Raw genomic sequence first — 230686 nt, forward strand, 5'->3', positions numbered from 1 at the left:
TATATTAATTTAAGGGCATAATAGCATTATGAAAAACATGAAAAAAATTGTCGTTGTTGGCGGCGGTTTTGCTGGGTTAGAACTTATAAAAGGGTTAGGAAATTCTGAAAATTATCAAATTATTTTAGTAGATAGTAATAACTATAATTTCTTTCCTCCTTTAATCTACCAAGTATCCACAGGTTTTATGGAACCTTCTGCAATTAGTTATCCATTCAGAAAAATTTTAAGAAAATTTAAAAATGCTCGTTTCCGTCTGGGTACTCTTGAAAAAGTTGTTCCAGAAGAAAATAAAATAGTGGTAAGTAATGGAGAAATAGCATATGATATCTTAGTAATGGCTACTGGTACAGAAAGTAATTTTTTCGGAAACAAAAACATTGAAAAGTACAGTTTACCAATGAAAACTATTAGTGACGCCTTGTCACTTAGAAATGTTATTTTAACTCGATTTGACCGTGCTACTAGAATTCACAATCCTGAAGAAAGAAAGAAGTGTTTAACTTTTGTTATCGCTGGTGCTGGTCCTACTGGGGTTGAACTTTCTGGTATTTTATCTGAAATTAAAACTTCAATTATCATAAAAGATTATCCAGAGTTAGATAAAAATGATTTTGGAGAAATTCATCTTATTGATGGTCAAAGCTCTGTATTAGCTCCAATGTCTAAAAGAGCACAAAAATATACCTCTAAAAAGTTAAGTGAACTCGGAGTAACATTAACGATGAACACCATGGTTAATGATTTTGATGGTGAAACTGTATATTTATCAAACGGAGAAGAAATACATACTAAAAACCTTATATGGGCTGCCGGTGTATCTGCTAAAACATTTGATGGTTTTTCAAAAGAAAGCTTTGGTGCTGGTAGAAGGTTAAAAACAAATCAGTTCAATCTAGTACATTCATATGATAATATTTATGCTTTAGGTGACTGTGCTTTGATTTTAGGAGATGAAAGCTATCCTAAAGGACATCCTCAATTAGCACAACCTGCATTACAACAAGCTAGAAACTTAGCTAAAAACCTTTCTAGAAAAGATACAAACTGGAAAACTTTTCAATATAATGATAAAGGTTCATTAGCTATTATTGGAAGAAATAAGGCTGTATTAGATTTCCCAGGACAAAAACAATCATTAAAAGGTTTTGTTGCATGGTTAATTTGGATTTTTGTACATATTATGGGGCTTGTAAACTTCAAAAACAAAGTAAGAACTCTATACAACTGGTTAGGCTATTACATATACAAAGACCAATATTTTAGAATGATTATTAAACCTACTCAAAGAGATACTAAATAAAATACGCATGAAAAATTTAAGCATTGTAGTAATACTACTTTTTACAATTATTACTGTTGGTTGTAATTCAGAAAAATCGAAAACCAATAAAAAAACAGAAGAAGTTGAACAAGTTGTATCTCCATCTGACACACTAACTAAACACCTAAAACCATTTAATCCTAATTTACCAACTATTGGACTTTTAATGTTTAATGGGGTTTTACAAGGAGAAGTTATAGCAACGTCAGATGTATTTGGAAAAGCAGATAAAGATGGCAAACAACTTTTTAATGTAGTAGCTATTGCTGAAACAGCTAAACCCATTACTACTGAAGAAGGAATGCATTTTGTTCCTGACTATACTTTTGAAAACTGTCCTAAACTAACGGCTTTGTTTGTACCAAGTGCTTACGACATGTATGCACAAGTACATAATAATAAAGTTGTAGATTTTATAAAAACAAAAAATCAAGAAACCCAATACACTGTTAGTAATTGTGCTGGAGCTAATTTAATTGGTAAATCTGGTATAGCAGATGGTCATAAAATTGTAACATGGATTGGCGGCGGTGAGCAACTACAAAAAGACTACCCAAATTTAAAAGTGCAAAACGACAGCTTGGTGACTTTTGTTAAAGACGGTAAGTTTTTATCTTCAAACGGAAATTTAGCAAGTTATATTTCAGCGTTAGAACTTCTCGAAATTATGACAAATACTGAACATAGAAAATTTGTTGAAAGCTATCTATACTTGGATCAACTTAAAAACTGGAAAAAATAAACATTAATTATAAATTTTCTTTTTCAAATATAAGCATCAATTTATTGGTGCTTTTTTTTATTACCAGTTCTAAAAAAATAATACATACATTTACCCCGATAAGTTCTTTACATACTTCATCAACCGAAAAGGTTTTACTTAACTGTAGATTAATAGGGAATCGTGTGCAAATCACGAACTGTCGCGCAACTGTAAGTAACACACCAAAAGTTTTTATCCTAGTATATCCACTGCCAAAAGCGGGAAGGATGATAAAAGCTGTTATAAGTCAGGAGACCTGCCTATTCGGATATTGACAATGCTTTCGCGATTTGAAGCTTTTGGGTCATACCGATGATATATTTTTAACGCACACTTTCTTTATGAAATGCTGTGCTTTTTTGGTATGTCATTATTTTTCCTCAAACATCTTATCGTTTTTAGCATTTCGAAGCATCTAAAAGAGCTTTTAAAATTAATGTTTAATTATAAAAGTTTAAAAGAAAATGCAAACGCACATTCTTGGCTATCCGCGTATTGGTAGCAACAGAGAACTCAAAAAAGCCTGCGAGCAATATTGGTCAGGCAAAACTAGTTTACAGGAACTTCTTGAAACAGGAAGAAATATCTGTCAACAAAATTGGAAAACACAACAAGAAGCAGGCATAGACCTTATTCCTTGTAATGATTTTTCTTATTATGATCAGGTGTTAGACATGACGCTTACTGTTGGAGCTATTCCTAAACGTTACAATGAAGTAATGTTAAAAACTTCAAATTCTGAACTTGACCTTTACTTTGCTATGGCAAGAGGATATCAAAAAGATGATCTTGATATCACTGCTATGGAAATGACTAAATGGTTTGACACCAATTACCATTATATCGTTCCTGAATTTTATAAAAATCAGGAATTCAAACTATTTTCTAACAAAATTGTTAATGAGTTTGTCGGAGCTAAACAAGCAGGGATTAATGCTAAGCCTGTAATTATTGGTTTGGTTAGCTACCTTCTTTTAGGTAAAGAAAAAGAAGAAGGTTTTGATAAATTAGATTTAGCCCCAAAACTACTCCCTGTGTATATTGAAATTCTCCAAGAACTTCAAACACAAGGTGCAGAATGGATTCAGTTTGACGAACCTTTTTTAGCATTAGATTTGAGTGAAAAAGCCAAAGAAACCTATCAATTTATCTATAATGAGATTAGAAAAAAGTTTCCTAAACTAAAGTTTATAGTTACTACTTATTTTGAAGGTTTAAAAGATAATCTTTCTTTAGCTAATACACTTCTTATAGACGCATTGCATATCGACTTAGTTCGTTGCGAAGAACAGCTAGATGATGTATTGAACACTCTTCCTAAAAATAGAATCTTATCGTTAGGTGTTGTAGATGGAAGAAACATTTGGAAAAATGACTTTGAAAAGTCATTACAGCTAATAAAAAAAGTCACTGATAAGTTAGGTTCTGAAAAAACCTTTATTGCTTCTTCTTGTTCTTTGTTGCATTCTCCTTGTGATTTAGATTTAGAGATCTCTCTTGACACTGACATTAAACAATGGCTTTCTTTTGCTAAACAAAAACTTACCGAAGTAAGCTTATTAAAAGAGTTATCTGAAAACACTAGTGATGAAAATATTTTAAATGCTTATGAAGAAAATAAAAAAGCTATTGCCAATAGAAAATCTTCAGCATTAATCCATCATAACGATGTAAAACTACGTGTTGATTCCATTAACGAAACAGATTCTAGAAGAAAAAATAGTTTTTTAATTCGTAAAGAAGCACAAGAAAAAGTATTGAATTTACCGCTATTCCCTACTACAACCATTGGTTCCTTCCCTCAAACTAAAGAAGTAAGAAGCTGGAGAGCTCAATTTAAAAAAGGTATCTTAAGTAGTGAAGATTACAAGTATTTGCTAAAAGAAGAAACTCAAAAAACCATTCAATGGCAAGAAAAAATAGGGTTAGATGTATTAGTTCATGGTGAGTATGAGCGAAACGATATGGTAGAGTATTTTGGTGAACAACTTGCTGGAGTTACATTTACTAAAAAAGGTTGGGTTCAAAGTTATGGTAGTCGTTGTGTAAAACCTCCTATTATTTATGGGGATGTATACAGACCACACCCAATGACTGTTTATTGGTCACAATACGCACAATCTTTAACTGACAAATGGGTTAAAGGAATGCTTACAGGCCCTGTTACTATTTTACAATGGTCGTTTGTGCGTGACGATCAACCTCGAAGCATTACTTGCCAACAAATTGCACTGGCTATACGTGATGAAGTTAGAGACCTAGAAAATGCTGGTATTAGAATTATTCAAATTGATGAGCCTGCTATAAGAGAAGGTTTACCATTACGAAAATCAGGGTGGAATGATTATCTAAAATGGGCTATTGAAGCTTTTAAAATTTCTTCTTGTGGTGTAAATGACGCTACACAAATACATACACATATGTGTTATTCAGAGTTTAACGACATTATTCAAAGCATTGCTGAGATGGATGCCGATGTAATTACTATTGAATGTTCTCGCTCTCAAATGGAGTTGTTAAACGCTTTTGCAGATTTCAAATATCCGAATGAAATTGGACCTGGGGTTTATGACATCCACTCACCAAGAGTTCCTTCAAAAGAAGAAATGGTTGAATTACTACAAAAAGCACAAAAAGTTATTCCAGCTTCTCGTCTTTGGGTAAATCCTGATTGTGGTCTTAAAACTAGACATTGGGATGAAACTGAAAAAGCTTTAATAGCTATGGTTTCAGCTTCAAAAGAAGCCTCTTTAAGCTATAATGCTAACACCTTAGAAACTGTAAATTAATAATAAAGTGCCTGAAAAGAATATTTCAGGCACTAATTATACTAACATATATAAAATGACCACAGAAGAAAAAATAACAAAGTCGGAAACACGTATTTTCAAAGCCGTATTTCCAAATACAACCAATCATTATGACACCCTTTTTGGAGGAACCGCTATGCAACTAATGGACGAAGTTGCTTTTATTACAGCAACACGATTCTGCAGGCAAAAAGTTGTAACCGTAAGTAGTGATAAAATTGATTTTAAAAAGCCTATCCCTGCTGGAACTATTATTGAATTAGTAGGAAAAGTAAGTTATATAGGTAACAAAAGTTTAAAAGTTACTGTTAAAATTTTTACTGAACAGATGTACTCTCAACATAGAGAAAAAGCCATTGAAGGTGAATTCACCTTTGTTGCTATTGATGAAAATAAAACCCCTATTGCTGTCATAAAAACTGGCACTAAAGAACTACATTACTCACAAGAACATAACTAAAACTAAACAGAAATTTTGAAAATACAACCTCACAAAAGATTACATCTTCAAATAAAAATCTTTCGTAAGGTTAATATAGGCATCAGTGTACTGGTGCCTTTTTGTTTCTATTATCAACTCTTCTTCTTGGATTGTAGTCTCTACAAAGGACATTTCTAATAAACTACGTTTGATTTCAGTAGTAGGAGCTCCTTTTACTCGACAAACTCTGTGTAGGTATAAATTATGATTTTTAGCTAGTTCTATAAAATTTTCTTCTTCTTTAAATGGTATAATAGTTGAAAACTTCCCATACTCGGACAATATTTCACTCACTCCTTTCAATAGCTCTTCAAAAGATAATGAACTCGTAAAGCGCGCTTTGTTTCGCGCTACATCCTCTGTTTCGTAGTTATCAGTATAAAATGGAGGATTGGATACAATTATATCATACTCTTCTTCATCTTCAGACATTTCTTCTGCAAATTCCACAAAAGAAGCATTGTAACAAAAGAGTCTATCTCCCCAATCAGACTGCTCAAAATTCTCAACCGTTTGCTCATAAGCGTTTGTATCAATCTCAACTGCATCAATAGTCATCGCATCACTTCGTTGTGCTAACATTAACGAAATGATTCCTGTACCAGAGCCAACATCTAATATTGTGTCTGGAAACTCTCCTAAATTACACCATGCTCCTAATAATACAGCATCAGTACCTATTTTCATCGCTGTTTTGTCTTGATGCACTGTAAACTCTTTAAATTTAAATGGTTTCATTTATAAAAATCTTCCAAGAATTTTTTCTGCATTGAAGAACAAATACAACACAACAATTAATAAAACTACTAAAAACAACCCTCTTTTAGGATTCCCTCTTTTTCGATTACCGAAACGTCTTTTAAACTCCATTTCTTTATTTTCTAATTTCTACATTAATCACGTAAAATATCACGTTATAATTTTTGTTCCTCGTAACATTTCTCTTTTACCTGGAGGCCCGGGTAAACGCTCAACATCAAAACCTACTGCTTGCATTGCTCGTCGTACACTTCCCTTTGCTGAATAAGTTACTAAAACACCCTCTGGTTTTAACGCAGCAAACATAATTCTAAAAATATCCTCAGTCCACAAATCGGGTTGTACTCTTGCTCCAAAAGCATCAAAATAAATCAAATCAAAACTATTCTCATCGGTAATTTCAGCAAAAAATTGTTTGCGTTTAGTTAATGAAAAATTGGGAGTAATGTTGTGTTTTTCTTCCCAAGAAACTTCGTGAATTTTTTCAAAAAATTCTCTTTTATCATCGGCGTCCAACTCCGCAACATAATTTAATTTTGCTACTTCTTCTTTAGCTACAGGATATGCCTCTACTCCAACATAATCAATCTCCTTTTTAGCTTCCAATAACGTGATAAAAGAATTAAGTCCTGTACCAAAGCCTATTTCTAGAATAGAAACATTTTTTGCATCTACATACTTTAATCCATTTCTAATGAATACATGATAGGCCTCTTGTATCGCTCCGTGTTTAGAATGATATTGTTCATTCCACTCTGGCAAATGAATGGTTGTGGAACCATCTGACGTTATGATAATTTCTCGTTTTATAACTAAACTATTTAATCAGTAATTTTTTAATCCTAGGTATTGGTCCAGTGCAAGTTGTTTTATGGCAGGCAATACAACTATTTACAGCTTTGTTGAAATTTTGCTTTATAGAATCTTTTGAACCCAAATATACTTGCTGTATATTTTGAATATATAATTTTGAAAAAGCTTCAAAACTTGCATTTCTATCTGCTGGGTCTGTTAAAACAGCACTATGAATATTCAAGTAAGTTTCAGGAAAGTCACCTATTGGCTCTCCTTCTAAAATCTTATTTTTAACGGTCATATTCCCTTCGTACATAGCATTCATTAAAGCTGCCATTTCAGAAGACTGATACATTATAAGTTCCTCTTTTGGTTGTTTCTTTTCCTCTTTGCAAGAAAAAAGCACCAAAGACATCAATAAAACAATAATTAATTGTTTCATTATTTTTTCATTAACACTCCATCTGCTTCAAAAGCATAGGTGTATTTTGGTTCTATAATTTTTGCTATTTCTTCTTCTGATTTTCCTGCATCTTTAGCATAATGTTGTAATTCATCAACAGAAATCTCAGTAACAAAAGCTTTACCGTTTACTACCACTTCTTTATTATCTGCATTTAAAGGCATGAAAAAACCATAATCTTTAAAACGCACCATTGACTCTTGTTCTTCCCCTAAATCTAACTTCATCCAACACCCTTTTTTCTTACACACTTCATTTATCGTTGAAGTAAATTTTATGTTTAGAGTATCCCCTTTTTTTAAGTTTTTGAATTTTATTCGCATTTCTTCAGCAGAAATAGCATTGCTATCTGTAATCTCATCTCCAAAAGACGCATAGGCAATCTTTTGTTCTTTAATACCATTCGCAGCAGGAGCTGCATCTTTCTTTTCAGTTTTACAAGCACTAAACATTACGCTTAAAAGCGTAGCAAAAACTAGTAGTCTTTTCATTTTCAAAAAATTAAAATTAACATATCAACAAATATACTCATATTTCTTCAAGCTGGTAGTTAACCTCAAAACATACCACTAGATTTCGTATCTTCGTAGCACTTCTAAAACAATCACATAATGAATATTGATATTGAGCTTATACAAGAGTCTAAAATAAATACGGTAGATTTTAACAACTTAGCGTTCGGTCGCACTTTTACTGACCATATGCTAGTTTGTGACTTTGCTAATGGAGAATGGAAAACACCTAAAATTTTACCTTATGGACCTTTAACTTTTGAGCCTTCTGCTAGGGTTTTTCATTACGGGCAAGCTGTTTTTGAAGGAATGAAGGCTTATAAAGATGAAAATAATGATGTCTTTTTATTCCGTCCAGATGAAAATTTTCATAGAATTAATAAATCTGGGGCTCGTTTAGCAATGCCTCCAGTTCCTGAAAATGTATTTTTTGAAGGGTTAAAAAAACTTCTTGAGATAGATGATGCATGGATTAAGAAAGGAATAGGAAACTCGTTATATATTCGTCCGTTTATTATTGCTTCAGAAGGAGCTATTGCTGCTTCACCTGCTGAAGAATATAAATTCATAATTATTTGCTCACCTGCTCAATCATATTATGCTGGTGAAGTTAGAGTACTATTTGCTGAAGAATATAGTCGTTCTGCTGACGGTGGTGTTGGTTTTGCCAAAGCCGCTGGTAACTATGCTGCGCAATTTTACCCTACTAGTTTAGCACATAAGGAAGGGTATCAACAAATTATTTGGACTGATGCAAACACCCACGAATACCTTGAAGAAGCAGGTACAATGAATATCTTTTTTAGAATAGGTAATAAACTTATAACTGCTCCTACTAATGATAGAATTTTAGATGGTGTTACTCGTAAATCAATTATTCAACTTGCAAAAGATTATAATATAGATATTGAAGTTAAAAGAGTTTCAGTTGCTGAAATTAAAGAAGCTGCTAGACAAGGTGAACTGTTGGAAATTTTTGGTTCTGGTACTGCTGCTGTTATAAATCCTATAAAAGGATTTAAACACCAAAACGAAACTTTTGAATTACCTGAAACAAATGATTCTTATGCCTCTTTCTTTAAAGAAAAACTACTCAACATTCAGTATAACAAATTAGAAGACAAGCACAACTGGAGAGTTAAAATTTAATCATTTCATTTAAAAAAGCTATATTAGTAAACGGAATTAAGTTATTTTAATAAAAAATTCTAAAGAAATGAGAAATATTATACCTGCTTTATTATCAATAGGAGTTGGTTTTGTTATTTCATTTTTTGGATTGGATTTCTATTCTAATTCATTAGAAAATGAAAATAATATCATAGCCCAAAGTAATAAAATTACTTCTTCTAAAGAAGACACTCCTGAAGAGCCCTTATCTGTTGATAATTCCTCAACAGGTTCTTTTTCCGTTGACATTGAAGACATTCAAAAGAACTTTGATAACTGGGAAGCTTATGCAAAGGGAAACATTGATTTAATGTCTACCTTTATTCCTTTAGATGATGAAGGTGCAGCTATGGAAAAAGGTATCTTTTTAACCTTACTACGCACAGGCGCTTATATTCCGATTAAATCGGAAAAAAAAGGTAAAGTACAATACCAGCTTACTGGTATTGATGCTTCTTCTGATGAAAAAATAAAAAAATCAATCGTTAGTAAGGCTTCAATAGCACATCAATATTTTAAGATGGAAGGCAAAAAACTTCCTGATTACAATTTTGTTGATTTAAATGGTAACGCTCACAATAAAGCGGATACAAAAGGAAAATTATTAGTGCTAAAGTGCTGGTTTATTACATGTAAGGTATGTGTAGAAGAGTTTCCTGAATTAAATGAACTGGTTGATAAATACAAGGATGATAAAATAGAATTTGTTAGTTTGGCTTTTGATAAAAAAGATGAATTGATTAAATTTTTAGAAACTAAAGAATTTAAATACCCTACTATTCCTGAACAAAAGGATTATATGGCTAAGAAACTAAAGGTTAAACAATATCCTACACATTTAATTGTAGATGCTAATGGTATTATTATTAAAATGGTTAATAATGTAAAAACATTAACATCAGAATTAGAAAGAATTATGGGTAAATAAATAGAAAAACAAAATGTAAAAAAGCTCCTTATTAAGGAGCTTTTTTATTTATCTAAAATTTCTTTAATGTTTGGTTTAAAGTAATTTGGTCCTTTCAGTACTTTACCATCTTCACGATAAATAGGTTTACCGTCTTCTCCTAACTTACTCATGTTACTTCGTTGTATTTCATTGAATACTTCTTCTATTTTATGTTGCATACCGTGTTCTATTATAGTTCCACATAAAATATACAACATATCGCCTAAAGCGTCTGCTACCTGAACCAAATCGTTATTTTGTGCAGCTTCTAAATACTCTTCATTTTCTTCTTTCATTAAATTATAGCGAAGTAAGTTTCGTTCTTCTCCAATGTTTGCTGTTGGTTCATTTTTTATTCCTAACCCGAAAGCTGAATGAAATTCGTGTACTGCTGCTATTCTTTTTTTCATTATAGTTATGATTTTAATTCAATAATTATTAGTCAATAATGTTTTTATTTATATCATCATTTGACACATTTTATGGTTTTACCATACTTTTTTTAGTTTTTTTATTCCTTTATATATTTTAAGTTATCTAACTTTAAGAAACTCAAAAAAAATAAATTATGTTAAAAGAGATTTCTAAATTAGGTTCAACCCTAAATAAAACTGAACAAAAATTAATAAACGGTGGTACAGGTCGACCTTTACCCTGTAGCTCTGCCCCAACTTATTACAATGGATATTGTTACTTATGTGGTGAACAATACGAGATAGGCTCTAGTTACTGTTAGAATTAATAGAAAAGCGGACTTGTTTCGCTTTTTTGTTTACACTTTAACTTATCTAAAGTATTATGTTGCCATTTTTAAAATTCTTGCTGGTACTATTTTTAGTACCCAAGCTATTAACCTCCATCTTTTTGAGATATAAGCTACTCGTTTTTTTCGTTTTATTGCTACATAAATTTGATTAACTGCTTTTTCTAGAGGAACCATCCAAAAAATACCATCACCTAAAGCCATTGCTGTATCAACAAACCCCGGACGGATATCTGTAATAAAAACTTTTTTTGTTTTAATAGATTTTGTTTTGATATACAAACTCTCTAAATACGCTTTTTGATATGCTTTAGAAGAGAAATAATCTGGTGCTGCTCTATTTCCACGTAGTGAAGCGATAGAAGAAATACCGACTAAATGACCAAAACCTTGTTTTTTAAACAATTTATAAGCTAATGCATATAGTTTTGTTACACCTAAAACATTCGTGTTTATAGTTTGCTCTTGTTTATCCCAGTCTAACTTTGGGTTTACAAATCCAACTCCTGAAGATTGTATCACCAAATGAACTTCTCCTAATTCATTTACTAACTCATTAAACACTTTTTCTACCTCATCTACTTGTTGGATATCATTTTGCTTAATAAGTATTTGGTTAGAATACCTCTTCTTTAACTCTTCCAATTTTTCGAGCCTTCTCCCGGTTACCGCTACGATATAATTTTCTTGTATTAGTTTTTCTACAAGTCCTTTTCCAATACCAGAAGTGCCTCCAAAAATAATTGCTGTTTTAGTTTTTTTCATTCTAAAATCATTCTTTAACTTTGCTAAAAATACAATTTTATGTTTATACTTATTGCTGCAAAAATGTTTACTACAGGTAGAATTATTTTTGCGAGTTTATTTGTTATAGCTTTTATTCTTTTAATGTATTTTAGTTATAAAAAAGATGCTAAAAACAATAAAAAGCATTATCAAAATGGAGCTTTATACGTTGCCATAGCAATAGCGGTAGTAATTGCGTTATTGTTTTTATCAAAATTATTAACTAAATAATAAAACTCTTAAGAGTTTCTTATAAAAGCAAAAAACCGATTCTTTTCAGAATCGGTTTTTTTATTCAAGCTTATAACTTTTTAATTTTTTATTGGTAAGAAGTTATAGTTTTTAGCGTAGAACTTCATTTGCTCTTCAAACGTTTCTGGTTGCTTAATCTTAATATCAGTAATATTTCCTTCAGTATCAGTTACTGGCTCTAATACTGGATTTACAAATCCGCTATAAGGAGCTGATGTAAATTGAGCATTACGATCTAAAACTTCTTTATGAATATCTTGATCTACTTTTACTCCATAACCTTCCACTAATGCTTTTGCCGCTTCAAAATCTCCTTCAGATTTAATTCTTTGTGTTTCTTTTAATAAACGTCCGAAAATTTCACGAAGCTTCTCATAATCGTTAATATTATAAAAAGTTTTTCCATCTCTGGTAACTTTTTCAATTACATTATCTTTCGCTCCTTGCTCAAAAGCCCAAGCTGAAACCCATTGACGGTTTACCATGTGATCTTCTTCAATATCGTCTCCTAAATTAATTCTAATTAACTGTGTCATTAATCCATTTCTGATATACCCGTCATAAGCAGCTTTTCCTACTTTTTGCCAATCATCAACTAATCCTAATTCTTGTAATTTAGGATCCATTAAGTAATAAAGTCCAACTAAATCTGCTCTACCCTCTTCCATTGTAGAAGCGTAGTTTTTCAAAGTTTCTTTTGGTTGACCAACTCCGTCGTTAATTACACCTGAAGCATGCCCAATTACCTCGTGTAATGCCGTGTGTAATTTATCTGCTAACTTCCCATATTTAATCTCTAAATCAATTTCTTCTTGATCGTTAGCAAACTCTGTTAAACGTCCAGTTCCTCCAGCATTATTATAAGATCCTATGATATTTCCTAACGATACCGATTTAGAACCATGTTGTTGACGAATCCAGTTATTGTTTGGCAAATTCACTCCAATTGGAGTACTTGGAGATGCATCTCCTGCTTCACCAGCGACATTTACTGTTTTATACGAAACCCCTACAACATCTTTCTTTTTGTGACTTGGATCTAACGGAGAATTATCTTCAAACCATTGTGCATTGTCTGATAATACTTTCATCTTTTTAGACATATCAAAGTCTTTGATTTGTACAATTGTTTCGTACGAACCTCTGTACCCTTTAGGGTCATTATAAACTTCAATAAAACCATTAATCCAATCAATATTTCCTTCTGTAGATTCAACCCAAGCAATTGCATATTCATCCCAAGTATGTAAATCTCCTGTTTTATAGTATTCGATTAATAACTCTAAGGTTTTTGCTTGCTTTTCATTTTCTGCTACTTCTTTAGCTTTTTCTAGCCAATAAATAATTTTATCGATTGCTTGTCCGTACATTCCACCAGACTTCCAAACTTTCTCCACTAGTTTTCCATTCTCACGAACTAGCTTCGAGTTTAATCCTGCCTCAATTGGTTGCCCTTCTGGTCCTTTATCAGCTTTCGCATAAAAGTCTTCTACATCTTTACTTGTAATATCTGCTCCGTAAAAATTTACTGCTGATGCTAATACATTATCCACTCCAGCTTTCTTATTTACTTTTTTAGCATCTTTATCATTAAAAATAACTTCTAATGCTTCCGTAGATAACTCAGTATTAGTTTCTTTTAACAACGTTTCTAAATACTCTTTAGAAAATGTAGGTTTTAACTTATCGTTAGAGTAATGATGATGGATTCCGTTAGAAAACCACACTCTTTTCAAATAGGTAGTGAATGCTTTAAAATCTTCACTTTCTTTATCTCCTTTGAAGCTATTGTTAATATTTTCTAAAGCTGCTCTAATTTCAAGATTATGACGGTAGTTTTGATCCCACATAATATCACGTCCAGATAAACCAGCTTGTGTTAAATAGTACACTAATTTTTTTTCTTTTAGTGTTAACTCATCAAACCCAGGAATTTGATAACGTAACACTTTTATATCAGCAAATTGCTCAACAACATATTCAAATTCTTTTGCCTTTTTTTCTACTACTTTAGGCTCTTTTTTTGCGTCTACACCACAAGAAGTTAACACTCCTGCTGCTGCAAACACAAAAAGCATTTGTTTTAGTTTCATTTATATATTTTTAAATTTATTTTTTGAACGCTAAAATTACGAAATTTAAACTTCATGATATCGGAAACAGTCGGTTGTATGGTCGTTAACCATTCCTGTCGCCTGCATATGTGCATAAATTACTGTTGAACCTACAAACTTAAATCCTCGTTTTTTTAAATCTTTTGAAATTGCATCGGAAAGCTCTGTTGTTGCCGGTACTTCTTCTCTCTTTTCAAACTTATTCACTATCGGTTGTCCATTAGTAAAAGCCCAAATATATTTTGAAAACGTACCAAACTCTTCTTGTACTTTCATAAAAGCCTGAGCATTGGTTATAGTCGCTTTTATCTTTAATTTATTTCTTATAATTCCAGCATCTTGAAGCAATTCTTCATATTTGTCTTCAGAGTATTTTGCTATTTTTTTATAGTCGAAATTATCAAATGCCTTTCTAAAGTTTTCTCTTTTCTTCAAAACTGTAATCCAACTCAAACCTGCTTGGAAAGTTTCTAATATTAAAAACTCAAACAGCTTATCGTCATCATATACAGGCACTCCCCATTCATTATCGTGATACTCAATATATAGTGGGTCATTACTAACCCAAAAACATCTTTTCTTCATTTTCTATTATTTAATGCTGAAAATTACTGTTAAACAAATTAAAAATCAATGAAAAATGGAATAATTTTTGCAACTTTATAATTACAAATCATACTGATTATGGAAACCTTACAACGCATTCTTTTTCTTAGTATTATTGGAATTATGATATGGGCTTGCAGTTCCCCGCCTATAAAAAATACTTCTAAAGAGGAACCAGTTGTAATTGCTAATGATAGTTTAGAATATGAAATTATAATTATAGACCCTGGTTTTACTACCTATTTAAACAGCATTGCTAAACCCGAAGGATTTTATTCACAACAATACCTCGAAAATAAAAACCGTTTGTATGTAAATACATGGAATTACCGAGCTAGGAATCCTATTCAATTTAATTCAAACATTTATGAAAACGTAATTGATTATAGCCCACACGTTGATTATGGTTATGAAGTAAACTATAAACTTTTTAATTACTTCGAATTCGCTCAACGAAAATACCGCATGAACTTGGGGGTAGGAATAAATCGCTGGAACTAGTAAAACCTTAGTAAAAGACGTCTTTCGAAAAACTGTATATTTGCTCAAAAAAATTAACCATACAACATGAAGTTTTTAAGAAATTTACTCGCCTCTATTCTAGGCTTTTTCATTGCCCTATTTTTACTGTTTGTATTCTTTTTTGCTATAGCTGCTATTGTAGGAGCTGAAGAAAAAATTGTTGTAAAATCAAACTCAGTTTTAGAATTAGACTTATCAACCCCTATTAAAGATTATGCTCCAAAAGAAGACAATCCTATTGCTGAAGCTCTAGAACTAACAGATGAAAAATTGGCTTTAAACAAAATTATCAACGCTATTGAAAATGCAAAAACTGATGATAAAATAAAAGGAATAAGTATTAAAACACCTTTTGTTAATGCTGGTATTGCCCAAACACAAGCCATACGAAACAAAATTGAAGAGTTTAAAGAAAGTGGTAAGTTTGTATATGCATATAATGACATTTATACTCAAAAAAATTACTACCTAAGCTCTGTTGCTGACAGTTTATTCTTAAACCCAGTTGGAGCTATTGACTTTAGAGGTTTATCTACCGAAATTTTATATTTCAAAGACTTTGAAGACAAATATGGTATTAAAATGGAGGTTATTCGTCACGGAAAATATAAAAGTGCAGTTGAACCTTTCTTGGAAAATGAAATGAGCGAAGCTAACCGCGAACAAACCACTTCATTTTTAAAATCAATTTGGTCAGAAATCACAGATGATATTAGTAAGAGTAGAAACATTTCTATTGAAAAACTAAACCTTATTGCTGATAATTCTAATGGAAGAAATATTACTGTAGCAAAAGAAAATAATTTAATAGATGCTTCTATTTATGAAGATGAATACGAAAAGAAGTTAGCTATGGGTTCTGATAAGAAAGTAAATACTATTTCTATTGAAGACTACATAAACTCTGGAAAAGGAAGAATTTCTTCTACTGCTAAAGATAAAATCGCCGTGATTTATGCACAAGGTGATATTGTGTATGGAGAAGGAAGCGAAGACTATATAGGACAAGGAATTATAAACAAAGCTATCAGAAAAGCCCGAAAAGATGATAATGTAAAAGCTATCGTACTTCGCGTAAATTCACCTGGAGGTAGTGCTTTAGCCTCTGAATTAATTTGGCGTGAACTAGAATTAACAAAAAAAGAAAAACCTTTAGTAGTTTCTATGGGTAACTATGCAGCTTCTGGAGGTTACTATATTGCTTGTAATGCTAACAAAATTATTGCAGAACCTACTACAATTACAGGATCTATTGGAGTTTTTGGAGCCATTCCTAACTTTAGTCAATTTACCGATAATATTGGTATCAATGCAGAACAAGTATCTACTAACAACAGTGCTTCTTATAGTGTTTTTGAGCCAATGAACCAGAAATTCTACGATGTAACTAAAGAAGGTGTTGAACAAATCTACACTACTTTTGTTAACCGTGTTTCTGCAGGGCGTAACATGACTTTTGAGCAAGTTAATGAAATAGCTCAAGGTAGGGTTTGGACTGGTAAAGAAGCTATTGAAAATGGCTTAGTAGATCAATTAGGAGGATTAAATGACGCCATTAAAGTTGCCGCTGAATTGGCAGAAGTTCAAAATTTTAGAGTTCGTAATTATCCTAATTACAAAACTGACTTAAAAGAGGCTCTAAAATTCTCTCCATTTATGAAAGCTTCAAAAGAAGAAATACTTAAAGAAACTTTAGGTGATGAAAATTACCAATTATACCATAATATTCACAAAATGAAAAACCTAAAAGGAATTCAAGCTAGAATACCCTTTGTATTTCAAGTGAAGTAAAAAAGAAAAGCCTCGACAATGTCGAGGCTTTTTTTATTATAATCTAGTTTATTCGTAACTATAAGTAGTATTTATAGCAATTGATTCTTCACCAGCAACAGCTACTCCTTTTCCTATTAAAGGGTACCCATCCGAATCATAAGTATAATCTACAGTTAAAGTACCTATAACGTTATCACCTCCGTCTTTATAGATAATCTTCGTTACGTTATTTAATGGCAATAATCTTCTAGCTTTAATTACTTCTGAAGCTTGAGGATTCACCCCAAAACTAACATCAACTCCATCTAAAACTTCTATAAGTCCTGCAGATTCTAAAGTAGAAAAATACATATTTGGCTTATTGTCATAAAATATTTCTGCTGTGTAATTTTCAACAACATTCATTTCAGTTTCCCAATCATAAGCCTCAACTTGAAATAAAACTTTACTAGGGTTTTTGTTAGAATCATATTCTAATGCCATTCCTGTTTCATAAATATTATATGGTGATTGATACAACTCTTCTATTGAAAGGCTTTCTGAAAGATCGCTGTCTTCTGTCACCTTAATAGTACTCCCGTCATTGCTATAGTTTATTAAAGTAGCGTCTGTTCCATTTGTTCCAGAAACACTTACCAATTCTTTTTCAGCATTATACATAAACTGAGTAGTAATTGTTTCATTTTCTTGATTTGTCGCTGCAACAGTTTTTAATCTTTTCTTTTTAGCTTCTCCGTTAACTTCATCAAAATCGTCTGAAGCAGAGCTACTACATGAGGTTAATAATGCTACTCCTAATCCAATAGCAAAAACATACTTTAATTTTTTCATTTTTTATGATTTTTAATGAACTCATTTTTATTGTTCAAGCAAAAACTAAGTATTTCCCCCTACATAAAATCTTTAAGACAATTAATAGAAATGAGTAAAAGAAGAGAACAGCAATTTTTAGCAATTTGAAAAATATAAAAAACAAGTTCGGTTTATATTGTTTTTAAATTTTATACAAAAATAGCTGTATAAAAAAATACCTGCAATAAAATTACAGGTATTTTTCACTATGTTTTTATTTCGTTTATTACAAACCGAAACTCTCTTTTACTTTAGACACATAATCTAATTTTTCCCAAGTAAACAATTCAACTTCCATTGTTTTACTTTCTCCATTAGGTTGTGTAAATGTTTTAGAAACTACTTCATTTTTTCTTCCCATATGCCCGTAAGCTGCTGTTTCACTATACATTGGATTACGTAACTTTAAACGATCTTCAATAGCGTGTGGACGCATGTCAAAAATTTCAGAAACTTTTTGAGCAATTTCTCCATCAGTTAAATCCACTTTTGAAGTTCCATAAGTATCTACAAAAATACCCATCGGTTCTACTACTCCAATAGCATACGATACTTGTACTAAGACCTCATCAGCCACTCCAGCAGCTACTAAATTCTTTGCTATATGACGTGTTGCATACGCTGCAGAACGGTCTACTTTACTCGGATCTTTTCCAGAAAATGCTCCACCACCATGCGCTCCTTTTCCTCCATAAGTATCAACAATAATCTTACGGCCTGTTAACCCTGTATCTCCATGAGGTCCACCAATTACAAACTTTCCTGTTGGATTAATATGATATTTAATATCATCATTAAATAGCGCTTGAATTTCTGGAGTTAACTGTGCTTTTACTCTAGGAATTAAAATCTCAACAATATCTTTTCTAATTTTAGCTAACATTGTTTCATCATCAGCAAAATCATCATGTTGTGTAGATACAACAATTGCTTCAATACGCTGTGGTACGTTATCGTCAGAATACTCAATAGTTACCTGACTTTTAGCATCTGGACGTAAATAAGTAATTTCCTTATTCTCTCTACGGATTGCTGCTAATTCCTTTAAAATTATATGTGATAAATCTAACGCTAACGGCATGTAATGCTCAGTTTCGTTTGTAGCATAACCAAACATCATTCCTTGATCACCTGCTCCTTGCTCTTCTTTTGAAGCTCTATCTACTCCACGGTTAATATCATCTGACTGTTCATGAATTGCTGATAACACTCCACAAGAATTACCGTCAAACATATACTCACCTTTGGTATATCCAATTTTATTAATTACCTCACGAGCAATTTTTTGAACATCTAAGTAAGTAGAAGACTTAACTTCTCCTGCTAATACTACTTGACCAGTTGTTACTAATGTTTCACATGCTACTTTTGAATTTGAATCAAAAGCTAAAAAATTATCTATTAGAGCATCAGATATTTGATCTGCTACTTTATCTGGATGTCCTTCAGAAACACTTTCTGAAGTAAAAAAATATGACATAAATACTTTTTTTTTAAATTTAACTAAAAGAAAAAATCTGAATTGCTAAGTCGCTAAAAGGAGTAGAAATTACTGCTTTAGCATTTTTATTTTGAATCATTGTTCAATGAGGTTGCAATCAGTCAAATTTTTCCTCAAAATATATTTGACAAAGTTATAGATTATTTTACATACACAAAAACAAACTTACACGTAAATAAATAGAAAGTATTGATATTATGATAATAAAAAGTAATTTTTGTAAAATTGTATTGGTAAAATATTTGTTTACATTTGTACGTAAATAAATAAGAAAATAACTTTAGATAAAACATAAATAAAATGGCATTAGAAATTACAGATGCTTCTTTCGAAGAAGTAGTATTAAAATCTGACAAACCAGTATTAGTAGATTTTTGGGCAGCTTGGTGTGGACCTTGTAGAATGGTATCTCCTATCGTTGATGAAATTAGTAATGAATACGATGGTAAGGCTGTAGTTGGAAAAGTAGATGTAGATGCAAACCAAGAATTTGCCGCTAAGTATGGTGTAAGAAACATACCAACTGTATTAATCTTCAAAAACGGAGAAGTTGTAGACAAACAAGTTGGTGCTGCTCCAAAAAAAGCATATACAGATAAAATTGATGCTGCTTTATAAGTAAAGATATTATTTGATATTATAAAAAAGGTTTGGCTATCGCCAAACCTTTTGTTATTTTCGGTAATCTATGATTGATTTAAATAGTACTGCTTCAAAAATTAACAACCTTGAGCTACTTGCTAAACAAGTGGTAGAAGGTTTTATTACAGGAATGCATAAAAGTCCATTTCACGGATTTTCAGTTGAATTTTCTGAACACAAACTCTACAACAAAGGAGAAAGTACTCGACATATAGATTGGAAGCTATTTGCCAAAACTGAAAAATTGTACACTAAAAAGTACGAAGAAGAAACGAATCTTAGGTGTCATATAATCATTGATAATTCTGCGTCGATGCATTATCCTCCAAGCAATAATGAATCAATAAATGATTTAAATAAGATTGGTTTCTCTGCAGTAGCAGCTGCCTCTTTAATGGATATCTTAAAGCGACAACGTGATGCTGTTGGTTTAAGTATTTACTCTGACACTTATGAATACTATGCTCCAGAAAAAGGTAGTGAACGTCATCGTAAAATGTTATTACATCAATTAGAGCATTTATTATCATCTAATTCTACTTCAAATACAAAAACCTATCAATACTTACATGAAATAGCAGAGAAGATTCATAGAAGGTCTTTAATTTTCTTATTTACCGATATGTTTCAAACTTCAAAGAATGAAGAAGAACTTTTTAATGCTTTAAGACATCTAAAATTTAATAAACATGAAGTAGTATTGTTTCATACATATGATAAAAAAACAGAATTTTTGTTTGATTTTGATAACTCACCAAAAAAATTTGTGGATGTTGAAACTGGAGAAGAAATAAATTTATACGCAGAAAATGTACAGCAAAAATATCAAGAATTGAGCTCCTTTTTTTTCAAGAACCTAAAAAACAAATGCTTACAATACAAAATAGATTACATTCCTGTAGATATTAGTGAAGGTTATGATAAAGTGCTTATAGCTTATCTTATCACTAGACAGAATTTTTTATAAATAACTCTTTTTTATTTAAAAAAAGATTATATATTTGCATCCGCTTAGAGCAACGGTCTGGTAGTTCAGCTGGTTAGAATACATGCCTGTCACGCATGGGGTCGCGGGTTCGAGTCCCGTCCAGACCGCTAAAGTTTCTCTAAAAACATATAACATATTGCTTAAAGCAACGGTCTGGTAGTTCAGCTGGTTAGAATACATGCCTGTCACGCATGGGGTCGCGGGTTCGAGTCCCGTCCAGACCGCGAAAAGCTTCTCAATTTTTGAGGAGCTTTTTTCTTTTTACAGGAATTTCTAGGACTCCACTCTATTTTACTTTATTTGAAGGTTGCTGAAAAATAATCACATTTTGGCACACCATCTTAAAAATTAGGTACACAAAAAGGATTACATAAAAATTTCTTTGGTACACCATTAGGTACACATTAGGGTACACCATCACTTCATACTAGGTACACCATATACAAAAAAACTCAAAACACATGAATAACAACAGGGTAACCATTCTATTCCTATTACAAAAGAATAGAATTAACAGTAAAAATAAGTGTCCTATTAGATGTAGGATAACTTATAACAAAAAAAGAAAAATATTCTCTACAGGTTTCTTTATAAATCCAGACTATTGGAATAGCAAAGAACAACTAGCTAAACCTCCTAGTAAAGACAATACTTTTATCAACACCCAATTAAGTCTGATTAAACAACAAATTAATCAGGCTTTTTTATTTTTACAGGTAAATGAAAAGGAGTTTGATGTTGAAGACATCTACTTACAACACAAAGGAAAAAGTATTAAATCTGAAAAAACATTTCTTGAAGTATTTGATTACCATAATTCAAAAGTTAAAAAAACTATTGGCATAGACTATGTAGAATCAACCTATAAAAAATTCGAAGAATGTAAAAGGCTAATGAAAAAATTCATAAGGCACAAATACAAGAAAAACGATTTGGTCCTTCAAAATATCAAATTTATTTTTTTAGAAGATTTAGATTATTATTTAAAAACTGAAAGAAGACAAAGTCAAAGCACTATTAACAAACACATTCAAAGAGTCCGTAAGATTATAAAACTAGCTATTCTAGAAGGTTTTATTGACAAAGACCCTTTTGTATTCTACAGACCTAAAAGAACTACTAAAGAGCTTATTTTCTTAACCTCGGAGGAATTAAAATTAATTGAAACACATCAATTAAGACAAAAAAAATTAGTTATAGTCAAAGATCTATTTATCTTTTGTTGTTATACAGGACTAGCATATGCAGATATGTCAGAACTAAACACTAAACATATTCAAGTTGGTTTTGATGGTAATGAGTGGATTGAAATGAATAGAAAGAAAACAAAATCAAAAATTTCAATTCCTTTATTACCTAAACCAAGAGACATCTTATTGAAATACAACAATAAATTACCTAAAATATCTAATCAAAAATTTAATTCTTATCTAAAAGAAATAGCAGATATAATAGGTATAAATAAAAATCTTACTCATCATGTTGGTAGAAAAACTTTTGCTTCTACAGTATTACTATATAATGGAGTACCTATGGAAGTAGTATCGGAGCTTCTAGGGCATTCTAAGATTACAATTACACAAGAGCATTATGCTAAAGTTGTAAAGAAGAAAATTAGTGATGAGGTTTCAAACCTAAAGAAGAAACTAGAATGATTAAATAATAAGAACATCAAAATGTTAGGAGAGTACAATTTTTAGTTAGACATAAAAGGATTGTATCAACAGAATTATATTAAAAAACCATATAGAAAAGCTACAAAATATGATAGATAAGTTTCATCCGTTGGGGTGATTAAATATTAAATGATTTACCTATTAGGAAATTATTTACCAATTTATTGATTTTAGTATTACTTTTGATAACTGTAATAGATTAGAATAATATGTTTTATAGAAGGAAGTTTGCATTAGCTTTGGTGCAGAAGTTTGGTGGGGAATTGGATAATTTAAAGTTCCAAAAGTTACTGTTTTTAGCTACTAGAAAACAGGATAAAAAGTCATTTGATTTTGTTCCGTATAAATTTGGATGCTTTTCATTTCAAGCTAACCAAGACATGATAACTTTAGTTAATAGAAACTTCTTGAGTAAGGATAATAATAACTGGATTGTTAAAGATGATGATAATTATTTTGCCTTATTAAATGAGGTGGATAAAAGAATAATAAATGTAGTACATAGTAAGTATTCAAATTATTCAGGAGATGAGTTAATTAAGGAAACTTATGTAAATTACCCTTTTTACGCATCCAAAAGTACAATAGCTAAGAAAGTTTTATCTGAGGATGAACTTAACAAAGTGGAAAAGCAGAAAAGGTCTTATGATGACGAAATGTTTTTTACTATTGGTTATGAAGGTGTTAGTTTAGAGACATATTTAAACAAACTAATCATTAATGATGTTAAAGTATTAGTTGATGTAAGAAAAAACTCTATTAGTATGAAATATGGTTTTTCTAAGAGTCAATTAAAAAATGCTTGTGAAAGTATTGGTATTAAGTTTATGCATATACCTGAGCTAGGTATTGAATCAGAAAAAAGACAAGAACTTAATAGCTTAAAAGACTACAAAAAACTATTTGATGTCTATAAGAAAACAACCTTAAAAGCTAATGATGAGTATCTTTTAAAATTAAAGGATATTAGTTATAAATATAAAAGGGTTGCTATAACATGTTTTGAAAAAGAAGTATGTATGTGTCATAGAGGTGTTGTAGCAGATGAGCTTAAAAACAAAAAAGATTGGAATATTAAACTCAAACATTTATAAAAAGAAGAATTGAAAAAGAAAGTATTAATCACAGTAAAAACCTACCCTACATTATCAAAAAAATATAACGAATTAGTCTGTACAGCTGGATTTTTAGAAGATGGCTCGTGGATAAGAATCTACCCTGTTGCTTTTAGGAAGAAGGCATATAATGACCAGTATAGAAAATATGATTGGGTTGAAGTAGACTTAGTAAAAAACACAAGTGATTTTAGAAAGGAAAGTTATAGACCAGTTGATTCTGAAACCTCATTTGTAAATGTGGGGCATATAGATACAAAGAATAATTGGGCTGAAAGAAAATCTATTATTCTACAGAATGTTTATACGGACATGGAAGGGTTAATCCAAGAAGCTCAAGATGAATCAATAGGTACATCTTTGGCTGTTTTTAAACCTACCAAAGTTTTAGACTTTATTTATGAGGAAGTTGAAAGAGAATGGGACGCCTCTAAACTAGCATCACTTAAACAGTTTAATTTATTTGAAACAGTTGATTCTGACAATGAGTTTGAAGTTGTTAAGAAACTACCTTTTAAGTTTTCATATGTATTTGAAGATATAAATGGGAAAAAATCTAAAATGATGATTGAAGATTGGGAGACTGGTCAATTATTCTGGAATTGTTTTGGAAGAACTGGTGATGAAAAGATTGCTTGTGAGCAGGTTAAACAGAAATATTTAGATGACTTTGCTAAGAAAAAAGACCTACATTTTTATTTAGGAACAACTAAGAAATATCATGGTTGGAGTCACAACCCTTTTGTTATAATAGGAACTTTTACCCCTAAGATAGAGTTACAAACAAAACTATTCTAAGTTCATTGAAATAAATTACTGAATCATCCTTTGAATTTGTATTAAACACATTACAATTCTTTATCCTCCCAAAGAGATAAGCAAAAAGTTAATAGTTGTTTTTTTTATAAAAACAATGTACCAAACACTGCTATAAAAGATAATTCATAGTAGTGAAGTAACATAATTAAAACAAGCAAGAAGACGGACTTAGGTTCGTCTTCTTGTTTTTTAAAGGAAAGTATTATTTTAGAGTTTTAAAATTGTTGAAATTGCGGATAAGGTAAGAATTGCAAAAATCCACTTTGTTATGTCAAGAGAATTATACCATTGGAAATACTTTACTAATAATAAGTTTGAAGTTAGTTCGGATATAGGTAGTACTATTAATAATTATAATATATCCCATGATATAACCATAGATACTCCTTTCTATGAGTTTTGCAAATCATTTACAATTGGGTATGCAAGCTTTGAAATACCTTCTGGTATAGAATCTAAATTAAATGAATTATTAGCTAAATACAATCAAGAAGACCTAAAACCACTACTTTTAATTACAGGAATAGCCCTGCAAAAAGCATACTCAGATAATTTTGAATTTGATAAAAAGGATGATTTGTTAAATGACTTTAATAATCAACATTTAGAATTTAGAGAGTTATTAGAAAAATTACAGCCTTACCTTTTCAATGACAATAAAAATAACTTGCCTGACATTTCCTTTAAACCTTTTACAGAACCTGCTATTACCTTAAAAAACTTCTTTGTTAAATTAGATATTTATGATGCTTTATGCAAAGGGTTTGGCTTAACAAAGGAAAATTTTGAACAGCGTAGCAATGAACTTCTAGAACTAAATAGGTCTAAGATTGATAAGTTTACTGAAAAAGTAAAGTTTGATTTTTTCCACATCCTTTATAGATATCTTACTAAGGAAAAGAACTTAAAAAGAGCTGATGCTCTGAGATTCATTGGAAACTATTTTCTATTCTTTCAAATCCGAATTAAAAGCAGTAGTACAGAAATTGAATTATATCAAGATATCAATGATAACTTAGAAGATAATGATATCAAAAACTTAAGTCATTACTTAACTCGCCCACCTAAATTCCATCATTTTTAATTGAAACAAAAAGCTTGTGTTTTTTGCTTTTTTGTGTTTCAAATTACCCCTCTATAAATTATAATATTTGCAAATGAAGACGGGATCCCCCCGTCTCATTTAACAATAATATTTTAAATTATGAACAAAGAAGTTCAAGAAAATGAGAAAGCAACTATAGAAGGTTCATCTTTAGTTGCTACAACCGTGAGTTCATCGAACTTTATACCTAACCAAGTATATGAGAACTTACCAGAACCATTAAATGAAATTGTAAATGAATTTCAAGGAAGAGAAAAGGATATAATCTTTCTATCCTTACTAGGCGTATTAAGTGCCTGTTTACCTAATGTAAAAGGAAACTATGACGGAAGATTTTTTGGAACCAATTTGTATGTTTTTATTATAGCACCACCAGCATCAGGTAAAGGAGTTATGGATTGGAGTAAATTATTAATCCAGCCTATTCATGAATCTAAAAAGGCAGAATACCAAAGAAAACTTCAGGAGTTTAGGAGGAGTCAAGAAGAAAATGTTAGTAAACCTGAATTAATAGCTAAAGTAATACCAGGTAATGTAAGTAGCTCCAAATGCTACCATCATCTTGAATACGCAGAGGATAGCTTATTGATGTTTGAAACGGAAGCAGATTCCTTATCCAATATGTTAAAACAGGATTGGGGAGATTTTTCAGATTTGATGAGGAAAGCCTTTCAACATGAAACCTGTAGTATTAGTAGGTCTGATAGATTATTTGAGGTTGATAACCCCAAATTATCCATTGTATTATCAGGAACGCCCAATCAAATTCAGCCTTTAATTTCTTCAAAAGAAAATGGGCTTTTTAGTAGATTCTTATTCTACTATTTTGATGAAGTTCAAGGTTGGAAAGATGTTTTTGCTAAATCCCATACTACCATTAAAGAAGAGCTATTCAAAGAAAAGGGAAATGAGATAAAAGAACTTTATGATAGGTTAATAAAAACAGAATCTATTGAAGTAGTAATGAATGAAGAGCAATGCGAATTATTTAATGAAATAATGAGTGATATTACAAACCTTTTTTTAGAAAACAAGAATGATTTTATTTCAGTAACCAAAAGACTCGGATTAATATGTTTTAGGATTGTAATGATATTGACGATTTTAAGAAATCAGGAGCAAATACAAGAAGAGTCTTTGGTTATTGAAGCCACGGATGAAGATGTTATAACCTCCTTAGAATTCATTAAACACTTAGTTGACCATAGCCTCCATGTTTTTGATATGTATGAAAAAAACACAGTAAAAATGACAGTTATTGAAAGACAACTTTATACAAATTTATCAGAAACCTTCACAAGAAAAAAAGGATTAGAAATAGCCACTGTATTAAATATTGCTCAAAGAACCTATGGTACAATTTTAAAGAAATGGGTAAATGATAAAATTTTATCCAAGATAAAACATGGAGTATACAAAAAGCTACCTATATAGAAATGGTAGATATTGCAAGCTTTGCAGAGTTTGCAACATGTACAATTAATAATTGAGAGCAGGCATAATAGCCTGCTTTTTTCATTTAAAGATATACAAACGTAAAGAAAAACATTAACCTTTTTAAACTTAAAAATTATGCAATTAGAACCAAGTAAAAGAGATGCTGTAAAGCTTAGAATTGGCTTATCAGGAGCAAGTGGATTTGGAAAAACCTACTCAGCTCTACTACTAGCTTATGGACTCACTAAGAACTGGAATAAAATAGCTGTAATTGACACAGAAAATAAGTCAGCTAGTTTATATACACATCTAGGAGACTTTCAAGTAATTAATTTAGGAGCGCCTTTCAGTCCTTCTAGGTACATAGAAGGAATTAAGTTATGTGAATCCAATAACAATATTGAAGTAATCATTTTAGACTCTATTAGTCACGAGTGGAATGGCTCAGGAGGATGCTTAGATATACATTCAAAACTTGGGGGAAGATTTCAGGATTGGGCAAAGGTTACTAAACTACATCAAACTTTTGTTGATACCATATTACAATCTTCATGTCATATTATTACTACCACTAGAAGAAAAACTCATTACTCATTAGATATTAAACCTAATGGAAAAACTAAGGTTACTAAGCTAGGAACTAAAGAGATTACACGTGAGGGTTGGGAATATGAACTAACAGTAAATTTTGAACTAATTAATCAAGAGCATAAAGCTATAATAAGTAAAGATAGAACAAGTTTGTTCTCTACTAGAAATGAATTTGTAATTACAGAAGAAGTTGGAGAAAAATTAGCTCAATGGTGTATTCCAAGACATCTTAAAATAGAAAAGATACTACAACAAATTGCAGAGGCTAAATCTATTCCAGAGTTAACTACAATTTATAAATCTAACCCTAAACACCAAGAAATTTTATTACCTGCTTTTAAAGAAAAGAAAGAGAAGCTAGATAAAGTTCCTGTGAATAAATAAGAGCATTATTATATTGATAGTTAATAAGCTACTTTTTTTTGAGCTATCCCCAATTCACTTAGTTGAGTTGGGGTTCTTCTAGAAAATAGTTGTTTTTTTCTAAAATATCTATGACAATTGTTTCAAACACTTTTTTAAATCTATTGAAAGAATCTTTAGAAAGTGTAGGTACAATATTATTTGCAAATGCCATTTTATCCCCTTTTACTTTACAAAAATACTGTTCTTCTAATTCACGTTCAACAATCTTGTTACCAAAAGTTTTTACCATTTTTTCTTTCTCTAGAATAATACCTTTATTGTTTTCATCTCTTAAATTGAGATATTCAATATCAAAGTAAAATTCAATTGGAAGGTTTTCTGCTTCGTAAAAATCATTCAACCCTTCTTGATTAGGTAAAATTAAACCAAATGAACGGTTGTTTTTATGCACTTTTACATATTTTAAGTCATTATGTATTTCGAAGTTTTTATCTAATTTAAAACCTTTAATTCCCTCTTTATCATAATCCCATAAAACAATTTTTATATTGTCGGTTTCTCTTACAGATTTAGCAAAATGGCTAAGAACACTAGCCCCAGCATTACCCCCATTATTTTCATTTTCAGGAGATGTATCACCAGGAATAATATCAAAAGGAATTTCTAAATCCTCATAAAGTTTCTTCCAAGCAGTTTTTAATATTATTGTATCTGTTTTTCCTTCAGTTATGAGTACAGGTTTAGTTAGTTTTTTTATATTTTCTTCTAGCGTTAAAAGTTTTTGGTTTTTTAAATCTAATTCGTTTTTTATATCAATCCATTTACTTGAAAGACTAACTAAAGGAGTTAAATTCATCATGTTTTCAAGTTCAACTCTGCTATTTTTGTCTTTAGGAATTAATTTAATTTCTGAATTATTATCAGATTCTTTCTTTACATAAAAAGTATTCACACTATGATTATCCTTATCCTCAAGAGTATAAAAAATTGGTGAATGAGTAGTTATAAATATTTGAATTCCTTCATCATGAGGGTGCAACAAGTCTTCTTTATGTCCAATTTTCTTACAATATTCTAAAAAAGCATTGGATAGCCTTTCGGCAGAATGAAATTCTAAATTATTTTCAGGTTCTTCAAAACCCCAAATTGTACTAGAACTAGGTTCTCTTTTTTTATCTTCTGTTAACTCTAATTCTGCTTCAGCTATATTTTGCAATATAATAGGAATATGACGTACTTTTATTCCATCTCCTCTTTGGTTAAGCATTAATTTCCCATCATTACTTCCAAATTCAAGTGTATTAAATAAATCACGAAAAGAACCTCTAAATTGCAGTATACTATCTAAGTTTAATCTCTTATTTATTTGATTAGTTATTGGTAGTGTTTTTTCCTTTACCTGTGTATTAAAGTCTGTTTCTAATTGATTAGTATCCTTTTGTAATACATCATATAAGTCAAACATTAAATTATCAAAATATTCTTTACTTTTTATGGCAGGAACATATCTAAACTTTATTTTTTTTAACCATTTATAATAGGAACTTTTGTAATTAGCTGTAAACTTTTGTCCATTTAAATATTCAAATTTTTCATCTGGTATTAATGAATTTTCATACCAGATTTTAGTCCATTTAACATCTCCATGGTTTAAAAAACTTTGCTTACTAGGAGGTGATATAATTAACTCAATTTCAATTCTACTTCTTTCTTTTTTCTTTTTATGTCTTTGAATTGAAAAGTCTTTCCAAAAATCAAAATCTTGATTAGTATCACATTTATTATTGAAAAATAAGTTTAAAGCTCTAAGATAGTTTGATTTCCCAGCATCATTTTCTCCAACAATTACGTTTATATCAGATGTTTTTATAGTAGTCCTTCCTCCTTTAACTGTATGTAATATTGAACGAAAATATTTTATTCTTATACTCTTTACTATTTTCATATTGTTATTTTTTTGATAGGCAATTTGTAAAATACAATTTTATAAAAAAAAATGAGACTACCTTTCTGTATATGTGAATGCCACTAACCTAAGCACCCCCACTTATTCTTGATTTTAAAACACCCCGCGTGTTTCTCAGCAGAAAATATTTTTTGAACCCTATATATAAAAGCAAGGTGATAGCTGTTTTTAAAGGAACTTATATTTTCTAGAATCAACTTATTTATCAACTCAAAAAAATAAAATTATGGTACAAATTGTAGGCTACAGAGAGTGTAGCAAAGAAGATGGTTCTAAATTCTATTTATTAGAACTACAAGGGGGTATAGAAATGGTAGTAAGCAAAACTACAGGTCAATTCTATGCTACAGCAAAAAAAGCAATGATAACTTCTACTTTTGATGAGGTTACTTGTAAAGCTTTAATAGGAACTCAAATGAAAGGAAGTATTGTTAAACAAGAAGTAGCTCCTTATGAATATGTCATTAAAGAAACAGGAGAAGAAATAATTTTAACTCACAAATGGGTTTATACTCCAGATGAAGCTCCTAATGTTAAAAAGCTTTTTAAAGCTGACCATAGTGTGTTTTCACAAAATGGTATAAACAAATTAGAGGAAGAATTAGTTTAATTTAATCTGTCCAAGTTTTGCATTTACTATAATAAGTAATTACGAATGCTGGACAGATTTATAATTTTAAATTTATGAAAGTAGCTGAAATAAAAATTTCCTATTCTAGTAGGAATATTAATAAGTTCAAAATACAAAATAGCGCAGATGCTTACAATCTAGTTGCTGAGAAATGGAATAAAGATTTAATTGAATTACAAGAAGAAATGAAAGTAATTTTACTTAATCGAGCCAATATGGTATTGGGTATATTTGAATTATCTAAAGGAGGAACAAATAGCACAGTTGTAGATGTCAAATTACTTGTAAGTGTAGCTTTAAAATCTAATGCACATAGTATAATTATGTGTCACAATCATCCTAGTGGAAATTTAAAAGCAAGTAAGGCTGATATTGAAATTACCAATAAAGTTAAAAAAGCATGTAGTTATTTTGATATGGTGCTTTTAGATCACTTAATAGTTACTAAGGATGAACATTTTAGTTTTGCAGATCAAGGGTTATTGTAATCTACCAAACTTGCAATATTTGCAATTTCTACAGTATTCACATGTATAAGTAGATGAATGAAATAACTCTAAGAAGAGGTTTTTATAAAAACGAATTAATTTGCAGATAATTAATAATAGCTTTTTTTATTATAAAATCCTTTTTTATTCCTACCAGAAACTATATAAATTAATGAAATAAAAGGTATAATAATTCTTTTAAGCAAGTTCTACTATAATAGCTTTTTCTTATTTTTCTTCTAAAGAAAAACCTACTAATTCAGTTAATGAAACTTCTAAAGCTTCACTAATTCTATATAAAGTGAAAAGAGTAGGATTTGTTCTACCAGATTCAATTCTAGAAATATTTGTAGTATCAAATCTACCAAGCATCTTACTAGCCAAATCTACTTGTGATAGACCTTTTTCTTCCCTAATATTCTGAATGTTATTACCTACTTTTTTCTGAATTGAAATTTGTAGCTGTTTTAAATCCTGACTCATTATAACTTGTCTAATTTGACAAGTCAAGAAAAGAGTTATATTTGTTTATGTTAATGCCATATATGGCAAACACTATTTATTATGTTTGAAGAAGATGAAATATTAATACTGGAGGCTTTAGGATATAAAATCTTTCAAGAAAATGCTATTTTGACTAGTGAGGGTAAATATGTTCCTAGGGTTCAGGTTGGAAATATTATTTATGAATCAATTTACGGAGATGATATTGAGGCTTTTGAGAGAGATTATGAATTATATCAAAAAGCTTTAAAACTAGGTTATATTTATCACCCCAGTTCAACTAATAGTGAGTCTTTACAAGTAGATAGTTTTCTTGCAAAAAAGTCTATTGAATTATTCGAAAAAGACCCAAAAAACAATTTATTAGACAATAATAACCCTTTGGTAAAACTTAATTTAGAAAAGGCTATTATAACTTCTGAAAATAAAATTACTGAACTTTTAAATACTAAATTTTTAGGTAATGAAGATTTTATTATTTCTAAAATCCCTGAATTAAAAAATCACAATAAAAGTATATTAAAATGGGGAAATGAGATTTCAGGTGTTTATGGGTTGAATGGTAATTCTTTTCAGAATAAAAAAGATTATTATTTAAAACTTGTAAGTATAAAGAAACAAATATTAAATGAACATAATAAAATAATACAAAAGCAAGAAAGAGAAGTGTTTATCAATGAAGTTAAAAATTATGGTGAAGTAATTATTGTTCTATTTCTAATCTTCTTTTTTGTAAAAAAAATAATTAAATAATGAACAAAATACTCTTTGATAGATTAAGATTATTAGCTTTAGGTTATAAAAGGCTACATATAATAATAAGTATTACTATACCATTAATTTTAGTATTACTAATACTATTTTTTAAGGATATAAAATTTATAAATCCATATAGACATTTAGCTCTTTACAGCTTTTTTTATTATTGGTTAATAATTAGAATTTATTTATGGGTTAAAGATGGTTTTTTTAATCCAAAGATTAATTCATGATTTGTGATTACATCATACATAATCTAGGAAGCTCATTTGAAGAAAACAATATTGATTTAATTCATTTAACAACCTTTTTAAATGGAGTAAAATACTACAGAAGTCATAAAACTTCGGAATTACACTTATCTAGCAAGACTTTACAAGTAGAAACTTATTTAAGCTTTTATGAAGACGAACTATTAGCTGTAACTTATAATACAAGTCAAAATAATCTTAATTACTTAATTGAATTTATAAATTCATTTGCTGGTAGTGAAGATGAGTTTTTATTTGAAGATGTATTGGGTGGCAATTCAGACTTGTTCTGCATCCAAAATGGCATAGCTATTCATCTAAACAACAGAACAGACAGTACTATAGATTTCAAAATAGCAGTACCAATAAATCAAAGAAAAAATAAAGTATTTGTGTAATGACTATTAAACTACCTTTCAGAATTGGCATGCAATATGAAAATTGGGAGTTTGATTTAGAATTGGTAGATACAAAAAAGAGTTATGAAGTATACAACTACACAAAAGGAGATATTAAAGTATTTAATGAAGAATTAATTGAATACATCCATTTATACTTTGAACTTGACATCTTACTCAAAATTAAAATCAAAACCCAACAGAATATATTTACTCTATTATAATAGTAAATTTTAAACAGTAATAATCAAAAATTAGTAATATGAAAAAAGTAATTTTATTTTTAATGACTACCTTAATTCTATCCTCATGCGGGGGAAGTGATGATAATTTACAATCAGGAATTATTGGAAAATGGAATAAGGTAAAAGAAACTAAAGAATACTCCATTGGAAGTATTGAAGAAGTAACCTTGTCAGCTTGTGATTTAAAGGAAACTTTAGAATTAAAATCTAATAAACAAGTTATCCTTACTAAGTACTCTGGAACAAATTGTGAGGATGCAAGAACATCTGAGGGGACTTATTCTTACAATGAATCAAATAATGAATTAACCCTACCAGGAAACAATAAACAAATTGTTGAGGTAAGTGAAAATAAAATGAATTTTAAATTCACAGTAACTGGTATTGAAAGTTATATTAAGACAGTATATTTTGTTCGTGTTAATTAAGAAAAAGGCACACTTTTAGGCATACATCAAAAATGTAATCCTTTGTAACTCCCAATAACACTAACAAAAGTAAAAAAATGGAGAGTCCCGTCCAGACCGCAAAAAGCTTCTCATTTTGAGAAGCTTTTTTCTTTTTTACACTTTTTTTAAAAAAAATTTGGTTTAGTTAAATTTATTTCTAAGATTTGTTCCGTACAAAAAACACAAATACAATGATGTTACAAAACGTATGGCAAGGTTTCTATTTTTACTTTTACTTTTTTAGTAAGAGACGAGACTTTGTATCATATTGTTAACCTAACAAAAAATATATACCCAATCAAAGTCTCGAATTTATCGAGGCTTTTTTTTTTGATGTAAAATGAAAAAAATAGCCATTCAAGGAATACAAGGAAGCAACCACCATATTGTTGCAAACAACTACTACGGAGAAAACATCGACTTACACGAGTGCTTATCTTTTGACGTATTGGTTGATAGCCTTATTAATTCAAGAAGTGAGCAAGCAATTATGGCTTTAGAAAACACCATAGCAGGCTCAATCATACCCAACTATGCCCTAATTGACAAGTACAATTTGCATATTTCTGGTGAGTATTACTTGTCTATACATCATCATTTAATGGCGTTACCTGACCAACGAATTGAAGACATCACTGAGGTTTGTTCGCATCCGATGGCATTACTACAATGTAAAGATTTTTTCAAACAACATAAGCACATCAAGTTAGTTGAAGATGTTGACACTTCTGCTGTTGCAAAAAGAATCGCGGATCAACAATTAAAAGGAATTGCAGCAATTGCACCTAAAACGGCTGCTGATATTTTTAAATTATCAGTTATTGAAGATGAAATTCAAACGATTAAAAACAACGCAACTCGTTTTGTATTTCTTCAAACAAGTCTTCCAAAAAATGGTAAAAGTGAAATCAATAAAGCTTCATTAAAATTTGAACTAGATCACAAAAGAGGAAGTTTAGCTACAGTACTAAATGTAATGAGCGACTGTAAATTAAACCTTACTAAAATACAATCGTTACCCAAAATCGAGACACCTTGGAAGTACTCTTTTTTCGTAGATGTAACTTTTGAAAAATATAAAGATTACGAAAAAGCAAAAGCCATCATACAAATTATGGCAGAAGAATTTAAAATATTAGGCGAATACAAAAACGGAAGATTATGATACAGTTTGCTAACAGACTACAAACCGTACAGGAATACTACTTCTCTAAAAAACTACAAGAAGTACGTCAATTAATTTCAGAAGGTAAACCAATTATAAATATTGGAATTGGAAGCCCTGATTTACAACCTCCAACATCGGTATTAAAAGCTATTCAAGATAGCCTACAAGATACTGGAGCACATAGTTATCAGAGTTATCAAGGTTTACCTGAATTTAGACAAGCTGTTTCAACTTTTTATCATAATAACTATAAGGTTAGCATTAATCCTGATAACGAAGTACTCCCTTTAATGGGAAGTAAAGAAGGAATTATGCATATTTCATTAGCTTTTTTAAATGAAGGCGATCAGGTATTAATTCCTAATCCAGGATACCCAACTTACAGTTCAGTAACCAATTTATTGGGAGGAAAACCAATTTTTTACAATTTGGAAGAAGCGAGCAACTGGCAACCTGATATTGAAGCTTTGGAAAAACTCGATACTTCAAAAATAAAGTTGATGTGGGTAAATTATCCACACATGCCAACAGGTGCTGATGCTACCAAAGAAACTTTTCAAAAGTTGATTGGCTTTGGAAAAAAACATAACATAGTTATTGTAAATGACAATCCGTATAGCTTTATATTGAATGAACACCCTCAAAGTATTTTACAAATTGAAGGCGCAAAAGATGTTGCTTTAGAATTAAACTCAGTAAGTAAATCTTTTAACATGGCTGGATGGCGTGTTGGAATGTTATTAGGTAAACCTGAATTCTTAACTGAAATTTTAAAAGTAAAAACTCAAATGGATTCAGGTATGTTTTATGGAATTCAGAAAGGAGCTACCAAAGCATTAGAACTAGATAAGGATTGGTTTACTCAACTAAACAACACCTATAAAAAAAGGCAAAAACTAGTGTTTGAGTTAGCAGAAAAATTAGGATGTACCTACGATAAAAACGCATCTGGAATGTTTGTTTGGTGCAAACTTCCTGATGGAAAAACATCTGAAGAAATGATTGATGATTTACTATATAATAAACACATCTTCGCTGCTCCAGGAACCATTTTTGGTAATCAAGGAGAAGGCTATATTCGTTTCTCATTATGCGTTCCAGAAGAAAAAATTAACGAAGCAATCAACAGAATATAATGAACGTATTTATCATAGGACTAGGATTAATCGGCGGAAGTTTTGCCTTAGATATTCAGCTAGGATTTAAAAATGCTACTATCTACGGAATAGATTCCAACGAAGAGCATGGAGACCTTGCTTTAGAGAAAAGGATTATCCATCAAAAAGCAACTTTTTCAGAGTTGAAAAATGCAGATATAGTCATTATTGCTATTCCTGTTGATGTTTCACGAGAGATTATTTTGAAAACATTGGATAATATCTCTGATACCTGTTTGGTTTTCGATGTAGGTTCGACTAAAGAACTAATTTGCGATGCTGTTAAAAATCATTCGAAACGAAGAAATTTTTTAGCAACACACCCTATTGCTGGAACTGAGTTTTCAGGACCCAATGCTGCATTGACAAACCTATTTAGAAATAAAACTAATATTATTTGTGAAGTAGAAAAAACAGCATTCAAATTACAGGAAAAAGCATTAGACATATTCTCAAAATTAGGGATGCGTATTCGATACATGGATCCAAAGTCACACGATAAGCATATAGCCTATGTATCACATTTATCACATATCAGCTCTTTCATGTTAGGTAAAACAGTTATTGAAAAAGAGAAAAACGAGCGTGATATTTTTGATATGGCTGGTAGTGGATTTGCTTCTACTGTGCGTTTAGCAAAAAGCTCACCAGCAATGTGGACACCTATTTTTGAGCAAAATAAAGAAAATGTTATTGAGTCTCTGAATGAATATATTCATAACTTACAACAATTCAAAACTTTATTAGAAAACAACGATTTTCCAGAAATCTATATAGAAATGGAAAACACCAATCATATAAAACAAATATTAAATGGAATTTTAGAGGGAATACCTCAACAATAAGAATATCAAAAATGGAGAATACAAAAGAGTTAAAAAAATGGTTAGATGCTTTCGGGTTAGGGCATCCACTAGTAATTGCAGGACCTTGTAGCGCCGAAACAGAAGAACAAGTACTACAAATTGCACACGAATTAAAAGATACAGATGCTACTGTTTTAAGAGCTGGAATTTGGAAACCTCGTACAAGACCAGGTAATTTTGAAGGTGTGGGTGCTTTAGGGCTAAAATGGTTACAAAAAGCAAAGCAAGAAACAGGAATGTTAATTGCTACTGAAGTAGCTAACAAAGACCACGTAAAACTTGCAATTGAGCACGACGTAGACATCTTATGGATTGGTGCTCGCACTACCGTAAGTCCTTTTATTGTTCAAGAAATAGCAGATGCTTTAGAGGGTACAGATAAAATTGTTTTAGTAAAAAACCCTGTAAACCCCGATTTACCATTGTGGTTAGGTGCCATAGAACGCTTGTACGCTAAAAACATTAAAAAACTAGGGGTTATTCATAGAGGATTCTCTACTTATGAAAAAACAAGGTACCGTAACAACCCTGAATGGCAAATTCCTATTGAATTGCAAAACCGTTTCCCTGATTTACCACTGATTTGTGATCCGTCACACATCGCTGGTCGTCGTGATATTATTTTCGATGTTTGTCAAACTGCATTAGACTTAAATTTTGATGGTTTAATGGTTGAAACTCATTACGATCCAGATAATGCATGGAGCGATGCAACTCAGCAAATTACTCCTAAATCATTAATTCAAATGATGATTGATTTAAAAGTTAGAAAAGCCACAGATACAGAAACTGAGTACAGAAATGCTTTAAATACGCTACGTACTCAAATTGACGTAGTAGATCATCAACTCATTGAAATGTTAGGAAAGCGTATGAAAATAGCAGACTCTATTGGTCAGTTAAAAAAAGAGAAAAACGTCGCTATTTTACAAACTAAACGGTGGAATGAGATACTAGGCAAAATGATTTTAGAAGGTGATGAACGTGGTTTAAGTGAAGAGTTTGTACTTAAAATGTTCAAAGCAATACATCAAGAAAGTATCAATCATCAAGAGAAAATAATTAATAAATAAAAAAAGCGCCATTTGGCGCTTTTTCTATTTCTTTAATCTTTTAAAGATATATCTTGTTATAAATAATCCATTTTTATCTCCTTTACCTCCATAACTTTCTACTCCTGTATTAACAAAAGCTAAGTCCCATCCTTCTTCTGTCATAGTGTTAATTTTCGAAGAAATAACAGCATCATTAGCTACAATGTTTTGGAACCTTATTCCTCCTAAGTTAAAGAAGTTTAATAATTTTGTTTCTTCAAAATTTTTAACTCTAATTTCTGAACGATCAGATTTGTTTCTTTTATCTTTTTCTTTATCATCAGATCTTGTTGAGGTGAAATCTTTAAAATCTCTACTTTCATTAGAAGATAATAACCTTGACCTCCCCATTCCATTTGGAACTGTTGACTCAACACTTGTAATCACTTTGTACTCATAAGACTGAGCTACAACCGAAAACGATGATACAGCAAAAGCAATTGCTAATAATAATTTTTTCATAATGTTTTTAAAATTTAAGCAACGAATATATTATATTTTTATGAATAATCCGCATCTTTGTTTTATGATAGGAACGGTTTATAAATCTACAGGAAGTTGGTATTGGGTAAAATCTGAAGACGAGCTATATAAGTGTCGCATTAAAGGAAAGTTTCGTATCAAAGGAATTAAAAGTACCAATCCCATCTCTGTAGGTGATATTGTTGATTTTTCGTTAGAAACTAAAAATGATGAAGAAACAGGATTGATTACTAATATTCACGAACGAGAAAACTATATCGTTCGCAAGTCTGTTAATCTTTCAAAACAAACTCATGTTATTGCTTCTAATATTGATCAGGTGTTTTTATTGATTACTATTGACAACCCTCCTACATTTACGACTTTCATTGATCGCTTTTTAGTTACTTCCGAAGCCTATTCAATTAAAACTATATTAGTTTTCAATAAAATTGATTCTTATGAAATTGAGCAGCGTGCCGAAATTTTGTATTTAAAAGATATTTATGAAGCCATCGGTTACGAATGCATTGAAGTTTCCGCGACTAAAAACATCAATATTGATAAAATAAAAGAGATGATGACAGACAAAGTAAGTATGTTTGCAGGTCATTCAGGAGTTGGAAAAACAACCTTAGTTAACGCTATTGAACCATCTTTAGACTTAAAAACGAAAGAAATTTCTGAACAACACAAACAAGGACAACACACTACTACGTTTGCTGAAATGTTCGATTTAAGTTTTAATGCTCGTATTATTGACACTCCCGGAATTAAAGGTTTTGGTGTAGTTGATATGGACAAAGATGAATTAGGCGATTATTTTCCTGAGTTTTTTGCTTTAAAACAAAACTGCAAATTCAACAATTGCATTCATATTAACGAACCACAGTGCGCAGTTAAAGAAGCCCTAGAAAATGAAGAAATAGCTTGGTCTCGTTATAAAAGTTATCTACAAATTTTAGAAGGCGAAGAAGAACACTACAGAACCGACATTTGGGAGTAATATAATTTTTTAGTCTAATCTCCACTAAGGTTCAAAACATTCAAATATTTAAAAATTCAACAATTTATATAAAATGAAAATTGTCATTCAACGTGTTTCAAAAGCTAGCGTTACTATTGAAGGTGAAAGAGTAGCTAAAATACAACAGGGGCTTTTAATTTTACTTGGAATTGTTACTGAAGATACACCTGATGATATTAAATGGCTCTCAAACAAAATAACAAACCTTCGTATTTTTAATGACGAAGAAGGTGTTATGAATAAATCGATTAAAGATATAAATGGAGATGCTATTATAGTAAGTCAATTTACTTTACACGCTTCTACCAAAAAAGGAAATCGTCCTAGTTATATTAAAGCTGCCAAACCTGATGTTGCTATTCCTTTATATGAAAAGTTTGTTCAACAAATTGAGGTTGATTTAGGAAAAAAAGTACAAACAGGTCAATTTGGTGCGGATATGAAGGTAGAGTTACTAAACGATGGACCTGTAACTATCATTATTGATTCCAAAGATAAAAAATAATTTCCATGGGAATTATTTTTAATTATATTTGTATCTGATTAAGTATCATTATTAAAAACACAAAAATGAAAAAAACAATTTTAGCTATTGCATTTGTTGCAATTGGAGCTGTTTCTTGTAAAACAGATAAAAACAAGGCTACTGTTAGTGACGAAATTAAAGAAGTTGCAAAAACAGAGAATGTTATTAATACTTATAAGACTAACATCGCTGAATCTTCTGTTGCTTGGAAAGGTAGCAAACCTACTGGTTCTCATAATGGTGTCGTAAGTTTAAGTAAAGGAACATTAGAAATCGAAAACGGAAACGTAAAATCTGGTGAGTTCATTATTGACATGACTACTATTTCTTGTGAAGACTTAAAAGCTGGAGACGGTAAAGAAGACTTAGAAAAACACTTAAAAAATGCTGATTTCTTTGATGTTGAAAAATTCCCTACTGCTAAATTTCAAGTAGCTACCTCTGAAGTAAAAGACGGAAAGGTACACGTTACAGGAAACTTAACTCTTAGAGACGTTACTAAAAGTGTTACTATACCAGCTACTATTACAGAAGCTGATGATATGGTAACTTTTAAAAGTGATACTTTTAGTATTGACAGAACTGACTTTGGTGTTACTTACAAGTCTAAAAAAATTGACGCTGCTTTAAAAGACAAATTCATCAATGATTTAATGGAAATTTCTTTTGAAATCAAAGCTAAAAAATAATTTTTAGTTCTAAAGCATAAAAAAAGGTTGACAATTGTCAACCTTTTTTTATGCTTTTATAAACTCTTCCACTTCAAACAGTTCTTTAAAATGTTTTATAATTTTCTCTTTTACCTCTTCTTCCGAGACCTTTCTACCTAATTCAACTTCCATTGAAGTAACAGCTTTTCCACGTATTCCACAAGGAATAATATTATCAAAATAGCCTAAGTTAGCATTCACATTTAAAGCAAAACCGTGCATAGTTACCCATCTACTGGCTCTAATTCCCATGGCACAAATTTTTCTAGCAAACGGCGTACCTACTCCAAGCCATACACCTGTTTCTCCTTCACTTCTTTCTCCTTCCAACCCATACTCTGCTATTGTTAAAATGATTGACTCCTCCAACAAACGTAAATATTTATGGATGTCTGTAAAAAAATTTTCTAAATCTAAAATTGGATAACCAACAATTTGTCCTGGTCCATGATAAGTTATATCCCCTCCTCTATTAATCTTATAAAAAGTTGCTTCTTTCTCTTTTAATTTTTCTTCATTCAACAAAAGATTTTTTATATCTCCTGATTTTCCTAAGGTGTACACATGCGGGTGCTCTACAAACAAAAAGTAATTAGGAGTTTCTATTTCACTATCTCCATTTCTTCTTTCTCTTTTTAATGATACTATTTCATCTAAAAGATTCGTTTGATAATCCCATGTTTCCTTGTAATCTTTTCTTCCTAGATCACTAATTCTTATTTTTTTATTCATAAATTGTGGCGCTAAACTACCCTACAAAGGTAGGGAAATTTAGAGTTTTACTGTTATAAACTAAACGTATATCAATAACAAAAATCATGTTTAAAAAAAGTACCCTTCCTTTTTTATTTGCTTTCTATTTATCAATAGCTAGCTTGTTTTCACAACAACTATGGACAAGGAGTCATAAAGACGCCATTACTCAACAAAAAAAAGAAATTTTTAATACAAATAATACTTTACCTAAAGAATACATTTTAATGAGTTTAAACTTAGAAGGCTTTAAAAATACATTGCCTAACTCATTATCTAAAAATACACCTAATTCAAAAATTATCCAGCTTCCTAATGCTAACGGACAACTAGAAAGATTTTCTATAAAAGAAACTTCTTATTTAGCTCCTTCCCTAGCTGAAAAATACCCTATGATTAAATCTTTTTCAGCTCAAGGAATTGACAATCCTTCTTCTTCGGCTAAGATAAGTATTGGAAAAGATGGAGTTCACGTAATTATTTCTTCAGCAAATGAAGGTACTTCCTACATAAATCCATACACCAAAGACTATAAAGAATATATTGTTTATAAGAAAAGTAGTCTACCTCCAAGCAAAGATGAATTTTCGTGTAAGGTAGAAGACACTGTACAAAAAAATAACATATCACCACATCAACGAAGAAATGCTGATGATGGCAATTTAAGAACCTATAGAATGGCCATTGCTTGTACAGGTGAATATGCTCAGTTTCACATAAACAACCAAAGAGTACCATCTACAGCTAGTGATGCAGAAAAAAAAGCAGCTGTACTATCTGCTATGAATACTACAATTACTCGTGTTAATGAGGTTTATGAAAGAGATTTAGCTGTAAGAATGGTTATTGTTGATAATAATGATTCTTTAATTTTCTTAGATGCTAATACTGATGGGTTAACCAATGATGATGCCAATACTTTAATTGACGAAAGTCAAGTAAAATGTGATGATGTTATTGGAAATGCTAATTATGATATTGGACATACATTTAGCACAGGAGCTGGTGGATTAGCTGAATTAAACTCTGTTTGTGCTACTAACTATAAAGCCAAAGGAGTTACTGGAAGAAGTAGACCTATAGGTGATACCTACGACATAGATTACGTAGCTCATGAAATAGGACATCAATTTGGTGCTACCCATACATTTAACAATTCTTGTGATGGTAACAGGAGTAACAGTACTGCCGTAGAACCTGGAAGTGGTTCTACAATTATGGGGTATGCTGGTATTTGCTCACCAGATGTACAAAGTGTAAGCGATGATTATTTTCATGCGGTTAGCATAGCTCAAATGTGGAGTCATGTGCAAGGAACAGGAAGTTGTGCTACCTCAACAAGTACAGGAAACAATGCTCCTACTGCTAATGCCGGAAATAATGTAAGCATTCCTAAATCTACTCCATTTATTTTAAAAGGACAAGCTACTGATGCTGACGGAACATCCTCTTTGACATATACTTGGGAGCAAATTAACAATGAAACAGCTACAATGTCTCCTTTACCTACAAACACTGGCGGACCTATGTTCAGATCATTATCTCCTTCTAAATCTCCAAATAGATACTTTCCCGCTCTTTCAACAGTTCTAAGCGGAAACACTTCTACAGAATGGGAGGTTTTACCATCAGTTGCTAGAGAATTAGACTTTGCTTTTACAGTAAGAGATAATCATGTTGGAGGCGGTAATTCTGCTAGAGATGATATAAAAATTAATATTATAGATACTCAACCTTTTATAATTAATAACCAACCTACTTGGGCACCTAATACAACAAGAGAAATTAAGTGGCTAGTTGGTGACACAAATACGGCTCCTATTAATTGTCAAAATGTAAACATTAAATTATCTACAAATGGAGGTACTTCTTTTGACGTTATTCTTATTGAAAACACTCCAAATGATGGAGCAGAAACTATAACTCTTCCGAATTTAGCAGCTACTAACAACGCTGTATTAATGATAGAAGCTGCTGATAATATTTTTTATAATATTACCTCTCAATTTAAAATAGATACAACCCCTGATTTTACTCTATCTAATTTAAGTGGTAACGCTTCTATTTGTGGAACTGCTTCAAACAATATTAAATTCGAATTGGACTATCTAACTTCTAACGGATTTAATGAAGATGTTACTTTTTCAGCTTCAGAAATTCCAGAAAACTCATCTATTTCCTTTGATAAAAAAACTGTTAACAGTGATTCTAGGATTATAGTCACCATTGATAACATAAACAATATTCCAACAGGAGATCATGTTATTACTATTACAGCATCTTCTAATTCACTAACAAAATCAATAAACCTTAATGTAAACAAGAATAATAATATTTGTAGATCATCTGGAACAACAGAATCTCAAATTAGTATTACTAATGTAACTTTTAACGACATTAACAATAATTCTTCTAAAACGACAGGATATTCTAATTTCACTGATAAGAATACATTAGTAGCTAGAGGTGTATCTTATGATTTGTCAACTACAATTAACAGTGATGGTAACAGTGATGGTAACAGCAATATTAAAACTTTTGCTTGGGTAGATTGGAATCAAAACTGTGTGTTTGACGCTAATGAAAGTTATGATTTAACTTCTAATACTCTTTCTATTACCGTTCCAGAAGATGCTTTATTAGGTTCTACAACTATGAGAATTTCTACAAAAGTAAATAGTAATCCTAATTCTTGTGGATTAAATTTTAATGGTGAGGTAGAAGACTATACTATTACCGTTGAAGAAAGCTTTGCTACAGACAATACGTTGTTTAATGATTTAAAAATAGGCCCAACACCCACGCTATTAAATAAAAAGCTAACAATAAACTTCAAGGTAAAAGATAAAAAATCAACAATTATTAGACTTTTTGATTTTAGGGGAAGATTACTTGAAACACAAAAATTTTCAACTATTTCTAGTCAGTTTAATGAAGAAATACAATTAACCAAAGCTGCAAGCGGACTTTATTTATTACAAGTTGAAAATGCGGGTAAACAAGTGACAAGAAAAATAGTTGTTAAGTAGGTTATAAACTATGTCAGAAAAGTAAAAAGCAAGCTAATTGGCTTGCTTTTTATTTTTATCTAATATTCATTTATTAAACTTGTTTCTTAATTCCTTTTTTTATGTAATTTTACCACCCCCTAATCTGGCTGTGCCAGCAATATTAAAAACATTTTTACACAAACAATTATGCACGTAGCAATTGCCGGAAACATAGGCGCGGGAAAAACCACTTTAACTAAATTATTAGCAAAACACTACGATTGGGAAGCTCATTTTGAATCGGTTGATGAAAATCCATACTTAGATGATTTTTATGGAGAAATGGAGCGTTGGTCTTTTAATTTGCAAGTATACTTTTTAAATAGCCGTTTTCGTCAAGTTTTAGAACTTCGTAAATCTGGTAAAAAAATAATTCAAGATAGAACTATTTATGAAGATGCTCATATTTTTGCTCCAAACCTACATGCAATGGGGCTTATGACCAATAGAGATTATAGTAACTATTCTTCATTATTTGAATTAATGGAAAACTTAGTAACCCCTCCTGATTTATTAATTTATTTACGTGCAGATATTTCTACACTCGTAGGTCAAATTCATAAACGTGGTAGAGAATATGAAAACTCTATCAGTATTGATTATTTAAGTAGGTTAAATGAACGCTATGAAGCTTGGATTAGTCAATACAATAAAGGTAAATTATTAATTATAGATGTTGATAATTTAGATTTTGTTGATAACCAAGAAGACTTAGGTTTTATTATCGATAGAATAGATGCTCAAATAAATGGATTATTTTAAGTTTTAAAGAATTTAAGCCTACAATAACAACCTCTTTGTTTTTTAGTAAAAACAAAGAGGTTTTCTTTTATCAATCTATATCTTTATAGCGTATTCGCTATCCTAAAAAATAAAATCTACCTTCAAACAGAAATCTTACTCTCAAATCTCTTCTCTTCAAAAACAAGTTAATTACCCCTCTAAAAGTGTGTTATAATTTTTAAATTATGCATCCATTTTTTATAAATAGTCACCTAGTCACCTTACTTTTTCATCTCAAATCATTAATATTTGTTGCAATTCATTTAAGAAACTTGTTTAAAAACAAGCCTATTAACTTCTATTAGTTTAATGATTTACAGGTAGCTGAAAATGTAATCTTTTAAACTTAAAAAGAAATAGAGTAAGCAATTAACTTAAAATTAATAATTATGAAGAAAACATTTTTTTTACCAAAGGGATTAGAAAAGTTCACAAACTTACAAGCTGACAATCTAGACCTTATTAAAGGAGGAGCTATTTATGTGGAAGAAGAAATTTATTACCCCACTAGTGGAGGAGGAAGAGTATGTCCTGACGGATTAGTTTGGAGTAACAAGCTACAAAAATGTGTGAAATTAATAGAAGTTGAAGCTGAAGAAGAGCACTTCAGATTATAACACAGAATTTTAAAATCTTCTCAAGGAAATTATACACTGTATAGTTTCCTTGTTTTAACCAACACCTTTTCTAATTATGAATTTTAATTCTTTAGCTATAAAAATTGCTAGTAGATGTAATCTTAATTGTTCATACTGTTTTATGTATAATCTTGGAGACACTACCTATAAAAACCAACCTAAATTCATGTCTTCAGAAGTTGTTGATAATATTATTGAAAAGACTAAAAATTATATAAAAAAGTATAATAAAAAAGAATTTTCCTTTATTTTCCATGGAGGCGAACCTCTACTCGCTTCTAAAGATTTTTATATTAATTTTATAAATAAAGTGCACAAAGTACAACAAGAACTAACCGATGTATCTTTTTCTTTTGACTTGCAAACAAACGGTGTTCTTTTAGATAAAAGTTGGATACAGCTATTCAAAAGCTTGAACATTTACCCTAGTGTAAGCGTTGACGGAACTAAAAAGGCACACGATATGTATAGAGTAGACCATAAAGGAAATGGCAGCTACGACACAGTTTTTGAAAGTGTCAAGTTATTAAAAAATGAAATGAATTTTGCTGACATAGCTTGTGTTATTAATATTGAAGAAAGCCCAAAAGAAATTTACGATAGTTTTAAAAAAATGAATGTTAGCTATGTAAACTTTTTAATTCCTGATTACACACATGACAATTTTCCCTTCGATAAAGACAAAACCTTAATGGCCGATTGGTTAATTAATTTATTTGATATTTGGATTAAAGATACAAAGCGATTTAAAATCCCATTATTTTTAGGCTTGTTAAACTCTCTAATGAGAATTAATGAAAAAGCAAAAAACGAATCAACCGTTTTGGTTATCGAAACAAATGGAGAAATCGAGGCTATTGATTCTCTTAAAGCTTGCGGTCACGGTTTTACTAAAACAGGTCTTAATATTAAAAAGAACAATTTTCAAGACATACAACATACCTCTTTAGGTAAATTATATTTTAATGATTTTAACACAAAGCTTTGTACACAATGCTTAGAATGTCCATTAAATGAAATTTGTAAAGGAGGTAGATTGGTTCATCGTTATAGCAAAAAAAATGGTTTCAATAACCCTTCTGTTTACTGTAATGATTTAATTAAGCTTATTGCTCACATACAAAAGTTCTTTATATCATGTTATCCAGAGCTACATAAAAAAGAGAACATCCAACCAATAAAACCTATAGAAATTACAAATTACCTTTCAACTTTTGCTCAAAGCACTTACACTCCTTACAAAAAAGAATTGGAAGCTTTCTCTAAGAAAAATAAAGCATTAGCTAATCAATCATATTAAATCAAGTTTCTTTTAAACTCACTTAATAATATAGCTGTAGCAGTGGCAACATTTAAACTCTCCGTTTTTTGTAAATCGCCAAACCTTGGGATGGTTACAGTGTTTTTTACAATATCAGCAACTTCAAGAGAAATTCCATTTGCCTCATTTCCCATTACTAAAACTGCTTTTTGAGGTAATGGAGTAGTATAAACATTATCACCATGCATATCTGCTGTATAAACAGGCAATGGAGTACTCTTTAAAAACTTAGGCAAATCAACATATGAAACCTGAACTCTAGTTAACGATCCCATGGTAGACTGTACCACTTTTTGATTATAACAATCAACCGTATTTTTAGAACATACCAACTCAGAAATCCCAAACCAATCACACAAACGAATAATTGTTCCTAGATTTCCTGGGTCATTAATACCATCTAAAGCAACTATAAAATTGCCCTTATTAACCTCTTTTTTGTTTGGAATTTTAAAAATTCCTAAAACTTTGTTTGGTGTTTTTAAAGTACTAATCTTTTTTAACTCGTTTTCAGAAATCAAAATAACCTCTACATTTTTTGAAGAAATAAATGACTCTTCTGTAGTATATAATTGTTCTACTACCAAAGAAGACGCTAGTAATTCATTAACCACCTTTACACCTTCTCCTACAAATAATTGATGCTTTTGTCTATACTTTTTTTGCTGTAAACTAGTTATTAACTTTATGTTGTTTTTAGATAAATTCATTAAATTATTTTTAACACTCTAAAACCACTAAAAAATAGTATTTTTGATTCTTAATACGAGGCGTAAAGTTAATGAAAAAACTTTCTTTCTTCTTTTTATTAGTAGGCTTATTCAGCTCATGTAGCACAATTAAATATGTTAAAAAAAATGAGTTATTACTAGCTAAAAACACAGTATATATTGATAGTGTAAAAAACTCTAGTGATAATATTGCTGAATTATTATTACAACGCCCTAACGCTAAGGCTTTGGGTATACCATTATCATTACATTTTTATAATTTAGGAAATCCCGAAGCTCCAAAAACACCTAGTGAATGGGCTAAAAAAAATCCAAAAACCTATAATTTTTACAAAGATGTATTTTCAGAAAAGCAAAGTATAGCTGTAGCTAAAACACTTATTGGTTTTAATAATTGGTTTTTAACTAGTGGGGAACCCCCAATTATTATTGACGATAAAAAAACAGATAAAACTGTAGATAACTTAAAAGCTTACTTTCAAACTGAAGGATATTTTAGAGCTAAAGTTTTCTCTAAAAAAGATACTATTGGTAAGAAAAAAGGAGAAATTAGCTACCATATTACCAAAGGGAATCCTTCTTATTTAGATAGTATTAAAACTTTTATTACATCTCCAGTTCTTGATTCTTTATATCAACTTACAAAAAAGAAAAGCTATCTAAAACCTGGAGATCATTATAAGAATGACAACTTTATAAAGGAAGCGAATCGACTTGTAAAACTTTTTAGGAATAAAGGAATATATCAATTTAATGAAAATTATATCTCCTTTGAAAATGACACTTTAAAAAATTATGAAAAAACCGATGTAGATATCAATATTTCTGATAAAACTATTCCTTTTCAAATTCAGAAATTAAGAAAAGTAAACGTTTATACCGACTATAATTATAGCACTAGAAACTCTAAGCATAAAGACAGTGTAAGTTATAATGGAATTAATTTTTACGCACTTCGAAAACTAAAATACAATCCTAAGTACTTATCTCAATCTTTATTCATAAAACCAAATACCGTTTATAGTGACTCACTAAGAAATTTAACACGTACACATTTAAGAGGGTTAAAAAACTTCAAAGCAACCTCTATTCGATATAATGAATTAAGCGAAAACGAACTGGAAGCCAATGTATATTTAACCCCTATAGAAAAATACACTTTAGGTTTTGAAACAGAATTATCACGTTCCAACATTCGTAACTTTGATGTTTCTTTAAAGTTTTCATTAACTAATAGAAATACATTTAAAGGTGCTGAGCTTTTTAAACTCTCTACTTTTGGTTCTTATTTTAACTCCAATAATGGACCCGGTTGGGAAATTGGTTCGGATATTTCACTAGAAGTTCCTCGATTTATGGCTCCTTTCGGATTGCATAAATTGGTTCCAAAAAGAATGTTTCCTAGAACTAAGTTTTACTCAGGAATAGGAATTCAAAAAAACATAGGATTGGATAAACAAAATATATCTATTGGTATAGATTACAAATGGGACTATAACAAAAGAAAATCCATTCAATTAGAACTATTAAATACTCAATATATTAGAAATCTAAATGTTGATAATTATTTTTCTATATATAATTCTGAATATCGAAAATTATCTGAAGTCGCTGAAATTTATGATCCTTCATATACGTTTCCAGACAATACCCCTAGTAACTCAGGTGAAATAATTAATTTCATTTCAGGCGTTCTTACCGATGCTAATTTTGCAGCATCAAACCCAATTGAGTTTCAAAACGTCTTAAACCTTGCTAACAGATATAATATTGTAACATCCGACTTTTTAATTCCAGAAATTGCCTATAGCTATACCTATAATAATCAAGAAAGTATTAAAGATGCTAGCTTTTCTTTTTTTAAGTTTAGAGTTGCTAACTCAGGAAATATTATGGGACTTTTATCAAATAAGACCAACAGTTCTGGACAAAAAACTGTTTTTAAAATTCCTATTGCTCAATATTTTAAAACAGATATTGAGTATAAAAAATATTGGGATTTAGGTGATAACAATGTTTTAGCGCACAGAACTTTTCTTGGAGCTATTTTTACTTATGATAATTCTGGCGTTCCTTTTTCTCGTAGTTATTTTGCAGGAGGTTCTAACGACATACGTGCATGGAGAACCTACGATTTGGGTCCTGGTACTAGAGCACCTCTTCTTGAATACAACATTGGTAGCTTAAAATTTTTAACTAGCTTTGAATACCGTTTTAACGTTTTTGGTTCTTTAAAGTCTGCTTTATTTATTGATGCAGGAAACATTTGGGATATAACCAACACAGAATTTGTTGATGATCCAGCTAAATTTAACGGTTTTAAATCGTTAAAAGATATGGCTGTTGGTGCTGGTTTCGGGCTTCGTTACGACTTTAAATTTTTAATTGCAAGATTGGATTTAGGATTCAAAGCACATGAACCATATTTAACTAATAATAAGTGGTTCCAAAACTTCAATTTCTCTAACTCTGTGCTAAATATAGGTATTAATTACCCCTTTTAACAAAGTACTTTCTAATAAAAATTTATCGCAACTTGTATAAAAAAGTGTAGATTTGTTCCTTAAACTAAGTAACACACTACTAAACAAAATAAAAAATGATTAAACCTGGAGTTGCCACCGGAAAAGAAGTTCAAGCAATTTTTAAATTAGCAAAACAAAAAGGTTTTGCTTTACCAGCTGTTAATGTTGTAGGATCAAACACTATTAATACGGTTTTAGAAACAGCTAAAGAACTTAACTCGCCTGTAATAATCCAGTTCTCTAATGGAGGTGCTCAATTCAATGCAGGTAAAGGCTTATCAAATGATAATGAAAAAGCTGCTATTGCTGGTGCAGTAGCTGGTGCTAAACATATACACTTATTAGCAGAGGCATATGGTATTCCTGTTATTTTACATACCGATCATGCTGCAAAAAAATTATTACCTTGGATTGATGGTTTACTAGATGCTAGTGAGCAATTTTATAAAGAAACAGGAAAACCTCTATACAGTTCTCACATGATTGATTTAAGTGAAGAACCAATAGAAGAAAATATTGAAATTTGTAAAGAATATCTTGCTCGTATGAGTAAAATGGGAATGACTTTAGAAATTGAATTAGGAATTACTGGAGGTGAAGAAGACGGGGTTGATAATACAGATGTTGATAGCTCTAAATTATACACACAACCAGAAGAAGTAGCCTATGCTTATGAAGAATTAATGAAAGTTAGTCCACAATTTACTATTGCTGCTGCCTTCGGAAATGTTCACGGAGTATATAAACCAGGAAACGTAAAATTAACTCCAAAAATTTTAAAGAACTCACAAGAACATATTTCAGAAAAATATAACGTTCCTCATAACACAATCGACTTTGTTTTCCACGGAGGATCTGGTTCTACTTTAGAAGAAATTCGTGAAGCAATTAGTTACGGAGTTATAAAAATGAATATCGATACTGATTTGCAATATGCATTTACCGAAGGTGTTCGTGATTATATGAAAGAAAAATCTGCATATTTGCAATCTCAAATCGGTAACCCTGAAGGAGATGATATTCCTAACAAAAAACATTATGACCCTCGTAAATGGTTACGTGAAGGAGAACAAACTTTTAAAGCTAGATTAAAGAAAGCTTTTGAAGACCTAAATAATGTAAACACATTATAAAATTCTTTGAAAAAAGAAAAACCAAACAACTAAAGATTAAAAAACTAAATTATGGCTTGGTTTAAACGTACAGACAAAGGGATTCAAACCCCAACAGAAGAAAAGAAAGACACACCAAAAGGCTTGTGGTATAAAACCCCAAGCGGAAAGATAATTGACACAGACGAACTTAAAAAAAATTTATACGTAAGTCCAGAAGATGGATATCATGTACGTATAGGGAGTAAAGAATATTTTGAAATATTTTTTGACGATAATAAGTTCACAGAACTTGATCCAAAATTATCTGCTAAAGACCCATTAAAATTTGAGGATACTAAAAAGTACCCTGAAAAACTAAAAGCTGCTCAGAAGAAAACAGGATTAAAAGATGCTGCTCGTGCTGCTGTTGGTAAATCAATGGGAAAAGATTTAGTAATTGCTTCAATGGATTTTGCTTTTATTGGTGGATCTATGGGAAGTGTTGTTGGTGAAAAAATAGCAAGAGCTATTGATTATTCTATCAAAAACAATATTCCTTTTTTAATGATTTCTAAATCAGGAGGAGCTCGTATGCAAGAGGCTTTACTTTCTTTAATGCAATTAGCTAAAACTTCTGCAAAGCTAGCGCAATTAGCAGAGGCTAAAATTCCATACATATCTTTATGTACCGATCCAACTACTGGAGGAACCACAGCTTCATTTGCCATGTTAGGAGACATAAACATTGCTGAACCAAATGCTTTAATTGGATTTGCAGGACCTCGTGTAGTAAAAGATACTACTGGTAAAGATTTACCAGAAGGCTTCCAACGTTCAGAATTTTTATTAGAACACGGTTTCTTAGATGGTATTTACGAACGAAAAGACTTAAAAAAACAGGTAAACTTGTATTTAGATTTAATACAAAATCAACCTGTAAGAGCATAACAAAAAAGCTAGCGATTGCTAGCTTTTTTGCTTTCTAACTTTTTCGTTACCATTCAAAAAAATAATCGTACATTTGCATCTTCAATGTAAATGCATTGAGTACATAATAATCATTTAAATAATATTGGCATGTATTTAACAAAAGAAGTTAAAGAACAAATCTTCGCAAAACACGGTAAAGGAGCAAATGATACTGGTACTGCAGAAGGTCAAATCGCGTTATTTACGCACAGAATTAACCACTTAACTGAGCACTTAAAGAAAAATCGTAAAGATTTTAACACAGAACGCTCGTTAGTACGTATGGTAGGTAAGCGTAGAAGCTTATTAGATTATCTAAAGAAAAAAGAGATTAATAGATATCGTGCGATTATTAAAGAATTAGGAATTAGAAAATAATTCTACAAGAAAAGAGGCTCTATAAACGTGCCTCTTTTTTATTTTTACATAAAGTTTATTTCTGACTAACAAACAGAAATTTATATATAAAAAGCTCAAAATTACTAACAACAATTTTGATTTTCCATTGGAGCAACAACAACACAACAACAAACAAAAACGAATTAAAATTTAGAAGAATTAATTTATGATTCCAAAAGTATTTAACCAAGTAATAGAACTTGGAGATGGAAGAACCATCACATTAGAAACAGGAAAATTAGCAAAACAAGCAGATGGTTCTGTTGTTGTAAGAATGGGAGATACAATGTTATTAGCAACAGTTGTATCAGCAAGAACTGCAAATCCAGGTATTGACTTTTTACCATTAACGGTAGATTACCGTGAAAAATTTGCAGCTGCAGGTCGTTACCCTGGTGGATTTATGAAGCGTGAAGCACGTCCTTCAAATGAGGAGATTTTAACAATGCGTTTAGTAGACCGTGTATTGCGTCCACTATTCCCAAAAGATTACCACGCAGAAACTCAGGTAATGATTCAATTAATGTCTCATGATGAAGAAGTAATGCCAGATGCCTTAGCTGGTTTAGCTGCCTCTGCGGCAATTCAATTATCAGACATCCCTTTTGAAGCACCAATTTCGGAAGTACGTGTTGCGCGTATTAATGGTGAATTCATTATCAACCCTAGTGCTACTCAATTAGCTGAAGCGGATATCGACTTAATGGTTGGAGCTTCTAATGACTTTGTTGCAATGGTTGAAGGAGAAATGGATGAAGTTTCTGAAGAAGAAATGGCAGAAGCAATCCGTGTGGCACACGAAGCTATTAAAGTACAATGTGATGCTCAGGTAGCATTGGCAGAAGCTTTTGGTAAAAAAGAAACTCGTGAGTATGAAGGAGAAGCTGAAGACGAAGAGTTAGCACAAAAAATTCATGATGCAGCTTACCAAAAATGTTATGACATTGCTAAAAAAGGAACTTCTAAACAAGAAAGAGGATTAGCTTTTTCTGAAGTTAAAGAAGAGGTTATTGCAATGTTCACCGAAGAAGAATTAGAAGAATACGGTGATTTAGTAGGAAAATATTTTAGTAAAGCACACAAAGCTGCTGTTAGAGATTTAACTTTAAATGAAGGTTTACGTTTAGACGGACGTACCACTACTGATATTAGACCTATTTGGTGTGAGGTAGATTACTTACCAAGAACTCATGGTTCATCAATCTTTACACGTGGAGAAACTCAAGCATTAGCTACAGTAACTTTAGGTACTTCTAGAGATGCAAACATGGTAGATTCTCCAACAATGCAAGGAGAAGAGAAATTCTACTTACACTATAACTTCCCTCCTTTTTCAACTGGAGAAGCACGCCCTTTAAGAGGAACTTCTCGCCGTGAAATTGGTCATGGTAACCTAGCTCAAAGAGCTTTAAAAGGAATGATTCCTGAAGATTGCCCTTATACAGTTCGTATAGTATCTGAAGTATTAGAATCTAATGGTTCTTCTTCAATGGCTACTGTTTGTTCGGGTACAATGGCACTGATGGACGCAGGGGTTCAAATGAAAAAACCAGTTTCTGGTATTGCAATGGGGTTAATTTCTGATGGTGATCGTTATGCTGTTTTATCTGATATTTTAGGAGATGAAGATCATTTGGGAGACATGGACTTTAAAGTAACTGGTACTGCTGATGGTATTACAGCTTGTCAAATGGATATTAAGATTAAAGGATTGTCATATGAAATCTTAGTAAAAGCTTTAAAACAAGCTCGTGATGGTCGTTTACATATCTTAGAAAAATTAACGGATACTATCGCTACTCCAAATGATGATGTTAAATCTCATGCACCTAAAATGGTAAATAGAGTAATTCCTAACGACTTAATTGGAGCATTTATTGGTCCGGGTGGAAAACATATCCAAGAGTTACAAAAAGAAACAGAAACTACGATTGTTATTAACGAAGACCCTGTTACTGAAGAAGGTATCGTTGAGATTTTAGGAACAAACCAAGAAGGAATTGATAAGGTTATCGCTCGCATCGATTCAATGATGTTTAAACCTGAAAAAGGTTCTGTATATGAAGTAAAAGTAGTGAAGTTATTAGATTTTGGTGCTGTTGTAGAATATACTGAAGCTCCAGGAAATGAAGTTTTACTACACGTTAGCGAATTAGCTTGGGAACGTACAAACAATGTAACTGACGTTGTTAATTTAGGAGATATTTTAGATGTAAAATACTTCGGAATTGACCCAAAAACACGTAAAGAAAAAGTATCTCGTAAAGCCTTATTACCTAAACCAGAAGGTTATGTAGCAAGACCACCTAGAGATAACAACAAAGGAAGAGATAATCGTAATCGCGATAATCGTCGTGACGATAGAAAACCTAGACAGGATAAAAAAGAATCATAAAATTCTTTAGATATAAAAAAGCAACCTTATAAGGTTGCTTTTTGTTTTTATACACCTCTTTAAATAAAGAAAGGCTGCTAAAATTAGCAGCCTTTAACTTTAGAGTTATTTCAGATCATTCCCCAATAATCATATAAAAATCTTACTCTATAAAGAAATCCATTACTACAACAGTTGAAAAATAAAATACCCTACTTTTTTTTTGAAAAATTTATTTAAATAAAAATCTTTTTTTAGCCTTTCTTTTTTTAGTTTTAGTTTTCTTTGCATCCCATTCATGAAAATACAACGAATCACATACATTTCTATAGGAACCAACCAAGGAGATAAGCTAGCTAACATTCAGAAAGCAATTAACTTAATTGCAGATAAAGTAGGTGCTGTGTTAAAAGTAGCATCTGTATACGAAACTGCTTCATGGGGATTTGACAGTAATAATTTTTACAACACTTGTATTAAAGTTTCAACATATTTACCTCCTGAACAATTAATACTTAGGTTACTCTCTATCGAGAAAGAGCTTGGAAGAACTAGAAAAAATGCTGAAGAATATTCTGACAGATTGATTGATTTGGATATTTTATTATTTGATGATGAAATTATATTTTCAAAAACCTTAATTGTTCCACATCCACGAATGTTAGATCGTAAATTTGCTTTAGTTCCTTTGGTTCAAATTGCTCGTAATGTTATTCATCCAATTGAAAAAAAGCATTTATACATTTGTTTAGAAAACTGCGCAGACACTTCTGAAATTATCAAGTTAGATGTAAAATTAGAAAGGCCAATTCCTATTACCGAAAAGTATAATTATATAGCTATTGAAGGTAATATTGGTGCCGGAAAAACATCATTAGCCAATATGATGTCTGATGAATTTAATGCAAAAATTGTCTTAGAACGTTTTGCGGACAATCCGTTTTTACCAAAGTTTTATAACGACAATGAACGCTATGCTTTTCCTTTAGAAATGAGTTTTTTAGCAGATCGTTACCAACAGCTTTCTGATGATTTAGCACAGTTCGATTTATTTAAAAATTTTATTGTTTCAGATTACTACATTTTTAAATCACTTATTTTTGCCCAAATTACTTTACATAGTGATGAGTATAAATTGTATAGAAAAATGTTTGATTTAATGTACAAAGAAATCACAAAGCCTGATTTGTATGTGTACTTATATCAAAATACAGAGCGTTTGTTAGAAAACATTAAAAAACGCGGGCGCGATTACGAACAAAATATAGAAGCAAGTTACTTACAAAAAATCCATGATGGTTACAGTAATTTCATTAAAACACAACCTGATTTAAATATTCTAATTGTTGATGTTTCTGATTTAGATTTTGTAAACAACTCTAATGATTATGAAACAATTATTAATAAGATAAAAAATTACAACGCATAAAAAAAAGCAGCTTTTAAAGCTGCTTTTTTTATTTCTGAATTAACTCTAGCTTTTCAGCAAAGTAGTCGCAAAAATCGCGCATGGTAGCACTCATTTTTTCATCATTTGTAGCTCTTTCAAAAGAGTTTGCCATAGACACTAAGGTTTGATGAAAAAACTGCTTCATTTCATCTACAGGCATATCTTTAGTCCATAAATCCATACGTAACGTATCTTTTTGTTTATGATCCCAAACAGATAGCATAATTGCTTTTGAAGCTTCATCTTTTATACCTCCGTCTTCTGCATTCCAAGTAATTTCTTCTGGAATTCTATTTTCGTCTAACCCTACTTTAAATGTTATTTTTGATGTATGCTCTATCGCCATTATCTTTTTGGTTTATATCTTGAGTTTTTGAAGATTTCCTCTTCACTTGTTTGTAATAATTGATGCAAAGATACATCATTCTTTTGCATGTACGAACGTACGATTTGCCAACCAATCCACTCTCCTATTCTTCCTGGAGATTGACTATCTTCTTCCATATAAAACTTAGAAAAAGGAGCTAAATCTAAAAAGCGTTTATCTACATCTTTACTAGTACTGTACAACAAATCTTTTTCTATAAAATACATCCATATTTGTTCTTCATTACTCTCTGCCCACTCTAGTTTTTTTTGTGAATACCCTATTTTTACAGCATCGGCTACGTTAGGTAAATAAGCATCTAGCAAATACATTTTTTTTCCTCGATAAATCATTTTATCTATGAAACTCCTTGCCATACTAGGTAGCATTTGTTTACCTACTATAGCCTTGGCAACGTCAACTACGATGTGCTTTTTAGTATTATTTTGTTTTACATAAGCTGGATAATCATTATAAAACTCATGTTTTTCACCTAAATAAGCATCTAAAGAAACCAACAACAAACTATCCGTATATACAATTCTGTTATTATAATCAATATTTGTTAGTATGGTAATCACTTTCGGACTAACAAACCTTGGATTATAATATTTTACATGTTTAAATAATGATATTAACTGCTCCTTTTCTTCTTCGACATCAGAAAAAACCTTTTGAGTTTCAACAAATAATTCTTGCTCATCTTTATTATTAATCTTATTTATCCAAACACTATCAGGTTGTGGAGGGAAAAGCATCGGGTACTTTTCTTTTGTCTTAGTAAGCTCGTTTGTTTTAGTTGTATAAAAGTCAACATCAAAACGTTCTAAATTGACATTTACACTAATATTAGATACATCAACATCTAACTTATTACTTTCTTCGTTTTTACATGAAAAACTTATAAAAACTAAGGCAACTAGTGCTAAAATTTTTCTCATGAACTTTAGTATATTTACATTCTAAATTACAACGTCGAAATTACTAAATTAGTTTTTACCTCTTAACTGTAAACTCTTAAAATATCACAAAAATGAATACTCCTAAGGTTGCTGAACACATTATAAATTGGTTAAAAGATTACGCTACTAATGCAAAAGTGAATGGTTTTGTTGTAGGAATTTCTGGTGGTATTGATAGTGCAGTTACCTCTACTTTGTGTGCTAAAACTGGTTTACCTACGTTGTGTGTTGAGTTACCTATTCATCAAGCTAAAAGTCAGGTAAACAGAGCTAATGAACACATAAAACAATTAAAAGAACGTTTTAGCAATGTGAGTGAAGCAGAGGTAAACTTAACCTCTACTTTTGAAGATTTTAAAACGGTGGTTCCTCCAATAGAGTCTTCTCCTAAAGTTGATTTAGCTTTAGCAAACACTCGTGCTCGTTTACGTATGACAACCTTATACTATTTTGCTGGGTTGCACGGTTTATTAGTTGCAGGAACTGGAAACAAAGTGGAGGATTTTGGTGTTGGGTTTTATACCAAATACGGTGATGGCGGTGTAGATTTAAGTCCTATTGCTGACTTAGTAAAATCAGAAGTATATGAATTGGCCGCATATTTAGATGTTCCTTCTTCTATTCAAAAAGCACAACCTACTGATGGTTTATTTGGTGATAGTAGAACAGACGAAGACCAAATAGGAGCTTCATACGACGAGTTAGAATGGGCAATGGAAATGCAAGATGCTGGTAAAACTGTGGATGACTTTTCTGGTAGAGAGTTAGAAGTATATAAAATTTATACACGTCTCAACCGAATTAATCAGCATAAAATGATTCCAATTCCTATATGTGAAATTCCTAAAGAATTTAAATAATAAAATAATTTTACTTTTCTATTAATTTTATTCTTAGTAAGTGATATTTAGATTACACGGTTTAATTTTTCAAAAAGACGTTTTTTCAACCCTGTATAATTACCTATTTCTTCTAGATTAGGCACTGCTTTTTGCTCTTGGCTTTCTTGTAGGATTTCTTTAATTTTTTCTTCAATTAAGACTCTACGCAAGTTTAAAATAGCATCAGTTACCAACTTTGGAAGAATTTTAACGGTTTCTGTTACAAAAACCTCTTTGCGTTCCCAATCACTTAGATTATATTTTTCTTCATCCATCAAAATATTAGTTACTAAACTAGATATTTGTGGATTTTCGTGCATTACCAAATGATCTACTTTAATTTTTTCATCTTGATTTAATTGATGAATTAACTCATAGTAGGTTAATCGAAATATTTCGTTGGTAAACTCTATTTCATCTTCTTGTAAGTTCAAGTACAACTCATTTGAAACCGTATTTTGATATTCTTCTTTTTCTAAAAATGGACGCCCTCTTTCATCAACTGCATCTACCCAGTTTACAAAATCAACAACTTCATTTCCGTATAACAACAATATTCTAATAACCTCTTTTTCAAGAATATTTAATTGGTTGATATTGTGTTGCAACTTCCCTTTTCCTCCTTTTATTGCTTCCATTGAAGCTTGTCCTTGCTCTTGAAAGTATTCTGAAGGTGGTTGGTTAGGGTCTTGCCCTGCACTACTCTTTCTCGTTGCTGTTGCTCCTTTTTTTAACAACTGGGCTAACTCACTAAATAATACTCTCTCGGAAATGTCCATAATACGTGCACACTCTTGCACATACACTTCCCGTTGAATACCATCAGGAATTTTAGAAATACTTGTAACTATATCTCGAATTAAACCTGCTTTTTTTACAGGATCATTCGCTGCTTCTTTCATTAATAAAGAAACTTTGAACTCTATAAAGTCTTGTGATTTTTCTTCTAAATATTGTTTTAATTCAGCATTCGAATGCGCTTTAGCAAAACTATCAGGGTCTTCACCTTCTGGAAAAGCTACTACCCTAACGTTCATTCCTTGCTCAAGAATTAAATCTATTCCTCGAATTGAGGCTCTAATTCCAGCTGCATCACCATCAAAAAGCACAGTTATATTCTGTGTTAATCGATTTACCAAACGAATTTGATCGGGTGTTAATGCTGTACCAGAAGAGGCTACGACATTTTCAATTCCTGATTGATGAAATGAAATTACATCAGTATATCCTTCTACTAAAAAGCAGTTATCTTCTTTCGCTATTTCTTTTTTAGCTTGGTATAGACCGTAAAGAATTTTACTTTTATGATAGATATCACTCTCAGGAGAATTGAGGTATTTTGCGGCCTTTTTATCGTTAGTAAGTATTCTACCTCCAAAACCTAAAATACGACCAGACATACTGTGAATAGGAAACATCACACGCCCTTTGAATCGGTCGAACTTTCTATCTTCTACTCCTCCTTCTTTTACAATCGTTAAACCTGTAGATTTTAGATATTTTAAATCATACCCTTTGTCCAATGCTGCTTTGGTAAAATTATCCCATTCGTCTTTACAATACCCTAAATCAAACTTTTCAATAGTATCTTCTCTAAATCCTCTCTCTTTGAAATAAGACAGCCCAATTGCTCTTCCGTTTTGTGTATTCATTAATACATCATGAAAGTAGTCTTTGGCAAATTTTGAAACCAGGAACATACTTTCTCGCTCATTCATCTGCTGTTTTTGTTCATCAGACTGCTCGGTTTCTTCAATTTCAATATTGTATTTTTTAGCTAACCACCTTATTGCTTCTGGATAGGTATAATGCTCGTGTTCCATTAAAAATGAAATTGCATTCCCTCCTTTTCCCGTACTAAAATCTTTCCATATTTGTTTTACAGGTGATACCATAAACGAAGGAGTACGTTCGTCTGTAAACGGACTTAACCCTTTAAAGTTACTTCCTGATTTTTTTAACTGAACGAATTCTCCTATCACCTCTTCTACTCGGGCGCTTTCAAAAACTTTATCAATGGTTTGTTGGGTTATCATATACTACAGAAATACAGCAAACAAATATACTACTAGTTTTAAAAGTTATTTTATTGTTACAAAACTCTAGGCAAATTTAATTTGCTAAAAACATATAATTACATAATTTTGGCAAAAATTTCCCCAAATACAAATAATGAAAATAATTACATCAACTTGTTTTGCAACCTTTTTGGCATTTAACATATACTCACAAGAAACAATTCGTATTCCTGATATTGGCTTAGAAGAATGTTTAATTAACTTAAAAATTGATTCTAACGGTTTAAATGGAAGTATTACCATTAGTGACGCTGAATATGTTACGAACTTAAACGTTAATGACCCTGTTACAAACAAAAATTTACCTAATGTATATTCTAAAATTAAAGACTTAACAGGTTTAGAAAGTTTTCCTAATTTAAGACGTTTAGATTGTTTTGGCAATGAAATTACTAAAATTGATTTATCACAAAGCTCTTCTATTAGTTTTTTAAACTGTAGTGAAAATAAAATTGAACGTTTAGATGTTAGCAAAAATCATAATTTAACTTACATAAGTTGTGATTATAACAAATTAACCTCTTTAATACTTGGTGAAAACCCAAACATTCAAAGTTTATATGCAAGTTACAATCAACTTACTACGTTAGACGTTTCAAACTGCCCTAATTTAGAAAGTATGGATGTTACTGGTAATAAAATTAAAACTATAATTGTTAGTGAAAAGCAATTAGCTAACATTCCTCAAGGATGGTATAAAGACGAAAAAACTACATATGCAACCAGTAATGGTACTGTTTCTGATAACAAGGTAGCAAAAAAAGAAGAGATTGTTGTAGAACAAGAAGAAAATAAAGTAGAAACTACTGAAAACAAGCCTAAGGAAATAAAAAAACCTGTACAAAAGTATGCCGAAAGCTTTATAAAATTGGTTGTTTCTGAATATGAAAAAAGCGTATTAAACGAAACATACTTAAAGCAGATAAAAGAAGATCTTATGTACAAATATGATATTAAAGACGAAGAGATTACTAAATGGATACAGCAATATAGTAAGCTTCATAAAACAGAATAACATATTTAGTTTCAAACGTACTAAAAAAGCCATCAAATTTGATGGCTTTTTTTATTTCTTTCAATTAATATTTTTAAGATGCTGCTCTTAATTTTTTTAATGCCGATTTTGTTAGTTTAGATTCAGCATATTCTTTTGTTACCTTAAATTCTTTTTCTTCAGAACTTGGCATATCGAACATCGCATCGGTTAAAATAGCTTCACATAACGAACGTAATCCTCGAGCTCCTAGTTTATACTCTACTGCTTTATCAACAATAAATTGCAATGCATCTTCAGTCATTTCAAACGTTACATCATCCATTGCAAACAGTTTTGTATACTGTTTGATTATTGAGTTCTTAGGCTCTGTTAAAATAGCTCTAAGTGTTTTTTCATCTAACGGATTCATATAACTCAATACTGGTAAACGACCAATGATTTCTGGTATTAAACCAAAAGACTTTAAATCTAGAGGTGTAATGTATTGCAATAAGTTATCGTGGTCAATTTTATCTTCTTCTACCGAAGCACTATAACCAACTGCTTGCATATTTAAACGCTTACTAATAAATCTATCAATTCCAGAAAATGCTCCTCCTGCAATAAATAAAATATCTTTAGTATTTACTTCAATAAACTTTTGTTCTGGATGCTTTCTTCCTCCTTTAGGAGCCACATTTACAACTGCTCCTTCTAATAACTTTAATAAAGCTTGCTGCACACCTTCTCCAGAAACATCTCGTGTAATTGATGGATTGTCTCCTTTACGAGCTATTTTATCTATCTCATCAATAAATACTATACCTCTTTCTGCTTTTTCAACATCGTAATCTGCTGCTTGTAACAAACGACTTAAAATACTTTCTACGTCTTCTCCTACATAACCTGCTTGTGTTAATACAGTTGCATCTACTATAGAAAATGGTACGTTTAGCATTTTAGCAATTGTACGAGCCACTAAGGTTTTTCCTGTTCCAGTTTCTCCTACTAAAACAATGTTCGATTTTTCTATCTCTACCTCATCTTCATCATCTCTAGTTTGTAACAATCTTTTATAATGATTGTATACAGCTACAGACATAGCTCTTTTGGTTTGATCTTGCCCTATAATATATTCATCTAAAAAAGCTTTGATTTCTCTTGGCTTTTTCAAGGTTAAATCTTTTGATAAATCGCTTGTTTTAGCTTCAGCTATTTCCTCTTCTACAATTCCATAGGCTTGCTCTATACATTTATCACATATATGTGCATCTAAACCAGCAATTAATAAATCGGTTTCTGGTTTTTTACGCCCGCAAAAGGAACATTGTAAATTTTCTTCTTTCGACATCTTATCAGCTTATTGCCAATAGCTCAGTGCTATTAGCTTGTTTATTATTTTCTAGTTAAAATTTCGTCTACCATACCGTATGCTTTTGCTTCGTCGGCCTTCATCCAATAATCTCTATCAGAATCTTTGTTTACTTTTTCTACTGTTTGACCTGAGTGCTTAGCTATGATTTCATACAACTCATCTTTTAATTTTAAAATTTCACGAGCTGTAATTTCAATATCAGATGCTTGTCCTTGTGCTCCACCTAGTGGCTGATGAATCATAATACGAGAGTGTGGTAATGCTGAACGCTTTCCTTTTTCTCCTGCACACATTAATACAGCTCCCATTGAAGCAGCCATACCTGTACAAATTGTTGCTACATCTGGTTTAATAAATTGCATAGTATCGTAAATACCCAAACCAGCATATACACCACCTCCTGGTGAATTAATATAGATTGAAATATCTTTTGATGCATCTACACTTTCTAAAAACAATAATTGTGCTTGAATTACATTGGCTACTTGGTCATTAATTCCAGTACCTAAAAAAATAATTCTATCCATCATTAAACGAGAAAAAACATCCATTTGAGTAATGTTCATTTGGCGTTCTTCCATAATATATGGAGTTAAGCTACTTGTTATTTTTCCTAAGTAATTACTATTTATTCCGTGGTGTTTTGTTGCGTATTTTTCGAACTCTTTTCCGTAATCCATTTTTAAAATGTTTTTGGGTTATAAAGATGTAAATATAAGAACTATTTCTTTAGTATTTTGTTACTGTTAATGGCTAAAAAAACCTGAATGTACATTCAGGTTTTTATTTATAATTTTAGTAATTAACTATTACTTGTATACTTCTTTAATGAAATCTTCGTAAGAAACTTCTTTTGTATCAAAGCTCATGTTTTCTTTATAAAAAGCTAATAATTTTTGGCTTATTAATTGAGATTGTAATTTTTGAGCTTCGTCTTGATTTTGTAAGATTCTTCCTGCGATATCATCTAACTCTTTTTCTTCTGGATTCATGTTTCCAAATTGAGCCATTTGAGCTCTAATAAATCCTTTTGCATAGTCTACTAACTCTGCATAGTCTAATTTGATGTCGTTATCTTTCATAATCTTTCCTTCGATTAATTGGTAACGTAATCCTTTTTCAGACTTGTTATATTCTTCAACAGCTTCTTCAGCAGTTAATTCTTTTTCTCCTGCAGTTTGTAACCACTTTTGTAAGAATTCAACTGGTAAATCAAACTTTGTGTTATCCACTAAGTTCTCGGTAATTGCGTTTAACAATTGTTGATCTGCTTGTTGTTGGAATTGCTTTTCTGCGTCTTCTTTAATTTTATCTTTTAATTCAGTTACAGTTTTTACACTTCCATCAGCAAATAACTTATCAAATAACTCTTGATCTAATTCTGCTGGTTCTATCTCAGTAATTTCTTCAATAGTAAATGTTACAGGAATATCTAAGTCATGAACCTCTTCGTGAGATACTCCTAAAGCCCCTTGTAACTTGTGCTCGTCTTCAAATAAGTTTTTAGTTTTTAATTCTAAAACGTCTCCAACTTTAGCACCTACAAACTTCTTTAAGTTTGTTTTTCCTTTAATATCTTTTACAGAAATTGTAGATTTTTTGTTGATTTCTTTCTCTTCGTTTACAAAAGTACCAGTTACATTAGTTTGTTCAGCAACTTCGTCTTTAGCAGACATTTTACCGTAACGAGATTGGATGTTTTCAACTTCTTTCTCGATTAACTCGTCTGTAGCAACAATGTTATATTGAGTTACTTTGTTTTTTGGTTGTAAGTTTACGTCGAACTCAGGAGCTAATCCTAATTCGAATTCAAAAGAGAATTTATCTGCATCCCAATTGAAATCTTCTTGAACTCTTGGTAATGGGTTACCTAAGATATCTAACTTCTCTTCAACTAAGAATTTGTTTAACGACTCTTGTAAAAGCTTGTTTACCTCATCAATCATTACTGATTTTCCGTACTGCTTCTTTACCATTCCCATTGGTACATGACCTTTTCTAAAACCAGGAATGTTAGCTGTTTTACGGTAATCGTTTAATACTTTTGTTACTTTATCTTGATAATCTTCTGCAACAATATCAACTTTTACAACTGCATTTAATGCATCTACGTTTTCTTTTGTTATATTCATCTTAAAAATCTGTTTCTTAAAAAATCGGGTGCAAAATTACTACTTTATTTATTGATAACCAAGACTTTTAGCTATAAGAATATTATCTTTTTTACCTCCCTTATTTTCTAGTTTTTAATGTTTTAGGTTACTTATTCGTCTCCTTCTTTTAATAGTGAAAACATTAACGATCTGAAAATTGACAGCAACACACTGAACAAGAGTGCTGTAAAAAATCCGCTAACTGCAAATCCTGACACTAATTTATCTGCCAATAATATAATCACTGCATTAATCACAAATAAGAATAACCCTAATGTAACGATGGTTGCTGGTAGTGTAAAAAACACTAACAACGGACGTACAAACAGGTTTAACAACGCAATTACTACTGCTACAATTACTGCAGTTGTATAACTAGCTACTGTTACTCCTGGTAAAATATTTGCCAATACTATTACTGCTAATGCCGTTAACAATACTTTTAAAAATGTTTTCATATTTCTTTTTTATTTAATTGGTTATGAATTATAAATTTACTCTTTTTCACTGAAACTATTAATTCGTAACACTTCATATACTTTACCATAACCATACCAAAACAGAAACCTGCTGTTTTGACAGGTTTAAAGCTTTGTTTTAATTTTTGATGGATTTTTATTTTAACTTCGTCTTATTTTTAATTAAAACAATAAAATGCTCAAAAAACACTTGGCCTCTTATAATATTCTTTACGAAGAAGAAATAGACAACTTTGTAAATTTAGTTAGATATAAAAAACTTAACAAAGGTGATTTTTTTATTCAAGAAGGTAACACTTGCAAAGAAGTAGCTTTTATAACTTCTGGTATTTTTAGGTCGTTTTATCATTCGTCTGACGAAAAAGAAGCTACTTATTGTTTTTTATCAGAAAACTCATTTGTTACTGCATATTCATCTTTTATTTCTCAAACAAAAACTAATGAAAATATTCAAGCGTTAACCAACGCTGAACTATACATCATTACCAAAGAACAATTTGTAGCACTAGAAAACTCAAGTACCAATTGGCTACGCCTTTTTAAAATATTTGCTGAACAAGAATATATAAATCTTGAAAACAGAATATTTGTTTTGCAAAATGAAAGCGCTGAAAACCGTTACAAAAAACTGTTAGAAACGCACCCAAACTACTTAAAAACCATCCCACTACAGTACCTAGCTTCATATTTAGGCATAACACAACGACATTTAAGCAGAATTAGAAAATCAGTTTTTTATTAGACAATTGTCCTTTTTAGGTTTGTAAAACCACCCGTACTTTGCTTCATAATCTTAACTATAGTATGAAGCATATTTTATTAATAAACGGACATCCTGATAAAGAAAGTTTTAATCACGCCTTAGCAACTTCTTATAAAAAAGGCGCTTTGGAAACCGATGCTATTATTGAAGAAATTACCATCGCTGACTTAAACTTCAATCCGAACCTTAAATTTGGTTACCGAAAAAGAACAGAACTTGAACCTGATTTACAAGAAGCTTTAACTAAAATTAAAAAAGCAGATCATATTGTATGGTTCTTTCCTGTTTGGTGGGCTGGTTACCCTGCTATAATGAAAGGTTTTATTGATAGAGCTTTTTTACCAGGAATAACTTTTCAACCTGTTGAAGGAAAACCTTTTCCTAAAAAACTTTTAAAAGGTAAAACTGCTCGACTTATCATTACTTCTGACACCCCAAGCTGGTATGATTATCTTTTTATGAAAAGACCCGCTATTAGACAGTTTAAAAAGGGAACCTTAGAATTTTGCGGTATAACTCCTGTAAAAACTACTTTCTTTTCAGTAATAAAAGATTCAACTCCTAAACAAAGAAACTTATGGTTACGTAAAGCATATACTTTAGGTAAAAACAAACAATAACTCAACTTTCTTTTTTTGGTTAAAAAAATACTAGTTTATGTTAAAATTTAAATAGCTATATACTAAAATTCTACAATTACTATTTATATATTTACATTCATATTTTTATGAGATTAGTAATATGAAAAAAGTTAAAGAAGATAAAACTCTTTTGAATAAAGACATTAAAAAACTACTTCCTACAATAAATTTTCATGACACATTCTCTACCACTAATCATACAAACACAATACAAGAAATTGTAAATTTAATTTTTAATAAACCTCCAGTTTGGGTAGACTTTTTATTTAAATTACGTAATAAAATTGCTGCTTTTTTTAATTTAAAAAACAACTACCCTGATGATTATAACGAGCGGTTTGATGTTGGCGGATATGTAAGTTTCTTTAAAATTTTTTCTATATCAAGTAATGAAGTTGTATTAGGTGCTAATGACACTCATTTAAATTTTAGAGCAATCGTACACAACAATCACGATCCTTTTTATAACATCAAAGTTATTACGTTAGTTGAATACAATAATAAAAAAGGTGAAGTATACATGAAGCTTATAAAACCTTTTCATAGGTTAGTTGTTAAGAGAATGGTTAAAAATGCTTATAAATTAAACAATTAACTTTTTGTACTTTTGAGCTATTAAAAAATAACTCTATTAAACCTATAACCTCAATAAAAGTAACCGATTTTAATCAAAACGAAGTTAACTTACTTGAAAAGTATGCTAACAAAATTCTATTATTGTTGTTTTACAACAATGCTTGTTTAGGTTGCACTGGTAGAGCCATTCCACTAGCCTATAAGTTTAAACAAACATACAAAGATATTGAAGTTATTGGTATTCATAGTAACTTTAGCAATAACAATGTTACCAGGGATGATATCTTGAGTATTTTTACTATAAACGAACTCCCGTTCCCTATTTATACAGATAACAACCACAAAATGTACGATTTTTTTAATTCGGAAGGAACGCCACAATGGGTACTAATGACCCCTAATGGTGAAGTGTATAGATCTATCTTTGGATCGCAAGATAATGCTCAAAATAGATTATATTACGCTTTAGAAAGTTTAACCAAAACAAGTAATTAGATTAGCTAGTTATTCTTTTAACACCTTCGCTACTTGACTGGCTATTGCCTCTTTAACTTCTTTATCTTCTTGTAACAAATACAACAAACTATCTTTTAAACGACTATTAATATCTTTGATTTTATATATTGAAGAAGGTTCGTTTGTTACTGACAAAAGCATTTCTTCTTTACCTGTTAATAACCAAGTTGGGTTTATTTCAGGAAAAGAATGTAGAATTTTGTTTAAAACATTACTTTTAAATGATGATTTTCTTCGTATTGCCGTTCCAATAGAGTTGTTAGAAACATCAATAATTTCTTCAAAAGACCTTATATTTAACCTTTTATAGTTAATCACCTCCTCTACCCTTTTATATGTTTCATCTACAAAGTCGCTCATTAAAAATAACTTTTTTCTAAAATTTATTTAATTTTGTTTTCGTGTTTAGATTTTTGTTTGTATTTTTACTTCGTAATAAGTACACAATACGTACAAATATAAATTAAAAAGTGCTATCAACTTCTAAAAAACAACTTGAGTTTTTATGATAACTGCTACACAACGAAAAGAATTAGAAAAAATTAAGCCACCTAAATACCGCGACAAGGTAAAAAACTACTTGAGTAAAAACGGTCATGATTTCTCTTTAGAAACCATACAAAAAGTATACTCAGGTAAAAGGAAAAACTTAATTGTTGAAAAAGCTATAGTAAATGTTTTTTACAACTACATGAAAAACCAACAAATAATTGATGACAATATCAACTATTTAATTGACGAGATAAACAGTGATTTCCCTTAATAATTTTTTTGTTTTTCGCCGGGGGGCGATTATTTTAAGCGAGGGACTAGGAATTAATAAATTCCTCCTCGCTTTTTATTTTAAAAAAGTTACAGCTTCTTTATAAAAATATTCTGGATTTTCAGCATGCAGCCAGTGTCCAGCATTGGGTATTGTTTTTATCACTGCTTCTGGAAAATGTGCCTGAATTAATGGCTCATCTTCTTTTGATATATATCCTGAATTCGATCCACGCAAAAACAACGTTTTTCCTTCAAAAACTGTAAAAGACGGCAACGCAACACCTACTTCACTATTATTTTCTGTTAACGACTTTAAATTAAAACGAAACCCTAATTCGTCTTTCGTTTTTCTGTACACATTCTTTGCTAAAAATTGACGGATTCCTTTTTCTGGAATTAACTCAGCTAATTTTTCATCTACTAACTTACGTGAAGTTTGCACCGAAAAATCTACGGAGTTTAACGCCGCTAAAATTTCGTGATGATGTGGCGGATACATTCTTGGAGAAATATCGGCTACAATTAGTTTATTTACTAACTCAGGGTATTCGGTTGCAAATAACATTACTGTTTTTCCTCCCATAGAATGCCCTAACAAATCTACTTTTTTAAGATTATGATCTTGAATGTAATTATACAAATCTCCTACCATTAACTCATAATCAAAAGCGTCCGAATGAAAACTTCGTCCATGATTACGCTGATCTATTAAGTGCACCTCAAAACCATCTTCTGCAAATTTATTGGCATGCGATTTCCAATTGTCTCCCATACCAAAGTATCCATGCAAAATAAGTAACGGGGATCCTTCTCCAATGATTTTTGAATGTAATACTTCCATAATTATTGCAAACGATGTAAATACATATTCACAACATTTTCTAAGCCTAAATATAAACTTTCAGATATTAACGCATGCCCTATAGACACTTCAGCCAAATGAGGAATATTTTGTTTAAAAAATTGAATATTATCTAAGCTTAAATCATGACCTGCATTAACACCTAAGCCTAATTCATTTGCTAAAACTGCAGCTTCTGCATATGGTCTTACCGCTTCTTTATTTCCTTTTTCGTACTGCGTGGCAAACTCCTCTGTATACAACTCAACTCTATCGGCTCCTGTTTTAGCAGCAGCTTCAATTAACTTTAAATTTGTATCAATAAAAATTGATGCTCTAATTCCTGCTTCTTTAAACTCAGCAATCACATCTTTTAAATACGATTGATGTGTTATAGTATCCCAACCAGCGTTAGATGTAAGTTGATCAACGCTATCAGGGACCAACGTTACTTGTGTTGGTTTAATTTCTAACACCATTTGTTTAAATTTATCAATTGGATTTCCTTCAATATTATATTCAGTTGTTACAATTGATTTTAAATCATAAGCATCTTGGTAACGAATATGACGTTCATCTGGCCTTGGATGAATTGTGATTCCTTCGGCCCCAAAACTTTGTATGTCAGTTGCTACTTTTAGTAAATTAGGCACGTTACCACCTCTAGAATTACGAAGTGTAGCTATTTTATTAATATTAACACTTAACTTTGTCATGTTGTAAAATTATAGGACAAAGGTAACGCATTCAAACATTTTAAACTATATTCGTAGTAATGAAAATCAATGATTTTATATTAAAAGAAATTAAAGCACTTACGCTAAACGACACAGTGAAAAGCGCTCAAAAGCTGTGTAATGATTTACCTATAACTCATATTCCTGTTGTTGAAAACGACAGATTAATAGGTTGTTTACCTGAAAGTGATATTCAAACTATTGAAAATAAAAATCGTACACTGAGTGAATACTCTTATTTACTAGATCATTTTTACACAAATGAAAATGCTACACTACTCGATTTAATTACTTTATTTGCTGATAACGACTCGAATTTAATTCCTGTTATAGATAAAAACCTGCATTATGTAGGCTATTATGAATTGAGTGATATTTTAGATGCTTTTGCTAACAGCCCTTTTTTACATAATGAAAGTGATACTTTAATTATTGACAAGAATAAAACAGATTATTCTATGGGGCAAGTAGCTCAAATAGTTGAAGCCAATAACGGTAAATTATTAGGTGCATATATTTCTTCAGAAAACATAAATAGCATTGAAGTAACCCTTAAAGTTGTTTCAGAAGAAATAAATGAAATCATTCAAACATTTCGCAGGTACGGTTACAACGTTATTACACAACACGAAGATGATTTTTATTTAGAAGAGCTTAAAGATAGAGCTGCTTATTTAAGAAAGTACTTGGATATGTAATTTTTTCAATAACCAACACAAAATTTTAACAGTGAAAAAAGTCGCTATTTACGGTCAAGCATATACTACACTTGCAGATAAAGAGGTTAAAATTCTTTTAACTATCTTAGAAAAACATAATATTGTTGTTTTTTTTGAACAACAATTCTATAATTTATTTCTTGAAAAGAATTCACTAAATAAAAAGTATCCTACCTACGCACATTTTAATGACTTATCAAACACTTTTGATGTAATGTTTACCATAGGTGGAGATGGTACTATTTTGAGAGCTGTAACCTACATTAGAGATTTAGATATTCCTATTATGGGTATTAATACGGGGCGTTTGGGTTTTTTGGCCACCATACAAAAAGATCAAATTGAAGAAGCAATTAACTTAATGCTTAAAAAAGAATATACACTTCAAGAACGATCTTTATTACAAATAGAAACTTCTCCTACAACAGAAGATTTTTCTGAACTTAACTTTGCTCTTAATGAGGTTACTATTGCTAGAAGAAACACAACTTCTATGATTGGAATTAAAACCTCATTGAACGAAGAATATTTAACAAATTATTGGGCTGATGGATTAATTATAGCAACACCAACAGGTTCTACAGGATATTCACTTAGTTGTGATGGTCCTGTTATTTTACCTAATTCAAAAAGCTTTGTTATTACTCCCATTGCACCACATAATTTAAATGCGCGTCCAATGGTTATTCCAGATGATACTGATATTCTTTTAGAAGTAAGTGCTAGAGAAAAAGATTTTTTAATCTCTCTAGATTCACGCATTACCACTGTTTCCTTAGGAACTGAAATAAAAATACAAAAAGCACCATTTACCATAAAAAGTATTTTACCAAAGAATCAATCTTATTTAAATACCTTGCGCGGAAAACTTTTATGGGGAGAAGACATACGAAATGAATCGTTATAACGATAATGATTACAATAAAACCATAAAAAAAAAGTTAATCAAAAAGACAGATTATTAACTTTTTAAAGCAAATTCAATTCCCTATATTTGCACGCTATTTTACAATGAGAGGACTTATTTTATTAATATTATTGGCTTGTGTAGTAACACCTTTACAATCACAAACACACGAAATTGGTTTCTTTGCCGGTGGTTCTAACTATGTTGGTGATATTGGTAGTACCAATTACATACACCCTAATGAGTTTGCTGGTGGTCTCATATACAAGTATAACCTAAACCCAAGAATTGCCTTAAGAGGAACATATACTTACATGCCTATTTCTGGTAATGATAACAATGCTGATAATGCTTTTCGCCAAAACAGAGGTATTAGCTTTTCAAACACCATTCATGAATTTGCAGCTGGAGTAGAATTTAATTTCTTTGATTATAACATCAGCGATTACAGAACTTCATTTACACCTTATATATTAGCTGAAATTGCTGCTTTTAATTACAAAAGTCCAGAACCAACTTCATCAAGTAATACAGTTCTCTTAAAAAACAAATTTTCATATACTATTCCTGTAGGTATTGGATTAAAAGGAAGATTAACCGATAATTTTGCCATTGCTTTTGAAACAGGTATACGATTCACATTCGTAGACGATTTAGACTTTACAACAGATAAAATAAACTCACTAGATTTTGGGGGTAATGGAAATGACTGGTATGTATTCTCAGGAGTTTCTATCGTATATACCTTTGGAAGACCACCTTGTTTTGGTGGAATAGCACAATAATTATGGAAGAAAAACTACAGCGTATTAATTTACAAAAAGTACCAAACCATATAGCCATTATTATGGATGGTAACGGTAGATGGGCAAAAGGTAAAGGTATGCAACGTGTTTTTGGACATAGAAATGCTTTAACAGCTATTAGAGAAACAGCTGATACTGCTTCTGAGCTTGGTGTTAAATTTTTAACCCTGTATGCCTTTTCAACCGAGAACTGGAATCGCCCAAAACTAGAAGTAGATGCTTTAATGAGTTTATTGGTAACTACTCTAAAAAAAGAACTCCCCGAATTTCAACGTAAAAATGTAAAAGTCAATGCTATTGGTAACTTAGCAAATTTACCAAGCAATGCCCAAAAAGTATTGAGTAAGGTTATTGATGCAACTAAAAACAATACTAAAATTACTTTAACCTTTGCTTTAAGCTACGGTTCAAGAGAGGAAATTGTTAATGCTATCAAAAACATATCAAAAAAAGTTGTTAATAACGAGATAGAAATTGAAAAAATTAACGAGAAAATTATAAATAATCATTTATATACGTTTAATTTGCCCGATGTTGATTTAATGATACGTACAAGTGGGGAACAAAGAATAAGCAATTATTTACTGTGGCAAATGGCTTATGCTGAGTTATATTTTACTGATGTACTATGGCCTGATTACAGAAAACAACATCTTTATAACGCAATAATTGATTATCAAAATAGAGAAAGAAGATTTGGAAAAACCAGTGAACAGATTGAAACAAATGAATAAATATTCGTATTTACTAGTATTTTTTATCACCCTATTTGTGGTGAGTACTCAAGCGCAAGACACAACTCCTAAAGACAGTACTGTCACAAATATTATTTCCTACGAAAAAGGAAAAGAGTATATTTTAGGAGGTATAACTGTAACTGGCTTACAAAAATTTAGCGAACAAACAGTAAGAGTATATACTGGTTTAGTTGAAGGACAACCAATTAAATTACCAGGAGACAAACTTACAAGTGCCATTAAAAAGCTATATGAAAGTAAACAATTTAGTGAAGTAGATGTTTATTTATCTAAACGCGATGGTGAAACAGTATATCTTCAATTTGATGTAACTGAGTTACCTCAATTAACTGGAGTTACCATTTCTGGGATAAAAAAATCACAAATTAAAGAGATAAAAAAAGAAACAGAATTAAAAAAAGGGGTAATGGTCACAGACAACCTTATTGTTACCACTCGCAACTTTATTAAAAAGAAATATACAGATAAAGGTTTCTTAAAAACAAAGGTTTCATTAGATACTAAAAAAGACACTTCTGATGTTAACACTGTTAGCATGTCTATTTTTATCGATAGGGGTAATCGTATAAAGATTAAAGAAATTAATTTTACTGGCAATAAAGCCATGTCTAACGCTACTTTGCGTGGTGCCATGAAAAACACCAAACGTAAAGTTTTTGGTCGTTTTTGGAAAGCTTCTAAATATATTTTAGATGATTATAAAGAAGATTTAAAAAGTATTCTTGAAAAATACAGCGAAAACGGATATCGTGATGCTAGGATTTTATCTGACAAAGTTGTTTGGAATGATGACAATACCATTAATCTTGAAATTGAAGTTGAAGAAGGCCGTCAATACCGTTTTGATGAAATTGTTTTTATTGGTAATAAACAATATACAGATGAACAGTTAAGTAACATCCTCCGAATAGACAAAGGAGATATTTACAATGGAAAGGTTTTAAAAGAGCGTATCTCTGGAGATGGTACACCTACTTCTCAAGACATACAAACTCTCTATCATAATAATGGTTTCTTATTCTCTCAAGTAAACGCTGTAGAAACTAAAGTAGAAAATGACTCCATTACCGTTGAAGTTCGTATTAGAGAAGATGAACCTGCAACAATAAAAAAGGTAACAGTAACGGGTAACGATAAAACAAACGACCATGTAATTTACAGAGAATTACGTGTTAAGCCGGGAGATTTATTTAGCCGTGAAAATATTATTAGGTCTATTCGTGAAATTGGGCAATTAGGTTTCTTCGACACTAATGTAACACCAGATGTTAAACCTGATTATCAGAATAAAACTGCTGATATTGATTTTTCTGTTGTTGAAAAAGGAGGAAGTCAAATTGAGTTACAAGGAGGTTATGGTGGTGGTTCCTTTATAGGTACATTAGGTCTTTCTTTTAACAATTTCTCAGTTAGAAACATCTTTAATAAAGATGCTTATAAGCCACTACCTATGGGAGATGGTCAAAAACTTTCTCTTCGTTTACAAGCAAGTAGAACTTACAACACCTATAGTTTTTCTTTTACAGAGCCATGGTTAGGCGGTAAAACACCTCAATCTTTATCTTTCTCTGTATATTTTTCAAATCAATATCGTTATGATTTTACTACGAACGATGTAAATAAAGATGAAAGTCTTAGTATAATTGGTGCATCTATAGGTTTAGGTAAACGTTTAAAATGGCCTGATGATTATTTTACTCTTTCTCAAAACATTAGTTATCAAAGAATAGAATTACAAAACTATGGTTATCGTGTAGGTTCTTCTAATAATATTCTTAGCCAAGGAGATTTAAACAACTTAGCATATACAGTAGCACTTAGCCGTAATTCTGCAGGTCCTAGTTTAATTTTCCCTACTTACGGTTCTGAATTTACTTTAAAAGCTAAAGCTACTTTCCCTTATTCATTAGTTAATGGAAAAGACTACACTGAGCCTACGAACCCAACTTCTGATGAAAGACAAGCTTATTTAGCTGATAAATACAGATGGTTAGAATACTATAAAATTTCTGCTAAAGGTAAGTGGTATACAGCCTTAGCTAACAAGTTAGTATTAATGTCTAATTTCGAAGTAGGTTATTTAGGTTCTTACAATGATGAATTAGGCTTAACGCCAGTTGAAAGATACTTTGTGGGAGGAGACGGTATTGCACAAGGTCAATTAGATGGTCGTGAAACAATTGGATTAAGAGGATATGAGAACAACCGTATATCTTCTATTGATGGTGGGGCTATTTATAACAAATTTCAATTAGAACTGCGTTATTCTATTACAGATAAGCCTACTGCATCGATTTACACTGTAGGCTTTTTAGAAGCAGGTAATTCTTATGACAATTTTAGCGAATTTAATCCGTTTAAGTTAAAGCGTTCAGCTGGAGTAGGTGTTCGTATATTTATGCCTGCATTTGGATTATTAGGTATTGATTTCGCTCATGGTTTTGATCCTTTACCTGGCTTAACCGAAAAATCTGGTTGGCAAACCCATTTTATAATTGGAAGACAGTTCTAAAATCATGCATTCATAATGCGTCTAGGTTTTGGCACGGTTTTTTCTAAACACATTATATCTAAGATGAAAAAAAGTATTTTATCAATCGTTCTTATACTTATAGCAAGTATAACCGCTGCCCAAAAAAATCAACGTATAGCTTACATTGATATGGAGTATATTCTTCAAAGTATCCCAGCATATTTAGAAGCACAAAACTCTTTAGATGCTAAAGTAGAAAAATGGAAATCTAAACTAGATAAAGAGGCTCGTGCTATTGAAGTTTTGAAAGTTGATTTAACTAACGAAAAAGCCATTTTAACTAAAGATTTAATTGAAGAGCGTGAAGAAGACATCACCATTAAACAAGAATCTTTAAGAAGGTTAGAGTCTTTATATTTTGGTCCAAACGGTGACATGTACAATTTAAGAAAGCAATTAGTAAAACCCGTGCAAGACCAAGTATACAATGCTATACAAACGATTGCTTCTAGAAAAAAATACGATTTTGTTTTTGATAAATCTAGCGATTTAGTTATGCTATATTCCAACAAAAAACACGATATTAGCGACCTTGTTGTACAAATGATTAATATCGATCAAAGAAGGCAAGCTAAAAAGGATAAAATTGAAGCTAAAAAGTCATTACTTAAAAATGATAATTTAAGTGACGAACAAAAAGAAAAAATAGCTAAAAGAGAAGAATTAAAAAAGAAAAAAGAAGCTGATAGACTTGCTAAAATTAAACAAATAGAAGAAAAAAGAAAACAACGTTTAGAAGAAAGAGCTAATAAAAGAAAACTTTTACAAGAAAAGAGGAAAGCCTTATTAAAAGCACAAGAAGAAGCTAGAAAGAAAAAAGAAGAGGAAACAAAACAGAACAAATAAATCAAGAATAAAATAACATTAATTAAATTAAACAAAGATGAAACATTTAAAAACGTTATTATTAGTTGCAATTTTTACGGTTGGATTAGGTGGTGTGGCGAATGCACAGAAAACTGCACATATTAACACTGATAAATTATTAGCTGAAATGCCTGCTACAAAAGCTATGAAAGCAGAACTAGAAAAGCTAAACAAAACATACCGTGATGACATTGAAACAATGTATAAGAAACTTGAGGCTAAAATGAAGAAATATGAAGCTGAAGGTAAAAGTCAAACACAAGAGGTAAACCAAAAAAGAGCTGTTGAAGTTCAACAAGAAAGATTAAGAATTAGCCAAGCTGAACAAGCTGCTGGTAAAGAAATGCAAAAGAAATATCAAGAAAAAACTATTCCTATTTTAAAGAAAGCTGAAGATGCTATTAAAGCTGTTGCTTCTGAAAAAGGAATTATATACGTTTTCGATGCTGCACCAGGTAAAGGTTTAATCGTTTACGACAAAGGAGAAGATATTTATGATGCTGTAAGAGCTAAATTAGGATTCTAAAAAGAATACATATATTTATATAAAAATCCTGCTGTTTAAACAGCAGGATTTTTATTTTTGTTATACGTATGAAAATGATTACACAACAACCTATTGGTATTTTTGATTCTGGTATTGGAGGTACATCTATTTGGAAAGAAATCCATCAGCTACTGCCAAAAGAAAACACTATTTATTTATCAGATAGTAAAAATGCTCCATATGGTCAAAAATCAACACAAGAAATAGTTAATTTATCAATAAAAAATACTGAATTTTTAATTGATAAAGGAGCCAAAATTATAGTTGTTGCTTGTAATACAGCTACTACTAATGCCATTGAATATCTAAGAGCTAATTATAAAATACCTTTTATTGGTATAGAACCTGCTATAAAACCAGCTTCATTACAAACTCAAACGGGTACTATTGGTATATTGGCTACTAAAGGAACCTTAAATAGTGCTTTGTTTGAAAAAACAACCTCAAGTTTAAATGATCAAATTAATATTATTGAACAAATAGGAGAAGGATTAGTTGAACTTATAGAAAATGGAAACATCTATTCTAATAAGATGACTTTATTATTAAAAAAGTACCTAACACCAATGCTAAATAAAAAATGTGACTATATTGTTTTAGGCTGTACTCACTATCCTTATTTATTACCTCAAATACAAAAAATTACGGGTAAAAATGTAAAGATTATTGACTCTGGCGAAGCTGTAGCCAGACAAGTTAAAAATGTTTTACTTCAACAAAATTTACTAAATAATAGTAATGAAGTTACCGAAAACACATTTTATATTAACAAAGAGGCTGATGTTTTAAAATCAATGTTGAAAGACTATAAAAATAGTACAATAAAATTCTTAAATTTTTAATACGTAAAACTTCCATTAATATTAGGACACGCAGCTGCTCTTCTTTTAGTACAGAATAGATTTACACCTAATGATAATTGATGAAAACCTCCATTTGAAAATACTACATCACCTGTTTGCTGTGTATAAGTATAAGCAAACATCCATTTTTTATAATTAACTCCAACTATTGGAGTTACGTATTGTGAATCTCCAAAGACATTTCCTCCAAAGCTCTTTCTATAAGATAAGGCAGCCCATATTTGAGTTGTATTTAGTGTTTTGTATACTTTAAAATTTATGTCTGCTATTTTTTCTTTAGTCTGTTCTTTGTATTGAAACATTAATGAGGGCTCAAATTGTAACTTTTCTTTATCACCAAAAAAGTATCCTCCTCCAAGAATATAATTTCTAAGATTATATGATTCAAAATCTGGGTTTAAATTGTTTTTTGCTGATAAGAAAATATTTTTTATGGTAAAATAAGATGACAGACCATTTTTATGATATGCCATTCCGAAATCAGCATTAAAATAAAAATCACTTTCTATAACCTGACTTACTGTAGGATCGTTTATAAAAGCCCTTTGATCTCTTTCATTCTGAACCACAGAAAAAGACAATCCAAAAGATAACTGATTAAAAAGGTTTTCATTTCCCATATCTATATGATAAGCATAGGTACCTTGAACTCCCTTTTGTGAATGATATCCATTTTTATCATTAAAAAGAATTACTCCAACTCCTGTGTTAGAGTATTCTCCTAACTTTGTATGAAAACTTGCTGTTTGTAAAGCAGGAGCATCATCTACCCCTAACCATTGTTGACGTGCTGTTAATCTTATTTTCCCACAATCTCCTATACCTGCAGCTGCAGGATGTAATAAATATACATTATCTGACAAATAATCAGCATAAATTGGTAATGTTTCCTGTGCTGAAACATTATAAACTAAATTTAATAATAAAAAAAAACCAGAAACAATTATCTTCTTCATAATTTTTTAAAAAACAAAAAGACAAATATAACTAAGAAATATTGCTTTTTTTGTTAAATTTTAAGAAACAAAATAACTATTATTCAAAAAACTATTTATATGTTTTTATGTCTAAAAATCGAAGGGCTTATTCCTTTAACTTCTTTGAATTTTCTATTAAAATTAGATAAATTATTGAATCCTGATTTATATGCTATTGAGCTAATTGGAAGGCTTTTGTCTGACACTAATAATTTACAAGCATTTTCAACACGCAATTCATTTAAAAAAGTAAAGTACGTTTTATTTGTTCTTTGTTTGAAATATCTGCAGAAAGCATTGGGAGTCATATTTGCTTTTTCTGCTATTTCATATAAATCTATATTTTTTTCAAAATTATTTATTGTAAAATCCATTACATCCCGCATTCTTTTTCCTTCATTATCTGTATATCTTTTAGGGTAGATAAAGCTAGCAAGCTCTATTGTATCAGAATCAACTAAAATTTTTAAAACTCTTAGTAAACCTATGAAACGATTAAGATTACTTGATTTTTGTAAACTTAATAAAATTCTTATAACTTTTTTTTTGTTATTTAAGAGTTTAAATCCTGATATAGATTTTTCAAAAAAAGGAATTAATTCTTTAAAGTCATCTAACTGGAAAAAACTCTTCCCAAAAGATTCTTTTGTAAAAAAAAGGGAAATCATAAAAGACTCTTTAATAACGGAAGCATCACTTTTAAAAACATGTGGTAAATTACCTCCTATAACTAAGACATCTCCAGATGAATATTTATTAACAGTATCACCAACAATTAAAGTTCCCTCTCCCTTCACTATTACACATAATTGTATTTCCTCATGCTGATGGAATTTATCATAAAAGAATTGTTCTTTATCCTCCTGATAGATCAAACCAATATTATGAGTTTTTGGTATTTTAAAGGGTAAAACTTTCATTAATAAAACTACTATTAGCATTCAAAAATATGCAAATACTACTAACAAATACTAATCAAAATAATTAATAAGGTAATATTATACCAGTATTAGGTAATTTGAAGCTAAGACAGTCACTTCTTCACTTATAACTTTGCCAAAAAAACAATACTAAAATGAGTATAAATTGGAACGGTGTAATGCCAGCAGTAACTACAAAGTTTACAAATGATGATGCCCTAGACTTAAACATGTTTGAAGTGAACATAAAAGCACAATTAGATGCTGGTGTACACGGCATAGTATTAGGCGGTACGCTAGGAGAAGCTAGTACTTTATCTGATGATGAAAAAAGGATATTAACCCAAACTACCGTAAAGCTTGTTAATAATAAAGTGCCTGTATTAATTAATATAGCTGAACAAACTACAAAAGCAGCCATAGAAGCAGCTCAAAAAGCTGAAGAAGATGGGGCAAAGGGTTTAATGATGCTTCCTCCCATGAGATACAAGTCTGGAGACAGAGAAACAGTAGAATACTTTAAAGCTGTAGCAAAAAACACTTCACTTCCAATTATGGTTTATAACAATCCTGTTGATTATAAGATTGAGGTTACACTAGATATGTTTGAAGAATTATTAAAACATGATAATATTGAAGCTGTAAAAGAGTCTACAAGAGACATTTCTAATGTAACTAGAATTAAGAACCGTTTTGGTAATCGATTAAAGATAATGACTGGTGTAGACACAATAGCTTTGGAAAGTTTATTAATGGGTGCTGATGGTTGGATTGCTGGTCTTGTTTGTGCTTTTCCTAAAGAAACAGTAGCTATTTATGAACTACAAAAAGCAGGGCGTATACAAGAGGCTTTAGAAATTTATCGTTGGTTTTTACCGTTGTTAGAATTAGATATAAACCCTAAATTAGTGCAAAACATTAAACTAGCAGAAGTAGCTACAGGTATCGGTACTGAAAACGTAAGAGCTCCAAGGCTACCATTAATTGGTGAAGAGCGTAAGCACGTTTTAAGCGTAATAGAAACAGGCTTAAAAAGCAGACCAACTTTACCCAATTATAAAACTTTAGCTACTCACTAATTAACTCTTTGTCAATTTAAATATGATTACAGGAAAAAACTATATAGGAAATCAGTTATCGAATTTAGGAAGTACAACTTACAAAACATTTAACCCTGAATTAAACCAGGAAAATGAATATATTTTTACCGAAGCGACTCCAGAAGAGATTAATAATGCTGTCGATTTAGCTACAACAGCGTTTAAAGAATACCAAACTATTTCTGGTAATAGAAAAGCTGAATTTTTAAATGCTATTGCTGATGAAATTTTAGCCTTAGGTACTAAATTGATACAAACATATTGTGCTGAATCTGGATTACCAGAAGGTCGTGCAAAAGGAGAACGAGGAAGAACTGTATTTCAATTACGCTCTTTCGCTGATTTAGTTGAAGAGGGCTCATGGGTAGAGGCTACTATCGATACTGCAATTCCTGATAGAGAACCAAGTCCTAAATCAGATTTACGTAAAATGAATATTCCTTTAGGTCCTGTAGTTGTTTTTGGCGCAAGTAATTTTCCTCTTGCCTATTCTACAGCAGGTGGAGATACTGCAGCTGCTTTAGCCGCTGGTTGTCCTGTGATAGTTAAGTCGCACCCAATGCATGCAGGTACGGGTGAACTTATAGCTTCAGCAATTATTAAAGCTGCTGAAAAAACTGAAATGCCTAACGGTGTTTTTTCTAACTTAAACTCTAGTGGTATTGAAGTAGGTCAGCAATTAGTAGCTCACCCTAAAGTAAAAGCTGTTGGCTTTACAGGTAGTATCCGCGGAGGAAGAGCTTTATTAGATTTAGCTGCAAAACGAGAGGAGCCGATTCCTGTATTTGCTGAAATGGGAAGTATTAACCCAGTTATTATGCTTCCAAAAGCTTTACAAAATAAAGCCAAAAGCATAGCAAGTACTTATGCCAATTCTATTACGTTAGGTACAGGACAATTTTGTACGAATCCTGGATTGATCTTAGGAATAGAAAGCGATAGTTTAGATAATTTTATTAATTCTTTAGCTAAAAAAATTGTAGAAATCAATCCAACTTGTATGCTACATCCAAACATTGTTGGAGCATACGAGAGTAACAAATCTAAAGCTATTGCTCAAGAAGGATTAACTGTAGTTACTAACTATAAAGAGGAAACACAAGCCAACTATGCTTCTCAAATAGTTACAACTGTTAAAGGAAAAACATTTTTAGACAATCCTACTTTACACCAAGAAGTATTTGGCCCATATTCTATTGTGGTTCAATGTAAAAACGAAAAACAGTTAGAAGAAATAATTTCGAGCTTAGAAGGGCAACTTACAGGAACAGTTATTTCAGATGATAATGAAGTAGCTAACTACCCTACTATAGTTTCAGCTTTACAAAACAGGGTTGGAAGAATTATTTTTAACGGTGTTCCTACTGGTGTAGAAGTTTGTCCATCAATGGTTCACGGAGGTCCATACCCAGCATCAACAGACAGCAGATTCACAGCAGTAGGAATCAACTCTATTAAACGTTGGGTACGTCCATTTAGCTATCAAGACTGGCCTAATTATCTGCTTCCTCAAGAACTAAAAAACGAAAACCCTTTATATATTTTACGTTCTGTTAACGGTACACTAACAAAAGAGAAAATAGTATAATAAAATTTAATAATTTCTTTAGAAAACCTGTAAGTTCAAAACCTTACTTTTGGAGCATCTAAAGAAATTGAAATAAAGCCAGCTTCGTCTTTCCAAAATAGAAAAATTTGAAGGGTTTTTTCTACTACAGAATACAAGCTGGCAATTCAATTTAAGATGAAAAAAACTTTTTTTTGTGTAGATGCACACACTTGTGGTAATCCTGTGAGAGTTGTTGCAGGAGGTGGTCCTAACTTAATAGGAGCCAACATGAGCGAAAAACGTCAACACTTCCTTAGAGAGTATGATTGGATTCGTAAAGGTTTAATGTTTGAACCTCGTGGTCATGATATGATGAGTGGCTCAATCTTGTTCCCTCCTCACAACCCTAAAAATGATTTTGCTATTTTATTTATTGAAACTTCTGGATGTTTACCCATGTGTGGTCACGGAACAATTGGAACAATCACTATAGCAATTGAAGAAGGCTTAGTTACACCTAAAGTTCCAGGAAAGATTAGAATGGAAGCTCCTGCTGGCTTAGTTGAAATTGAATATCAGCAAACCGGAAAAAAAGTAGATTGGGTTCGTTTGACAAATGTAAAAAGTTATTTAGCAGCTGAAGAACTCACAGTAGATTGTCCAGATTTAGGAGAAATTACTTTCGATGTAGCTTATGGTGGAAATTATTATGCAATTGTAGATCCTCAAAAAAACTTTTCGGGTGTACACAATTTTACAGCATCTAAAATTATTCAATACTCTCAAGTTGTTCGAAATCGAATAAATGAAAAATATCCTGACATGTTTATTCATCCAGAGAATAAAACTATTAGAGACGTTACACATATGCTATGGACAGGTGATCCAATAAACCCAAGCTCATCAGGAAGAAATGCTGTATTTTATGGTGATAAAGCAATTGACAGAAGCCCTTGTGGTACTGGTACATCTGCTAGATTAGCTCAATTATTTACAAAGGGAAAATTACAAATTGAAGAAGACTTTATACATGAGAGCTTTATAGGTAGTAAGTTTATTGGTCGTGTAGAAAAAGAAACAACTTTAAACGGTAAACCAGCTATTATTCCCAGTATACAAGGATGGGCAAAAGTATATGGGTATAATAACATTATAATAGATGATAAAGATGACCCATATGCTTATGGTTTTCAAGTTATTTAAATCATTAATTTTAGGTTATTGGTAAAAAACAATTAAAACGTTACATTATTGAAAGATTGTATTATAATTGGTGGAGGAATTATAGGTTTATCTACTGCGTATTTCCTTCAAAAAGAAGGTCATAAAGTAACTGTTATAGATAAATCTAACTTTTCTTCGGGTGCTTCCTATGTTAATGCAGGTATTATAACACCTAGTCATATTATTTCACTAGCCGCACCAGGCATTATTAATAAAGGTATTAAATGGATGTTTAGCTCTACAAGTCCTTTTTCTATTAAACCTCAGTTAGATTATGACTTTTTTCAATGGGCATGGTTATTTAAAAAATCTGCTACACATAAAAAAGTTGCAACTTCTATTCCTATTATCAAAAATATTAATGTATTTAGTAAAGAGCTTTATGAGGAAATTAAAACTTCTAATGATTTTGATTTTCATTATCAACATAAAGGTTTATTAATGCATTATAAAACTGATAAAATGGGGGAAGAAGAGTGGAATATAGGAAAATTAGGCATAAAAGAAGGGTTAAAAGTAGAACATTTAACTAAAGAACAAACTCAAAAATTAGAGCCTAATATTAAACTAAATATTAAAGGTTCTATCTACTATCATTCAGATGCTCACATGACACCTAATGAGTACATGAACCAGTTAAAGCTATATTTAACACAAAATAATGTAACTTTTTTAGCTAACGAACAGGTTACTGATTTTCATATCAAAAACAATAAAATACAATATATCAATACTCTTAATGATACAATTACTGCAGATGAATTTATATTAGCAACTGGCTCATGGACACAAAGAATAGCTAAAAAACTTGGTATTAATATTCCTATTCAAGCAGGTAAAGGCTATCGGGTTAATGTAAAAGAGAATACGGGTATTACAATTCCTGCAATATTAACTGAGGCAAAAGTAGCTGTAACACCTATGAATGGTTTTACTCGTTTTGGTGGTACCATGGAAATTGCTGGTATTAACAATAAAATAAACCTAAAAAGAGTACATACAATTACTCAAGCCGCTAAACAATATTACGACAATTTACAAATTACAAAAAAAGACATTGATAATGTAGAGAGCGGACTCAGACCTTGCTCTCCAGATGGGTTACCATATATTGGTAAACTCTCAAAAATTAAAAATGTGACAGTAGCTACTGGTCATGCGATGATGGGATGGAGTCTAGGTCCAGCAACGGGTAAATTAGTTTCTGAAATCATAAGTAATAAAAAAACAAGTTTAGATATAAAACCGTTTAACATTGAACGTTTTTCTTAAAAAAGCTATTATGGTTAATGAAAGATTAAAAGCTTTACGTGACTTCATGTCTATTCAAAAGATTGATGCCTTTATAATTCCATCAACTGACCCTCATCAATCGGAATATGTGGCTGATCATTGGAAGCTTCGTGAATACTTTTCTGGTTTTACAGGGTCTGCTGGAACTCTAATTGTCACAAAAGATAGAGCTGCTTTATGGACTGATTCTCGATATTTTTTACAGTTTGAAGAAGAGTGTAACACTTCTGAAGTACAACTACATAAACAATCTATTCCTCATGCTCCAGAACATGTAGCTTGGTTATGTAATTTACTGAATACAGAAACTTGTATTGGCTTAGACTTTAGGTTGTTTTCCATATCACAAATAAATTATTTAACATCACATACAACTTTAAAAAACATACAACTTAAAAATCAACCTAATTTTGCAAAAAATATATGGATAAATAGGCCTAGTTTACCTAATACACCTATTTACCATCATTCAATTAAATACAGTGGAGCTTCAACTTTATCAAAAATTAGAAAAATTCAGGAAAGGTTAAAAGATAAAAATGTAGATTTTTATTTCTTCTCATCATTAGATGAGATTGCCTGGTTATTTAACATTCGTTCTAGTGATGTTGACTATACCCCTTTGGTTACAGCTTATGCTCTTATAGGTAAACAAGATATTTATTTTTTTTGTGATAAAAAGAGATTTACACCCCAAGTTATTAATGATTTTGACGCTAATAATGTTTTTATAAAAAACTATGATGAAGTCATAACTTATCTGTCTGAAATAACTTATAATAAAAAAACCATAGTTGACTTTTCTACTTTAAATTATGAGTCTTTTGTTAATTTAAAAGGAACCCTTATTTCTGAAAAATCTTATGCTAAAACTCTTAAATCAGTTAAAAATATTACTGAGATTGAAGGTTCCAAAAAGTGTATGATTAAAGATGGAGTTGCTTTAACTAAGTTTTTTATTTGGCTTGAAAAAAAACTCTGTAAAAATGTTGTTTCTGAATATGAAATAGGACAAAAACTTAATTATTTTAGGCAACAACAAGATTTATATAAAGGTGAGTCATTTGCTACAATTGTAGGCTATAAAAAAAATGGAGCCATCATTCACTACACTGCTACTAAAGACAATTGTTTGCTTGTAAAAAATGAAAATATTTTATTGTTAGATAGTGGTGCCCAATATGAAGATGGAACTACTGATATTACCAGAACTATTTGGCTTGGAGGCACACCTTGTAAAAAAATAACAACAGCATACACAGCTGTTCTAAAAGGTTATATTGGACTTGAACAACTTGTTTTTCCTAGAGGAACAACAGGAGTACAATTAGATGCTTTTGCTAGAGCTCCATTATGGAAAAATGGATTAGATTACCCACATGGAACAGGACATGGTATTGGTAGTTTTGGTATGGTACACGAACCAGACCAAGGATTTGCTAGCACTACAGTAACTGAAAGAGGTACAAGTTCACATTTTGAAAACCAACTAACAACTATTGAACCAGGATTATATATTTCTGGAGAATTCGGTATTAGGATAGAAAATATAGTTCTTTCAAAAATACAAAAAACTTCTAGTTTTGGTATTTTTTTAGAGTTTGAACCACTAACACTATGCTATATTGATACCACATTAATTAATGCAAACTTACTTACTATTGATGAAAAAAACTGGTTAAATGCTTACCATAGTAAAGTTTACCAAACACTTTCTCCTTTCTTAACTAAAGAAGAAAATATTTGGCTAGCTAAAAAATGCACAAAAATTAATTAATATTTTGGGGTTTATCGAAGTATAAACCCTTTTTTCATTGGATCTTTTGGGTCTATTATAAAAGTTTGTACGGCTGTTATATATGCGGTTCCCTCAACTTGAGGAATTACAGCTTTAAATGCTCCATAATTTTCTTCGGAAATTACAGAACCTTTAAAAGTAGAACCTGTAATACTTTCAATACTCATTACTTGATTAAAATCTATTTCTTTTCTTGCTTTGTGAATTGCCATTCGCCCTGAAACACCTGATCCTGTAGGGCATCTATCTACTTCTCCTTCTGCAAAAACACATACATTTTTACTATCATTACCAGACATTTGTTTAGTATTATCAATAAATATAGTTCCGTATAAAAAGCTTAAATCATCCTCAAAAGGATGTAAAATTTCTTTGTCTTGCAACATTACTTCATTTTTAATAGCCATTCCTGCGTTTATTAAATTTCTATAGTTTCTTGCAGATAAATCAAAATCAAAATTATTTTTACACATGTCTACATATGCATAAAAAGCTCCACCATAAGCTAAATCATATGTAACTTCTCCTAGCCCTTTTACATTTACTGTACGGTCTAAGCCAACAACAAAACTAGGTACACAATGAAATTTTACACCTATTACTTCATTGTTTTTCACCTCTGTATAAGAAACAATTCTACCACAAGGGGCATCTATTTTCAATATATTCTCTCCTTCTACAACCTCTATCCATTTCATGTGTATTGCAAGAGTAGAGACTGCAATAATGGCATGACCACACATAGTTGAGTACCCTTCATTATGCAAAAAAATAATACCAAAATCTCCTTCATCATCATTTGGAGGCAATAAAATACATCCATACATATCTGCATGTCCTCTTGGTTCAAACATTAAAGCTGTTCGTAAATAATCATAATTTTCTTTACAAAATCGTCTATAATCTAAAACTGATTTCCCTTCTAAGTCTGGAAATCCTTTTATTATTACTCGTAACGGTTCTCCCCCAGTATGCATGTCGATAGTTTCTATCTGTATCCAATCTTTGGGAATAGTAAATGTTGTTTTTTGTATAATATTTTTATATGTTTTACTCCTATTCATTATATGTATTGTTTATAATAATAATTTGCCGCTATTAAATCTTCTAAAGCATGACCTACTGATTTAAAAAGTGTAATTTCTTCTTCTGATGTCCTAGCTAAAATGTTATTAGCACACAGCCTAAATAAATCTGCTTTAATATCTTTTTCTTCTATTATCCCTTGGTTTAATGGAATTACAATATCTCCACTCTCTTTAAGCCCTCCTTGAAAAGTATCCACAAAAACTGTTGATTTAAGTATAGCTGAGTTGTCAGCTTCTCTCATGTCTTTTTTGTAAGCTCCTACAAGATCTATATGTTGCCCTTTTTGTAATAAATCACCATTAATTAATGGCATTTTAGATAATGTTGCTGAAGATATAATCGCTACTTCCTTTATTTTTTCTTCTATTTTCTCTACTGGTACTACTTTTACAATATTACTATTACACTGCTTTGCTATTTTTTTCGCTTTTTCATAGTTTCTTCCCCAAACATATACCTTTTTTATTGGTCTAACTGTACAATGCGCTTTTATTAAATTAGTAGCTAAAGCTCCTGTACCTATCATTAATAATGAATCTGCGTTCTTTCTTGATAAAAAAGAAGATGCTAAAGCAGAAGCAGCCGCGGTTCTTTTTGCTGTTAAGCTTTTAGCATCTAAAACTGCTTTAATAGTTCCGTTTACAGAATTTAACAAAATATATGTTCCATGAATAGCTGGTAAGTTAAATTGATGATTCTCTGGACTAACGGTAACTATTTTTATTCCTGCTGTTTTTCCTGGGTTCCAAGCAGGCATTAAAAGTAAGGTTGAATCTTGAGTTGCTTTAGGATTTGTAAAATCATGATGGTGCCTTAAAGGTACTTGTACCTTGTTGTCCGAAAATGCTTTTTTAAGTTCATTTATTAACTCTTGAAAAGATGTATTACTTTCTATAAACTGATTATTAATTTGTACAATTTGTTCCATAGCTAAATGTACGTTTTTTAAAATCTTGCGATAGAATCTACCCTTAAACTACTTAATATTTGCACACTGTTAGATAAAATAGTATCAATTTAAAAAAATGAAAGCCTATAATTTTATACAAAATTATTTTATGAAGTTAATTCCTACTTTTCTTTTTACTTTTATTATTACTGTTTTACTTTCATGTAACACAAATAATAATAAATCTTTTAAAAGTAAACTACAAGAAGTTTTTCCTAATGCTAAAATTAATACTATAAAAACTGAAGATCATTTTATAGAGTCTTATCAAGTTATTTTAAATCAATTTTTGGATCATAAACATCCGGAAGAAGGTACTTTTAAGCAATATATTTACATATCACATAGTGACTATAATAACCCTACTATTTTGGTTACAGATGGGTATGCTTCCCATAATAGAACTACCGAATTAAGCAAGATTTTTAAGGGTAATCAAGTTATTGTAGAATACAGAATGTACGGAAAATCTAGACCTGATGAAATTCCTTGGAAATATCTAACAAATGATAATGCCACAAACGATTATCACTTTATTGTTGAGAAGTTAAAATCTTTGTACAAGAATAAATGGATTTCTACGGGTATTAGTAAAGGAGGAGAAACTGCATTAATTTATAAATATAATTTTCCTAATGATATTGATGTAACTGTGCCTTACGTAGCTCCTTTAATAAACGGTACAGAAGATATTAGAACTAACGATTTCATAAATACTATTAAGAATGAAACTTGTAGAGATAGAATTAAAACATTTCAACGTGCTATTTTACATAAAAGAAGCGATATAATTCCATTACTAAAAGAATATGCTACGACTAATGAGATTACTTTTAATGAAGTTCCTTTTAATGAAGTTTTAGAATATGCTGTATTAGAATTTCCTTTTTCTTTTTGGCAATGGGGAGATGGCAAGTGTGATAAAATACCTGAGAACAATGATGATATCAACGTATTATTTAACTTTTTAATAAAGAACTCTGATATTACTGTTTATAGTGATTGGGGATATAACTATTACCTTCCTTCCTTTTATCAACATATGACAGAATTAGGGTATTATGGATATGACTTAACACCTGTTAAAGATTTGCTTCAAGTGGTTACCTGTAGTTCTAATAAGCGTTTCGCTCCTAAAAATATTGACATAAGCTACAACCCAAATTATATTAAAAAAGTGCGCAATTATGTAGAAAATAAAGGGAATCGAATTTTATACATTTACGGCGAAAATGATCCTTGGTACGCTTGTGCTCCTATACCTAAAAAAGAGGTTGATGCCTTAAAAATGGTATTACCTAATGCAAATCATGCTACTAGAATAAGACATTTTTCTGACGAAAAACAAAAAATCATGTATGATAAATTACAAGCATGGTTAGGTAATACCATTACTATCTACCCCCTAAAAAAGTAGAGGGTAGATATCTTTGTTTTATACATAAACTTTATCTATAAATTTAGAACTTAACAATCTTGCTACCCCCATATAGCTAAGTGTAAACTTTACTTTATCACCTACTTTATATTTTGTATCTCCTGCTTCATTTTTATTCAACCCAACATCAATTACTAACATATCAGAAGTAATTCCCACAAAAGATATACTTTTATCCTCAACTTCAATATCATTTTTATCTACATCTAATAAACCAAAATCTAAAATTGCCTTGTACGATGTTTCTTGTACATCGTTTTCATCATAAGTAGATGTATGTCCAATACTTGCTTCACTTATAATGCCATCGGGAACTATTTTTTTCTTTTCCAACTCTATTACGTTAGCATAAAACTCAAATGTTTCTGTATGCAAATCTTTAAACTGCTTATTCTCTAACGGACTTACTCCAAAGAATGCAGCTTCTCCAATTCTAAAATGGTTTATATCTTTAGGAGCGACTCCATTTTCCACCAATGGTAACGTAATTGATGTACCGCCTGACACATATTTTAAATCCTTATTAAATTTAGCCGATATTAATTCTTTATATAACGATAATTGCAATAGCTTATCATAAGTAGGCTCTACTCCGTACATACATCCTAAATTTGAACCTATACCTATTACTTCAATATTCGGTAGATTGAATACTTTTTCATAAAACCCTAAAATATCATCTCTTTTTACTCCTTCTCTTAACTCACCCATTTCAATCATGATAATAATTTTATGAATTTTATTTTTCTTCTTCGCTGCTTCATTAAGTGACTCTATAGTAGATAAAGAGCTGTTTAAAGAAATATCTGCGTACTCTACCACATCATCTGCATAAATATTTGCTGGGGGTTTTATGTAAATAGTACGTAAATCTGGATTCACCTCTCTTAAGTTTCTTAAACTTGTTAATCTAGAATCTCCAATCGAGTTTATTTTTTCAGTTACATCCGGAGTTAAAATTGCTTTTAAAAATGTTTTATCTCCCGAGAAAACTTTTGTTACCAAGCTCCATTCGATATGATTTTTTTCAAAGAAATTACTTAGTTTTTTTATGTTATCTTTTATTCTTTCAGAATATATAATTAATTCTGCCATAATTATTTTGTTATTATTCTTGGTAAATTCTCAGGAAGTCGTGTTAATAATTCATAATTAATTATTTGTATTGAATCGTTGAATGATGAAACTGTTATTTCAACATCACCTTGACTCCCTATTAATACAACCTCATCTCCTTTTTCAATAGTATCGGCATGTGTTATATCTACTGCCATCATATTCATATTAATGGTTCCTACTATTTTATGTCGTTGTCCTCTTATTAAAACTTTTCCTTTATTACTAAGAGAACGGCTATATCCTGAAGAATATCCAACTGGTATAATTGCTATTTTGGTTTCTTGGTTTGTAAAGTATGATGTACCATAGCCAATAAACTGACCTGCTTTTATCGTTTTAACATCCATAACTTCTGTTTTCCAAGATATGATTCTTTTTAACGGATTCTCTACAATTTTTTCTTTGGTTAAATAATGAACCAATATCTCTTTTGTTGGAAAAAATCCAAACTGTAAGATACCAACTCTTACCAAATCTAACCTTGTTGTTGGGTATCTAATTGTAGCTGCTGAACTTGCTAAATGGTAATTTGGATTGAATAAATCAAGTTCTTTTACTCTCTTTCTTACATTTTTAAATTTTTTCTTTTGATCGGTTATTCTCTTGTAATTTGATATACTTTCTGCTCCTGCTAAATGAGAACAAATTCCTTTAACATCAACAAACTCTTTATGTGTCTCAATATATTTAAGAACTTTTGTTGTTTCTTTCGGAACAAAGCCTGTTCTGTTCATTCCTGTTTCGATTTCTAAATGAATTTTAGCTCTTCTTTTTACTTTTTTTGCTGCTTCTATCGCTTTTTGTAGTCTATTTTCTTCAAAAACAAAAAACTCTATCTCATTTTCAATTGCCCATGGTAACTGGCTATTTTCAATCATTCCCATTATCATAATGGTTACATCTTCATAAGGTAGTGTTTTTTTTATATCAAAAGCCTCATTCGCATCAGAAACGCTAAAATGTCTTACTCCGTATTTGTATGCCAACATACAATAGGTTTTAATTCCATGACCGTAAGCATTTCCTTTTACTACAGATGAAAAAATAGTAGTATCTCCTATTATTTCACGTATAAAATTGATGTTATTTTTTATTGCTGATTCAGATAATTCTAAATAAGATGTATGAGTCATTATTGTTGAACTTCTTTTAAAATATTATAAAATAATTGTGCTCCTGTTACTGTTATATCATCAGGAAAATCATAATCTGGATTATGTAGTGCAGGAGTGTTTTTCCCAGCTCCTAGTCCAAACATAGCTCCTTTATATTGTTGTGTAAACAACCCGAAATCTTCGCCCCATTTAAACGGACTATTTATTTCGTTAATTGATAAATTTAGTTGTTCCGCTACCTTTTTTATATACTCAACAGCTTCTTTGTTATTTTTATTTGCGTAAAACTCTTCAAACCAAGAAGTATTAATACTTAACTTTTCTTTTTCTTGAAGCTTTTGAAGTAATTGTTCGAGGTTATTCTGTTTTTCTTTCATTAAACGCGTACTCCAACTTCTTAATGTAAGATGTACTTCTCCATATCCTGCTGATACTCCATAGGCTTTTTCTCCCATTGTTACGTATATGGGAGTAGCTAAAAAGAAATCAGAATCTTCTGGTATATTTTTTGTTTCTTGTCTTACAAAATGAAGAATTTCAGCAATTGCATTAGCTGGGTTGTAGCCTTTTTCTGGCTCTGCTGCATGTGCTGTTTTTCCTTCCAAAGTAATTATAACACTTTTTACATTGCTAGTAAACTCATGTTCTTTTACAATTATTTCTTGTTTGGTAAAACCTGGTAAATTATGTAGCGTAAAAACATAATCTATATTAAGTTGTTTAAAATAAGTATCTTCTAAAATAGACTGCGCTCCTCTTCCATTTTCTTCTGAAGGTTGAAAAAGTAATACTACTTTTCCTTTAGACAACGGTTTTTCCGTAAGAAGCTTTGCTACTCCAAGTAAAATAGTTGTATGCCCATCATGTCCGCATTTGTGAGAGACTCCTTCATTTACAGATTTATGTTCGAAACTATTTATTTCTTGAATAGGCAACGCATCAATATCAGCCCTTAGCATAACTGTTTTCCCCTCTTTTTTTCCATTGAAGATTGCTAACAAACCTGTTTTAGCCACTGGTTGTATCTCACAAAATGTGTGTTCCTCTAAAAAAGTTTGTATTCTTTTTTTAGTTTCATATTCTTCTTCAGAAACTTCAGGAAACTTATGTAATTCTTTTCTTACCTTCTCTAAAGTATCCTTTAGGCTTTCCATGATTTTGGATTATTAATTAACTGAATTATTGAAAATACAATAGCTGATAATGTAATTCCGAAGAAATTCGCATCTAAGTCAAAAGGTAGTTTTACTTCAAAAACAATTAATATTAAAGTGGTCAATCCTCCTGAAATCATAGCATAAAAAGCGGCAATTGGTGATGGTTTTTTTAGTAATAACGTTCCTAAAACAGGAACTAACAACCCTGATACCATAAAGGCATACGAATACAACATTAACTCTAATACATTTTGCATTTTTGTTGCCAATACAATAGCTAAGCCTCCTATTAAAAAGGTTATTAATTGTGAGTTTTTTATACTGATACTTTTCTTGAAATACCCAAAAATATCTGTTGTTAAGTTTCCTGAAGCTGCCATTAAACAACTATCGGCTGTAGACATGATTGCCGAAAAATAAGCCGACATCATTAATCCCATTAAACCCACTGGTAAAATACTTCTCAGCAACAATGGAAGTCCCAATTCTGCATCCAATTCTACTCCTGGGGCATACCCTATACTAGCGAACATTCCTTGCTCATAGGCTACTCTTGAAAATAACCCTAAGGCAACTCCCATAAACGCCATTATTGGGTACTCAAAAAGTCCCGCTATTTTCCATGCTTTTTTTGCTGTTTTTTCATCTTTACAAGCATAAATTCGTTGGTATAAAGTCATTCCAACAAACCAAATAGGTACTATTGTGATTATCCAGTTAAACATATCAATAAACGAAACATTGGTTAGTGATAAAAAACTGGCTGGTAATATTTCTTTAATTCCACTCCACCCTCCTATTTCAGCATAACCGATAGGGATTCCAATTCCTATTAGCCCTATCATTAGAATTATCCACTGAATGGTATCTGTATAAATCACAGCTTTTATTCCTCCAATAACTGTATACACCACTGCAATGACTCCCATAATTAAAACTGCATTAGTAATAGATATAGAAGGAAATGTAGCGGATGCTAGTTTTGCTCCTGCTAAAATTTGTGAGCTTGTAAAACCTATGTACCCTATTAACGAAATAATTCCTGCCATTAGAGCGACTTTTGCATTGTAGTGAAAAGCTAATGACTCTGGAAACGTTAGAAAATGATGTTTTTTTGCTATTGGATATACTTTAGGGATTAAAAAAACGGCGCTTATCCAAGCACCTAATAACCCTGTAAAAAGCATCCAGCTGCCGGAGAGTCCCATTAAAAAACCAAGACCTCCTAAGCCAATAGAAAACCCTCCTCCAACATCCGTTGCAACAACAGAGAGTCCTATATGACCTGCTGACATGTTTCTTCCCCCTACATAGTAATCGTCTTTTGATTTGTTTTTATTCATGAAGTATACTCCTACTCCAAGCATAAAAACTAGATATAACACAAATATTAATAGATCAATAAAATGTATATCCATATCTTATTTTTCCTGCTCTAATAAAAACTGCTCTTTATACTGAGCCTTTTTTAATTGCTCCCTTCTGCTTACAGATGGTTTTGTGTACTCTTTTCTATCTCTTATTTCTTGTAAAACTTTTGTATTTCTATATTTTCTTCTGTAGCGTTTAATCGCTCTATCGATATTTTCACCTTCTTTTACTTGTATTATTAACATATTTAGATCTTTTTAAAATTATTATTTCTGTTTTTTATGGATTAAACAAAGTCGAAACTAGCCTAAATAAGTTTGTAACACTTTAGTTCTCGATCTTTGTTTGAGTCTTCTAAGTCCTTTTTCTTTAATTTGGCGTACGCGCTCCCTTGTTAAGTCAAAAGTTTCTCCTATTTCAGTTAAACTCATAGGGCGGTAATCTTCTAAACCATAAAATAGCTTTATGATATCAGATTCTCTTGGAGATAATGTTTCTAAACTTCTACTAATTTCCAACTGTAAAGATTCTTGCATTAAATCTTTATCTGGTTTAGGAGCTTCTGAAGCTTTCATTACATCGTATAAATTTGATGTTTCTCCTTCTTTTAAAGGTGCATCCATAGAAATATGTCTTCCAGAGTTTTTCATTGACTGTTTTACATCTGAAACAGTCATATCTAAAACTTTAGCTATTTCTTCTGGAGTTGGCATTCGTTCATTACTTTGTTCAAGCTTAGAAACTGCTTTATTAATTTTACTAATGCTTCCTATTTTATTCAACGGTAAACGAACCACACGAGATTGTTCTGCTAAAGCTTGTAAAATAGACTGGCGTATCCACCAAACGGCATACGATATAAACTTAAATCCACGCGTTTCATCAAAACGTCTTGCTGCTTTAACCAAACCTATATTTCCTTCATTAATTAAGTCAGAAAGGCGTAATCCTTGATTTTGATATTGTTTTGCCACCGACACTACAAAACGTAAGTTAGCATTTACCAAAGTTTCTAATGCTCTTTGGTCACCTGTTTTGATTTTTTGAGCTAACTCAACCTCTTCATCTGCAGTAATCAAATCAATCTTACCAATTTCTTGTAAGTACTTCTCAATAGATTTTGATTCTCTATTGGTAACTTGTTTTGTTATTTTTAACTGTCTCATATTATCTCTTTAGTCTCATTTCTAAATACGGAGTGGTAAATCCTAGCTTTTCGTACAAAAATTTTGCTGGATTATCTTTTTCTACATGTAAAGCAATATCTCCTTTACAGTTTTCTATAGCATGTGTCATTATTTTTCTTCCTACTCCTTTCCCTCTATATTTATTATGAGTGGCTATGTACACTAAAATGTTTTCTGGGATATACTCATCCATTCCAGTTTTATTTATTACCACTGCACCTATAATTTCACCTTTATCTTCTATCGTAAAAACATATCCACCTAATCCTGTTCGCTCTTTTGCTGCATAGTCTATTGCTTTACGAATTGCTGATTTTTCATCTCCATATTTTTCAAGATGTTTGTATAAAAAGTTAGTTACTCTTTCTATTTCTAGAGGGGTTATACGATTAAATGCATCGTAAGTTTTTATTGTCATAATTTAATTTTTATAAAAAAGAATAGGTATGTAATAACTGTAAGTTTCTTTAGTTTTTTCTACTGAAACTTAAATAGCAATAAATACAAAACCTATTTATTTTGGTATTTGTCTTTTAATGCGGAATACTTTTTAGAAAAGTGTACGATTATCTATAAACAGATACTCGTAAGGTCAAAAAAAACATTTTATAAATCTATTTTTTAACTGGTAAATAGTTCTACAAAGTGTTTTTAAATATATTAGAGAAACTTCTCACAAAGGAGGAGTTATTGTAAACTTAAATTAGAACCCTGGTGGGATAAACTTGTCCGATTGATTACGGAACACAAGGTAGTTGAATGTAAAAACTCGTTGATTTTTTTTCTCGTGTGTAGTATCTACCATATCTTACAAAGGTACGAATTTTATAGATAATTTCAAAACAGCTACTGTAAAAGAACCCTTTACAATGTTTTCTAGGTTTATAGCACAATATAATTAAACAAAAAAACACTTCAGAAAAATCTGAAGTGCCTTTTAATTATGATATAATTTCTAATTACTTTTTGAAATTAGTAATCCCATTTTCAAGCCAGTTATAATATTCATCTACATCTGGTGTGTATGCTATAGGGTCTATTATATTTGATTCATCATGATTCATTAATACATAAAATGGTTGTGAGTTTGCTTTATACTTAATAGTTTGCATTTCACTCCATTTTTGACCAATATATTTTAGTTTTTTTCCTGGGTTTAACTTTGATTCTACCACCTCGTCTTCTTCTAATGGTCTTTTATCATCTACATACAAAGAGATTAAAACTACTTTGTTTTTCAACACGTCTAAAACCTTTGGTTTCACCCAAACGTTTTGTTCCATTTTTCTACAATTTACACAAGCATGTCCTGTAAAATCTAACATTACTGGCTTTCCTACTTTTTTAGCATAAGCTAATCCTTTATCATAATCATGAAACGACATAATATCATGTGGTGGCATTAAATGTGCTCCTTCTGGCAAACGCTCATGTCCATTTTCTTGATTACCTGAACTTACTACTGCTTGTTTTGTAAATCCTACTCCATAAGGTGACTCACTATAATGTTGTGGCGGTGGAAATGCACTGATTAAATTCAACGGTGCTCCCCATAACCCAGGAACCATATAAATGGTAAAAGATAATACAATCAACCCTAAACTTAATCTTCCTACAGAAATATGACTGATTGGACTATCGTGTGGTAATTGTATTTTTCCGAAAAGATAAAAAGCTAAGGCTCCAAAAATAGCTATCCATATAGCAATAAACACCTCTCTTTCTAGTAGATGTAATTGTAATACTAAATCGGCATTTGATAAGAATTTAAATGCTAAAGCTAATTCTAAGAACCCCAATACTACTTTTACCGTATTTAACCATCCTCCTGATTTTGGTAATGAATTTAACCATCCTGGGAAAGCTGCAAATAAAGCAAATGGTAAAGCAATTGCTGAGGAGAATCCTAACATTCCAACAATAGGTGCTATTCCTCCTTTAGAAGCTGCTTCTACTAACAAAGTACCTACGATTGGTCCTGTACATGAAAATGATACAATTGCTAAGGCTAACGCCATAAAGAAAATTCCGATTAACCCTCCTCTATCAGCTTGAGAATCTACCTTAGTTGCCCATGAACTTGGTAAAGTAATTTCAAAAGCTCCTAAGAAAGACACAGCAAAAATTACTAAGATTAAGAAGAAAACTATATTAAACCATACGTTCGTTGATAATGCGTTCAAAGCATCAGCTCCAAAAACAGCAGTTACTACCGACCCTAATAATACATAAATCCCTATAATAGATATTCCGTAGATAATTGCATTTCGAATTCCTGCTGATTTACTTTTGCTTTGTTTTGTGAAAAAGCTTACTGTCATCGGTATCATAGGAAATACACACGGAGTTAACAATGCTGCAAACCCAGATAAAAAAGCAATGAAGAAAATCCCCCATAAACCTTTCTTTTCTTTCTTTTTACTTTCTTTTGAAGCTACTTTATCTGTTGTTTTTGTCTCTTTAACGTTATCTGAAGAAACTTTAACTGCTGTCGCTTTAGTTAAATCAAACACCAAATCTACTTCTTTTGGAGGCAAGCACATTTCATCTGTACAAGCAATAAACTCTACAAACGCATTTATTTGGGTTAAACCAGCATTAACCAGTTCTACTTCTTGTTTAAAAACTGCTTTGTGTGCAAAAGATTTAATATTCATTCCTTCATCACCAAAAAGTGTTGTAAACTTAATTTCTCCCTCCGGCTCTGTAGTGTTTCCTACAATTTTAACTTTCCCTCCATCATCATCATACGTAAAAGTTGTTGGAATAGGCCCTCCACTCGGAACTTCCTGTGCATACAAATGCCAACTTCCTTGAATTGTTGCTGTACTTACTAAGTTATACGTTGTTTCAGAAATTTTCTCTACACTCGTTTTCCATTCTATTGGATTGTGAATTTGGCTCATTGCCGAAAACCCAACAGTAAAACAAAACAAAAATGCTAGTATTTTTTTCATCTTATTTGGGGAAAGGGATTAATTTACATTAAAAGTTAATTCTACTTCTTTTGGAGGTAAACAGTTCATTCCTGTACACACCATATACTCTACCACTCCTTTAACTGTAAACTTTTCTGTAGTTTTTAAACGGATTCTCTGAGTAAAAGTAGCTTTAGTATCAAAATATTTAATTTTCATTTCAAAGATTGGATCGTCCACTACATGTCCTGCTTCTTCTTTAGTATTTCCTTTTTTCAAGTATTTAGTATCTCCCTCAAAAGTAAATAAGGTTGGAATTGGCCCTCCTTTTGGAATCTCTTGTGAATACAAATGCCAATCTTTTTGAATTGTTGCGGTAGCTACTAACTCTGCTTCTTTATCTGATATCTTTTTTACTGAAGTACTCCACTTTACTGGATCGTGCACTTGGGAAAACGTAAAGGAGCAAGTAAATAATAGTAGTATTAGATATATTTTTTTCATTTTTAAATAAGTATTGAACTCGTAAAAATAACGTGTTTTATATTCATAGAAGAATAATTAAATAATAATTAACATTCTTATTCAATTTTATTTTCTATCCGTGACAAGGAACTGTTAATTATAAAATTATCTTAAAAAACATAAAAAAATGTTAATTTATTTTTTATATATTTATAGTGATTTTTTGAGTCATTTTTTAAAATCACACCTTTAAATTCTTTTTACAATTAAAAACAAAAAAGTAGATGAAGTAACAGTATTTATCATAAACTAAATTTAAGTCCCCCCAAATATGAAACACTTTTATTTTAAAAAGTTTAGTGTAGATTTTATATTAGAATTTATAATTCTTCTCAACAAACTACATATTTCTATCAATAGAAAAAAAGGAGTAGTTAAACTCCAATCCATCACTCTCTCAAAAATGTGGAGAGCATTTCCTTCAATTAAGTTTCTTAAAACTTTTAATTACAGGTTTAAGAGTATGTTTTATAATATAAGAACTATAACACTTTCCACATAATCATTAATACGGTTAACTATATTTAAAGATGTTCTTTTATAGTTTCCCATTTAATTTTAACTTGATTATCAAACTCTAACGAGTTGATGAAGTGTATCCTATTTTTTTAGTCTTAAATTAAAGAGTATCACACATTCTAGCGCAAAAAACACAAACAAGTGTTTGCACTATAATCCATCTAAACAAAAAAAGCTTTATATGAAAAATAAACACCCTCACTATAGTGTATATAAAAGCATATTATATATAATTTTCTTAACATTTACTATTAGCCTTAGTTCGCAAGTAATCATAAAAGAAGAATTAAAAAGAAGTAATCTCAACAAAACATTATCCTATAAACCACCTCAAGACACAAAATTATCCTCATCAAACAATCTAGTTAACCCTATAAGTAGTTCTTTTTTAACAAAAAAAATAACTAATAGTAATTTAAATCAAAGATCCTTTTCATCTACTTTTAGTATGATGATGATGGCTACACCAACTTTAGATTTAAACTCTATAACACCAGGAAATAATTATGATTTCCAACTACAGCCAACAACATCAAACATTTTCCCTGTAACTGTAGATCCAAAAGTAACAACAGATACAGGTGTTTTAAGTGCAACAATAAGTTTTTCTGGAATTGTTGATACTCCTTTTGGTGAATTGTTAGCTATTAATAATGGCGGTGGTTTTGATTTATTATGGTTACAATTACCGGTATCTGGTCCATTTACCTATACTATAGGGAGTTCAACAATACAAATTACACAACTAACAAACACAACATTTAATATTGTAGAAACCTCTGGAAATCCTATCTCTAATTCTGAGTTTGAAACGTTTTTATCCACCTTGTTTTATGGAGACTTGCAAAGCCCATATACAGATGGGGTACGCACAATGGATGTTACCATTTTTGATACAAATGGAGATTCTACCACAGCACAAACCATTATAAGAATCTACACTACTCCCCCAACAGTTGTAGATGAAGCTGATAGTATTCTTGCTAATTCTACTGGAACTATTACAGGTAATGTTCTTACTAATGATTCTGGCTCTACCGCCATATCGGTAACAGAAGTAGATGTCTATCCTTCAGCTGTTAACAACACTTATACTACTTTATATGGAGACATTACAATACAAGCAAATGGTACTTATACTTATGATGTAGATGAAACAAATGCTTCTGTTACAGGTTTAAGAAACGGAGAGAGTTTAGATGATATTATTTCTTATACTGTAGCTGATGCCATTGGTATAAAAGATTATGGTATATTAACCATAACAATTAACGGAGTAGATGAAGCCCCTGACGCAATAGATAACACAGATTCTTTAACTGCTTTTATCGATGCAAGTGCCACAGGTAATGTAATAACCGATCCTGGAACTGGGGGCTCTGATACCGTAGATCGAGGCTTATCTACTTTAGTTTGGGAAAGCAATTTTACAAATGGAGAAACAGTAAATGGAAAAACAAAAACTATTGGTGGCGTGGGGCTTTCTTTTACTACTTTAGACCCTGGAGGATTTGGTACATCCTTTAACCAAACAGTAGATTATACTACCAACGGAGGTCATACAGGTTATTTAATATATAATATAGACGGAACAACTAACCCCACTGATGACACTGTTTTAGTTATAGATTTTGATCAACCTGTTTTTAATTTAGGTTTCTTACTAACAGATATTGATTTTTCACAAGGAAGTTCTTGGCAAGATCAAATAAAAATTGAAGGTAATTTAGATGGTATAAATTCAACTTATAAATTTGTTACAACAGGTGGAGTAATTAACTCAGGAAGTAATACTTTTTATGGAATAGGTAGCGCAATACCTAGTGATGCTACAGGAAATATCAATGTTTTTTTTGAACAGCCAATTAATCAATTAAGATTAAGCTATAATTATGGACCTAATGTTACAGATCCTGACCCTCTTGGACAAATTGCTGGTGTTTCAGATATTTATTGGCAAGGTTCTGGCTCTGTTACCACCATAAGACTTGGTACTACATTAGGTAACCTAAATGCCGGAAATTTAAATACTTTATACCCTGGAACTTACGGGTCAATAATAATGAATCCAGATGGAAGTTATGAATATATTGTTGATACATCAAACCCAGCAGTAGCAGGCTTACTCGTAGGTCAAACATTAACAGATACATTTTTTTATGAAATTTCCGACGGAGTGTCTTCTGATACAGCTAATTTAGTAATTACTATTAATGGATCAGGGACAGACCCTGATGGTGATGGAATAGCCGATAGGCTAGATTTAGATGATGATAATGATGGAATATTAGACACAGAAGAATCATTAGCTTGCGCAGGAACCCCATTAGATTTAACAGGAATTGGAACTACCTTAACCTCTGGAAGTTATTTTGATCAAGATACAGAAAAAATAATAGATGTAACAATTACTACAACAGGTACAGTAGACGAAGGTAATGCTAATGGAGATATCTTAATCACTCAAGGAGGAACAGCAACTTTTACTTTTTCATCCCCAGTAACAGTTTCTCTAAAACATGAAATTGGTATAACTGGAAATTTTGATACAGGGGATACTTGGGAATTAACTTCAACAGGAGAATTTACTGTAGCCGACCCAAATGGTGATTTAATGATTAATTCCAATTCTGGTGGCATTTTGAACTTTGATGCCTTAGGTGCTATTTCAGCATCTGAAGCTTGGGAAATTAAAACAACCACAACATCGCTAAAACTTGATCTAAAATCTGGAAATACAAAATCTCCTATCAACTTAGCTCTAATATGTGGCGGTTTTTTAGATTCCGACAATGATGGAATTCCGAATCATTTAGATTTAGATAGTGATAATGATGGGTGCTTTGATGCAGTAGAAGCAAGTGAAAATGTTTCTTCTGGTCAGTTAGACGGAAATGGAAGAATAGATATAGCAGCTCAAGGAAGTATCGATAGCAATGGAGTTCCTAACCTTGTAAATGCTTCTGGAGCATCAGATATAGGAGGTGATCAAGGACAAGAGACCACAGGTAATGAAATTGTTGCTACTCAAATACAAATGGACACACAACCAAGTGATAGTACTATATGTTTAGGGAGCAATGTTACTTTTACAGCCGCAGCAAGCTCTTTAAGTACAACTACTTATACAGGAACCGCCCCAGGAACAAATCCGGATTACAGTGGTAGTACAAGTACTACAACTGGATTGGTATATCAATGGCTAGAGCAAGTAGGAGGTGTCGGAGCTTGGAATAGTATATCTAATGGAGGAATATATAGCAATGCAACTACCCCTGCATTAACCTTAACCAATCCACCAATAACAGCTTCCACTAATAAATATAGGTTGATAGTAACAAGTACACTTAACACCTGTCAGACTTTAGCTTCAGATGAAGCATCCCTTACAATTATCCCTACTTCGGTGGGAGGAAGCATTGCGGGAAGTACCAATGTGTGTACCGGAACCAATTCAACAACATTGACCCTAAGTGGACAGACAGGAAATATCATCCGTTGGGAAAGTTCTACCGATAACTTTACCACTGATACCGATATTGCCAATACCACCACGACCTTAACAGCAACCAACCTTACCACCACCACGCAATACCGTGCAATCGTACAAAGTGGTGCCTGTGCAGAAGCGACTTCTGCTACAGCAACCATTACTGTAGATCCGACTTCAGTGGGAGGAAGCATTGCGGGAAGTACCAATGTGTGTACCGGAACCAATTCAACAACACTGACCCTAAGTGGACAAACAGGAAATATCATCCGTTGGGAAAGTTCTACCGATAACTTTACAACTGATACCGATATTGCCAATACCACCACGACCTTAACAGCAACCAACCTTACCACCACCACGCAATACCGTGCTATCGTACAAAGTGGTGCCTGTACTGAAGCGACTTCTGCTACAGCAACCATTACTGTAGATCCGACTTCAGTGGGAGGAAGCATTGCGGGAAGTACCAATGTGTGTACCGGAACCAATTCAACAACACTGACCCTAAGTGGACAAACAGGAAATATCATCCGTTGGGAAAGTTCTACCGATAACTTTACCACTGATACCGATATTGCCAATACCACCACGACCTTAACAGCAACCAACCTTACCACCACCACGCAATACCGTGCAATCGTACAAAGTGGTGCCTGTACTGAAGCTACTTCTGCTACAGCAACCATCACTGTAGATCCGACTTCGGTGGGAGGAAGCATTGCGGGAAGTACCAATGTGTGTACCGGAACCAATTCAACAACACTGACCCTAAGTGGACAGACAGGAAATATCATCCGTTGGGAAAGTTCTACCGATAACTTTACCACTGATACCGATATTGCCAATACCACCACGACTTTAACAGCAACCAACCTTACGACCACCACGCAATACCGTGCTATCGTACAAAGTGGTGCCTGTACTGAAGCTACTTCTGCTACAGCAACCATTACTGTAGATCCGACTTCAGTGGGAGGAAGCATTGCGGGAAGTACCAATGTGTGTACCGGAACCAATTCAACAACACTTACCCTAAGTGGACAGACAGGAAATATCATCCGTTGGGAAAGTTCTACCGATAACTTTACAACTGATACCGATATTGCCAATACCACCACGACCTTAACAGCAACCAACCTCCACCACCACGCAATACCGTGCTATCGTACAAAGTGGTGCCTGTACTGAAGCGACTTCTGCTACAGCAACCATTACTGTAGATCCGACTTCGGTGGGAGGAAGCATTGCGGGAAGTACCAATGTGTGTACCGGAACCAATTCAACAACACTGACCCTAAGTGGACAGACAGGAAATATCATCCGTTGGGAAAGTTCTACCGATAACTTTACCACTGATACCGATATTGCCAATACCACCACGACCTTAACAGCAACCAACCTTACCACCACCACGCAATACCGTGCTATCGTACAAAGTGGTGCCTGTACTGAAGCTACTTCTGCTACAGCAACCATCACTGTAGATCCGACTTCGGTGGGAGGAAGCATTGCGGGAAGTACCAATGTGTGTACCGGAACCAATTCAACAACACTGACCCTAAGTGGACAGACAGGAAATATCATCCGTTGGGAAAGTTCTACCGATAACTTCACCACTGATACCGATATCGCAAATACCACCACGACTTTAACAGCAACCAACCTTACGACCACCACGCAATACCGTGCTATCGTACAAAGTGGTGCCTGTACTGAAGCTACTTCTGCTACAGCAACCATTACTGTAGATCCGACTTCGGTGGGAGGAAGCATTGCGGGAAGTACCAATGTGTGTACCGGAACCAATTCAACAACATTGACCCTAAGTGGACAGACAGGAAATATCATCCGTTGGGAAAGTTCTACCGATAACTTTACAACTGATACCGATATTGCCAATACCACCACGACCTTAACAGCAACCAACCTTACCACCACCACGCAATACCGTGCTATCGTACAAAGTGGTGCCTGTACTGAAGCTACTTCTGCTACAGCAACCATTACTGTAGATCCGACTTCAGTGGGAGGAAGCATTGCGGGAAGTACCAATGTGTGTACCGGAACCAATTCAACAACACTGACCCTAAGTGGACAGACAGGAAATATCATCCGTTGGGAAAGTTCTACCGATAACTTTACAACTGATACCGATATTGCCAATACCACCACGACCTTAACAGCAACCAACCTTACCACCACCACGCAATACCGTGCTATCGTACAAAGTGGTGCCTGTACTGAAGCGACTTCTGCTACAGCAACCATTACTGTAGATCCGACTTCAGTGGGAGGAAGCATTGCGGGAAGTACCAATGTGTGTACCGGAACCAATTCAACAACACTGACCCTAAGTGGACAGACAGGAAATATCATCCGTTGGGAAAGTTCTACCGATAACTTCACCACTGATACCGATATCGCAAATACCACCACGACTTTAACAGCAACCAACCTTACGACCACCACGCAATACCGTGCTATCGTACAAAGTGGTGCCTGTACTGAAGCGACTTCTGCTACAGCAACCATTACTGTAGATCCTACTTCGGTGGGAGGAAGCATTGCGGGAAGTACCAATGTGTGTACCGGAACCAATTCAACAACATTGACCCTAAGTGGACAGACAGGAAATATCATCCGTTGGGAAAGTTCTACCGATAACTTTACAACTGATACCGATATTGCCAATACCACCACGACCTTAACAACAACCAACCTTACCACCACCACGCAATACCGTGCTATCGTACAAAGTGGTGCCTGTACTGAAGCGACTTCTGCTACAGCAACCATTACTGTAGATCCGACTTCGGTGGGAGGAAGCATTGCGGGAAGTACCAATGTGTGTACCGGAACCAATTCAACAACACTGACCCTAAGTGGACAGACAGGAAATATCATCCGTTGGGAAAGTTCTACCGATAACTTTACCACTGATACCGATATCGCAAATACCACCACGACTTTAACAGCAACCAACCTTACCACCACCACGCAATACCGTGCTATCGTACAAAGTGGTGCCTGTACTGAAGCGACTTCTGCTACAGCAACCATTACTGTAGATCCGACTTCAGTGGGAGGAAGCATTGCGGGAAGTACCAATGTGTGTACCGGAACCAATTCAACAACACTGCCCTAAGTGGACAGACAGGAAATATCATCCGTTGGGAAAGTTCTACCGATAACTTTACAACTGATACCGATATTGCCAATACCACCACGACCTTAACAGCAACCAACCTTACCACCACCACGCAATACCGTGCAATCGTACAAAGTGGTGCCTGTACTGAAGCGACTTCTGCTACAGCAACCATTACTGTAGATCCGACTTCGGTGGGAGGAAGCATTGCGGGAAGTACCAATGTGTGTACCGGAACCAATTCAACAACACTGACCCTAAGTGGACAGACAGGAAATATCATCCGTTGGGAAAGTTCTACCGATAACTTTACCACTGATACCGATATTGCCAATACCACCACGACTTTAACAGCAACCAACCTTACGACCACCACGCAATACCGTGCTATCGTACAAAGTGGTGCCTGTACTGAAGCGACTTCTGCTACAGCAACCATTACTGTAGATCCGACTTCGGTGGGAGGAAGCATTGCGGGAAGTACCAATGTGTGTACCGGAACCAATTCAACAACACTGACCCTAAGTGGACAGACAGGAAATATCATCCGTTGGGAAAGTTCTACCGATAACTTTACCACTGATACCGATATCGCAAATACCACCACGACTTTAACAGCAACCAACCTTACGACCACCACGCAATACCGTGCTATCGTACAAAGTGGTGCCTGTACTGAAGCGACTTCTGCTACAGCAACCATTACTGTAGATCCGACTTCAGTGGGAGGAAGCATTGCGGGAAGTACCAATGTGTGTACCGGAACCAATTCAACAACACTGACCCTAAGTGGACAGACAGGAAATATCATCCGTTGGGAAAGTTCTACCGATAACTTCACCACTGATACCGATATCGCAAATACCACCACGACCTTAACAGCAACCAACCTTACCACCACCACGCAATACCGTGCTATCGTACAAAGTGGTGCCTGTACTGAAGCGACTTCTGCTACAGCAACCATTACTGTAGATCCGACTTCGGTGGGAGGAAGCATTGCGGGAAGTACCAATGTGTGTACCGGAACCAATTCAACAACACTGACCCTAAGTGGACAGACAGGAAATATCATCCGTTGGGAAAGTTCTACCGATAACTTCACCACTGATACCGATATCGCAAATACCACCACGACCTTAACAGCAACCAACCTTACCACCACCACGCAATACCGTGCTATCGTACAAAGTGGTGCCTGTACTGAAGCGACTTCTGCTACAGCAACCATTACTGTAGATCCGACTTCGGTGGGAGGAAGCATTGCGGGAAGTACCAATGTGTGTACCGGAACCAATTCAACAACACTGACCCTAAGTGGACAGACAGGAAATATCATCCGTTGGGAAAGTTCTACCGATAACTTTACCACTGATACCGATATTGCCAATACCACCACGACTTTAACAGCAACCAACCTTACGACCACCACGCAATACCGTGCTATCGTACAAAGTGGTGCCTGTACTGAAGCTACTTCTGCTACAGCAACCATTACTGTAGATCCGACTTCAGTGGGAGGAAGCATTGCGGGAAGTACCAATGTGTGTACCGGAACCAATTCAACAACACTTACCCTAAGTGGACAGACAGGAAATATCATCCGTTGGGAAAGTTCTACCGATAACTTTACAACTGATACCGATATTGCCAATACCACCACGACCTTAACAGCAACCAACCTTACCACCACCACGCAATACCGTGCTATCGTACAAAGTGGTGCCTGTACTGAAGCGACTTCTGCTACAGCAACCATTACTGTAGATCCGACTTCGGTGGGAGGAAGCATTGCGGGAAGTACCAATGTGTGTACCGGAACCAATTCAACAACACTGACCCTAAGTGGACAGACAGGAAATATCATCCGTTGGGAAAGTTCTACCGATAACTTCACCACTGATACCGATATCGCAAATACCACCACGACCTTAACAGCAACCAACCTTACCACCACCACGCAATACCGTGCTATCGTACAAAGTGGTGCCTGTACTGAAGCTACTTCTGCTACAGCAACCATTACTGTAGATCCGACTTCGGTGGGAGGAAGCATTGCGGGAAGTACCAATGTGTGTACCGGAACCAATTCAACAACACTGACCCTAAGTGGACAGACAGGAAATATCATCCGTTGGGAAAGTTCTACCGATAACTTCACCACTGATACCGATATCGCAAATACCACCACGACTTTAACAGCAACCAACCTTACGACCACCACGCAATACCGTGCTATCGTACAAAGTGGTGCCTGTACTGAAGCTACTTCTGCTACAGCAACCATTACTGTAGATCCGACTTCGGTGGGAGGAAGCATTGCGGGAAGTACCAATGTGTGTACCGGAACCAATTCAACAACACTGACCCTAAGTGGACAAACAGGAAATATCATCCGTTGGGAAAGTTCTACCGATAACTTTACAACTGATACCGATATTGCCAATACCACCACGACCTTAACAGCAACCAACCTTACCACCACCACGAATACCGTGCAATCGTACAAAGTGGTGCCTGTACTGAAGCGACTTCTGCTACAGCAACCATTACTGTAGATCCGACTTCGGTGGGAGGAAGCATTGCGGGAAGTACCAATGTGTGTACCGGAACCAATTCAACAACACTGACCCTAAGTGGACAGACAGGAAATATCATCCGTTGGGAAAGTTCTACCGATAACTTTACCACTGATACCGATATTGCCAATACCACCACGACTTTAACAGCAACCAACCTTACGACCACCACGCAATACCGTGCTATCGTACAAAGTGGTGCCTGTACTGAAGCTACTTCTGCTACAGCAACCATCACTGTAGATCCGACTTCGGTGGGAGGAAGCATTGCGGGAAGTACCAATGTGTGTACCGGAACCAATTCAACAACATTGACCCTAAGTGGACAGACAGGAAATATCATCCGTTGGGAAAGTTCTACCGATAACTTTACAACTGATACCGATATTGCCAATACCACCACGACCTTAACAGCAACCAACCTTACCACCACCACGCAATACCGTGCAATCGTACAAAGTGGTGCCTGTACTGAAGCGACTTCTGCTACAGCAACCATTACTGTAGGAGGAGTAGTTAACTTAACTATAAATGATATTACGGCAGACAACATTATCAATGCCTCAGAAGCAGGAAGCACTATTCCAGTAACCGGAACCGTAGGCGGTGACTTCAATACCGGCGACACGGTAACCTTAGTAATCAATGGAAACAACTATACCGGTACCGTAGATGCCAGTGGAAACTACAGCATCAATGTTCCAGGCTCAGACTTAGCCGCTGACACAGACACGACAGTAGAGGCTAGTTTCCTGTCATATGCAACTTGTTCCACCAACACGAATCATGTTTATAATGTAGACACGACAGCTCCAGTTCCTACCATAAGTGTAGACAACATCACGGCAGACAACATTGTCAATGCAACAGAAGCAGGGACAACCATTGCAGTCACTGGAACAATAGGCGGAGATTTCAATACCGGCGACACGGTAACCTTAGTAATCAATGGAAACAACTATACCGGTACCGTAGATGCCAGTGGAAACTACAGCATCAATGTACCAGGGTCAGACTTAGCCGCTGACACAGACACGACAGTAGAAGCAAGTGTAGCGACAACAGACGGATCGGGGAATGCAGGAGGTGCAAACACGAATCATGTTTATAATGTAGACACGACCGCTCCAGTTCCTACCATAAGTGTAGACAACATCACGGCAGACAACATTGTCAATGCAACAGAAGCAGGGACAACCATTGCAGTCACCGGAACAGTAGGCGGAGATTTTAATACCGGCGACACGGTAACATTAGTAATCAATGGAAACAACTACACCGGTACCGTAGATGCCAGTGGAAACTACAGCATCAATGTACCAGGGTCAGACTTAGCTGCTGACACAGACACGACAGTAGAAGCAAGTGTTACTACTACTGATACTGCTGGAAATACTACTTCAGCCACTGATACTCACCTGTATAATGTAGATACCACAGCTCCTACCCTTTCTATTGTTATTGATGACATCACTCCAGACAATATCATTGACGCAGTAGAAGCTGGAACTTACATCCCTGTGACTGGAACTGTAACTGGTGACTTTAATACAGGTGATACTGTAACCTTAATAATCAATGGGAATACCTATACAGGAACGGTAGACGCCAGTGGAAACTACAGTATAAATGTACCAGGATCAGACTTAGCAGCTGATACAAATACGACTGTAGAAGCAAGTGTTACTACTACTGATACTGCTGGAAATACTACTTCAGCCACTGATACTCACCTGTATAATGTAGATACCACAGCTCCTACCCTTTCTATTGTTATTGATGACATCACTCCAGACAATATCATTGACGCAGTAGAAGCTGGAACTGACATCCCTGTGACTGGAACTGTAACTGGTGACTTTAATACGGGTGATACTGTAACCTTAATAATCAATGGGAATACCTATACAGGAACGGTAGACGCCAGTGGAAACTACAGTATAAATGTACCAGGATCAGACTTAGCAGCTGATACAGATACGACTGTAGAAGCAAGTGTTACTACTACTGATACTGCTGGAAATACTACTTCAGCCACTGATACTCACCTGTATAATGTAGATACCACAGCTCCTACCCTTTCTATTGTTATTGATGACATCACTCCAGACAATATCATTGACGCAGTAGAAGCTGGAACTGACATCCCTGTGACTGGAACTGTAACTGGTGACTTTAATACGGGTGATACTGTAACCTTAATAATCAATGGGAATACCTATACAGGAACGGTAGACGCCAGTGGAAACTACAGCATCAATGTTCCAGGATCAGACTTAGCAGCTGATACAGATACGACTGTAGAAGCAAGTGTTACTACTACTGATACTGCTGGAAATACTGCTTCTGCTACTGATACTCATTCATACAGTTTACTAGACTCTGATAATGATGGAATTCCTGATATTACCGACATTGATGATGACAATGATGGAATTTTAGATACCGATGAAGGAGATGGCAACATAGATACTGATGAAGACGGTATACCTGATAGTCTTGATACTGATAGTGATAATGATGGAGTTCCAGATGTTATTGAAGGAAATGACGATAATAGTGATGGGATACCTGATAGCCTTCCTTCTGGAAATGACTCAGATGGAGATGGTTTGGATGATACTTATGACACAGATAACGGAGGTACCCCTGTAGACATTCCTGATAATGATGGAGATGGTATTCCAGATTTTCAAGATATTGATGATGACAACGATGGTATTAATACTTCAGATGAAAATCCTGGTGACTCTGACCCAACAACCAACGATGCTCTTGATACCGATGACAATGGTATTCCTGACTATCTGGACCCTAACACAAAACCATGTGGTACTCCCTATAACATCATGACTCCTGGTAGTGATGGTGATAATGATATTTTCTTCATCTCTTGTATAGACAGACCTGAATATAGTAATAATACTGTTGAGATTTTCAACAGATGGGGTAACACTGTATACAAAGCCTCTGGCTATAACAATAAAGACGTTGTTTTTAACGGAACTTCTAATGGAAGAACAACAATTAATGTTGATGAAAAATTACCTTCAGGCACCTATTTCTATGTTATCGATTTAGGTGATGGATCAAAAGCAAAAGTAGGCTGGTTATACATTAATAGATAAAAAAAATAATATGAAATTAAAACACCTATACACATTAATATTCTTAATACAAATATTAATAAATGTAAATGCTCAACAAGACCCTCAATATACTCAATATATGTATAACACTATGAGTGTGAACCCTGCATATGCTGGATCAAGCGGACACACTATAATAAATGCTCTTGCAAGAACTCAATGGGTTGGTATTGAAGGTGCTCCTGACACTCAAACGCTAAGTTTCGATACTCCTCTAGGTTTTAGCGGCGTTGGGTTAGGTATTAACCTTACTAACGATAGAATAGGCCCCGCCAATGAGATTTTTCTGGATATCAATGCTTCTTATACAGTTCGTACCAGTGATGAGGGAAATTTAGCTTTTGGGTTGAAACTTGGAGCAAGACATTTAAATGTTGATTGGAACAAAGGTATTGTTAAGGATCGAGACGATAAAAGTCTAACTGGAAACATTAATAGATTTTTACCAACTATTGGAGCTGGTATTTATTACTATACTTCTAACTGGTATTTGGGAGCAGCTATTCCTAATTTTATTAACACAGATCATTATGATGACTCTAATAATGGAGGTGATGTCGCAAAAGAACGAATACACTTGTTTTTAATTGGTGGATATGTATTTGATTTAAACGAAAGTATTAAGTTTAAGCCCGCATTTTTAACAAAAGTTGTAAATGGTGCACCTTTATCCCTAGATGTATCAGCTAATTTCCTTTTCAATGAAAAATTTACAGCAGGTATAGCTTGGAGGTGGGATGATTCTATTAGTGCTTTGATAGGACTTCAAGCTTCTAGAAATTTACACATAGGGTTAGCCTACGACCTCACTACCTCTAATTACAGCAACTACAATTCTGGAACCTATGAATTAATGATTAAATGGGAAATATTCAAAGAGCTAGCAATGAAGTCTCCTAGATTCTTTTAAATTATAAATAAAATGAAAAAAGCAATACATTTTTTACTTATAATAGTATTTATACCAATAACCATTAACAGCCAACGAAAGTATGCTGCTAATAGATATTTTGAAGAGTTTTCTTATAAAAAATCTGCTGAATTATATCAATCCATATACAACAAAGGAGATAATTCTTATACTGTATTAAGTAGATTAGGAGATTCTTACTACTTTAATTTTAAATATGTTATGGCAGAAAAAAACTATCAAGAGTTAATGAAACTATACGAAAATTCTGCTAAACCTAAACATATATTTAGATATGCCCAAGTTTTAAAAACTAATGGTAAAATAAAAGAATCTGACAAGTGGCTATTAAAATTAAACAAAAACGATAGTCGTGTGAAGGCTTTAGAAGAAAACACTAATTATTTTGTTGAATACTCTAATCGAGAAAAGACATATATAAACATCCACAACCTATCTAGCAACACTTCTTATTCAGACTTTGGTGGATACATTTATGATAATCATTTATATTTTTCTTCTACCCAACCCAAAACAGAAAAAGGTAAAAAACTCTATCGATGGAATAAGCAACCATATTTAAACATTTATAAAGCAAAACAAAATAACAATTTCATTAAAGTTTTGGATGTGGGTAAACCTATCATTCTTGAAGAATTAAGCTCTAAATATCACGAATCAAATATTGTTGTTTCTAAAGATGGAAAAACAGCTTACTTCACCAGAGATAACTTTGATGGCAAGCGATTAATAGGAGATAAAAATAATATTTCTCACCTTAAAATTTATAAAGCTACTAAAAAAGGAAACTTTTGGGGAGATATAAAAGAACTACCTTTTAATAGTAATAGTTTTTCTTGCGGACATCCTGCCCTTAGTCCTGACGAAAAAACACTTTATTTTGTTTCTGATATGCCAAATGGCTACGGAGATACCGACATTTATAAAATAGCAATTTTAGAAAACGATATCTATGGAAAACCTGAAAATCTGGGCAAAACTATTAATACAGAAAGCAAAGAAATGTTTCCTTTTATAGGGAATGATAATGTTTTATATTTTTCTTCTGATGGACATATTGGCTTAGGAGGTTTAGATGTTTTTGAGGCAAAAATCACTAGTAACTCTTATACAAAACCAGTAAATTTAGGAAGTCCTGTTAATGGTCCTTTTGATGATTTTGCTTTCATTATTAACGACAAGCATACTCAAGGTTACTTTTCTTCCAACAGAAAAGAAGGTAAAGGAGATGATGATATTTATAGTTTTAAAATATACGATTGTAAAGAAAACATTAAAGGAGTTATTTCAGACTCAAAAACAGGAAACCCTATTCCCAATGCTACCGTTCAGCTTATAAACAAACAAGGAGAACCCATTTTTACTAAAACAACTAATAAAGATGGTAGTTATTTATTTGAAAAAATAGATTGTGAAAAGAATTTTGTAGTCGTTGCTTCAAAAAAAGATTATAGAAACTCTCAAAAAAATACAAAAACACTTAACATTAACAAAAGATTAATTACTGAGAACATCCAACTTGAATCTTTAATAAAAGATGATCAAATCATTATAAATCCTATTTACTTTGATTTTGATTTATATAATATTCGTGAAGACGCCGAATACGAGTTAGAACATATCGTTTCTGTCTTAAAAGACAACCCTGATATAAGTTTAAGAATTGAGTCTCATACCGATAGTAGAGGATCCCAAACATATAATAAATTATTATCAGACAAAAGAGCCAAATCTACAAGAGACTATATATTATCAAGAGGCATTTCTCCAAAAAGGATTAAAAGTGCTGTTGGTTACGGAGAAGAACAGTTATTAAACAAGTGCAATGATCTAAATCAAAAAAAGTGTACCGAACAAGAACATCAACAAAACAGAAGGTCTTATTTTTATATAGAAAAAAAATAATCTATTATTCTAATAAAAAGCAAAGGCTTTCAATTAAATTGAAAGCCTTTGCTTAGTAGCGGGAACAGGACTCGAACCTGTGACCTTCGGGTTATGAGCCCGACGAGCTACCTACTGCTCTATCCCGCGATTTGGGATTGCAAATATACATTTTATTCTCTGTTTTATCCAAATAAAAGTTAATAATTCTTGATTTTAATCTTTTTAACGCCGTAAAGAGTCATTTATGACTAGATTACTTATAAACCAAAGATGAAAATATTAATATAATAATTACAAAAACGTTTTATAAACTCGTTTATAAAACGTTTTTTGTATGTATTCAAATAATCTAAAAAGTTAACTCTATCCTTATTAAATCAACCTTCATTTTTTTTAGCTTTATATCCTTAATTCATAATACTAACTATTGAATTTAGAATCTTATTAAAACTTGAACTTAAATACAAATTCATGTGAACCATTACTGTAGGTTGATATATCGTTAATAGCATGTTCATAAGCATATCCTAGTTTAAATTCTTTAATAAACTTAAATAGTAATAGTCCGCTAAACGATTCTTTTAATCTATGTGACACACCAAACTCTACTTTATCAAAAAGGCCAATCATTGCAGTAGCATCAAACGACAAAGGTACACCTGATACGTAACGCATCATAAATGATGGAGTAATAGTTAGTTTAGAGTCATTTTCTAAACTGAATGTATAACCTCCTGCTAAGTATATGTGTGGCTTATCGGAAGCACTAGTTACAACATTCCCCTCTTTCTCATAACGCTTACTTTGTAATAATACAGGCACCGATAAACTTGCGTAATAGTTCTTACCCTTTAAATAAGCTCCTGCACCAAAATTCGGATTAAATCTACTTATATTTTCATTAAAAAGAGGGTCATTAATATTCAACGATTGTAAATCTACATTAATAAATGTTCCACCTCCTTTTAAGCCCAAGAATAAATCCATCGATTCTGATATTTGTAACTTGTACGAAAAATCGATATACACATCTGTCTCTTTGGCTACTGAAAACTTATCATTTACCAAAGACAATCCTAAACCTAAATTCTTACCTAAAGGTGAGGAAATAGATAAAGTTTGAGTTGAGGGTGCATCTTTAATACCAACCCATTGACCACGTATTAACATAGTCGCGTCTAACACATTTTGTGAACCCGCGAAAGCAGGGTTTATAATATTCATATTTAATTGATACATCGTAAAAGATGGATCTTGCTGTGCCTTAGCATTTAGTGATAGAACAAAAATAAGGCTAGTAATTATATATTTTATATGAGTGAATTTCATTTCTTTAATTTTCAAATTAATATTTTCTTTTTCAATTATTAATAATTAATATATAGCCATCCTTGTACTGGTGGGTAGTCCGAATCATTCAAATTAATGATATAATAGTAAGCACCTACAGGTAGTTTTGTACTACTCCCTCCTCTTTGATTTGAAGTAGCACTCCAGTTGTTTTGATAGCCCTTTGATTCATATACACGTTCTCCCCAACGGTTAAAAACTTGTATATTACTATTAGGAAACTTCTCAATGTTTTCAATTACCCAAGTATCGTTTTGTCCATCTCCGTTTGGTGAGAAGCCTTTTGGTGAGACCACCTGCCTTGTATCACAAGCGTCTGATATACCGTCATTATCTTCGTCTGGCGCTGTAAAAGTTACTCTAGCTGTTCCCGTAGCTGTGTTTCCGCTGTTGTCAATTACAGTTAAGGTAACTGTTGTTGGAGTTGATAAATCTGGGCATTGAAATGTTGTGTTGTCTAACGACATATTTGCAACTCCACTACATGCATCACTACTACCATTATCTACTTGTTGAGCTGTAATAGTCGCCTCCCCGTTGGCGTCTAATGCTACTGTAATATCTCGTGTTACTACTGTTGGCACATCCGTTTCTACAACCGTTACCGTAGCCGTACCTGTTGATGTATTACCCTGGTCATCAGTTACTGTTAAGGTTACTGTGTTCGTTCCTAAATTTGAACAATCAAAAGTTGTCTTGTCTAAACCTATAGAGGCTATTGAACAGTTATCGGTACTGTTATCATTAACATCTGATATTGTAATTGAACCTTGACCGTTACTTAAAGTTACCGTTACATCTTTAGTATTTACTGTTGGCACCATGATATCTTCTACAGTTACTATTGCCATTGCTGTTTCACTAGCACCACCATCGGTTGCTGTTAAGGTCACCGTGTTGGTTCCGATGTTTGAACAATCAAAATTTGTCTTGTCTAAACTTAAGGTCGGATTAGAATTACACCCACTCCCTGAACCGTTATCTACATCACTTGGTTGAATCGTTACACTTCCGCTAGCGTCTAATTGTACAGTAATGTTTTGTGTTACTACCGCTAATGGGGCACTTGGATTTGCTGTAACCGTTACTTGAGCTGTTGCAGTTGCACTATTACCTGATGCATCTGTTACCGTTAATGTAACAGTATTATTACCTACTTCTGAACAACTAAATGTTGTTACGTCTAAACTGTAAGCCAAATCAGTAGCACTAGTACAGTTATCTGAAGAACCATTGTTAATCTGTGCTGGGGTAATACTTACTTGATTATTTACACCCAATTGAACTGATATGTCTTGTGTTACTACTGTTGGTACAATAGTGTCCTCTACTGTTACTGTTGCAGATGCTGTACTTGTATTATTGTTTGCATCTACCACTGTTAATACAACTTGGTTCGTTCCTATGTTTGAACAATCGAATGTTGTTTTGTCTAAACTCATTGATGCTATTGAACAGTTATCTGTACTGCCGTTGTCAATTTGTTGTGGAGTAATCGTTGCATTACCTCTAGCGTCTAATTGTACTGTTAAATTTTGAGTTGTAACTGTTGGTAAAGTATTATCTTCTACAGTTACTACAGCACTTACTGTTGCGGTGTTTGTTCCATCTGTTGCTGTTAATACTACATTATTTGTTCCTACGTTTGAACAATTAAAACTTGTAATATCTAAACTTAATGTGGGGTTTGAATTACATCCACTTCCTGAACCATTATCTACATCTTGTGGCGTAATTGTTGCACTTCCGTCTGTTGCTAAATATACAGTAATATTTTTTGCAACTGCTTGTAATGTAGCATTTGGATTTGCGTTTACTGTTACAACGGCTGATTCATTAGTTGTATTTCCAATAGCATCTCTTACTTGCACATTAATTGTATTTGTTCCTAAATTACTACAATCAAACGTTGTTTTACTTAAAACTGTTGTTAAGTTTGTTGATGATGTACAGTTATCAATTGCTGTATCTAAAACATCTGATGCTGTTATTGTTGCTTGATTATTCGCATCTAAATTAATGGTAACATTTTTAGTTGCTACTACTGGTGCGATGTTATCTTGAACTATTACAGTTGCTGTTGCAGTATTGGTATTCCCTGCAGTATCCTCTACTGTTAAGGTCACCGTATTTGGTGTTGCCGTATCATTACAATCAAACGTTGTTTTATCTAAACTCATTGATGCTATTGAACAGTTATCGGTACTTCCGTTATCAATTTGCTGTGGAGTAATACTTGCATTTCCGTTAGCATCTAACTGAACCGTTAAGTTTTGTGTTTTTACCGTTGGCTTTACGTTTTCTTTTACAGTAATTGTTTTTAATGCTGATGCCGTATTTCCTACACTAGAATTATTAACATCAAAAGCTACATTTTCAGGAACTTTTAATGTAATTGGTGTTCCTACGCATGTATTTGTTGGTGTTACTTTAAATGTGTATTCATTTGCATTTACTGTCGTAAAATTACTTAATGTTGCTCCTGTTGCCTGAATATCATTTAAAGTAAAGCCTGTAACTCCACTTAGTGAGTTAAATTCTACTGTTGCAGAAAAATCTCCAGCAGTTGTGTTTCCTTGTGGAAGTCCTGTAATATAAGGTGTTGGACGTGGAATTACACTAAAATTAGCCGTTACATTAGTGTCTGCATTTAACACCACTGTAGCCGTTGTTCCGTTTGGAGCTGTAGCAGGACTTGGTGATATTACCCAATTATCAAACTGATAACCCGAATTTGGTGTAGCTGTTAAAGTTACACTTGTTCCGTCTAAATACATGCCGTTTGCTGAAGGTTGAGGATTTGCTGTTACTGTACCATTAGTAGAAGTAATTGTTAAATCTCTATACACTGGTGCCGTTGCCCCGTATTCATAACATCCCATATCCACAATTGTATTATGAATTCTTGAATTTCCAAGTAAATCAATTGTAACTCCTGTTGGAATTTTAGAGTTATCTCCTGTGTTAAGAGCTGGTGAAAATTGAGATGATATTGTAAAATCATTTATCATACTTGTAAAATAAGGGTCACTATTTTGAACATTTGTTGTTGCTGTAATACTACTATCAGAAAAATCTCCAATAGAATTAAAAACATTAAGTGAGGTTACAGGGTTTTGGTAAAAGTCTGTAACCGCTCTTGTAGTATTTCCTCCTGATGTTTCGTTAGCCCAAAAAATACAATTTGACACCTTGGCTCTCATAATTCCTGTTGCTCCAGTGTTTTGTGAAATTCCTACAACACCGTGTGTAGTCGCATTAAGGTTTTGACCTGTTCCTAAATCTTCATTATTCGCAAAAGTATTGTTTACAATATCTAAATTACAATCTGTAGTATTTCCAACCATTCTAAACCAAGCAGCACTACCGCTTAATCCTTGAAGAGAAGAGGCTAAATCTCCTGTTATATTGTTGACAAATAAATTATTAACAAATACAATATCTACATTAGTATTATCTCTTATCATACTATATGCTCCTGCTCCCCAACGAGCCATATTGTTTTTAAATTGGCAATTTTCAACAGTTAATCTTCCTCGAGACGAAGCGTTTCTGTTGTTTAAATTCATCTCTGCAAAAAGACCCGCCGCTTCTTTTCTTGAAACATTATCTTCTATAATACAATTTTTTAAGGTAAATTTTGCTACGGTTTTTTCTTTTATAATTGCTCCACCGGGTTCTGTAGCATTTCTATTAGTATGTGCATCACTAATGGTTAATCCGTCTAAAACTACATCGTTAGCCGTTGCTTCAATTTTTACGATATGATAACTGTTGTCATTTTTTCTTGTTGAGTTATTGTAATTATCAATATAAGTTGCTTGGTTAGTATCATTCCCTTGTAAATCTCCTGATAAAACAGTTGTGTTTTGCCCTAAAACACGTTGCCCTATAAGGTTTTCTGTTCCTGCAAAACCTCCGTAAATTTTAGTTCCTGTTTTTGTAATTCTAAAAGTAGCATCTCTGTTAGAAGCGTGGGGTTTATATATTCCACCTGCTACCCAAATCTGCTCGTTGTCGTTGGTATATCTTATAGCATCTTGCAAATCGGTATAGGCATTTACCCAAGATGAACCGCTGTTATCTCCTGTTGCATTGGCTTTTACATAAATTCTCCCTCGTGTTCTAAATCGTTTTCTAAGTGACCAACCTGAAATACTTGAAGCACTACAATTTTTTCTGATATAAACATCATAATTTTGCGAAGGGTCTAAACCTGAAAGTGTATGTACTGTGGTAACTCCTTGTACAATTGTTGCTGATGAAAAAGAGTCAGACGATTTGTGATACGCAATATCGCAAAGACCATTACCGATTGTATTGGTAATTTCTGCGGAAGTATTGCTTATTGAACTTGTATTTATGGTAAAATCATTAAGGGTAGGTGAAAAACAAAAACCTTGTAATAAACCTTGTATTTCAGCTACGGTTAACCATCTGTTATAAATATAGATATCATCAATAATATCATTATATTTATAGATGTTTGCTACCGAATTATTTCTATTATTCCCAATAGCAAATTGTCCGCCTGTATTTAATCCTGTAACTGAACCTGTTGTAGAAAGATTTCTATCATCGTTATCAACCATAACACCATCAATCCATAATCTTGCTTCTGAAAATTTATTCGATTGCCCTTGCTTTCTTCCTGTTCTAAACATAGCCACAACGTGATGCCAATTACCATTTGCAATAAAGCCACTTACAGCTGTTCTATACTCGGTTGTTCCTCCTATAACTCTTGATTGTGCTACTATTTTACCTCTTTGCAACATAATGGTAACTCCTGTTTCATAAGCGTTAGCGTAGTTATGAGGTGTTGCTGTTGTGTTTTTACTATCATCTATAATAACTTTAAAATTAGTATCATTGGTAGTTGTTTTTACCCAAAACGCAAAAGTAGGATATCCAGTATTGATATCTGCCCCTACTAAATGACTTGTGTTTAATTGAATGGCATCATTTGCCCCTGAACTATTAAACCTATCGGCAATTACTACTGAAGTTGTTCCTACTGGGGTTAGGTTGTTTGTTCCACCTATATCGGTTGTATTACCGTCGGTAAAATTGTAGCCTACCAATAAACCATTAGTCGGTACCGTTTGTGAAAAAGCTACTGTTACTACTAGCAATAAGAGCCAAAGTAATTTTTGTTTCATAATTCATATATTTTAATTTATAAAACAAAAAAAATGTTTAATCTTCAGATGCTACAAATGATTTTATGAATATCAAATCGGTTTTGTAGATGGAGTTATCAGTTAAATTTTAACTAGTGATGTAACCTAATTAAATCTCGGTTAAACTAGTAAAATCTAAAATATCTGATACCATTTATATTTTATCTTGTAATTTTTATCGAAAATAGAAGGAGTATCTGTAATAGTTCTGAATTATCTTCGTAAAATTTAAATTTGTAATAGCCTACGTGGGGACTTCTTTTTTCGTTATTTTAAAGAACCACTCGCAGTCTTTTATTTTAATAGATATATTTATTCTTGCTTTGATTAATAATTACTTTTTACTTAATTTTTTTGCATTATGGAATAAATAATATACAAAAAAAGGTTTTCAATTAAATTGAAAACCTTTGCTTAGTAGCGGGAACTGGACTCGAACCAGTGACCTTCGGGTTATGAGCCCGACGAGCTACCTACTGCTCTATCCCGCGATTTGCGGTTGCAAATATACATCCTTTTTCTTGTTATCACCAAATAAAAAAGCATTTATTTTCCATATAAATATATTTCTCTAAATAACAAGCATCTAAAAAAATAAATACTTCTTACACAAAACAACCTATCTTTGCATCATGACACATAAAGCAGGATTTGTAAATATTATTGGAAACCCAAATGTTGGGAAATCTACCTTGATGAACGCACTAGTTGGTGAAAAACTATCTATCATCACTTCAAAAGCGCAAACTACTAGACATCGTATTTTGGGGATTGTCAATGGAGACGATTATCAAATTGTTTTTTCGGATACTCCAGGAATCATAAAACCAGCTTATGAGTTGCAAGAATCTATGATGGATTTTGTAAAATCTGCCTTTGAAGATGCCGATGTTCTTATTTACATGGTAGAAGTTGGTGAAACAGCTCTTAAAAACGAAGCTTTTTTCAACAAAATAATCAACAGCAAAATTCCAGTAATTTTGCTGTTAAACAAAGTTGATAAATCAACTCAAGAAGAGGTTGAAGCTAAAATTGAATACTGGAAAAAGAAGGTTCCAAATTCTTTTGTGTATGTAATTTCTGCTCTTGAAAACTTTAATGTAGATACCGTTTTTTATAAAATTATTGAGCTTTTACCAGATTCTCCTCCTTTTTACCCAAAAGATCAGTTAACCGATAGACCTGAACGCTTTTTTGTGAATGAAAAAATTCGTGAAAAAATTCTTCAACATTATAAAAAGGAAATCCCTTATTCTGTAGAAGTTGAAACTGAAAGCTTTGTTGAAGAAGATAATATTATAAAGATCCGTTCTGTTATTATGGTAGAACGTGAAACACAAAAAGGAATTATCATCGGACACAAAGGAAGTGCAATCAAACGTGTTGGAACTGAAGCCCGCAAAGACCTTCAGCAATTTTTTGATAAAAAGGTTTTTTTAGATTTACATGTAAAAATCAATAAAAATTGGCGATCTAACGAACGTCAACTAAAACGATTTGGATACAAAGACTAACCTTTTATTGTTCGTAACAACTGTTTAGTGTATTCTTTTAATTCATCCATTTGTTTTTTCCCTGTTGATTTCCCTAGGCTTCCTACCAAGTATAAAGCAACCCATACAATAGGTAAAACAACCAGCATTACTATAGGCAGCATCGTTATTTTTTTTAACGACCAATTGCTGTAAGCTATAATGGCAAAAATCACAAAAGCTGTTCCCACCAAAAAGTGTAAAAACATGAAAAAAGTCCACACTTGAGGTTTGGGACCGAACAATCCTTTTATATTTGATGAAGTTTCTGAAACCTCTTCTATTTCAATATGTAATTGCGGTGACCACAAATGCGACTCCTTCTCAGGTACATCAATAACCACATGATTATCTACAACCTTCATTTTGTACTTAGAAACATCGTTTAAATGCTTCTTTATTTCTTCTAACAAAACCTGAGAATTTATTTCATACTCTAATTGAAAACGAGGTTTTAAAAAAATCTGGTTGTATAATTTATCATCCATTAAATAAAATATTAGGTGCCAACAATATAGCAAAAACTATATACTATCTAAAAAACATTACAAATCATATACTAAATTGTATCTTTGCACAAATTTTTTGCAAAATGAGTATTATTGCGATTGTAGGAAGACCAAATGTAGGTAAATCCACTTTATTTAACCGATTAGTAAAACGTCGTGAAGCTATTGTTGATTCTGTTAGTGGAGTTACAAGGGATCGTCACTACGGAAAATCTGAATGGAACGGAAAAGAATTTTCTGTAATCGATACTGGTGGTTATATTGTTGGATCTGATGATATTTTTGAAGGAGAAATACGTAAACAAGTTCAGTTAGCTATTGATGAAGCTGATATTATTGTTTTTGTAGTTGATGTTGAACAAGGTATTACCCCTATGGATGCTGAGGTTGCCAAAATTTTACGTCAGGTTGAAAAACCATTATTTATGGCTGTAAACAAAGTTGACAATGCAATGCGTGATGCTGATGCTGTTGAGTTTTACAATCTTGGATTAGGAGACTACTACACTATTTCTTCCATTAATGGAAGCGGAACAGGAGAGTTATTAGACGCTATTGCGAAAGAAATTCCTGAACCTGAAGAAGATGAAGAAAAACAAGACGAGTTACCTCGTTTTGCTGTAGTTGGACGTCCAAATGCAGGTAAATCATCATTTATTAATGCTTTAATTGGTGAAGACAGAAATATTGTAACCAATATTGCAGGTACTACACGAGATTCTATCGATACAAAATATAATCGTTTTGGTTTTGAATTCAACTTAGTCGATACCGCTGGAATTAGAAAAAAATCAAAAGTAAAAGAAGACTTAGAATTCTATTCAGTAATGCGTGCTGTACGTGCTGTTGAGCATTGTGATGTTGCGGTATTGGTTATTGATGCAACTCGTGGATTTGAAGGACAAGATGAAAAGATTTTTTGGTTAGCTGAGAAAAACAGAAAAGGTATTGTCATTTTAGTAAATAAATGGGATTTAGTTGAAAAAGAAACCAATACTATGCGTGATTTTGAAGCTAAAGTTCGTCAGGCAATTGCTCCTTTTACAGATGTTCCTATTATCTTTATTTCTGCATTAACCAAGCAACGTATTTTTAAAGCTATTGAAACTGCTGTTGAAGTTTTTGAAAATAGAAAACGTCGCATTCAAACAAGTAAGTTAAACGAAACGATGTTAGAGATTATGGAGCATAATCCTCCTCCAGCAACGAAAGGTAAATTCATAAAAATAAAGTACTGTATGCAGTTGCCAACACACACTCCTCAGTTTGCTTTCTTTGCTAATCTACCTCAATATATTAGAGATCCTTACAAACGTTATATTGAAAATCAGTTACGCGAACATTATAACTTTAATGGAGTACCTATTAGTATTTATTTCAGACAGAAATAAGTTTAACAATATTTAACTCTTAGAAAGTAGTTTTTTCTTTTTATTTGTAGCTCTTTGAAAATCATTTTGCTATAAACAATGAAAAAACTACTTTTTATTTTTACCTTATTACTTACCAGTTCAATTTTTGCTCAATCTTATCCGTTTAAAATTACTGGTACTATTAACTCTGAAAAAGATAAAACTGCTATTGAGGCAGCAACAATTCATCTTGAGAGAGCTAAAGACAGCTCAATTATTACTTACACCATTTCTAATGAAAAAGGAAAATTCTCTTTAGAAGGAAAATCTTTTAGTAAGGGTGTAAAACTCTTTATTTCTTACGTTGGTATGGATAGTTACTCTAAATTTATAGAGCTAGACAAAACCTCTAATCTCAATTTAGATACAATTTTTTTAAAAGAAGAAAGTAATGTTCTTAGTGAAGTAGTTATACAATCACGAGCTCCAATTACTGTGAAAAAAGACACTTTAGAATTTAATGTTAAATCTTTTAAAACTAAAAAAGATGCCAATGTTGAAGATCTTTTAAAGAAACTTCCTGGTGTTGAAGTCGATGAAAATGGAAAAATTACTGTAAACGGAAAAGAAGTCAATAAAATTTTGGTTAATGGTAAACCTTTCTTTGGAAATGATCCTAGTATTACCACTAAAAATTTAACAAAAGATATTATTGAAAAAGTTCAAATAACAGATACTAAATCTAAATCAGAAGCTTTTACTGGTGAAAAAGGAGATGCAAATAACAAAACTATAAACCTTACCATAAAAAAAGAAAATAATAAAGGTTGGTTTGGTAGAGTATCTGGTGGCGCTGGAACCGACAAACGCTTTGAAGGAGCTGCGATGGTAAACCGTTTTGATAACAATCAACGATTTAGCATATTAGCCAGCACAAACAATATCAATTCTCCAGGTTTTAGCTTTGGAGAAATTCAAAAAATGTTTGGAGGAGGTGGTAATATTTGGATAGGTGGAAATGGTAGTTTTAATGTTAATGGAAGAAGTTTTGGAGGCGGTAGCGGTATTATAAAATCAAAAACTGCTGGTGCAACCTATGCTGATGAATTTGGTAAAGGTTTAGATGTAAACGCAAACTATTTTTACTCAGGAAGTAATTCAAACAACGAATCGAAAAGTAATAGAGAGTACACACTTCCTGATAGGAAGTATTTTTCCAACTCTACTACTACTTCTGACGATGAAAATCACAATCATAGTTTTGATACAGAGTTTGACATTGAAATAGATTCTACTCTTTTAATTAATATTAGACCTAACTTCGTTTTTAATAAGCGTGAAGGTAGTAGCCGTAGACAAGAACAATCTTTAGACGAAGGTAATACACTTACGAATAGCTACGTGAGTTCAGCCTATTCTAAAGCAACAGCAAACAATTTTCAAAACAGATTAGATATTACTAAAAAAATTGGAGCTAAAGGTTCCTTTATTAAAGCCTCTATAACTAACAGTATTGATAAAACAGATACAGAAGAATTTAACAAGTCTATAATTGAAACTTTTGGAAATAATGCTAGCACAGAAAATAGAGACCAAAAAAGCATTATTGAAAATAACTTAACAGGACTTTCCTCACGTCTAACCTATCGTTTTCCTCTAATTGCTAAGAAATTATTTTTAGATACTAAGTATAGTTATCAACGTGATGAACGAAAAAACCAAGAAAACACTTTTGATTTTAACTCAACAACACAACAGTACAGTGACTTTAATACTGAATTGAGTTCTGACTTTACATATAATGATATTACTAAAACCCCTTCAGTAGATTTAGTGTATAGATCTAAAAAGTGGCGTTTAAATTTTGGTACTGGTTTTGTTAACAGAACCTTAGAAAACAATGATAAATTGCGCCCTGAATTAAGCTTAAAAAAAGAATACAATAATTTAGATTTAGATGCTAGTTTCAGGTATAGATTTGACTCCAAAGCCTCTATTTACTTTGATTATCGTTTAAACAATAATGCTCCCAGCATTAATCAAGTTCAACCTTTTTCTGATGTGACCAACCCTTCCAATATTGTTACCGGTAATCCAAATTTAAAACCAGCTCAAAATCACAGAGCATATATTAATTTTAACAAGTTTAACTGGCAAGCTCGTACTGGTTTTTGGTTTTATATAAGTGGTACTCTTTATGAAAATCAAGTAATAACAAACACCTCTATTGACGATAATTTGGTCAGAAAAACCTCTTATGAAAACAATGATGGGGGTTATGATTTATGGGGTGGTGGTAGCTATACAAAAAAAATAAAACTAGACTCCATTTCTAGTATTAAATTTAAAGCTGGTGGAAACATTGGTTCCAATAAAAACTTTAATATCTTAAATAACATAAAAGAAGGAGCTAAAACAACTTCGTTAACCCCTAATTTTGGAATCACATTAGAGTGGGACAAACTGGCTTCTATAGAAACACAGTATCGTATTTCTTTTTCAAATACTAAATACGACGTTAACACTGATCAAAATCAAGACTTCACTAGACATTCTGTTAATATAAGAACAAAAACAAACATCCCAAAAAAGTTAGAATGGTTAAATGACATTCGTTACACATACAACCCTAACGTAATTGGATTTAATAAAGCTGCTTGGTTTTGGAATGCTACATTAGCTTATTCTATTTTAAAAGATCAAGGTACTATTAGCTTAAAAGCATATGATTTATTAAATCAAAACACCAACGCTCAACGTAGAGCAACCTCAAACTATATAGAAGATTCCGAAAGCACCGTATTGCAACAATATTTTATGCTTGGGTTTAGTTGGAAATTTAATAGTTTAGGTAAAAAAGGTAAAATACAAAACTACGATTTCCGTTTTTAAATCTCCATTCAAAAGAACTATAAATCCCTTATCAAAAACTGGTCAGGGATTTTTTATTTTTTACTCCCATACCTAAGCATTATATTTAACATATAATTTAACTTTTCACGCCATTTATATCGTTTCCTTTTTTTGTTAATTTATCCCAATATTTACTTAAATAAAATTAAAAATTAGCTATACAATGCCCAAATACAATTTATATAAATTAATAGTTATAATCCTACTCTTTACATCTTGCTCTAAATCAGAAGAAAACCAACTACCTGCTTCTACTCTACTAACTGTAAAAATTAGTTCAACTAATCCGTTAAACAGCAAAATAGAATGGACTAATACTGATAATTCACAAAACAAAACCACCTATTACGACCTTTACTTAGGCGATGAACTAATAGCTGAATATATTGACGGTAACACTTTCGAATTTGAAGAGCTTAAAGGCTTAACTGAATACCAAGGTAAAGTAATCGCCAAGGACATAAATAACAAAACTATTACTTCTACTGAATACAAATTTTTTACTGATAAAAAACAATTTGAAGGTAATATAGAGTTAAAAAGTCAAGAAGATATTGATAACTTTACCTCTAAAGGGTACAATGCTATCAAAGGAAATCTAATTATAAACGGTAAAACTTCCTCTGTAAAAAATCTTTCTAATTTTAATGACCTTAGTCAAATACATGGAGACTTGTTTATTATAAATACCTCTCTTAAAAACTTAAGTGGTTTTGAAGATGTAACATTAACTTCTAATGAAGCTAGACTCGTTATTATTAACAACAATGAGCTTACCAATGTTGAAGCTTTATCAAAAATTACAGCTTTAGGTTCTCTTCGCATTTTAAACAATAAGTCGTTACAAAACTTAAGCGGATTTCATAAACTAAAAACTATTCGACAAGAGTTATCAATCAGTTTGAATCCTTCTATAAATAATCTAACTGCTTTACAGAATCTTAGTAAGCTTCATAAAGTTAATATTATTGGAAATGATTCTTTAGAAAACTTAAACGGTTTAGAACAAATAACAGAAGTCAACGCTGTTGTAATTAAAAATAATACTTCTTTAAAAACTATGGAAGGTTTACAGAACTTAACATCTTGTGAACTTTACTTTACTATTGAAAACAATACTAAACTTACTAAGTTAAATGGTCTTTCTAGTTTAAAGAGTGTTGGCGCTATTAAAATTATTAACAATGCTTCTTTAGCAAGTATTTCTAACTTATCATCTTTAACGTCTGTTAGTTATTTAATAGAAGTAAAAGATAATTCTAATTTAACTTCTCTTAATGGAGTACAAAATATAGTTTACGATAACAGCCCCACAAATAAGGAACTTTTTATTCAAAACAATCCTAAAATTACAACCTTAGATGCTCTTTCAAACTATACTTTCGAAAGAGGTGTGATAGACATTTCAAATAATAAAAAACTTGTTAATTTTTGTGGATTAAAAAAGCTACTAACCGAAATTAAGCATAAAGATTTTGATGAAAACAACTTTATTTATAACAATGCGTATAACCCCAGTATAAATGATATTTTAGGTAAAAAATGTAATTTATCATTATAATTTTACAAAATGCACCTCATAAAAAAACACGCTGTATAAGAAAATACAGCGTGTTTTTTATTGCTTTGTTTAAAAATTATTTTACTTTTTTCATCCAAAAAATAAGTATACCTATTGTTGTTACTCCCCATAAAACAATAAAACAAACTATGGGAGCGGGTGTTTTAGGTAAACTACCGTTAACTCCATAGCGAGTTATTTCTTCAACTCCTCCCCAAAAAGACAACCCTAAAATTATCACAGTAATACTGTATGCTATAATTATTGATATTCTATATTTTTTCACCCCTGACTTCAGCTTTTGCCGCTTTGCTTGTAAATACGCTCCTGTTAAACACAGCACAGACAATGAAAGTCCGAAAATAAAATACAACCATTTAGACCACAATCCTGCAAAATTGCCAAAATGTAAAACATCTACAGTTTCCCACCATCTATGATACATGGTTAACTCCTCAGGTTTTTGAATCTTAATTACATCTCCTGTTAAAGTATTCAGAGTAATATGTGCTGTTCTTTTTCTTACAAGTAATGCTCCATTATCACCTTCAAATGATAAAAGTCCTTTATTGTAATTGTAAAAAAACAAACGCTGAATTTCCAATTCAGGAAACTCTTTTTCTGCTTTTTCTACCAGTTCATTGATACTTAAATACTTTTCCTTATTTTTTTGTGTAATTTGTGAAGTATCAATATGTGGCGGCTCTGGAAGCCACCATTCCAACAAATACCAAGTTCCAGTAAGTCCTATTAATAAACCAAACCATAGTGACCATAATCCGATTAACTTATGAGTATCTGACCAAAGCCTTCTAGCTCCTTTTTTAATATTTAACTTAAAAAAACCTGATCTCCATTTTTTGTAAAATAAAAAACCTGTGAGAGTTGAAAGAACTAAAACAAACCCTAAACATCCCACTATGAAGTACCCAAAATTTACTCCCAAAATACGTGATACATCTGGATCAAAAAGAGACATATGGAAACTTCTAAAAAAGCGTTGTACATTAAAATATGTTGTTTCTTCTTGTATATTATAAGATGAAGGGTTCATATAAAAACGAAAAAGTTCACCACTTTGCTTCCTTCCCCAACCATGCAATGTATAACCACTTCTTTCAGCTTCAGCTAATTCTCCTAATTCAGATTTTGGATATTTTATATGAAAAGAATTATATGCTTTTTGCCAATTAACTTCTTTTTTATCGTTTTTTATGTAATCACTTTGAAGTTTAGGATTTAGCAACCAATCTATTTCATGAGAAAAAACGGCAATACTGCCAGACCAACATATAACAAATAGTAAAAGTCCGGCAGTAATACCTATCCAAGAATGAATAGTAAAAAAAGTTTTTTGCTTAATTTTTAAAGCCATTTTTTAGTTAATGTAATTTGAAAAAGACGCCTATCTCCCACTCCAATTTGATCGGATCCTCTTAAAATATTGTCTTGTGCCGAGGTATAATAAGTTGTATCAAAAACATTAAACACATTATAACGTATTTGTAAATTGTTTTTAAATGTGTAACCTAAAGCAAAATCCATACGAGTATACCCTGGTAGTTGATATTGATTTCCACTGTTAGCTTCACGTTTTCCTTGATGTACTACACCCAAACCAATATCTAACCCTGATAAACCTATACTTTTTCCATTATAATTAGAAAACCCACTAAATTGAAACTCTGGAATGTTTGCAAACTTGTTTCCTATAATATCTTGATCACTTTCTGTTATTTCAGAGTTTTGGAAACTCATACCTCCCATAAAAGATAAATCTCTAGTTAACTTTCCTGTTAATTCAAACTCTATTCCTTTTATTTCTGTGCTTCCTAACGGTAACATAAAACGTTCTTCAGGCGTATTGCTTGGGTCTGAAATAGCTATGTTTTTTCTTTCTAAAAAGTAAGCAGATGCTGTTGCTAAAGCTTTTCCGTTAAACAGTTGCCATTTTAAACCTCCTTCAAAAGAGTTTGCTCTAATAGGTTTAATTCCATTTCCTTTACGAGTTACTCCATTTTGTGGTTGTGCTGATGAAGAATAACCTACAAAACCTGTTAATGTTGATGTTACGTCATATGATGATCCTAACCTAAATGAAAATAAATCATCATTATAATTACGGTTAATTAAGTTAATTGGATTAGGTGCAGATTGTGCTTCTAATTTTGCTAATACTTCTGGGCTAATACCATTTAAGTTTTGTTCTGTTATCTTTTTTACATCATCATATCTCATACCTACAACTGTTCTAAACTTAGGTGTCCATTTACCCAGCCATTGCCCAAAAACTGCATTAATTTTATCTCCAACTCTAAAATTTGGGCGTATACTTTCTCCTACAACATTAGGCTCTTGATTATTATCTGGATTAAAAACATCTAAAGTATTTTCAAAACTTCTATACACAAAGTCTCTATCAGCATCAGTATAAGTAGCATCACTAATTGCAGTGCTTCCTCCAAAATTAAAAGCATGTCCAACACCTTCTTCATTTGTAAAGTCTCCGTTAAAATTTACCTGTACCGTTTCTGTACCAATGTCAGCTCCAACTTCAGCAAAAAATATTGGTACTACTGAATTTCCTGAAAAAGTGACTCCATCTTCTTTAAAAAGAGGCCCCCAACCACCTTCTGCATCAGCATTTCTAAATGAATGTTCTTCTGATTTTTGAGAAAAATTATGATATTGTACCGTTGCTGAAATTTTATCGTTGAATTTATGATTTAACGTTATATCAAACCTATTAGAGCCTATTTTATAATCGTCCTTTTCTCCATGAAAAGTAAAATTTCTAGGTAAAAAATTATTTTTCAATCCAGCTCCTTCAATATAAATAGTTCCTCTATCTAAAGGATCATTAGCCCAATTATATTCATATTCTACAATAAGGTTTGTTTTATCTGTTATTTTCCAATCAAACGATGGGGCAATAGTTACATACGGCCTATCATCCTGTCCATTTCTCCAAAATTGCCTTTTTTGATAACCTGCAATTAGACGACCATTTAATTTTCCTTCAACTAAAGGGCCTGTAACATCTCCAACTACACGCATAAAATTATGATCTCCTCCTCCTAAAATTACTTCAGCAGCAAAAGTGTCTTTTGGTTTTTTTGTGATAATATTCATAAAACCTCCTGAAGAAGTTAATGACGCTTCAACACCAGAGGGTCCTTTTAATATTTGAACTCTTTCTATCGTTTCTATAGCTCTAACTCCTTCTGGAGCTCTTTGTTGTCGAATACCATTTATATAAGATTCTGATTGTGGAAAACCTCTAATTATCACATTTTCTACTTGTCCTCCACCATTATCGGCATTACTAACACCTGGCACAAATGTTATAATTGTGCTTAAATTTCTAGCTCCAATATCCTCTAAAAAATTGTCACTTAAAACAGCTATTGAAGCTGGAGCTTTTAGTGTTTTTATTGGTGTTTTTAATGCATTAGTTAACGGAACAATATACCCTTGATTTCTTGTTCCTGTTATCACAATTTCATTTAAACTTTCAGCAGTTTCATTTAAAGAAAAATCTAATGTATTCTTTTGATTTGCTAAAATTGTTACTGTTTTTTGTTCATTACCAAATCCTACTGAAGACGCTATAGCAATGTAATTTCCTTCTGGTGCATAAAAACTATACCTCCCATCTTTATCAGAAGATGCCCCAAAACTAGTTCCTTTTAATACTATTGATGCATAAGGTAAAGGAAGTCCTTTATCATCTAAAATAGTTCCTGTTATTACACCTTTTTCTGCTTGATTTTGTATTAAAATAGTGTTTCCTCTTACCTTATAATAAATGTGATATTTAACTAATACTTCATTAAGTATTGCTCGTAATGTTACTTTTTTATACTCTTTGGTAATAATGTTTTTCTTCTTTTCATCGATGGACTCAAAAGCGAATTTACAACTTGCTTTTTCTTCTATTTTTCTTAAAGCAGTTGGTATCGTATTATTTATAAAGTTTATTGAAATTTTTTTATCTAATATAGATTCTTGTGCAAATGAACTTTGAACTGTAATGCAAAAAACTATTATTAGTATACTTTTTACAGTTCTATGAATAGCTGTATAATTTATTTTATTCATATATTTATAGTTTGTGATTTAATCGTGTTTTTGGTTGAATTACTTTTAACCAGTATGAAGTTTTGCCGACAGAATACTGGTTTTTTTTATTTTGTTTTCTATGTCATTTGTATTTATTTTTTTTTAAAAAATTATTATTCTATCCCCTGTCTTTTTGAAATTAAAATTCAACACAAAACCAATATCTTTCATTACTGTGTCTATTGATTCTTTTGTATGAATTCCGTTATATTTTCTCCTTTTTAACTCTTCTTTTTTTATCTCTATGCTACAATTATAAAATCTTTCTAACACTTTTATTACACTATTTAAGGTTTCATCTTTAAAAATTAATTTTTGTTGCATCCATGCCGTATGGTCATTTTCTTTAAAAACCTTCTTTACCAACCTTTCTTTAACAAGTATTGCTTTCTCTTTTGGGTTTAGCGTCACTCCTTTTTCTTTTCCTTCTTTTTTTGAGAAAAAAAACACTTTTCCTTCATCTAAAAATATAACGTTATTCTCTCCTGTATAAGCAGATAAATTAAATTTAGTTCCTAAAACTTTTGTTACTGTTTTTTCTGTTTTAATTACAAATGGAAGTTGAGCGTTCTTTTCTACTTTGAAGTAACCTTCTCCTTTCAATATTACATTTCTATGTGTTTTTCCATACTCTCTTGATACTTCAAGAGACGATAATGCATTTAAGGTAATTCTCGTACTGTCTTTAAGTACTATTGTTCTTACTTCACCTGCCTGTGTTGTATATATTATTGGTTTGTTAACAACAAAAAAGGCTGACACTAATAAAAAAACAGTAAATGTTGCTGCTACACTCCATCTAAAAAAGAAGTTTCTTTTTGTTGACTTTATTGTATCTTTTGCAATGGCATTCCAAAGTTTCTCTTCAATATGTGATGATGTCTCAATATTGGTTTCAGGAAATTTGATCTCGTTTTCGGTGGTATTCACCCATTCCTCTATTCTTTTTCTTTCAGTTTCTGTACACTTTCCTTCTGCATATCGTGTTAAAAGTTCAGGTGTTATTTCCATATAAACTACTTTGGTTTATATATAGGAACGGATATAGTTTGACAGAGTCCTAAACGATAATCAAATTTTAAATAATTTTTAAGTTTTCATGAATAAAAGCCAAAGCTTTAGTAAGGTGATTCTTTACCGTTTTGGGTGATATCTCTAACTGAATAGCTATTTCTGCTGTAGAAAGTTGTTGCTCTCTACTTAATCGATATACTTCTTGGCATCTATTTGGTAATCGATTAACAACTAATTGTAAATCATTCTCTAAAAAATTGGTAACTGCCAGATTATGCTCTATTGACTTTGTTTCTTTTAAAACACAATCTGATGTTATTTCCTCCAATTTTTTTTTATTCTTATAAGAATTTTTAGAGCGATAGTAGTCTACAATTTTATTGCGAGCAGATTTTAATAAGTAATTTTGAGTTTGACTAGTAAATTCTATTTTATCAACCCTTTTCCATAAAGAAATAAATACATCTTGAACAATCTCTTCTGCGGCCTCTTTACTATTGGTTTTAGAATAACATAGGAGATATAAGCTCTTCCAATGAGTTCTATAAAGTTTTTCAAAACTTTTCTCTTTTGTAAGCCTATATGTTTTTATTCTTTTAATGGGAAAAACTTCTGTTAAATTAACTCAGCAAATATAACAATCATTGCTTATTTAGATTTATTAAAAATAAATTTTATTTGAATTTATAATCCTATTTGTAAAAACATTACTTCTACTCTAAAACATAATTGTATGAAAAATTATTTTAAAGCTTTTAAAGTTATTGTTTTTGAAAGGGAGTAGTAATAAAAACGACTGATTACTTACAATTTTGTAAATTTGTATTGATTATTTTTTTATTACTCTATGAACATAAGACGAACAAAAGACATTCAAAATCTAGAACTTCCTTTTAAACTAAAAATAAGTTTTGAAAAGGTAGTCGCTTTATTTCAAAAATATGCTTCTAAAGAGTATGAAAAACATCCTTATCATCAATCATCAATAAACATAGTTCGAGAGGCAAAAAAAGCTCCTGAATTGATTAATGGGTTTTCTGATGAATCAATATTAGAAAAACATAAAGAAGCTATTGATTTATTGCTTGAACCTTTGTTTCCTGAATTATTATTAGAAAATGAAATTAAAGCAGTAAGCATTCCATTTACATTTACTTCTTTCAAGTTTACAACTCGATTTGAAAAAATTTTACAAAATGCTGGAAATGATTATGAATTAAAAGTTCGAAACTTTGAAAGTGATTTAATGTACATTTATGCATGTAGTTTAATTTTAGCTAGTGTTTACGATTATCCTATCGATTTAAAACGACCTTTTTTCTTTGATATCCCTGATAAAACAATTAATACTATAAAAAAATATCGCGCAGCTTTTAATGCTGATTTTATGGAAATTTTTCCCGCAGAAGGCACTCCTAAAATCACTGAAGAGGATATAAAAATATTACTTGATAATTTTGAAGATATAAATATTTGGAAAGAAAAATTCCCTCCTAAATCTTATATTTTTAAAGGTTTTGGGATTATGAACTTGTTTGACGTTACAACAGATGAAATTATTTCAGAAATAAGAACTAGCCTTATAAAAAAAGACGATAATTTAGTTCATACCTTAGAAGGCATCTTTCAAAGGTTTTTTGGAATTCCAGACCTCTCTTTAGGGTTTTCTATTTTTGAAACAGATTCTAATAACTTTTCCTCTTCACACATAAATAAAGAAGAAAGTTTAGTATTAAATTACGATAAAGATGTTTCTTGTGATTGCATTTTTTGTAATTACACTTTAGAAAAACTTTTCATAAACAATGAAACTCTTGCTATTTCTGATGTAGAAAAGTATGGAAATCAAGCTGAAAATAAAAACCTTTATCAACGTTTAAAAGACAAAAATATTGGCAGTATAATTTTGGTTCCTATACAAGCATCAACAAAAAACAGTATAGCTATTATTGAGTTTGCTTCTCCTAGACCTTTTGAACTAAACTCTATTAATCAAAATAAATTACAAGACTTAATTCCACTGTTTAAAATTGCGGTTGATCGTTTCTCTGAAGAACATAAAAATATCTTAGAGGCTACAATTCAAGAAAATTATACATCTATTCATCCTACTGTAAAATGGCGTTTTTATGAAGCCGCTGAAAGGTTTCATAGAGAATCATATGAAGCAAAGGAAAAAGTTAAAATTGAGGATATTATTTTTCCTGACGTACACCCTTTATATGGACAGTCTGATATTAAAGGTTCATCGGTAGCTAGAAACGCTGCTATTAAAGAAGACTTAATAACCCAACTTTCTCTAGCTATTTCAGTATTATTAGAAGCCTGTAAAGTTGAGAGCCTCCCTATTTACAAAGAGTTACAATTTAGAGTTCAAGAATATTTATCAGATGTAAAAGAAGGTTTAAAAGCTGGTGATGAAATTGCTATTTTAGATTTTTTAAAACGTGAAATTTATCCTGTTTTTAACCACATAAAGGAAGTAAACAATGATTTAAGCATATTAGTAAAATCTTATATCAATCGTTTAGATCCTGATTTGCAGGTTGTATATGAGAAAAGAAAATCTTATGAAGATAGTGTTACTTTATTAAACGATAAACTAGCTTCTTTTATAGATATTAGGCAAGAAGAAGCGCAAAAGATGTTTCCTCATTATTTTGAACGCTATAAAACAGATGGTGTTGAGTATAATATGTACATAGGACAATCTTTAACAAAAGAAAAAAAATATGACGACTTATATTTATACAACCTTAGGTTATGGCAACTACAAGTGATGTGTGAAATGGAAAATATAGCTTTAAAAGCTGCTGAAAAAATGGAACATAAACTTAGAGTAGCTTCTTTAATTTTAGTTCACAGCAATCCTTTAGCTATAAAATTTAGAATGGATGAAAAACAGTTTGACGTTGATGGTGCTTATAATATTCGTTACGAAATTATTAAGAAACGTATTGATAAGGCTCACATTAAAGGAACTGAAGAACGATTAACAGTCCCTGGTAAGATAGCAATTGTGTACTCTCAAGACAAAGATGCAGATGAGTATTACAAATATATCAAGTACTTACAATCTAAGAAACTATTAGGTAATATAGAAAAATTAGATATTGAAGATTTGCAAGGTGTTTCTGGATTAAAAGCCTTACGTGTAGAGGTTATTTACAACAAAGACTTTGATACTCAAAAAACAATGACTATTGACGAACTTATTCAGGAGTTTAAATAGCACACATTACAGAAACAGTTTCTCCTAACTTTGTTGCTTGTTCTTGTTGATAAAAAGCAAATACAAAAGCAACAACACTTACCAAAATACCAATCATAAAAACTGTGTATGTAATACGCAACAACTTATACTTTCTATTTAACACTAATCCTAAGAAGTATAAGTCTTTAGTAAGTGATCCATATAAATAATCACGATCCTTCATCATTTCGCTCATTGCCCAATCAAAATCAGGCAATTGCATTTGATGAAAATTCCCAAAAAACAAAAGATTTACTTTTTTATTAGCTACATCTTCTTTTGTGAATTTCCCTTCAGTAACATTGGGTCTTGTTGCTAAAACCGATAACACAATAGATATTACCGTAAAAATTGAAAAAATTAACGTAGGTATTATTAGGTAGTAATTAGATGGATTATCTAATTTAGGGATTAACGTTGACAATGTCATCGAAATAATGATTGCATTTACGGATAGTAAAATATTTGCCTTTGTATCTGCAATATCACTTAACGTAATATGATTACGGAGTGCTACACGAAACATAGTTTCAATACCCCTCTCTGGTAATTCAATCTTATTTTTTTTATATGCTAACTCTTCTTTTTTCTGTTTAAGTTTAGCGGCTTCTTGCAACTCTTTTTGTTTTCTCTTTAAAAGTTGAGCTATATTTTTACTTTTTTGTTTTTCCCAAAGCTTAGAAGCTTTGCTTGTATAAAAACGATGTTTTGTTAAAAACTCAAGATTAGCGTCATCCCATTCAACAGTTTTAATTTTTCTCTTACATACTAGTTCTCTTTCCTTTCGTAATAATTCATTAAAGTCTGTATAATTTTTACTTCCAACATGAGAACAATCCGCATCTCTTAAAACCTTCTCTAATTGTCTTTTAGGTTTTGCTCCCATTTTAGTTGAAGCTATTAATTTAGATACTTCATCTATAACACTTCCTAATACTTTTTTACTCTTTAAAAACTCTGTTGCTATTTTTATCCCTTCTTCTTCATGATTTTCAGGATTAACTGTATATCCAACATCATGAAACCATGCTGCTAATGTTAAAATTTGTTGCTGCTCTTCTGAGAAATTTTCTCCTTCAATTAATTCGAGTGACTTCTCAACCACTCGTTGAGTATGGGCAATATTGTGATATACAAAGTTTTTATCTAAATTTTCATTTAATAAATCAATTACAAATTGCTCTGTTTCTTGTATCAAACTGTTCATGAAAAAGGTTTTTGCTAAAATAATAAATTATTAACCAGTATTAATTTTTAATAAAGTGATAAAAAAGCGTACTTTTAAAAGAGTATTTTTACACGAAATGACACACGAATTTAAAGAAATAATACAACAAGCCTCTATAAATCAACAACAAGGCATACAAAATATTTTAGCAACGGTTGTAGATTTAGATGGCTCTTCTTACAGAAAACCAGGAGTTAGAATGTTACTATCTTCTAATGGAAAAATAATCGGTGCTATTAGCGGTGGTTGTGTTGAAAAAGAAATACAACGTAGAGCACAATCTGTTTTTGAAAACAACAAACCAAAAATAGTGACCTATGATGGTCGTTACCGTTTAGGTTGTGAGGGAATATTGTATGTTCTTTTAGAACCCTTTTATCTTTCAACTGAATTTATTGATGCTTTTTCTAAAAATAGTAAAGAAAGAAGACCATATGATATTATATCTTTTTTTCAAAAAGAAGATGAAGCACACGGAGATTTCGGTTCCATAATTCAGTTTAACAATCAACAAATATTTACTTTCAGCAAAGAGTTTAATACTGAAAAAACAGGTCAGTTAGCTAATTTTAAACAAACTTTACAACCACTATTTCGTTTGCTTATTATTGGCGGAGAGCACGATGCTGTAAAACTATGTACACTAGCCACTCAGTTAGGCTGGGAAGTCGATGTAATTACCTCTATAAAAGATCCAAAAGAATTAATCGATTTTCCCGGAGCTAAATCGGTAGTTGCACAAACTCCAGAATTAATTCAACTTTCTCAAGTAAATAACAATACTGCTATTGTTATTATGAATCATAATTTCACTTACGATTTACGTTGGCTTATTAAATTACAAGAACAAAATCCTATTTATATAGGTATTTTAGGTGCTGCTAAACGACGAGAAAAACTATTTAACGAACTGTTTGAATTTTCACCCGATATTACTGATGAATTTTTAGATAAAATTCATACTCCCGCTGGATTAAATATTGGAGCAGAAACTCCAGAAGAAATTGCTTTATCAATCTTAGCAGAAATACTATCCGTAATTCGTAACAAAGAAGTTTTTTCTCTAAAAAAGATTACTGGACGAATCCATGAATAATTAGATGCAAAAAACAGCAATTCTCATATTAGCTGCTGGAAGTGCTTCTCGAATGGGAAAAATAAAGCAACTGCTTCCTTATAAAAACACTACGTTACTGGAATGGACTATTGAACAAGCTCAAAAATCATTAATAAAAAATGTGTTTTGCGTATTGGGGGCTAATAAAGACGCCATTGAAAAGAAACTTACAACAAATGCTATTATAACAATATATAATCCAAAATATCAAGATGGTTTAAGTACTAGCATTATAAAGGGTATTGAGTTTTTACAAGAACATAACTTTGATAATGCTCTAATAATGCTAGCCGATCAGCCTCATGTTACTTCAGAGTATTTAAACTCCTTAATTAAAGTTTCAAAAAAAAATCCTTCTAAAATAATTACTTCCAATTATCAAGGAAGTGTTGGAGTTCCTGCCGTATTTCCAAAAGAATATTTTAATAAGTTACTAAACTTAAAAGGTGATAAAGGAGCTAAAAATTTTCTATTACAACATGACGATAATATTTTCAAAGTAAACTCCTCTTTAAACTTACTAGATATTGATACTCCTGAAGATTATCAGTATTTATTAAAACAGTAATTTTACTCTAAAAAGCCTTATTTTTACATAACTAAAAAATAAGACATGAACTTTACCAAGTTTTGCATGTATCTAACTATAATTGTTGTAGTTAGTGCTTGTGCATCCTATAAAGCTAAGTACGCAGATAAGACTTCACCAAAAACAATTCAAATAAATAAAGAATTGTTACACTCCTTTTATTTAATTGGAGACGCTGGTAATGCCGAAATGGGACAAACAACTCCTACCTTAACTTATTTTCAAAAAGAATTAACCAAAGCTCCTAAAAAATCAACTACGTTATTTTTAGGAGATAACATTTACCCTTACGGAATACCAAGTAAAGAACACAAAGATAGAGCCTTGGCAGAGCATCGTTTACAAACACAAATTGATGCTCTTAAAGACTTTAAAGGAAATACAATTTTTATTCCTGGAAATCACGACTGGTATAATGGTGTTGATGGCTTAAAAGAGCAGGAGCGATTGGTTGAAAAAGCTTTAGGTAAAAACTCTTTTTTACCTGAAGGTGGTTGTGGACTAGACAAAGTAAAAATTAACGATGACCTTACTTTAATTCTTATTGATAGTCGTTGGTTTATTATGAACTGGGACAAAGAGCCAAAAATGAACGATAACTGCGACATTAAAACTCGTGAACACTTTATTCAAGAGCTTTCTAGTTTATTTAAAAAAAATAGATATAAAAATGTTGTAGTAGCTGTACACCATCCTTTATATAGTAATGGTCCACATGGAGGAAGTTTTTCTGTAAAAGATCACATGAGTCCACTACCTGTTCTAGGTACTTTAAAAAATGCGTTACGTTCACACGTAGGTATACAAACCGATATTTTTAATAAAAGTTATAGTGACTTTGTTACTCAAATACAAACAGTATCTAATGATTTCACACACAATGTTGTATTTGTTTCTGGTCACGATCACAACTTACAATACATAGAACAAAACGGGTTTAAACAAGTAATTAGTGGCTCGGGTTCAAAGCAATCAGCTGCTTTGGTTGGTTATGGAGCTCAATTTACCTATGGTAATCATGGATATGCTAAATTAAATTACTACAAAGATGGTTCAGCTGTTATTGAATACTATGCTGCCAATACCACAGATGGTCACAAACTTTTATTCAGTAAAGAAATTGTAAAACCAAAACAAACAAAAATCTATTCAAACTTTCCTGAATACGAAGAGCATAAGAAATTTGTAGAAACCTCAATTTATCCTCCAGAATCCACAGAGGTTAGTGGTTTTCATAAATTTATGTGGGGAGATTTAAACAGAGATAAGTACGGAAAAACAGTAAAAGTTCCTGTTTTGGAGTTAGAGAATGTTTTTGGAGGCTTAACTCCTATCAGAAGAGGTGGTGGTAACCAAACCAATTCGTTACGATTAGAAAACCCTGATGGTAAACAATACGTGTTACGCTCAATGGTTAAAGATGGAAGTCGTATTATGGGTGGTATTCTAAAAGGAACATTTTTAGTTGATGTAGTTCAAGATATTTTTACCATGTCGCACCCATATGCTGCTTTTGTTCTTCCTGATATGGCAGAATCCGTAAATATTTACCATACCAACCCCAAATTATACTACATGCCTAAGCAACCCGCTTTAGGTAAGCATAACGACATCTTTGGCGGACAGTTATACTTGTTAGAAGAACGACCTGCTGATGACCGTAGTGAATTAGACAACTTTGGAAATTCAGACGATATTATTAGCACATTTGATGTGTTAGAAAAAATTAGAAAAAACGGTAAGCACTCTATCGACCAAGAATGGGTAATTCGCTCTCGCTTATTTGATATGGTTATTGGTGACTGGGATAGACATGAAGATCAATGGCGATGGGCTTCTTTTAAAACCAAAGATGGTAAAAAATATTATCGCCCAATTCCAAGAGATAGAGACCAACCTTTTTCTAAGTTTGATGGAGTTATGATTCCGCTTTTTCAACAGTTTGCACCCTTAGTAAGAAATATGCAAACTTTTGACAACGATATCAAAAACATGAAATGGTACAACAATTATGCTCGCTTTTTTGATGCTGCTTTTTTAAATGAATTAACACTAGATGACTGGAATAAACAAGCTAAGTACATTCAACAACATTTAACTGATGAAGTAATTGAAAAATCAATCCAACAATTACCAAAGGTTATTTATGATATTGATGGAAAAGAAACCATTGCTAAAATTAAAGCTCGAAGAGATAAATTAAAAGAAATTGCTAAACGTTATTACACCAAACTAAACAAAGTTGTACATGTAGTTGGTACAGATAAAGACGATAAATTCATTATTAAGCGTTTAAATGATGAAGAAACTAGCGTTGTTGTTTTTAGAAAAGATAATGAAATTTATAACCGTGTTTTCAAAACAAAAGAAACCAAAGAAATACAACTTTATGGTTTAAATGGAGATGATGAGTTTTTAATTTCTGGTGATGTACATGATGGTATTTTACTACGAATTATAGGGGGACAGAATCACGATGTATACACTGATAAATCATCTGTTGCAGGTTGGGGAAAGAAGACTAAAATCTACGATTTTAAATCAAAGAAAAATACAATAAACCCTAGTTCTGAAACTGCGGATTTACGTTCAAATAGTTACTTCAAAAACACCTATGATGCGCATGACATTAACAACAACACTACTGTTGTTTATCCGAGCTTAGGTAGCAATCCAGATGACGGTTTCTTTTTTGGTGCTTCGGTTACACATACACAACAAGGCTTTAAAAAACAACCCTTCGCTAGCCAACACACATTAGCGGCAAACTATTATTCTGCGACTAGTGGCTACGATTTAGAATACAATGGTGAATTTACAGAGTTAATTGGCAATTGGAGCTTACACTTACGTGCCAAAGCCACTAGCGATAACTATTCCTTTAATTTCTTTGGATGGGGAAATGAAAGTATTTACGACCAAAGTTTCAATTTGGATCATTATCGTGTTAAAAAAGAAGAAATTAGTTTTTCTCCTTCTTTATTAAAGCGCTTACGAGGTGGAAGTACCTTTAAAATTTCAGGTCTTTTTGAGGCTATTGAGATTGAAGATACACCTGGTAGGTTTATTAATAATTTTGACAATCAACCTACAGCTATTTTTGATACTAATTATTTTTGGGGAGGTGAATTGAACTTTAATCACAACCGAGTAGACAATAGTAGTTTTCCTACCAAAGGTATGAACTTCGATTTAGCTGTTGGAGCTAAAGCCAACTTAGACGATTTCGACAGACGCTTTGGTTACATTAAAAGTTCTTTGGCTATGTATCAAAACCTAGTATTCAACCGCTCATTAGTTTTTGCTTCTGAAGTTGGAACTCAAATTAATGTAGGGAATCGTTTTGAAATTTACCAAGCGGCTACTTTAGGCGGTGACCGTAATTTACGTGGTTTTAACAGAGAACGTTTTTCTGGAACCGAAAGTTTTTATCATAGTAACGATTTACGTTTACGTTTTGGACGTATTCATACAGGAGTTATTCCTATAAAAGTTGGTATTACTGGTGGTTTTGATTACGGTCGAGTATGGTCTCCGTATTCACCTAATTCAAAGAAATGGCATACTAGTTATGGTGGTTCTTTTTGGCTAAGCGGAATCGACTTATTCACAGCTAATATTTCATACTTTAGAGGAACTTCTCAAGAAGACAGGGTCGCTTTTAGTATTGGTTTTTCTTTTTAATTCTTAAAAAACATGACACAACAAATTGTATTAATTACAGGAACTTTATTTGGTATGCTTGCTGTAATATTTGGAGCTTTTGGAGCACATGCCTTAAAGAAAATTTTAACTGAAGAACAATTAAAATCATTTGAAACGGGTGTAAAATATCAAATGTATCATGCACTCGTTTTATTATTCGTTGGAAGTTATTTTGAAACACCTAGTTCAGCAATATATTACGCTTTTGTAGTTGGAATTATCCTATTTTCCTTCAGTATTTATGGTTTAGTATTATCAGGCGCAAAAGGTAAAAAAATGAAGTTTTTAGGTCCTATTACTCCTTTAGGTGGCTTGCTACTAATTGTTGGATGGGCACTTTTATTATACAAACTAAGCCAAACCATACATAATTAGCATATATAGTTTGGCTAGCATGGTAAACAAAAAATCATTTTGTTAATCAACACCTTGGGCGTCGCTGATAATTCTATCAATAAATTCAGTCTTTATATACAATTGTCTTGCTAAGTTGTACAACACCTCAACTTCTGAAGCATCTATGCTTCCATCAGCATAAGAAATAATAGATAAATCTCTTAGAATATTTAATTTTTGCATCACAGAAATTACGATATCTAATTCTTTAGCCAAAGCTATAATTTCATCAATAATATCTTGCTCTGTTAATCCTTTAATCGTTAACATACACTGTGCAAAAACCGATGGCGACACAACACTACTTAACGCTTGTATTTCAGAATCGTCAACAGTACCGTCAGCTTTTGAAATCAGATACCCCCCTAAAAACATAAAGCGTTGTATTTTTTCTGAATGTTCAGTTTCGTTTCCTAAGTCTTCTGGCTCCATCAACGACATAATTCGTTGTATTTCTAGCTCCATCGCTTCCTCTGTTATTTCTCCGTTAATTTCAGGATTGAATAACTCATACGTTTTGCTCTTATTGAATAACTCTAACGCTTTAATACGAAGTGGGCTAAACGGGTGACTACTATACCAATCTGATGGATCGTGTGTGTCGTCATTTAAAACTTCTTCTAAATCTGAAAATTGATTGATATACTCGGTTAATTTAAAATCTAAAGAATCAGAAGTTACCCCTGACGATAACTTAAAGAAGGTTCTTGCTGCTGCCTCAAAACTCTTACAACATAATAAACCAGCTCTGTCGGCACTAATTTCTGCATTACGATTCCACGCATATAATTTCATTGCATGAATTGGCGCTAAGTCGTTTGCTCCTTCGTCTAAAATATGTTTTACTGGATAATTGAAATGCTCAAATAAAACATGTCCGATTTCATGACCAATAACAAAAGCTAGTTCATCTTTTGTAAAACGTTCTAAAATTCCCGAAGTTAAAATAATGTATAATTTATCTTCATCTGGTGGGTAGCATGATGCGTTGAATTTATCTTCCTGGTACACAAAAAACTCAATATCTGCTTTCAGTTTTAACACCTCTTTACAATGATCTCCAATTTCGTGAAGTACAGGCGCTAGCATTTTTGTTAAGCGTAAACTTGATTTTAACAAGTGTCTTCTCGATTGAAAAACTGGATTGTTTTCCTTTATTCTTTCCAACGTTTTTTGAATTAACTCATCTTCTTGAAACTCTAAAACGTAATCACGATCACCGTCATATACCAACGCATTTAAATCGATATCTGCTCTAGAATTATCATACACCTCTTGAATGTTTTCAGTAACATTTTTAAGGTTTAACTCGTTAATTTCTTCAATACGTTTAGTGTATTGTTCTGCTAATTCTTTAGCTACGTTTTGAAAATGAACACTTGCTTGGTGAATTAAATCGTTATCACCGTTCTGTTGTGCAAGATTCAAATCTTCCATCATCTTATTTTGCGCCTGAGTTAATGCGTCTTGATGCTCTTTTTCTAATTCTGATAGTGTGGTAGATTGATACATACTTTTTCTTTTTTTAAGCTCCTACAGGAACTGTTGAGTTAGACAACTTTAATAACCTTCCTTTTAGGTCAAAAATTCCTAAAATTTGATCTTCTCCTTTTTTAGCAACGATATTATTTCCTGATACCTCAACTTCATATCCTTTTTGAACTAAATAGCAAAACAATGCATGCTTGTGTTCAAAATCCATACGAGTAGTTGTTTTTGAGAAGTGTGAACAAATTAAAGCAGGAATGTTTATCTCTTTTTCATCAACTATATCCGTATATAATAATACATACACAGTAAGCCCTTTAAAAGGTAATGGTGCATAACAACTTGCCTGATTTACTCCTGTTGCTACGAATGAGAAATAATGCCCTGGATCGTGTTCTGTTTCTATTTTTGATGATAATAAATCTTCTATTCCATGGCGTTCTCCTAGAGCTTTCATTTGTAATGAAGCTTCTAAAAATTGTTCTGGAATACCGCTTTGTTTATTTGCCCAAGCCCATAACCATGATTTTTCATTATGAGAGTAGGTTCCTAGTACCTGCATTTTAAAAGTTAAATCACCGTAGGTTACCGTTCCTTGAAGCATATCACAAGTCCAAGGTAAATCCTCAACAATATCTGCTAAGTTATCTTGCTTTTCAAAAGCTAAAGCTACATATTGGTTGTGCAACTGAGGTAAGCTCAACTTTATAGTGTTATCTACCTTCCCTCCTACAATATTATTTGGGTTTTCTGTACTTTCAACACTAGCTTCACTTCCTGCAAATTCTTCTAAATGAGTTTCTAAAAGGTGTACAATTCTTTCTGTTTTTTCTTCCACCTTATCTGCATTCATAATTGGACTGTGATTAATAGTTAACACCCCATCTACAAAAGTGATTGCTCTTTCTAAATTGTGCTCGTTATTTTCATTAACAATTTTTACTTCTTTTAATCCATTTTTTAGCAATTCTCCCCCAATTTCATCAATGTTTACAGCTTTGATTGCTTCAATTAACGGTTGAAAATATATTTTTGGAAACGTATCATTGTAAAGGTGAGAAAACTTATCTTCTACCAACGTATCCCATGCTATGTTTAATGATACATTAAATCCTGCTTTATTGTTTATTTCCGCTTCTAATGCTGGAAATGATTCGTTTTTAAATGTTTGAACTGCTCTTTTTTCTTTAAGACCCATTTTTTAATAATTTTAGTATTCTACAATATTTCTTCTATCTTTTCAACAAAAAGATGCTCTAACTCTTTTGGTAGAGCTTTGGTAATTTCAATACCAATTTTTAATACATTTCCTTCTTTACTTACCTGCAATTTTTCTGTATTAGTAATAGCTACAGTTTTTATTTCTTTCCATGCAGCTAATCCCATTTCATCCTCTATTATTAATTGTTTTGCTTTTAACAAACTAGTAATAACATCTTTACTATTTAATCGAGCGTTTGCTTCTTGCAATACTGATTTTTCTAACGATAAGTTGATTGTTGCATCTAGCAACGATTCTTGATCTACAATCCATCTTCTTAATTGTAAAGCACTTATGGGCTCCTCTCCTAACGGGCGACTGATACTTCCTTTAGATAAAGAAACAGCTATTTTTTTAGGGTGTTTAATTCGTAAAACGGATACTTCTTGGAGATCGAAAAACAATACTTCTTGTTCTTCGGTTTTCATACACACAAATGTTTGGTATTCTTCCTTAGCAACATCAACCATAAAACCTTCTATATAAACTCCATTTTTTAATGACAAAGCAACTTTTAGTTGTTTCTTTTCATTAAACATATCTTGAATTATAGCCGCTGGTGATTGCGCTTTAAATTGATTGATATAATCTGTTTCCATAGCAATTTTTATTTTTTGTTATATCTTATTAGACTATAAGTTGTTTTCTAATAAATCAACAAGTGCATCTGTTCTGTCTTGAACTTTATCTGCGTTTAAAATTGGGCTATGGTTTACTTGTAAAACTCCTTCTTCAAAAGTATAAGCATGCGTTGGGTTGTGGTGATCGTCTTTGTTGGTAATAACCACTTTCTTTAACGATTCTGCTAATGCTTCTTTTCCCATATCATCAGTTGCTATGGCTGCAAAAGCATTGATAAGTGGTTGGAAGTAAATTTTAGGGTAACTATCATCATATAAGTGTAAAAACTTATCTTCAAACATAGTGTCCCACTCTACATCTATTGTTACATCAAAACCTGCTGCATTGTTTATTTGTTCTTTTAATGCAGGATATTTTTCTTCTTGAAAAGCTTTTGTAAATCTTTTTTCTTTAAGTCCCATATGATTGTTTTTTTAAGGTTACTTTCTATTATTTACCTCAAAATTACAGGGAACTTTAGTACTCTTTTAATGAGTTTTATATGTGTTACTTTCTATTTTGTATTCGTATTAAAGTTCTCTAAAAACTGCTTTAAATACGTCTTCTTTCTTGATGATAAAGGAACGTTTTCACCACTTGATAATTTAACTGTATTGGCACTTACTGAAGCTAAATATTTTATATTAATTAAGTGAGATTGGTGTACCCTAGCAAAGGCATGTGTGCTTAAAATATTTTCGTAATACTTTAAATTTCTAGCACTCATTATTTTTTTATCTGTAGTATAAAAAACGGTATAACTTCCATCAGATTGGCAACGTACAATATCATCTACATGCAAAAAATGTTGCTCTTCAGTAGTTTTAATAAGCAATGTTTTTTGAGCTTCTTTTTTATCTAATTCACTTATTTTATGTAGCGCTTGTGTATATTTTTTATCTTTTTCAAATTCAGTTCTAAAACGACCTATACAAGCATTTAACTCATCAGAATCTATGGGTTTTAATAAATAATCTACCGTATCAAACTTAATTGCTTTTATAGCAAACTCATCGTAAGCTGTGGTAAAAATCATTTTAAAGTTTATGGTTTCTAAAGCTTCTAATATTTGAAAAGCATTTCCACCAATCAACTCAATGTCTATAAATACCAAGTCTAAATTGTTGTTACTTAAAAAATCTATAGCTTCATCTACATTATCAATTTTAGCTACAATTTCTATATCTTTTTGCGTGTATTGCAACAGCTTTGTTAAAGTGTTTAGCGCATTAAACTCATCTTCTATTATAGCCGCTTTTATCATTTTATAACTTTAATTTAAATACAACTTTTGTTCCTGATGGGTTTCCATCATTATCGTGTAAATCTTCTATTGTAAAAGATTTTTCTTCCCCTTTATTTCTTATCTGTAGTCTTTCAATAAAAATATCGGTAGCGTGTAAATCTTTTGCTATTTTTTCTTGACTCTTTTTTTGTTCTCTTCCTACTCCGTTATCTTCTATTTCAAAAAACAGCTCTTGTGCTGTTTTTCGAATATTGAGACTCAATATTCCTCCTGATTTCTTTTCTTTCAAACCATATTCAATAGCATTTTCTACAAAAGGTTGTAATAGCATTGGAGGTACTTTTACTTGTTTTGTATCACAGTTTTCAGAAATATGTATGTGATAACTAAAACTATTGTTAAAGCGTAATTGCTGTGTATCTATATAGTTAGAAATCATAGCTAGTTCTTCTTCTAAACTAATTTCTTCTTTTCGAACATAATCAAAATTTTGTCGAATGAGTTTTGAAAACTTAGCTATATAGTTTGAAGATTTTACTGGGTTTCCTTCTAACGTTATGTTTTGTATCGCCGCTAAGGTGTTGAATATAAAGTGTGGATTCATTTGGGCTCTAAGCAATCGCTGTTCTAATTTAGATGCTTTATTGGCTGCTCTTAATTTATTATTGTATCCAATAAACAATGCTATAATTAAAATAAGTACCAACGAAACAATTACACTAATTCCTAACCACCAATTTTGTTTATTTATTTCTTTTTGATGTGTTAACGCTATTTCTTTTTCTTTTATTTTATAGTTTACATTGGCAAAATGAAGTAGTTTTTTATTTTGTTTTTTATTTTTTACCACCTCTATACTATCTCGTATGATTTGATGGTTAAGTGCTACTTCATACTGTTTTTTAAGTATGGCTATTGATATTAATTTATCTCGTATTTCTACTTCTTCTGAAAGGTTGTTTTTACTTTTGTAGATTGACATTGCCTTATTATAATTTACTGCTGCCGAATCTAACCTATTCGTTACCAAAAAAAGGGTTCCTAATCCTTTATACGGAGCTCCGTTAATTGTTTTAATTTTTTGGTTAAGTTTTACTGCTCCTCGTAAGAACTTCTCCGATTCTTCAAAACGTTTTGCTTCCAAATACGTATATCCAATATTATTAAGAACACTTACAATTGTCTTAGGATCTTTTGCAGACTCACCCAAAGCCAATGCCTCTGAAAATTGTTCTAGGGCTTTGTTATATTGCTTTAACATTAAATAAACGCCTGCAATATTACTTTTAATTGCTATAATTGAATTAGGATCATTTGGATCGGTAAATAATTCTTCAGACCTTTTTATGTAAAACAATGCCTGTTCGTAGTCTTTTAATATAAAATGAAGATTGAATAGCTGATTATTTGCCTTGGCTTGTAACCTTGTATTTTTTATTTTTTTTCCTATTTCTAAAGCTTCTAATGCGTACTTCTGAGCCTCCTCTAGCTCATTTAATTTCATACAAGTAGCACTTAATGTTATTAAGCTCCTACCTTTATTATAATCGTCTTTTAGTTTTGTAAATAACCTATACGTTTCTAAATGAATATTTTTAGCCTCTACTAATTTATCGTTTAAGTAAAATAATTCTCCTTTACTAAATAATAATAGCGCTTCGTTTTTAGAATTTTGTTTCTTTTCTAATAAACTATCAATTTTTCTTAACCCTTCATTGGGTTTTTGCTGAGAAATGCTATCAATAGTATATAAATATTCTTGTAGTTTTTTATCTACTTTATTTTTCGTACAAGCTGCAAAAAAAATACAAATACTAATAGCGTATAAAAAGTTGGTTCTGGTTACCAAAAACATTTTCTGTAAAAAATTAAGCAACTAAAGTAGTTATATATTTTTATTCTGCCTTCATCTCATTCACTTTAACAAAGCACTTATAAAATTAACATCTACGCATACAAAACATTTATAAAACAAAAATCTATTTTCTAAGATATTTGACTAAAATAAAATGATAAAAATGAGTACAGTTGAAACTATAGAAGAAGTTATTAAAACAGGATCTTGTGATTTAACAAGTTTTGAAAAGATTGAAGAGATTTCTAAACCTAAAGTTAGTATTGATGGAGCCTACTTATTAATTTATAATTGGCCAGATGATCCTAGTGGTGCTAATACTACTATTCACGTTGACCTTACTTATTTGTTTATACATAACAACCAAGAATACAAAGCTATTACAAGAACTAAATTTTATGATTTTGATGTTGCTAAGTTTGAAAACTTACCTAAAAAATACTTTATAACCGAATATCATAAATTGGTAGAGCAGGCTTTAATGTTATCTAAACAAACAATAGAAGAGAAGCTTAAAGAACCTTTAAGCTCTGTTATTCCGTTTAGTTTTAGTCGAGAAGACTCCATTTTATTGGCTATAAATGCGGGTTATTCTAGGCAAATAGATTACGTGTAAGTATTAAAAAAAATACAATTCCCCTCCCCTTTTTCAGTTATCATTGCACATAGCTTTGGTAACTGTTTTTTTTAATCTTTTATTACAAATTCATATAGCTTGCTGTTTCCTCCTTTAGCGGCTTCATCAGTTATGTAAAGCGTTGTATTATTTTTAAAAGTAACCCCTTCTTTTTGAGAAACATGGTTAAATGAATACTCTTTTACATCTCCGCTAAAAAAATCATCTTCTTTAAAATTGGCATATACTAATACGGATTGATGTGTTAACAAAACTACTTTTTGTTTATCAGGAGATATTGCTGCTGCTGTAATTGCACAATGTAAAGCATCGCAGTTTGTATACTCGGAAATATATTTAGCAGTATACTCTCCTTTTGTTGCCGGAACTTTATACAACATTGTTTTACCTTGCTTATTTTTAACCCTACTTTTGGTAAAAATATACAGAAACCCATCTTTATAAATTAACGATTCTGCATCAAAAAAACGGTCTTTCTTTTTGGGCGGAAACTTGGTTTGATTGGGATATGAAAATTGTATTTTTTCTACCTCAACATTGTCTCCTTTTAGCAATTCTTCTTCCTTAATTTTTAGAATTACTAAGTTCTTTCTTTTGTTATTATTGTTACCAAAATCGGCGATGTATATGTTTCCATTGGTATCAGAAGTTATGTCTTCCCAATCATGATTTTTTACTGCTAATGCTCTTTTTTGTAAAATTTTTCCCTGGGTACTAACTTTAAATAATTCCGCTGCATTACCACTGTCGTTATGCATCCATAGTACATTTAAGTCGTTACTTTTCTCTACTCCAGAAACTTCTTTTAAATCTTCCGATAAGTACGATACTAGCTTCAGTTGCCCATAATTGGTACAACTGGTAATTAATAAAATGGTTAATAATAAAAGAACTAGCTTTTTCATGTTGGAGTATTTATGTTAACAAAGATAACTCTAAATACAATAAATAAGTAAACTATCTACCTTGCTATATAACAGCATAAAAAAAGGAGTAGAAACCCACTCCTTATTTTATACTTAATCAACTATTGGTCTTTTATCTTCTTTTAAATAAGCATTAATAACTATTGAATCTTCTTTGTTTATTTTTAAGCTTTCAATCTTAAGAGGTAGGAGACCAGGAGAAAAAACTTTAATTTTATATTTATTATCAGGAATCGTTTTTATTACTATAGGAAGTATCTTTTCATCTTGATATTCACTCGGAAAGTAAATGCCATTAGCTGTTGCAGCAGCTAAAACTTTTGTTTTACTCTTATCATCATAAAATGTATTTATAACAATACTTGAAAATCCGCTTTTTGATTTAAACTTTTTTTGTTGGTATAAATGAGAAGACTCATCATAATTTTTAACGGTAGCACATCCATTTATAAATAAATAAATGACTAAATAAATAAAATTACGGGCATTTAGTAATCTTTGCATCGCTTTTTGCATATCGTTCATTATTAATTATTCTATCCAAACTAAACTCGAACAAATAACTTTCCATTTAGGTTTTTCTTTTTTGAGCAACATAAAATTTCCACCATATCTTTGAGTATTATAATATAATGCCATAGTATTATTTCTAAATAAGATAGGTACCGAAATATGGGAAGTTTCAATATCTTTCTTTTTTCTCGTTACTTTTTCCTTTATATCTAATGGTAGTTTATATAAATTTACAACTTCTAGTTGTTGTTTCTTTAAAAAAGATATTTCATCAGGCGTTATAACTTCATTTTCGCAAAATTGAAATTCCATTTCATTAGAAATATAAGCCTCTATAGGCTTTTCTAAATCATTAATTATTGTTTTATAATAAATATTATTATTTGATGAGTGAAGAATTTCATTTAAAACATTTATTTGATTTTCACTAATTAATAACTTTTTCGAAGAGCATGATATCGTTATTAAATAAATAAAGAAACAAATAAAATTACGGACATTTAGTACTTTTCGCATCGCTTTTTGCATATCTTTCATTTTTAATTATTTTTTGTATTGCTGTTTTTTTTGTGCTACTTAATGCTTTATATGCATCTGAACTTTCCAACCCTCCCCAACTCATAGCAGTATAATACTCCATAGGCTGTTGATGATTGTCGCAAGCGGAATAAAAAGAATAGATTTAAATAAGGAGTAGAAACCTACTCCTTAATTTATGTTTAATCAACTATTGGTGTAGGGTCATCTTTTAAGTAAGCATTAATTACTATAGAATCTCCTTGTTTGACAACCAAATCTTTTATATATATACTTATCTTAGATGGATGCCCTATTTTTATATTGTGTTTACCAATTCCAACATCAAATAAATGATTTTTTAAAAAATGAATATTATTTAGTACAACTATAGGTGTAAGTGACTCATTGTATAAATCTTTATCAAACGTGTTTATTTTAAGTAATGTTTCTCCATTTTTAGACTTATAGCTTTTAATAATGTAATTACTACTATTAATACTACCTATCTCTTTCACTTTGCATGATAGGAAAACACATAACACTATTATCCATAACTTAGGAATACTTAATCTTTTTCGCTTCGCTTTTTGCATATCTTTCTTTTTATTCCAAACAAAAAGGGTAAAACTTAATATACTTGTCCTTTATAATCTCTTAAATGGGCCTTTATAATTATAGAGTCCCCTAGTTCTATTCGTAAATCTTCAATTTTTAAGCCTGCTTTATTAAAAAAATCAACAGAAATATCAAAACTACCAGCTTTAACATTAAATACTTTTTTCTTTTTGAAAATAAGGTTATTAATTCTTACTGTTGCAGGTATAGGATTCTCAAAAATTTCTTTATCATAAGTTTTTACTGTAATCCAAGAATCTAATGAATCTAATGTTTTAAACTTTTCTGTTGAATATTCACTTTTTTGCTGTTCAGAAATTTTTTTAACCCCACAGTTTATAAACATTAAAAACATAAATAAATAAATAATTTTATTTACATTTAGTACTTTTTGCATCATTTCTTGCATATCTTTCATTTTTTATAATTTTTTCTATTGCTGTTTTATTCGGTAGTTTTTTATAAGCATCTGACGATTCCAACCCTCCCCAACTCATAGCTGTATAATAATTCATAGGTTATTGATGATTGTCGTAAGCGGAATAAAAAGAATAGATTTAAATAAGGAGTAGGTTTTCTACTCCTTATTTATGTTTAATCAACTATTGGTCTTGTATCTTCTTTTAAATAAGCGTTAATAACTATTGAATCTCCTTTTTTTATTCTAAGTTTTTTAATTTTAAGTGGTAGTAACCCTGGAGAAGATATTTCTATTTTATATTTATTATTAGGAATTGTTTTTATTTCTATGGGAAGTATATTTTCATTTTCATATTTACCAAGAATACAAACCCCATTAACCGTTACTAAAGCTAAAATTTTGTCTTTATATTTATCATCATAAAAAGAATTGATAATGATGCTTGAAAATCCACTTTTAGAACTATGTTTTTCTTGATAATATAAAGTAGAAGAATCTCTATTACTTCTAGTAGTAGCACAACCAGTTATAAATAGATAGATAGATAAAATTACGGGCATTTAGTACTTTTCGCATCACTTCTTGCATATCGTTCATTTTTTATAATTTTTTCTATTGCTGTTTTATTCGGTAGTTTTTTATAAGCATCTGACGATTCTAATCCTCCCCAGCTCATGGCTGTATAATAATCCATAGGTTGTTGATGATTGTCGTAAGCGGAATAAAAAGAATAGGTTAAGAAAAGGAGTGGAAATCCACTCCTTTTCTTATGCTTAATCAACTATTGGTGTAGGGTCTTGCTTTAAGTAGGCATTAATAACTATAGAATCTCCTTGTTTGATAACCAAGTCTTTTATATTTATAGTTATTTTACCTATGAAAGCTATTTCCACATTATGCTTACCAACTCCAACATTAAACAAATTATTATTTAAAAAATGAATATTATTTAGCACGACTATTGGTGTAATTGGCTCATTATAAAAGTCTTTATCAAAAGTATTTACTTTAAGTAATGTTTCTTCATTTTTAGACTTATAGCTTTTAATAATGTAATTACTACTATTAATTTGTTTTGTGCTTTTATTAAGAACTGAAGAACAGGAACTTAAATAAAATAAAATAAAATAAAATAAAATAACCTTATTTACATTTAGTACTTTTCGCATCACTTTTTGCATATCGTTCATTGTTAATTATTTTTTGTATTGCTGTTTTATTTGGTAGCTTTTTATAAGCATCCGACGATTCTAATCCTCCCCAGCTCATGGCTGTATAATAGTCCATGCTTTGCTGGTGATTGTCATAAGCGGATAAAGAATACGCCATTGCTTCTACATACTGACTTATAAATTGATGTTGCGTTAAATTATTCGCTACATCATCAGGATAACTTACTCTATACTTTTGATAGTACTTATTTAATAAAATTACTAAACTTGGTTCTCTATCTTGATATGTTTTAAAATTAATATATACATGTAAACTTTCATGTATTAAAGTTTTAGCTATGGAAAGTTTAGTAGCATCTTTTACTAAATCGGTATCTAAAGTAATACTTTCAATTCCTTTGGTTTCAGCATTTTTAGGAAAACCTTGAGAATTAGTACCCAGTTGTGCTACATTAATAGTTAAATCGTAGTTTTTGCATTCGCCAAACAAATCTAACACCATTTCTGAGAGATGTCCTTTCCCTTTTAAATCGGGCACCAAAGCACCATACGTGTCTTTTTTCTGTAGTTCTTTTATAATATCGCCTACACAAGGGTTGTTGATGTCGTCTATAATGTCTTCTTCAATTTTACCCATATGAATATCAATCACCTTTTTAACAAATGTTTTAGCTTCTGTTGTGGTATTGACAGCTAAAAAATCTTTAACAGCTTTAACTTCTTCACTCTCTTTATTATTAAATGCCCAAACAAAGCTTTCATAACTTAAACCTAAGCTAAATCCAAACTCTAAATTCAACATTGCTTCAAATTTTGAAAAATCTGAAAACCCCTTCTGTATTAAGTAGTTATTGATTGTATTGGTAATATTACTATTAGATGTATAGTACGATTTAACTCCTTCATCAGCTAAATTTAAAGTACCACTTACAAAATCTTTTAACTCTTGTGTATATGGAGTAGTATCTGGTGCGGTTACGATACCTCCATCTGCTCCTCCTCCTGAACTTCCTCCCTCTGAAGGATTTGTTGGATTAATAATTACACCATCATCATTCCCCCCATTATCACATTCTCCGTATTCTAAATCAATAACATATTCATAACTTGTAGCGTTACAAGTACCTGGTGCATGATTAAATCCAAAAGAGCACTCCCAGTAAGTAGTTCCTCCTGTTAAACAGTCAGCGTCTTTAGCAAAAACTAAATTGCTTGTATTAAACAAATTATTATTTACTAAAAATACTTTTCCTGTAAAATAAGAAGATGGATTGACTCTCCACTCATTAGAAGGTATGTATTTTAAAATATGTGACTTGTAAATTTCATTATTGCCATTAACGTATACAACTAAATTATAAATAGAATCATCATTGTTATTCGTTAATATTCTAAATGTATAGGTACTAAAACCGTCTTTTTTATTCTTGTTATATTATTGGTAAGTACTATGGCATCTGATGAATTAGACGTGTTCTTTTGCGAAATAATAGAATGACTCTGATTCACATCAAAAAAGGTAGAAATTTTTTTAAAAGATGAATTTTGGATTATTCTCTTTTTAAATTCATCTAAAGGAATATGAGTAACTGTTTGTTCTTGTTGAATTTCTTTTAAAAGTACTTTATCCTCCTCTTGCTCACAATTCGATAACAACAGCGAAACCCCAACGAGGAAAACGCCTAGTTTTAAAAGATTAGCAATTTGTTTGTTTCTTTGTTCCATACTATTTATAGTTTTAAAATTAGTTACAATTTTTTATTTAAAAGTAGTTGCTCATGGTTTTTTACACAATAAGGGGTTTCCCTTGTTGTTTTAACTTCTTCTCAGGGATACCCCTGAGTTTTCTTTAACATTTTTAGCATAAAAACCTAATATACTGCTACTTGACTCCAAAGTAAAACATAAAAAATTAGAAACAGGTAAGTCAGTGACTTACTTTTTCAGTACGTCAATTGTACGATTATCAGTATTTTAACTCTCAAAAAAAGGCTTTTTTGTACATTTTTCATAGAAACCATCAGCGTGATGCGCTGAACATTCCTCAACACAACGGAACCATCAGCGTGATGCGCTGAGCATTCCTCAACACAACGGAACCGTCAGCGTGACGCGCTGAACGTTCCTCAACACAACGGAACCATCAGCGTGATGCGCTGAGCATTCCTCAACACAACGGAACCATCAGCGAAACTCGCTGAGTGTTCCTTTAAATAACAAAATTCTCCATAAGTTTCCTTACAGTGTACCTTATTAACTATAGTAACCGTATGTAAACCTCACTTAGTAAGTAAACTTTAACAAATGTTAACTTTTTTAAAAACTTTTATACTCTTAAATTGCTAATGCTATGAAAGTTACCAAATCACTTTCTACAAATATTTAATATTAATTTAAAAAATTAGCTTATGAACAGTCCGTATTTAAACCGGTACCGTAATGGTGAATATCTACAGTACATGAAAGATATTTTACAACTTGTAAACTTACAAGACGTTGATGTGTTAGCATTAACAAACCCCACTAACGAATTAACAACCATTGTTAACCGTATTGATTCTTTATACCAACAAGTGCAGGGAAGCACCCTAACACAAGAAATTATAACTCTTGACACTAGAAGGGATAAAGCTATTTCTGGAATTAAAATGATTTTAAATGGTTATGAGAACCATTTTAACGAAGCTATAGTAAGTGCCGCCAAAACACTACTTGCTACTATAAATGCACATGGTACTAATATTATTCGTAAAAGCTACCAAGAACAAACTGCTATTTTAGATAGTATTAGTAAAGATTTTGAAACTGAGCCTGAGCTTATTCAGGCCATTTCTTTACTTGATTTAACCACTTGGGTTGCTGAATTAAAAAATGCCAATACCGAGTTTTCTGCTAAGTATATTGAGCGTGTAGGTGAAACAGCGGCTTCACCAGAAAACAATATTCAAGAGTTGCGTACTGAAGCTTCGCTTACTTACAGAAAACTTGTATTACATATTGAAGCGCATGCAACACTTTCAGAAAATGAAGCCTACCCAACCTTACTTAATGAGGTTGATGTGTTGGCTAAGCAATATAATTTAGTAGTGGATAATAGGTCTAAATCTAGTACTCCAACTACCGAAGAAGTATAACATTAGTTGATTTCGTATTTCTTTTATAGCATACAAAAGGCTCCTGAATTATTCAGGAGCCTTTTAATGTATTGGTAATGTTATGTAAACCTTGTACATTTTGAGTAAAATTTGTCAATTCGAGTGAATTTTGCGGGTAAAAACCCGTAAAATTAGTATCGAGAATAAAATTTTACAACTTAGATTGTTGTTCTCGATACGATTTTCTATCGAAAATCACTCGAACAGACATTCTTTCGGCTAAAAACTTCAAAAATGCACAACAGGTTATGTAATTATAAGGTTACTGTTTTTCCTATACTATTTGAATAGGTTTTGTTGGTAACAGTATCAACAAAGTTCCAGTCTGTTTGTATACCTGCTGCTGTTACTGTAAGTTTCATATAGCCTCTTTGAGAGAAATTACTGTATTGTAAATCGTCTATTAACAAGCCTAAAGCGCCTTCTAATTCTGTTGCAGATGCTCCTAAGTAAGTTTCTAATCCTGGTGATGATACTGAACTGGTGGCTACTTCTACGGCTACTTTTTCTCCAGAATTATCTTTTAAATCGCTATACCACGCATTGTGAGTATCTCCTGCTAGTACTACTACATTTTTACTTTTAAAGCTCGCTAAAATACGTTCTCTTTCCATAAAATAGCCATCCCAAGCATCTAAGTTATATGGTAGTACCGTTTCTATTCTTGCTTTCTCTTCCGCTGTTAACGTAGGATCGTTTTGTAAAGCTCTTGTTTTAATCGTTACCAACTCTGTTATCGTCTTTTTAAATAGATTAAAGGTTGCTTCACTTGCCCCACCTGTTGCCGATGCTTCTGCCACCACTGTTGCTAACAGTGTTAATAATTCAGCAGGAACTAACATTTTTCCCATTAAAACTTGCTGTCCTATTAGTTGCCATGTACTATTGCTTGCTGCTAATTCACTTTCTAACCATCCTAATTGGGTAGTTCCTAAAAGGGTACGTTGTGGGTTTAACCATGCTTGCTGAAAAGCCGCTGCATCAAACGCTCCTTTTTCATCATAATACGCTGAATACTCTAGCTGCTTATCTCTACCAACAATACGCGTATCTAACATAATTAAATCTATCAAACTTCCAATTTTCAAGTTTCTGTAAATAATTGAATTATCTACCAAATTCGTCATGTTAGGTAAGTATTCGCTATATGCTTTTAAGGCACTTTGTTTTCTTGAAGTAAAGCTTCCTTCATTTTCTTGATGGTTTTCCGCTCCGTCTTTATACGCATCGTTAGTTACCTCATGGTCATCCCAAACACAAATAAAAGGTTTGGTTCTGTGCAATTCTTTTAATTGCTCGTCTGAACGGTATTGGCGGTAGCGGATACGATAATCATCTAACGAAATAATTTCTCCTTTTGGTTCTGGTGTTCTAAACGAACCGTAAGTGTTCTCTCCGTATTCGTATATGTAGTCTCCTAGGTGGATGACAACATCTGCATCCGATTTTTTTATTTCTTCATATACGTTAAAGTAACCGTAGGCAAAGTTTGCACAAGATGCTACTGCTAGCTTTACTTCACTAATTGATTCGCTAAATGTTAGTGTTCCTCCTACTGGTGATGTTGCTTTATCGTCAACACTTACAAAACGGTAGTATAGTTTTTGTCCTGCATCTAAATCTTTAATTTCAACAGCTACGGTAAAATCTCTTGAAGCGTCGGTAGTTACTTCTGCTTGACGAACAATGTTTTTAAAATTTTTGTCTTTTGCGAGTTGCCAAACTAAGGCTACTGAAGCGTTTTGCGTGGTGTAACGAGTCCAGATAATAACTTGCGAGTTTGTGGGGTCAAAACTAGCAACTCCTTGCTCAAAGTTTTTCTCTGTTAAGTTATCTGGAATAGGTAGCTCATCAATATCATCATCTTTACAACTAATAAAGTTAGGGACTAAAAGTAGTCCTCCAGTTGCTAATAATGAGTTTCTTAAAAAGCTTCTTCTTTTAATGTTAGTCTTCATACATAGGGGTCTTTTAATTTCCCTGCATAAGTACTATTTCAACGTTGCTTTAACGTTAACTAACCTTTACCAAATAAATGAAGTTACTACCAGCCTCCTGTGGCTCCACCACCACCAAAGCCTCCGCCTCCGAAACCTCCGCCGAAGCCACCTCCGCCACCAAAGCCTCCTGACGATCCTCCACCGAAGCTTCCTCCGCCAAAACCACCTCTTCCTGCGTTGCTTAAAATAATGGTTTCTAAAATACCTCTTGCTACATCCGATTTTCTATAACCTCTTCCTCCTCCACGGTTTCCTCTACTTCCGCTTGAAATAATGATAAAGAATACTACCAGAATGATGATAAAGATAATAAAGCTAAAGTCTGTTTTTTTAGATTGTTTTCTAGAGCCTTTGTATTCACCACTCATTACTTTAAAAACAGCATCTACACCACTGTTTAACCCAGCGTAATAGTCACCTTGTTTAAAGTAAGGAATAATGTCGTACTCTATAATTTGTCGAGAAACATAATCTGTTAATAAATGTTCGGTTCCATAACCTGTTCGGATGGTTATTTTGCGATCGTCTTTTGCCAGTAACATGAACACTCCGTTATCCTGCTCTTTGCTTCCTCCTATTCCCCATTCATGCGCCCAATTGGTAGCTAAATAGCCTATTTCTTCTCCTTGGGTTGAGCTTATAATTGCTACCACTACTTGGGTTGAAGTGGTATCAGCATACCTAATCAGCTTATTTTCTAAACTTTTCTTTTGATTGGGTGATAAAAGATTGATATAATCGTAAACACTTGTTTGCTCTTTAGGTGTCTCAGGGATTTCAAATCCTTGTGAGAAAAGAGTGTGTCCGCATAAAAATGCAATAAAAAAAAGAACAACTTTTACCTTCTGTAACTTGTTTGTTCTTTTATATAATGACGTTATATTTTTTATCATATTTCTTCCTTCTATGAAGGTTTTAGCCTTTTGATATTTCGTTGCTTAGCTCATCTTCATCATCTGTAGTCCATGGAAAGTGAGCTTGTAATTCTTTTCCTGCTTTTAGCACACCATCTATAATTCCTTGTTTAAAGTTTCCTTGTTTAAATTGGTTTTGGATGGCTTCTTTGGTTGTTTCCCAAAAGTTATCAGGAACTACGTTGTTAATACCTTCATCGCCAAAAATTACAAATTTATGATCGTCAACAGCGATGTACAATAACACACCATTTCGTTGTTGGGTATTAAACATTTTTAGCATTTGAAATACTTCTAGTGCTCGGTCGTAGTGAGAACCTTCCGTAGTTCTCTCTATATGTACACGAATTTCACCAGAAGTATTTCGCTCTGCTTGTCGAATAGCCTGAACGATTTCCTCTTCTTCTTTGGCAGTAAGAAAATCTTCTACGTTAGACATATTGTTAGAATTTAAAATCTACATCTACAGCTTTTTCTGAACCTGCATCAGCCTTGTAACGTGCCATTTCAGTTAAGTTAAACATCCCCGCTAGCAAGTTACCAGGAAACATTTTAATATGCTTGTTATATTTATTAACGCTTTCGTTATAACGATCACGTGCTACATTAATTCTGTTTTCTGTTCCTTCTAACTGGCTTTGTAATTCTAAGAAGTTTTTGTTTGCTTTGATATCTGGATAACGTTCTACAGACACTAATAACTTAGATAAAGCTCCACTCAACCCTGTTTGTGCTTGTTGAAACTGTGCCATTTTTTCTGGCGTTAAATCTCCTGCATTAATATTTACTGAAGTTGCTTTTGCTCTTGCGTTAATTACCTCTGTTAATGTGCTTTTTTCAAAATCGGCTGCTCCTTGTACAGTCTTTACTAAGTTACCAATTAAGTCGTTTCTTCGTTGGTAAGAGCTCTCTACATTAGACCATGTAGTTTTAGCATCTTCTTGGTATGTTACGGCTGTATTATAAAATCCTTTTGCCCATGAATAAATTCCAAATACTAGAACTCCTATAATAATTAAAGGCACTAACCATTTTTTCATAATTTTTGATTTTTTGTAATTATAATTGATTTTTAATTTTAATTAATTCTGCTTTTACAGTTTCTAATCTACTAATAATTTCCTGATTATTTAAGACTCCCTCTGGGTTTTTCTTTAGTTTTTGTTTTGCGCCATCTAAGGTAAAACCTCTTTCTTTTACAAGGTTGTAAATAATTTTAAAGTTTTTTACGTCTTCTTGTGTAAACAATCGATCGCCTTTGGCATTTTTTTTAGGATTGATGATTTCAAACTCTTTATCCCAAAATCGTATAAGTGAACTATTCACCCCAAAAGCTTTAGCAACTTCTCCTATTTTATAATATCGTTTATCGGGTAAGTCTACATACATTTTTCACAGCTTGTTACGTGTTTAGTCATACGACTGACCTTTTTGTTGCGAAGCTTTTTGCATGGCTACAAATTCTTCTGGAGTTAAATCTCCGTAATAATAGTAAATAGGATTTACAGGTCTACCATTTTTATGTACTTCGTAGTGTAAATGTGGTGCTGCAGAACGTCCTGTATTTCCTACATACCCTATTAAATCACCACGTTTTACTTTTTGTCCTTTCTTGGCAAGTATTTTACTCATGTGAGCATAAACAGTTTCGTAACCATATCCATGGTTTATGTAAACTACTTTACCAAAAGTAGAGCTTCTATGTGCTTTTTTTACAATACCGTTTCCTGATGCAAAAATTGGTGTACCCGTAGGTGCTGTAAAATCCATTCCATTATGCATACGCCACGACTTTAATATAGGGTGCAAACGCATACCATAACCTGATGCCATTCTTTTTAAATCTTGATTTTTTACTGGCTGAATAGCAGGTATTGAAGCCAACATTTTTTCTTTTTCTTTAGCCAATTCTACAATTTCATCTAACGATTTTGATTGTACTACCATTTGCTTTGATAAAATATCTAACTCTTTTGTTACCTTTTTTACCATTGAGCTATTATCAAAACCATCTAAGTGTTTATACCTATTTACACCACCAAAACCTGCTTTTCGTTGCTCTTCTGGTATTGGACTTGCCTCAAAGTATGTTCTGTAAATATTGTTATCTCTTTCTTGTAAATCGGTTAAGATTTGAGCACTTTCTTCCATTTTTTTAGAAAGCAACTCGTAATGTAATTTTAAGTTTTCCAATTCTCTCTTTTGAGCACGCTCTTTTGGAGACATTAAAAACTGGCTAAAACCTATAAAACCGAAAAAAGCAATTAATAAAAAACTAAGTAGTCCCAAGATAGTTTTCTTATATTTTTCACTTCTTTTAACCTCTATCTTTCTATATGATAAAGTGTCTGGGTCATAATAATATTTTACTTTTGCCATAATGCTAAATGTACTATTTTTGTGCTTTTTAAATGAAGCATCCTAAGGGGATGTACAATTTGAAAACTCACAAATTTACAAAATCTTTTAAAACTTCTTTTTACAAGAGGTTTTTTAAATATATTTTAACAAAACACAGATACCCAGAGTTGTATGAAATCTCAAGATATTAGAGCTAAATTTTTAGATTTTTTTAAATCAAAACAACACGAAATAGTTCCTTCAGCACCTATGGTGTTAAAGAACGATCCTACTTTAATGTTTACCAACGCTGGTATGGTGCCATTTAAAGAGTTTTTCTTAGGAAACTCAACTCCTAAAAATGGTAGAGTTTCTGATAGCCAAAAATGTTTACGTGTTTCTGGTAAACACAACGATTTAGAAGAGGTTGGTTACGATACTTACCACCACACCATGTTTGAGATGCTAGGTAACTGGAGTTTTGGTGATTATTTTAAGAAAGAAGCTATTGCTTGGGCTTGGGAATTATTAACTGAAGTTTACAAAGTAGATAAAGACATTTTGTACGTAACTGTTTTTGAAGGTGATGAAAAGGACGGTACAAAAATGGATCAAGAAGCATACGATATTTGGAAACAATACATTGCTGAAGATCGCATCTTAATGGGTAACAAAAAAGATAACTTCTGGGAAATGGGTGAACAAGGTCCTTGTGGTCCGTGTTCTGAGATTCATGTTGATATTCGTTCTGCTGAAGAAAAAGCTAAGGTTGATGGAAAATCGTTAGTAAACGAAGATCATCCTCAGGTTGTTGAAATCTGGAACTTGGTATTCATGCAATACAATCGTAAAGCTGATGGTTCTCTAGTAGAACTTCCAGCGAAACATATCGATACTGGTATGGGATTTGAACGTTTATGTATGGTATTACAAGGTGTTCAATCTAACTACGATACTGATGTATTTACTCCTTTAATTCGTGAGATAGAAACAATTACTGGTACTAAGTACGGAAAAGATGAAAAAATTGATATTGCTATTCGTGTAGTTGCTGATCACGTTCGTGCTGTTGCTTTTGCGATTGCAGATGGTCAGTTACCTAGTAATAACGGTGCAGGTTATGTAATACGTAGAATTTTACGTCGTGCTATTCGTTACGGATTTACTTTCTTAAACCAAAAAGAGCCTTTTATTTATAAGTTAGTAGAAACCTTAGCACATCAAATGGGAAGTGCATTCCCTGAAATTAGAAAACAAAATACTTTGGTACACAATGTAATTAAAGAAGAAGAAACTTCTTTCTTACGTACACTAGACCAAGGATTATTATTATTAGATCAAGTTATTGCAACTACTAATGGTAAAACTGTATCTGGTAAACGTGCTTTTGAATTATATGATACTTACGGATTCCCTCTTGATTTAACGCAGTTAATCGCTCGTGAAAAGGGGTATGAAATTAATGAAGAGGAATTTAATGCTGGTATGAAAGCTCAAAAAGAGCGTTCTCGTGCAGCTTCTGCTAGTGAAACGGGTGATTGGGTTACTTTATTAGATGATGATGTTGAAGAGTTTATCGGTTACGACATATTAACCACTAATGTAAAACTAACTCGCTACAGAAAAGTTAGTACCAAAAAAGGCGGAGACCAATATCAACTGGTATTCAACATGACTCCTTTTTATCCAGAAGGTGGTGGACAGGTTGGTGACAAAGGATATATTGAATCTCCTAATGGTGATATTATTTATGTGCTTGATACCAAAAAAGAGAACAATGTTATCATTCATTTTACTAAGAATTTACCTAAAAACTTACACGAAACTTTTAAAGCTGTTGTAAATAAAGAACATAGAAGTTTAGCGGCTAGTAATCACTCAGCTACTCACTTATTACACCAAGCGTTACGTACTATTTTAGGAGACCATGTAGAACAAAAAGGTTCATTGGTGAGTCCTGATTATTTACGTTTTGACTTTTCTCACTTCTCTAAAGTAGACAATGATCAACTAGAAGCTGTTGAAGAGTTTGTAAACGCTCGTATTCGTGAAAATCTTCCATTACAAGAGCAAAGAAATATACCAATGCAACAAGCTATTGATGAAGGTGCTGTTGCTTTATTTGGAGAAAAGTATGGAGATAGTGTTCGTACCATCCGTTTTGGACAATCTATGGAATTATGTGGAGGTACGCACGTACAACAAACTGGTGATATTTGGTATTTCAAAATAAAATCGGAAGGTGCTGTTGCTGCTGGAATTAGAAGAATTGAAGCAATTACCAATGTTGCTGTTGGTGATTATTTTGAAGATGTTGAGCGTAACTACGATGCTGTAAAACAATTATTGAAAAACCCTAAAGATGTTGCTAAATCGGTAAGTAGTTTACAAGATGAAAATGCTGCTTTAAAAAAGCAAGTTGAGCAACTATTAAAAGATAAAGCTAAAAACATGAAAGGCGAACTTAAAAACCAATTACAAGAGGTAAATGGAGTTCAGTTTTTAGCAACTAAAGTAGATTTAGATCCTAACAGCATTAAAAACTTATTATTTGAGTTAGGAGGAGAAGTTAACAATTTATTTGTGGTATTTGCTACCGCTCCTTCTGCTAAAAAAGCAATGTTAACGTGTTATATTTCTAAAGATTTGGCTAATGAAAAAGGCTATGATGCTGGAAAGGTTGTTAGAGAGTTAGGAAAACTAATCCACGGTGGTGGTGGTGGACAAAATTTCTTCGCAACCGCTGGTGGTAAAAACCCTGGAGGAATTCCAAAAGCATTAGAGAGAGCAAAAGACTATATTGCTTAATATATACTAAAAAGGTTCAGAAAATTCTGAACCTTTTTTTATTGTAGTGCTTTTTTATAGGTATTGATCGCTCGTTCTCTCGCAAACTTGTGCTCTACCATAGGTTGTGGGTAAGTTAATTCATCAAAGTCTTTTACCCATTTTCTAACATATTGTAAATCTTTATCAAACTTTTTTAACTGTGATTCTGGGTTAAACACTCTAAAATACGGAGCTGCATCGCAACCCGTACCTGCTGCCCATTGCCAATTTCCGTTATTTGCTGACAGGTCATAATCCAACAGCTTTTCTGCAAAATATGCTTCTCCCCAACGCCAATCTATTAATAAATGTTTGCATAAAAACCCAGCAGTAATCATTCGTACTCTGTTGTGCATGTATCCTGTTTCATTTAACTCTCTCATTCCTGCATCTACCATGGGATACCCTGTTTTACCTTCACACCATTTTTTAAACTCTTCTTCATTGTTTCTCCAAGGAACTGCATCGTACTTTTGTTTGAAGTTCTGGGTAATTACTTTTGGAAAGTGATATAAAATCTGCATAAAAAACTCACGCCAAATCAGTTCACTTAAAAAAGTTTGATTGGTTTTTAAAGCAAAACGAATCATTTTTCGTGTACTAACCAATCCAAAACGTAAATAAGGTGATAAATACGACGTTTTATCTTGCGAGGGAAAGTCTCTCACCTCATCATACGAATCCAAATTAGATAGGTTGTATGGTTTTACTTTAATCGTACTTTCTTCAAAACCTATGAAAGCTAATGATGGAAATTCAGATAAAAACTGATAAAAATTAGCAAAGTCTATCGTAAAGTCTTGCGTATCTTTCTTTTCTGAGAAGTTTTGTAACCACTTGTTTTTATAAGGTGTGAAAACTGTATACGGAGTTCCATCGTTCTTTACAACTTCGTTTTCTTCAAAAATTACTTGATCTTTAAAAGCATTAAATATTATTCCTTTTGATACTAAAAAGTCTTCTACTTCCTTATCTCTTTTAGTCGCGTAAGGTTCGTAATCTTTATTTGTGTAAACTGCTTCAATTATAAATTCTTCAGTTAGTTTTTTCCAAATTGCTAATGGTTTTCCTTTTTTAACTACCAGAGAAGACTGATGCTTTTTCAGCTCTTCATCTAAGTTTTGCAAGGTTTCGTAAATAAAAGTTACTCGAGCATCATTTTTAGGAAGGCTTCCTAAAATATCTTCATCAAAAATAAATAACGGAACTACTTTATTACCTGATTGTAGCGCTTCATACAAACCTTTATTATCTTCTAAACGTAAGTCTCGACGAAACCAAAAAATAGATACTTTATCTTCCATTAAATAATTTTTCTAACGTACTATAGCGATGTTCAAAAATTTCTTTTAACTGCCTTTTTATAAAGATTGATTGAGCGATATGTCCTAAAAAACCAAAAGGTATCTTGTATGAAATTTTGTCTTTCATTAACGTTTTTCCATTTGGCAACTCTTCAAACCAGTGCTCGTGATGCCACATGCTATAAGGACCAAATCGCTGTTCATCTATAAAAAATTGTTGTTCTTTTACTTGTGTAATTTCGGTAACCCAACTAGACTTAATACCTGGTAAAATTCCTACTTTGTAGGTAATTATTTGTCCTGCATAGGCTTTTTTATCAACCTCTGAAGTAATTTGAAACCCCATATGTGAAGGGGTTATTTTTTGCAAATTTCCTGGAGCACTGAAAAATTCCCATGCTTTTTCTAACCGAACGTTTAATATTTGTTCAGTAGATAAGGTATAAATACCCGAATGCTTTTTAAATAGTACCATTATTTATTTTACTTTTTTCCAGACTTTGTCTGAGTTAAGTTGAAAACTACCAACAAAATTGAAACCACATTCATTGGGGCTTAATATTGATAAAAATAACGTGTTTTTTTCTTTTCTATACAAATGATAGACCTTACCTACAATTGGCTCAAAGTTAAACTTAGCACTATAAATAAGCTCATTATATTGATACTCTTTTACAAGATTGTTGTATTGTTGTTTTATTTCTTCAAAAGACGCTAAAAATTGAGTATTTGCCTGGTAAATGTTTTGTTTTTTCCAGCTTATTGAATTACTTTCTTTAATAACTGGTGCTGTAAAATTAGTTGCATATGGTTTTAAATACGCATCATATTCATTTGTTTCCTCATTAAAAACTACATTATCTGGTTTTTTCTTCATTTTTATATTAATTTGGTAATTTTCTTACTCATTGGTTTGGTTATTGAGTAAAAAACATCAATTAACTTTCCTTCTTCATCTACCAAGTATTTTTGAAAATTCCATTTTACTGAAGAACTCATTTTTCCATTTTTATCTTTTTGTGTTAACCATTGATATAACGGGTGTTGATTTTCTCCTTTAACTTCAATTTTTTCTGTCATAGGAAAATCTACTCCATAGGTTACACTACAAAACGATTGAATTTCTTTTATTGTTCCTGGTTCTTGGCCTCCAAATTGATTACAAGGTAATCCTATGATTACTAATTTATCTTTGTGTTTTGAATACAGTTCTTGCAAACCTTCATACTGATTGGTAAAACCACATTTCGATGCTACATTTACAAATAATATTTTTTTCCCTTTAAACTTGTTGAGGTCTAAGTTTTCTCCATTAATACCTTCAATATTTATGTCGTATAACGATTCTTTAGGAGTTACTGTTTGCGCTTTACCTGATAAACTAAATAGTGCCATGATTAAGAATATTTTTACTGTGTTCATTTTATTGAATTACTATTTTTATGATTTCTAACGAAAAATCTTCGTCTTTTTTATTTCCTATTAAAATTGCTACCTCTTCTATTTGGTTATCAGAGAAATTACCAAAATTTAACTTTCTACCCCTAAAGGTAGGATAAAATCCTGTTAATGGTAATGTAATTTCTTGTTCTTGTGTATTTGTTCTAAATACTTGTACGTATGAGTAACGTTGAGACTCATTTGATTTTAATCGTAGTTGATATTGTTTACCATCTCCTTTTACTTTTAATACAATTTTTGAATGTTGTTTGTTTAAACCTATGGCTATTGGCATTCTCGTCATCGAAAATCCACCATTATTTTCAGTAGATACTTTCCCCGAAAAGATTAAGTTTCCCTTATCATTAATTTTTACAGCTGATGTAGAAATTCCTCCCATCACAGTATCATTAACAACATACCAATTTTGGGTGTTATTATCTTTATCAAAAATTATAATTTCATCATTTAAACACATAAGAAAACTTAAAATTAAAAGCCGTTTCATTATTTACTTTTTAAATTTTTATACTTACAATTCCTGCATCTACAGGAATTACTTGTCCAGTAATTGCTGATGCTTCGTCAGACAATAAATAGGTAGCTAAACTAGCTACTTCTTCTGCTTTTAGGTATTTTTTTAATGGGTGTCTGTTCTGCATACTCTCTTGTTGTTTTTCATTTCGTAATAAGCGAGCTGCTAAAGGTGTATCAGTAACCGTAGGAGCAATTGCATTGAATCTAACTTTCGTAGCGTATTCTGCTGCCAACGATTTGGTTAACCCTTCTACTGCTGATTTACTAGTTGCTATGCTTGCATGATAAGGCATTCCTAAAAATGACGCTACCGTACTAAATAACACTACACTTCCATTGTCTTGAGTTAGCAAACTTTCATAAGATTTTAGCGTTTTAATTGCTCCAAGAACGTTAATATCTAAATCAGATTGAAAGTCTTCTAATTTTAATCTTGAAAAGGATTTTAGATTAATGCTTCCGGGACAATAAACTAATCCATGAACTTTTTCTAATTCTGGAAGTTCGTCTTTGGTAACATCACATGCATAATGTTTTATATTTTCAATATTAGACGGTGCTGTTCTACTAATGTTAATTATTTTATGTGTGTGTTTTAATTTGGTTATTATCGCCTTACCAATACCACTACTACCACCAACTACAACAATTGTTTTCATAATCGTCCTTTTAATCGTTTTTCTACTTTTTGTTTAACAGTTGTTATGCGTTTCATAACATCCATCAACTTTTTATCTTTACTCTTTTTATACACTTCATTAATTGATAAAATAATTTCTTTCGCTTTCCTTGATGCTAAAATTTTTTCATTTCTTGTTTTAAAAGATTTGTAATTTTTCTCAAATTCTAAAGCTTCTTGAAGTAAGTTTATTGTACTCATTTTAAATAATTTTGAAGTTCAACAATTTTTTCTGAGGTATTAAAAATGCCTCCATAAAAACAGGTAACTGTTGATGACGAATCATCTTTAACTCCTCTAGAAGAAACACATAAATGCTTTGCATCTATAATTACAGCTACGTCTTCTGTTTGTAATATCTCTTGTAAATCTCTGGCTATTTGATTAGTTAAGCGTTCTTGTACTTGGGGTCTTTTAGCATAAAACTGAACAATTCTGTTTAATTTTGATAAGCCTATAACTTTTCCTGATGAAACATAAGCCACATGTGCTTTTCCTATTATTGGTACAAAATGATGTTCGCAATTAGAATAAAACTGTATGTCTTTTTCTACCAACATTTGGTTATATTGGTACCTATTTTCAAACAATGCTATTTTAGGCTTATTGGCTGGATTTAAACCTGAAAAAATTTCATCTATATACATTTTAGCTACTCTTTGTGGAGTACCTTTAAGAGAGTCATTATTTAAATCAAGCCCAATAGTTTGCATTATTTCTGAAAATAATTGTGCTATTTTTTCTTTTTTTTCCTCATCAGAAATTAAAAAAGCATCTTCTACCATAGGCGTTTCAATTCCTGTATAAATATGATCATCTCCAATTTCTTCAACCGATAAGTTCTTTATATTATCGCTAACAGGGGTATTCAACAAAGTTTCTAGGTGTTTCATAAAGTTTTATTTTAATTTCTAAATGATTATTTATCACTAACCTTAGTTTGTTATAAATTACAATTGCTATATTTTCTACTGTTGGATTGAGTGTTTTAAATTCTTCTACTTCTTTATTTAAGTTTTTATGATCTAAACAATCTATTATTTCTTTTTGTATATGGTTAGATAAAACTTTTGTATCAATTACATATCCTGTGTTTTCATCTACTTCTCCTACAATAGTTACTTCTAACTCATAATTATGGCCATGAAAATTTGGATTATTACATTTGCCAAAAACTTCTTTGTTTTTTGCTTCAGACCATTTCGTATTATGCAACCTGTGGGCTGCATTAAAATGTTCTTTTCTCGTAATAGCCACTTTTGCTTGCTTCATTTATCGTTTTGCTATTTTATTATTACTTATACTTCTTTGTCTGGTACATTTAAACCTTCCTTTATTAAATATTCTTTTTGCTTGATGTTTTGTTCTTTTACCCTGTACTCTTTTCCTCCATAATTTAAAACTTGATGGTTTTAATTCTCTTCGCATTAAATTAATTACTTCTTGTTCTTTTAAGTCAAATTGAAGTTTTATAGCGTCAAAAGTTGTTCGATCTTCCCAAGCCATTTCAATAACTCTATCTATCTCTCTTAATGTCATAAAAAATAACTTTGTGTTGATGTCATTTTCAAATCCATCATTTTTTTTATAAATTTTTTATTCTGATTATATTTATTATCTTTTCTAAACCTAATAAAGTGGTTATCGGAATGAATACTAAAGAATTCATGATTAAAAACCACTATTTTATAAAAAGGTATTACCCAGCAAAAGCGTTGTAATTTATTAGTTATGTAAACTATAATTCCTTTAGGACGTATTTCTATACTTCCATAATTTAAATCGCTAATTGTTGTTAAAATACTTTTAAAGCTTTCACTTACTCCTTCAACAATCATTCTACTTGAACCAACTCCTTTAATTTTTAAAGATTGTAAAAAAGACATAGGTTCTCCTACTAATTTATTGATTTTTAATACACTTTCTTTATTATTGTATGTTATATCAAACAACATTTTTTTATTTAACTACATGTTTGTTTAAAATTCTATAGCTTTCTTTTATCACCTCTGGATCTTTACGCATTTTCCAAATAGTATCTGAGGCATTTTTTCTAGTTACACCTATATCTACTATTGGTTTTGGGTAATCATTACCAAGAGTAAACCCATACATTTTTTGTTCTAAAGCTGTCATTTTGTATGGTTCGTGCTTAAACGCTAATGGTAATTCTTTAAGTTCTGGTATCCATTTTGAAATAAAAACTGCTTCAGGATCGTGCTCTAAACCATTTTTTACTGGGTTATAAATTCTAATCGTATTAATTCCAGTTTCTCCTGCCTGCATTTGCAACTGAGGAAAGTGAATTCCTGGTTCAAAATCTAAAAACAATTTTGATAAATATTTTGATGCTTCTTGCCATGGTTGCCAAAGATTGTGTGTAAAAAAAGACACTAACATAGCTCGCATTCTAAAATTCAAATATCCTGTATGAATTAAACAACGCATACACGCATCAATAAATGGAATACCTGTTTTTCCGTTTCTCCATGCATATATGTATTTTTTAGTAATATTTTTCTTTAACTTATGAAACCCTTTATTGATACTTTCTTGCTCCATTATACATTCCATTTCGAATTTCTGGATGAAATGTGCCTGCCATTTAAGTCTTGAAATGAAAGCATCTATTGCTCTTTTATTTCTTGAACTAGAACGAATACTTATTGCTAACTGATATACCTCTCTTACTGAGATATTCCCCCAAGCAATATAAGGTGACAGCCTGCTGCAGCTCTCTCTTGCTTCTGTTGGCTTTGAAATATTTTTTGCATACCACTCATACCTTTTGTTAAAAAAACTATGTAAATACTTAAGAGCCGTAGCTCGTCCTCCTTTTTGAAATAGCTTTTCTTCTTCTGTATCTAAATTTACAATTGTCAAGTTTTTTGCTATTTCTTTTATTTCTGTTATTGTTACAAAAGAAACATTTGTTGAATCAAATATTATCTGACTTGATTTCATGTAGTTTTCCCAATCCTCTTTCCAACCTTCTCTGTTTTCTCGCCCCCTAAATACTCCATTATGAATATTTTCTTTCCATTCTATTACATTATTCTTACAAAACCTTTTAAAGGTTTTATCTCTATTATAAGTTGCAAGAATACCTGTTTCTATATGAGAGTAGACATTAGTAACATTTGACACCGACATTAAATACCTAAAAAAAGAAAGTACCTCTGAGTTTACTGTTAAAACCTGTGTATTATACAGCAACAACTCTTGGTTTATATCTCGTATAGATTCTTTAACAAAATCCCAATGTCTTTTAGAATAATGTTCGTCTTGTATAATACTTTCTTCAAAAATATAAACAAATAATATTTTCTTACCTGAAGTTATTGCATTAAAAACAGCCTCGTTATCCTGCAACCGAAGATCTCTTTTAAACCAAACTACTGCTATTTCTCCTGTTATTTTCAATCCAATGTGCGCTTTGAATCAAAAATACAATTTTTGTTTAATTAATAAAAGAAATAATTAAACAAAAAAATCAATAACTATTAATTTTTTGTTTAATTGTTTTTGCTTTTTCTAGAATTTCTGAGAAGTCTTTTGATATTTCAATTTTTTGCATTAAAGTATACATCATACGCATTCGGTGGTTATTTTTCAACTTCTCTTTATTTTTATAAAGAAAATCCCAATACAAAGTATTATACGGACACGAATCTTCTTCTGTTTTTGTTTTGTAATTATAAAAGCATTCTTTGCAATAATTACTCATTTTATTAATATAACTTGCGCTAGATACATAAGGTTTTGTGGCCACTATCCCACCATCCGCGTACTGACTCATCCCTCTTGTATTTGGTAATTGCACCCACTCTACAGCATCTATATATACTCCTAAATACCAAGCATCTACCTCATCTGGATGAACCTCTAACAATAACGCTAGGTTACCTAAAATCATAAGACGCTGTATATGATGCGCGTATGCATTATTTAACGAGTTTTTTAACGATTGCTTCACACAATTCATTTTTGTTTTTCCTGTCCAAAAAAAATCTGGTAATGAAACTTTATTATTAAAAAAATTCTTTTTTTTAAAATCTTCTCCTAATTGCCAATAAACACCTCTCATATACTCTCTCCATCCTAATACTTGACGAATAAAGCCCTCTGCCTGAGAAACGGCTATTGAAGGTTTCTTATAAAACACATCAACAACCTTCTCTACAACTTCTCTCGGGGTTACTAATTTTAAATTAAGAGCAAATGATAATCGAGAATGAAACAGAAAATCTTGTGATGAATGCATTGCATCTTGATAATCTCCAAAAAACTCTAACAAATTGTCACAAAAAAAATCTAGTTGCTTTATTGCTTGTTCTCTATTTATTGGATAAGTAAAAGTTAATGTTTCTTCTCCAAATGTAACCACTTCTGCTTCATTAAGCTCTTTTAATAATGCTTTACAGTCAATATTAGTCTCATAAGGCAAAGGAACTAATTCATCTTGATTCCATTTTTTTCTGTTAGATGCATCATAATTCCATTTACCGCCAACTGGTTCATTATTTTCTACAAGTATCTTATGCTTTTTCCTCATATAGCGATAAAAATCTTCCATAACTGTTTTCTTTCTACCTTCAGAAAACTCTTTTAACTCATTCCTTGTAGTGTAAAAATGTTCTGTATCATACGATTTAACTGGTATCTGTAAGCTCTTGAGTTCATTTTTAAATTGCACATCTAAACGAAACTCGTCAGGCAACTGATATTCAATTTTTGTAATTGAGTATTTTTTTTGTAATACTTTAATATTTTTTATAAGATTGTGCGTGTTATGCGAATCTGATATTTTAAAATACTCTACTGCGTGACCTTTCTCTTCTAGTTTTTTAGCAAAACTCCTCATTGCTAAGAAAAACCCTACAACTTTTTGTATATGATGTTTTACATACTCCGTTTCTTGCTTCATTTCAAACATAGCATACACTACTTTTTTGTTTTTTTGCTTAAACCAGCTATGAGATTCGTTTAACTGATCACCTAAAAGCACTCTAAGTATTACGTCCATTACTTATCAATCCATTTAGCTCTAAATTCCCCATACTTATCATATGTATTAGCTTGCCATTCTATATCAAACTTTTTACTCTCAGAACTATTTCCTACTCCTGCTATATACATCCAGTTACCATAATTACTGTGCGGATCATAATCTACTAACAAAGATTCAAAGTAGGCTGCCCCAATCCTCCAATCTTGCTGTAAGTTATGTACAAAATAAGATGCTACGTTTTGCCTTCCTCTATTACTCATCCAACCTGTTTTTCTTAACTCTATCATATTAGCGTTTACAAAATCGGATGTAGTATTACCTAAAACCCAATTTTTTATCACCTTATTATCATGAATACTTAGTATCGTTTTTTTCTGAATACCCCCTAATTTGAAGAAGTTATTTTTGTGATAACGAACTGCATGTTTAAAGAACTCTCTCCATAACAACTCAAAATACACCCAATATGTTGATGAATTTGCCTCATATTCGTCTTCAAATCTCTTTAGTTCTTTATAAATTGTTTTTACACTAATAGATCCATTAGATAACCAAGGTGAAAATTTTGTACTACAATTTATTCCTAATAAATTATTTCTTGTTTTCTTGTAGTCAATCACTTTTTTTGTTTCAAAAAAATAACTTTTCAACCTTACTAACGCTTGCTTTTCTCCTCCTTTAAAAGGAAAAGAATTTCCTAAAGCTTTTTCTGCACGAGAACAGTTTGGTATTTCAAAAAATGCCTGAGAATATATATCCTGATAGGGTAAATGATAATTTAACTCTGTGTCTATATCTAATTTTTTTTCAACTTTATTTCTAAAAGATGAAAAAGACAACGGGTATTTTTTGTTAAATAACGTATCTATTTGATGTGGCTCATACAAATATTGATTTGTTACCCTTATCTTTTTTACCTTACTACCAACTACTTTTCTTACTCTCTTTTCTATATCTTTTTCATCACTAGTTTCATCTTCTTGATAAACTAGCGTAGTAATTAAGAAATCGTTTTGAATCTCTCTAACAACGGTTTCTGTTTTTTTTACCCCTACATAAAAAGGTATATTATATTTAGCTAAATTCTCTTTTAATTCTTTTAATGTTTCAATTAAAAAACAAAGACGGAATTTTCCTGTTCTCTCAAAAGAATATTGACGTTTAAAAAACACAGGATCAAACGCATAAGAAGCCACCAAATAACGTTTAGTCGCTATTGCTTCTTTTAACAGTTTGTTATCACGAACTCTTAAATCATTTCTAAACCAAATTAAGGTGCATTCTTGTTTTTGTTTTTCCTGCATTTTTTACTACAGTATTTTACTTCACTCCAACTAGCTTCCCATTTCTTCCTCCATGAAAAAGAAAGCCCACAAACTTTACAAATTTTGGTTGGTAAGTGCTGTTTTTTCAATTTTAAACAAATTATTTTGACAAAAAATTAATGAGTTGCTTAAATATAAGTCCATGAAACGGTAAAACAGCAAACCAATAAACTCTACCCCATATTCCTTTAGGTCTGAATACTGCTTTTTGATAAAGTAAGCCGTCTTTAATAACATATTCTAACCATGCCTCTCCTGGTAGTTTCATTTCTGCAAAGAGCAATAAACGTTTATTATCTTTATCCGCTAATAATACACGCCAAAAGTCAAGCGCATCTCCTGGCTCTAACTCAGTCGGATCTCTTCTACCTCTACGCAACCCAACACCTCCAAAAACTTGATCTATAAAACCTCTTACTTTCCATAAAAAAGTAAATTTATACCAACCTCGCTTACCTCCTATTTCCCATATTTTCTTAAGTGTTATGTTTTCATCTGAAACTTTTCTGATTCTTTCATCAATAAAGCACCCATACTTAGGAAGGTTTATGTATTGAAAATATTCTTTTCTAAAAACACCACTTACCTTAGCATCTTTCCAACTTGATATAACGGAATTTTGCGCTATTTTAACAAAAGCTTTTTTTACCGCCTGTTTATAAGTAATAGGTGTTACTTCAATTATTTCATTAATATTGCTTTTACTCCCTATAACCTCAACAGTCATACTATCTACGAGTGATTTTGCCAAATTAAACGAAGTTGAGGTAACAAAGTACAACCAATAAGATGATAGCTTTGGTGATAAAAATGGCACTGTGAATATAATTCTATTTAACTTTCTTACCTCAGCAAACTGTAATAACATTTCTTTATATGTGAGAATTTCTGGACCATAGATATCAAATGATTTATCGTACACTCTCTCTTCTAATAACGATTTTGTTAAGTATGTTAAAACATCTCTTATTGCAATAGGCTGTGTTTTTGTATACAACCATTTTGGAGTTATCATAATAGGAAGTTTTTCTACAAGGTCTCTTATAATTTCAAATGACGCACTACCACTTCCTACTATTATTCCTGCTCTAAAAGTTGTTACTGTATACGTTTTTGATTGTAGTATTTTTTCTACCTCATATCTCGATTTTAAATGCTTTGACAATGAATTATCGTTTACAATACCACTCAAATACACAACCTGCTTACACATAGTTTTTTCTAATAGACTCTTAAAATTATTTGCACAATCCGATTCTAACTTAGAGAAGTCACTACTACTTGTAGACATAGAGTGTATCAAATAATAAGCTGCATCAATATTTTTAGGCAGCTCTTTTTTAGGCTTTAAGAAATCTATTTCTAGAAAAGATATTTGTGTATTATCTTTAAATTCTAATGGAATTCTACGTACATCTCTAACACAACATACAAGTTCATGCTGTTCTGACAACAGCATAGGTATTAATCTTTTACCTATATAACCCGTTGTTCCTGTGATTAGAATCCTCATTATTATTTTGGTCTTTGATAAGACAGTCTTTTATAATTCTCTGCTACCATATAGGTATCCAACCCATTAATTGCAGCTACTTTTTCTTTTGATAAGTTTAAAAAACCATCTTCTGAAAGCATAGAGTCCTTAAAATACAAATCAGTAACTTCACCTAACACTAAAATAGTTCCATTAACTTTTATATAGTGCTCTTCTAAAAACTTCATCCCTATTTGTAAGGGTGATTCCGCAACAAAAGGAGCATAAAAACCATTCTTAAACTCTTCTGACAATGTTGTTTTATCAAATTCTGAAATCTCTGACGGGTATTTAGCAGAAGTATGATGTGCCTCCTCAATCATTACTTTATTAATAGCATTAATAGTATAATACCCTGTTTCTTTTATATTGTTATACGTATTCCTAACAACGGTTGTGGGACGTAATACAAACCCTAAAATTGCTGGACTTGAACCATAATGCACCACCGAACTAAAAACTGCAACATTGGTTATATTATCAGTTGATTTTGTTGCAATAAGGTTTGCTGGTTTATAACCAGAAATACTGTTCATCAAATTTATTTTATACAGATGAGGAAACTCGTCTATTTGCTGACGTGTAATGTGCATTATATCTTATTAAAATTATTAATTTTTACCTTGTTTGCTTTTAAATCGTGCATTAGGTTATATAAACCAAAAAAAGTTCGATTAATGTAAATGAAGTGTTTTGACCCTCTATTTCCGTTCATCTTTTTAAGCTCGGTACTCTTGGCATATTTCTGACCTAAATCTGCTATTTTCCCGAAGAACTCCCCATCTGAAAAATCAAATTCTTCTTGCTGAAAAGGTTGTGTAAAGAGTGATAACATTTCATAAAACAATGCTTTAAAAAAGGTTATTTCTTCTGGTGTATCATCTTTTCTCAAGATTTCTAACTCATAGAGTTTACTTTCAAAAAAAGCTGGATTATCTATATTTTCTCTTTTTGCTAGTTCGAAATAAGGCACATAAAAACTTTCAGGAACTTCTTTCATACATCCAAAATCGATAACGATCAATTCATTTGATTTGGACACTAAAAAATTCCCTGGATGCGGATCTGCATGTACCTTTTTTAACTTGTGCATTTGATACATGTAAAAGTCCCACAAAGCTTGCCCTAGTTTATTTGCAACACCTTCAGGTTGCTCATTTTTAGTAAACTCTGACAGGTGAACTCCATCCATCCAATCCATCGTTAAAATTCTATCTGATGACAAATCTGGATAGTATTTTGGAAATTTTAAGTTTGGAATATGTTTACAGGCATCAGCAATTTCATTACTCTGCGCAAGTTCTAATTCGTAATTAGTTTCTTCCAAAAGCTTTTCTTCAACTTCTTTAAAATATTCATCTGAACCTTCTCCTCTAATGTTAAACATTTTCATCGCAATAGGTTTCACCAATGCTAAATCGGTTGAAATACTATCAGCAACCCCTGGATATTGAATTTTTACAGCTAGTTCTTTTCCATCTTTAGTGGCTTTATGAACTTGTCCTATACTTGCTGCATTTACTGATTCTGCTGTAAACGTATCAAAAACTTCGTTTGGTGTTTTACTGAAGTATTTTTTAAACGTTTTGATTACTAAAGGTCCTGATAATGGTGGAACTGAAAATTGTGATAATGAAAATTTTTCTACGTAAGCATTGGGCAAAATATTTTTTTCCATGCTTAGCATTTGTGCTACTTTTAATGCTGACCCTTTTAGTTCTTTTAATCCATCGTAAATATCAGCAGCATTATCTTCATTAAGTTGCTTTTTAGCTTCCTCTTCTGATTTAGTGATTTTATTGCCGTAGTACTTGGCATAATTTACACCAACTTTCACTCCTGTTGAAACCAACTTGGTAGCTCGTTCTATTTTTGACGTAGGTATTCTGTTTAAGGTTTTCATGTCATTGGTGATTTTTCCTTCCACAAAAATTTCGCTAAATCAATCACACTTTTTACAGGTGCTATTTGTTGAATATCAAAACTTGCCTTTACTGATTTTTCTATAAATAAATCTGTTTTCTCAAAGTTTGATGACTCATCTTCTATCCAAAACTTTAAAATAAGCAATAGCTGCATCCAATACCCCTCTGCAATAGTTTTATCTTGAATTTTGTTGATTTTATCATTTTTAAAATCAATTTTTTCAAGGCTTATTTCATTTACAAAATGAATAAACTCAGTACGCAGTTCTTGCAATACTTTTAATTTCGAAAAATCTGTTTTTATCCTTTTTAACTGCGCCAATACATACGATCTATTTATTGTTAATAATTCAAAAAAGGTAAAATAGAAACTTAATAGTTTATCTTTTGGCAAATAGTCTTTATAAGCTTCTGTTTTGTGTAGTAAATGAATGGTTTCTTTAGCGAAAATTCCGAAAACAGCTTTTTCTAAGCTTTCAAAGCTTGAAAAGTGTTTATAAAATTCTGCTTCTTCAAAGTTATTTTCTTTCGCAAAAGAAAATATTGAATTCGGTTGACCTGATGATAGTACCGTATTCATATACCATTCTATTATTTTTTCTTGTGTTATGTTCTTTTTTTTTGCCATAGTTTAATTATTTAATACAATATATGCGTTGAGACTGGTTGCAATCGTCATCCATATTAAATACGGAAGTATAAATAGGGTATACCACTTTACTTTTTTCACATACTCAAAAGTGAAATAACCAATAAGTAACCATAATAAAGCGATTACAACCAAGCCTAATTTTGTTAAATGTTGATTAAAAAAAATATAGTTCCAGCTTACGTTTAAAATCCACTGATCTACATATAAAATGAGTACCTTTTTGTTTAAAAATTCATGCTGAAAACTCACTTTTGTCATGTATACAGAAAACAATACCATAATGATTGTCCAAGCTACTCCAAAAACCCAGCCTGCTGGTGTCCATGGAGCTTTATTTAAAGACAAGTACCAATCTGTTCTTGGTCCTTCATTCATTAACCAAACACCAATACCTAAGGCTGAAAGGTTAGCTATTAAGAATATTAAAAAACGTATGTATTTATTTTCTTTCAAGTTTTCTGTTTTTTAAGAAATTAAAAATTAACTGTACTGAAAATAACATTGTAAATGCATAAAAAGCATCTTCTATAGGTATCGTAAAAATTCTAAAATCTAAATTCTCTGCGTTATTGTACCAAACTACCGGTTCTTCTATAAAGCTTCCTGTTAAAATTCCATTGACTAGTAGAAAAGGAATTAATATTACCAAGAAGCTAGGGTAGTATTCTTGCAATGTATTTAAATGATTCTTTAGCGCATAACCTAACAAAAGTAAAAACAGCACAAAATTTACTGTGGTGTACCACTTTCCGAAGTTAAAGATCAACAATAAGCTAACTAAAACAATGAGGAAAAAGCTTACAATTACTGTCCCAGGTTTTGACATTTTAAATTTTGGAAATAAAAACTTCAACGCTTCATGTGTAAACAAACATGCATAGGGTATACAGAAAAAAAACATCCATTCTTCTATTGGCATATTCAGCAGTTTTAGCGATAAATGATAATCTGGATTAAATCCCCATACTCCCATTTGCGTAAACCAACTGTCCCAGATTAAAAAAAACAAGGCGACTAACAAAATACTAAGCGCTGCTTGTTTGAAATATTGTATAAAGTGTAGTTTTTTTTCAAAAACACTATACAATAGCGGAATACTTAAACTGCCTAGATTTAATATTAGATATAAATACTGACTCACTGTCTTTTATTAAAATATTTAAAGGGCACAAACAACATACCGAAACATTCTCCGTCGTGTTTCCCCAAATGTTTATGATGAATTTTATGTGCTTTTCGCAATCCTTTTAAGTATTGATTGTTTGTTTTGTCGAACCACTTGAACCTTCTGTGAATTAACACATCATGCACCAAGAAATAGGCAATACCATAAAATAATATTCCCAGACCTATGAAAAACAAAAAGTTTAACTCTGGTCGAATTCCGAAGTAAAACAATAACATACTAGGTATTGCAAAGACAACAAAAAAAGCATCGTTTTTTTCAAAAACATGCGGATATCCTGGTTGATGATGATCTTCATGTAAGTACCAACCAAACCCATGCATCACATATTTATGCGTGCACCAAGTAACCCCCTCCATAACAATAAACGTTAGTGTAGTTACTGCTATGTAAATTACTATATTCATAATGATGTATTGTTAATTATATATGTATGTAAATAACTTACACTGTCTTTTTTTTGAAGCACTTCTTTTAAAAACTGCTTGTCTTTTTTAATAGAAGATGTATATCCTAAAACACTTGGTGTATTTTCTTGTATTATTAACCTTAGATACCTTAGGTGAACATTATTAGGATTCTTTAAAATCAACTCTTCTAATTTGTTTTTATTTGTGTTAAAAACTTTTAGTTTACTCCAAGGCATTACTTTATATTTTGCCTGTTTCATTTCAAGAGAAATTATATAGCCTTGAATACTCACTTCTTTACTATTTTTATAATTGGCTATATAGGCTAACTCAGCTTCTTTTGTAACTAATTCATGGTATTTTTTAACATGATTAGGTGCATTATTGAAGCTTATTATCGACATAAATAACAGTACTCCTAAGATACCACTTTTTATCATAAAAAGTTTAATTTATACCTTACATAACTTCTTGCTAGAAGATTAATTTTCATCGGGTTTGAAATTCGAATCCTTGTGTCCATGATTTTTGTTGAAGGTGTATTTTTTAGCTTTTTTAATAGTTTTTTGTAATACCTGTATGCCATATATACTCCAAATTTTGCTTCAACAGGCAACTTTAAAATCCCGTTTTTATAAGCAACATCAAAATCATCTTCTATTTCTTTAATAATTGCATTTTTTCCTTCTGTACTTAAATCTCCAAAATTGATATTTGGAAAGTAAGACCTATTCAATTCGTTAAAATCTTCTTTTAAGTCTCTTAAAAAATTTACTTTTTGAAACGCTGACCCTAAACGCATTGCAGGCTCTTTTAGCTCCTCATATTTTTGCTGATTCCCATTTACAAAAACCTTTAAACACATTAACCCAACAACATCAGCAGAACCATATATATATTCATTATACTCTTCTGTAGTTGTATAGGCTGTTTTATACAAATCTGCTTTCATACTTTTTAAAAAAGCCTGAACCTGCTTATCAGAAATTTTGTACTTATTTACAGTATGTATAAACGAGTTTAAAATAGGGTTTAAACTAATTCCTCTATTTTTAGATTCGTAATAATCTCTTTCGAACTTTAATAATAATTGTTTCTTATCGTACTGATGAAAAGAATCTACTATTTCATCCGCAAAGCGTACAAAACCATAAATATTATAAATATCTGTACGTATTTTTGGTGATAACATCTTCGTAGCTAACGAAAATGAGGTGCTGTATTTTTGAGTTACTAACTTACTACATGCATAAGAAACCTCATCAAATAATTGTTTCATCTTTATACGTTTTTAAAATTAAATCTGAAGCTATTTTTCCTGAAATTAAAGACGGAGGAACTCCTGGTCCTGGTACCGTTAATTGTCCTGTAAAAAATAAATTCTCTACTTTTTTACTTTTTATTTTTGGTCTTAAAAATGCTGTTTGTGTTAAAATATTTGCCAAACCGTAGGCATTTCCTTTATACGAATTATATTCCTTAATAAAATCATTTACACAAAAGCTTTCTTTAAACAACACATGTTTTTTTACTGATTGATTTGTTAGTCTTTCTAACCTCTCTATTATAATATTAAAATAACGTTCTCTTAGCTCCGGAGTATCTTCTATACCAGGCGCCAATGGAATTAAAAAAGTAGCAGCCTCTTTTCCTTTAGGCGCAAAAGAACCATCTGTAATTGAGGGAAAGCTAGCATAAAACAATGGTTCTTTTGGCCAACAAGGAACATCATATATTGTTTTCGCATGCGCATCAAAATCTGTATCAAAAAACAAGGTATGATGACATACATTTTTTAACTTCTTGTCAAACCCTACATAAAAAAGCAAAGATGAAGGCGCAAATGTTTTTTTATCCCAATAACTTTCTGAATATTGCCTTAAATATTTAGGCAGTAAAGTTTCAGTATGATGATAATCTGCTCCACTTAACACTACATCAGATTTCATTAATTTTCCATCTACCGCAACCCCAACTGCTTCACCTTTATCGTTTACTACAATTTCTTCAACATTTACATTGGTTTGAAATTTCACACCTAAGCTCGATGCTAGTGTAGTCATAGCCTCAATTACTTTATACATTCCTCCTTTTGGGTGCCATGTACCTAAGCCAAAATCGGCATAATTCATAAAATTATAAAACGCTGGGGTGTTACTTGGTTTTGCCCCCAGAAACAACACTGGAAATTCTAAAATTTGAATTAGTTTTTTACTTTTAATTTTCTTTCTTACCTCATGTCTGATAGTAGAAAAAAACTGAAATATCTTTCCCATAGTAACTGGAGTTACCAACTCTAAGGGAGAAACTCCTGGCTTATAAACTAAATCATTTATAGAAACATCATAATTATATTTTGCTGATTTTAAAAAAGACTTCAGGTGTTTTGAACTTCCTTTTTCTTCTTTTTCAAAAACCTCATAAATCTCCTCTAATGTTCCTGGAATTACTATTGAATCTTTTTCTCCAAAGTATACTTCATAAGCAGGGTTTAATCTTTCTAACTCATAGTAATCTGAAGGTTTCTTTTCAAAGTCTGCAAAAAACTTTTTAAAAACATCTGGCATCCAATACCATGTAGGCCCTATATCAAAAGTAAAACCTTCTCTTAATAACTGCCTTGCTCTACCACCAATTGTGGCATTTTTTTCCAAGATTACCACTTTATATCCAGCTTTTGCTAAATAGCAAGAAGCTGATAAAGAAGAGAAACCTGAGCCTATTATATATACCTTTTTTTTCAAATTATTTCTTATAAAGATAATTAAAATTAATTGCGAACAAAAAAATCGCTCGCAATCAATACATTAAATTAAGTTTATGGTAAAAGAACACTATCTACTACATGAACTACACCATTTGTTCCTTGTACATCTGTCAATGAAATTACAACAGATTGTCCTGAACTTGTTTCTAATTTTGCTCCATTTGATAAATCAACAGTCACTATACTTCCATCAAACATTGTGATTTCTTGATTATCACTTAATTCATCTGATTGCACATTTCCTCCAGCAAATACATGATATTTTAACACTGCCTCTAATGTTGCGATTGGAATATCTGCTAACGAATTCCAAGAATCGTTACTATCTAATAACGCTTGAAATGCATCATTTGTTGGAGCGAATATTGTATAAGGTCCTTCTTGACTTAACAAAGAAACAAAATCAGTAGTATGACGGCTATCTGTTAAAGCTGCAACCAAAGAGGTAAAACTACTATTATTCAACGCTAAGGTTACTACATTAGCTGGCAACATTACCTTATCAATTGTGTGTATAACTCCATTTGAAGCCATAATGTCTGTAGCAATTGGCTTTGAATCTCCATTAAACTCTACTGCTCCATCAACTTCCACTTGCAATGACAACATTTCATCGTTTGGACCTGTTGACAATGTATTTACGTAGGTATTGGATAAATTAGCTGCCTTTACTTCTCCACTTATCACATGAAACAACAACACTGATTTTAATGTTTCTACCGGAATATCATCTAATGAGTTCCATGAGTCATTACTATCTAACAACGCTTGAAATGCCGCGTTTGTAGGCGCAAAAACCGTAAAAGATCCTTCGGCTTGTAACGCCGATACTAAATCTGCTTTTTGTAAAGCAGACACAAGAATACTTAAATTGGAATCTGCAACTGCTACATCAACTATAGTTTTGGGCTTTTCTATCACTGGATCATTATCATCGCTACACGATGTTAACAAACCAAAACTTAAAAACAGCCCCAAAAAAAACACAGAGGTTAAATTCTTTACTTTCATAATTCTACACTTTAAAATTAATGCTTACTCTTTTTATTTTTATAGTCTATTTTTCAGCCTCGATAGACTTTGTTTATTTTTAAACTAAAAACATTAAACAAAATAAGTTTTTGCCAAAAAAATGTGCTTTAATTTTAAAACACACTTCAAAGTTACTCATTTTGTTTAATAAAAACAAAAAAAAGTTAAACATAATATTAAAACCGCTCTAATAACGCTACCAAAGAAGGATACATGGTTATTTTCGCTTTAAAATCAATATGACTAACCGTCATCGCTTTATTTCCTATTGCTATTAGCTCATGATTAGTATTTTCTAACATTTTGTCTATTTCAAAAAAATATTCTTCTACTTTATCTTCATATGGCTGAACAGTCATGGAAGTAATAAAACAAATTTTTGTCTCATTTTTAAAAAAATAATTTAAGTTATTCAAGGGTAAACTTTGCCCTAGATAAATAGTATTATACCCCCTTAATATGAGCTCATAATTTAAATACATAAGCCCTAATTCATGAATTTCATTTTCTGGAAGAAACAACACATAACTTGTATCTGAGTTATTACTAACGTACTCTAACTTCTCTATGTTAATCTGAATTTTTTGTATGATTAAATTAGATATAAAGTGTTCATGTGCTGGCAATAAGGTATCTGTTTGCCATAATAACCCTACATGATTTAAAAAAGGAATAAAAACATCTTTAAAAACCTCTCTAAAAGTCTTTGTTTTCAACAATCTATTGTAAGCATTGTTAAATAATATTTTATCGAATTGAAACATTGCTAACTTAAAAGAATTAACAGCTTCATCGTTTACTGCCATTTTAAAAGCTAACTCTCTTGCTTTTAAAACAATAGTATCATCAGACATTTCTGCTATTTTAGAAATCTTTATACTATTTTTATTCAACAAGACAACATTAAGTAATTTCTGTAAATTTTCTGAAGAGTAATAACGAATATTGGTATCGGTTCTCTCTGGCGATAACAGATTGTAGCGTTTTTCCCAAATTCTAATTGTATGAGCTTTTATTCCTGAAATATTTTCAAGATCTTTAATTGTAAAAACTGATTTTATATTGTTCAATGTATTCTTAATTCTTTTGAACAAAGATACGAATTTTAACGAATTACAAACCTACACCACTTCTTATGAAGATTTTATACTTATTTTTGATTGTTATTTTTCTTTAAATTTATGAATCTTCAAACGCGAATACCACTTACGAAGCAAAAACATAATCAAATTAATTATCAGTCAAAACTACTTTTACTTGGTTCTTGTTTTTCTGAAAATATTGGCGACAAACTTAACTACTACAAGTTTCAATCAAAACAAAACCCTTTTGGTATTTTATTCCACCCTAAGGCTATTGAAAACTTAATTACAAAAGCATTAAACAAAGAAGAATATACCGACAAAGATGTTTTTTTTCACAATGAACGATGGCACTCTTTTGAAGCACATTCAAGTTTAAGCGCTATAAATAAAAATGGATTATTAAACAGCTTAAATTTATCCATACAACAAACTTTTGAGCAACTACAAAACACCACACACCTTATCATTACACTAGGTACAGCATGGGTATATAGAGAAATTTCCTCGGATAATTTTGTAGCCAATTGCCACAAAGTTCCTCAGAAAAAATTTTTAAAGGAATTGTTAAGTGTTGATGAAATTTCTGAAAGCTTACAAGCTATCAACTCTCTTGTTAAATTAGTAAATAAAAACATTTCTGTTATATACACCTTATCTCCTGTACGACATTTAAAAGATGGTTTTACAGAAAACCAGCGTAGTAAAGCACACTTACTTTCGGCTATTCACGAAGTAGTAGAACCGAAAAATGCTATTTACTACTTTCCTTCATATGAAATTATGATGGATGAATTACGTGATTATCGTTTTTATAATGAGGATATGATTCACCCAAATAAAACTGCTGTGAATTACATATGGGAAAAATTTAAACAGGTTTGGATTACAGAAGATTCATGCAAAACGATGCAGCTAGTCGAAACCATTCAAAGAGGAATAAACCACAAACCTTTTAACTCAGAATCTGAAGCTCATCAAATATTTTTGAAAAAACTACAACAAAAAAAGGAAACACTTTTACAAGCATTTCCTTTTATGAATTTTTAAGAATTCATTAAAATTACAACACAAGGTTCCATCCCAAAATAAAACTTAAAGAATTTGTTTTTTGATATTGTCCATTAGGGTCACTATCTATATTTGTTAAACCTAAATTATTTCTCAACTCTACAAATAACTCATTAGAATTATCTAATAAAAATATCTTCCCTACCCCAATTGATAACCCTAAGTCAAAATCAGTAAAATATTCCGATAAATCTTCACTTAAATCTCCATCATTAACCCTCTCTCTAGCACTTAATAAATACCCCAAAAACACTCCTCCATTTATATAAAAAGGACTTTTCTCTCCTACTTCATATCTTAATAAAACTGGCAACGTCATAAAATCATATAAATCATAGTTTCTAAAACTATTAATTTTCACTCCATTAATTTCAAATTCTGGAGAAAACACACTTACTACTTTCCTTTCATAGTTCAATTCTATCTGCAATGACAATTCATTCTTTAATTGAATATTTGTAGCAATTCCAAACAAATAACCAACCTCAGAATCATGCTCAGTTATTGAACTATCCTGAAACCTCAAAGAAGAATAGTTACCCCCTCCACTTAAACCAAGTTTCACCTGTCTTTGTGAATAGGAAGAAAGAGTAAACACCCCTATAAAAAAGGAGAAAAGTAATTTATTAAATCTCATAGCTTATTTTTATTTGATTTTATAGGAAAATTAGGCTTGTAACCTAATTTTCCTATAAATTTTACTTTTTCACTAAATACTGATCAACATTTTGCCAAGGCCCTCCGTTAATTACATCAATCCCATGGTTTTGTAAAAACTCTGCTGCTTGCCCGCTTCTACCACCACTTCTACATACTGCAATCACTGGCTTATCCCACGATTTAATTTCCTCTACATTTGTAGGAATCGTAGCTAAAACAATATGCTTAGCTCCTTCACTATGCCCTTCATTCCATTCCGCTAAAGTCCTTACATCTAAAACAACTGCTCCTTTAGCTAAATATTCCTGTATTTCGTTACTCATATTCTTCTTTCTAAATAAATTAAATAATCCCATTTTATCCTTCTTGGTAATTTTCCAACAAAAGTAAACCGTTTTCTATTAACGTAGTGTAACTCTTGTTACTTTTCATTTCTTCAAGATATTCACGTAACGCTCCTTTTATTGAAAAATTGTTTAGTGTTGCCAATTCTAACAGCTCTAACGACAACAACCAATCATTTTTATAATTTGATTTTACTTCTGTAAAAATTTCCTCAATGTCTTCCTCAGAAACTGTGCCAACTTCCCTTAGTCCTCTTACTCTGTCATATAAACTATATAACTTTCTATCTGAATCAGAATATTGAATCTTGTGCGTTTTGGTTTCCGATACTTTACCTACATCTCCAAATGAAGCCACATCTGCAGGACCTGCAAAAGCAGATACCACCTCTACACCCACAGCCATATCGTATACTCCCCAATCTGGGTGAAATAACAACGTGTCTCCATGAGTTACTGTACAGTTTTTAAAAGAAATTAGTAAAATCCTACCTCTTAAATCCCTTGTTCCTGTAATTACTTCTCCTACTACTTTTACTCCACCTTCAAACTCTAAGGTAACCTGTTCTCCTTCATAAATACCATAAGCTTTCAAATCTCGCGGACTCATATTCTCTATTGGAATATTAATCCCTTTTAACTTTCCTATTGGACTTCCAAAACCTTGTGCATGATAATTTGTTCCGTGACCTATTAATTCTTTATCTCTATTTGCTAACGCAGTAGGACCAGTTGTTTGTACATAAATGGCTTTATTATTCTCATCAGTTATTACATTGGTAAAAATCCCTGACACTTGAATACCTGTACTCAACTCGATAGTTCCTAAATTTTTAGAATCTATCAATTTTTCTATTCCTTTTAATCCACCAGTTCGTATTGCCATTTTATTAGCAAACTGCTCCAACACTAAACTTAAATGAGCAAAATCTGGAGTAACAAACAACTGAGGTTGAGGTTTTGTAATATCAAAACTTACATTCGCAGCATCTAATGTATATGAAACTTTTTCGACCTCATCTTTCATACACCATTTACTCTCTCCAATAGAAGACAATAACCCTGCTCCATAAATTTTTGGATTTTCTAGGGTCCCTATCAATCCATACTCCACTGTCCACCAGTGTAAATTTCTAATTTGAGCCATTTCTGAAAGCTCTCCCATGTTATTTTGTAACCACTCAACTTGTTCTTGTGCTTCATCAATATCTTTTTGAGTAGAATTAGGATCTTCTTTTAAAATAGACAACAAACGAATAGCTTCATACATTTCGTAATCTTTTGCTGAAGAAATCGCTTTTGCGCCAATTTCACCAAAACGGCGTAAATATTCAGCATACTCTGGATTTGCTATAATTGGTGCATGTCCTGCAGCTTCATGAATAATATCAGGAGCTGGCGTGTATTCAATATGATCTATCGTACGCATGTCAGACGCAATCACTAACACATTGTACGCTTGAAATTCCATAAAAGCATTCGGTGGTATAAATCCATCAACAGATACTGCCGCCCAACCTATTTCTTTTAAAATACGATTCATTCCTTGCATGTGAGGAATTTTCTCAACGGAAATGCCTGTCTTTTTCAATCCATCTAAGTACGAAGCATGCGCTACTTTCCCTAAATAATCTACATTCATACGCATTACATAACGCCATACAGCTTGGTTTTGAGCCGTATATTCATCATACGGTTGTTTTACCACGAACTTATGTAAATGCTTGGGTAACTTCTTAGTAACTTCGTTTAACTCAAAGTGAGGCTCCATAATGTTGTTTGTTTTGCTGTGTAAATTTAAGTTTTTTATAGTTCACAAAAAATTGATATCCGTTAAATTATATATTTTGTACTTTTACTTTCGGGACTAATAAAATAACTTATTGATGAAAATTAAAGGAGGTTTAAAAACTCGTTTGCTTGTAGGTATAGCTATTGTTGCTTTTGCTTATCTACGTAAATGCAGTCAACAAGAGGTAAACCCTTATACAGGGAAAACACAAGCAGTTAGTTTATCTCCAGAACAAGAAATTGCTATCGGACTACAACAAGCTCCTATGATGACTCAGCAACACGGAGGCTTGTATCCTAATGAAAATGCTCAAGTACTTGTAGATAAAGTAGGTGCAAAGCTCGTAAACAACACGGTAGCTAAAAAATCAGGTTACCAATTCGATTTTCATTTATTAAGAGATGAAAAAACAATCAATGCTTTTGCCTTACCTGGAGGGCAAATTTTTATAACTCATGCTTTATTCACTCAATTAAAAAACGAAGATCAACTAGCAGGTGTACTAGGTCATGAAATAGGACATGTCTTAGGAAAACATTCTAACGAACGAATTACCGATGCCAATTTTTGGAAACTTTTAACCATGGGAGCTTCTGTCGGCGCTGATTTAGGAGAACTGGCGAATAGTATTGGACAACAAACTTTATTAAAAAACGGTCGTGGTGATGAATTAGAAAGTGATGAGTTAGGTGTTAAATTAATGATTGATGCAGGTTATAACCCTGAAAACTTGATTGGCGTAATGGAAATTTTAAAAGCTGCAGCTGGTCCAAATAGAGTTCCTGAATTTCAAAGCACCCACCCTGACCCTGAAAATAGAATTGAAAAAATTAAAGAAGCTATACGTAAATATAAAAAGTAATGTTGTTACTGTAACATTTAATTAATCGAGTATACTAATAATTATATATTTAAATTAGTTGCTATGAGTTTCAGTGGATCAGTATCGTCAATGATTACGAGTTTAAAAAACAATAAAAGAAAAAGAACTAGCGCTTTTGAAAAGTTAGAACGTTTTCAAAAAGAAAAAAACGACAAATTATTTTTTAAAAAAACTGCTAATGAAAAGCAGCTTAAAAACATTCGTTTAAAGATAAAAAGACAACAACAAGTTAATTTTATAAAAAACATTCTGGCTTTGATAGCCACCTTTTTAACATTACTTTATATTATCTCATTAGTTTAATCAATATAAAAAGGTTGAATTTTATAAAAAATCCAACCTTGTGTTAATAACAGATCCCCTATCTTCTTGTTACTTACCTTGAATAATATTGTAATTTATTCCAACACCTACAGAAGAAGGAGAAATACCATCAGACGAAACCCCTTGGTAATACCCGAAAATATTCCACTCGTCGTTGTGATACCCTATTTCTGGCCTGTAATAAAATCCACCAGTTTCACTTCCTTCAGTAAAAAAAGCATACCCTAAATCCGTTCCTAAAAAGAAGTTTTTTGTTGGGTAAAACCTAAACAATCCTGCTACAGGGATTAGTCCTGAATCAGAGAATTCAATAATACCTTCTTCTTTCCCAAAATAATGAGTATACCCTGTCGAAGCTCCTATAGCAAAACTTTCTGCATTTAAAAACTGATATTTCAAATCAACCCCCAAAACAAAAGAAGAAACATCAGAAGCATCACCAACAGGAGCACCTCCATGGATTCCTAATTTCAACCAATTTGTACCTTCTCCCACTTGAGCATTCGCAACTGAAAAACTCGTTATCGCTATTACTAATAAAATTATTTTATTCATATTATTGTTTTTTTTAGTTACGTAACAAAACTACCTCAATAACTTTTTCAATTTTACCTCTTTTGACATAATTATTAACCCAAAAGATTTTACTTTTAATACAAAGAAGTAAATTTGTAACATGAACAAGAAAGTAATTTTAATGATTTTGGATGGATGGGGGATTACCCAAGACCCAAAAGTATCGGCTATATACAACGCAAAAACTCCATTTATAAATTCGTTATACAATAAATTTCCACATGCACAATTAAGAACCGATGGAGAACATGTTGGTTTACCAGTAGGACAAATGGGAAATTCTGAAGTCGGACATATGAATTTAGGTGCTGGTAGAATTGTATATCAGAATTTAGCCAAAATTAACAAAGCTGTAAAAGAAGGAACTTTAGCACAAGAAAAGGAACTTCTAAACGCTTTTGAATATGCTAAAACAAACAATAAAAATATCCATTTTTTAGGATTGGTTTCTAATGGAGGAGTTCATTCTCATATTGATCACCTGAAAGGTTTGCTATCTGCAGCTAACAATTTTGGTTTAGATAATGTATACCTACACGCTTTTACTGACGGTCGTGATTGTGATCCTAAATCAGGAAAGTATTTCATCAACGATATTCAAGAACACATGCAAGAAACTACGGGTGAATTGGCAACAATTACTGGTCGTTACTATGCAATGGATCGTGATAATCGTTGGGAACGTGTGCAACTTGCTTACGAAGCTTTAGTAAACGGAAAAGGAACTTTTTCTTCGGATGCTCCAGCTAGTATTCAACAAAGTTATGATGCAGATGTTACTGATGAGTTTATCAAACCAATAGTAATGGTTGATGAAAGTCAACAACCAAAAACTGTAATTAAGGAAGATGACGTTGTTATTTTCTTCAATTTTAGAACAGATAGGGGTCGTCAATTAACAGAAGCTTTGAGCCAAAAAGATTTTCCTGAATTCAACATAAAAAAACTACCGTTATATTTTGTTACCATGACAAGCTATGACGATACTTTTAAAAACATCCATGTTATTTACGATGGAAAGAACATTGAAAACACTTTGGGTGAAGTATTAGAGTCAGCTGGAAAAAGTCAAATTAGGATTGCTGAGACAGAAAAATATCCACACGTTACTTTCTTTTTCTCTGGTGGAAGAGAAGATGAATTTACAGGAGAAAAACGTTTGCTTTGTCCATCTCCTAAAGTAGCTACCTATGATTTAAAACCTGAAATGAGTGCTTATGAAATTCGCGACGCTATTGTTCCTGAACTACAAAGCGGTAATGTTGATTTTGTATGTTTAAACTTTGCTAATGGTGATATGGTAGGACACACAGGTGTTTTCGAAGCTGCTGTTAAAGCTTGTGAAGCAGTTGACAATTGTGTTGAAGACGTAGTAACAACTGCGTTAAATAATGGCTATACCACTATTTTAATTGCAGATCATGGAAACTGTGAAACAATGATTAACCCAGATGGAACACCACATACAGCGCACACCACCAATCCTGTCCCTATGATTTTAATTGACAAGGAGTTAAAATCAATAAAAAGTGGTATTTTAGGCGACATTGCTCCAACTATTTTAAAATTAATGGGTATTGAACAACCTAAAGAAATGACACAACATTCGCTTATTTAAAAATATATTTCATGAAAAAAATCGTATACCTTTTTATAGCCTTACTTATTATTTCTTGTGCATCGACACCAAAGAACCTAGCAACAAAAAATGAAAATGGAAATTTAGTTGGTATTGCCACTAAAAAAGACTTCCAACAAGAGCCATACGGAAGTGAGTGGTTTAACGATTTTTATTCATATTACGAAACAGATAAAGCTACCGTAGAAAAACTAAAACCATATTTAAAAGACATAAAAATAAAAGGTTTTATGGGAACTTGGTGTGGAGACAGTAAAAGAGAGATTCCTAATTTTTATAAAATCTTAGACGAAGCCGAATTCGATTATAAAAACCTTGAATTAGTTACAGTGAACCGTCAGAAAAAAGCCAATGGTTTAGAAGAAGGTTTCAATGTAATTCGAGTTCCAACCTTTATTTTTTATAAAGACGGAAAAGAAGTTGGCCGTTTTGTAGAACACGCTATTGAAGATAGCTCAGTTGAAGAAGATTTCTTAAAAATACTATCTGGTCAAGAATACAAACATCCATATCAAAAATAACTGTAAATTTGCGCCTCAATATTTTTACCATGATTAAACCAAAAACTAGAGAAGAAATTGAATTAATGCGCGAAAGTGCTTTAGTAGTATCAAAAACCTTAGGCATGCTTGCCAAAGAAGTAAAACCTGGTGTTACTACATTACAACTTGATAAACTTGCTGAAGATTTTATTCGTGAGCAAGGAGCTATTCCTGGTTTTTTAGGTCTATATGATTTCCCTAATACACTTTGTATGAGCCCAAACTCACAAGTGGTTCATGGAATTCCAAATAACACACCTTTACAAGAAGGTGACATCATCTCTATTGATTGTGGTGCTATAAAAAATGATTTTTACGGAGATCACGCTTACACGTTTGCTGTAGGTGAAATTGCTCCTAAAACTCAAAAACTACTTGATATCACTAAAGAAAGTTTATATGTAGGTATTCGTGAACTTAAAGTAGGAAATCGTGTTGGTGATGTAGGTTTTGCTATTCAAAACTTTACTGAAAAACATGGTTATGGTGTTGTTCGTGAACTAGTAGGGCACGGTTTAGGTCGTAAGATGCACGAAGACCCAGAAATGCCTAACTATGGACGCAGAGGTCGTGGTAAAAAATTTATAGAAGGAATGGTAGTTGCTATTGAACCTATGACCAATATGGGAACTCATAAAATCCGTCAACATAGTGATGGATGGACAATTACCACTTTAGATGGTAAACCATCAGCACACTTTGAACATGATGTAGCCATAGTTGATGGTAAACCAGAGTTACTATCTACCTTTAAGTATATTTACGATGCTTTGGGTATCGAAAGTAATGAAGAAGACGAATTTAGACAACAACCATTAGTTATATAATTTGTGTCTTTATTTAAAACGATACTTAATACTATTCCTAGACCTATATTAATCAAAGCCAGTTATTGGGCTCGTCCCATTATTACTTGCTGGTTAAAAGGAGATAACTTTACAGATCCGATTGACGGAAAATCATTCAAAAAGTTTTTACCTTACGGATATGGAGTTCAACGTAAAAATGCACTTTCTCCTTCTACACTGTCACTAGAAAGACATCGTTTAATGTGGCTTTTTTTACAACAGGAAAGCAACTTCTTTTCTTCGGATAAAAAGTTAAAAGTATTACATATCGCTCCTGAGCAATGTTTTTTAGATCTTTTTAGAAAACAAGCGAACCTAGAGTATACTACTTCTGATTTAGAATCACCTATAGCAGATGTAAAAGCAGATATTTGCGACCTTCCTTTTGAAGACAACTCTTTTGATGTAGTGTTTTGTAATCATGTGCTGGAACATATCCCTGACGACACAAAGGCGATGCAAGAATTGTATCGAGTAATGAAAGTTGGTGGATTTGGTATTTTTCAAATTCCGCAGGATTTATCAAGAGAAGTTACTTTTGAAGATAATTCTATTACCGACCCTAAAGAACGCGCAAAAATATTTGGTCAGTACGACCATGTACGTGTGTACGGTCGTGATTATTTTAATAAACTACGTTCTGTAGGATTTAAAGTTGATGAAATAGACTACACAAAAAAAATCGCTCCAGAAAAACTAGAACGATTTGCTTTAATGAAAGGCGAAATTTTGCCTGTATGTTACAAAAACTAGTTTACGAATTCTGCTAGTTCTCCTGCTTCATTATGATATAACAACACCACTTTAAGCTCTGGATGTTCTTTTAGAAACTCTTTTGTTTTTTCTAAACCCATTGCTAAAAAAGCCGTTGCATAGGCATCTACATCGGCGCAGTCACCTTTTAATCGAACTGACACACTTAACAAATTGCTCTCTTCTGCTAGTCCTGTTTTGGCATTTACCGTGTGTACTATCTTTTTTCCTTCAGTATTTAACTTGTACTTTCTATAATTCCCTGAAGTTGCCATAGATTCATTATCCAGCTCAATTATTTTTTGAACAGAACGTGTTCCATCAGCATTTGGCTTTTCAATCGCTACTTTCCAAAGCTTTCCGTCTTTTGTTCCTCTAGCTCTAATCTCTCCTCCTATTTCTACTATATAATCATCAATGTTTTTCGACTCTAAAAACCTCCCAACAACATCTACTCCATAACCTTTAGCAAAAGCATTAACATTAAACTCTATATTTTCACTATCTCTATGAACTTTTCTGTTTTTTAACACAACTTTATCAAATCCTACATTCTCCATCAAAGCCGCTATTTCTTCAGAGGTCAAATCTTTCTTTTCTTTTCCTGAGCCAAAGCCGTAAGCATCTATCAATCTACCAATCGTCGGATCAAAATAACCATCAGTTTCCTTGTAAATTCTTTTAGCCTTTTCAAAAACTTCTACAAACATATCATCAACTATTACAGTGGTGTCTCCTTGGTTAATTTTTGAAATATCAGAAGTAGGCATGTATGTAGACAATGATTTGTTTACCAAATTAAACAAACTATCAATAGGTTTTTGATAATCAACCTTATTCAAATAGGTTATATGATATGTAGTCCCAAAAACAGCTCCTTGTAATTTAGTTATCTTTTCTTTTTTTTCTTCCTTACAAGCTATTACTAACAATAATGAAACTACTAAAAGCGTTATCCTTTTAATCATCTTTAAAAAATTTAGTCACAAAAATAATGTATTCACACTTCATAAAAGATTGTTAATTCTCTTTTTTGTGTCTTCATTTTTATAAATTTGCTCAACGTTTAATATATCTAAAAAATAGAATAAAATGAGAAAAATATTTTTATTCCTTACTGCTTCAATCTTATTAGCATCTTGTGCTTCAACGAAAGAATTAGAAGCTATAAAAGCTAAACACGAACAAACTAAAGAAGAATTACTAGCTGTAAAAGCTAACTTGACCAAATGTTTAGTTGAAAAAGAAAACTGTGAAGAAAAGGCATTTTCTTTAGAGTCCAGAGTTACAGAACTAAAGAGAGATAAAGAAAACACTTTACAACAAGTTGAAAACTTAACAGTTTTAACTAAAGGCGCTAATGATAACATTAAAGAGACATTATCTCAATTAAGCAAGAAAGATAAGTACATCAACAAAATTAGAGAAGCTGCTTCTAAAAAAGATTCTTTAAACTTAGTAGTTGCTTTTCACTTAAAAAGAGAATTACAAGACGGTATTGATGACGAAGATATTGAAGTAAATGTTGAAAAAACAGTTGTATTCATTTCAATTTCCGACAAGTTATTATTTAAAAGTGGAAGTTACACTATTAACGACAAAGCTTCTAAAGTGTTAGAAAAAGTTGCTACTGTAGTTAACGGACAGCCTCAAATGGATGTAATGGTTGAAGGACATACAGACAACACTCCTGTTTCAGCTGGATCAGCCTTAAAGGATAACTGGGGATTAAGTGTTTTACGTTCTACTGCTATCGTTCGTGAGTTACAAGGAAAGTATAATGTTGCTCCTGAAAGATTAATCGCAGCTGGTAGAAGTAGTTATGTTCCTTTAGTAGAAAACAACAGTCCTGCTAACAAAGCCAAAAATAGACGTACAAAAATTATCATTTTACCAAGATTAAATCAGTTCTTTGATTTATTAGATCAAAAAGTGGAGTAATTTTTAAACACATAATTCAAAAAAAGCATGCCTTTAGCATGCTTTTTTTATACTCTTTACTCAGTTAAAATAAGCAATAGAAAAATTAAACTAACACGCTATTTGTCAATCAAATAATTAATCGTACATTTGCAGACCTTTTTAAAGGATAAAATTAATTATTAATAAACAAAAACTAATCGTGTAATTATGAACACATTAAGTTACAAAACAGTATCAGCTAATAAGGCTACCGTAAACAAAGAGTGGGTTTTAGTTGATGCGGACGGGCAAACATTGGGTCGTCTAGCTTCTAAAGTTGCAAAACTTATTAGAGGTAAGTACAAGCCAAATTATACTCCTCACGTAGATTGTGGAGACAACGTTGTTATTATCAACGCTGAAAAAATTAACCTAACTGGTAAAAAGTGGACAGACAAGTCTTACATTCGTCACACAGGTTATCCAGGAGGCCAAAGATCATTAACTGCTTCAGAAATGTTCGAAAAAGATCCTACAAGATTAATCGAAAAAGCAGTTAAAGGTATGTTACCTAAAAACCGTTTAGGTAGCGCGTTATACAAAAACTTATATGTTTACGCAGGTACAGAGCATGGTCAAGAAGCTCAAAAACCTAAAACTATTAACCTTAACGATCTTAAATAATTATGGAAACTGTACACAAAATAGGTAGAAGAAAAACAGCTGTTGCTCGTGTTTATGTTTCTCAAGGAAGTGGAAACATCACTATCAACAAAAGAGAGTTTAAAAACTATTTCACTACACCAACTTTACAATACAAAGTTCAACAACCTTTAATGTTAACTGAAAACTTAGAGGCTTACGATGTAAAAGTAAACGTATACGGTGGTGGTGTTACTGGTCAAGCTGAAGCTATTCGTTTAGCAATTACTAGAGCATTAGTTGCTATCAATGAAGAAAATAAAGCTGTATTAAAGCCAGAAGGATTATTAACTCGTGATCCAAGAATGGTTGAACGTAAGAAATTCGGTCAGAAGAAAGCACGTAAGAAATTCCAGTTCTCTAAACGTTAATATTTTACTGAACTTGTTTCAGTATTTAAATGTTTCGAGACTGTTATTTATAAATCAATTTTTAACAGTTTAGTATCTAAATATTTCAGACTTAATAACTACTGAAATATTGCGAAAACAGAACGTAAACACATTTATTAAAATGGCAAACATTCAAGAATTATTAGAAAGTGGTGTTCACTTTGGGCACTTAACTAGAAAGTGGAACCCTAACATGGCTCCATACATTTATACAGAGCGTAATGGTGTTCACATCATCGATTTGTACAAAACTTCAGCTAAAATTGACGAGGCTTCTGCTGCGTTACAAAAAATAGCTAACTCAGGACGTAAAATCTTATTCGTTGCTACTAAAAAGCAAGCTAAAGATATCGTTGCAGAAAAAGCTAAAGCTGTAAACATGCCTTACATTACTGAGCGTTGGCCAGGTGGTATGTTAACAAACTTCGTTACTATCCGTAAAGCCGTTAAGAAAATGACTTCTATTGATAGAATGAAGACTGATGGTTCTTTTGATGCATTATCTAAAAGAGAAAAATTACAAATTACCCGTCAACGTGAAAAATTAGAAAAGAACTTAGGTTCAATTTCTGATATGACTCGTTTACCGGGAGCTTTATTTGTAATTGATGTAAAGAAAGAACACATTGCTGTTGCTGAAGCACAAAAATTAAACATTCCAATCTTTGCAATGGTTGATACAAACTCGGATCCAAGACCAATCGACTTTGTAATTCCTGCAAATGATGATGCTTCTAAATCTATCGATAAAGTATTATCGTATGTAACTGATGCAATTGCTGAAGGCTTAACAGAAAGAAAAGCTGATAAGGAAAAAGCTAAAGCTGAAAAAACAGCTGATGCTCCAGCAAAAGAAGAAGCAAAATAATTTTTTAATTTAAAGGTTTCATTACATTGGAACCTTTAAATTTTTACAACTTTGTACAACAATATATTTACAACTAAAAAATAACGATAGAAATGTCAGTAAAAATTAGCGCTGCAGACGTAAAGAAATTAAGAGAAACTACCGGAGCTGGTATGATGGATTGTAAAAAAGCATTAGTAGAAGCTGAAGGTGATTTTGATAAAGCTATTGAAATTTTACGTAAAAAAGGACAAAAGATTGCTGCTAAAAGAGCAGATCGTGAGTCTACTGAAGGTGTGGCAATCACTAAAATTAGCGATGACAACACATACGGTGTTGCTATCGTATTAGCATGTGAAACAGATTTCGTAGCTAAAAACGATTCATTCAAAGCATTAGCGCAAGAATTTGTTGACATCGCTTTTAACCACAAAACAAAAGAAGAGTTCTTAGCTGCTGATTTTGGTGGTGTAACTGTTGCTGAAAAATTAATCGAGCAAACAGGAGTTATCGGTGAAAAAATCGATATCACTGCTTTCGAAAGAATTGAAGCACCATACGTAGGAGCTTACACTCACGTTGGTAAAATTGCTGCAATGGTAGGTTTAACTGCTGCTGTAGATAATGCTGCTGAGTTAACTAAAGACTTAGCTATGCAAGCTGCTTCAATGGGTGCAACTTCTTTATCTTACAAAGATTTTGATCCTGCTTATGTAGCTTCTGAAACTGAAGCTAGAATTGCTGCGATTAAAAAAGACAACGAAGAATTAGTACGTTTAGGTAAAACTTTAAAGAACGTTCCTCAATTTGTTTCTCGTTTACAATTAACTGATGAAGCTTTAGCGAAAGCTGAAGGAGAAGCTAAAGAGCAATTAAAAGCTGAAGGTAAACCAGAACAAATCTGGGACAAAATCTTACCAGGTAAAATGGAAAGATTTATCTCTGACAATACTACTTTAGATCAAGAACAATGTTTATTAGATCAAAAGTTTATTAAAGACGAAAAGAAAACTGTTGCAGAATACGTTTCTTCTTACGGTGATGTTGAAGTTAAAAACTTCGTAAGGGTTACTTTAGGATAATTCTCAACGACAATTTTATATGAAACCATCCATTTTTGGATGGTTTTTTTTTATGTGTTAAAATTAGAATAAAAAAAATATGTAGCTTTGCACAACTTTCAACAAAACAAATGCAATACAAAAGAATTCTTTTAAAATTAAGTGGTGAGGCACTAATGGGTGAGCGTCAATATGGAATTGACCCAAACAGACTTAAAGAGTATGCCCAAGAGATAAAACAAGTTATAGATAAGGGTGTAGAAGTAGCCATTGTAATTGGTGGTGGAAATATTTTTAGAGGAGTTGCTGGTGCTAGCCAAGGTATGGACCGTGTACAAGGTGACCATATGGGAATGTTAGCTACTTGTATTAATGGCTTAGCTTTACAAAGTGCCTTAGAAGACCAAGGAATTCACACTCGTTTACAAACTGCTATTGAAATTAAAGAAATTGCAGAACCATATATTAAACGTCGAGCTAATCGTCACTTAGAGAAAGGACGCGTAGTAATTTTTGGTGGAGGAACAGGAAATCCGTATTTTACAACCGACACTGCAGCTGTTTTAAGGGCTATTGAAATAAATGCAGACGCCATTTTAAAAGGTACACGTGTTGATGGTATTTATACAGCAGATCCAGAAAAAGATAAAGATGCTGTTAAGTATGAAAACATTACATTTAAAGATGTTATTGAAAAAGGCTTAAAAGTAATGGATATGACAGCCTTTACCTTGAGCGAAGAAAACAAATTACCAATTATTGTTTTTGACATGAACACACAAGGAAATCTTCTAAAACTTGTTTCTGGAGAAAATATTGGAACAATAGTTGACAACGAATAAACCGAAAAATTACCCTCAACCTATTTGAGGTTTTAAATACGAACAAAATGAACGAAGAGATTGATTTTATTTTAGATTCGACTAAAGAGGCAATGGATAAAGCTATTAGCCACTTAGAAAAAGAATTAGCAGGTATTAGAGCAGGTAGAGCTACTCCTGCTATGTTAAGTACGATTATGGTAGATTACTACGGTTCTCAAACACCATTATCACAAGTGGCAAACGTAAACACTCCTGATGCTAGAACCATATCAGTTCAACCATGGGAAAAAAACATGTTACAAGAAATCGAAAAAGCAATAATGCTTGCTAACATCGGTTTTAACCCAATGAATAATGGAGAAAATATTATAATTAATGTTCCACCATTAACAGAAGAGCGTCGTAAAGGATTAGCTAAACAAGCAAAAGCAGAGGCTGAACACGCTAAAGTAGGTGTTCGTAATGCTCGTAAAGACGCAAACAATGAAATTAAAAAAGTTGATATTTCTGACGATATGAAGAAAAATGCTGAAGCTGATGTTCAGAAATTAACTGACGATTACGTAAAAATAATCGACGAAAAGTATACTGTTAAAGAAAAAGAAATTATGACTGTATAATTTCTTTTAAGAAATAGTTAAAAAAGAGCATCATATGATGCTCTTTTTTTCGTTTTATTAATTCATTTAGCATAACTTTGCTGAAATTTTTTTTGGATGACTTTTTGGACTAAAATCGCAGGCTTCTTATTGCGAAATCGTTACTTAGTTTTAATTACTATTGCTATAATTACAGGGCTTTTAGTCACTCAAATGAAACATATGCGCTTCTCCTATACAGAAGCCAATTTACTTCCTACAGACCATGAGGTTAATATAGAATACAATAAGTTTTTAGAAATTTTTGGAGAAGAAGGCAACCTCATTATATTAGGAGTAAAAGATTCTACAATATTTACTCCTCAAAAATTCAATGCTTGGAATAAACTTGTTAAAGATTTAGATAGTTTAACACAAGTGGATTTTACTGTTTCTATTGCTGATGTTCAGCAGTTAAAAGCAGATAGAAAACAAAGAAAATTTGTTGTTGAACCACTTTTTGAACAAGCTCCTTCGACTGATGAAGAAATAAAAAATATAAAAAAACAACTTTTTGAGAAGCTACCTTTTTATAACAACCTATTATACAACGATAAAGGCACTTTACAAACAGCAATTTATTTAAACAAAGATATTGTAAACACCCCTATTCGTAGAGATTTTGTGTTCGACATTCTAATTCCAACTATAAACTCTTTTGAAAAAGATCATAATATTGATGTTCGTGTTTCTGGTATGCCCTACATTAGAACCTTAAACTCTCAGAATATAACTGACGAAATGGGAATTTTTGTAATTGGTGCATTATTAATAACAGCCATTATCTTTTTCTTCTTTTTTCGTTCATTTAGAGCCACTTTTATTACACTACTTGTAGTTAGCATTGGAGTAACATGGGCTTTTGGGTTTATGGGATTATTCCGCTATGAGATTACAGTATTATCTGCTCTAATTCCACCATTAATTATTGTAATTGGTGTACCCAATGCAGTTTTTCTAATTAATAAATATCAACAAGAAGTAAAAAAACACGGAAATCAGGCTAAATCTTTACAACGTGTAATTTCAAAAGTTGGAAATGCTACATTAATGACCAATATTACTACCGCTTCTGGTTTTGCCACTTTTATATTTGTTAAAAGTAGACTAATGCGAGAGTTTGGTGTTTTAGCCTCTGTAAACATCATCAGTATTTTTATTCTAGCATTATTAATCATTCCAATTATATATAGTTTTATGCCTCTTCCAGAGCAGAAACATTTGAACCATTTAGAAAAAAAATGGATGGGAAATGTTGTTTCTTGGATGGAACGTATGGTAAAAAAACAACGAATTGCCATTTATATCACTACTGTTTCCATAATAATTTTAAGTATGATTGGCCTTTACATGATTCGTGTATCAGGTAGTTTGATTGAAGATATGCCTAAAGGAAAACAGTTTTATAAAGACATTAAGTTTTTTGAATATGAGTTTGGGGGAATTATGCCTCTAGAAATTTTAATTGACACCAAGAGAGAAAAAGGTGTTATGAAGCTTTCTACTTTAAAAAAGATGGAAAAACTCAATGAAACTATTGAAACTTTCCCTGAATTATCCAAGCCTATATCTATAACCAATCTTGTAAAATACTCTAAGCAAGCCTACTATAACGGAAATCCTAAATACTATCAACTTCCAACAAGTCAAGAAAAAAGCTACATTTTTTCGTACACTAAAAACTCAGATAGTAACTCTGGAATGCTAAAAAATTTTGTGGATAATACTGGTCGTTATGCACGTATTACCACTTTTATGAAAGATATTGGTACTGATAAAATGGATATTATCCAAGAACGACTACAAGCTGTAATCAATAAGCAATTTCCTGATGAAAAATTTGATGTTTCATTAACAGGGAAAGCATTAGTGTTTTTAAAAGGAACCAACTATTTAATTAAAAACTTAGTTATTTCACTATCATTAGCTATTATATTAATATCTATTTTTATGGCGTGGATGTTCCGTTCACCTCAAATGATATTAATATCATTAATTCCTAACATGCTTCCTTTATTAATTACTGGTGGATTGATGGGATTCTTTGATATACCTATTAAACCTTCAACAATTTTAGTTTTTAGTATTGCTTTCGGTATTTCAGTAGATGATACTATTCACTTCTTAGCTAAATATAGACAAGAGCTGCTGGCCAATAACTGGAAAATAAAACCTGCTGTTTATTCAGCATTAAGAGAAACTGGAGTAAGTATGTTCTATACTTCAATAGTCCTTTTCTTCGGTTTTTTAGTATTTACTATTTCAAGTTTTGGAGGTACTATTGCATTAGGAGGTCTAGTTTCAATTACATTATTATTAGCTATGGTTTCAAACTTACTATTATTACCTTCTCTTCTACTTTCTTTTGAGAAAAGAATAGCTAATAAGAAAGTTTTAAAAGAAACTAAATTTAAAATACTACCTCCAAAAGAAGACAAGTAAATATTCAAAAACAACCATTTTAAATAAATATGGTTGTTTTTTTATTAAAGCTAACTTATAAAAGTTAACTCTTTATTCTTGGGTCTCTTTGTTGCTAATTAACAGCAAAAAAGTATCTTTGCTTGATTTTATTGAAGACATAAAGACATGAAAAGAAGTAGCGTTAAAGATTTATTACAATCTGACAAATTTTTACAAGAAGTACACGTAAAAGGGTGGGTAAGAACTTTTAGAAGCAATCGTTTTATTGCTTTAAATGATGGTTCTACTATTAATAATATTCAGTGTGTTGTAGATTTTGAAAATACCGACGAAACTTTATTAAAAAGAATAAATACTGGAGCAGCTGTAAGCATTCAAGGTACTTTGGTTGAAAGTCAAGGTAAAGGACAAACAGTAGAAATTCAGGTAAACAATTTGGAAATCTTAGGAGATTCAAATCCTGATGAATATCCAATTCAGCCCAAAAAACACAGTTTAGAGTTTTTACGTGAAAATGCTCATTTACGCGTAAGAACTAACACTTTTAGTGCTGTAATGCGTTTACGTTCTGCATTATCATTTGCAGTACATCAGTACTTCCAACAAAACGGGTTTTACTATGTAAATACTCCAATTATTACAGGTTCTGATGCTGAAGGCGCTGGAGAAATGTTTAAAGTAACTCAGTTTGAAGCAAACAAAGCTCCTGTAAACGAAGAAGGTAAAATTGATTATTCTAAAGATTTCTTTGGAAAAGAAACTAACCTAACAGTTTCTGGTCAATTAGAAGGTGAAACCTATGCGATGGCATTAGGTAAAATATATACTTTCGGGCCTACTTTTAGAGCTGAGAATTCTAATACTACACGTCATTTAGCAGAATTTTGGATGATTGAACCAGAGGTGGCTTTTAACGATTTAGATGCTAACATGGATCTTTCTGAAGACTTTATTAAATATGTATTACAATATGTATTAGACAACTGTAAAGATGATTTGGCTTTCTTAGACAATCGCTTAGCGCAAGAGGAAAAAACGAAACCTCAAGCGCAACGTAGTAAAATGGGCTTAATAGAAAAATTAAAATTTGTTGTAGACAATAACTTTAAGCGTGTAAGCTATACAGAAGCAATAGATATTTTAAGAAATTCCAAGCCTAACAAGAAGAAGAAATTTCAATTTCCTGTTAACGAGTGGGGTGTTGATTTACAATCAGAACACGAGCGTTATTTAGTAGAAAAACACTTTAAATGCCCTGTAATTTTATTCGATTATCCAGCAAATATAAAAGCATTTTACATGCGTTTAAATGAAGATGGTAAAACAGTACGTGCTATGGATGTTTTATTCCCTGGAATTGGAGAAATGGTAGGAGGTTCTGAAAGAGAAGAACGCTTAGACGTTTTAAAAGAAAAAATGGCTGAACTAAATATTCCTGAAGAAGAATTATGGTGGTACTTAGACACTCGTAAATTTGGTACAGCTGTACACTCTGGATTTGGTTTAGGTTTTGAACGTTTAGTTTTATTTGCAACTGGAATGAGCAATATTCGTGACGTTATTCCTTTTCCAAGAACACCTCAAAACGCTGAGTTTTAAAAAAATCATAAAACTTATAAATATCAATCGTCATTCCTTTACGAATGGCGATTTTTTTTGTCCTATTTCATATCTTTGTATATATGCTAAAACAAAGTTTACATCAAAAATTACTTCAAAAATTATCTCCACAACAAATACAGTTGATGAAGTTAATTCAATTGCCTACGCAAGCTTTTGAAGAACGTTTGAAACAAGAAATTGAAGAAAATCCCGCATTAGATACTGGTAAAGACGAGCCTGAAAATTTTGAGGATAGCTTAGCCAATGATGTTGATTATGACGATTCGGGTAATGAAAAAATAGATGCTGAAGATATAAACATTGATGAGTATTTAAGTGATGATGAATACCCTAGTTATAAAACGCAAACTAACAACTATTCTTCAGATGATGAAGACAAGCAAATTCCTTATGCAGCAGGTACTAGCTTTCATCAATCTTTAAAAAATCAATTAAATACATTTAGAATTGATGAAGAAGAAAGGGCCATTGCCGAATTTTTAGTGGGTAGTATTGATGATAGCGGTTATATACGTAGAGATATTATAGATCTAGTTGACGACTTAGCTTTTACCCAAAATGTTTTTACTACTGAGGAAAAAGTACATAATGTTTTGGTAAATGTTGTTCAAAAATTAGACCCTACTGGTGTAGGTGCTTTAAATTTAAAAGAATGTTTAATCATTCAATTAAAAGCTAAATCTGAAAATGAAAGCAGAGCATTAGCGATAAGAATTTTAGAAGAAGCTTTTGATCATTTTGTTAAAAAGCACTACAAGAAGCTTTTAGAAAAATTCAATATTTCTGAAGAACAATTAAAGGAGATTATTAGCGAAATAAGCAAACTAAACCCAAAACCTGGAAGTTCTTACGCTGGAAATAATAAAATAGCAGAGCAAATAGTTCCTGATTTTTCAATTAAAATTATTGATGGGAACTTAGATTTAACTTTAAATGCTCGTAACGCTCCAGAATTGCATGTTTCTAGAGAATACAACAATATGTTAAAAGGGTATCAAGATTCTAAAGAGAAAACTAAATCTCAAAAAGATGCTGTACTCTTTATAAAGCAAAAATTAGATGCTGCAAAATGGTTTATTGATGCTATAAAACAACGTCAGCAGACCCTTTTAGTAACAATGAATGCGATTATGCATCGTCAGTCAGCATATTTTTTAACAGGTGATGAGCGTAAGTTAAAACCTATGATTTTAAAAGATATTGCTGATGAAATTGGCATGGACGTCTCAACTGTTTCTCGTGTTGCTAGTAGTAAGTATGTTTCTACACCTTACGGTACAAAATTGATTAAGGAATTCTTTTCTGAATCAATGAAGAACGACCAAGGAGAAGATGTTTCAACTAGAGAAATTAAGAAAATTTTAGAAACTGTAATTACAGAGGAAGACAAACGAAAGCCCCTTACCGATGAGAAATTATCTAAAATTTTAAAAGAAAAAGGATACCCCATCGCTAGAAGAACAGTTGCTAAATATCGTGAACAATTAGACATTCCTGTCGCGAGGTTACGCAAAGAAATTTAATGCGATGGCATAAATTCATATCAACCATTCTTCACCCTATTGTAATGCCTACTATAGGAGTTATATTGTATTTCCTACTTTCTCCAATAAGCTTAAATAAACAACAACAATATACTATATTGGCAATAGTATTTGTAGCTACATACATTATACCTATGCTTCTGCTAGTTTTCTTAAAGTCTATTGGTCATATAAAATCTTTTCGCGTACATAGTATAAACGAACGAAAATTTCCAATTTTCTTTATGATGACTTTATTTTTAATTCTAGGAAAAATGTTTGCTAGTATGAGTATTTTAAAAGACGTTAGCTACCTCTTTTACGGAACTGTATTTGGTTTAGGCTTTATTTACTTGCTATTTCCTTTTAAAATTAAAGGAAGCCTCCATTTGTTGTCTATGGGAGTTGCTGTTGGATATTTCTTATTGTTTCAACAAATACAAGCTGTTTATGTACTCCCTATAATTATATCATTTATTTTTTTAGCTGGCCTTCTTGCAAGCTCAAGATTACATTTAAAAGCTCATAAGGTAAGAGAAGTATACTTAGGTTTTTTTATTGGCTTATTAAGTCCTTTTATTGCCTATTGTGTATTATAGTAAATAAAAGCTTAGGCCTAATTTAACTATTTTACTATCTATTGATTTTCCATTCAGAGTTACATTTTTAAACATAGGTGACAATCCGTAATATACATGGAAATTAAATGTACCATAACCTGCAGACAAAGTTAATCCTGCTTGCCATTTATTGTATTTTTCAACATTTGAAAAACTAACTCTTCCTGTTGGTGAATCGTATCGAAAACTATTACTTATGTTATAAGAGACTTTAAAACCCGCATAAAAACGCCAAAATGAATACGTATTTGCATCTGAAGATCGCCATCTAAACTGAATAGGCATTTCTAAATTGTGAAGTTTTATTTTGTTGGATGAAATGTCAGGGTCAGTTTCATACTCTTTTACATTTCCTTCTAGCACTTTTAACCCATGACTGAATGAGTCATAATTATACCCTAAACCTATAGCGATTGCTGTTCTACCATTTATATTAAAGGGTATATCCTTCATGTAACCGACACCTAGACCATAAGAGAAACCAGTCTTCCCGATTCCATCTGGTTGATCTTGTAATAAGTTATATGTTATATCAATGTATAACTGATCTTCCCAATACTTATCTCCTAACTGTAAAGAATCTTTCTGGCAAAAAGTAGTTAATGACAGAAAAAACACGAAAAAACTTACTATATACTTCATAGATAATTAACTAACGATAAAGATACTTTTTTTGTATAAAAAAAGAGCAATCAATAGATTGCTCTTTTTGTTTTATTTAAAAGTAATTACTTCTTAATAACATCTCCCTTGTGAGTAGATAAACTTAATTTAAGAGCGTTAACATCTCTTAATTTCTCACGAATGTCAGCTAATGTACCTACACTCGATTCTCTATCTGCTTTTATAGAAGTTGTCATAAAAGGTACTTCTGCTTCAGAAACATTATCTCTTTCAAGATAGATAAAAGAAGGAACTTCATCTGGAGTCGCTATTTTATCATTTAACTGTATTCTATTGTACCCTGTTCCATACTTTGGGTCTTTAGCTTTACCAACATAAATTGTACTCACCAAACTTTTACGCTCAAGCTTCTTTACCTCACTGGCACTTGGTAAACGAGGTGAATCTATTTGCAAATCTGTTTCTCTCATGGTAGTAGTTACCATGAAGAAGAATAATAACATGAAAACAATATCTGGTAAAGATGCCGTGGATAATGCTGGCAATCCTTTTTTCTTCTTTTTAAATTTAGACATATTCTATTGTTTTACTATTATTGAACGTTTGTTGGTTCAGAATCAGATATAATTTGAGGATAACTCGCTTTAATATCTTCAACTTTCTTTCTTAATGACTCATCTTTTCTTGCGCTGTCTTTAAAAGCTTGTTCTAACTCAGTAAAGCTCATACCATATTTCTCTTGGCACAATCTATCACGCAACTCTGTATAAGCCCTTAATAACTCATTCTGTACAGCTACATACGTACCGAATTCAGTACCTCTATCGCTTTCAACAGAAATTACTGCTTTGTTTGGATGATCTGACGACTCAGGGTCTTTTTCACCTTTACAGTAATCACAAGCAGCTCCTGCTTCTTTTCCTGGCATTGGATTACCAATACCTCCACCATTATCTATAAATTTGATTGCTGCATCTTTTAAGTCTTTCAACTCCATAATTTCTTCTTCAACTAAAAGTTGATTATTACGGTTGATACTAACTTGAAAAATATTTTTCTCTTTAATAATTGGTGGCTCTACATCAGTTTTTTCAGCTAACTTTTTTGGGATACCTGAATCAACATCCATTGTAGTTGTTACAAGGAAAAAGATAAGTAGCAAGAAGGCAATATCTGCCATCGAACCTGCATTAATTTCTGGGTTTTCTCTTCTTGCCATATTAACTTATGATTTAACTATTCCTTTTAATAAATCCCAAACAAAGAAACCTCCTGCGATTACTATTAATATAATACTTAGCCAAATACCTGTACTTGTGTATTTAGAAACACTACTACCTGCTTCAGCTACAACCTCTTTAGTAGCCCCTAAAACTTGGCTATCACTAGCAAGCATATAAGAAATTACTAATAACACTCCCATCGCTAATAAGCCAAGTAATGACTTCTTCAAAGCTTCTGGATTCTTAAATAAACTCAAAATTGAAGCTAAAACTGTAACTCCTGCTGTTAATATTAGTAATATCAGCGAATAAGTTACTAACGGAGAAACTGCCTTTGATAAAGCAATTGGATCCTCTTCATCAGCTCCCATTGTCATAATAAACAAGACTATCCCTACTAGAGAAATCAATGCTACTATTATTGTTATTAATTTACTGTTCTTCATTCTTTAATTATTTTTTATACTTAGCTAGTAAGTCGATTAAAGAAATAGATGCATCTTCCATATTATTAACAATACTATCTACCTTAGAGATAATGTAGTTATAAAAAATTTGTAAGATAATTGCTACTATTAATCCAAATACTGTAGTTAAAAGTGCTACTTTAATACCAGTTGCTACTACTGCAGGAGAAATATCGTTAGCTACAGCAATCGAATCAAATGCTCCGATCATACCAATTACAGTCCCCATAAATCCTAACATTGGTGCTAACGCAATAAATAACGAAATCCATGAAATGTTCTTTTCTAATAAGCCCATTTGTACACCACCGTATCCTACAACAGCTTTTTCAGCAGCTTCTAATCCTTCATCTGCTCTTTCTAAACCTTGGTAAAAGATAGAGGCAACAGGACCTTTTGTATTTCTACAAACTTCTTTAGCAGCTTCTACACCACCTGAACTTAATGCTTCGTCAACGCTAGCTACTAATTTTTTAGTATTAGTTGTAGCCATGTTTAAATAAATAATTCTTTCAATTGCAATGGCTAAACCTAAAATTAAGGCTACTAATACAATTCCCATAAAACCAGGCCCACCATCAATAAAGTATCTTTTTAAGATTTGGTGAAAAGTTTCTGATCCTTCTGCCGCTGCTGCGTCTTGAGCATAAGTTGACTGAATAGCTCCTAAAAACATAAATCCTGCAATAGTTAGGATATTTACTACTTTTTTCATTTTGTTATAATTAATTTTAAATAGTTAACGGGTTAAAAATACAAATTTTACCATGAAAAACTTAATTTTTTACAAATAAGTAATTCTTTACTTGTACTTATTACGCTTTTAATTTTACAGAGTGGCAAGTAACAAAAAAATGTTGGTACATTAAAAAAAATCTCTAGGATTTCTATTAATCACTCCTTTTTTAACTCTTTTCTATACTATTTCAAGCAGTTACAAGCACAAAATTAACGATTTATTTACAAACTATGCCATTTCTCCCCTTAGGGGTGTTTGAAAATAATGCGTAAAATCTTCTTTTGAAAGCTTTTCTCCTAACAAATACATCATTTTTGCAATGGCTGTTTCTGTTGTAATATCCTTACCATCAACAATACCAATGCGTTTTAATTCTGAACTTGTTTCATAATGTCCTAAAATTACACTTCCTCCTTTACATTGAGTTACGTTAACTATGTAAATTCCTTTGCTAACCGATTCCTCTAATAAATCAACAAACCATTTTTCGGTTGGTGCATTTCCTGATCCGTAAGTTTCTAAAATAATACCTTTTAAATCTGGGATATTCATAAAACTTCTCACTACAGATTCTGTAATACCTGGAAATAACTTTAAAATAGCCACGTGATTATCAAGGTTCTTTCTTACTACTAAATCACTTTGATTTTCTTTAGGTTTAAGTAATAATGGATAATTAAAGTTTAAATGCACACCACTTTCTGCTAAAGGGGGATAGTTCATAGAAGCAAATGCTTCGAATTGTTCAGCATTTATTTTTGTAGTTCTGTTTGCTCTATATAATTTATATTCAAAATATAATCCTACTTCTTGAATTACTGGTTTGCCATTTTCATAGGCTGATGCTACTTGTATAGATGTAATTAAATTTTCTTTAGCATCTGTACGTAAATCTCCAATAGGCAATTGTGATCCCGTAAAAATCACAGGCTTTTGTAAATTTTCAAACATAAAGCTTATTGTAGACGATGTATACGACATGGTGTCTGAGCCCGTTAGCACTACAAATCCGTCAAACTTGTCATAATTATCGGAGATTATATCTGCTATTTGTATATAATAATGTACACTCATGTTTGATGAATCAATTGGTTCATCAAACGATATTGTATTAATTTCGCAATTAAGCTGCTGTAATTCTGGAATTTTACTTGAGATTTGACTAAAATCAAATGCTTTTAACGCTCCCGTATTATAGTCTTTAACCATACCAATAGTTCCGCCTGTGTAAACTATTAAAATTTTAGGTTGATTTGCCATTTTGACATTTTTTTATACCGTTAATAATTTGGAATAATTTATGTTGTAAATTTAACCAACAAAAATGATACAAAATTTTAAAACTATATAGATTATGATAGGATTTTATATTCTAATTGGTATTATATCTCTTTTCAGTTGGTTAGTGAGTAATACGTTAAAAAGAAAGTTTAAAAAATACTCTCAAGTTCATTTACGAAACGGGATGAGTGGTGCTGAAATTGCACAAAAAATGCTAGCTGATCACGGTATTTACGATGTTCAGGTAATTTCTACACCAGGTATGTTAACCGATCATTACAACCCGCAAAACAAAACTGTAAACTTGAGTGAAGCTGTGTACAACCAACGAAATGCTGCCGCAGCTGCTGTTGCTGCTCACGAGGTAGGGCATGCTGTACAGCATGCTAGAGCTTATCAATATTTACAAATGCGATCTAAACTAGTACCTATGGTAAGTATCACTTCTCGTTTTTCTCAATGGATGGTAATTGGTGGTATTGCTTTTGGTGCTGCTTCTGGTAGTACAGGTATTGGTTTTTATATTGCTTTAGCTGGTTTAGCATTTATGGCTTTAGGTACTGTTTTTAGCTTTGTTACCTTACCTGTTGAGTATGATGCGAGTAATAGAGCCTTAGCTTGGTTAGAAAATAAAAATATGGTTACTCGTGAGGAACTAGCTGGATCTAAAGACGCTTTAAAATGGGCTGCAAGAACGTATTTAGTAGCTGCTCTAGGTTCTTTAGCAATGCTATTGTATTGGGCTTTGCAAGTTTTAGGAAATAGGGATTAAAATTCAATGTAACAATTTGGAAATTTGATAATCTAATATAAAAACCCCGTTTTGATGAAATCAAAACGGGGTTTTTATATGTTCTTGTTTATCTATTCTAATTTCAAAAAAACTAGTCATTCAACTTCAACACTGCCATAAACGCTTGCTGTGGAATTTCTACATTTCCTACTTGACGCATACGTTTTTTACCTTTTTTCTGCTTCTCTAATAATTTACGTTTACGAGAAATATCTCCTCCATAACATTTTGCAGTTACATCTTTACGTAAAGCTTTTACAGTTTCACGAGCAATAATTTTTGCTCCAATTGCTGCTTGAATAGGAATATCAAATTGTTGTCTTGGAATCAGTTCTTTTAACTTTTCACAAATACGTTTTCCTATTGAATACGCATTACTATCGTGTAATAGAGCTGAAAGCGCATCAACTATTTGTCCATTAAGTAACATATCTACACGAACTAACTTTGACTTTTGCATTCCTATTGGATGATAATCGAACGACGCATATCCTTTAGATACTGTTTTTAATCTATCGTAAAAATCAAAAACGATTTCTGCCAACGGCATATCAAAAATTAACTCCACTCGCTCTGGAGTTAAATAAGTTTGATTTACAATTTGTCCGCGTTTTTCAATACAAAGCGACATTACTTGTCCTACAAAATCGGCCTTTGTAATAATTGAAGCTTTGATAAATGGTTCTTCTACCCTATCTAACTTTGATGGATCTGGTAAATCTGATGGGTTATTCACTATAATAACCTCATCAGGATTTTTCTTCGTGAATGCATGGTAACTTACGTTAGGAACCGTAGTAATTACCGTCATATTAAATTCACGTTCTAGACGCTCTTGAATAATTTCCATGTGTAACATTCCTAAGAATCCACATCGGAAACCAAAACCAAGTGCTGCTGAACTTTCTGGTTGAAAAACTAAGGAAGCATCATTTAATTGTAGCTTTTCCATTGAAGCACGTAGTTCCTCGTAATCTTCAGTATCTACAGGGTAAATTCCTGCGAATACCATTGGTTTTACATCTTCAAATCCTTCAATTCTATCAGTAGTTGGATTGGCAAAATCGGTAATAGTATCTCCTACTTTTACTTCCTTCGCTGCTTTAATTCCTGTAATTAAATACCCTACATCACCTGTTTTAATTTCGTTTTTTACAACTTGGCTTAGTTTTAAAGTTCCTACCTCATCGGCTCCATACTGTCTACCTGTAGCCATGAACTTTATTTGTTGATTCTTTTTAATAGAACCATCAATTACTCTAAAGTAGGTTTCAATTCCACGATACGAATTGTATACTGAATCGAAAATCAATGCTTTTAAAGGTGCATCGGGATTTCCACTCGGTGCAGGAATTTTTTCAATAATTGCCTTTAAAATATTATCTACTCCAAAACCTGTTTTTCCACTTGCGTGAATTACATCTTCTGGCTCACACCCTAATAAATCAACAATATCATCTGTTACTTCCTCTGGGTTTGCTGAAGGTAAATCTACTTTATTTAATACTGGAATAATTTCCAAATCATTTTCTAACGCTAGGTATAAGTTAGAAATAGTTTGTGCTTGTATACTTTGTGCCGCATCTACAATTAGCAATGCTCCTTCACATGCTGCAATAGAACGAGAAACTTCATAAGAAAAATCTACGTGACCTGGAGTGTCAATTAGGTTTAATATATAATCTTCACCTTCATAAACATAATCCATCTGAATAGCGTGTGATTTAATGGTAATTCCACGTTCACGTTCTAAATCCATGTTATCAAGTAACTGATTTTGTTTTTCACGCTCAGTAACCGACCCTGTATAATCTAATAATCTATCTGCAAGGGTACTTTTACCATGATCAATATGTGCAATTATGCAAAAATTTCTAATGTTCTTCATTCAATGTAAAGTTTCTCAAGCCATTTCTAAACATGTAACATAAACTTTTATTAGCTCAATATCTAGAATGGATTCATTCGTCGTAATTCTAACTACTTGTAATTTGCAAAGATACTTTATTTGCAGGCTACTACAAACAAAATAAATAGCGAAAATTATACTCTTATTTAGGTAAGCATACTACCACATATACCTAATCCGATTATCAGATACAAAACAGCTAGTATATAAAATATTTTTGAAGCTGTTTTACTTTTTTTTCTAATAGCTGCTCCAATAACAGCTAGTAACACGGGTGGACCAAACATAATTAAACCTATAATTACGAATAAACCTGAAAGATCGCCTACTTCTAAAAATACCATATCCTTTTTCTTATATTTCTTGTCTTAACTTTTCTAAATATTCTTTTTTATCATCTCTATAAAAGAGATTCATTGTCTCAAAAGGAATAATTTTATTGTCTTTGTCTACTATATGCACGCATGATTTTTTTACCGCTCGTACATCAAAATTATAAGCATCAATAAACTGCATAATTATAACTCTAAATAAATTATCGTACCCTAGCTCTGGTGCATCAATATTTGGTAAACAACACATGATTGATTTTAAATTTTCTTCTGCCACTTCAACAGAATTCCCCGTACTAAATAACTCTATCATTTTTCCGTGTAGCGCTTCATCTTGCTCATAAATAATGGTGTTTTTACTGTTATCTAACAAATCATTGGGATTAATATACCTAGTTAACGGAAACACTTCTCCTCCCAATTTTAGAGCATATCCCATTACCAAAGCATCAGGATTACAAGGTACTGGAATTAAATCGTCAGCGTTGAAAACATCTGTTTGTTCCATTATTTTTCTTCTAACTTCAGTAAGCGTCATTCTATCCGTTTCTGGATTAAAGCCTTCTAACCTTCCAGCTATTTGTGTTGGTTGAAACGTAACCCCTCTCACACACTTTTGCTGCAAGGCATAATCAATTACTTTACCTATTTCGTGATCATTTAATCCTTTTTGAAGCGTAACTACTAAAGTTGTTGATAGATTTAACTTATTCAAGTTTTCGATTGCTTGTCTGCGAATTTCATTCAAGTCTGCTCCTCTCAACTCTCTCAACACACTATCTTCAAAGGAATCAAACTGTAAGTAAATTTCAAAATCGGGTGTATAGGTTTTCAATCGTTCAGCAAAAGCAACGTCTTTCGCTATTTTAATCCCGTTAGTATTCAACATTAAATGTCGGATAGGAAGTGATTTTGCATAGTCTAAAATTTCCCAAAATTGAGGGTGTATCGTTGGCTCTCCTCCACTGATTTGTACTACATCAGGTTCTTTTTCATTTTTCACCACAGCATCTAACATCGCTTTTACTTCTTCTAGTGTTCGATGGCGTCCATACGTAGGTGATGAACCTGCATAACAAGTAGGGCAAGTTAAATTACATCTATCGGTAACCTCAACAACGGTTAAACATGAATGCTGTTCATGATCTGGACATAATCCGCAATCATAAGGACATCCATAATCTGTTTTTGTATTAAACGTATAGGGCATTTCACTAGGTTTGTTATAGTTTCTGATATTTTTATAATATTCAATATCATCTGCTATTAACACTTTTGAACTTCCATGTTCTCTACAACGCTTAAGCATATAAACCTTGTCGTCTTCAAATACAATTTTGGCATCTACTCTTTTTAAACATTCAGGACATAAACTCAATGTAAAATCGTAGTAGTTATATTTTCTTTCTGGCATTTTTTATTTTTAGAATTATAAATTTTGTGTAATATACATAACAAACTATACATAGTATTTGAATAGTACTTAAACCAAAAATTAAAAAAGTATTGGGTTTTAAAAACTCTATACAAAAGCGAAAACCAAAATAAGCTAACATAAAAAACTTAAAAAGTTCTCCTGATTGTAAAATGTATTCTTTCTTTAGGTATTTTAAACTGATGAATAACCCTACTAAAAACACAAGCTCATATAATGCAACTGGGTGCCTTAATACTCCATCCCCTAAATCCATACCTAAGAAAGAAGCAGTTTCTCTTCCATAAGTAAATTCATTAATTCCAGAAAGAAAACATCCTATCCTTCCTATAAAAATTCCTACAATTATTGGGAGCACAAACAAATCACCCGACGATTTTGTTTCTCCTATTATTTTTTTCGCAATTTCAACACCTAACAAGCCACCAAACAAGCCTCCCATAATTGTTTTTGTATTCAAAATTTGAATTATGTTTTCTGTAGAAAAAGAGACTAAAGGATTTTCTAACACTCCCACCAATCGAGAACCAATTAAAGCTCCAGCTGCAGCTCCTAAAATAATTGACAACCTATTCTGAGAAGAAATATCGTCTTCTTTTTTCTTACGCAAGAAAACATAATAACGAAAAGCTAAAAAAAATGCTAAATATTCTAAAACAAGATGAATATTAATCGTGTAACCGAACAAAATAGGCTCAAAAGGAAGTTTCAATAAAAAAGTTTGTGAGTTAAAAAGCGAAATATACATAATTACTTAAAAAAAAGTAACTTTGCAGCATGATAAAAATAGGTAACATAGAACTTCCTGATTTCCCGCTGTTATTAGCGCCAATGGAAGATGTGAGTGATCCACCGTTTAGAGCTTTATGCAAAGAAAACGGTGCTGATGTGGTGTATACTGAATTTATTTCTTCGGAAGGATTGATTCGCGATGCAGCAAAGAGTGTAATGAAGCTAGATATTTACGAAAAGGAGCGCCCTGTGGGGATTCAAATTTTTGGCGCAAATTTAGATTCTATGTTACGTTCGGTTGAGATTGTTGAAAAAACGAATCCAGATATTATTGATATCAATTTCGGTTGCCCAGTAAAAAAAGTAGTTTCTAAAGGAGCTGGGGCTGGAATTTTAAAGGATATTGACTTGATGGTAAAACTTACCGAAGCCATGGTTAAACACACCAACTTGCCTATTACTGTAAAAACTCGTTTGGGTTGGGACCATGATTCTATTCGAATTGTTGAAGTTGCCGAACGTTTGCAAGATGTTGGTTGTAAAGCAATCTCTATTCATGGGCGTACGCGTGCTCAAATGTACAAGGGTAATGCTGACTGGGCTCCAATTGCTGAAGTAAAGAACAACCCAAGAATGCATATTCCTGTGTTTGGAAATGGGGATGTTGATTCTCCTGAAAAAGCCATGGAAATGCGTGACATATACGGATTAGATGGTTGTATGATTGGTCGTGCTTCTATTGGATACCCTTGGTTTTTTAATGAGGTAAAACATTATTTTAAAACTGGCGAACATTTATCTAAACCAACAATTTCTGAACGTGTTGACATGGCTCGTCGTCATTTAGAAATGTCTATTGACTGGAAAGGTGAACATTTAGGTGTTGTAGAAACAAGAAGACACTATACAAACTATTTTAAGGGAATTCCACATTTTAAAGAACACAGAATGAAAATGGTTACTTCTGACGATCCTAAAGATGTTTTTGCAGCTTTTGACGAAGTACAAGCTAAGTTTGGAAATGCAACGATTCCTGAAATAGGGTAAATAAAAACTTATCGTTCAATAAAACTTTTTGAAATCCTTGAACTTGCAATTTTTGCTGCTAAATATCCTAAAGCTGAAATTGTAACAACTACTACCACTAAGTTTAACCACTTAAACTCTACTGGGTATGCTAAATTTTGCGTAATCATTAACAGCTCAAAACGTTGTTGTATGATTACAATGATAACACCTAAAGCAATTCCTATTGTCATTCCTACAAGTGTTAGCAAGAAACCTTGCAGTACGAATATCTTTTTTATATCTTTTATACTACTTCCTAAATTAAACAGCGTTTTTAGGTTTTGACGTTTATCGATAATCATCATGATAATTGACCCTATCACATTAAACAAAGCTATAGCAACAATTAACGTAAAGATTAAATACGAAATGAAGTTTTCGGTATTAATCACTTTATAATATAACGTATTTAACTGTGCGCGGGTTTGCACTTTTAATTCATCTCCTAAAACATTTTGTAAGTTATTTTGGAATGTATCAAGATTTACCCCTTCTTTTAAGCGAAGTTCAACACCCGTAATTTGATTATCGTCGTATCCTAACAATTCTTGAGCAAGTGAAGTTTCAGTAAACACATATTTGTTCTGAAATTCTTCCGCACCTGTATATACTCCTACTATTTGTGTAGAAACAGATCGAAAAGCATTATTAGCATTGATAAATCCTTTTCCTGGTTTAGGCACTAAAATTTGAAGTGCTTCCCCAAAATTAAAAATACCCAGTGATAGTTTATACGATATTCCATACCCAACTACCGCCGTATTTTTATACTCTTCGTCAATCCAAGTACCTACTGTCAGCAAAGAATCAGTCGGAGTAATTCTTGGATAATTAGAATCTACTCCTTTAATTTGAGCTATGTGCTCTTTGTTTTTATACTTTAAAAAAACACGTTCTTCCACTACTTTTGATGCAGCTTCTATCTCTTTGTTTTGCTGTAAAATACTATCTATTTTTTGAGAGTACAGGAAAGTCTTTCCTTTAGATGCGGTAATTTTTATATCGGGATCAGAAGCATTAAGTAATGAATCACTAAACGTTTTTAATCCTGAGAAACCAGATAATACAACAAACAAAGCCAACGTACCAACTACAACACCAAAAACAGCTATTGCTGTAATTATATTTATTGCATTAGTACTTGTTTTAGAAAACAAGTATCTCTTAGCTATGTATAAAGGAAAGTTCAAACATTCATAAATTTAGCTAGCCAAAGTAACAAAAATTATTAACGTTTTTGACGACGAGGCAAAACATCTGGATTTTTTATTGGGTCTACATCTTCTCCTTTTAAAGACTTATCAATATCCTCAATATAATCCAAACTATCATCTCCAAAGAACAACAATTCTGGCATTCTTCGTAATTGATTTTTTGTTCGTTGTGCTAATTCATGACGAATTAAGGGTGTATTAGATTTTACTCCTTCAATAATTTCATCTCTTTTTTCTGAAGGGAAAACACTTAAGTATACTTTTGCTACTCCCAAATCGGCAGTAACCGAAACTTTAGAAACCGATATAATCACTCCCTTCATTCCATCTTGAGCAGCACGTTGTAAAACGTCTACCAAATCCTGTTGCAACACTCCTGCTATTTTTCGCTGTCTATTTGTTTCTTCCATGCTGCAAATTTAAGCATAAAATTACGGAGTATAAATTTTATTTTTTATAGCATACATAACTAAGCCCACTCTATTTCTTACATTTAACTTTGTAAATAGACTATCTCGATAACCGTCTATAGTTTTTGGACTTAAAAACATTTTTTCAGCAATCTCTTTGTATGTTAATTCCGAGCATGCTAGCTTCATAAAAGTTATTTCATTATCCTTAAACGCTAGGTTATTTCGTGAGTTCTTTCCTGAAACGGAATCTAACAATAACGTGGTAACGTTTCTGGTATGATAAAATCCGTTGTCCATCATTTCTAACAACGCTTTCTCTAAAATCTCTTTCTTAGTATCTTTTAGCAAGTACCCTACAGCACCAGCTTTTAACATTTTTAAAATAGTGCCGTCAGCGTCCTCTACAGACAATGCCATAACATGTACTTGTGGGTAGTTATTCACTATCCACTCTGTAGTTTCAATACCGTTCATCACAGGCATATTAACATCCACTAAAACTAAATCTGGTATATTTTTAGGTGATGCCAAAAACTTTTCTTCAACTTCTTTACCATTTTTGCAAGTGTAAAGCACCTTGAATTTATCAAAAGTATTTACCATACCTTCAATAGCTTGTGATAATAACGTATGATCATCTACAACAACAACTGAGTATTTCATAATTTTTTGTGGGTTATATTTCGTTATTAGTTGTTGGGGAAATACACTAAAGTTCTTTAAATATAGTAATTTATTATTAAACCTGTACCTTTTTGGGGCTCTGACATAAACTTTGTTTCCGCATTAATTAGTTTTGCTCTTGCTTTTATATTCTGCAATCCTAAGCCTTTAAATCTAGCTCTTTCCATATCAAAGCCTACTCCATTATCTTGAGCTTTTACCTCTATTGAATCTTCTTTATAACTCAAAAACACATCTAATTTAGATGCTTTAGAATGCTTTATAGTATTAGAAAAAAACTCTTGAAGGATTCTAAAAATTACTATTCCATGCTTTTGATTTATTTCTATTTCTTCTCCTATTACTCTTAAACTTGCTTCGATATAATTCAATCTATTGAATCGTTCAATCTCTAATTCTAAAGCTTTTCTTAATTTTATATTATTAATAAAATCAGGATTAATTATTTTTGATAAGGCTCTTACTTCTGTTAAACTTTTTGCTATAATTTCTGAGATTTCTCCCATATTGTCAGGAGAGGCATGTTGTAATTGTATTTTTGCTAAAGTTAGGAGTTGACCTATATTATCATGCAACTCCCAACTAATATTTCTTAAAGTCTCTTCTCTTATTTCTATCTGAGTTTCAGCAATTTCACGTTCATAACGTTTTTTGTTTTTATCTCTTTCTTGCAACAGTTTATTTTTACGGCGTTGAAAAATTGTAAACAGTACAATTAAAAAAACAATAACAATTACTATAATTAATGTCGAAATAATTAATATCTCTCCTTCTTGTTGCTGCATAATAATCCATAAATTATAAGTAATCCCATTAAAATTGTTAAAACATCTAATACAAAAAATAATTTTCTATTTTGCATATACTCAAGAATTATAAAAAAAGGGATTGATGGAAGATAGAAAACCATAAAACCTATTGAAATCCAAAAAGACAGGGATTTTTTATAACTAAGAATTTTATCAGATAACAGTAAATTTCTTAAAAAAAGTAAAACATAAACACCAATTACTATTGATTCTACTAACAAACAATATCTGAAAAAATCACGATTTATCCATACAATAAGCCATGATATTAAAAAAAACAGAAAAAATAACTTATGAATCTTAATTGTCTTGTTATCTGTTGCTAAATTTATGTACATCAAAGTAATTAAGCTACATTCGACTAATGTAAATACGTAATAATATATAAAATTTGATGTTCCATTTTTAACGTGATAATCTCCAATCACCTCTACAACCACTGTACTAAAACATAAGATAGTCAAAAGCATTAAAAAAATCGTGTTATACTTCTTTAACATAACTAAAGAGACAATCAGAGTAATTACTTGGATAACCAATGAGAAATAAGAAATCATAAATATTCTAAAAATTAATCGTGTGGTGGTGCTATTTTTGTCTTATTCCCTACTCCACTTTCTGAATCTTCAAGAGTTATTTCAGTACGCATCATCATAGTTTTAGTTTCATGTTTCTGTGTCTCTTTTTTCTTTCTTGAGTCATAACGCCACTCATAACCGTTATGTTCTAAGACTTCTTTTAAAGTAACTATTTTCCCTTTTTTTGACTTTAAAACATCTATAGCAACTTCAACACCATCAACAATTGCTGTTGGAGTATATAGTAAGTTTTCGTAACCTTCATATCTATCAATATGTGTGTTTTCTTTATTATAAACACCTTTAATAAAGCTAATACCCTTTAATTGAATTCCTTTTTTATTAGCTATCTTTTCTACATAGTCTAAGTAGTTCTTTAACTCTTGAAACCCAAATGTATTAACCCTAGTATCTTCAAAACCTAACTCATTAGTTAAAATTTTTAAACGTGTTTCATCATACTCTGAAAGCATCAATACGATTTCTTTATACGTGAGTAATGTTTTTGGTTTGGATGGCTCTTGTGGTTTTGGGCATATAAGCCCTAAAATACTTTGTAAAATTTTTCTCATAATTCTTAAATTTCGCTAATTTTATTATATTTCAAAAATACTTACATTTTTTTAACTAGATTAAAATATTTACTTCTACAAACAACAAATCAGACAGTTAACAACATAAATACAGGAAAAACCCCTTATACCTATAAATGTTTTAACTATTACTTTTTCATGACATAGACTCTTGTTTTTTTTCTTTCTTTTTAAAATATATCTTATTTTTTACTCCTCAAAGCCTACAAGGAGAAAAACCTTCTTAAAAACCTAGGTTTATTACAATGTTTTTACCGTGATACTCCTCAAAACTAAACTCTAAATTTCATTCAATTTTGCCATCAGTTATTTCGAAATACTGGGCGACAACCGAAAAGCCTAATTATAAACAGAGTAGGTACACAAAATAAAAAATATGCCAAATTTAGTTCCAGAATTAAACAGTTTGGATTTCAATGTATATGTTGGAGGTCCTTTACAAGCTGCGATACAAGCACAAACAGCAGCTTCGATGGCTACTGTAAACTTTATTAAAGAAGTAGGTTTTGAAAAAAGCAATGACCCTGCCAATCCAGACTCTTTACGTTACGTTGATTTTCAGTATGAAAAATCAGTACCTAATCCTGATTATGATCCTGACAAGGCTGTTGATGCTAACAATCCAAAGTTTATAAAAAGTGAAATTGAAATCAAAGTACCATTTCTAACAATGCTTACCATTCCATCAATCCGTATTGATGAAGTAAACATTGATTTTAATGCTCGTTTAAGCTCTACTGAAACGAGCAACGTATCATCTGAGTTTGCAGCTAGTGCAGAATTAGGAATCAATTACAAAATTGTAAACTTTAAAGCTTCAGCATCTTACAAAAGAAACACATCTCAAGGTGTTAAGGTAGATAAGACATATAACCTAGGTGTAAAAGTTCGTGCTGTAAACGACGAGTTACCAGAAGGGTTAAGTAGAATCTTAAATATGTTAGAGGATAGTATTGCTGCTGTAGCTTAACATTTATAACGGGGTTGTACCGTACCAAACCGTACAACCTCTTTTTTAAAATTTTTATTATGGTAAATTTAAATGAATATTTAGGTGGAATTGCCACCAGCATTGCAGAAGCACGTTTAATGTCTGATTTGAAATCTTTAGAGATTGCTGAGAAGTTTTCACGTCATGAGCTCTTAAAACACTTTTCTATTCCTCGTTTTAAAGCACAAAATATTGAACTAACCATTCCTGTAGCCATTGGAGAATTAGAAGAGACTTATGAAGCCGATTACGAACCTATTGATAATGTTGCTTTCAATTCACAAGCCTATACAATTTTAAAAGATGCTTCAAAAATTACTTCTTTTGATAGAAAGACATCTACTATGCTTCGCTCAATAATAGCACAAAGAACAGATGAACTTGAAAAAAACATAAAAGCAACTGGTGAAGTTGACCCTGTGTTATCAAGGTTTTCACAACAATTATCTAAAGAGTTTATTTCTATTTATAGTGAAAAGGTGAGTTACGACGTATTAGTTAAAAAGCTTAATTCAGAATTAAGACCATCTATTAAAAGTAGACAAATAACACAAAAAAACACGAAAGTTATTGTAGAAGCTCATAAACTAAACGAAATCAAACCTGAAAATATAGTTCAGATTAAAATGACTTTAAATGAAGAAGGCATGGAGTGGTATACTTCAGAAAATGAAGATGGTGTAAGAGAAACCAAACTATTACCAGAATAGTTATGAGAAAATCAATTACAAAAATAACCAATCAACTCAAAACTCAATTGAACGAAATACATGAGTTAGCGAATCAAATTGAGAAAAAAAATACACAAAGCGCTAAAAATATTCGCAATTGGTTGTTAGCTACAGAAGAAGTATTGAAAGCACTTAATTTACCAGATTCATCAAAATTTGCAGTTAAAAGAGCCATGTTAAGTTCATTCATCCCAAATAGTAGAAATAAGAAAAAAGAGACTCTACAATTAGGAGCTTCAACATTAACAGAAGCTCAACAAGACTTATGGGAAGTATACACTCCCTATGCTACCATTTTAGATAATTCAACAACCTTGATAGAGCAACTTTTAGCAGTAATTTACCAAACCAAGCAGTTTAAATACGACACAAATGAAGATTTTACGCAATTCCTAGAACAAGTTTGGAGGTTTTGTTGTAATCATGAACAACTTAAAGGAATTAGCTCACAAATACTTTCAATGATAAATCAATCAGATGTACTTATTATTATGGCTGAAAAAATAGCAATAGAAAGTTTATAGATAGTTCTCTATATTTTTTACTTTTACGTTATGAACAAAATTGAACATATTGGTATCGCCGTTAAAGATTTAGAAAAATCTAACTCATTATTTGCTTCTCTTTTTGGAGAAGCAAATTATAAAATTGAAGAAGTTGCTAGCGAAGGTGTAAAAACTTCATTTTTTAAATCTGGTCCTAATAAAATTGAATTATTAGAAGCTACGAAACCTGACAGCCCTATAGCCAAGTTTATAGAAAAAAAAGGAGAAGGAATTCATCACATTGCTTTTGCTGTTGATAACATAAAAGAAGAAATTAAACGTTTACAAGGTGAAGGTTTTACAGTTTTGAATGAAACTCCTAAAAAAGGAGCCGATAATAAACTAGTAGCTTTTTTACATCCTAAAACTACCAATGGTGTACTTATTGAGTTATGCCAAGAGATAGAAGAATAGGAAGTATTTAAAAATTAAATATTTGTATCTTGCAACGCCTTAAAATCAGTATTTACTAATGACAACCTCTTTTGATTCTTTTCAAAAACGCCGATTACAATCTTCATACATATCAGTAGTAGTAAGTATTGCACTTGTACTTTTTATGATTGGTGTTTTAGGCTTAGTTCTTTTAAAATCAACAAAAGTTGCAAATCATTTTAAGGAAAAAGTAGTTATGACACTTTTCTTAAAAGATGAAGTTGCTGATAAAAATATTAAAAGTCTTAAAGAGTCTATTAAAAAAGAAGAATTTGTTAATAAGGTGGTTTATATTTCTAAAGAAGATGCCGCCAAAGAGTATAAAAAAGATTTAGGTGAAGATTTTTTACAATTTTTGGGAGATAATCCTTTAAAAAATGGAATAGACATTTATCTGAAAGCAGATTTTGTGACTCCTGAAAAAATGAGTGAGCTTGAAAAATCTTTTGATAAAAACAAGTTTGTAGACGAAGTAAGTTACGACAAACCGTTAGTACAATTACTTACCAAAAATATTCAACGTATTAGTTTTTGGCTCTTAGTATTAAGTGGTTTTTTCGGGTTGGTTGCTATTATTTTAATAAACAGTTCTATCCGATTATCGATTTACTCAAAACGATTCAATATAAAAACCATGCAAATGGTAGGTGCTACAAAAAGTTTTATTCGTAAACCTTTTATTTGGCAAAGTATAAAACTAGGATTACTAGGAGCTTTTATAGCAATAAGTGGATTAGGTATTCTAATTTATTATGTAGATAAATATATACCTACATTAGAATTACTCACAGATTACGTTGCATTAGGTTATGTAGCTGGTGGAGTTATATTGGTTGCATTTTTTATTACATGGATTAGTACCTTCTTTGCTACACAACGATTCTTAAATTTACAAACTAACGATTTGTATTACTAAAATATTTATGAAAAAAGACAATTCACCAAAACAAGAATTTCTATTCGGTAAACGAAATTATATCATTATGCTTATTGGTATCGCTGTAATTGCCTTAGGATTTATTTTAATGGCAGGTGGCGGTAGTGATGATCCTAATGTGTTCAATCCAGAAATATATAGTTGGCGTAGAATTCGTTTAGCTCCTACCTTAGTAATTATCGGATTGGGTATAGAAATTTATGCTATTTTTGCCAATCCTAAAAAATAAGCATGGATTTATTAGAAGCAATTATCCTTGGAATTATCCAGGGTCTTACTGAATTTTTACCTGTATCCTCTAGTGGTCATTTAGAATTGGCAAAAGCTTTATTTGGGGACACTTCTGTACCTCAAGAGAGCTTAACTTTTACCGTCGTATTACATGCTGCAACAGCATTAAGTACTATCGTAGTGTTTAGAAAAGAAATTGCTGAGATTTTTAGAGGTTTATTTCAGTTTCAATGGAATGAGGAAATGCAGTTTTCTGTAAAAATTGTGCTGTCTATGATTCCTGCTGTGGTAATTGGTTTAGCCTTTGAAAAAGAATTGGAAAGTTTTTTTGGAGGAAAAGTATTATTAGTAGGTTTTATGCTTTTAGTAACTGCTGTATTACTTTTATTAGCTGATAAAGCTAAAAACACAAACAAAAGTGTTTCTTTTAAAAGCTCAGTAATTATA

Annotated in this window: 223 protein-coding genes, 4 tRNA genes and 1 riboswitch (1 of these 228 running past the window's edge); of the genes, 109 read left to right on the forward strand and 118 right to left on the reverse strand. The window is 31.8% G+C overall.

All coding sequences use genetic code 11. The features are described from left to right. The first annotated feature begins 28 nt into the window (after positions 1–28). The 4 genes from ACXIHB_RS07255 (at position 29) to ACXIHB_RS07270 (ending at position 5357) form a co-directional block, all read left to right on the forward strand. Entirely contained in the window at positions 29–1303 is a 1275-nt protein-coding gene (locus ACXIHB_RS07255) for an NAD(P)/FAD-dependent oxidoreductase (protein ID WP_253679644.1), read from the forward strand. A gap of 7 nt (positions 1304–1310) precedes the next feature. After that, complete coding sequence (locus ACXIHB_RS07260; protein WP_047788581.1) at positions 1311–2066, forward strand: DJ-1/PfpI family protein; 756 nt, start codon at positions 1311–1313, stop codon at positions 2064–2066. Positions 2067–2178: 112 nt separating this feature from the next. After that, a riboswitch (cobalamin riboswitch) is annotated at positions 2179–2365 on the forward strand. Positions 2366–2551: 186 nt separating this feature from the next. Beyond that, positions 2552–4876, forward strand: coding sequence for a 5-methyltetrahydropteroyltriglutamate--homocysteine S-methyltransferase (gene metE, locus ACXIHB_RS07265; protein ID WP_462099275.1), 2325 nt, complete (start codon positions 2552–2554; stop codon positions 4874–4876). Between the two features lie 55 nt (positions 4877–4931). Further along, positions 4932–5357 carry an acyl-CoA thioesterase gene (locus ACXIHB_RS07270; RefSeq protein ID WP_462099276.1) on the forward strand — a complete coding sequence of 142 codons (426 nt, stop codon included), beginning with the start codon at positions 4932–4934 and terminating at the stop codon, positions 5355–5357. A 39-nt stretch (positions 5358–5396) separates the two neighbouring features. On the opposite strand, the gene ACXIHB_RS07275 is transcribed toward ACXIHB_RS07270, so the two are convergent. The 4 genes from ACXIHB_RS07275 to ACXIHB_RS07290 all read right to left on the reverse strand — a co-directional run bounded on the left by ACXIHB_RS07275 (position 5397) and on the right by ACXIHB_RS07290 (position 7886). After that, positions 5397–6116 carry a tRNA1(Val) (adenine(37)-N6)-methyltransferase gene (locus ACXIHB_RS07275; protein ID WP_462099277.1) on the reverse strand — a complete coding sequence of 240 codons (720 nt, stop codon included), beginning with the start codon at positions 6114–6116 and terminating at the stop codon, positions 5397–5399. Between the two features lie 171 nt (positions 6117–6287). Beyond that, entirely contained in the window at positions 6288–6947 is a 660-nt protein-coding gene (gene mnmC2 / locus ACXIHB_RS07280; protein ID WP_239179356.1) for a tRNA (5-methylaminomethyl-2-thiouridine)(34)-methyltransferase MnmC2, read from the reverse strand. A 7-nt stretch (positions 6948–6954) separates the two neighbouring features. Continuing rightward, positions 6955–7374, reverse strand: a complete 420-nt coding sequence (locus ACXIHB_RS07285) for an acetolactate decarboxylase (RefSeq protein ID WP_253056255.1) — start codon at positions 7372–7374, stop codon at positions 6955–6957. Next, positions 7374–7886 carry a DUF4920 domain-containing protein gene (locus ACXIHB_RS07290; protein WP_073181824.1) on the reverse strand — a complete coding sequence of 171 codons (513 nt, stop codon included), beginning with the start codon at positions 7884–7886 and terminating at the stop codon, positions 7374–7376. The genes ACXIHB_RS07285 and ACXIHB_RS07290 overlap by 1 nt, the downstream gene beginning before the upstream one ends. Before the next feature lie 120 nt (positions 7887–8006). Between ACXIHB_RS07290 and ACXIHB_RS07295 the strand changes: the two genes are divergently transcribed. Together ACXIHB_RS07295 and ACXIHB_RS07300 are read left to right on the forward strand one after the other, a co-directional pair. Continuing rightward, on the forward strand, positions 8007–9056 hold the full coding sequence (locus ACXIHB_RS07295) for a branched-chain amino acid aminotransferase (protein ID WP_159493316.1): 1050 nt from the start codon (positions 8007–8009) through the stop codon (positions 9054–9056). Positions 9057–9123: 67 nt separating this feature from the next. Continuing rightward, positions 9124–10005, forward strand: a complete 882-nt coding sequence (locus ACXIHB_RS07300) for a TlpA family protein disulfide reductase (RefSeq protein WP_159614025.1) — start codon at positions 9124–9126, stop codon at positions 10003–10005. Between the two features lie 44 nt (positions 10006–10049). On the opposite strand, the gene ACXIHB_RS07305 is transcribed toward ACXIHB_RS07300, so the two are convergent. Further along, on the reverse strand, positions 10050–10436 hold the full coding sequence (locus tag ACXIHB_RS07305) for a nucleoside triphosphate pyrophosphohydrolase family protein (RefSeq protein ID WP_253679641.1): 387 nt from the start codon (positions 10434–10436) through the stop codon (positions 10050–10052). A gap of 158 nt (positions 10437–10594) precedes the next feature. Here ACXIHB_RS07305 and ACXIHB_RS07310 point away from each other — a divergent pair, with 158 nt between their 5' ends. Continuing rightward, entirely contained in the window at positions 10595–10762 is a 168-nt protein-coding gene (locus ACXIHB_RS07310; protein WP_159432108.1) for a hypothetical protein, read from the forward strand. A gap of 60 nt (positions 10763–10822) precedes the next feature. On the opposite strand, the gene ACXIHB_RS07315 is transcribed toward ACXIHB_RS07310, so the two are convergent. Then, positions 10823–11554: an SDR family NAD(P)-dependent oxidoreductase gene (locus tag ACXIHB_RS07315; RefSeq protein ID WP_389862602.1), complete on the reverse strand. Its 732-nt coding sequence runs from the start codon at positions 11552–11554 to the stop codon at positions 10823–10825. A 39-nt stretch (positions 11555–11593) separates the two neighbouring features. Here ACXIHB_RS07315 and ACXIHB_RS07320 point away from each other — a divergent pair, with 39 nt between their 5' ends. Beyond that, positions 11594–11806: a hypothetical protein gene (locus tag ACXIHB_RS07320; protein ID WP_231128378.1), complete on the forward strand. Its 213-nt coding sequence runs from the start codon at positions 11594–11596 to the stop codon at positions 11804–11806. Positions 11807–11886: 80 nt separating this feature from the next. Here ACXIHB_RS07320 and ACXIHB_RS07325 read toward each other — a convergent pair whose 3' ends face one another. Next, positions 11887–13920, reverse strand: coding sequence for a dipeptidyl-peptidase 3 family protein (locus ACXIHB_RS07325; protein ID WP_462099278.1), 2034 nt, complete (start codon positions 13918–13920; stop codon positions 11887–11889). A 45-nt stretch (positions 13921–13965) separates the two neighbouring features. Then, positions 13966–14526 carry a DNA-3-methyladenine glycosylase I gene (locus ACXIHB_RS07330; protein WP_239179287.1) on the reverse strand — a complete coding sequence of 187 codons (561 nt, stop codon included), beginning with the start codon at positions 14524–14526 and terminating at the stop codon, positions 13966–13968. Positions 14527–14625: 99 nt separating this feature from the next. Here ACXIHB_RS07330 and ACXIHB_RS07335 point away from each other — a divergent pair, with 99 nt between their 5' ends. Beyond that, the gene (locus tag ACXIHB_RS07335; protein WP_462099279.1) at positions 14626–15048 is read left to right on the forward strand and encodes a DUF6146 family protein; all 423 of its coding nucleotides are present in this window, start codon (positions 14626–14628) and stop codon (positions 15046–15048) included. A 66-nt stretch (positions 15049–15114) separates the two neighbouring features. Beyond that, the gene (sppA, locus tag ACXIHB_RS07340) at positions 15115–16860 is read left to right on the forward strand and encodes a signal peptide peptidase SppA (protein WP_462099280.1); all 1746 of its coding nucleotides are present in this window, start codon (positions 15115–15117) and stop codon (positions 16858–16860) included. 48 nt (positions 16861–16908) lie between these two features. On the opposite strand, the gene ACXIHB_RS07345 is transcribed toward sppA, so the two are convergent. Together ACXIHB_RS07345 and metK are read right to left on the reverse strand one after the other, a co-directional pair. Beyond that, positions 16909–17673 (reverse strand): hypothetical protein, encoded by a 765-nt coding sequence (locus ACXIHB_RS07345; protein ID WP_462099281.1) that lies wholly within the window; start codon positions 17671–17673, stop codon positions 16909–16911. Positions 17674–17920: 247 nt separating this feature from the next. Then, entirely contained in the window at positions 17921–19174 is a 1254-nt protein-coding gene (gene metK, locus ACXIHB_RS07350; protein WP_462099282.1) for a methionine adenosyltransferase, read from the reverse strand. Positions 19175–19495: 321 nt separating this feature from the next. Here metK and trxA point away from each other — a divergent pair, with 321 nt between their 5' ends. From trxA to ACXIHB_RS07400, 10 genes are all read left to right on the forward strand, one after another. Continuing rightward, complete coding sequence (trxA, locus tag ACXIHB_RS07355; RefSeq protein WP_028892415.1) at positions 19496–19813, forward strand: thioredoxin; 318 nt, start codon at positions 19496–19498, stop codon at positions 19811–19813. Between the two features lie 70 nt (positions 19814–19883). Next, positions 19884–20804: a DUF58 domain-containing protein gene (locus ACXIHB_RS07360; RefSeq protein WP_073181843.1), complete on the forward strand. Its 921-nt coding sequence runs from the start codon at positions 19884–19886 to the stop codon at positions 20802–20804. Between the two features lie 54 nt (positions 20805–20858). Beyond that, a tRNA-Asp gene (locus tag ACXIHB_RS07365) sits at positions 20859–20932 on the forward strand. 43 nt (positions 20933–20975) lie between these two features. Beyond that, positions 20976–21049, forward strand: a tRNA-Asp gene (locus tag ACXIHB_RS07370). Positions 21050–21286: 237 nt separating this feature from the next. Next, positions 21287–22480 carry a site-specific integrase gene (locus ACXIHB_RS07375; protein WP_462099283.1) on the forward strand — a complete coding sequence of 398 codons (1194 nt, stop codon included), beginning with the start codon at positions 21287–21289 and terminating at the stop codon, positions 22478–22480. A 230-nt stretch (positions 22481–22710) separates the two neighbouring features. Further along, the gene (locus ACXIHB_RS07380; protein WP_462099284.1) at positions 22711–23595 is read left to right on the forward strand and encodes a DUF488 domain-containing protein; all 885 of its coding nucleotides are present in this window, start codon (positions 22711–22713) and stop codon (positions 23593–23595) included. A 9-nt stretch (positions 23596–23604) separates the two neighbouring features. After that, entirely contained in the window at positions 23605–24414 is an 810-nt protein-coding gene (locus ACXIHB_RS07385) for a hypothetical protein (RefSeq protein ID WP_462099285.1), read from the forward strand. A 289-nt stretch (positions 24415–24703) separates the two neighbouring features. Then, complete coding sequence (locus tag ACXIHB_RS07390) at positions 24704–25519, forward strand: hypothetical protein (RefSeq protein WP_462099286.1); 816 nt, start codon at positions 24704–24706, stop codon at positions 25517–25519. Positions 25520–25639: 120 nt separating this feature from the next. Further along, a complete protein-coding gene (locus ACXIHB_RS07395; RefSeq protein WP_462099287.1) occupies positions 25640–26974 on the forward strand; it encodes a DUF3987 domain-containing protein in 1335 nt (444 codons plus the stop codon). Between the two features lie 138 nt (positions 26975–27112). After that, positions 27113–27952: an AAA family ATPase gene (locus ACXIHB_RS07400; RefSeq protein ID WP_462099288.1), complete on the forward strand. Its 840-nt coding sequence runs from the start codon at positions 27113–27115 to the stop codon at positions 27950–27952. Between the two features lie 58 nt (positions 27953–28010). Here the strand turns inward: ACXIHB_RS07400 and ACXIHB_RS07405 are convergent, their stop codons facing one another. Further along, positions 28011–29879: an ATP-dependent nuclease gene (locus tag ACXIHB_RS07405; protein ID WP_462099289.1), complete on the reverse strand. Its 1869-nt coding sequence runs from the start codon at positions 29877–29879 to the stop codon at positions 28011–28013. Between the two features lie 247 nt (positions 29880–30126). Between ACXIHB_RS07405 and ACXIHB_RS07410 the strand changes: the two genes are divergently transcribed. Both ACXIHB_RS07410 and ACXIHB_RS07415 read left to right on the forward strand, forming a co-directional pair. Continuing rightward, a complete protein-coding gene (locus ACXIHB_RS07410; RefSeq protein WP_462099290.1) occupies positions 30127–30510 on the forward strand; it encodes a hypothetical protein in 384 nt (127 codons plus the stop codon). 74 nt (positions 30511–30584) lie between these two features. Next, a complete protein-coding gene (locus tag ACXIHB_RS07415; protein ID WP_462099291.1) occupies positions 30585–31019 on the forward strand; it encodes a JAB domain-containing protein in 435 nt (144 codons plus the stop codon). A gap of 228 nt (positions 31020–31247) precedes the next feature. Here the strand turns inward: ACXIHB_RS07415 and ACXIHB_RS07420 are convergent, their stop codons facing one another. Then, positions 31248–31502 carry a helix-turn-helix domain-containing protein gene (locus ACXIHB_RS07420; protein ID WP_462099292.1) on the reverse strand — a complete coding sequence of 85 codons (255 nt, stop codon included), beginning with the start codon at positions 31500–31502 and terminating at the stop codon, positions 31248–31250. Between the two features lie 81 nt (positions 31503–31583). Here ACXIHB_RS07420 and ACXIHB_RS07425 point away from each other — a divergent pair, with 81 nt between their 5' ends. The 8 genes from ACXIHB_RS07425 (at position 31584) to ACXIHB_RS07460 (ending at position 37889) form a co-directional block, all read left to right on the forward strand. Then, a complete protein-coding gene (locus ACXIHB_RS07425; protein ID WP_462099293.1) occupies positions 31584–32276 on the forward strand; it encodes a hypothetical protein in 693 nt (230 codons plus the stop codon). Positions 32277–32511: 235 nt separating this feature from the next. Further along, a complete protein-coding gene (locus ACXIHB_RS07430; RefSeq protein ID WP_462099294.1) occupies positions 32512–32931 on the forward strand; it encodes a hypothetical protein in 420 nt (139 codons plus the stop codon). Then, positions 32931–33155, forward strand: coding sequence for a hypothetical protein (locus ACXIHB_RS07435; protein WP_462099295.1), 225 nt, complete (start codon positions 32931–32933; stop codon positions 33153–33155). The genes ACXIHB_RS07430 and ACXIHB_RS07435 overlap by 1 nt, the downstream gene beginning before the upstream one ends. A gap of 38 nt (positions 33156–33193) precedes the next feature. Further along, positions 33194–33604, forward strand: a complete 411-nt coding sequence (locus ACXIHB_RS07440; RefSeq protein ID WP_462099296.1) for a lipocalin family protein — start codon at positions 33194–33196, stop codon at positions 33602–33604. A gap of 361 nt (positions 33605–33965) precedes the next feature. Next, on the forward strand, positions 33966–34790 hold the full coding sequence (locus ACXIHB_RS07445; RefSeq protein WP_462099297.1) for a prephenate dehydratase: 825 nt from the start codon (positions 33966–33968) through the stop codon (positions 34788–34790). Next, positions 34787–35929, forward strand: coding sequence for a pyridoxal phosphate-dependent aminotransferase (locus ACXIHB_RS07450; protein ID WP_462099298.1), 1143 nt, complete (start codon positions 34787–34789; stop codon positions 35927–35929). The genes ACXIHB_RS07445 and ACXIHB_RS07450 overlap by 4 nt, the downstream gene beginning before the upstream one ends. After that, entirely contained in the window at positions 35929–36795 is an 867-nt protein-coding gene (locus ACXIHB_RS07455; protein ID WP_173360528.1) for a prephenate dehydrogenase, read from the forward strand. The genes ACXIHB_RS07450 and ACXIHB_RS07455 overlap by 1 nt, the downstream gene beginning before the upstream one ends. Before the next feature lie 11 nt (positions 36796–36806). Beyond that, positions 36807–37889 (forward strand): chorismate mutase, encoded by a 1083-nt coding sequence (locus ACXIHB_RS07460; protein ID WP_462099299.1) that lies wholly within the window; start codon positions 36807–36809, stop codon positions 37887–37889. 24 nt (positions 37890–37913) lie between these two features. Here ACXIHB_RS07460 and ACXIHB_RS07465 read toward each other — a convergent pair whose 3' ends face one another. Further along, positions 37914–38372 carry a hypothetical protein gene (locus tag ACXIHB_RS07465; RefSeq protein ID WP_159614049.1) on the reverse strand — a complete coding sequence of 153 codons (459 nt, stop codon included), beginning with the start codon at positions 38370–38372 and terminating at the stop codon, positions 37914–37916. Between the two features lie 64 nt (positions 38373–38436). Between ACXIHB_RS07465 and rsgA the strand changes: the two genes are divergently transcribed. The 3 genes from rsgA (at position 38437) to ACXIHB_RS07480 (ending at position 40614) form a co-directional block, all read left to right on the forward strand. Beyond that, the gene (gene rsgA, locus ACXIHB_RS07470; protein WP_349264533.1) at positions 38437–39378 is read left to right on the forward strand and encodes a ribosome small subunit-dependent GTPase A; all 942 of its coding nucleotides are present in this window, start codon (positions 38437–38439) and stop codon (positions 39376–39378) included. Between the two features lie 73 nt (positions 39379–39451). Next, complete coding sequence (gene dtd / locus ACXIHB_RS07475) at positions 39452–39904, forward strand: D-aminoacyl-tRNA deacylase (RefSeq protein ID WP_281979944.1); 453 nt, start codon at positions 39452–39454, stop codon at positions 39902–39904. Between the two features lie 65 nt (positions 39905–39969). Beyond that, positions 39970–40614, forward strand: coding sequence for a YceI family protein (locus tag ACXIHB_RS07480; RefSeq protein ID WP_462099300.1), 645 nt, complete (start codon positions 39970–39972; stop codon positions 40612–40614). A gap of 48 nt (positions 40615–40662) precedes the next feature. Here ACXIHB_RS07480 and lipB read toward each other — a convergent pair whose 3' ends face one another. Beyond that, on the reverse strand, positions 40663–41367 hold the full coding sequence (lipB, locus tag ACXIHB_RS07485) for a lipoyl(octanoyl) transferase LipB (RefSeq protein ID WP_047788602.1): 705 nt from the start codon (positions 41365–41367) through the stop codon (positions 40663–40665). Positions 41368–41453: 86 nt separating this feature from the next. Here lipB and ACXIHB_RS07490 point away from each other — a divergent pair, with 86 nt between their 5' ends. The 4 genes from ACXIHB_RS07490 to ACXIHB_RS07505 all read left to right on the forward strand — a co-directional run bounded on the left by ACXIHB_RS07490 (position 41454) and on the right by ACXIHB_RS07505 (position 47159). Next, a complete protein-coding gene (locus ACXIHB_RS07490; protein ID WP_462099301.1) occupies positions 41454–44417 on the forward strand; it encodes a reprolysin-like metallopeptidase in 2964 nt (987 codons plus the stop codon). A 168-nt stretch (positions 44418–44585) separates the two neighbouring features. Further along, a complete protein-coding gene (locus tag ACXIHB_RS07495) occupies positions 44586–45200 on the forward strand; it encodes a deoxynucleoside kinase (RefSeq protein ID WP_047788603.1) in 615 nt (204 codons plus the stop codon). A gap of 410 nt (positions 45201–45610) precedes the next feature. Further along, the gene (locus tag ACXIHB_RS07500) at positions 45611–45838 is read left to right on the forward strand and encodes a hypothetical protein (protein ID WP_462099302.1); all 228 of its coding nucleotides are present in this window, start codon (positions 45611–45613) and stop codon (positions 45836–45838) included. Between the two features lie 76 nt (positions 45839–45914). Continuing rightward, a complete protein-coding gene (locus ACXIHB_RS07505; RefSeq protein WP_462099303.1) occupies positions 45915–47159 on the forward strand; it encodes a radical SAM protein in 1245 nt (414 codons plus the stop codon). Here ACXIHB_RS07505 and ACXIHB_RS07510 read toward each other — a convergent pair. Next, a complete protein-coding gene (locus ACXIHB_RS07510) occupies positions 47156–47890 on the reverse strand; it encodes a TrmH family RNA methyltransferase (RefSeq protein WP_349264539.1) in 735 nt (244 codons plus the stop codon). The two genes, ACXIHB_RS07505 and ACXIHB_RS07510, sit on opposite strands and share 4 nt — an antisense overlap. Before the next feature lie 71 nt (positions 47891–47961). Here ACXIHB_RS07510 and tamL point away from each other — a divergent pair, with 71 nt between their 5' ends. From tamL to folK, 6 genes are all read left to right on the forward strand, one after another. Next, positions 47962–50415 carry a translocation and assembly module lipoprotein TamL gene (gene tamL, locus ACXIHB_RS07515; protein WP_159493299.1) on the forward strand — a complete coding sequence of 818 codons (2454 nt, stop codon included), beginning with the start codon at positions 47962–47964 and terminating at the stop codon, positions 50413–50415. 95 nt (positions 50416–50510) lie between these two features. Then, on the forward strand, positions 50511–51569 hold the full coding sequence (gene fbaA, locus ACXIHB_RS07520; RefSeq protein ID WP_047788609.1) for a class II fructose-bisphosphate aldolase: 1059 nt from the start codon (positions 50511–50513) through the stop codon (positions 51567–51569). A 51-nt stretch (positions 51570–51620) separates the two neighbouring features. Next, entirely contained in the window at positions 51621–52478 is an 858-nt protein-coding gene (accD, locus tag ACXIHB_RS07525) for an acetyl-CoA carboxylase, carboxyltransferase subunit beta (protein WP_047788610.1), read from the forward strand. Positions 52479–52607: 129 nt separating this feature from the next. Next, positions 52608–52877 (forward strand): 30S ribosomal protein S15, encoded by a 270-nt coding sequence (rpsO, locus tag ACXIHB_RS07530; RefSeq protein WP_047788611.1) that lies wholly within the window; start codon positions 52608–52610, stop codon positions 52875–52877. A 187-nt stretch (positions 52878–53064) separates the two neighbouring features. Further along, positions 53065–55293 carry a polyribonucleotide nucleotidyltransferase gene (locus ACXIHB_RS07535; protein WP_047788612.1) on the forward strand — a complete coding sequence of 743 codons (2229 nt, stop codon included), beginning with the start codon at positions 53065–53067 and terminating at the stop codon, positions 55291–55293. A gap of 277 nt (positions 55294–55570) precedes the next feature. Further along, positions 55571–56701 (forward strand): 2-amino-4-hydroxy-6-hydroxymethyldihydropteridine diphosphokinase, encoded by a 1131-nt coding sequence (gene folK / locus ACXIHB_RS07540; RefSeq protein WP_462099304.1) that lies wholly within the window; start codon positions 55571–55573, stop codon positions 56699–56701. A 28-nt stretch (positions 56702–56729) separates the two neighbouring features. Here folK and gldC read toward each other — a convergent pair whose 3' ends face one another. Next, positions 56730–57068: a gliding motility protein GldC gene (gene gldC, locus ACXIHB_RS07545; RefSeq protein ID WP_047788614.1), complete on the reverse strand. Its 339-nt coding sequence runs from the start codon at positions 57066–57068 to the stop codon at positions 56730–56732. Then, positions 57068–58030: a gliding motility lipoprotein GldB gene (gene gldB / locus ACXIHB_RS07550; RefSeq protein ID WP_462099305.1), complete on the reverse strand. Its 963-nt coding sequence runs from the start codon at positions 58028–58030 to the stop codon at positions 57068–57070. The genes gldC and gldB overlap by 1 nt, the downstream gene beginning before the upstream one ends. Positions 58031–58122: 92 nt before the next feature. Between gldB and nadE the strand changes: the two genes are divergently transcribed. Beyond that, positions 58123–58911, forward strand: coding sequence for an NAD(+) synthase (gene nadE, locus ACXIHB_RS07555; protein ID WP_047788616.1), 789 nt, complete (start codon positions 58123–58125; stop codon positions 58909–58911). Positions 58912–58958: 47 nt separating this feature from the next. Here the strand turns inward: nadE and dnaG are convergent, their stop codons facing one another. Continuing rightward, on the reverse strand, positions 58959–60968 hold the full coding sequence (gene dnaG / locus ACXIHB_RS07560; RefSeq protein WP_349264544.1) for a DNA primase: 2010 nt from the start codon (positions 60966–60968) through the stop codon (positions 58959–58961). 136 nt (positions 60969–61104) lie between these two features. On the opposite strand from dnaG, the gene ACXIHB_RS07565 reads away from it, so the two are divergent. Beyond that, the gene (locus ACXIHB_RS07565; RefSeq protein WP_349264545.1) at positions 61105–62025 is read left to right on the forward strand and encodes a leucine-rich repeat domain-containing protein; all 921 of its coding nucleotides are present in this window, start codon (positions 61105–61107) and stop codon (positions 62023–62025) included. 73 nt (positions 62026–62098) lie between these two features. On the opposite strand, the gene clpX is transcribed toward ACXIHB_RS07565, so the two are convergent. The 4 genes from clpX to ACXIHB_RS07585 all read right to left on the reverse strand — a co-directional run bounded on the left by clpX (position 62099) and on the right by ACXIHB_RS07585 (position 65972). Next, positions 62099–63337: an ATP-dependent Clp protease ATP-binding subunit ClpX gene (clpX, locus tag ACXIHB_RS07570; RefSeq protein WP_047788619.1), complete on the reverse strand. Its 1239-nt coding sequence runs from the start codon at positions 63335–63337 to the stop codon at positions 62099–62101. Between the two features lie 44 nt (positions 63338–63381). Then, the gene (gene clpP, locus ACXIHB_RS07575; RefSeq protein ID WP_047788620.1) at positions 63382–64041 is read right to left on the reverse strand and encodes an ATP-dependent Clp endopeptidase proteolytic subunit ClpP; all 660 of its coding nucleotides are present in this window, start codon (positions 64039–64041) and stop codon (positions 63382–63384) included. 129 nt (positions 64042–64170) lie between these two features. Then, positions 64171–65493 carry a trigger factor gene (gene tig, locus ACXIHB_RS07580; protein ID WP_047788621.1) on the reverse strand — a complete coding sequence of 441 codons (1323 nt, stop codon included), beginning with the start codon at positions 65491–65493 and terminating at the stop codon, positions 64171–64173. A gap of 131 nt (positions 65494–65624) precedes the next feature. Then, a complete protein-coding gene (locus ACXIHB_RS07585) occupies positions 65625–65972 on the reverse strand; it encodes a phage holin family protein (RefSeq protein WP_047788622.1) in 348 nt (115 codons plus the stop codon). Between the two features lie 196 nt (positions 65973–66168). Between ACXIHB_RS07585 and ACXIHB_RS07590 the strand changes: the two genes are divergently transcribed. The 4 genes from ACXIHB_RS07590 to ACXIHB_RS07605 all read left to right on the forward strand — a co-directional run bounded on the left by ACXIHB_RS07590 (position 66169) and on the right by ACXIHB_RS07605 (position 68468). Next, positions 66169–66735, forward strand: a complete 567-nt coding sequence (locus ACXIHB_RS07590) for a Crp/Fnr family transcriptional regulator (protein ID WP_159493295.1) — start codon at positions 66169–66171, stop codon at positions 66733–66735. A 62-nt stretch (positions 66736–66797) separates the two neighbouring features. Next, the gene (locus tag ACXIHB_RS07595; protein ID WP_462099306.1) at positions 66798–67376 is read left to right on the forward strand and encodes an NAD(P)H-dependent oxidoreductase; all 579 of its coding nucleotides are present in this window, start codon (positions 66798–66800) and stop codon (positions 67374–67376) included. Between the two features lie 121 nt (positions 67377–67497). Continuing rightward, positions 67498–67992, forward strand: coding sequence for a DUF2867 domain-containing protein (locus tag ACXIHB_RS07600; protein ID WP_462099307.1), 495 nt, complete (start codon positions 67498–67500; stop codon positions 67990–67992). Positions 67993–68045: 53 nt separating this feature from the next. Further along, complete coding sequence (locus ACXIHB_RS07605) at positions 68046–68468, forward strand: TlpA family protein disulfide reductase (protein ID WP_462099334.1); 423 nt, start codon at positions 68046–68048, stop codon at positions 68466–68468. Positions 68469–68477: 9 nt separating this feature from the next. Here the strand turns inward: ACXIHB_RS07605 and ACXIHB_RS07610 are convergent, their stop codons facing one another. After that, positions 68478–68849 carry a hypothetical protein gene (locus ACXIHB_RS07610; RefSeq protein WP_047788626.1) on the reverse strand — a complete coding sequence of 124 codons (372 nt, stop codon included), beginning with the start codon at positions 68847–68849 and terminating at the stop codon, positions 68478–68480. A 145-nt stretch (positions 68850–68994) separates the two neighbouring features. On the opposite strand from ACXIHB_RS07610, the gene ACXIHB_RS07615 reads away from it, so the two are divergent. Continuing rightward, on the forward strand, positions 68995–69252 hold the full coding sequence (locus ACXIHB_RS07615) for a hypothetical protein (RefSeq protein ID WP_047788627.1): 258 nt from the start codon (positions 68995–68997) through the stop codon (positions 69250–69252). A 75-nt stretch (positions 69253–69327) separates the two neighbouring features. On the opposite strand, the gene ACXIHB_RS07620 is transcribed toward ACXIHB_RS07615, so the two are convergent. Then, positions 69328–70095 carry an alpha/beta fold hydrolase gene (locus ACXIHB_RS07620; protein ID WP_462099308.1) on the reverse strand — a complete coding sequence of 256 codons (768 nt, stop codon included), beginning with the start codon at positions 70093–70095 and terminating at the stop codon, positions 69328–69330. 2 nt (positions 70096–70097) lie between these two features. Next, on the reverse strand, positions 70098–70811 hold the full coding sequence (locus tag ACXIHB_RS07625) for a pyridoxine 5'-phosphate synthase (protein ID WP_047788629.1): 714 nt from the start codon (positions 70809–70811) through the stop codon (positions 70098–70100). Positions 70812–70870: 59 nt separating this feature from the next. On the opposite strand from ACXIHB_RS07625, the gene ACXIHB_RS07630 reads away from it, so the two are divergent. From ACXIHB_RS07630 to murI, 8 genes are all read left to right on the forward strand, one after another. Beyond that, positions 70871–71530 (forward strand): CBS domain-containing protein, encoded by a 660-nt coding sequence (locus tag ACXIHB_RS07630; protein WP_047788630.1) that lies wholly within the window; start codon positions 70871–70873, stop codon positions 71528–71530. A gap of 31 nt (positions 71531–71561) precedes the next feature. After that, a complete protein-coding gene (locus tag ACXIHB_RS07635; RefSeq protein ID WP_082118619.1) occupies positions 71562–72458 on the forward strand; it encodes an NAD kinase in 897 nt (298 codons plus the stop codon). A 104-nt stretch (positions 72459–72562) separates the two neighbouring features. Further along, positions 72563–73243, forward strand: coding sequence for a type IX secretion system protein PorG (porG, locus tag ACXIHB_RS07640; RefSeq protein ID WP_239179320.1), 681 nt, complete (start codon positions 72563–72565; stop codon positions 73241–73243). A 2-nt stretch (positions 73244–73245) separates the two neighbouring features. Beyond that, the gene (locus tag ACXIHB_RS07645) at positions 73246–73998 is read left to right on the forward strand and encodes an isoprenyl transferase (RefSeq protein WP_047788633.1); all 753 of its coding nucleotides are present in this window, start codon (positions 73246–73248) and stop codon (positions 73996–73998) included. Continuing rightward, complete coding sequence (gene bamA, locus ACXIHB_RS07650) at positions 73991–76534, forward strand: outer membrane protein assembly factor BamA (protein WP_047788634.1); 2544 nt, start codon at positions 73991–73993, stop codon at positions 76532–76534. The genes ACXIHB_RS07645 and bamA overlap by 8 nt, the downstream gene beginning before the upstream one ends. 63 nt (positions 76535–76597) lie before the next feature. Further along, a complete protein-coding gene (locus ACXIHB_RS07655; RefSeq protein ID WP_462099309.1) occupies positions 76598–77401 on the forward strand; it encodes an OmpH/Skp family outer membrane protein in 804 nt (267 codons plus the stop codon). Positions 77402–77438: 37 nt separating this feature from the next. Further along, entirely contained in the window at positions 77439–77948 is a 510-nt protein-coding gene (locus ACXIHB_RS07660) for an OmpH/Skp family outer membrane protein (RefSeq protein ID WP_047788636.1), read from the forward strand. Between the two features lie 74 nt (positions 77949–78022). Next, positions 78023–78811 (forward strand): glutamate racemase, encoded by a 789-nt coding sequence (gene murI / locus ACXIHB_RS07665; protein WP_462099310.1) that lies wholly within the window; start codon positions 78023–78025, stop codon positions 78809–78811. Here the strand turns inward: murI and ACXIHB_RS07670 are convergent. Together ACXIHB_RS07670 and ACXIHB_RS07675 are read right to left on the reverse strand one after the other, a co-directional pair. Further along, positions 78808–79788, reverse strand: coding sequence for a PorP/SprF family type IX secretion system membrane protein (locus tag ACXIHB_RS07670; protein WP_462099311.1), 981 nt, complete (start codon positions 79786–79788; stop codon positions 78808–78810). The two genes, murI and ACXIHB_RS07670, sit on opposite strands and share 4 nt — an antisense overlap. 95 nt (positions 79789–79883) lie before the next feature. After that, positions 79884–80729 carry an AraC family transcriptional regulator gene (locus ACXIHB_RS07675; protein WP_073181883.1) on the reverse strand — a complete coding sequence of 282 codons (846 nt, stop codon included), beginning with the start codon at positions 80727–80729 and terminating at the stop codon, positions 79884–79886. A gap of 155 nt (positions 80730–80884) precedes the next feature. On the opposite strand from ACXIHB_RS07675, the gene ACXIHB_RS07680 reads away from it, so the two are divergent. The 5 genes from ACXIHB_RS07680 to ACXIHB_RS07700 all read left to right on the forward strand — a co-directional run bounded on the left by ACXIHB_RS07680 (position 80885) and on the right by ACXIHB_RS07700 (position 87672). Further along, positions 80885–81808, forward strand: a complete 924-nt coding sequence (locus tag ACXIHB_RS07680) for a dihydrodipicolinate synthase family protein (protein WP_047788640.1) — start codon at positions 80885–80887, stop codon at positions 81806–81808. A gap of 22 nt (positions 81809–81830) precedes the next feature. Then, a complete protein-coding gene (locus ACXIHB_RS07685) occupies positions 81831–83417 on the forward strand; it encodes an aldehyde dehydrogenase (NADP(+)) (protein ID WP_462099312.1) in 1587 nt (528 codons plus the stop codon). 156 nt (positions 83418–83573) lie between these two features. After that, positions 83574–84581 (forward strand): 4-hydroxyproline epimerase, encoded by a 1008-nt coding sequence (locus ACXIHB_RS07690; RefSeq protein WP_047788642.1) that lies wholly within the window; start codon positions 83574–83576, stop codon positions 84579–84581. Positions 84582–84629: 48 nt separating this feature from the next. After that, positions 84630–85874, forward strand: coding sequence for an NAD(P)/FAD-dependent oxidoreductase (locus ACXIHB_RS07695; protein ID WP_462099313.1), 1245 nt, complete (start codon positions 84630–84632; stop codon positions 85872–85874). 10 nt (positions 85875–85884) lie between these two features. Beyond that, on the forward strand, positions 85885–87672 hold the full coding sequence (locus ACXIHB_RS07700) for an aminopeptidase P family protein (RefSeq protein WP_159493283.1): 1788 nt from the start codon (positions 85885–85887) through the stop codon (positions 87670–87672). 11 nt (positions 87673–87683) lie between these two features. Here ACXIHB_RS07700 and ACXIHB_RS07705 read toward each other — a convergent pair whose 3' ends face one another. Both ACXIHB_RS07705 and lhpI read right to left on the reverse strand, forming a co-directional pair. Beyond that, on the reverse strand, positions 87684–88757 hold the full coding sequence (locus tag ACXIHB_RS07705) for a proline racemase family protein (protein WP_159614087.1): 1074 nt from the start codon (positions 88755–88757) through the stop codon (positions 87684–87686). Continuing rightward, positions 88757–89710 (reverse strand): bifunctional Delta(1)-pyrroline-2-carboxylate/Delta(1)-piperideine-2-carboxylate reductase, encoded by a 954-nt coding sequence (gene lhpI / locus ACXIHB_RS07710; RefSeq protein WP_159614089.1) that lies wholly within the window; start codon positions 89708–89710, stop codon positions 88757–88759. The genes ACXIHB_RS07705 and lhpI overlap by 1 nt, the downstream gene beginning before the upstream one ends. Before the next feature lie 97 nt (positions 89711–89807). Here lhpI and ACXIHB_RS07715 point away from each other — a divergent pair, with 97 nt between their 5' ends. Continuing rightward, entirely contained in the window at positions 89808–91148 is a 1341-nt protein-coding gene (locus tag ACXIHB_RS07715; RefSeq protein ID WP_462099314.1) for a S28 family serine protease, read from the forward strand. 18 nt (positions 91149–91166) lie between these two features. Here the strand turns inward: ACXIHB_RS07715 and ACXIHB_RS07720 are convergent, their stop codons facing one another. The 9 genes from ACXIHB_RS07720 to ACXIHB_RS07760 all read right to left on the reverse strand — a co-directional run bounded on the left by ACXIHB_RS07720 (position 91167) and on the right by ACXIHB_RS07760 (position 100540). Next, positions 91167–92264 (reverse strand): alanine racemase, encoded by a 1098-nt coding sequence (locus ACXIHB_RS07720; protein WP_047788646.1) that lies wholly within the window; start codon positions 92262–92264, stop codon positions 91167–91169. Between the two features lie 2 nt (positions 92265–92266). Beyond that, entirely contained in the window at positions 92267–93421 is a 1155-nt protein-coding gene (gene alr, locus ACXIHB_RS07725) for an alanine racemase (protein ID WP_159493279.1), read from the reverse strand. Continuing rightward, positions 93421–94557, reverse strand: coding sequence for an amidohydrolase (locus ACXIHB_RS07730; RefSeq protein ID WP_462099315.1), 1137 nt, complete (start codon positions 94555–94557; stop codon positions 93421–93423). The genes alr and ACXIHB_RS07730 overlap by 1 nt, the downstream gene beginning before the upstream one ends. Further along, positions 94545–95903 carry a sodium:solute symporter family protein gene (locus ACXIHB_RS07735; RefSeq protein WP_462099316.1) on the reverse strand — a complete coding sequence of 453 codons (1359 nt, stop codon included), beginning with the start codon at positions 95901–95903 and terminating at the stop codon, positions 94545–94547. The genes ACXIHB_RS07730 and ACXIHB_RS07735 overlap by 13 nt, the downstream gene beginning before the upstream one ends. A gap of 78 nt (positions 95904–95981) precedes the next feature. Beyond that, complete coding sequence (gene rpsU, locus ACXIHB_RS07740; RefSeq protein WP_073181894.1) at positions 95982–96176, reverse strand: 30S ribosomal protein S21; 195 nt, start codon at positions 96174–96176, stop codon at positions 95982–95984. Positions 96177–96233: 57 nt separating this feature from the next. After that, positions 96234–97097 carry a sigma-70 family RNA polymerase sigma factor gene (locus ACXIHB_RS07745; RefSeq protein ID WP_047788651.1) on the reverse strand — a complete coding sequence of 288 codons (864 nt, stop codon included), beginning with the start codon at positions 97095–97097 and terminating at the stop codon, positions 96234–96236. A gap of 1 nt (position 97098) precedes the next feature. Continuing rightward, positions 97099–97536 (reverse strand): GNAT family N-acetyltransferase, encoded by a 438-nt coding sequence (locus ACXIHB_RS07750; RefSeq protein WP_172644832.1) that lies wholly within the window; start codon positions 97534–97536, stop codon positions 97099–97101. Positions 97537–98077: 541 nt separating this feature from the next. Continuing rightward, complete coding sequence (locus tag ACXIHB_RS07755) at positions 98078–100075, reverse strand: protein-disulfide reductase DsbD family protein (RefSeq protein ID WP_462099317.1); 1998 nt, start codon at positions 100073–100075, stop codon at positions 98078–98080. Positions 100076–100093: 18 nt separating this feature from the next. Beyond that, positions 100094–100540 carry a protein-disulfide reductase DsbD domain-containing protein gene (locus ACXIHB_RS07760; RefSeq protein WP_159614101.1) on the reverse strand — a complete coding sequence of 149 codons (447 nt, stop codon included), beginning with the start codon at positions 100538–100540 and terminating at the stop codon, positions 100094–100096. A 721-nt stretch (positions 100541–101261) separates the two neighbouring features. On the opposite strand from ACXIHB_RS07760, the gene ACXIHB_RS07765 reads away from it, so the two are divergent. Genes ACXIHB_RS07765 through ACXIHB_RS07790 form a run of 6 tightly spaced genes read left to right on the forward strand, consistent with a single transcriptional unit; the run spans position 101262 to position 116285 of the window. Beyond that, entirely contained in the window at positions 101262–105761 is a 4500-nt protein-coding gene (locus ACXIHB_RS07765; protein ID WP_462099318.1) for a beta strand repeat-containing protein, read from the forward strand. 43 nt (positions 105762–105804) lie between these two features. After that, positions 105805–107718, forward strand: coding sequence for a hypothetical protein (locus ACXIHB_RS07770; protein ID WP_462099319.1), 1914 nt, complete (start codon positions 105805–105807; stop codon positions 107716–107718). Further along, the gene (locus ACXIHB_RS07775; RefSeq protein ID WP_462099320.1) at positions 107685–110279 is read left to right on the forward strand and encodes a beta strand repeat-containing protein; all 2595 of its coding nucleotides are present in this window, start codon (positions 107685–107687) and stop codon (positions 110277–110279) included. The genes ACXIHB_RS07770 and ACXIHB_RS07775 overlap by 34 nt, the downstream gene beginning before the upstream one ends. A gap of 11 nt (positions 110280–110290) precedes the next feature. Continuing rightward, positions 110291–113428 (forward strand): Ig-like domain-containing protein, encoded by a 3138-nt coding sequence (locus ACXIHB_RS07780; RefSeq protein ID WP_462099321.1) that lies wholly within the window; start codon positions 110291–110293, stop codon positions 113426–113428. Between the two features lie 10 nt (positions 113429–113438). Next, positions 113439–114359 (forward strand): PorP/SprF family type IX secretion system membrane protein, encoded by a 921-nt coding sequence (locus ACXIHB_RS07785; protein WP_073182617.1) that lies wholly within the window; start codon positions 113439–113441, stop codon positions 114357–114359. A 12-nt stretch (positions 114360–114371) separates the two neighbouring features. Then, entirely contained in the window at positions 114372–116285 is a 1914-nt protein-coding gene (locus ACXIHB_RS07790; protein ID WP_462099322.1) for an OmpA family protein, read from the forward strand. Positions 116286–116341: 56 nt separating this feature from the next. Here ACXIHB_RS07790 and ACXIHB_RS07795 read toward each other — a convergent pair. The 4 genes from ACXIHB_RS07795 to ACXIHB_RS07810 all read right to left on the reverse strand — a co-directional run bounded on the left by ACXIHB_RS07795 (position 116342) and on the right by ACXIHB_RS07810 (position 123291). Continuing rightward, positions 116342–116414: transfer RNA gene (locus ACXIHB_RS07795), tRNA-Met, on the reverse strand. A gap of 297 nt (positions 116415–116711) precedes the next feature. Next, positions 116712–117596 (reverse strand): PorP/SprF family type IX secretion system membrane protein, encoded by an 885-nt coding sequence (locus tag ACXIHB_RS07800; RefSeq protein ID WP_462099323.1) that lies wholly within the window; start codon positions 117594–117596, stop codon positions 116712–116714. A gap of 38 nt (positions 117597–117634) precedes the next feature. Beyond that, positions 117635–122779, reverse strand: coding sequence for a T9SS type B sorting domain-containing protein (locus tag ACXIHB_RS07805; protein ID WP_462099324.1), 5145 nt, complete (start codon positions 122777–122779; stop codon positions 117635–117637). 439 nt (positions 122780–123218) lie between these two features. Next, a tRNA-Met gene (locus tag ACXIHB_RS07810) sits at positions 123219–123291 on the reverse strand. Positions 123292–123432: 141 nt separating this feature from the next. On the opposite strand from ACXIHB_RS07810, the gene era reads away from it, so the two are divergent. Then, positions 123433–124314 carry a GTPase Era gene (gene era / locus ACXIHB_RS07815; RefSeq protein WP_462097995.1) on the forward strand — a complete coding sequence of 294 codons (882 nt, stop codon included), beginning with the start codon at positions 123433–123435 and terminating at the stop codon, positions 124312–124314. On the opposite strand, the gene ACXIHB_RS07820 is transcribed toward era, so the two are convergent. After that, positions 124311–124820: a GTP-binding protein gene (locus ACXIHB_RS07820; RefSeq protein ID WP_462097996.1), complete on the reverse strand. Its 510-nt coding sequence runs from the start codon at positions 124818–124820 to the stop codon at positions 124311–124313. The genes era and ACXIHB_RS07820 overlap by 4 nt on opposite strands. Before the next feature lie 104 nt (positions 124821–124924). Here ACXIHB_RS07820 and der point away from each other — a divergent pair, with 104 nt between their 5' ends. From der to ACXIHB_RS07835, 3 genes are all read left to right on the forward strand, one after another. Next, positions 124925–126232, forward strand: a complete 1308-nt coding sequence (gene der, locus ACXIHB_RS07825) for a ribosome biogenesis GTPase Der (RefSeq protein ID WP_167713064.1) — start codon at positions 124925–124927, stop codon at positions 126230–126232. Positions 126233–126310: 78 nt separating this feature from the next. Next, the gene (locus ACXIHB_RS07830) at positions 126311–129085 is read left to right on the forward strand and encodes an outer membrane beta-barrel protein (RefSeq protein ID WP_462097997.1); all 2775 of its coding nucleotides are present in this window, start codon (positions 126311–126313) and stop codon (positions 129083–129085) included. A gap of 184 nt (positions 129086–129269) precedes the next feature. Further along, positions 129270–130667 carry a hypothetical protein gene (locus ACXIHB_RS07835; protein ID WP_462097998.1) on the forward strand — a complete coding sequence of 466 codons (1398 nt, stop codon included), beginning with the start codon at positions 129270–129272 and terminating at the stop codon, positions 130665–130667. A gap of 76 nt (positions 130668–130743) precedes the next feature. Here ACXIHB_RS07835 and ACXIHB_RS07840 read toward each other — a convergent pair whose 3' ends face one another. From ACXIHB_RS07840 to ACXIHB_RS07855, 4 genes are all read right to left on the reverse strand, one after another. Then, positions 130744–132042 (reverse strand): PepSY-associated TM helix domain-containing protein, encoded by a 1299-nt coding sequence (locus ACXIHB_RS07840; RefSeq protein ID WP_462097999.1) that lies wholly within the window; start codon positions 132040–132042, stop codon positions 130744–130746. Next, complete coding sequence (locus ACXIHB_RS07845) at positions 132033–134768, reverse strand: TonB-dependent receptor domain-containing protein (RefSeq protein ID WP_462098000.1); 2736 nt, start codon at positions 134766–134768, stop codon at positions 132033–132035. The genes ACXIHB_RS07840 and ACXIHB_RS07845 overlap by 10 nt, the downstream gene beginning before the upstream one ends. A 123-nt stretch (positions 134769–134891) precedes the next feature. Further along, positions 134892–135800 carry a FecR family protein gene (locus ACXIHB_RS07850; RefSeq protein WP_462098001.1) on the reverse strand — a complete coding sequence of 303 codons (909 nt, stop codon included), beginning with the start codon at positions 135798–135800 and terminating at the stop codon, positions 134892–134894. Between the two features lie 67 nt (positions 135801–135867). After that, positions 135868–136404 (reverse strand): RNA polymerase sigma-70 factor, encoded by a 537-nt coding sequence (locus ACXIHB_RS07855; RefSeq protein ID WP_345741608.1) that lies wholly within the window; start codon positions 136402–136404, stop codon positions 135868–135870. 246 nt (positions 136405–136650) lie between these two features. Between ACXIHB_RS07855 and ACXIHB_RS07860 the strand changes: the two genes are divergently transcribed. Further along, entirely contained in the window at positions 136651–139035 is a 2385-nt protein-coding gene (locus ACXIHB_RS07860; protein WP_047790726.1) for a hypothetical protein, read from the forward strand. Here ACXIHB_RS07860 and ACXIHB_RS07865 read toward each other — a convergent pair. Next, a complete protein-coding gene (locus tag ACXIHB_RS07865; RefSeq protein ID WP_047790725.1) occupies positions 139028–140263 on the reverse strand; it encodes a Pycsar system effector family protein in 1236 nt (411 codons plus the stop codon). The genes ACXIHB_RS07860 and ACXIHB_RS07865 overlap by 8 nt on opposite strands. A 97-nt stretch (positions 140264–140360) precedes the next feature. On the opposite strand from ACXIHB_RS07865, the gene ACXIHB_RS07870 reads away from it, so the two are divergent. From ACXIHB_RS07870 to ACXIHB_RS07885, 4 genes are read left to right on the forward strand one after another with little or no spacing between them, the layout of a single operon-like run. Next, complete coding sequence (locus ACXIHB_RS07870) at positions 140361–141380, forward strand: XdhC family protein (RefSeq protein ID WP_073181966.1); 1020 nt, start codon at positions 140361–140363, stop codon at positions 141378–141380. Between the two features lie 4 nt (positions 141381–141384). Then, a complete protein-coding gene (locus ACXIHB_RS07875; RefSeq protein WP_462098002.1) occupies positions 141385–141969 on the forward strand; it encodes a nucleotidyltransferase family protein in 585 nt (194 codons plus the stop codon). A gap of 45 nt (positions 141970–142014) precedes the next feature. Continuing rightward, positions 142015–145674, forward strand: a complete 3660-nt coding sequence (locus ACXIHB_RS07880; RefSeq protein ID WP_462098003.1) for a ShlB/FhaC/HecB family hemolysin secretion/activation protein — start codon at positions 142015–142017, stop codon at positions 145672–145674. Positions 145675–145686: 12 nt separating this feature from the next. Next, the gene (locus ACXIHB_RS07885) at positions 145687–146070 is read left to right on the forward strand and encodes a DUF423 domain-containing protein (protein WP_462098004.1); all 384 of its coding nucleotides are present in this window, start codon (positions 145687–145689) and stop codon (positions 146068–146070) included. Between the two features lie 42 nt (positions 146071–146112). Here the strand turns inward: ACXIHB_RS07885 and ACXIHB_RS07890 are convergent, their stop codons facing one another. From ACXIHB_RS07890 to ACXIHB_RS07915, 6 genes are all read right to left on the reverse strand, one after another. After that, positions 146113–147603 (reverse strand): M48 family metallopeptidase, encoded by a 1491-nt coding sequence (locus tag ACXIHB_RS07890; protein ID WP_462098005.1) that lies wholly within the window; start codon positions 147601–147603, stop codon positions 146113–146115. A 13-nt stretch (positions 147604–147616) separates the two neighbouring features. Then, positions 147617–148777: a DUF6882 domain-containing protein gene (locus tag ACXIHB_RS07895; protein WP_196781605.1), complete on the reverse strand. Its 1161-nt coding sequence runs from the start codon at positions 148775–148777 to the stop codon at positions 147617–147619. Positions 148778–148797: 20 nt separating this feature from the next. Beyond that, a complete protein-coding gene (locus ACXIHB_RS07900) occupies positions 148798–149439 on the reverse strand; it encodes a hypothetical protein (protein WP_462098006.1) in 642 nt (213 codons plus the stop codon). A gap of 33 nt (positions 149440–149472) precedes the next feature. Beyond that, a complete protein-coding gene (locus ACXIHB_RS07905) occupies positions 149473–149883 on the reverse strand; it encodes a hypothetical protein (protein ID WP_462098007.1) in 411 nt (136 codons plus the stop codon). Between the two features lie 92 nt (positions 149884–149975). Beyond that, positions 149976–150725, reverse strand: a complete 750-nt coding sequence (locus ACXIHB_RS07910) for a LytR/AlgR family response regulator transcription factor (RefSeq protein ID WP_047790718.1) — start codon at positions 150723–150725, stop codon at positions 149976–149978. A 1-nt stretch (position 150726) separates the two neighbouring features. Further along, positions 150727–152562, reverse strand: a complete 1836-nt coding sequence (locus ACXIHB_RS07915) for a tetratricopeptide repeat-containing sensor histidine kinase (protein ID WP_253679580.1) — start codon at positions 152560–152562, stop codon at positions 150727–150729. 163 nt (positions 152563–152725) lie between these two features. Between ACXIHB_RS07915 and ACXIHB_RS07920 the strand changes: the two genes are divergently transcribed. Next, the gene (locus tag ACXIHB_RS07920; protein ID WP_053056785.1) at positions 152726–153178 is read left to right on the forward strand and encodes a hypothetical protein; all 453 of its coding nucleotides are present in this window, start codon (positions 152726–152728) and stop codon (positions 153176–153178) included. Positions 153179–153249: 71 nt separating this feature from the next. Here the strand turns inward: ACXIHB_RS07920 and ACXIHB_RS07925 are convergent, their stop codons facing one another. From ACXIHB_RS07925 to ACXIHB_RS07975, 11 genes are all read right to left on the reverse strand, one after another. Next, positions 153250–154104 carry an SdiA-regulated domain-containing protein gene (locus ACXIHB_RS07925; RefSeq protein ID WP_167713039.1) on the reverse strand — a complete coding sequence of 285 codons (855 nt, stop codon included), beginning with the start codon at positions 154102–154104 and terminating at the stop codon, positions 153250–153252. A gap of 114 nt (positions 154105–154218) precedes the next feature. Continuing rightward, positions 154219–154650 carry a hypothetical protein gene (locus tag ACXIHB_RS07930; protein ID WP_462098008.1) on the reverse strand — a complete coding sequence of 144 codons (432 nt, stop codon included), beginning with the start codon at positions 154648–154650 and terminating at the stop codon, positions 154219–154221. 6 nt (positions 154651–154656) lie between these two features. Continuing rightward, positions 154657–155175 carry a hypothetical protein gene (locus tag ACXIHB_RS07935; protein WP_462098009.1) on the reverse strand — a complete coding sequence of 173 codons (519 nt, stop codon included), beginning with the start codon at positions 155173–155175 and terminating at the stop codon, positions 154657–154659. A gap of 182 nt (positions 155176–155357) precedes the next feature. Then, positions 155358–155750: a hypothetical protein gene (locus ACXIHB_RS07940; protein WP_462098010.1), complete on the reverse strand. Its 393-nt coding sequence runs from the start codon at positions 155748–155750 to the stop codon at positions 155358–155360. Positions 155751–155785: 35 nt separating this feature from the next. Then, the gene (locus ACXIHB_RS07945) at positions 155786–156190 is read right to left on the reverse strand and encodes a hypothetical protein (protein ID WP_462098011.1); all 405 of its coding nucleotides are present in this window, start codon (positions 156188–156190) and stop codon (positions 155786–155788) included. After that, a complete protein-coding gene (locus ACXIHB_RS07950; RefSeq protein ID WP_299031360.1) occupies positions 156144–156287 on the reverse strand; it encodes a hypothetical protein in 144 nt (47 codons plus the stop codon). The genes ACXIHB_RS07945 and ACXIHB_RS07950 overlap by 47 nt, the downstream gene beginning before the upstream one ends. A 79-nt stretch (positions 156288–156366) precedes the next feature. After that, the gene (locus ACXIHB_RS07955) at positions 156367–156753 is read right to left on the reverse strand and encodes a hypothetical protein (protein ID WP_462098012.1); all 387 of its coding nucleotides are present in this window, start codon (positions 156751–156753) and stop codon (positions 156367–156369) included. Continuing rightward, positions 156744–156974 carry a hypothetical protein gene (locus ACXIHB_RS07960; protein WP_462098013.1) on the reverse strand — a complete coding sequence of 77 codons (231 nt, stop codon included), beginning with the start codon at positions 156972–156974 and terminating at the stop codon, positions 156744–156746. Before ACXIHB_RS07960 ends, ACXIHB_RS07955 begins: the two co-directional genes overlap by 10 nt. Then, positions 156967–157383, reverse strand: a complete 417-nt coding sequence (locus ACXIHB_RS07965) for a hypothetical protein (protein WP_462098014.1) — start codon at positions 157381–157383, stop codon at positions 156967–156969. Before ACXIHB_RS07965 ends, ACXIHB_RS07960 begins: the two co-directional genes overlap by 8 nt. After that, positions 157337–158590, reverse strand: coding sequence for a hypothetical protein (locus tag ACXIHB_RS07970; protein ID WP_462098015.1), 1254 nt, complete (start codon positions 158588–158590; stop codon positions 157337–157339). Before ACXIHB_RS07970 ends, ACXIHB_RS07965 begins: the two co-directional genes overlap by 47 nt. Positions 158591–158748: 158 nt before the next feature. Beyond that, positions 158749–159090 (reverse strand): hypothetical protein, encoded by a 342-nt coding sequence (locus ACXIHB_RS07975; protein ID WP_462098016.1) that lies wholly within the window; start codon positions 159088–159090, stop codon positions 158749–158751. Positions 159091–159773: 683 nt separating this feature from the next. Here ACXIHB_RS07975 and ACXIHB_RS07980 point away from each other — a divergent pair. After that, positions 159774–160499 carry a DUF6261 family protein gene (locus tag ACXIHB_RS07980; protein WP_462098017.1) on the forward strand — a complete coding sequence of 242 codons (726 nt, stop codon included), beginning with the start codon at positions 159774–159776 and terminating at the stop codon, positions 160497–160499. Positions 160500–160774: 275 nt separating this feature from the next. On the opposite strand, the gene ACXIHB_RS07985 is transcribed toward ACXIHB_RS07980, so the two are convergent. From ACXIHB_RS07985 to ACXIHB_RS08010, 6 genes are all read right to left on the reverse strand, one after another. Beyond that, positions 160775–162478: an alkaline phosphatase D family protein gene (locus ACXIHB_RS07985; protein WP_462098018.1), complete on the reverse strand. Its 1704-nt coding sequence runs from the start codon at positions 162476–162478 to the stop codon at positions 160775–160777. Positions 162479–162564: 86 nt separating this feature from the next. Further along, positions 162565–163413 carry a TPM domain-containing protein gene (locus tag ACXIHB_RS07990; protein ID WP_462098019.1) on the reverse strand — a complete coding sequence of 283 codons (849 nt, stop codon included), beginning with the start codon at positions 163411–163413 and terminating at the stop codon, positions 162565–162567. A 22-nt stretch (positions 163414–163435) separates the two neighbouring features. Then, positions 163436–163873 (reverse strand): TPM domain-containing protein, encoded by a 438-nt coding sequence (locus ACXIHB_RS07995; protein WP_073182014.1) that lies wholly within the window; start codon positions 163871–163873, stop codon positions 163436–163438. Between the two features lie 4 nt (positions 163874–163877). After that, complete coding sequence (locus ACXIHB_RS08000; RefSeq protein WP_462098020.1) at positions 163878–164474, reverse strand: LemA family protein; 597 nt, start codon at positions 164472–164474, stop codon at positions 163878–163880. Between the two features lie 19 nt (positions 164475–164493). Beyond that, the gene (locus ACXIHB_RS08005) at positions 164494–164823 is read right to left on the reverse strand and encodes a MerR family transcriptional regulator (protein WP_047790038.1); all 330 of its coding nucleotides are present in this window, start codon (positions 164821–164823) and stop codon (positions 164494–164496) included. 21 nt (positions 164824–164844) lie between these two features. Then, on the reverse strand, positions 164845–165813 hold the full coding sequence (locus ACXIHB_RS08010) for a M23 family metallopeptidase (protein ID WP_047790037.1): 969 nt from the start codon (positions 165811–165813) through the stop codon (positions 164845–164847). A 153-nt stretch (positions 165814–165966) separates the two neighbouring features. Between ACXIHB_RS08010 and alaS the strand changes: the two genes are divergently transcribed. Next, positions 165967–168582 (forward strand): alanine--tRNA ligase, encoded by a 2616-nt coding sequence (alaS, locus tag ACXIHB_RS08015; protein ID WP_462098021.1) that lies wholly within the window; start codon positions 165967–165969, stop codon positions 168580–168582. A 38-nt stretch (positions 168583–168620) separates the two neighbouring features. Here alaS and ACXIHB_RS08020 read toward each other — a convergent pair whose 3' ends face one another. From ACXIHB_RS08020 to ACXIHB_RS08150, 27 genes are all read right to left on the reverse strand, one after another. Then, the gene (locus ACXIHB_RS08020) at positions 168621–169907 is read right to left on the reverse strand and encodes a cryptochrome/photolyase family protein (protein ID WP_462098022.1); all 1287 of its coding nucleotides are present in this window, start codon (positions 169905–169907) and stop codon (positions 168621–168623) included. After that, a complete protein-coding gene (locus ACXIHB_RS08025) occupies positions 169897–170382 on the reverse strand; it encodes an SRPBCC family protein (RefSeq protein WP_047790034.1) in 486 nt (161 codons plus the stop codon). The genes ACXIHB_RS08020 and ACXIHB_RS08025 overlap by 11 nt, the downstream gene beginning before the upstream one ends. A gap of 3 nt (positions 170383–170385) precedes the next feature. Beyond that, on the reverse strand, positions 170386–170784 hold the full coding sequence (locus ACXIHB_RS08030) for a DUF2452 domain-containing protein (protein ID WP_159614242.1): 399 nt from the start codon (positions 170782–170784) through the stop codon (positions 170386–170388). A gap of 2 nt (positions 170785–170786) precedes the next feature. Continuing rightward, positions 170787–171329, reverse strand: a complete 543-nt coding sequence (locus ACXIHB_RS08035) for a glutathione peroxidase (RefSeq protein WP_047790032.1) — start codon at positions 171327–171329, stop codon at positions 170787–170789. Between the two features lies 1 nt (position 171330). Next, a complete protein-coding gene (locus ACXIHB_RS08040) occupies positions 171331–171855 on the reverse strand; it encodes a CIA30 family protein (protein ID WP_462098023.1) in 525 nt (174 codons plus the stop codon). A gap of 10 nt (positions 171856–171865) precedes the next feature. Next, the gene (locus tag ACXIHB_RS08045) at positions 171866–172543 is read right to left on the reverse strand and encodes an SDR family NAD(P)-dependent oxidoreductase (RefSeq protein WP_462098024.1); all 678 of its coding nucleotides are present in this window, start codon (positions 172541–172543) and stop codon (positions 171866–171868) included. Continuing rightward, entirely contained in the window at positions 172540–172755 is a 216-nt protein-coding gene (locus tag ACXIHB_RS08050) for a hypothetical protein (RefSeq protein ID WP_047790054.1), read from the reverse strand. Before ACXIHB_RS08050 ends, ACXIHB_RS08045 begins: the two co-directional genes overlap by 4 nt. A 5-nt stretch (positions 172756–172760) precedes the next feature. Continuing rightward, complete coding sequence (gene folE, locus ACXIHB_RS08055; RefSeq protein WP_047790030.1) at positions 172761–173456, reverse strand: GTP cyclohydrolase I FolE; 696 nt, start codon at positions 173454–173456, stop codon at positions 172761–172763. Then, positions 173419–173835: a 6-pyruvoyl trahydropterin synthase family protein gene (locus ACXIHB_RS08060; RefSeq protein WP_047790029.1), complete on the reverse strand. Its 417-nt coding sequence runs from the start codon at positions 173833–173835 to the stop codon at positions 173419–173421. The genes folE and ACXIHB_RS08060 overlap by 38 nt, the downstream gene beginning before the upstream one ends. Further along, entirely contained in the window at positions 173836–174102 is a 267-nt protein-coding gene (locus ACXIHB_RS08065) for a TIGR03643 family protein (protein WP_159614246.1), read from the reverse strand. Continuing rightward, a complete protein-coding gene (locus tag ACXIHB_RS08070) occupies positions 174099–174518 on the reverse strand; it encodes a hypothetical protein (protein ID WP_159614248.1) in 420 nt (139 codons plus the stop codon). Before ACXIHB_RS08070 ends, ACXIHB_RS08065 begins: the two co-directional genes overlap by 4 nt. Before the next feature lie 4 nt (positions 174519–174522). Next, entirely contained in the window at positions 174523–175986 is a 1464-nt protein-coding gene (locus ACXIHB_RS08075; RefSeq protein ID WP_462098025.1) for a cryptochrome/deoxyribodipyrimidine photo-lyase family protein, read from the reverse strand. A 70-nt stretch (positions 175987–176056) separates the two neighbouring features. Continuing rightward, on the reverse strand, positions 176057–177589 hold the full coding sequence (locus ACXIHB_RS08080) for a cryptochrome/photolyase family protein (RefSeq protein WP_462098026.1): 1533 nt from the start codon (positions 177587–177589) through the stop codon (positions 176057–176059). Further along, a complete protein-coding gene (locus ACXIHB_RS08085) occupies positions 177589–178878 on the reverse strand; it encodes a DASH family cryptochrome (protein WP_462098027.1) in 1290 nt (429 codons plus the stop codon). The genes ACXIHB_RS08080 and ACXIHB_RS08085 overlap by 1 nt, the downstream gene beginning before the upstream one ends. Beyond that, on the reverse strand, positions 178845–178988 hold the full coding sequence (locus ACXIHB_RS08090) for a DUF2256 domain-containing protein (RefSeq protein WP_073182036.1): 144 nt from the start codon (positions 178986–178988) through the stop codon (positions 178845–178847). Before ACXIHB_RS08090 ends, ACXIHB_RS08085 begins: the two co-directional genes overlap by 34 nt. An 11-nt stretch (positions 178989–178999) precedes the next feature. Then, the gene (locus tag ACXIHB_RS08095) at positions 179000–180412 is read right to left on the reverse strand and encodes an SDR family oxidoreductase (RefSeq protein ID WP_073182039.1); all 1413 of its coding nucleotides are present in this window, start codon (positions 180410–180412) and stop codon (positions 179000–179002) included. Positions 180413–180414: 2 nt separating this feature from the next. Beyond that, complete coding sequence (locus tag ACXIHB_RS08100; protein WP_240627180.1) at positions 180415–180969, reverse strand: flavin reductase family protein; 555 nt, start codon at positions 180967–180969, stop codon at positions 180415–180417. A 56-nt stretch (positions 180970–181025) separates the two neighbouring features. Beyond that, the gene (locus ACXIHB_RS08105) at positions 181026–182336 is read right to left on the reverse strand and encodes an ABC1 kinase family protein (protein ID WP_073182042.1); all 1311 of its coding nucleotides are present in this window, start codon (positions 182334–182336) and stop codon (positions 181026–181028) included. Beyond that, positions 182333–182986, reverse strand: a complete 654-nt coding sequence (locus tag ACXIHB_RS08110; protein WP_462098028.1) for a TetR family transcriptional regulator C-terminal domain-containing protein — start codon at positions 182984–182986, stop codon at positions 182333–182335. The genes ACXIHB_RS08105 and ACXIHB_RS08110 overlap by 4 nt, the downstream gene beginning before the upstream one ends. A gap of 3 nt (positions 182987–182989) precedes the next feature. Then, positions 182990–183463, reverse strand: coding sequence for a TspO/MBR family protein (locus ACXIHB_RS08115; protein WP_462098029.1), 474 nt, complete (start codon positions 183461–183463; stop codon positions 182990–182992). Beyond that, positions 183450–184151 carry a lycopene cyclase domain-containing protein gene (locus ACXIHB_RS08120; RefSeq protein ID WP_201284989.1) on the reverse strand — a complete coding sequence of 234 codons (702 nt, stop codon included), beginning with the start codon at positions 184149–184151 and terminating at the stop codon, positions 183450–183452. The genes ACXIHB_RS08115 and ACXIHB_RS08120 overlap by 14 nt, the downstream gene beginning before the upstream one ends. Further along, complete coding sequence (locus ACXIHB_RS08125; protein ID WP_172644857.1) at positions 184148–184603, reverse strand: sterol desaturase family protein; 456 nt, start codon at positions 184601–184603, stop codon at positions 184148–184150. The genes ACXIHB_RS08120 and ACXIHB_RS08125 overlap by 4 nt, the downstream gene beginning before the upstream one ends. Next, entirely contained in the window at positions 184600–185046 is a 447-nt protein-coding gene (locus ACXIHB_RS08130) for a hypothetical protein (protein WP_349264614.1), read from the reverse strand. Before ACXIHB_RS08130 ends, ACXIHB_RS08125 begins: the two co-directional genes overlap by 4 nt. After that, the gene (locus ACXIHB_RS08135; RefSeq protein ID WP_167713004.1) at positions 185043–185885 is read right to left on the reverse strand and encodes a phytoene/squalene synthase family protein; all 843 of its coding nucleotides are present in this window, start codon (positions 185883–185885) and stop codon (positions 185043–185045) included. The genes ACXIHB_RS08130 and ACXIHB_RS08135 overlap by 4 nt, the downstream gene beginning before the upstream one ends. Then, entirely contained in the window at positions 185869–187350 is a 1482-nt protein-coding gene (locus tag ACXIHB_RS08140; RefSeq protein ID WP_159614254.1) for a phytoene desaturase family protein, read from the reverse strand. Before ACXIHB_RS08140 ends, ACXIHB_RS08135 begins: the two co-directional genes overlap by 17 nt. A gap of 74 nt (positions 187351–187424) precedes the next feature. Then, positions 187425–188384 carry a fasciclin domain-containing protein gene (locus ACXIHB_RS08145; protein ID WP_349264616.1) on the reverse strand — a complete coding sequence of 320 codons (960 nt, stop codon included), beginning with the start codon at positions 188382–188384 and terminating at the stop codon, positions 187425–187427. A 197-nt stretch (positions 188385–188581) separates the two neighbouring features. Further along, complete coding sequence (locus tag ACXIHB_RS08150) at positions 188582–189499, reverse strand: MerR family transcriptional regulator (protein ID WP_462098030.1); 918 nt, start codon at positions 189497–189499, stop codon at positions 188582–188584. An 87-nt stretch (positions 189500–189586) separates the two neighbouring features. Between ACXIHB_RS08150 and ACXIHB_RS08155 the strand changes: the two genes are divergently transcribed. Then, positions 189587–190537, forward strand: coding sequence for a GSCFA domain-containing protein (locus ACXIHB_RS08155; protein WP_462098031.1), 951 nt, complete (start codon positions 189587–189589; stop codon positions 190535–190537). A gap of 13 nt (positions 190538–190550) precedes the next feature. Here the strand turns inward: ACXIHB_RS08155 and ACXIHB_RS08160 are convergent, their stop codons facing one another. The 3 genes from ACXIHB_RS08160 to ACXIHB_RS08170 all read right to left on the reverse strand — a co-directional run bounded on the left by ACXIHB_RS08160 (position 190551) and on the right by ACXIHB_RS08170 (position 193333). Next, entirely contained in the window at positions 190551–191195 is a 645-nt protein-coding gene (locus ACXIHB_RS08160) for a porin family protein (RefSeq protein ID WP_462098032.1), read from the reverse strand. 61 nt (positions 191196–191256) lie between these two features. Then, entirely contained in the window at positions 191257–191541 is a 285-nt protein-coding gene (locus ACXIHB_RS08165; protein ID WP_462098033.1) for a rhodanese-like domain-containing protein, read from the reverse strand. A gap of 34 nt (positions 191542–191575) precedes the next feature. Beyond that, positions 191576–193333: an aromatic amino acid hydroxylase gene (locus tag ACXIHB_RS08170; protein ID WP_462098034.1), complete on the reverse strand. Its 1758-nt coding sequence runs from the start codon at positions 193331–193333 to the stop codon at positions 191576–191578. A gap of 115 nt (positions 193334–193448) precedes the next feature. Here ACXIHB_RS08170 and ACXIHB_RS08175 point away from each other — a divergent pair, with 115 nt between their 5' ends. Together ACXIHB_RS08175 and ACXIHB_RS08180 are read left to right on the forward strand one after the other, a co-directional pair. After that, entirely contained in the window at positions 193449–194216 is a 768-nt protein-coding gene (locus ACXIHB_RS08175; protein ID WP_047790010.1) for a M48 family metalloprotease, read from the forward strand. Positions 194217–194279: 63 nt separating this feature from the next. Beyond that, positions 194280–194540, forward strand: a complete 261-nt coding sequence (locus ACXIHB_RS08180) for a hypothetical protein (protein WP_143157133.1) — start codon at positions 194280–194282, stop codon at positions 194538–194540. Between the two features lie 69 nt (positions 194541–194609). Here the strand turns inward: ACXIHB_RS08180 and ACXIHB_RS08185 are convergent, their stop codons facing one another. Then, a complete protein-coding gene (locus tag ACXIHB_RS08185; protein ID WP_047790008.1) occupies positions 194610–195116 on the reverse strand; it encodes a hypothetical protein in 507 nt (168 codons plus the stop codon). 121 nt (positions 195117–195237) lie between these two features. On the opposite strand from ACXIHB_RS08185, the gene gpmI reads away from it, so the two are divergent. Genes gpmI through ACXIHB_RS08205 form a run of 4 tightly spaced genes read left to right on the forward strand, consistent with a single transcriptional unit; the run spans position 195238 to position 198919 of the window. Continuing rightward, complete coding sequence (gene gpmI, locus ACXIHB_RS08190; protein ID WP_462098035.1) at positions 195238–196755, forward strand: 2,3-bisphosphoglycerate-independent phosphoglycerate mutase; 1518 nt, start codon at positions 195238–195240, stop codon at positions 196753–196755. 11 nt (positions 196756–196766) lie between these two features. Beyond that, a complete protein-coding gene (locus ACXIHB_RS08195; RefSeq protein ID WP_462098036.1) occupies positions 196767–197297 on the forward strand; it encodes a thioredoxin family protein in 531 nt (176 codons plus the stop codon). A gap of 29 nt (positions 197298–197326) precedes the next feature. Further along, entirely contained in the window at positions 197327–198145 is an 819-nt protein-coding gene (gene map, locus ACXIHB_RS08200; protein ID WP_462098037.1) for a type I methionyl aminopeptidase, read from the forward strand. 3 nt (positions 198146–198148) lie between these two features. Further along, on the forward strand, positions 198149–198919 hold the full coding sequence (locus tag ACXIHB_RS08205; RefSeq protein ID WP_462098038.1) for a class I SAM-dependent methyltransferase: 771 nt from the start codon (positions 198149–198151) through the stop codon (positions 198917–198919). Here ACXIHB_RS08205 and ACXIHB_RS08210 read toward each other — a convergent pair. Continuing rightward, entirely contained in the window at positions 198916–199887 is a 972-nt protein-coding gene (locus tag ACXIHB_RS08210) for an FAD:protein FMN transferase (RefSeq protein WP_047790003.1), read from the reverse strand. The genes ACXIHB_RS08205 and ACXIHB_RS08210 overlap by 4 nt on opposite strands. A 124-nt stretch (positions 199888–200011) precedes the next feature. Here ACXIHB_RS08210 and ACXIHB_RS08215 point away from each other — a divergent pair, with 124 nt between their 5' ends. The 11 genes from ACXIHB_RS08215 to ACXIHB_RS08265 all read left to right on the forward strand — a co-directional run bounded on the left by ACXIHB_RS08215 (position 200012) and on the right by ACXIHB_RS08265 (position 211454). Continuing rightward, positions 200012–200860: an OmpA/MotB family protein gene (locus ACXIHB_RS08215; protein WP_159614269.1), complete on the forward strand. Its 849-nt coding sequence runs from the start codon at positions 200012–200014 to the stop codon at positions 200858–200860. A gap of 189 nt (positions 200861–201049) precedes the next feature. Then, positions 201050–201505: a 50S ribosomal protein L13 gene (gene rplM / locus ACXIHB_RS08220; RefSeq protein WP_047790001.1), complete on the forward strand. Its 456-nt coding sequence runs from the start codon at positions 201050–201052 to the stop codon at positions 201503–201505. 2 nt (positions 201506–201507) lie between these two features. After that, positions 201508–201894, forward strand: a complete 387-nt coding sequence (gene rpsI / locus ACXIHB_RS08225) for a 30S ribosomal protein S9 (protein WP_047790000.1) — start codon at positions 201508–201510, stop codon at positions 201892–201894. Between the two features lie 142 nt (positions 201895–202036). Continuing rightward, positions 202037–202783 carry a 30S ribosomal protein S2 gene (gene rpsB / locus ACXIHB_RS08230; protein WP_125065928.1) on the forward strand — a complete coding sequence of 249 codons (747 nt, stop codon included), beginning with the start codon at positions 202037–202039 and terminating at the stop codon, positions 202781–202783. A gap of 92 nt (positions 202784–202875) precedes the next feature. After that, positions 202876–203844 carry a translation elongation factor Ts gene (gene tsf, locus ACXIHB_RS08235; protein WP_047789998.1) on the forward strand — a complete coding sequence of 323 codons (969 nt, stop codon included), beginning with the start codon at positions 202876–202878 and terminating at the stop codon, positions 203842–203844. Between the two features lie 110 nt (positions 203845–203954). Continuing rightward, positions 203955–204665, forward strand: a complete 711-nt coding sequence (gene pyrH / locus ACXIHB_RS08240; RefSeq protein WP_047789997.1) for a UMP kinase — start codon at positions 203955–203957, stop codon at positions 204663–204665. A gap of 47 nt (positions 204666–204712) precedes the next feature. Continuing rightward, on the forward strand, positions 204713–205267 hold the full coding sequence (frr, locus tag ACXIHB_RS08245; RefSeq protein ID WP_047789996.1) for a ribosome recycling factor: 555 nt from the start codon (positions 204713–204715) through the stop codon (positions 205265–205267). Positions 205268–205363: 96 nt separating this feature from the next. Next, a complete protein-coding gene (locus tag ACXIHB_RS08250; RefSeq protein WP_462098039.1) occupies positions 205364–207727 on the forward strand; it encodes an efflux RND transporter permease subunit in 2364 nt (787 codons plus the stop codon). 147 nt (positions 207728–207874) lie between these two features. After that, on the forward strand, positions 207875–209308 hold the full coding sequence (gene asnS / locus ACXIHB_RS08255; RefSeq protein ID WP_462098040.1) for an asparagine--tRNA ligase: 1434 nt from the start codon (positions 207875–207877) through the stop codon (positions 209306–209308). An 83-nt stretch (positions 209309–209391) separates the two neighbouring features. Further along, the gene (gene rpoN, locus ACXIHB_RS08260; protein ID WP_462098041.1) at positions 209392–210855 is read left to right on the forward strand and encodes an RNA polymerase factor sigma-54; all 1464 of its coding nucleotides are present in this window, start codon (positions 209392–209394) and stop codon (positions 210853–210855) included. Further along, a complete protein-coding gene (locus ACXIHB_RS08265) occupies positions 210855–211454 on the forward strand; it encodes a hypothetical protein (RefSeq protein WP_462098042.1) in 600 nt (199 codons plus the stop codon). The genes rpoN and ACXIHB_RS08265 overlap by 1 nt, the downstream gene beginning before the upstream one ends. Here ACXIHB_RS08265 and ACXIHB_RS08270 read toward each other — a convergent pair. The 6 genes from ACXIHB_RS08270 to ACXIHB_RS08295 form a co-directional block, all read right to left on the reverse strand. Next, the gene (locus tag ACXIHB_RS08270) at positions 211449–212117 is read right to left on the reverse strand and encodes a porin family protein (RefSeq protein WP_253679520.1); all 669 of its coding nucleotides are present in this window, start codon (positions 212115–212117) and stop codon (positions 211449–211451) included. The genes ACXIHB_RS08265 and ACXIHB_RS08270 overlap by 6 nt on opposite strands. A gap of 86 nt (positions 212118–212203) precedes the next feature. Then, complete coding sequence (locus ACXIHB_RS08275) at positions 212204–212674, reverse strand: ExbD/TolR family protein (RefSeq protein ID WP_047789990.1); 471 nt, start codon at positions 212672–212674, stop codon at positions 212204–212206. A gap of 17 nt (positions 212675–212691) precedes the next feature. Continuing rightward, complete coding sequence (locus ACXIHB_RS08280; protein ID WP_073182085.1) at positions 212692–213318, reverse strand: ExbD/TolR family protein; 627 nt, start codon at positions 213316–213318, stop codon at positions 212692–212694. 6 nt (positions 213319–213324) lie between these two features. Continuing rightward, positions 213325–213768 (reverse strand): hypothetical protein, encoded by a 444-nt coding sequence (locus ACXIHB_RS08285; RefSeq protein ID WP_462098043.1) that lies wholly within the window; start codon positions 213766–213768, stop codon positions 213325–213327. A 7-nt stretch (positions 213769–213775) separates the two neighbouring features. Further along, entirely contained in the window at positions 213776–214504 is a 729-nt protein-coding gene (locus ACXIHB_RS08290) for a MotA/TolQ/ExbB proton channel family protein (protein ID WP_073182089.1), read from the reverse strand. Positions 214505–214756: 252 nt separating this feature from the next. Next, entirely contained in the window at positions 214757–215788 is a 1032-nt protein-coding gene (locus ACXIHB_RS08295; RefSeq protein ID WP_073182090.1) for an asparaginase, read from the reverse strand. A 94-nt stretch (positions 215789–215882) separates the two neighbouring features. Between ACXIHB_RS08295 and ACXIHB_RS08300 the strand changes: the two genes are divergently transcribed. Further along, positions 215883–216581 carry a zinc metallopeptidase gene (locus tag ACXIHB_RS08300; protein WP_047789985.1) on the forward strand — a complete coding sequence of 233 codons (699 nt, stop codon included), beginning with the start codon at positions 215883–215885 and terminating at the stop codon, positions 216579–216581. Positions 216582–216693: 112 nt separating this feature from the next. Here the strand turns inward: ACXIHB_RS08300 and lepA are convergent, their stop codons facing one another. From lepA to ACXIHB_RS08320, 4 genes are all read right to left on the reverse strand, one after another. Next, positions 216694–218490 carry a translation elongation factor 4 gene (lepA, locus tag ACXIHB_RS08305; RefSeq protein ID WP_047789984.1) on the reverse strand — a complete coding sequence of 599 codons (1797 nt, stop codon included), beginning with the start codon at positions 218488–218490 and terminating at the stop codon, positions 216694–216696. Between the two features lie 167 nt (positions 218491–218657). Beyond that, positions 218658–218855 (reverse strand): hypothetical protein, encoded by a 198-nt coding sequence (locus ACXIHB_RS08310; protein WP_073182094.1) that lies wholly within the window; start codon positions 218853–218855, stop codon positions 218658–218660. A 10-nt stretch (positions 218856–218865) separates the two neighbouring features. After that, positions 218866–220257, reverse strand: coding sequence for a radical SAM protein (locus tag ACXIHB_RS08315; RefSeq protein WP_073182096.1), 1392 nt, complete (start codon positions 220255–220257; stop codon positions 218866–218868). Beyond that, positions 220238–220990: a prolipoprotein diacylglyceryl transferase gene (locus ACXIHB_RS08320; protein WP_047790050.1), complete on the reverse strand. Its 753-nt coding sequence runs from the start codon at positions 220988–220990 to the stop codon at positions 220238–220240. Before ACXIHB_RS08320 ends, ACXIHB_RS08315 begins: the two co-directional genes overlap by 20 nt. 65 nt (positions 220991–221055) lie before the next feature. Between ACXIHB_RS08320 and dusB the strand changes: the two genes are divergently transcribed. After that, the gene (gene dusB, locus ACXIHB_RS08325; protein WP_462098044.1) at positions 221056–222057 is read left to right on the forward strand and encodes a tRNA dihydrouridine synthase DusB; all 1002 of its coding nucleotides are present in this window, start codon (positions 221056–221058) and stop codon (positions 222055–222057) included. An 8-nt stretch (positions 222058–222065) separates the two neighbouring features. Here dusB and ACXIHB_RS08330 read toward each other — a convergent pair whose 3' ends face one another. The 5 genes from ACXIHB_RS08330 to ACXIHB_RS08350 all read right to left on the reverse strand — a co-directional run bounded on the left by ACXIHB_RS08330 (position 222066) and on the right by ACXIHB_RS08350 (position 226348). After that, the gene (locus ACXIHB_RS08330) at positions 222066–223268 is read right to left on the reverse strand and encodes an ABC transporter permease (RefSeq protein ID WP_462098045.1); all 1203 of its coding nucleotides are present in this window, start codon (positions 223266–223268) and stop codon (positions 222066–222068) included. A 38-nt stretch (positions 223269–223306) separates the two neighbouring features. Continuing rightward, the gene (rbfA, locus tag ACXIHB_RS08335; protein ID WP_047789979.1) at positions 223307–223702 is read right to left on the reverse strand and encodes a 30S ribosome-binding factor RbfA; all 396 of its coding nucleotides are present in this window, start codon (positions 223700–223702) and stop codon (positions 223307–223309) included. Between the two features lie 21 nt (positions 223703–223723). Then, on the reverse strand, positions 223724–224371 hold the full coding sequence (locus ACXIHB_RS08340; RefSeq protein ID WP_082118668.1) for a response regulator transcription factor: 648 nt from the start codon (positions 224369–224371) through the stop codon (positions 223724–223726). Positions 224372–224424: 53 nt separating this feature from the next. Then, a complete protein-coding gene (locus ACXIHB_RS08345) occupies positions 224425–225174 on the reverse strand; it encodes a sensor histidine kinase (RefSeq protein WP_462098046.1) in 750 nt (249 codons plus the stop codon). Between the two features lie 595 nt (positions 225175–225769). After that, the gene (locus tag ACXIHB_RS08350; protein WP_462098047.1) at positions 225770–226348 is read right to left on the reverse strand and encodes a hypothetical protein; all 579 of its coding nucleotides are present in this window, start codon (positions 226346–226348) and stop codon (positions 225770–225772) included. A 397-nt stretch (positions 226349–226745) separates the two neighbouring features. Between ACXIHB_RS08350 and ACXIHB_RS08355 the strand changes: the two genes are divergently transcribed. The 7 genes in view from ACXIHB_RS08355 to ACXIHB_RS08385 are tightly spaced (at most 59 nt apart) and all read left to right on the forward strand, a layout consistent with a single transcriptional unit that may run on beyond the window. Then, a complete protein-coding gene (locus tag ACXIHB_RS08355; protein WP_047789974.1) occupies positions 226746–227339 on the forward strand; it encodes a DUF2589 domain-containing protein in 594 nt (197 codons plus the stop codon). 59 nt (positions 227340–227398) lie between these two features. Further along, entirely contained in the window at positions 227399–228070 is a 672-nt protein-coding gene (locus ACXIHB_RS08360) for a hypothetical protein (protein WP_047789973.1), read from the forward strand. Between the two features lie 2 nt (positions 228071–228072). Continuing rightward, on the forward strand, positions 228073–228615 hold the full coding sequence (locus tag ACXIHB_RS08365) for a hypothetical protein (RefSeq protein ID WP_073182101.1): 543 nt from the start codon (positions 228073–228075) through the stop codon (positions 228613–228615). Between the two features lie 30 nt (positions 228616–228645). Then, positions 228646–229050 (forward strand): methylmalonyl-CoA epimerase, encoded by a 405-nt coding sequence (mce, locus tag ACXIHB_RS08370; RefSeq protein ID WP_462098048.1) that lies wholly within the window; start codon positions 228646–228648, stop codon positions 229048–229050. Between the two features lie 58 nt (positions 229051–229108). After that, positions 229109–229987 (forward strand): cell division protein FtsX, encoded by an 879-nt coding sequence (locus ACXIHB_RS08375; protein ID WP_073182105.1) that lies wholly within the window; start codon positions 229109–229111, stop codon positions 229985–229987. A 7-nt stretch (positions 229988–229994) separates the two neighbouring features. After that, complete coding sequence (locus ACXIHB_RS08380; RefSeq protein WP_047789969.1) at positions 229995–230237, forward strand: DUF3098 domain-containing protein; 243 nt, start codon at positions 229995–229997, stop codon at positions 230235–230237. Between the two features lie 2 nt (positions 230238–230239). Further along, a protein-coding gene (locus tag ACXIHB_RS08385) for an undecaprenyl-diphosphate phosphatase (protein WP_073182106.1) crosses the window boundary here: on the forward strand, positions 230240–230686 show its 5' portion. The gene runs 348 nt beyond the window's last position; 447 of the gene's 795 nt are visible here — the first part of the coding sequence; it begins with the start codon at positions 230240–230242; its stop codon lies beyond the right edge, outside the window.

This window comes from Tenacibaculum sp. IMCC1 (assembly GCF_054906355.1).

Bases quoted from the DNA above. Each gene is read 5' to 3' on its own strand.
- ACXIHB_RS07255 (WP_253679644.1), top strand. From the start codon at position 29: ATGAAAAACATGAAAAAAATTGTCGTTGTTGGCGGCGGTTTTGCTGGG.
- ACXIHB_RS07260 (WP_047788581.1), top strand. From the start codon at position 1,311: ATGAAAAATTTAAGCATTGTAGTAATACTACTTTTTACAATTATTACT.
- metE (WP_462099275.1), top strand. From the start codon at position 2,552: ATGCAAACGCACATTCTTGGCTATCCGCGTATTGGTAGCAACAGAGAA.
- ACXIHB_RS07270 (WP_462099276.1), top strand. From the start codon at position 4,932: ATGACCACAGAAGAAAAAATAACAAAGTCGGAAACACGTATTTTCAAA.
- ACXIHB_RS07275 (WP_462099277.1), bottom strand. From the start codon at position 6,116: ATGAAACCATTTAAATTTAAAGAGTTTACAGTGCATCAAGACAAAACA.
- ACXIHB_RS07285 (WP_253056255.1), bottom strand. From the start codon at position 7,374: ATGAAACAATTAATTATTGTTTTATTGATGTCTTTGGTGCTTTTTTCT.
- ACXIHB_RS07290 (WP_073181824.1), bottom strand. From the start codon at position 7,886: ATGAAAAGACTACTAGTTTTTGCTACGCTTTTAAGCGTAATGTTTAGT.
- ACXIHB_RS07295 (WP_159493316.1), top strand. From the start codon at position 8,007: ATGAATATTGATATTGAGCTTATACAAGAGTCTAAAATAAATACGGTA.
- ACXIHB_RS07300 (WP_159614025.1), top strand. From the start codon at position 9,124: ATGAGAAATATTATACCTGCTTTATTATCAATAGGAGTTGGTTTTGTT.
- ACXIHB_RS07305 (WP_253679641.1), bottom strand. From the start codon at position 10,436: ATGAAAAAAAGAATAGCAGCAGTACACGAATTTCATTCAGCTTTCGGG.
- ACXIHB_RS07310 (WP_159432108.1), top strand. From the start codon at position 10,595: ATGTTAAAAGAGATTTCTAAATTAGGTTCAACCCTAAATAAAACTGAA.
- ACXIHB_RS07315 (WP_389862602.1), bottom strand. From the start codon at position 11,554: ATGAAAAAAACTAAAACAGCAATTATTTTTGGAGGCACTTCTGGTATT.
- ACXIHB_RS07320 (WP_231128378.1), top strand. From the start codon at position 11,594: ATGTTTATACTTATTGCTGCAAAAATGTTTACTACAGGTAGAATTATT.
- ACXIHB_RS07325 (WP_462099278.1), bottom strand. From the start codon at position 13,920: ATGAAACTAAAACAAATGCTTTTTGTGTTTGCAGCAGCAGGAGTGTTA.
- ACXIHB_RS07330 (WP_239179287.1), bottom strand. From the start codon at position 14,526: ATGAAGAAAAGATGTTTTTGGGTTAGTAATGACCCACTATATATTGAG.
- ACXIHB_RS07335 (WP_462099279.1), top strand. From the start codon at position 14,626: ATGGAAACCTTACAACGCATTCTTTTTCTTAGTATTATTGGAATTATG.
- sppA (WP_462099280.1), top strand. From the start codon at position 15,115: ATGAAGTTTTTAAGAAATTTACTCGCCTCTATTCTAGGCTTTTTCATT.
- ACXIHB_RS07345 (WP_462099281.1), bottom strand. From the start codon at position 17,673: ATGAAAAAATTAAAGTATGTTTTTGCTATTGGATTAGGAGTAGCATTA.
- metK (WP_462099282.1), bottom strand. From the start codon at position 19,174: ATGTCATATTTTTTTACTTCAGAAAGTGTTTCTGAAGGACATCCAGAT.
- trxA (WP_028892415.1), top strand. From the start codon at position 19,496: ATGGCATTAGAAATTACAGATGCTTCTTTCGAAGAAGTAGTATTAAAA.
- ACXIHB_RS07360 (WP_073181843.1), top strand. From the start codon at position 19,884: ATGATTGATTTAAATAGTACTGCTTCAAAAATTAACAACCTTGAGCTA.
- ACXIHB_RS07375 (WP_462099283.1), top strand. From the start codon at position 21,287: ATGAATAACAACAGGGTAACCATTCTATTCCTATTACAAAAGAATAGA.
- ACXIHB_RS07380 (WP_462099284.1), top strand. From the start codon at position 22,711: ATGTTTTATAGAAGGAAGTTTGCATTAGCTTTGGTGCAGAAGTTTGGT.
- ACXIHB_RS07390 (WP_462099286.1), top strand. From the start codon at position 24,704: ATGTCAAGAGAATTATACCATTGGAAATACTTTACTAATAATAAGTTT.
- ACXIHB_RS07395 (WP_462099287.1), top strand. From the start codon at position 25,640: ATGAACAAAGAAGTTCAAGAAAATGAGAAAGCAACTATAGAAGGTTCA.
- ACXIHB_RS07400 (WP_462099288.1), top strand. From the start codon at position 27,113: ATGCAATTAGAACCAAGTAAAAGAGATGCTGTAAAGCTTAGAATTGGC.
- ACXIHB_RS07405 (WP_462099289.1), bottom strand. From the start codon at position 29,879: ATGAAAATAGTAAAGAGTATAAGAATAAAATATTTTCGTTCAATATTA.
- ACXIHB_RS07410 (WP_462099290.1), top strand. From the start codon at position 30,127: ATGGTACAAATTGTAGGCTACAGAGAGTGTAGCAAAGAAGATGGTTCT.
- ACXIHB_RS07415 (WP_462099291.1), top strand. From the start codon at position 30,585: ATGAAAGTAGCTGAAATAAAAATTTCCTATTCTAGTAGGAATATTAAT.
- ACXIHB_RS07420 (WP_462099292.1), bottom strand. From the start codon at position 31,502: ATGAGTCAGGATTTAAAACAGCTACAAATTTCAATTCAGAAAAAAGTA.
- ACXIHB_RS07425 (WP_462099293.1), top strand. From the start codon at position 31,584: ATGTTTGAAGAAGATGAAATATTAATACTGGAGGCTTTAGGATATAAA.
- ACXIHB_RS07430 (WP_462099294.1), top strand. From the start codon at position 32,512: ATGATTTGTGATTACATCATACATAATCTAGGAAGCTCATTTGAAGAA.
- ACXIHB_RS07435 (WP_462099295.1), top strand. From the start codon at position 32,931: ATGACTATTAAACTACCTTTCAGAATTGGCATGCAATATGAAAATTGG.
- ACXIHB_RS07440 (WP_462099296.1), top strand. From the start codon at position 33,194: ATGAAAAAAGTAATTTTATTTTTAATGACTACCTTAATTCTATCCTCA.
- ACXIHB_RS07445 (WP_462099297.1), top strand. From the start codon at position 33,966: ATGAAAAAAATAGCCATTCAAGGAATACAAGGAAGCAACCACCATATT.
- ACXIHB_RS07450 (WP_462099298.1), top strand. From the start codon at position 34,787: ATGATACAGTTTGCTAACAGACTACAAACCGTACAGGAATACTACTTC.
- ACXIHB_RS07455 (WP_173360528.1), top strand. From the start codon at position 35,929: ATGAACGTATTTATCATAGGACTAGGATTAATCGGCGGAAGTTTTGCC.
- ACXIHB_RS07460 (WP_462099299.1), top strand. From the start codon at position 36,807: ATGGAGAATACAAAAGAGTTAAAAAAATGGTTAGATGCTTTCGGGTTA.
- ACXIHB_RS07465 (WP_159614049.1), bottom strand. From the start codon at position 38,372: ATGAAAAAATTATTATTAGCAATTGCTTTTGCTGTATCATCGTTTTCG.
- rsgA (WP_349264533.1), top strand. From the start codon at position 38,437: ATGATAGGAACGGTTTATAAATCTACAGGAAGTTGGTATTGGGTAAAA.
- dtd (WP_281979944.1), top strand. From the start codon at position 39,452: ATGAAAATTGTCATTCAACGTGTTTCAAAAGCTAGCGTTACTATTGAA.
- ACXIHB_RS07480 (WP_462099300.1), top strand. From the start codon at position 39,970: ATGAAAAAAACAATTTTAGCTATTGCATTTGTTGCAATTGGAGCTGTT.
- lipB (WP_047788602.1), bottom strand. From the start codon at position 41,367: ATGAATAAAAAAATAAGAATTAGTGATCTAGGAAGAAAAGATTACAAG.
- ACXIHB_RS07490 (WP_462099301.1), top strand. From the start codon at position 41,454: ATGTTTAAAAAAAGTACCCTTCCTTTTTTATTTGCTTTCTATTTATCA.
- ACXIHB_RS07495 (WP_047788603.1), top strand. From the start codon at position 44,586: ATGCACGTAGCAATTGCCGGAAACATAGGCGCGGGAAAAACCACTTTA.
- ACXIHB_RS07500 (WP_462099302.1), top strand. From the start codon at position 45,611: ATGAAGAAAACATTTTTTTTACCAAAGGGATTAGAAAAGTTCACAAAC.
- ACXIHB_RS07505 (WP_462099303.1), top strand. From the start codon at position 45,915: ATGAATTTTAATTCTTTAGCTATAAAAATTGCTAGTAGATGTAATCTT.
- ACXIHB_RS07510 (WP_349264539.1), bottom strand. From the start codon at position 47,890: ATGAATTTATCTAAAAACAACATAAAGTTAATAACTAGTTTACAGCAA.
- tamL (WP_159493299.1), top strand. From the start codon at position 47,962: ATGAAAAAACTTTCTTTCTTCTTTTTATTAGTAGGCTTATTCAGCTCA.
- fbaA (WP_047788609.1), top strand. From the start codon at position 50,511: ATGATTAAACCTGGAGTTGCCACCGGAAAAGAAGTTCAAGCAATTTTT.
- accD (WP_047788610.1), top strand. From the start codon at position 51,621: ATGGCTTGGTTTAAACGTACAGACAAAGGGATTCAAACCCCAACAGAA.
- rpsO (WP_047788611.1), top strand. From the start codon at position 52,608: ATGTATTTAACAAAAGAAGTTAAAGAACAAATCTTCGCAAAACACGGT.
- ACXIHB_RS07535 (WP_047788612.1), top strand. From the start codon at position 53,065: ATGATTCCAAAAGTATTTAACCAAGTAATAGAACTTGGAGATGGAAGA.
- folK (WP_462099304.1), top strand. From the start codon at position 55,571: ATGAAAATACAACGAATCACATACATTTCTATAGGAACCAACCAAGGA.
- gldC (WP_047788614.1), bottom strand. From the start codon at position 57,068: ATGGCGATAGAGCATACATCAAAAATAACATTTAAAGTAGGGTTAGAC.
- gldB (WP_462099305.1), bottom strand. From the start codon at position 58,030: ATGAGAAAAATTTTAGCACTAGTTGCCTTAGTTTTTATAAGTTTTTCA.
- nadE (WP_047788616.1), top strand. From the start codon at position 58,123: ATGAATACTCCTAAGGTTGCTGAACACATTATAAATTGGTTAAAAGAT.
- dnaG (WP_349264544.1), bottom strand. From the start codon at position 60,968: ATGATAACCCAACAAACCATTGATAAAGTTTTTGAAAGCGCCCGAGTA.
- ACXIHB_RS07565 (WP_349264545.1), top strand. From the start codon at position 61,105: ATGAAAATAATTACATCAACTTGTTTTGCAACCTTTTTGGCATTTAAC.
- clpX (WP_047788619.1), bottom strand. From the start codon at position 63,337: ATGTCGAAAGAAGAAAATTTACAATGTTCCTTTTGCGGGCGTAAAAAA.
- clpP (WP_047788620.1), bottom strand. From the start codon at position 64,041: ATGGATTACGGAAAAGAGTTCGAAAAATACGCAACAAAACACCACGGA.
- tig (WP_047788621.1), bottom strand. From the start codon at position 65,493: ATGAATATAACAAAAGAAAACGTAGATGCATTAAATGCAGTTGTAAAA.
- ACXIHB_RS07585 (WP_047788622.1), bottom strand. From the start codon at position 65,972: ATGAAAACATTTTTAAAAGTATTGTTAACGGCATTAGCAGTAATAGTA.
- ACXIHB_RS07590 (WP_159493295.1), top strand. From the start codon at position 66,169: ATGCTCAAAAAACACTTGGCCTCTTATAATATTCTTTACGAAGAAGAA.
- ACXIHB_RS07595 (WP_462099306.1), top strand. From the start codon at position 66,798: ATGAAGCATATTTTATTAATAAACGGACATCCTGATAAAGAAAGTTTT.
- ACXIHB_RS07600 (WP_462099307.1), top strand. From the start codon at position 67,498: ATGAAAAAAGTTAAAGAAGATAAAACTCTTTTGAATAAAGACATTAAA.
- ACXIHB_RS07610 (WP_047788626.1), bottom strand. From the start codon at position 68,849: ATGAGCGACTTTGTAGATGAAACATATAAAAGGGTAGAGGAGGTGATT.
- ACXIHB_RS07615 (WP_047788627.1), top strand. From the start codon at position 68,995: ATGATAACTGCTACACAACGAAAAGAATTAGAAAAAATTAAGCCACCT.
- ACXIHB_RS07620 (WP_462099308.1), bottom strand. From the start codon at position 70,095: ATGGAAGTATTACATTCAAAAATCATTGGAGAAGGATCCCCGTTACTT.
- ACXIHB_RS07625 (WP_047788629.1), bottom strand. From the start codon at position 70,811: ATGACAAAGTTAAGTGTTAATATTAATAAAATAGCTACACTTCGTAAT.
- ACXIHB_RS07630 (WP_047788630.1), top strand. From the start codon at position 70,871: ATGAAAATCAATGATTTTATATTAAAAGAAATTAAAGCACTTACGCTA.
- porG (WP_239179320.1), top strand. From the start codon at position 72,563: ATGAGAGGACTTATTTTATTAATATTATTGGCTTGTGTAGTAACACCT.
- ACXIHB_RS07645 (WP_047788633.1), top strand. From the start codon at position 73,246: ATGGAAGAAAAACTACAGCGTATTAATTTACAAAAAGTACCAAACCAT.
- bamA (WP_047788634.1), top strand. From the start codon at position 73,991: ATGAATAAATATTCGTATTTACTAGTATTTTTTATCACCCTATTTGTG.
- ACXIHB_RS07655 (WP_462099309.1), top strand. From the start codon at position 76,598: ATGAAAAAAAGTATTTTATCAATCGTTCTTATACTTATAGCAAGTATA.
- ACXIHB_RS07660 (WP_047788636.1), top strand. From the start codon at position 77,439: ATGAAACATTTAAAAACGTTATTATTAGTTGCAATTTTTACGGTTGGA.
- murI (WP_462099310.1), top strand. From the start codon at position 78,023: ATGATTACACAACAACCTATTGGTATTTTTGATTCTGGTATTGGAGGT.
- ACXIHB_RS07670 (WP_462099311.1), bottom strand. From the start codon at position 79,788: ATGAAGAAGATAATTGTTTCTGGTTTTTTTTTATTATTAAATTTAGTT.
- ACXIHB_RS07675 (WP_073181883.1), bottom strand. From the start codon at position 80,729: ATGAAAGTTTTACCCTTTAAAATACCAAAAACTCATAATATTGGTTTG.
- ACXIHB_RS07680 (WP_047788640.1), top strand. From the start codon at position 80,885: ATGAGTATAAATTGGAACGGTGTAATGCCAGCAGTAACTACAAAGTTT.
- ACXIHB_RS07685 (WP_462099312.1), top strand. From the start codon at position 81,831: ATGATTACAGGAAAAAACTATATAGGAAATCAGTTATCGAATTTAGGA.
- ACXIHB_RS07690 (WP_047788642.1), top strand. From the start codon at position 83,574: ATGAAAAAAACTTTTTTTTGTGTAGATGCACACACTTGTGGTAATCCT.
- ACXIHB_RS07700 (WP_159493283.1), top strand. From the start codon at position 85,885: ATGGTTAATGAAAGATTAAAAGCTTTACGTGACTTCATGTCTATTCAA.
- ACXIHB_RS07705 (WP_159614087.1), bottom strand. From the start codon at position 88,757: ATGAATAGGAGTAAAACATATAAAAATATTATACAAAAAACAACATTT.
- lhpI (WP_159614089.1), bottom strand. From the start codon at position 89,710: ATGGAACAAATTGTACAAATTAATAATCAGTTTATAGAAAGTAATACA.
- ACXIHB_RS07715 (WP_462099314.1), top strand. From the start codon at position 89,808: ATGAAAGCCTATAATTTTATACAAAATTATTTTATGAAGTTAATTCCT.
- ACXIHB_RS07720 (WP_047788646.1), bottom strand. From the start codon at position 92,264: ATGGCAGAATTAATTATATATTCTGAAAGAATAAAAGATAACATAAAA.
- alr (WP_159493279.1), bottom strand. From the start codon at position 93,421: ATGACTCATACATCTTATTTAGAATTATCTGAATCAGCAATAAAAAAT.
- ACXIHB_RS07730 (WP_462099315.1), bottom strand. From the start codon at position 94,557: ATGGAAAGCCTAAAGGATACTTTAGAGAAGGTAAGAAAAGAATTACAT.
- ACXIHB_RS07735 (WP_462099316.1), bottom strand. From the start codon at position 95,903: ATGAATAAAAACAAATCAAAAGACGATTACTATGTAGGGGGAAGAAAC.
- rpsU (WP_073181894.1), bottom strand. From the start codon at position 96,176: ATGTTAATAATACAAGTAAAAGAAGGTGAAAATATCGATAGAGCGATT.
- ACXIHB_RS07745 (WP_047788651.1), bottom strand. From the start codon at position 97,097: ATGAGACAGTTAAAAATAACAAAACAAGTTACCAATAGAGAATCAAAA.
- ACXIHB_RS07750 (WP_172644832.1), bottom strand. From the start codon at position 97,536: ATGACAATAAAAACTTACGATGCATTTAATCGTATAACCCCTCTAGAA.
- ACXIHB_RS07755 (WP_462099317.1), bottom strand. From the start codon at position 100,075: ATGAAAAAAATACTAGCATTTTTGTTTTGTTTTACTGTTGGGTTTTCG.
- ACXIHB_RS07760 (WP_159614101.1), bottom strand. From the start codon at position 100,540: ATGAAAAAAATATATCTAATACTACTATTATTTACTTGCTCCTTTACG.
- ACXIHB_RS07765 (WP_462099318.1), top strand. From the start codon at position 101,262: ATGAAAAATAAACACCCTCACTATAGTGTATATAAAAGCATATTATAT.
- ACXIHB_RS07785 (WP_073182617.1), top strand. From the start codon at position 113,439: ATGAAATTAAAACACCTATACACATTAATATTCTTAATACAAATATTA.
- ACXIHB_RS07790 (WP_462099322.1), top strand. From the start codon at position 114,372: ATGAAAAAAGCAATACATTTTTTACTTATAATAGTATTTATACCAATA.
- ACXIHB_RS07800 (WP_462099323.1), bottom strand. From the start codon at position 117,596: ATGAAATTCACTCATATAAAATATATAATTACTAGCCTTATTTTTGTT.
- ACXIHB_RS07805 (WP_462099324.1), bottom strand. From the start codon at position 122,779: ATGAAACAAAAATTACTTTGGCTCTTATTGCTAGTAGTAACAGTAGCT.
- era (WP_462097995.1), top strand. From the start codon at position 123,433: ATGACACATAAAGCAGGATTTGTAAATATTATTGGAAACCCAAATGTT.
- ACXIHB_RS07820 (WP_462097996.1), bottom strand. From the start codon at position 124,820: ATGGATGATAAATTATACAACCAGATTTTTTTAAAACCTCGTTTTCAA.
- der (WP_167713064.1), top strand. From the start codon at position 124,925: ATGAGTATTATTGCGATTGTAGGAAGACCAAATGTAGGTAAATCCACT.
- ACXIHB_RS07830 (WP_462097997.1), top strand. From the start codon at position 126,311: ATGAAAAAACTACTTTTTATTTTTACCTTATTACTTACCAGTTCAATT.
- ACXIHB_RS07835 (WP_462097998.1), top strand. From the start codon at position 129,270: ATGCCCAAATACAATTTATATAAATTAATAGTTATAATCCTACTCTTT.
- ACXIHB_RS07840 (WP_462097999.1), bottom strand. From the start codon at position 132,042: ATGGCTTTAAAAATTAAGCAAAAAACTTTTTTTACTATTCATTCTTGG.
- ACXIHB_RS07845 (WP_462098000.1), bottom strand. From the start codon at position 134,768: ATGAATAAAATAAATTATACAGCTATTCATAGAACTGTAAAAAGTATA.
- ACXIHB_RS07850 (WP_462098001.1), bottom strand. From the start codon at position 135,800: ATGGAAATAACACCTGAACTTTTAACACGATATGCAGAAGGAAAGTGT.
- ACXIHB_RS07860 (WP_047790726.1), top strand. From the start codon at position 136,651: ATGAACATAAGACGAACAAAAGACATTCAAAATCTAGAACTTCCTTTT.
- ACXIHB_RS07865 (WP_047790725.1), bottom strand. From the start codon at position 140,263: ATGAACAGTTTGATACAAGAAACAGAGCAATTTGTAATTGATTTATTA.
- ACXIHB_RS07870 (WP_073181966.1), top strand. From the start codon at position 140,361: ATGACACACGAATTTAAAGAAATAATACAACAAGCCTCTATAAATCAA.
- ACXIHB_RS07875 (WP_462098002.1), top strand. From the start codon at position 141,385: ATGCAAAAAACAGCAATTCTCATATTAGCTGCTGGAAGTGCTTCTCGA.
- ACXIHB_RS07880 (WP_462098003.1), top strand. From the start codon at position 142,015: ATGAACTTTACCAAGTTTTGCATGTATCTAACTATAATTGTTGTAGTT.
- ACXIHB_RS07885 (WP_462098004.1), top strand. From the start codon at position 145,687: ATGACACAACAAATTGTATTAATTACAGGAACTTTATTTGGTATGCTT.
- ACXIHB_RS07890 (WP_462098005.1), bottom strand. From the start codon at position 147,603: ATGTATCAATCTACCACACTATCAGAATTAGAAAAAGAGCATCAAGAC.
- ACXIHB_RS07895 (WP_196781605.1), bottom strand. From the start codon at position 148,777: ATGGGTCTTAAAGAAAAAAGAGCAGTTCAAACATTTAAAAACGAATCA.
- ACXIHB_RS07900 (WP_462098006.1), bottom strand. From the start codon at position 149,439: ATGGAAACAGATTATATCAATCAATTTAAAGCGCAATCACCAGCGGCT.
- ACXIHB_RS07905 (WP_462098007.1), bottom strand. From the start codon at position 149,883: ATGGGACTTAAAGAAAAAAGATTTACAAAAGCTTTTCAAGAAGAAAAA.
- ACXIHB_RS07910 (WP_047790718.1), bottom strand. From the start codon at position 150,725: ATGATAAAAGCGGCTATAATAGAAGATGAGTTTAATGCGCTAAACACT.
- ACXIHB_RS07915 (WP_253679580.1), bottom strand. From the start codon at position 152,562: ATGTTTTTGGTAACCAGAACCAACTTTTTATACGCTATTAGTATTTGT.
- ACXIHB_RS07920 (WP_053056785.1), top strand. From the start codon at position 152,726: ATGAGTACAGTTGAAACTATAGAAGAAGTTATTAAAACAGGATCTTGT.
- ACXIHB_RS07925 (WP_167713039.1), bottom strand. From the start codon at position 154,104: ATGAAAAAGCTAGTTCTTTTATTATTAACCATTTTATTAATTACCAGT.
- ACXIHB_RS07930 (WP_462098008.1), bottom strand. From the start codon at position 154,650: ATGAACGATATGCAAAAAGCGATGCAAAGATTACTAAATGCCCGTAAT.
- ACXIHB_RS07935 (WP_462098009.1), bottom strand. From the start codon at position 155,175: ATGAAAGATATGCAAAAAGCGATGCGAAAAGTACTAAATGTCCGTAAT.
- ACXIHB_RS07940 (WP_462098010.1), bottom strand. From the start codon at position 155,750: ATGCAAAAAGCGAAGCGAAAAAGATTAAGTATTCCTAAGTTATGGATA.
- ACXIHB_RS07945 (WP_462098011.1), bottom strand. From the start codon at position 156,190: ATGAAAGATATGCAAGAAATGATGCAAAAAGTACTAAATGTAAATAAA.
- ACXIHB_RS07950 (WP_299031360.1), bottom strand. From the start codon at position 156,287: ATGAATTATTATACAGCTATGAGTTGGGGAGGGTTGGAATCGTCAGAT.
- ACXIHB_RS07955 (WP_462098012.1), bottom strand. From the start codon at position 156,753: ATGCCCGTAATTTTATCTATCTATCTATTTATAACTGGTTGTGCTACT.
- ACXIHB_RS07965 (WP_462098014.1), bottom strand. From the start codon at position 157,383: ATGAACGATATGCAAAAAGTGATGCGAAAAGTACTAAATGTAAATAAG.
- ACXIHB_RS07975 (WP_462098016.1), bottom strand. From the start codon at position 159,090: ATGGAACAAAGAAACAAACAAATTGCTAATCTTTTAAAACTAGGCGTT.
- ACXIHB_RS07980 (WP_462098017.1), top strand. From the start codon at position 159,774: ATGAACAGTCCGTATTTAAACCGGTACCGTAATGGTGAATATCTACAG.
- ACXIHB_RS07985 (WP_462098018.1), bottom strand. From the start codon at position 162,478: ATGAAGACTAACATTAAAAGAAGAAGCTTTTTAAGAAACTCATTATTA.
- ACXIHB_RS07990 (WP_462098019.1), bottom strand. From the start codon at position 163,413: ATGATAAAAAATATAACGTCATTATATAAAAGAACAAACAAGTTACAG.
- ACXIHB_RS07995 (WP_073182014.1), bottom strand. From the start codon at position 163,873: ATGTCTAACGTAGAAGATTTTCTTACTGCCAAAGAAGAAGAGGAAATC.
- ACXIHB_RS08000 (WP_462098020.1), bottom strand. From the start codon at position 164,474: ATGAAAAAATGGTTAGTGCCTTTAATTATTATAGGAGTTCTAGTATTT.
- ACXIHB_RS08005 (WP_047790038.1), bottom strand. From the start codon at position 164,823: ATGTATGTAGACTTACCCGATAAACGATATTATAAAATAGGAGAAGTT.
- ACXIHB_RS08010 (WP_047790037.1), bottom strand. From the start codon at position 165,813: ATGGCAAAAGTAAAATATTATTATGACCCAGACACTTTATCATATAGA.
- alaS (WP_462098021.1), top strand. From the start codon at position 165,967: ATGAAATCTCAAGATATTAGAGCTAAATTTTTAGATTTTTTTAAATCA.
- ACXIHB_RS08020 (WP_462098022.1), bottom strand. From the start codon at position 169,907: ATGGAAGATAAAGTATCTATTTTTTGGTTTCGTCGAGACTTACGTTTA.
- ACXIHB_RS08025 (WP_047790034.1), bottom strand. From the start codon at position 170,382: ATGGTACTATTTAAAAAGCATTCGGGTATTTATACCTTATCTACTGAA.
- ACXIHB_RS08030 (WP_159614242.1), bottom strand. From the start codon at position 170,784: ATGAAGAAAAAACCAGATAATGTAGTTTTTAATGAGGAAACAAATGAA.
- ACXIHB_RS08035 (WP_047790032.1), bottom strand. From the start codon at position 171,329: ATGAACACAGTAAAAATATTCTTAATCATGGCACTATTTAGTTTATCA.
- ACXIHB_RS08040 (WP_462098023.1), bottom strand. From the start codon at position 171,855: ATGAAACGGCTTTTAATTTTAAGTTTTCTTATGTGTTTAAATGATGAA.
- ACXIHB_RS08045 (WP_462098024.1), bottom strand. From the start codon at position 172,543: ATGAAAACAATTGTTGTAGTTGGTGGTAGTAGTGGTATTGGTAAGGCG.
- folE (WP_047790030.1), bottom strand. From the start codon at position 173,456: ATGAAACACCTAGAAACTTTGTTGAATACCCCTGTTAGCGATAATATA.
- ACXIHB_RS08060 (WP_047790029.1), bottom strand. From the start codon at position 173,835: ATGAAGCAAGCAAAAGTGGCTATTACGAGAAAAGAACATTTTAATGCA.
- ACXIHB_RS08065 (WP_159614246.1), bottom strand. From the start codon at position 174,102: ATGACATTAAGAGAGATAGATAGAGTTATTGAAATGGCTTGGGAAGAT.
- ACXIHB_RS08070 (WP_159614248.1), bottom strand. From the start codon at position 174,518: ATGTTGTTTGATATAACATACAATAATAAAGAAAGTGTATTAAAAATC.
- ACXIHB_RS08080 (WP_462098026.1), bottom strand. From the start codon at position 177,589: ATGGACGTAATACTTAGAGTGCTTTTAGGTGATCAGTTAAACGAATCT.
- ACXIHB_RS08085 (WP_462098027.1), bottom strand. From the start codon at position 178,878: ATGCAGGAAAAACAAAAACAAGAATGCACCTTAATTTGGTTTAGAAAT.
- ACXIHB_RS08095 (WP_073182039.1), bottom strand. From the start codon at position 180,412: ATGAGGATTCTAATCACAGGAACAACGGGTTATATAGGTAAAAGATTA.
- ACXIHB_RS08100 (WP_240627180.1), bottom strand. From the start codon at position 180,969: ATGAACAGTATTTCTGGTTATAAACCAGCAAACCTTATTGCAACAAAA.
- ACXIHB_RS08105 (WP_073182042.1), bottom strand. From the start codon at position 182,336: ATGAAAACCTTAAACAGAATACCTACGTCAAAAATAGAACGAGCTACC.
- ACXIHB_RS08110 (WP_462098028.1), bottom strand. From the start codon at position 182,986: ATGGCAAAAAAAAAGAACATAACACAAGAAAAAATAATAGAATGGTAT.
- ACXIHB_RS08125 (WP_172644857.1), bottom strand. From the start codon at position 184,603: ATGAATATAGTAATTTACATAGCAGTAACTACACTAACGTTTATTGTT.
- ACXIHB_RS08130 (WP_349264614.1), bottom strand. From the start codon at position 185,046: ATGATAAAAAGTGGTATCTTAGGAGTACTGTTATTTATGTCGATAATA.
- ACXIHB_RS08135 (WP_167713004.1), bottom strand. From the start codon at position 185,885: ATGAAACAATTATTTGATGAGGTTTCTTATGCATGTAGTAAGTTAGTA.
- ACXIHB_RS08145 (WP_349264616.1), bottom strand. From the start codon at position 188,384: ATGAAAGTAAAGAATTTAACCTCTGTGTTTTTTTTGGGGCTGTTTTTA.
- ACXIHB_RS08155 (WP_462098031.1), top strand. From the start codon at position 189,587: ATGAATCTTCAAACGCGAATACCACTTACGAAGCAAAAACATAATCAA.
- ACXIHB_RS08160 (WP_462098032.1), bottom strand. From the start codon at position 191,195: ATGAGATTTAATAAATTACTTTTCTCCTTTTTTATAGGGGTGTTTACT.
- ACXIHB_RS08165 (WP_462098033.1), bottom strand. From the start codon at position 191,541: ATGAGTAACGAAATACAGGAATATTTAGCTAAAGGAGCAGTTGTTTTA.
- ACXIHB_RS08170 (WP_462098034.1), bottom strand. From the start codon at position 193,333: ATGGAGCCTCACTTTGAGTTAAACGAAGTTACTAAGAAGTTACCCAAG.
- ACXIHB_RS08175 (WP_047790010.1), top strand. From the start codon at position 193,449: ATGAAAATTAAAGGAGGTTTAAAAACTCGTTTGCTTGTAGGTATAGCT.
- ACXIHB_RS08180 (WP_143157133.1), top strand. From the start codon at position 194,280: ATGAGTTTCAGTGGATCAGTATCGTCAATGATTACGAGTTTAAAAAAC.
- ACXIHB_RS08185 (WP_047790008.1), bottom strand. From the start codon at position 195,116: ATGAATAAAATAATTTTATTAGTAATAGCGATAACGAGTTTTTCAGTT.
- gpmI (WP_462098035.1), top strand. From the start codon at position 195,238: ATGAACAAGAAAGTAATTTTAATGATTTTGGATGGATGGGGGATTACC.
- ACXIHB_RS08195 (WP_462098036.1), top strand. From the start codon at position 196,767: ATGAAAAAAATCGTATACCTTTTTATAGCCTTACTTATTATTTCTTGT.
- map (WP_462098037.1), top strand. From the start codon at position 197,327: ATGATTAAACCAAAAACTAGAGAAGAAATTGAATTAATGCGCGAAAGT.
- ACXIHB_RS08210 (WP_047790003.1), bottom strand. From the start codon at position 199,887: ATGATTAAAAGGATAACGCTTTTAGTAGTTTCATTATTGTTAGTAATA.
- ACXIHB_RS08215 (WP_159614269.1), top strand. From the start codon at position 200,012: ATGAGAAAAATATTTTTATTCCTTACTGCTTCAATCTTATTAGCATCT.
- rplM (WP_047790001.1), top strand. From the start codon at position 201,050: ATGAACACATTAAGTTACAAAACAGTATCAGCTAATAAGGCTACCGTA.
- rpsI (WP_047790000.1), top strand. From the start codon at position 201,508: ATGGAAACTGTACACAAAATAGGTAGAAGAAAAACAGCTGTTGCTCGT.
- rpsB (WP_125065928.1), top strand. From the start codon at position 202,037: ATGGCAAACATTCAAGAATTATTAGAAAGTGGTGTTCACTTTGGGCAC.
- tsf (WP_047789998.1), top strand. From the start codon at position 202,876: ATGTCAGTAAAAATTAGCGCTGCAGACGTAAAGAAATTAAGAGAAACT.
- pyrH (WP_047789997.1), top strand. From the start codon at position 203,955: ATGCAATACAAAAGAATTCTTTTAAAATTAAGTGGTGAGGCACTAATG.
- frr (WP_047789996.1), top strand. From the start codon at position 204,713: ATGAACGAAGAGATTGATTTTATTTTAGATTCGACTAAAGAGGCAATG.
- ACXIHB_RS08250 (WP_462098039.1), top strand. From the start codon at position 205,364: ATGACTTTTTGGACTAAAATCGCAGGCTTCTTATTGCGAAATCGTTAC.
- asnS (WP_462098040.1), top strand. From the start codon at position 207,875: ATGAAAAGAAGTAGCGTTAAAGATTTATTACAATCTGACAAATTTTTA.
- rpoN (WP_462098041.1), top strand. From the start codon at position 209,392: ATGCTAAAACAAAGTTTACATCAAAAATTACTTCAAAAATTATCTCCA.
- ACXIHB_RS08265 (WP_462098042.1), top strand. From the start codon at position 210,855: ATGCGATGGCATAAATTCATATCAACCATTCTTCACCCTATTGTAATG.
- ACXIHB_RS08270 (WP_253679520.1), bottom strand. From the start codon at position 212,117: ATGAAGTATATAGTAAGTTTTTTCGTGTTTTTTCTGTCATTAACTACT.
- ACXIHB_RS08275 (WP_047789990.1), bottom strand. From the start codon at position 212,674: ATGTCTAAATTTAAAAAGAAGAAAAAAGGATTGCCAGCATTATCCACG.
- ACXIHB_RS08280 (WP_073182085.1), bottom strand. From the start codon at position 213,318: ATGGCAAGAAGAGAAAACCCAGAAATTAATGCAGGTTCGATGGCAGAT.
- ACXIHB_RS08285 (WP_462098043.1), bottom strand. From the start codon at position 213,768: ATGAAGAACAGTAAATTAATAACAATAATAGTAGCATTGATTTCTCTA.
- ACXIHB_RS08290 (WP_073182089.1), bottom strand. From the start codon at position 214,504: ATGAAAAAAGTAGTAAATATCCTAACTATTGCAGGATTTATGTTTTTA.
- ACXIHB_RS08295 (WP_073182090.1), bottom strand. From the start codon at position 215,788: ATGGCAAATCAACCTAAAATTTTAATAGTTTACACAGGCGGAACTATT.
- ACXIHB_RS08300 (WP_047789985.1), top strand. From the start codon at position 215,883: ATGATAGGATTTTATATTCTAATTGGTATTATATCTCTTTTCAGTTGG.
- lepA (WP_047789984.1), bottom strand. From the start codon at position 218,490: ATGAAGAACATTAGAAATTTTTGCATAATTGCACATATTGATCATGGT.
- ACXIHB_RS08310 (WP_073182094.1), bottom strand. From the start codon at position 218,855: ATGGTATTTTTAGAAGTAGGCGATCTTTCAGGTTTATTCGTAATTATA.
- ACXIHB_RS08315 (WP_073182096.1), bottom strand. From the start codon at position 220,257: ATGCCAGAAAGAAAATATAACTACTACGATTTTACATTGAGTTTATGT.
- dusB (WP_462098044.1), top strand. From the start codon at position 221,056: ATGATAAAAATAGGTAACATAGAACTTCCTGATTTCCCGCTGTTATTA.
- rbfA (WP_047789979.1), bottom strand. From the start codon at position 223,702: ATGGAAGAAACAAATAGACAGCGAAAAATAGCAGGAGTGTTGCAACAG.
- ACXIHB_RS08345 (WP_462098046.1), bottom strand. From the start codon at position 225,174: ATGCAGCAACAAGAAGGAGAGATATTAATTATTTCGACATTAATTATA.
- ACXIHB_RS08350 (WP_462098047.1), bottom strand. From the start codon at position 226,348: ATGAGAAAAATTTTACAAAGTATTTTAGGGCTTATATGCCCAAAACCA.
- ACXIHB_RS08355 (WP_047789974.1), top strand. From the start codon at position 226,746: ATGCCAAATTTAGTTCCAGAATTAAACAGTTTGGATTTCAATGTATAT.
- ACXIHB_RS08360 (WP_047789973.1), top strand. From the start codon at position 227,399: ATGGTAAATTTAAATGAATATTTAGGTGGAATTGCCACCAGCATTGCA.
- ACXIHB_RS08365 (WP_073182101.1), top strand. From the start codon at position 228,073: ATGAGAAAATCAATTACAAAAATAACCAATCAACTCAAAACTCAATTG.
- mce (WP_462098048.1), top strand. From the start codon at position 228,646: ATGAACAAAATTGAACATATTGGTATCGCCGTTAAAGATTTAGAAAAA.
- ACXIHB_RS08375 (WP_073182105.1), top strand. From the start codon at position 229,109: ATGACAACCTCTTTTGATTCTTTTCAAAAACGCCGATTACAATCTTCA.
- ACXIHB_RS08380 (WP_047789969.1), top strand. From the start codon at position 229,995: ATGAAAAAAGACAATTCACCAAAACAAGAATTTCTATTCGGTAAACGA.